This window comes from Actinosynnema sp. NPDC050436 (assembly GCF_040655415.1).
Lineage (GTDB): Bacteria > Actinomycetota > Actinomycetes > Mycobacteriales > Pseudonocardiaceae > Actinosynnema.
In genome coordinates this window covers 56,459-278,157 of sequence record NZ_JBFAJV010000003.1, presented here as the reverse complement: position 1 = coordinate 278,157, position 221,699 = coordinate 56,459, and the positions used below count along the sequence as shown (strand labels likewise).

Genomic DNA, 221,699 nt, shown 5'->3' with positions numbered 1-221,699 from the left:
GACCTCCTCGAACGGGTTCGCCAGGAGGTCACCGTAACGCAACTTACCACGAGTAAGCTACTGCTGAGTTAAGTCAGGGGCGGGTGGCGCCCGCCTCCGTCAGCCGGGCCAGCTCGTCCTCCTTCAGCTCCAGGTGGAGTGCCGGCAGCAGGTCCTCGACCTGCTCGGCGGTGCGCGCGCTGGCGATCGGCGCGGCCACCGTGGGCCGGCTCGCCAGCCAGGCCAGCGCGGTGGCCGCCACGGTCGTGCCGTGCGCCGCCGCCACCTCGTCCAGCGCGTCGAGCACCCGCAGGCCGCGCTCGTCGAGGTACTGCGACGCCGACTTGGCGCGCACGCTGGCCACCTCCACCCCCGGCCGGTACTTGCCGGTCAGGAAGCCGCGCGCGAGCGACCAGTACGGCGCGGACGACAGGCCGCCCGCCGCCACCGCCTCGGACAGCTCGCCCTCGTAGGACCGCTCGACCAGGTTGTAGTGCTGCTGGAGCGCGACGTACCTCGACAGGCCCTCGCGCTCGGCCAGCGCCAGCGCCGAGGTCAGCCGGTCGGCGGTGAAGTTCGAGGCCGCGACGTGCCGGACCTTGCCCGCCTTCACCAGGGCGTCGAACGCCGCAGCGGTCTCCTCCTGCGGCGTGCCGAGGTCGTCCTGGTGGGCGTAGTAGAGGTCGATGTGGTCCACGCCGAGCCTGCGCAGCGAGTTCTCCGCCGCGGTGGCGATGGTGTCCGCGCGCAGGTTGTCCAGGCCGCCGACCTCCAGCATCCCCACCTTGGTCGCGACCACCACCCGGTCGCGGTTGCCGCGCGACCGCAGCCACCGGCCCACGACCGCCTCCGACTCGCCGCCCACGTGCCCGTCGCCCCAGGCCGAGTACACGTCGGCGGTGTCCACGAAGTTGCCGCCGGCCGCGACGTAGGCGTCCAGGACGGCGAACGAGTCGGCCTCGTCGGCGGTCCACCCGAACACGTTCCCGCCCAGGCACAGCCGCGACACGTCGAGGTCGCTGGTTCCCAGATTCGTCATGGCGCGACGGTAAGCGCACGACCTGCGGTCGCGCCGAACGTCACAGCCAGGACTAAATGGTGCCGGTGTCGGGTTGGCTGTGGGCGAGTCGGCGTTCGGGAGGGGACCAGATGACGGTCGAGCTGGGCAGGTACGGGGTGTGGGCGCTCGCCGCGCACTGGGAGGGCCGCGCGGAGCGGGCGGCGGAGCTGGAGGAGCTGGGCCTCGGCGCGTTGTGGCTGGGCGCGGCCCCGGACGGCGGTGTCCTCGGCCTGGTCGGCGAGCTGCTCGGCGCGACGGAGCGGCTGGTCGTCGCCACCGGCATCCTCAACGTCTGGACCACCCCGGCCGAGCAGGTCAACGCGGCCTACCGCGAGCTGGCCTGGACCGACCGGTTCCTGGTCGGCGTGGGCGCGGGCCACCAGGAGATGGTGGGTGAGGTGTATCACAGCCCGTACCAGAAGCTCGTGCACTACCTGGACGAGCTCGACGTGCCCCGCGACCGGCTCGCCCTGGCCGCGCTGGGCCCCCGGGTGCTCCGGCTGGCCGCCGCGCGCACCAGCGTGGCGCACCCGTACCTGGTCACGCCCGACTACACCGCGCGGGCGCGGACCGAGATCGGCGCGGCCACCGTGCTCGCGCCGGAGCAGCACGTGGTGCTGGAGGAGGACGCGGGCCGGGCGCGGGAGGTCGGCCGGGAGAACCTGGCGCTCTACCTGGGCCTGGAGAACTACCGGAACAACTGGCTGCGCCACGGCTTCACCGAGGACGACCTGCGCGACGGCGGCAGCGACCGGCTGGTCGACGCGCTGGTCGCCTGGGGCCCGGTGGACCGGGTGGCGGCCCGCCTGCGGGAACACCGCGACGCGGGCGCGGACCACGTGTCCGTGCAGTTGCTGGGCGACCGGCGGGAGGACTCCCCGCAGTTCCGCGACCTCGCCGCCGCCCTGGCCGAGTAGCGCCCCCGGACGGCGGTTCCGGCCCGGCCCGACGGTGGCCGGTCCTCCGGGCGCCCGGTCGGCGGCGCGGGGGCGGTGCGGTGGCCGCCCCCGCCGGGTCGTCAGGCCGAGATCTCGACGCCCTTCCAGAACGCCACGTGGCCCTTGATGTTGGCCGCCGCCTCCTTGGGCTCCGCGTAGTACCAGGCGGCGTCGGGGTTGTCCGCGCCGTCGACGTGCAGCGTGTAGTAGTTCGCGGTGCCCTTCCACGGGCACACGGACGTGGTGTCCGAGGGCCTGAGGTACTGGGCGTGCACCGCCTCCAGGGGGAAGTAGTGGTTCCCCTCCACCAGTTCGGTCTTGTCGCTCTCGGCGATGATCTCGCCGTTCCACCGTGCGATCGCCATGGACCCACTATGCCGGTGATCAACTTCCCCTGCCGGGCGGTGCCCGTAGGATGCCGCTCGACACCGCGTTCCGGGCACCCGAGGAGGACCACACGATGCCCATCGCAACCCCCGAGGTCTACGCCGAGATGCTTGACCGGGCGAAGGCGAACGAGTTCGCCTACCCCGCGATCAACGTCACCTCGTCCGAAACCCTCAACGCGGCCCTGCGCGGCTTCGCGGAGGCCGAGAGCGACGGGATCATCCAGGTCTCGACCGGTGGTGCCGAGTTCGCGTCCGGCACCAAGGTCAAGGACATGGTCACCGGTGCGGTGGCACTGGCCGAGTTCGCGCACGTGGTCGCCGAGAAGTACCCGGTGAACATCGCGCTGCACACCGACCACTGCCCCAAGGACAAGCTCGACGGCTTCGTCCGGCCGCTGGTCGCGCTCAGCCAGGAGCGCGTCGACCGGGGCCTGAACCCGCTGTTCCAGTCCCACATGTGGGACGGCTCGGCGGTGCCGCTGGACGAGAACCTGAAGATCGCCGCCGACCTGCTGGAGGCGACCGCCAAGGCGCGGATCATCCTGGAGATCGAGATCGGCGTCGTCGGCGGCGAGGAGGACGGCGTCGCCAACGAGATCAACGACAAGCTCTACACGTCGCCCGAGGACTACCTGAAGACGGTGGACGCCCTCGGCACCGGCGAGAAGGGCCGCTACCTGGTCGCCGCGACGTTCGGCAACGTGCACGGCGTGTACAAGCCGGGCAACGTCAAGCTCCGCCCGGAGATCCTCAAGCAGGGCCAGGACGTGGTGGCCGGGAAGCTGGGCCTGCCGGCCGGCGCCAAGCCGTTCGACCTGGTGTTCCACGGCGGCTCCGGCTCGCTGCTGGAGGAGATCCACGAGGCGCTGACGTACGGCGTGATCAAGATGAACATCGACACCGACACGCAGTACGCGTTCACCCGGCCGATCGTGGGCCACTTCTTCACCAACTACGACGGCGTGCTGAAGGTCGACGGCGAGGTCGGCAACAAGAAGGTCTACGACCCGCGCAGCTACCTGAAGGCGGCCGAACAGGGCATGGCGGCCCGCATCGCCCAGGCGTGCGAGCACCTGAAGTCCTCCGGCCGGATGATCGCCGGCTGAGTCCCCCGCCGGCGCGACGGCGTTGCGCCGCAGGCAGTGCACGACAGCGCCCGACCGGAACCCCGGTCGGGCGCTGTCGCTTCTGCGAGCCGCCCGCGTCGGGCACGGGCGGCTGTCGGGTCTTCGGTCAGAGGGGGCCGGTGCCCGCCGGCGCGGGTCGGTGGGCGTCCGGTGCCCAGCGCCGTGCCACCACGTCGACGGCCGTCCACAGCGCGGCGAGCACCACGAACGTGATCGCGGCCGAGGCGTGGTCGACCGGTGGGCCGGCGTCGAGCGACTGCTGCACCCAGATGCCGCCGTAGCCGAGGCCGGTCACCGCCGCCGCGCCGAGGACCGCCGCCACCGGCGCGGGTACCCGGCCGAGGTGTGCGGCGTCCACCGCGAGGCCGATCAGCACCAGGAACACCGGCACCGCCGACAGCGGGAAGTCCGCGCCGGCCAGCAGCGGCCAGATCAGGCACCGGTAGGCGACGTAGCCGGCGGCGACGGCGGTGGCCGCCCAGCGGCGGCCGGTGGTGCGCCGGGCCACCACGAGCACCAGCGCCGCCGCGACCAGGCCCCACACCGGGTACACCCAGTCCGGGATGGGCAGCGAGAACGCGACGATCGACTCCCGGTCCACCGGCCGGCCGATCTGGTCGGCGGCGAACTGGAGCAGGATCGGCTCGGCGTACGGGTCGCCCCGGTCCCAGGACGCGATCTCCAGCACCCCGTACTCCTGGTGCTGATTGGGGAACCACGCGTTCTCCAGGAAGAAGAACCACAGCGCGGCCAGGCCGGGCGTGCGCCACCGCGACTCCGGGAACAGCCGGAGCCAGCCGCGCAGCGCGCCCGCGAGCATGATCGCCGTGCCGAGGTAGAGCAGCGCGTGCGACCCGCTCCACGAGGTGATGTCCAGGCCGTTGACCCGGTGGTTGATCAGGTCGATCGGCAGCGCCACCAGGAAGATCCCGGTGCCCCACTGCATCAGCCGCAGCGCGGGCCGGTCCGCGCCGTAGCCGGTGTAGGTGTGGAACAGGGTCAGCGCGACGACGATGACCGTGCCGACCGTGTTGATCATGTGGGGCGGTGCCAGCTCGTCGCGCAGCCACTTGAAGTGCCAGGCGACGTCCCACGACGACCCGATCAGCTTCAGCAGCAGCCCGAGCAGCCACAGCTCGTACAACCCGGCGACGAGCGCCGGCGGGGTCGCGCGCCCCGGCTCGCCCCGCTCCCAGTACTGGTCGCGGAACTGCGCGACGCGTTCGGTAACCCCCGTTTTCACCCGAACATGATGCGTGCCGCCCGGACCGCCGGGAAGGGAGGACAGCCCTGGTCTTTGCCGGGGCCTCCCCTAGGGGGACGGTGATGACCAGCACGTTCGGTGCGGAACTGGCGCTATCGGGTGAGCAGCGTTGCTCCTTCCGGCCCAGCACGGAAAGGTGCTGGGCTGAGAGTTCGCTGAGAACTCCGGCAGGGGTCGAGGAGTGCGGGGAGTGTCGAACGCCATGGGCAAGAGGGTCGTCGCCGGGATCGTGGTGACCGCGGTGGTGCTGGCGCTGATCGCCGGCGCGGCGCGGGTATTCCTATCCTGAGCGCATGGAGAACCTGCTCGGCCCCGACCCGACGCTGCTGCCCGACCGGCCGGAGGCGCAGTCCGCCGCAGAGGCGGGCACCGACCCGGCCAAGATCGTCCGCGCCTACCCGGACTTCAGCGAGGCGTGGGCGCTGCTCGCCGAACGCGCGTTGCAGACCGGCGACCCGGTGACCGCCTACGCCTTCGCCCGCACCGGCTACCACCGGGGCCTGGACCAGCTCCGCCGCGCCGGCTGGAAGGGCTTCGGCCCGGTGCCGTGGTCGCACCGCGCCAACCAGGGCTTCCTGCGCGCGCTCGCCGCGCTGGCCCGCGCCGCCGACGGCATCGGCGAGTCCGAGGAGTACGAGCGCTGCCGGAAGTTCCTGGCCGACAGCGACCCGTCCGCACCCTCGGCGCTCGGCCTGGGCTGACCGTGGGAGCCGTGCGCGACGAGCTGGTGCGCCGGGTGCAGCGCTGGCGCGGCACGGCCCTGCCGATCGGCCAGGCCGCGCTCGCCGCCGGGCTGTCGTGGCTGGTGGCGACCTCCGTCGTCGGCCACGCGCGCCCGTTCTTCGCGCCGATCGCCGCCGTCGTCTGCCTGGGCGTGTCGCTCGGGCAGCGGCTGCGGCGGGTGGTGGAGCTGGTGGTCGGCGTGTCCGTCGGCGTCGGCGTCGGGGACGTGCTGATCTCGCTGATCGGCTCCGGGCCGTGGCAGATCGCGCTGGTGGTGGCGCTGGCCATGTCCACGGCCGTGCTGCTCGACGGCGGCGCGGTGATCGCCCTGCAATCCGGCTCGTCGGCGGTCCTGGTGGCGACCCTGCTGCCGCCCAGCGCGGGCGGCGGCCTGGACCGCATGGTGGACGCGCTGGTCGGCGGCCTGGTCGGGCTGGCGGTGACGGCGCTGCTGCCCGCGAACCCGCTGACCGTGGCGCACCGGCAGGCCAAGGTCGTGTTCGGCGAGCTGGTCGCGGCGCTGCGCGGGGTGGCGAAGGCCGTGGCGGAGCAGGACGCCGTGCAAGCGGCGGGCGTGCTGGCCCGGCTGAGGTCCAGCCAGGAGGCCGTGGACGACTTCAAGACCGCGTTGCAGACCGGCGGCGAGATCGCCACCATCGCGCCCGTCCGGTGGCGTCGGCGCAACGAGCTGGGCCGCTACCAGGCCACCGCGACCCCGGTCGACTACGCGCTGCGCAACACCCGCGTGCTGGCCCGCCGCGCGCTGGCGGCGCTGCGCGACGGCGAGCGGATGCCGGACACCCTGCCCGCCGTGCTGCGCAAGTACTCGGACTCGCTGGACCTGCTGCGGGTGGAGCTGGCCCGGGGCGACGAGCCGGTGCAGGCCCGCGCGGCGGTGCGCGACGCGGTGGCGGTGGCCACCACCCACCAGCTCGGCGGCGACGGGTTCTCCACCAGGGTGGTGCTCGCCCAGGTCCGCTCGGTCGCGGTGGACCTGCTCCAGGCCACCGGCCTGTCCCGCGCCGAGGCGGCCGGTTCGCTGCCGCCCCTGGCCCGCAGGAACGACCACGACGGGAAGCCGCCCGCCAGTCCGCCGGTGGGTGGGGGAGCAGAGCCCCCGGGTGGTGCCGGGTCGTCTCCGCCCGCCGGTGGCGAGGACCCGCCCGGTCGGGCCGGGGCACGGCCCCCGTCCGACTGAGCGACCCGTCCGGTTCCCCGGTCGGGCCGGGTCGCCGCCCCCGGCAGGCGGGGGCGGCGACGGGGTCAGCCGAGGGGGCGGTGCAGGACGCCCCGGAGCACCTGGTGCACGCCCGCGTGGTCGCGCGGGTCGGCGACGCGGCAGGCCGCCCCGGTGACGGCGTACCACTCGTCCGCTCCCGCGTAGCGCACCTTCGCCCGCACGACGCCGTCCGCGAGCGTCGTGCGCAGTTCCAGCTCGCCCGTCACGACGCCGACCTCGTCGGTCATCACGCCACCGGGCCCGGCCACGATCGGGGACGAGTAGTCGGCCATCAGCACCTTCCGAGCATCGACTGCAACGCGGTCTTCTCGGTGGAATTCACCTTGAGGCCCCACCGGTACTTCGTGCGCACCCACATCTTGGCGTACGTGCACCAGTACCCGGTGAGCGGCGGCTTCCAGGCGGCCGGGTCCTGGTCGCCCTTGGCCTGGTTGACGTTGTCGGTCACGGCGACGAGCTGCGGGCCGGCCAGGTCGTTGGCGAACTGCTCGCGCCGGGCCGTGGTCCACGCCGACGCGCCGGACCGCCACGCCTCGGCCAGCGGCACGACGTGGTCGATGTCCACGTCGGACGCCGCCGACCAGGTCGCGCCGTCGTACGGGCTGGTCCAGCGGCCCGACGTGGCGGCGCACGACGAGTCGGTGACCACGTTGGTCCCGTCCCGCTCGAGCACGGTCTCGCGGGTGTTGCAGGCGCCGGAAACGGTGCTCCAGTGCGGGAACTGCTCGCGCGAGTACCCCGCCATGGACCCTTCCGCCGCGATGGTCAGCGACGCGAGTTCGGACCGGGCCGTGGCGGCGGTAGGGATGCCGGGCGGGGTGGCGAGCGCGGGCGCGGCGAGGCCGAGGGTGAGCGCACCAGCCAGGAGCAGGGGGATCGGGTATCGGGCGGCTTTGCCAACCGTTGACATAATTCCGACCTTCCTAGTTGGAAGCTGTCGGAATCACCCTGTGCTCATCGTCCTACCTGCTCAACACCTCCGGGTGACACTCTCGTGGATTGCGCACGAACGCTGGGTTTAGTGCAGCCCCCGGACCAGCCGCAGGTCCTCCGTGTGGCGGTACCAGGTCCACTTGCCCATCGGGCGCGGGTGCGCGACGCCGTCGACCGTCACCTGCACGGGCAGGCACCCGAGCTGGAAAGCGCGCCCGGCGGTCGTCTTCACCTTCTTCATGATCAGCCGCTTGTGGATGACGCTCACCACCAGCCCGAGGCCGTTGTCCGGGTCCGGCGTCACCTCGACCCGGCTCGCCTGGCCGCGCAGCACCACCGTGTCGTCGGCGTACCCGACACCGCGCACCGGGCCGAGCGACCCGAGGCCGAGCAGCACGCCGCCCACGTCGTCGCGGACCAGCGGGATGCGATCGGGATCACCCGACAGGGCGAGGTCCAGCGCCCGTCCGAGGTCCGTCGGCAGGCCCCACAGGCGGGCCACGGCGGAGCCCTCGTCGGCCGGCAGGTAGCCCAGCGCGACTTCGGTCAACCGATCGGTCCGCAGCAGCCGCAGCACCACGGCGTTGAGGTCCGCGTCCGTCCCGTGCACGATGAGACGGTCGTCACCCAGATCGGCGAAAATCGGGTCCACCTCGGCTTTTCCGGGCTTCGCGGGCACCCTGCGCACCACGAACCGGTCACCGTCAGTGATCAACGGCGACTGCGAGTTTCCGCAGGCCAACACGATTCCGCGCACTCTCATCTCCTGGTCTACCCTCGAGCACCGGCAAGTGACGGCCCAGCCGTCGTAGGCTCCGCTCTTACCCGTCGAACCGCTTGGAGTTTCACATGCCGGCCGTAGTGCTGATCGGCGCCCAGTGGGGCGACGAGGGCAAGGGCAAGGCCACCGACCTGCTCGGTGAGCGCGTCCAGTGGGTGGTCCGCTACCAGGGTGGCAACAACGCCGGGCACACCGTCGTGCTGCCCGACGGCCAGAAGTTCGCCCTGCACCTCATCCCCTCCGGCATCCTCACGCCCGGCGTGACCAGCGTGATCGGCAACGGCGTCGTGGTCGACCCCGGCGTGCTGCTCGACGAGCTGGCGGGCCTGGAGCAGCAGGGCGTGGACACCTCCCGCCTGCTCATCTCCGCCGACGCGCACTTGATCATGCCCTACCACGTGGCGATCGATAAGGTCACCGAGCGCTACCTCGGCAAGGCCAAGATCGGCACCACCGGCCGGGGCATCGGCCCGTGCTACCAGGACAAGATCGCCCGCGTCGGCGTCCGCGCCCAGGACGTGCTGGACGAGAAGATCCTGCGGCAGAAGGTGGAAGCCGCCCTGGACTTCAAGAACCAGGTGCTGGTCAAGGTCTACAACCGCAAGGCGCTCGACCCGGAGCAGGTCGTGGACAGCGTGCTGGAGCACGGCGAGAAGTTCGCCTCCCGCATCGCGGACACCCGGCTGCTGCTCAACCAGGCGCTGGAGCGCGGCGAGACCGTGCTGCTGGAAGGCTCGCAGGGCACCCTGCTCGACGTCGACCACGGCACCTACCCGTTCGTCACCTCGTCCAACCCGACCTCCGGCGGCGCGAGCGCGGGCTCGGGCATCGGGCCCAGCCGGATCACCACGGTGATCGGCATCCTCAAGGCGTACACCACGCGCGTCGGCTCCGGCCCGTTCCCGACCGAGCTGAACGACGAGATGGGCGAGCACCTGCGCAAGACCGGCGGCGAGTTCGGCGTCACCACCGGCCGCTCCCGGCGCACCGGCTGGTTCGACGCGGTGATCGCGCGGTACGCGTCGCGGGTCAACGGCATCACCGACTACTTCCTGACCAAGCTGGACGTGCTGTCCGGCCTGGACAAGGTCCCGGTCTGCGTCGGCTACACCATCGACGGCGAGCGCGTGGACGAGATGCCGATGACGCAGACCGACGTGCACCACGCCGTCCCGGTGTACGAGGAGCTGCCCGGCTGGTTCGAGGACATCAGCCACTGCCGGACGTTCGAGGAACTGCCCGCGAACGCCCGCGCGTACGTGGAGCACCTGGAGTCCATCTCCGGCGCGCGGATCTCGGCCATCGGCGTGGGTCCCGGCCGCGACCAGACGATCGTGCGGCACGACGTGCTGGCCTGAGCCGACCCCCTTCCGCACGGTGCCTCCGCTCCCGACGCTGTCGGGGTTGGAGGCACTTCCACGATCCGGGACGGCCCGCCCGCCCGTTGACTCCCGCCGGCCCGCGCGCGAAAACTCGGTGCGCGACCGGTGCCCGACCGTCCGGTGTGGACGGTCGCGCGCGGCGCGGCGGAGCGATGGTCGGGGGAGCTGCCATGAGCGTGGTCCTGCACTGGTTCCTGCCCACCTCGGGTGACGGGCGGACGGTCGTGGAGCGGTTCCACGCCAACCGCACCCTGGGCGGGCCCGCGCCGCGCGAGCCGGACATCGACTACCTGGAGCAGGTGGCGGTCGCGGCCGAGCGCAACGGGTTCGAGGGCGTGCTGACGCCCACCGGGACGTGGTGCGAGGACGCCTGGCTGACCACGGCCGCGCTGATCCCGCGCACGTCCCGGCTCAAGTTCCTGGTGGCGTTCCGGCCGGGCGCGATCTCCCCCACGCTCGCCGCCCAGATGGCGGCCACCTACCAGCGGATCTCCCGGGGCAGGCTGCTGCTCAACGTGGTGACCGGCGGCGACTCCCTGGAGCAGCGGCGGTTCGGCGACTGGCTCGACCACGACCGGCGCTACGCCCGCACCGAGGAGTTCCTCCAGGTCCTGCGCGCGGTGTGGTCGGGGCGGCCGGCCGACTTCGCCGGCGAGCACTACCGGATCGCCGGCGCGACCCTGCCCGCCCCGCCCGACCCGGTGCCGCCGGTCTACTTCGGCGGCTCGTCCGAGGCGGCGCTGCCGGTGGCCGCGCGCCAGGCGGACGTCTACCTGACCTGGGGCGAGCCGCCCCCGGCGGTGGCGGAGAAGATTGCGCGGGTGCGGGCGCTGGCGGGCGACCGTCCGGTCCGGTTCGGCGTCCGGCTGCACACCCTCTCGCGGGACACGTCGGACGAGGCGTGGCGCGAGGTCGGGCGGCTGTGGGAGGCGCTCGACCCCGACCAGGTCGAACGGGCGCAGGAGCAGTTGCGCGCCGGCCAGTCCGTGGGGCAGCAGCGGATGCTGGCGCTGCACGGCGGCGACCTCACCGGGGGCGTGCGCGGGCTGGAGGTCCACCCCGGGCTGTGGGCCGGGATCGGCCTGGTGCGCGGCGGCGCGGGCACGGCGATGGTGGGCAGCCACGCCGAGGTGGCCGACCTGGTCGAGGAGTACCACGCGGCGGGCGTCGAGGAGTTCGTGCTCTCCGGCTACCCGCACCTGGAGGAGTCCTACTGGTTCGGCGAGGGCGTGCGCCCGGAACTGGCCCGGCGCGGCCTGCTCGCGGCGGAGCGGGCCGCGCCGACGCCCTAGCGGTGCCGTCGGCCTAGCGGGAGGCGCGGGCTTCGACGGCGGTGTCCGGGTTGTCGGCGAACACGCCGTCCAGGCCGGTCGCGTAGAACCTCGCGTACTCCTCGAACGCCCGCCCGTACGCCGCCGGGTCCGTCGAGGAGCGGAAGTCGGCAGGCAGGAACGCGTTCTCGTTGCGGAACGTCCAGGCGTGCACGACCAGGCCGCGCACGTGGGCGTCCCGGACCAGCGTGGTCGGCTGGAGCAGGAAACCCTTGGCGTCGCGCGGCACGACCCGGTCCTTGGCCGCGCCGACGCCCGCCGCGTACTTGCGGATCTCGCGCAGGCCGTCCGGGGTGACCAGGTCGTCGTACGTGCGCTTGTCGCCGGCCTTCACGAAGTCGTAGGGCGCACCCGAGGAGTTCACCAGTTGCACGAGCGGAACGCGGAGCTTCTTCTTGAGCGCCTTGAGGTTGGCCACCTCGAAGGACTGCACGTACACCTTCGCGCCCGGCCGGTTGAGGCCGTTGCGGTCCAGCGCGTCCACCAGGCGCTGCTCCAGCGGCAGGCCGACGTCCTGGAAGTAGGTGGGGTGCTTGGTCTCCGGGTAGAGGCCGATGTCGCGGCCCAGTTCGCGCGAGAGCCGCCGGGTGAGGTCCACGACCTCCTGGAACGTGGGGATCTCGTAGCGGCCGTCGTAGAGCGCGTTGCGCGGGCGGACGTCCGGGATGCGCTCGGTGGCGCGCAGGGTCTTCAGCTCGGCGAGCGTGAAGTCCTCGGTGAACCAGCCGGTGACCGGCACGCCGTCGACCACCTTGGTGGTCTTGCGGCCGGCGAACCCGGGCTTGGCGGCGACGTCGGTGGTCCCGCCGATCTCGTTCTCGTGCCGGGCGACCAGGTGACCGTCCTTCGTGGACACCAGGTCGGGTTCGACGTAGTCCGCGCCCATCCGCGCGGCCAGCTCGTAGGAGCCGAGGGTGTGCTCGGGCCGGTAACCCGACGCGCCCCGGTGGCCGATGACGACCGGGCCCCTCGGCCGGTGCGCGCCCGCCGTGTCGCCGCCGTGCGCCGACGCCGGGGGCAGGGTCACCGCCCCGGCCACCGCGAGCGCTGCGAGCGCCGCCCCAACGATCCTCGTGCGCGCCATCGCCGACCTCCCTGTTCCGCGAACCAGCCCTGCGGAGCTTCGTTGCGCACCGCGACACCCCCGTCACGTCGGGGTGAAGTGCGCACCACGTCGTGGTGAACGGGTGGGGGCGCTCACTCCCGCGTGAGGGCCGCTTCCTCCAGGTCCAGTTCGCGCAGCACGCGGAACAGCACCTCGTCGTCGATCTGCCGGTTGTCGCGTGCCTCCACGAACACCTGCCGCTCGGCGTCCAGCATGGTGCGCCGCAGCCGCCGGTAGGCGGCGGCGGGGCTCTCGTCCTCCTGACGGCCCAACCGCTCCCACGCCGCGTTGCCCCGGTGCTCGGCCATGGTCCGCAACCGGTCCACGACGTGGTCCGGCGTCTGGTCGCCGTTGTCGACCAGCTCGTCCAGGCGGTCCACGGCGGCCCGGGCGGCGGCGTGCTGCACCTGGGCCTCGGCCAGCGCGTCCGCCTGCTCCTCGTCGCCCTGGAACCCGAGCTTGCGGATCACCCACGGCAGCGTGAGGCCCTGGATCAGCAGCGTGCCGACCGTGGCCACGAACGCGCAGAACACGATCACGTCCCGGCCGGGCAGGTCCAGCGGCAGCGCGCTCGCGGCGGCCAGCGACACCACGCCGCGCATCCCCGCCCAGGACAGCACGGTGACCCCGCGCCAGCCCGGGGCGTCCTCCCGCTCCCGGATCCGCCTGGACAGCAGGCGCGGCAGGTAGGCGGCCGGGTACATCCACAGGAAGCGGACCGCGATGGTCGCCACCAGCACCGCCACCGCACCCCACACCAGCGCCGAGGTGATCTCCACGTCCAGCACGATGGTCTTGAGCTGGAGGCCGATCAGCGCGAACACGAACGACTCCAGCAGCACGTCCACCGAGCGCCAGACCGCCGTGTCCTGGAGCCGGGTGTAGTAGGAGCTCTTCGGGGCCTGGTGGCCGATGTAGAGGCCCGCGACGACCACAGCGAGCACGCCGGACGCGTGCAGCTCCTCGGCGAACAGGTACGCGCCGAACGGCACCAGCATCCCCAGCGCGCTCTCCATCACGCCGTCGTGCAGGTGCGCCCGGACCTTGCACACCCCGACCCCGACCACCAGCCCGACCAGCACGCCGCCGCCCGCGCTGACCAGGAACGTGCGCGTGCCGTCCCACCACGTGGCGGCGGCACCCATCGCGGCGACCACGGCCACCTTGTAGACGGTCAGCGCGGTGGCGTCGTTGATCAGGCTCTCGCCGGTCAGCAGCGTCATCGTGCGCCGGGGCAGGTTCAGCCGGCGGCCGATCGCCACCGCCGCCACGGCGTCGGGCGGCGCGACGACCGCGCCGAGGACGAGCGCGGCGGGCAGCGCCAGCTCGGGCAGCACCAGGTGCGCGACCCAGCCGACGCCGGCCGTCGTGGCGATCACCAGGCCCACCGCGAGCAGGCCGATCGGGCGCGTGTTGGCGCGGATGTTGTGGTACGAGCTGTCCAGGGCCGCCGAGTAGAGCAGCGGGGGCAGCACCAGGACCAGGACCAGCTCGGGTTCGAGCTCGAACCCCGGCAGGCCGGGGATGAACGAGACGGCCAGGCCCGTGGCGACCAGCACCAGCGGCGCGGGTGCGGCGAAGCGCCGGGCGACCGCCGTCACCAGCAGCGCGCCGAGCAGCAGGAGGAGCAGTTCCGGACCGTGCATGGACCAATCTTGCGTGATGATGGCCCACATGACCTGTCCTCACGTCGACGCGCTGCCCGCGTCGGTCACGCCGTCCACGCGGAAGGGGTGCGCGGACTGCCTGGCCGCCGGCGAGCACGCCTGGGCCCACCTGCGCATGTGCCTGACCTGCGGGCACGTGGCCTGCTGCGACTCCAGCCCGCACCGGCACGCCACGGCCCACTCCCACGCCGAGGGCCACCCGGTGATGCGCTCGTTCGAGCCCGGCGAGGACTGGCGGTGGTGCTACGAGGACGGCCGGGTGGTGTGACCCGCGCCGGCCGGCTTTACAGTCCCTTTAGACGGTCGGCCTATTGCCGTGACCCGCCCCACAAGTAACTTCGGTCGTGTCGGAATTCCGCGCGGCACGAAGGGGTGCGCGTGTCGACCAAACAGCAGGCCGACGTCGATGAACTGATCGCCGAGTACGACGAAGAACGCCCCTCCCGGGTGTTGTCCCGGCGCTGGGACCTCGGCATCCGGGCAGCGACCCTGGCCATCGCCTTATTGGTGCTCAAACAAGTTTTCTGGCCGTTCGCCGAAGGCGGTCAGTACTACCTCGTGATGTTCCTGGCGGTGACCCTGCCGCTGGTCTTCCTGTGCTACCGGGGCCGGCGTGGCGGCGGGGACGACCCGCGAGCCGTCGACTGGGCGCTCGCGCTGTCCGCCTTCGTGGTCGGCGCGTACCCGCTGTTCGGCGGGTTCGACGCCTTCCTCGACCGGCAGGGGCAGTTGACCGACCTCGACGTCGTCGCCGGGTCCGTGCTCCTGCTGCTCGTCCTGGAGGCGTGCCGCCGGACCACCGGGTGGGTCCTGCCGGCGGTGTGCGTCGCATTCGTGGCCTACGCCTACTACGGCGGTTATCTGCCGCCGTCGTGGTCGCTCTCGCACGCCGGGGTCGATTTCGGACAGATCATCAACGGTTTCTACAACGACGCCACCGGTTTCTACGGGACGCCGTTGGACGTCGCCGCCACCTACATCGTGCTCTTCACGATCTACGGTTCCGTGCTGAACGCGTCCGGGGCCGGCGCGTTCTTCGTCGACATCAGCTTCTCGGCGTTCCGCAGGTCGCGCACCGCGCCGGGCCGCACCACCGCCGCCGCCGGTTTCCTGCTCGGGACCGTGTCCGGCTCCGGCACCGCGACCACGGTGTCGCTGGGCGCGGTGACCTGGCCGATGCTGAAGAAGGCCGGCTACCCGAAGGAGAACGCGGGCGGGCTGCTCGCCGCCTCCGGGATCGGCGCGATCCTGTCGCCGCCGACGCTCGGCGCGGCGGCCTTCATCATCGCCGAGTACCTGGAGACCTCCTACCTCCAAGTGCTCATCTGGGCGATCCTGCCCACCCTGCTCTACTACCTCGGCATCGCGCTCGCGGTCGAGGTCGACGCCCGCCGGTTCGGCGCGAAACCGGTCGACGTGGACGTGCCCCGCCCGTGGGAGCTGCTCAAGCGCGGCGGCTACCACTTCCTGTCGCTCGCGGTGATCGTCGTGTTCCTGGCGCTGGACATCCCGGTCTACTCGGCCGTGGTCTACGCGACGGGCGTCGCCGCGCTGTTCGCGCTGGCCTCCCGGCGGCACGACGTCCGGGGCTGGGCGCGCGCGATGGTGGACTCGCTGGCCCTCGGCGTGCGGGCCGCCCTGCCGGTCATCGCGGTCTGCGCGGCGGCGGGGGTGATCACCTCCACCATCACCAAGACCGGGATGGGCCAGGAACTGGCCTCGACGCTGCTCGACGTCGCCGCGTTCGTCTCGTCCGACCCGGCCGTGATCCTGTTCGTGACGGTCGTCCTGGCAGCGGTCGCGGTCAGCGTCCTGGGGCTGGCCGTCCCGGTGACGGCGTCCTTCATCATCTCGTGGGTGGTCATCGGGCCGGCGCTGGTCGAACTCGGCGTGGCCCGCGAGGAGACCGCGATGTTCATCTTCTACTACGCGGTTTTGTCCGAGGTGACGCCACCGACCGCGCTCGCCGCGGTCGCCGCCGCCGCCATCACCGGCGGCGACGTGATGAAGACGATGTGGCGGACGTGGAAGTACACGCTGCCGGCGTTCCTGGTCCCGCTCGCGTTCGTGCTCACCGACAACGGGGCCGGGCTGCTGCTGCGCTCGTCGTTCGGCGGCGCGCTGTGGGCGTTCGCGGCGTCCGCCGTCGGGGTGGCCGCGCTCGCCGCGCTCACCGGCGGCCGGATGCTCGGGCCCGCCCGGTGGCCGGAGCGGCTGCTCTGCCTGCCGGCGGCGCTCGCCCTGCTCACCCTCCAACCGGTCGCCGTCGCCGTCGGCCTCGCCCTGCTCCTGGTGGCCGTCGCCGTGCACCTGTTCGTGCCGAAAGTGCTCCTGCGGGGAAAGGAACGAGATGCGTAGCTGGAGAGTCCCGGTCGCAGTCCTGGCGGTCGCGCTGGTCGCGGCCGGGTGCGGCGGCAAGCGCGCCGCCGAGGAGAGCGGACCCGCCGCCGCGTGCGAGGCCCACGAAGGGCGGATCACCATCGCCACCGGCAACTCCGGCGGCGTGTACTACGTCGTCGGCGGCGGGCTGGCCAAGCTGATCAGCGACAACACCAAGCTCAAGGCCACCGCCGCGGAGACCGGCGCGTCCGTGCAGAACATCCAGCAGCTCGCCGCCGGCGACTACGACGTGGCGTTCTCGCTCGCCGACACCGCCGCCGACGCGGTGAACGGCAAGGGCGCCTTCGACGGCAAGCCGCAGCAGGTGCAGGCGCTCACCCGGCTCTACCCCAACTACACGCAGGTGCTCGTGCGCACGTCCAGCGGCATCGACTCCGTCGCCGACATGAAGGGCAAGCGGATCTCCACCGGCTCGCCCAAGTCCGGCACCGAGGTGATCGCCAACCGGCTGCTCACCGCCGCCGGGCTCGACCCCGGCACCGACGTCCAGGCCCAGCGGCTCGACCTCGCCAAGACCGCCGACGGCATGAAGGACGGCAGCCTCGACGGGCTGGTCTGGTCCGGGGGCCTGCCCACCGCGCAGATCACCGACCTCACCACGTCGTTGCGGGACCAGGTCAAGTTCATCGACGTCACACCGCTGCTGCCCAAGCTCAAGGAGGTCAACCCGGTCTACGACAAGGGCACCATCCCGGCCGCCTCCTACGGGCAGCCGGCCGACGTGCCGACCGTCGTCGTGCCGAACCTGCTGCTCGTGCGCGCCGACTTCCCGGACGGCAGCGCGTGCGCCGTCACCCGGCTGCTGTTCGACCGCAAGTCCGAGCTGGAGAAGGTCCACCCGGCCGTGCGGGACGTCGTCAAGGAGAAGGCCGCGCTGACCGACCCGGTGCCGCTGCACGCCGGTTCGCTGGACGCGTTCGGCGGTTGACCGGTCGGGTCATCTAGGCTTCCCCACCGTGCGTGTCCTGGTCATCGGGTCTGGCGCCCGTGAACATGCCCTTGTCCTCGCGTTGTCGCGGGACCCTTCGGTGATCGCGCTGGCCTGCGCACCCGGCAACGCCGGGATCGCGGGGCTCGCGGAGATCTACGGGGTGGACCCCGCCGACCCCGGTGCGGTCACCGCGCTGGCCGAGGAGTGGAACGCCGACCTCGTCGTGGTCGGGCCGGAGCAGCCCCTGGTGGCGGGCGCGGCGGACGCCGTCCGCGCCGCCGGGATCCCGTGCTTCGGCCCGTCCGCCTCGGCGGCCCGGATCGAGGGGTCCAAGGCGTTCGCCAAGGACGTGATGGCCGCCGCCGGCGTGCCCACGGCGACCTCCGAGGTGGTCGACAACCCCGCCCGCCTCGACGCCGCGCTGACCCACTTCGGGCCGCGCTGGGTGGTCAAGGACGACGGCCTCGCCGCCGGCAAGGGCGTCGTGGTCACCTCCGACCGCGCGGTCGCCCGCGCGCACGCCATGACGCTGCTCGACAACGGCCACCCGGTGCTGCTGGAGTCGTTCCTCGACGGTCCCGAGGTGTCGCTGTTCTGCCTGGTCGACGGGGCCACCGTGGTGCCGCTGCTGCCCGCGCAGGACTTCAAGCGCGTCGGTGACGGGGATTCCGGCCCGAACACCGGCGGCATGGGCGCCTACTCGCCGCTGCCCTGGGCGCCCGAGGACCTGGTGCCCACCATCGTCTCCACCTGCGTGCAGCCGGTCGTGGACGAGCTGGCCAAGCGCGGCACCCCGTTCAGCGGGCTGCTCTACGCGGGGCTGGCGCTGACCTCCGACGGCCCGCAGGTCATCGAGTTCAACTGCCGCTTCGGCGACCCCGAGACGCAGGCCGTCGTGGCCCTGCTGCGCACCCCGGTGGCCGGCCTGTTCCTGGCCGCCGCCCAGGGCACCCTGTCCTCGGTCCCGCCGCTGGAGTGGGCGGACGGCTACGCGGTGACCGTGGTCGTCGCCGCCGAGGGCTACCCGGGCCGCCCCCGGACCGGTGACGTGATCACCGGCGGTGACGCGGAAGGCGTCCTGCACGCCGGCACCCGCCGCCGCGAGGACGGCGCGGTCGTCTCCACCGGGGGCCGCGTGCTCGCCGTGGTCGGCACCGGCGACACCCTGACCACCGCCCGCGACGAGGCGTACCGGCGCGTGGCAGCCGTCCACCTGACCGGCTCGCACCACCGCACGGACATCGCGCTGCGCGCGGCCGAGGGGACGGTCGTCGTCCTCTAGCCACCCGATCACCGGGTGATCCCCACCACCCGATCGCACGACATCCGAGCGAGGGCGGAACCTGTCCGCCCTCGCTTTCGTCCAACCTCAGACCCGGCTCACGCGGTCGTTGGTAGCCTGCGGACCGGGACCAATCCGTTACCGACCGTACGGGGGATGGGCGTCGTGGCAGAGGAGAACGGCCTACTGGGAGCCGTCGCCGGCGTGGGCGGGGCCATCGGGCGCGCGGTCGGCGAGGTGTTCGCGGCGGAGAAGCGCCTGAACGACACGCTGGCCAACTCACCGGGCGCGGGCCAGAAGTTCACCGTGACCAAGGAAACCGTCCTCCAAGCGGGTCACGTGATCGACGGCCAGCTCGCCGCACTGCAGAAGGCTTATCACCACGCGTACAACGACCTCAGGGTGCAGTTGCGCGGCGGTGACACGGTGAACTCCGACATCGCCGCCGCGTGGAACGACCGGTTGGTCGAGAGCGAGGGCTCGTACGCGCAGCGCATCCTGGAGTACATGGACAGCTTGCGCGGGCTCGTGTCGCAGTTGCGCGCCACGGCGGTGCAGTACGGGCACACCGAGGAAGAGGTCAAGGCGGCGATGGGGTCGGCACGTGCGACTGGCTAAGGGAATCGTCGCCGCACTGGTTGCGACCGCCGCTGTGTCGGCGTGCACCTCCGGCTCGACCGGTGGCACCGCCACCCCAGCCACGCAGACCACCTCGTCGGATGCTCCGACGACCACCTCCAAGGCTCCTTCGACGCGTCCGAAGGAGATCAAGCTCGACGGCGTCGACCCGTGCACGCTGCTCACGAGCGCGCAGCAGGCCGAGCTGAAGATCGACGAGGCCGAGTCCGACCCGGCCAAGATCATCCAGAACACGACCTCGCCGTCCTGCTCCTACACGAACAACAGCGCGAAGGCTTTCGGGTACCACGTCACTCTGGTCACCACCGAGGGCATCGGCTACTGGGACGGCTCGGGGAACCTCGACGTGTCCCCCAAGACGGTGGCCGGGTACGACGCCGCGCAGATCTTCTTGAAGGGGACGTCGACGGGCGACTGCTCGATCACCCTCGACGTCGCGGACGGGCAACAGCTCTACGTGCAGTTCCTGCCGCTGTCGCCCAAGGCGTTCACCCAGGATGAGATGTGCCAGAACGCGACCAAGGGCGCCGAATCCGCCCTCTCGACGCTGCGGACCTTGAAGTGAGGGGGAAGCTGTGACCGGCTTCAGGCAGATCCAGGATCACCGCTTCGAAGGTTACGACAACCACGCGCTCGCCGACCTGGTCGGCAAGTTCGCCACCAGTGACGCCGCCCAGCAGTTCAGCAACGCCTCGCACGCCCTGCGCAGCCTCGCGGGCAGCCTCGCCGAGGTGGACGAGACGTTGCGCACCGAGCTGCGCAAGCTCGGGATCGAGTGGCAGGGCGCGGCCGGGGACAACGCCGGGCAGGCGGTCACCGTGTCGGCGGACGTGGCGACGCAGGGCGACGAGGCGGGCAAGCGGAACTCGCAGGCGACCGCCGTCCAGGGGGCCAGCTACAGCCAGTCGCGCAACGGGATGCCGGAGCCGCAGGCGTTGCGCGGCGACACCGAGACGAACTTCTGGGACGACGCGGGCGGCTTCTTCGGCTACGAGACCGACCACGCCAAGGAGGTCAAGGCCACCCAGGCGGCCCGCGAGCAGGTGATCCGGGGGTTCGACCAGTACGTCGAGGCCAGCCGGGACTCGCTCAACCAGTACCAGGGCATGAGCAAGCCGCGTGACTTCGAGGTGACGACGACGTCGTCGGCGGTCGCCACGCCGGTCGCGCAGGTGCACCAGTTCGGCGGCGGCATCCCGGGCACGACCGGCGGCGTCCCCGGTGCGCTGCCCGGCGGCGGGTCCGGGCACGTGCCCGGCGGGTCGATCGGCCTGCCGCCGCAGCTCCCCGGCCAGCTACCGGGGCAGGTGCCCGGCCAGCTCCCCGGCGGCGGCAGCACGGGCGTGTCGCCGCTGCCCGGCGTCCCGGGCACGTCGCCGGTCGCGCCGGTCGTGTCCGGCAAGGTCGGCGGGTCGAACCTGGGGCTCGGCCTGGGCCTGGGGCTCGCCGGCGGTGCCGCGCTGGGCGCGGTGGCGGCCACGGCCCGGGGTGGGCGGGTCGAGCGCAACCCGGCCTCGGGCCGGCCCGGTGGCGAGGCGGTGCCCAAGGGCGCGGGCGGCAAGGGCGCGGTGCCCGGCGGCCTGGCCGGCAAGGCCGGCATCTCCGCCACGATCGGGGCCATCGACCCGGACGAGCGGGCGGCGACGCGGCCCGGTGCCGAGGCGCGCGCGGGCGCGGGCGTGGCGGGCAAGGGCGCGGTGGCCGGCAAGGCCGGTGCGGCCGGGTCCATGCTGCAGCCGGCGGCCCGCAGCGGCGAGGGCGAGGAGGACGGCGAGCACGTCCGCAAGTACGGCGTGGACTCCGACGACGTCTTCGGCGACGAGCGGATGGTCGTCCAGTCCGTCATCGGCGACGAGCCCGAGGTCAAGTGACCTCGGTGGGCACGGTCGTCCTGTCCACGCTGGAGTTCGACGTCGCGTGGGAGGCCGAGCGGCACCCCCGGCGCAACGTCGCGCTCGACGTGCCCAGCCCCGGCACCACGCACACCGAGCGGGGCGCGTTCGTCGAGCGCGCCTGGGAGTCGCTGGCGGGGCGCGGTCTGGCGGCGGGGCGGAGGCTGACGCCGGAGCTGGCGGACACCTTCGCGCTGCTGGCCAACCCGCAGCTCTCCGTCGACCTGTGGATCTGGGTGGACCGCCGCAAGATCAAGGGCGTCGCCGCCGCGTCCGGCGGCGACGAGGCGGTGCTCGCCGTCGTGGACGGCGACGAGGTGTGGCTGATCGAGGCCCGCGCGTCGGCGCTCGCCGAGGCGGCGGTGTCGGTCACCGGCGAGGTGCCGGCGGGGCACGGGCGGTCGATCAGCCTGCCGAACGACGTCCTGCACGCGGCTTCCGACGAGGCGGGCCGGGACGCCGAGAAGCTGGTGCTCGCCCTGGAGCGCCAGGGCCTGCCGCTGCACGAGGCCCAGGAGCTGGCGGGCATGTGCGACGGGATGAGCACGCGCGGGCAGTTCGGCGCGGAACGCTCGCGACCCGGCGCCCCGCCGGTGCGCGCGGACCGCGTGGTCTCCTGGCACGACACCCCGTCCGGCCGCTACCTGCACCTGGTGCGGCCCAGCTCGGACGGCCGGAACTGGAGCACGATCACCCCGATCGACAACGCCCGGCTTGCGGCGTGCGTGTGGGAACTGGTCCACGAGGTCTAGACGGGTCTGCCGTCCGTGCGGAAGGCAGCTGCGTTGCGCCACCCGACCGGTCGGCCCGGCCGGAACCGTCACCACCGGTCGCACGGGACGTGCGGCCACCGACGCCGGTCACCGCGTCGTCCCGGCCCACGGCCCCGCCCAGGTCTGGTGCGGGCAGCGGCGAAGCGTCCGGAGGCGGCCGGCCACACCGGATGCGGCTGGGCCGGGCTCGCGCGCGATCCGCACTTCCGTCGGCCTGCCGGGTCACGTCGACCGCCGGGCTGTCGGTCGGGCGAACTCGGCGCTCCGAAGGGAGCTTGGTCATGCGCCGCCGGCGGTTGCCGACGTCGTGACCCGCTGCACCCGGTGAGGGAACCGGGGCGGGGGTCGGCGCGTCAACTCCGTTGCCGGAGCAGTACCCGCCGTCAGCCGGGAGTGACGTCTGGTGATCACCGCGACCCTCAGCGCAAGCGCTTTCCGCACCGCCTGGGACCACCTCCGACTGGGTGCGATGCCGATCGTCCTGCACGTGGCGGACGACCCCGCGCCGTGGTCCGACCTGACCGCGCGGGGGCTGGCGCGGGGTGGGGAGCTGGAGCCGTGGTTCGGCGAGGTGTGCGCGCTGCTCGCCTCCCCGCCCTGCTCGGTCGACCTGCGGTTGGGCTTCGGCAGTTCGGCGGTGCGGGCGATGGCCGCGCCCGCCGGGGCCGGGGTCGTCTCGGTCGCGCTGTGCGGTGACGTGCTGAACGTGCGCGAGTCGGCGGCCGACCTGGCGGGTGCGCTGGTGGAGTTGCTGCCCGCGCACGGCGACGGCCTGGTCGGCGGCCCGGACCTGAGCGGTCGGTTCGGTGCCTCCGCGCTCGACGTCGACGGGCGTCGGCGGCGGGCGGTGGAGGTGGTCGACTTCCACGGTCCGGTCGACCCGGCGGAGCTGCGGCGGGGAATTGCCGCGCTGCTGGCCGGCATCCGTCCATAGCGGGGGTACCCGCGAGCCGGAAACTCTAAGGTGTGGGGAATGGCGGTAGCGAAGTTCAACGCCGAGGCGATGGAGCAGTGCCGGAGCACGGTCGGCGCGCAGGCGGGCCAATTCGGCGCGGTGGGTGACGGGTTCTCCGGTCATTACGCCGATCCGGGCATTTTCGGCGAACTGGCGAATTCTGGCGGTCTTTCCTCGGCTGCCGGCGAACTGGACGTCAAAGCCGGTGCGGAGTTCGCCGCCGCCGAGAAGCTGCTGGGCGAGGTGGAGCGCGCGCTGGACCGGATCCAGGGCGCGGTGGTCGACGTCGAGGACGCCAACGCGGCGTCGTTCCGGGCGGTGTGAGGCGATGAGCGCTGTGGACGAGGTCGCCGCGCTGCCCGGTGGGCAGGCGGTGGCGCAGCTCGCGGGCAAGGTGGAGAAGGCGCGGCCGGAGGCCGTGCGGGAGATCGCGGCCCGGTGGCGGCAGGCCGCCGCGAAGGGCGTGGAGTCGGGCAACGACATCGCGCAACGGGTCGGCCAACTGGACAGCGCGTGGGAGGGCGGTTCCGCCGACGGGTTCGTCGCCTACATGGCCGAATTCACCAAGGGCGGCACCTCGCTGACCGACGCGCTCACCGGCGCGGCGGACGACCTCGAATCGGCGGCGGCGGCGCTGGAATCGGCGAAGGCGTCGGTCGAGCGCATGTGCGAGACCCTGCTCGGACGGGTGCGCGGCTTGCGCGCCCGCAGCCAGGGGATGCCGCAGGCGGACGTCGACAACGCCATCCGGGGGCTGTGCGCGGAGGCGGCGGGCGACGCCGGACCGGTGATCGCGCAGGCCGACCAGGCGCTGGGCACGGCGCTGGGCTCGCTCAAGGGCCGACCGGGGTCGATCACGCCCGCGTTCTCCACCATGGCGGACCCGGGCACGCAGGCGTTCGTGCCCGCACCGGGGCAGCCGATCGTCTGGAACCCGACGCCGGAAGCCCGGACCGGGACGTCGTCGGCCGAGTCGCCGCCCCCGCCACCTCCTCCGCCGTCGACCGGCAGCGGGTCCCACGGCAGCGGGTCCGGCGGTAGTGGTTCCGGCGGTAGTGGTTCCGGCGGTGGCGGCGGTGGGGGTGGCGGCATGAGCGGGCTCGGGCCCAGCGGTGGCCCGCCGGCCGGCGGACCGCCGCCCGGCAACGTCGAGCAGTGGATCCGCGAGGCCATCAAGATCCTCCAGGCCGCCGGCATCCCGGTCACCGAGGCGAACATCAACCAGATCTGGACGATCATCGAGAAGGAGTCCGGCGGCAACCCGCACGCCCTCAACGACTGGGACTCCAACGCGGCGGCGGGCACCCCGTCCAAGGGCCTCATGCAGTGCATCGACCCGACGTTCCAGGCGCACAAGCTGCCCGGCCACGACGACATCTGGAACCCGGTGGACAACATCATCGCCGGCGTCCGCTACACGTTCTCCCGCTACGGCGGCTTCGAGGGCCACCCCGGCCTCAAGTCGATGGCGGGCGGCGGCGGGTACCAGGGCTACTGACGCTCGCAGCCCGGGGCGGGAGCGGAGTCGTCGGCCGGGGCAGAGGCGGCGGCACCGGAGCGGGTGCCGGGGCTAGCCTGGGGCCATGCTGGGTGTAGCCGCACGGGCGGACGTGCCGCCGTTCCACGTCATGGACATCGTGTCCGCCGCCGCGCGCCGGCAGCGGACGCACGGCGACGTCGTCTCGCTGGCGGCGGGCCAGCCGGCCGGTCCCGCGCCGGAGCCGGTGCTGCGGGCCGCCGAGCGGGCGCTGCGCGAGCAGACCCTCGGCTACACCGAGCAGCTCGGCACGGTGGAGCTGCGGACCGCGCTGGCCGGGCACTACGAGCGGCAGTACGGGCTGGCGGTCTCGCCGGAGGACGTCGTGGTCACCACGGGGTCGTCCGGCGCGTTCCTGCTCGCGTTCCTGGCGTCGTTCGACGCCGGGGCGCGGGTCGCGCTGGCCCGCCCCGGCTACCCGGCCTACCGCAACATCCTGCGCGCGCTGGGCTGCGAGGTGGTCGAGCTGCCGTGCGGGCCGGACACCCGGTTCCAGCCGACCGTCGAGATGCTGGCCGAGGCCGGTCCGCTGGACGGCCTGGTCGTGGCGAGCCCGGCGAACCCGACCGGCACGGTGCTGCACCCGGCGGAGCTGGCCGGCCTGGCGCAGTGGTGCGCCGAGCGCGGCACGCGGCTGGTCAGCGACGAGATCTACCACGGCATCAGCTACGGCACGCCGCTCGCGTGCGCGTGGGAGACCTCGCGGGACGCGATCGTGGTCAACTCGTTCTCCAAGGCGTTCGCCATGACCGGCTGGCGGCTCGGGTGGATGCTGCTGCCGCCCGCGCTGCGCCGCGCGGTCGACTGCCTGACCGGCAACTTCACCCTCTGCCCGCCCGCGCTGGCCCAGCACGCTGCGGTCGCCGCGTTCGAGCCCGAGTCCTACGAGCAGACCGCGCGGCTGGTCGACGGCTACCGCCGCAACCGGGACGCCCTGCTCGCCGGCTTGACCGGGCTCGGCATCGCCAAGGTCGCCCCGGCGGAGGGCGCGTTCTACGCCTACGCCGACGTCTCGCACCTGACCGACGACTCGATGGGCTTCTGCCGCCGCCTGCTGGCGGACACCGGCGTCGCCATCGTGCCCGGCATGGACTTCGACCCGGTGCACGGGCACGAGTTCGTGCGGCTGTCGTTCGCCGGGTCCGCGCACGACATCGACGAGGCGCTGCGCCGGCTCAAGGGCTGGCTCTGAACCAGGAACCCGTGGGGCACGTCGGACGTTGGAGGGGACATGGTCAAGATAATCCTGTGGCTGCTGGCGGCCTGGCTGGTGCTGTCGCTGGTCGGAGCGGTCGTGAAGGGCCTGGTGTGGCTGGCGGTGGTCGGCGGCGTGCTGTTCCTGGCGACGGCCGCGTACGGGGCGATCAAGAGCGGCAGCGGGCGCAAGGGCATCAAGGGGCCGCGCTAGCCCCGCCCGGTCCGGGGCGCGGACGCCCGGTCGCCGCCGGGGTCAGGTGAGCAGGCCCAGCTCCACCAGCTCGGCGCGGGCGTGGCTCGCGGTGCGCCAGTGGATGCCGGTGAGGCCCGCCTCGGTCGCCCCGGCGACGTTCTCCTCGCGGTCGTCCAGGAACACGCAGTCGCGGGTGCCGAGCCGGTCCGCCAGCACGGCCCAGATCGCCGGCGCGGGCTTGGCCGCGCCGTGGTCGCCGGAGAACACCAGGTGCCGGAAGTGCCGCGCCCAGGGCTGCCGCGCCACGGCCCGGCCGAACGCGGAGGGCGCGTTGGACAGCAGCGCCAGCGGCACGCCGGCGGCGGCCAGCTCCTCGACCAGGGCCACCGACGCGGGCGAGGTCACCAGCCAGCCCTCGGTGTCCACGGCGGTCAGCTCGCGGGCCAGCTCCCCGGACACCTCGACGCCGGCGGCGCGGCCCACCGACCGCCAGTACTCCTCCTCGGGCTCACCCCGGTCGTAGGCGTCGCGGAAGGCCCAGTACGGGCCGGTGAACCGCTCGCGCGGCACGGCGAGCAGCGCGGCCAGCCGGTCCAGGTCGGCGTGGGTCTCGCTGATCACGTTGCCGTAGTCGAACACCACCCAGCGGCTCACGAGCTCACCGACTGGATCCGGCGCAGGGCCTCGGCCACGTCGGCGGCGGTCACGTCGCGGTGGGTCACGAACCGGACCTTGCCCGCCATCGGCCCCGCGTACACGCCGAGGTGCCGCAGGCCGGTCAGCGTCACGTCCAGGTCGGGCACGCCGGCCAGCACGATGTTCGTGGCGGGCTCGTCGACCTGCCAGCCCAGCTCCACCAGGCCCCGGGCCAGCGCGCGGGCGTTGGCGTGGTCGGCGGCCAGGTCTTCGACCCGGTCCAGGCCGACCAGGCCGGCGGCGGCCAGCACGCCGCCCTGCCGCACGCCGCCGCCCAGCATCTTGCGCAGGCGCCGGGCCTCCGCGACGAACGCGGCCGTGCCCGCGACGACCGAGCCGACCGGTGCGCCCAGGCCCTTGCTCAGGCACACCTGCACGGTGTCGACGCCCACGGTGAGCGCCGCCGGCGGCACGCCGAGCGCCACCGAGGCGTTCCACAGCCGCGCGCCGTCGAGGTGCACCTTCAGCCCGGTCTCGCGGGCGGCGGACACCAGCAGCGCGTGCTCGTCGGGCGGGGTGACCGCGCCGCCGGCCGCGTTGTGGGTGTTCTCCAGGCACAGCAGCGTGGTCTTGAGCGCGTAGTACGGGCCGGTGGAACCGGCGGCGGCGCGGACCGCGTCGGCCGTGATGCGCCCGGGGCCGTCGCACTCCAGCGGGTGGGGCATCCCGCCGGCGATCCACGCGGCGGTGCCCAGCTCGTTGTCCAGCACGTGCGCGCCGCGCGCGGCGAGGAACCGGTCGCCGCGCCGCAGGTGGGCGGTGAGCGCGATCAGGTTGCCCATCGAACCGGACGGCACCCAGAGCGCGGCCTCCACGCCGAGCAGGCCGGCGACCCGCTCCTCCAGGGCCTTCATGGTCGGGTCGTGTTCGAGCACGTCGTCGGCCACCTCGGCGGCCGACATGGCCAGGCGCATGTCCTGGTCCGGTCGGGTGACGGTGTCGGAGCGGAAGTCCAGGGGCGCGAGCAGGGTCACGAATGGATCACATCACACCGGGCAAGCCCTTACCGGTTGGCGGCTCCCGTACCACCATGGGGGTGACGCAGGTCTCGGGCAACCGGCGTGCAACCGTAGAACGGCCCGTTTACGTCCCGTAGGTGCAAGCACGACGAGCGGAGAGAGTCCGCGTGGATCAGCGCGACGAGCAGGAGTTCGCGGAGTACTTCGCAGCTCGCCGGGAGGCCGTGCGCCGAACGGCGTTCCTGCTCTGTGGTGACTGGCACCGCGCGGACGACCTCGCGCAGACCGCGTTCGTCGCGTTGCACCGCAGGTGGCGCAAGGTCCGGGACAAGCAGGCCCTGGACGCCTACGTCCGCCGGACCCTGGTGCGCGCGGTGATCGACGAGTCGCGCCGGCCCTGGCGTCGGGAGCGCTTCGTGGACGAGGTCCCGGAGACGCCCTCGCACGACGGGGAGATCGCCGACGCGGTCGCCACGCGGGAGGCCCTGGTCGCGGGCTTGAAGCGGGTGCCGCCCCGGCAGCGGGCGGTGCTCGTGCTGCGGTTCCTGGAAGGCTTGGACGTGTCGGCGGCGGCCGAGGCGCTCGGGTGCTCCGAGGGGACGGTGAAGAGCCAGACCTCGCGGGGTCTGGAGGCCCTGCGCGAAGCGCTGGGCGACACGATCGACGACTTGCGGCCCGCGTCGTGACGGGGAGGTGGAGGTAGGTGGACGAGCGCAAGATCGCGGATCTGTTCCGCGACGCGGCGAACGGCGCCCCGCCCGCGTCCTTCGACGTGGGCAACGTCCGCACGGCGTCGGCGCGGGCGACCGCGCGCAAGCGCACGCAGGTCGCCCTCGGTTCGGTGCTGTCGGTGATCGTGGCACTCGGCGGTGTCGTGGCGTACGCCAACCTGGTGCCCGGGGGGAACGTCAGTACGTCTGCGGGTTCCGCTGAGAGCTACACGTCCCCTAACCTCAGCCCGTTCGACCAAGCCGACCCGCGGCAGGCCCAGACGCCCGCCGCACCGGACCTGAGCGGCATGCCGCCCAAGAGCATCCCCGAGGACCCGTCTACGCAGGGGGACGGGACGTCGGGGACAACCGGTCGTCCGACGACCGGTGGCGCCTCCGGGTGCCAGGAGGTGGACCGGGAGCTCGCCGTCGCCCTCGCCGACGAGCTCCCGGCCGCCGACGGCTTGCAACCCTCGCACGCGGCGGCCAACTGCCCGACCGGTGCCCGGGGCGCCGGGTTCCTGGTGCGCGACGAGCAGGGCGTGTACGGGGTGGTGTCGGTGGTGCTGGTGCCGCCCGGCGTGCAGACCCTGGCCTCCACCTCGCCGTCCGAGGGTCGCGCGCCCGCCCGGGACGGGACGGTGTTCGTGCTCAGCGAGCCGGCCCAGGGGTCGGCGGTGGGCCCGTTCGAGGGCCGGTTGACCGACCTCGCGTCCCGGATCGCCGCCCGGCTCTGACCTGCGCGCCGGCCCGTCCGCCGTCGTCCCCCCGTCCCATCGGTCCCGCCCGTCCGCTCGGACGGGTGGCGCGGCGGTGCCCGGCGTGCCGGTCGGTGCCCCGCCCCGCAGAGTGGTACTGGTGTGCCACTAATTTGGTACGCTCGTGCCAGTTTCGTGCGGAGGAGGTAGTCATGGCGTGGGCCGTGCTCATCGTGTCCGGGTTCTTCGAAGCCGGCTGGGCGGTCGCGCTGAAGCTGTCCGACGGCTTCAGCAGGCTCTGGTGGACCGTCGTGTTCGCGGTGTGCGCGCTGATCAGCTTCGCCGGCCTGGCGTGGGCGATGAAGCAGCTCCCCGCCGGACCCGCCTACGCGGTGTGGACCGGCATCGGCGCGGCGCTCACCGCCGTGATCGGCATGGTCTGGCTGGGCGACGGGGTGTCCACGCTCAAGCTGGTGTCGCTCGGGCTCATCGTCAGCGGTGTCATCGGTCTGAACCTGGCCGGTGGCGGGCACTAGTACCTTTCCCCGAATGACAGCCGCAACGCCCAAGGGCGAGCGCCGCCGGCAGGCGCTGGTCGAAGCCGCCGCGGGCCTGCTGGTCGACGGCGGTTTCGACGCGGTCCGGCACCGCGCGGTGGCCGAGCGCGCGGGCCTGCCGCTCGCCTCCACCACGTACTACTTCGACTCGCTGGACGACCTGGTCGCCGCCGCGCTGGAGCACCACGGCCAGGGCGAGCTGGCGTACGGCAAGGCCCGCCTCGCGGAACTCGACGTCGAGGCGTGCGGCGGCGACGCGTTCATCGACCTCGTGCTCGACCTGCTGCTCGGGCCGACCGGCGGCGACCGCGACGCGGAAGCGGTGCTGCTGCGCTACGAACGGCTGGTCGCCACCGGGCGGCGGCCCTACCTCCGGCCGCTGATGCGCAAGCTCAGCGGCGAGCTGCACGGGCTGCTGATCGAGATCTTCGCCCGCGCCGGGCAGCCGGTGGGCCGCGAGCGGGTCGAGGAGCTGATCGCGCTGGTCGACGGGGCCGTGGTCAACGCCCTGATCGAGATCAGCCCCGACCCCCGCGCCGCCGCCCGCCGGATGCTGGCCAAGGCCATGGCGCCCCGCTGAGACTTCCGGGTGGAATTCCGCCCGGCGGTGCAACCCCACGCCTCCCCCGGGCGTGGTTAGAGGTGGGGGGCGGGGAGGGGAACGATGCGCAAGGCCGACGAACGGGCGTTCCGCGACTTCGCGGTCGGTCACGCCGCCGCGCTGCGCCGGACCGCGTTCCTGTTCTGCGGCGACTGGCACACCGCCGAGGACCTGATGCAGCTCAGCCTGCTCAAGCTCTACCAGGCGTGGCACCGGGTGGAGTGGCGCGACCACCCCTCGGCGTACGCGCGCAAGGTGCTGCTGCGCACCTGGCTGGACGAGAAGCGCCGGCCGTGGCGGCGGGTCGAGCAGCGCGACGGCGAGGTGCCCGACGTGGCCGACTCGTCGTCGGACCCCGAGCTGGCCGGCGAACGGCTCTGGGCCCGCGACCTGGTGCACGCCGCGCTGCTGCGCGTGCCGCCCCGGCAGCGGGCCGTGCTCGTGCTGCGCTACTTCGAGGACCTGCCGGTCAGCGAGGTCGCGGTGGCCATGGGCTGCACCGAGGGCACGGTCAAGAGCCAGACCGCGCGGGGGCTGGTCGCGCTGCGCGCGGCGGTGGAGGAACTGGAGGAGGGGGTGGTGGTGGCGTCATGAGCGAAGCGGAGCTGCGGGAAGGGCTGCGCGCGGCGGTCGGCGACGAACCACCGCTGACCTTCGACGCCGACGCGCTGATCGCGCGGGCCCAGAGCGCGCGGGCCGCGCGGAAGCGGCGCCGGGCGCTGGTCGTCGTCGGCGTGGCGACCGTCGTCCTGATGGGCACGGTGCTGTCGCTGCCCGGCGTGCTGACGCCGAAGAACCCCGTCGGGATCGACGCGCTCAGCGGACGGGTGCTGACCACCACGGCCGGGCCCCCGGCGTCGGGGCGGGCGACGAGCTTCCCCCTCCCGCAACCCACCCCCTCGACCCCGTGGTCGACGACGACCGGCCTGCCCGGGGGGCGGCTGACCGAGCTGACCACCTACCTGGAGGGCCGGTTCGCCGACGTCGTGCCGGGCACGACCAACGTCCGCGCCGAGGTCGTGGAGGTCGACGAGAAGTACCCCGCCGGTCTGGTCACCGCGTCGGTTTACTTCGAGCACCGGGCGGGTACCGGTGGGGTTGTGATCCACCTGAGCGGCCCGCCCGTCGCGATGAGCCGGAAGGACTTCTGCGTCGGGGTGAAGTGCGGGACGCCGCGCGAGCAGCCCGACGGCACCGTCGTGGAGTTCGCCGTCATCCCCGGCTCCTCGCCCACGAAGGTCGGGTACACCGCCGCGCACTTCCGGTCGGACGGCACGGTGGTCGAGGTCACCGCCTACAGCCACGACCCGGCACCGGGCGCGGACGTCCGCGACACCGTGCCGTTGAGCGACACCCAGCTCATGGTGCTCGCGTCGGACCCGCGCCTCTCCCTGTCCTGACCCGCGCCGGGGCCGCCGACGCGGCCCCGGTCTCCCCCCGCAGAGCCTTTTCCCCTGGGCGGCGGGCGCCGACTTCGCGTGCTGCGCCCGTCGTCCGTCCAGGGTCCGCCGGACCGGCGTGCCCGAGGGGCCGGCTGTGACGTCGCCGGCGGCGCGCGGGTCGGCCGCGGCCGGCTGGGTAGGCTTGGGCGGTGACTAGCAAGCCGCGCATCTCCAACGTCCTCGCAGGTCGCTACGCCTCCGCCGAGCTGGCCACGCTGTGGTCCGCCGAGCACAAGATCGTGCTGGAGCGCCAGTTGTGGCTGGCGGTCCTGCGGGCCCAGGCCGCGCTCGGAGTCGACGTCCCGGACGAGGCCGTGGCGGACTACGAGCGGGTGGTGGAGCAGGTCGACCTCGCTTCCATCGCCGCGCGCGAGCGGGTCACCCGGCACGACGTCAAAGCCCGGATCGAGGAGTTCAACGCCCTCGCCGGCCACGAGCACGTGCACAAGGGCATGACCTCGCGCGACCTCACCGAGAACGTCGAGCAGCTCCAGGTCCTGCGGTCGCTGGAAGCCGTCCGGGGCAAGGTGGCCGCCGTGCTCGCCCGGCTCGCCCGGCTCGCCGCCGAGCACGCCGACCTGGTGGTGACCGGCCGGTCGCACAACGTCGCCGCCCAGGCCACCACGCTGGGCAAGCGGTTCGCGTCCGCTGCCGACGAGCTGCTGGCCGCGTTCCACCGGCTCGACGGGCTGATCGCGCGCTACCCGCTGCGCGGCATCAAGGGCCCGGTCGGGACCTCGCAGGACATGCTCGACCTGATGGGCGGCGACCACGGCAAGCTGGCCGAGCTGGAGCGGACCGCCGCCGCGCACCTGGGCTTCGAGAAGGTGCTGACCAGCGTCGGGCAGGTGTACCCGCGCTCGCTGGACTTCGACGTGGTGTCGACCCTGGTCCAGCTCGCGGCCGGGCCGTCCAGCCTGGCCAAGACGATCCGGCTGATGGCCGGGCACGAGCTGGTGACCGAGGGCTTCAAGCCCGGCCAGGTCGGGTCGAGCGCCATGCCGCACAAGATGAACACCCGCTCGTGCGAGCGGGTCAACGGCTTCGCGGTCGTGCTGCGCGGCTACCTGTCCATGGTCGGCGAGCTGGCCGGCGACCAGTGGAACGAGGGCGACGTGTCGTGCTCCGTCGTCCGCCGGGTCGCGCTGCCGGACGCGTTCTTCGCGTTCGACGGGCTGCTGGAGACGTTCCTGACCGTGCTCGACGAGTTCGGCGCCTACCCGGCGGTGGTCGCCAAGGAGCTGGACCGCTACCTGCCGTTCCTGGCCACCACCAAGGTGCTGATGGCCGCCGTCCGCCGGGGCGTCGGGCGGGAGGCCGCGCACGAGGCGATCAAGGAGAACGCGGTCGCCGTGGCGCTGGCCATGCGCGAGCAGGGCGCGGGCAACGACCTGGTGGACCGGCTCGCCGCCGACCCCCGGCTGCCGCTGGACCGCGCGGAGGTGCAGGCGCTGCTGGACGACCGGCTGTCGTTCACCGGGGTCGCCGGCGACCAGGTCGCCTCGGTCGTCGCCCAGGTGGAGGAGGTGGTGGCCGCGTTCCCGGCCGCCGCCGGGTACGTGCCGGAACCGATCCTCTAGGCGAGCAGCGCCCCGCGCCGGGTCAGGGCCTGCCCCAGATCAGCCGGCCGCGCCGGGTCCGCTCGCACTCCAGCGGGCGGCCGGCGGGGTCGATCGCCGTCGCGCCCTCCTCCTCGCACGGGAAGCCCTGGAGGGCCACCGGCTCGAACTCGGGCCGGGTCGGCTCCACCGGTGTCGGCGTCGGCTCGACCTCGACGGGCGGTGGCGGTGCCGGTGGCGGCGGCTCCTCGGTGGTCGGCTCGACCGTCGGCGGCGGGGTGGTGGGCACCGGCCGCACCGAGATCGACGCCACGGCGGGCACCGAGCCGGGGGTCTGCGAGGTCGAGATGGTCGGGATCGGGACCGGGGTCGGTGCCGCCTCGGGCCTGCCGCACCCGCCGAGCAGCAGGCCGAGGCCGACGCTCGCGGCGGCGGTCGCACGGGCTGCCTGTCGGGCCATCACGGTAAGCCAGGGTAGGGGGCCCTCCCGTGACGCCCAAGGGTGGTCCGTTCACAGCCTCCCGGCCTCGATGATCCTCTTCAGGAACTGCCTGGTCCGCTCGTGCTCGGGGGCGCCCAGCACCTGCTCGGGCGGGCCCTGCTCGACCAGCCGGCCGCCGTCGAGGAAGCAGATCCGGTCGGCGACCTGCCGGGCGAAGCCCATCTCGTGGGTGGCCATCAGGATGGTCGCCCCGCGCGCCGCCAGCTCGCGGACCAGGCCGAGCACCTCGCCGACCAGCTCGGGGTCCAGGGCGCTGGTCACCTCGTCGAGCAGCAGCAGCCTCGGCGAGTAGGCCAGCGCGCGGGCGATCGCCACCCGCTGCTGCTGGCCGCCGGAGAGCCGGTCCGGGTAGCTGCCCTCCCGGTCGGCCAGGCCGACCCGGCCCAGCAGCTCGCGGGCGCGCGCCTCCGCCCGCTCGCGCGGCACGCCGTGCACCTCGCGCGGCGCGAGCGTGATGTTGTCCAGCACGGTCATGTGCGGGAACAGGTTGAACGCCTGGAACACGATCCCCATCCGGCGTCGCGCCACGTCGGCGTCGACCCTCGGGTCCGCGACGTCCACCCCGTCCAGCAGGATTTCGCCGTCGTCCACCTCCTCCAGCAGGTTCACGCAGCGCAGCAGCGTGGACTTGCCCGAGCCCGACGAGCCGATCAGCGCGACCACCTCGTGCTCCCGCACGTCGAGGTCGATCCCGGCCAGCACGGTGGTCGGCCCGTACCGCTTGACCAGGCCCCGCACCCGCAGCACCGGCGCGGTCATCGGCCCCCCTGGCGTTGTTCGGCGCGCTTGGCCATGGCGTCGGCGAAGCGCGCGGACGGTACCGCGAGCAGCACGAACAGCAGCCCCGCCACGACGTACGGGGTGAAGTCGAACGACCTGGCCTGCTCGATCTGGGCGGCCCGCACCGCGTCGACCGCGCCCAGCACGGAGATCAGCCCGCAGTCCTTCTGCAGCGCGACGAAGTCGTTGAGCAGCGCGGGCGCGACCCGGCGCACCGCCTGCGGCAGCACGACCAGCCGCATCGTCCTGCGCGGACCCAGGCCCAGCGACCGGGCCGCCGCCACCTGCGACGGGTGGACCGATTCAATCCCGGCCCGGAACACCTCCGCCACGTACGCGGAGTAGGCCAGCACCAGCGCCGCGCCACCCAGCACCACGGGGTCGTTGGGCACGCCGGTCAGCCGCAGCGCGGGCAGCCCGAACCCCACCAGGTAGAGCAGGATGATCAGCGGCAGGCCCCGGAACACGTCCACGTACGCCGTGGCCAGCACGCGCAGCGGGAACCACACCGGGCCGCGCAGCGTGCGCACCGCCGCGACGCCCAGCGCCAGCACCAGGATCAGCACGCCGCACACCAGCAGCACCCGCAGGTTCAGCCACAGGCCGTCCAGCACGGCCGGGAGCGAGCGCCAGGCCACGTCGAGGTCGAAGAACGAGTCCCGCACGCGCGGCCAGCCCGGCGCGCGGGTGAGCGTGAAGCAGCCGACGGCGGCGAACACCAGGGTCGACAGCAGGGCGACCGCGGTGGAGCGCCGCGAGCGGGAACGCCGGTAGGCCAGGCGTTCCCGCTGCAGCCCGCTGACCGTCACTTCAGCTCGGGTGCGGTGCCCGCCGCCGACAGCCACTCCTGCTCGATCGACGCCAGCCTGCCCTTGGAGCGCAGGGCCTCCACGGCGTTGGACACGCACCCGGTCAGCGCGCTGCCCTTGTCCAGCACGATGCCGAACTGCTCGGGCCGCCGGTCGGCGCCGGGGATCTGGCCGATGATCTGGCCGTCCTCCATCTCCGCCGAGGTGATCTGGAACGCGGTGGGCAGGTCCACGACCAGGGCGTCGATCTGCCCGGCCCGCAGGGCGGCCTTGGCGTCGTCGTTGGTGTTGTAGACGGCGACGTCCTGCTCGGTGGACAGCCGCTCGGCCGACTCGAACGAGGTGGTGCCGACCTGCGCGCCGATCTTGACCTTCCTCAGGTCGGCCAGCGTCTTCACGCCGGCGGCCTTCGACGTCTTCAACGTGATCGCCACCTGGTCCACGTCGTAGTACGGCGCGGAGAAGTCGACGGCCTGGCGGCGCTCCTCGGTGATGGAGAACTCGTTGATGTCGGCGTCGTAGGTCTTCTTGCCGGGCTGGACGGCGGCGTTGAACGGCACCCGCGTCCAGACCACGTCGGCCTTGCCGTAGCCGAGCTCCTCGGCCACGGCGTAGGCGACGGCGGACTCGAACCCCTTGCCGTTCGTCGGGTCGTCGTCCACGAACCACGGCGAGTAGGCCGGCTGGTCGGTACCGAAGGTGATCTTGCCCGGCGTCAGGGTCGCCAGCTTGTCCTTCGTGCAGGCCACGCCGTCGACCGCGGTCGGCCTCACCGGCGTCTCGTCGGCGGGGGCGCAGGCGACCGCGAACAGGGCGGCGGTCACGGTGAGCATCAGTGCGGGTGCGCGCATGGGTGGAATCTTGCCGCAGGTGGGAAGACCCGCCCATGAGCTGGGACAAGTAGGCTTCGGGCCGTGTCGAAGCTCGCTGATTACCGCCCCGTCGCCGCCGGCAAGGTCCGCCACCTGTACGAGGTGGACCCGGAGCTGCTGCTGCTGGTGGCGTCGGACCGGCTGTCCGCCTACGACCACGTGCTCTCCTCGGAGATTCCGGACAAGGGGCGCGTGCTCACCGCGATGAGCGTGTTCTGGTTCGAGAAGTTCGCGGACCTGGTGCCCAACCACCTCGTGGCCTGGGACGACCCGCGCATCCCGGACGAGGTGCGCGGCCGGGCGCTGCTCGTGCGCAAGCTCGACATGGTGCAGGTCGAGTGCGTCGCCCGGGGCTACCTGACCGGCTCGGGGATCGTCGAGTACCGGCAGTCCGGCGCGGTCTGCGGCGTCGCGCTGCCCGCCGGGCTGGTGGAGGCGTCGGAGCTGGAGCAGCCGATCTTCACGCCGGCGACCAAGGCGGCCCTCGGCGAGCACGACGAGAACGTGTCGTTCGAGCACGTCGTGGGCCAGGTCGGCGCGGAGCTGGCCGAGCGCCTGCGGGACGCGACGCTGACCGTCTACTCGGCGGCGCGGGAGTTCGCGCGGTCGCGCGGGGTCGTCCTGGCGGACACCAAGTTCGAGTTCGGCCTCGACGGCTCGGGCGCGCTGGTGCTGGGTGACGAGGTGCTCACGCCGGACTCGTCGCGCTACTGGCCGGCCGACGGGTACCAGGCCGGCCGGGTGCAGCCCTCGTTCGACAAGCAGTTCGTCCGGGACTGGCTGACCTCGCCCGCCTCGGGCTGGGACCGGGCCTCCGACACGCCCCCGCCGCCGCTGCCCGACGACGTGGTGGCCGCGACGCGCGCCCGGTACGTCGAGGCGTACGAGCGGATCACCGGACTGTCGTTCGCGGACTGGATCGGCGCGTAGCGGGACCGCGCCGGACCGACCCGCCGACGCGGCGTTGAGGCACCGCGCGGCCGTTGCCACTGCGCAAGCCGGTGCTACTGCGCAAGCCGGTGCTACTGCGCAAGCCGGTGCCACGGCGCGGCCCGGTGGGCGGCGGTGCGTGACGAGTTCGCGCGATCGGTCACCGGGCGTCACCTGCCCGTCAGCCCGGCGTCACACCGGTGCGGCGCACTGGGGGCATGGTCGCCACCCTCGTGGTTTCGCTGTCCGGCATCGGGCCGAGCACGCTCGCCCGGTGCGCCGACCTCGCCGCCGAGCTGGACCGGCGCGCGGTGCCGCTGTCCCTGCTGCTCGCCCCGCGCAAGTTCGTGCCGGGCGAGCCGCTGGACTGGGTGCGCGAGCGCGTGCGCGGCCGGGACGCGCTGGTCCTGCACGGGTTCGACCACAGCGCCGACCCGTGCCACCGGGCCGTGTCGCTGCGCAGGCGGGCCGAGTTCTCCGCGCTGCCCGCGCACGAGGCCGGGCTGCGGCTGGTCGCGGCGCGGGCGGCGGTGCACCGGCTGGGCCTGGTCACGGACCTGTTCGCCCCGCCCGGCTGGCTCGCGTCGCCCGGCACGGTGGTCGCGCTGCGCCGGCACCGGTTCGCGGTGTGCGCGGACATGGCCGGTGTGCGCGACCTGCGCTCCGGTGACGTGCGGGTGGGCCGGGTGCGGATGGTCTCCGAGCACTGGGGCCACCTGTCGGGCGTGGGCCGGGCGGCCCGGCGCGGCGGGTTCGTCCGGATCGGCGTGGACGCCGCCGACCTGGACCGGAGCGGCGTCCGGGACGTGCTGCTGGAGTCCGTCGACCTGGCCCTGCACCACGGGGCCGAGGCGGCGACCTACAGCTCCACCGACTCGCCGCGCGGCAGCACCAGGACCTCGACGCCCTCGGGCGAGGTGCCCGCCAGCAGCCGGTAGTACAGGTCCGTCCGGGCCAGGACCGCCTCGTGGACCGGCACCGCGACCCGGGGGCCGACGGCGGCCAGGAACGCGGCGGCGTCGGAGAGCTTCATCCACGGCGCGGCGGTCGGCAGGGCCAGCACGTCCACCGCCTGCTCCGGCACGGTCAGCGAGTCGCCGGGGTGGTAGAACGCGCCGTGGTCGACCAGGTAGCCGACGTTGACCGGCAGTTCGACCGACGGGTGGATCTGCTCGTGCGGCGCGTCGAGCACGTGCACCGACGCGCCCGCCACGGTCAGCACGTCACCCGGTCGCGCGGGGGTCGCGCCCTCCAGTTCCTCGGCGGAGTAGAGCCGGGCACCGGGGTTGTTCGCCAGCAGGTCGGGCAGCCGGACGGTGTCCAGGTGGTCCGGGTGGTGGTGCGTGACGAGCACCGCGTCCAGCCCGGCGACCTGCTCGAACCCGGTCGACCAGCTACCCGGGTCGAACAGCAGCCGGGCCGTGCCGGTGTCCACGAGCACGCACGAGTGGCCGAAGTGGACGATCCGCATCCCTTGATCCCCTTTGTCGCGTTTTCGGACGTTCGGCGGCAGACACCCGGCGGTGGCGTCCGGGAGCATCACTGTTCGTAACTGTCCCTGATCGGAACGTGAGGTGATCCAGTGCGAGGCACCCTGCGCCTCTTTGCTGCCGCCCTGCTCGTTCTACCCGTCCTCTCCGCAACCGCAACCGCAACCGCAACCGCCACCGGGACCGCAACCGGGACCGCCGCTGCGGCGCAGCACTTCGAGCCCACCCGCCAGGTCGGCCAGGACGAGGCGGTGTCCACCGTCCTGGGTGGCGGGTCCACGTCCACGACCCTCTCCCGGCCCGGCTCGTGGTACCTGAAAGCCCACTTCACCGGCCTGCGGCTGGTCGGCGGCGACGTGCTGACCGTGGCCGACCCGACCGGGGCCGAGTCCTACCGGTACACCGCCGACGTCCTGGCCTCCGGCACCGCGTCGCAGGACGCCACCGGGTTCTGGGCGATGTCGGTGACCGGCGACCGGGCCGTCGTGTCGATCACCGGCCGCGACGGTGGCCGCGCGCACCCCGCGTCCCGGGTGCGGGTCGACAAGATCACGCGCGGCTTCACGGAAGCCGAGCTCGCGGCGTCGGTCGGCCCCCAGAGCATCTGCGGGGCCAACGACTACAAGGACGCCGTCTGCTACCAGAGCAGCAACCCCACCGAGTTCGGCCGCACCAAGGCCGTCGCCAAGCTGCTGCGCAACGGCGGATCGCTGTGCACGGCGTGGCGGGTGGGCCCGAACAACAAGATGCTCACCAACAACCACTGCTTCACCAGCGGCACCGGCATCGAGGTGTGGTTCAACTACCAGTGCACGACGTGCGGCGGCACCACCTCCGCGACCGTCACGAAGGTGCTCGTGCAATCGGTGATCAAGACCAGCACCGCGTTGGACTACACCCTCTTCAGCGTCACGAACTTCGCGAGCATCAGCTTGTTCGGCTACCTGGAGCTGGACGCGCGGGTGCCCGCCGTGGGCGAGGAGATGTACGTCATCGGCCACCCGTCGGGCAAGCTCAAGAAGCTGTCGCTGCGCGACGACCAGAACGCCGGCGGGTACTGCAAGGTGTCGGCGGTCCGCGTCAACGGCGACTCCGCGCAGTCCGACATCGCCTACCGCTGCGACACCGAGGGCGGCTCGTCCGGCTCGCCGGTGCTGTCGCGGCAGACGCACAAGGTCGTCGGCCTGCACCACTGGGGCGGGTGCCCCAACCAGGGCGTGCGGATCGACCTGATCGCCGCGCAGGTCAACCCGGTGCTCTGACGCGGGTGCCGCTCAGCCCAGGGCCCTGAGCAGGGCGACCTCGACGTCCTCCGGGAGGCCCGCCCGGCGCTGCCGGTCCAGGCCGAGGCCGCGCTCGTGCTCCAGCGAGTCGAGCGCGGTCTCGGACGTCGGGCGCGGGCGCAGCCCGGCCGCCAGCACCGGTCCGGCGTCGCGCAGCATCAGCGCCCGGTGCGAGGCGGGCAGCCACAGCGGGAGGCTGCGCGGACCCGCCCACGGCGCGACCTCGTGCCCGGCCAGCACGGCCTCCGGGACCCGGACCAGCTCCGTGCCCTGCGGCGCGACCGCGCCCGCGACCTCGCCGAGCACCAGGCTCAGCGGGTTGGTCGGGCCGACCGCGTCGAACGTGCCGCCGGTCCGGTGCTCGGCGCAGTCCACGACCCAGGCGGCCAGGTCGCGCACGTCGACGTGCTGGGTGGCCTGGTCCGGCACGTCCGGCACGACCACCCGCCCGCCCCGCGACAGCCGGTTCGGCCAGTACCCGAACCGGTCGCTCTTGTCGCCGGGCCCGGTGATCAGGCCCGCGCGGACGATGAGCGCGTCCTCGCCGTGCACGTCGCGGACCGCGTTCTCGCTGGCGACCTTCACCGACCCGTACCGGTCGGGCGTCGTCTCGGCCGCCGGGTCGTCCTCCAGCGGCGGCAGCGTGGTCCTGTTGCCCGGGGTGGCGTGGTCGGCGTAGACGGAGCAGCTGGAGATGAACGTCCAGTGGTCGGCGCGGAGGTCGCGCAGCGCGGCGCGGACCCAGGAGACGGACATCGTGGCGAGGTCCACCACGGCGTCGAAGGACTCGCCGACCAGCGGCCCGAGCCCCTCGTCCCGGTCGACGGCGACGTGCGCCGCCCCGTCGGGCACCCGCCCGGACTCCCCGCGCGCCGCGCACACCACGTCGTGACCCCGCCGCACCGCCTCGGCGGCGACCGCCTTGCCGAGGAAGACCGTCCCGCCCAGCACCAGGATCCGCATGATCCCCACCCTGGGCGCGATCGCCACCCACCGCCAGCCCGTCCGCCGACAGCGAACGCCCACCGCAGCGGTGCGGCCAGGCGTGAAATTTGCGTTGCCGGCCGAACGCACGTTCGAGTGGAGGTGCTCCGCCGGCGGTGCCGAAGTGCCGATGCCCGGACGTGACCGTGCACGCGTTCGTAGACGAGTCCCGCCGCAACGACACGTACCTGCTGGCGATGGCGATCGTCCAGCCGAAGGACCTCTCCCGGCTCCGCAAGCACCTGCGCGGCCTGCTCTTCCCCGGCCAACGGGAGTTGCACTTCAAACTGGAGAAGCCCGCACGCCGCCGGTTCCTGCTGGCGAAGGTGGTCGAATTCGGCATCCGGGTGGACGTCTACCGAGCCGACTGCCGGCGGGGTGAGGAGGCTGCTCGACAGCAGTGCCTGGTGAGCCTGGCGGACGACCTGCTCGACAACCAGGTGCGGCGCGTGGTGTTCGACAGTCGACCTGGGCGCGACAAGCTCGACGAGATCACGATCCGAGGGGTGCTGGGCAAGCAGGCGCGCGAGGAGCGGGTCGTTTACGAGCACCTGGACAGCACCAGCGAGCCGCTGGTGTGGTTGGCCGACATCGTGGCCTGGTGCTACGGCGCGGGCGGGGACTGGGCACGGCGGGCCGCGCCCGTGCTGGGTAACGTGATTCGGCTGGACCGGCCGTAGAAAGCGCGAAGCGCGGCCGCCGACCGTCCGGACGGGTGCCGCGCTCACTTCCTCGGCTTACGGGCCGAAGCTGGTTCAAGGTTAGCAGCGCGATGCGGAGAACCGCGCTTCCCCATCGGGTGAATGTCGGTGAACGTGGGCTCCCGCCCACCACCAGTCCGTCCGTCGACAGCGAACGCCCACCGCCGCAGTGCGGCCAGGCGCGGAAAGCCCGACCCGAACGCACGTTCGAGTGGAGTTGCTCCGCAAGCACCTGCGCGGCCTGCGCTTCCCCGGGCACCGCGAACTGCACTTCCACAACGAGAAGCCCGCCCGGCGCAGGTTCCTCCTGGCCAGGATGGCCGAGTTCGGTGTCCGGGTCGACATCTACCTGGCGAGTTGCCGGGAGGGCGAGGAGCGGGCCCGCCAGGTCTGCCTGGCGAGGGCGGTCGACGACATCCTCGACGTCGACGCGAGCCGCCTGGTGCTGGACAGCCGCTCCGGTCGGGACGAACTCGACCGGTTGACGATCCGCCGGGCGCTGGGCAAGCGGGCGCGGGAGACGCGGGTCGGGTACGAGCACTTCGACAGCGCGAGCGAGCCGCTGCTGTGGCTGGCCGACATCGTGGCCTGGTGCTACGGCGCGGGCGGGGACTGGGCACGGCGGGCCGCGCCCGTGCTGGGCAACGTGATCCGGCTGGACCGGCCGTAGAAAGCGCGAAGCGCGGCCGCCCGCCGTCCGGCGGGGTGCCGCGCTCACTTCCTCGGCTTACGGGCCAAAGCTGGTTCAAGGTTAGCAGAGCGGTGCCGGGAACTGCGGTCCACCAACGGGTGAATGCCGGTGAACCTGTGCCCCCCGCCACCTGTGAACTTGATGAACACCCAGCTCAGGTAGGCTCCCGGGGTACCGCCAGCTTGCTAACCAGGGAGCAGCCTGTCGTGGCCCGAGTCGTCGTCGACGTCATGCCGAAGCCCGAGATCCTCGACCCGCAAGGACAGGCGGTGGCCAACGCGCTGCCCCGTCTGGGTTTCGACGGAATCACCACTGTCCGCCAGGGCAAGCACTTCGAGTTGGAGGTCGCCGACGACGTCGACGACGCCGCGCTCGCCAAGATCGCCGAGACCTTCCTCGCCAACCCGGTGATCGAGGACTTCGTCGTCAGGCGGCTCGACGCATGAGGGTCGGGGTCATCACGTTCCCCGGCACGCTGGACGACGTCGACGCCGCCCGTGCCGTCAAGTACGCCGACGGCGAGGCCGTCCCGCTCTGGCACGCCGACCACGACCTCAAGGGGGTCGACGCGGTCATCGTGCCCGGCGGCTTCTCCTACGGGGACTACCTGCGGTGCGGTGCCATCGCGCGGTTCGCGCCCGTGATGCAGGAGGTGGTCGAGGCCGCGCGCAAGGGGATGCCGGTCCTGGGCATCTGCAACGGCTTCCAGATCCTGTGCGAGGCGCACCTGCTGCCCGGCGCGCTCACCCGCAACGACAAGCTGCACTTCGTGTGCCGCGACCAGTGGCTGCGGGTCGAGAACACCGACACCGCCTGGACCTCCCGCTACGACGCGGGCGCGGAGATCCTGGTCCCGCTCAAGTCCGGCGAGGGCGGTTACCAGGCGGACGCCGACACCCTCCGCGAGCTGGAGGACGAGGGCCGCGTGGTGTTCCGCTACGTCGGCGGCAACCCGAACGGGTCGCGCAACGACATCGCGGGCATCACCAGCGCGAACGGCCGGGTGGTCGGCCTCATGCCGCACCCCGAGCACGCGATCGACGCCCTCACCGGCCCGACCGACGACGGCCTGGGCCTGTTCCTGTCCCTGCTCGACGCGGTGGTAAGCGCATGACCCTGGACACCGTCAAGAACGCCGAGGCCACGCCCGAGCAGGACCAGCCGTACAGGGAGCTGGGCCTCAAGGACGACGAGTACACCCGGATCAAGGAGATCCTCGGCCGCCGCCCCACGGACGCCGAGCTCGCCATGTACTCGGTGATGTGGAGCGAGCACTGCTCCTACAAGTCGTCCAAGGTGCACCTCAAGTACTTCTCCGAGACCACCACCGACGAGATGCGCGCCAAGATGCTCGCGGGCATCGGCGAGAACGCCGGCGTGGTGGACATCGGCGACGGCTGGGCGATCACGTTCAAGGCCGAGTCGCACAACCACCCGTCCTACGTCGAGCCGTACCAGGGCGCGGCGACGGGCGTCGGCGGCATCGTGCGCGACATCCTGGCGATGGGCGCGCGCCCGCTGGCCGTGATGGACCCGCTGCGGTTCGGGCCGGCCGACGCGCCGGACACCCGCCGGGTGCTGCCGGGGATCGTGGCGGGCGTCGGCGGCTACGGCAACTGCCTGGGCCTGCCCAACATCGGCGGCGAGGTCGTGTTCGACGCGACCTACGCGGGCAACCCGCTGGTCAACGCCCTGTGCGTCGGCGCGATGCGGGTCGAGGACCTGCACCTGGCGCACGCCTCGGGCACCGGCAACAAGATCATCCTCTACGGCGCGCGCACCGGCCTGGACGGCATCGGCGGCGTGAGCGTGCTGGCCAGCGAGACGTTCGACGACACGGCGGGCAAGCGCAAGAAGCTGCCCAGCGTGCAGGTCGGCGACCCGTTCACCGAGAAGGTGCTCATCGAGTGCTCGCTGGAGCTGTTCCGCGAGCGCCTGGTGGTCGGCATCCAGGACTTGGGCGGCGCGGGCCTGTCCTGCGCGACCAGCGAGCTGGCCTCGGCCGGTGACGGCGGGATGCGCGTGCACCTGGAGCGGGTGCCGCTGCGCGCCACCGGCATGACGCCGGCGGAGGTGCTGTCCAGCGAGTCGCAGGAGCGCATGTGCGCGGTCGTGCGGCCGGAGGACGTGGACGCGTTCCTGGCGGTCTGCGCCAAGTGGGACGTGATCGCCACCGAGATCGGCGAGGTCACCGAGGGCGACCGGCTGGTGATCACCTGGCACGACGAGGTCGTGGTGGACGTCCCGCCGCGCACCGTCGCGCACGAGGGCCCGGTCTACCACCGGCCGATCGAGCGCCCGGCCGACCAGGACGAGCTGGTCGCGAACACCCCGGACGCGCTGCCCAGGCCGGCGGAGGGCGACCTGCTGGCCCTGGTCAAGACGATGGCCGCGTCGCCGAACCTGGCGTCGCGGAGGTGGGTCACCCAGCAGTACGACCGGTACGTGCGCGGCGGCACGGTGCTCGCGCAGCCGTCCGACTCGGGCATGATCCGGATCGACGAGGACACCCACCGGGGCGTGGCGCTGTCCACGGACTGCAACGGCCGCTACACCCGGCTCGACCCGTACGCGGGCGCGCAGCTCGCGCTGGCCGAGGCGTACCGGAACGTGGCGACCAGCGGCGCGACGCCGGTCGCGGTCACCAACTGCCTCAACTTCGGCTCGCCCGAGGACCCGGGCGTGATGTGGCAGTTCGAGCAGGCCGTGAAGGGCCTCGCCGACGGCTGCGTCGAGCTGGGCATCCCGGTGACCGGCGGCAACGTCTCGTTCTACAACCAGACCGGCGCGACGGCGATCCTGCCGACGCCCGTGGTGGGTGTGCTCGGCGTGATCGACGACGTCCGCCGCCGCACCCCGACCGGGGTGGGCGCGGAGGCCGGCGAGACGCTGGTGCTGCTCGGCGAGACGCGCGCGGAGTTCGGCGGCTCGGAGTGGGCGCACGTCGTGCACGGGCACCTGGGCGGCGTGCCGCCGAAGGTCGACCTGGCGCGGGAGAAGCTGCTGGGCGAGGTCCTGGTGGCCGGGTCGCGGGACGGGATGCTGTCCGCCGCGCACGACCTGGCCGAGGGCGGCCTCGCGCAGGCGCTGGTGGAGACCTGCCTGATCGGCGAGACCGGCGCGCGGGTCTTCCTGGAGGGCGACCTGTTCACCGAGCTGTTCAGCGAGTCCTCGGGCCGGGTGCTGGTGGCCGTGCCGCGCACGGAGGAGCTGCGGTTCACCGACATGTGCACGGCGCGCGGCCTGCCGTGGCGCAAGGTCGGCGTGGTGGACCCGGAGTCGCGTTCGCTGGAGGTCCAGGGGCTGGGGCAGCTCGACCTGGACGAGCTGCGCGCGGCCTGGGAGGGCACCCTCCCCGCCCTGTTCGACTGAGCCGGGCACCGGGCCGCCCGGGTGCCGGCGGGATCGGGCACCCGGGCCGGCGTCGACCGTGACCGGTGGCGGGTGGTCGGGGAGCTGGTGCAGCGCTCTCCGACCGCCCCCGTCCCGCTGGGGTGGGTCCTAGCCGGTGGCCAGCACCTGGAGCCGCTCGTAGGCCCCGTTGAACTGGTTCTGGTCGATCGGCGTCGACGTGTACTGCCAGAACGTGTGGTAGTCCCAGGCGTGCGGCAGCTCGCCGACGCCGGACGCGTAGCGCGCCACCCACAGCGGGTTGGTCGAGCTGAAGTCGCCGTGCGCGCACCGGTCCCACCAGTTCGCGGAGGTGTAGATGACCGGCCAGCGCCCGGTCCGGGCCTGGTAGCGGTCGCTGAACGCGCGGACCCAGTCCACCATCGCCGCCTGCGACATGCCGTAGCAGGTGTCGCCGTAGGGGTTGTACTCCATGTCGAGCGCGCCGGGCAGGGTCCTGCCGTCCGCCGACCAACCACCACCGTTGTCCACGAAGAAGTCCGCCTGCTCCCAGCCGGAGGAGTGGTCCGGCAGCGCGAAGTGGTACGCGCCCCGGATCATGCCGACGTCGTAGGAGCCGTCGTACTGCTGGGCGAAGTACGGGTTGCGGTAGCCGGTGCCCTCGGTCGCCTTCACGTAGGCGAACCGCTTGCCCCGGCCCCACCAGTGGTGCCAGTCGACGTTGCCCTGGTGGCTGCTCACGTCGATGCCGTCGACGGCGTCGGACCGGCCGGTGCCGGGGACGTCGCGGGGGTCGCCGAGGCCCTCGTGCCGGGCGATCTGCGACCCCATGGCGTGGTCGGTGTCGGCTGGTGGGGGCGCCGCCGTGCCGGGGGTGGTGACGGCCAGCATGGCGCAGGTGGCGAGTGCGGTCGCTCCGGTGCTGAGGGTTCTCATCGGGAACACCTTCCGAGTCGGTGCAGGGTGGCGACTCGATACCGCAGTGTGCCGCCGGGGTAACCGGACGTCCAAGGATCGCGTTGGTCGGTCACCGGTGCGGAGTAGCGCGGGCTACCCCAGCGCGATCTGCCGCAGTTGGTCCGAGTTGCCGTTGAACAGGTTCTGGTCGCCGGGGAACAGGCCCGCCGCCTGCCACTGCCAGATGGTCTCGTAGTCCCACCCGTTCGGCAGGGCGCCGAGCTGGTCGGCGTAGTGGGCCACCCACAGCGGGTTGGTCGACCCGAACGTCGCCGACCAGCCGACGCAGCGGTTCCACCAGGTGGTCGACGTGTAGATCGCCGGGTACCTCCCGGTGCGCTCCAGGACGCGGTCGCTGAACGCCTTCACCCAGGCGCCCATGTCGCCCTGGCCCAAGCCGTAGCACGAGTCGCCGTAGGGGTTGTACTCCAGGTCGAGCGCGCCGGGCAGGGTCCTGCCGTCGGAGGACCAGCCGCCGCCGTTGTCCACGAAGAAGTCCGCCTGCTGCCACCCGGCGGAGCGGTCCGGCAGCGCGAAGTGGTACGCCCCGCGCACCATGCCGACGCCGTGCGAACCCTCGTACTGCTGGGCGAAGTGCGGGTTGCGGTAGCCGGTGCCCTCGGTCGCTTTCACGTACGCGAAGCGCGCGCCGTCACCCCAGGAACGCCCCCAGTCCACGTCGCCCTGGTGGCTGCTGACGTCCATGCCGGGCACCCGGCCGTCGGGCAGCCGGGCCGCGCCCGTCCGGGCCGCGCCCTCGTGCTTCACGACCTGCGACCCGGCGTGGTGGTCCGGGGAGCCCTCGGGCAGCGCGTGCGCCGCCGGCGCGATCACCGGCGCGATCACCAGCGCGATCGCCACCGCGCCGAGGTGCGCGGTCCAGGTGCGGAGCCGACCGGTCATCGACACCCCCAACGGGCCTAGGCGAGTGGTGCATCCGGCCTAGATCTTCGGGCCTGCGGCCCGGTTCCGCATCCGGGGTCACCCGTCCAGCCGCTTCAGCTCCTCCTCGGACAGCTCCAGGTGCACGGCGGCGGCCGAGTCGCGGATGCTCTGCGGCCGGGACGAGCCGGGGATCGGCACGACCGTCGGCGACTTGGCGAGCAGCCACGCCAGGCACACCTGCTGCGGGCTCACGCCGTGCGCGCGGGCCACGTCCGCGAACACCGCGAACCGCGACCCCAGTTCCCCGGCCGCGCTGATCCCGCCCAGCGGGCTCCACGGCAGGAACGCGATGCCGCGCTCCGCGCACAGCTCCAGCTCCGGTTCGGACGACCGGTAGGCCGGCGAGAACTGGTTCTGCACCGACGCGAGCCGCCCGCCCAGCACCTCGTCGGCCTCGACGATCTGCGCGGGGTCGAAGTTCGACACCCCGGCGAGCCGGATCTTGCCCTCGTCCAGCAGTTCGGCGAGCGCGCCGACGGACTCGGCGGTCGGCACGTCCGGGTCGGGCCGGTGGAACTGGTAGAGGTCGATCGCGTCCACGCCGAGCCGGCGCAGCGAGCCCTCGCACGCCGCCTTGAGGTACTCGGGCCGCCCGTTCAGCCCCCAGCCGCCGCCGGCCGTGCGCGTGTGCCCGCCCTTGGTGGCGACCGAGACCCCGTCGACCCCGCGCAGGGCCTCGGCGATCAACGTCTCGTTGTGCCCGAAGTCGTGCTCGTCGGCCGAGTAGGCGTCGGCGGTGTCGATCAGCGTCACCCCGGCCTCGACGGCGGCCCGGATCGTGGCGACGGCCCGCTCGCGCGGCGGCCGGTCCTCGACGGACATGGGCATCCCGCCCAGCCCGATGGCGCTGACCCACACGTCCCCGATCCGCCGCTGCTGCATCTGCCGCCCACCTCTCGCCTGTTTGCGCCAAGCCTGCTCCAGGGCGGGTGGGCTGTCCATCCAGGAGCTGTCAGGGCCGGCGCAGCTCGGCCAGCGCCGCGCCGGCGCGGTCGACCAGCTGTTCCAGCGCGCCTTCGTCGAAGATCAGCTCGATGTCACCGCCGGGGAACGAGAACTCCGCGCCGCCCGGGACGATCCGGTGCGCGATCCGCGTCTCGCAGTCGAAGCCGATGGACAGGGTCAGGAGTGGGGTCGAAGCCATGGGGCGAGCGTAAGATGGATTCTCAATCTTTGGTCTGTACGGCTGGGTGAAAGTTGGTGTTTCTGTCTTAGTTCACTCGACCGTGTGGTCCAGTGACTGATCGTTCTTGCGGCACACTTCTGCCCCATGGCAGTGGAGCAGGAGTTCGACCCCGTCATCGCGCGCCTCCGGTTCGGCGAGCTGGCGCGGCGGTTCCGCGAGGCGGCCAGGGTCGAGCTGATGGCGGCGGACCGGGCGATGGGCGGCTACCCCGGCAAGCTGTCGAAGATCGAGAACGGCACGATCGGGCCGCGCCCGGACGATGTCGAGTGGATGATCGGCAACTACCGCCTCCCGTCACTGCGAGCCGACGAGTTCCGCGCCCTGGCCACCGTCGCACGGCGGCGGTCGACCCCCGCGAAGAACGTCGGCAGCTCGCGCCAGTACGTCTCGCTGGAACGCCGGGCGTCGGAGATCCGCATGGCGTACAACGAGATCCCCGGCCTCCTCCAGACCGCCGAGTACGCGCGCCACGCCCTCGCCACGTCACCGGTCGTCGCCGCGTCGGACGTCGAGGGCTTGGCGGAGGAGCGCGCCAACCGGGGCCGGAGGGTGATCCGGCAGGGCGGCCCGCAGGTGTGGATCGTGCTCGGCGAGGACGCCCTGCACCGAGCCAACGGCGGACCCGACGTCCTGCGCCCTCAACTGGAACACTTGCGCGAGGTTGCCCGGCTGCCGAACGTCCACCTGCGGCTCCACCTCGTATCCGACAGCTCCGGCATCGTGACCGCCCTCAGCAACCCCTTCACCATGCTGCGGCTGGATCAGGGCAAGGTGATCGTGTACGTCGGCTCGCTGACCCGACCGGACTACATCAAAGTCGCAGACCCTTATGTCGCCGCGTTTGAGCAGGCGTGGCAAACGGCTGCTTCCACGCAACGGTCGAGCGAGATACTGGGCGCCAGGATCGCCGAACTCGCACACCGCTAGGAGCAGCGATGTCCCTCAACGGCGCACGGTGGCGAAAGAGCAGCTACACCAACGGCGGCGGTGACGCGCAGTGCGTCGAGCTTGCCTGCTTAAGCGGGGAAATAGCTGTGCGGGACAGCAAGCAGCCTGCGAGTGCGGTCCTCGTGTTCCCCCACCGCGCCTTCCGCGCGTTCCTGACCACAGCCCGCACCGACCGACCACCAGCCGCCCGCTAACCGTCCCGGCCCACGAAACGGGCTTCCTCCACCCCCGTCAGCTCCCACCCGGTCGCGTCCTCCTTCACGCGCGTCGCCGGGCGCAGGGCCAGCGAACCCACCAGCTTCGGCGGCACGGGGGGCATGTGGACGAACAGGTCCACCTCCGCGCCCCGCAGGTCCAGTTCGCGCGCGAACTCCGCGTCCTGCAACGACAGGCCGCCCAGGAAGCGCGCCTGCTGGAAGTCGACGCGGCCCAGGAACGTCCCGCCGGAGAACAGCGCCGGCTTGGAGAACTGGACCTCGCGGAATGCGGTGATCCCGTGGAACCGGGTGCGCCGGGCGGTCAGCCGGCCGATGCGGCGGCCCTCCAGGCGCAGGTACTCGACGTCCGCCCCGGTCAGGTCCAGGTGGTAGAGCGTCGGGTCGGTGTCCTGGCCCCACGGCAGCAGGTCGGTGATCAGCCGCTGCGCCGTCTGCCGGACCGTGCGTTCCCGGTCCTGCTCGGGCGTCGGCCGCTCGACGCCCTCCTCGACCCGGTGGAACGCCTGGTCGGGGTCGTCGGGGCGTTCGGTGAACGCCGGGTGCGGGAACGGCCGGCGCAGGTACGCGCACAGCACGTCGAGCACGGTCTGCTTGTACCGGGGCGTGGCCCGCGCCAGCCCGGCCAGCGCGTGCATCGCGCCGACCCGGACCTGGTCGGCCTCGTTGCCCATCATCTCGACGGCGCGCGCGAACCGCTCGTCGGCGATCTTGTCGCTCTCCAGCTCGTGCCGCGCCTCCTCGGTGCGCCGCCGCCGGTCGTTGAGCCACAGCGCGTACAGCGCCACCACGGCACCGCCCGCGAGCCCGCCGGTCTTGATCGCCTCGGCCGCCGACTGCTTCGGCTCCACCCACAGCAGCACGGCCGTGGTGCCCACCGTCACCAGGATCGCGGCCACCACGCTCACCGCGAGCAGGAACCGCCCGCGCACCCGGCTCAACTCCTCACCAGCCCGGTCGCCGAGTCGCGCGGGTCGACGACCCACCCCTGCGGCAACGCCGTCTCGTGCTCCAGCGACACCGTCATGCCGTGCGTGCGGGCGACCGCGACCTTGGTCGGCCGCAGGTCCAGCCCGCCCCGGAACTCCGCCCCGGTGAAGTCGATGGGCTCGGTGAACTCCGCCCCGGCGAAACCCACCCGGCCGGAGAACCGCGCGCCCGCGAACTTGTTCGGGCCGAGGAACTTCGTGCGCGCGAAGTCGGTGTTCTCCGCGCCGCTGAACCGGCTGAACCACGCCTTCCCGCAGAACGCCATGTCGTGCAGGTAGAGCCGGCCCCGGCTGACGCTGTCGGTGAACCACGCGCCGCCGTGCACGACCGTGTGGTGGAACGAGTTCGACTCGTCCAGCAGGGCCGCGCGGATCACCAGCTCGCCGATCTGGCGGTGGGACAGGTCGAAGTAGGTCAGGTACGCCCTGGTCAGGTCGAGGTCGTAGAGCTCGGCCCCGCCCAGGTCGTCGGGCGGCAGCAGGTCCGCGACCAGGCGCTGGGCGCTGAGCCGGACCTCCAGCTCGCGTTCGCTGTCCCGGGTCGGCCTGCCCTCGACCACCTCCGGCGCGAACGGCCGGCGCAGGTACGCGCACAGCACGTCCAGCACGGTCTGGGTGTACTCGGCGCGCGAGCGGGCGAGGCCGGCCAGCGCGTGCATCGCGCCCACCCGGACCTGCTCCGCGTCGTGCCCGAGCAGCTCGACCGACCGCGCGAACCGCTCGTCGGCCACCCGCGCCCGGTCGTGCTCGGCCCGCGCGCCCTCCAGCTCCTGCCGGGCGGTCTCGACCTCCTGCCGCTTCACCTCGATCTGCTGGCGGGCCTCGTCGGTGCGCCGCCGCCGGTCGTTGAGCCACAGCGCGTAGAGCGCGACGACCGCGCCGCCCGCGAGCCCGCCGGTCTTGATCGCCTCGCCCTTCGGCGCGTTCCGGTCGATGACGAACAGCCATCCCGCGACCAGCAGGAAAGCGCCGATCGACCCGACCAGCGTGGGCACCAGCAGGCTGCCGGCCCTCCTGTGCGCCACCACGAACAGCACCGAGGCGGTGGCGACGCCCACCGCGCCCGCGATCCACAGGTAGTCCACAAGGCGGGGATTCTCCCCGGTGGCGGCGCTCCGGGGGGCCGTTCGGGCACAGCCGGTGAACCGGCAGTGTGGTAACTCACCGGATTGGCCCATGATGTGGGGGTCACCGCGACCGAGCGGCACCGAAGGAGAGCACGTGGACAGCGTGGAGCGGCCCACCTGGGCACCGGTGGACATCGACCTGAGCCGCCCGAGCATCGCGCGGGTCTACGACTACTGGCTGGGCGGGGCGCACAACTTCGCCGTCGACCGGGCGGTGGGCGACAAGGTCCAGGCCGACGTGCCCGTGCTGAAGACCATCATCCTCAACCACCGGTCCTTCCTGCGCCGGGCGGTGCGCTACCTGCTCTCGCGGGGCATCCGGCAGTTCCTCGACCTCGGTTCGGGCATCCCGACCGTGGGCAACGTGCACGAGATCGCGCAGGCCGCGGACCCGTCGGCGAGGGTCGTCTACGTCGACGTCGACCCGGTGGCGGTCGCGCACAGCCGGGCCATCCTGACTGGGAACGAGCTGGTCGGCGTGTTGCAGACCGACGTGCGGGACGCGCGGGGCGTGCTCAAGTCGCCCGAGGTGCGGCACCTGCTCGACTTCGACCAGCCGGTCGCCGTGCTGATGGTGGCGCTGCTGCACTTCGTGCCCGACTCGGACGACCCGCGCGGCATCATCGAGGCGTACCACGACGCCATCCCCGCCGGCAGCTTCCTGGCGATGTCGCACGCCGGGTACGAGGAGGGCGAGTGGGACCCGGCGTGGGACGACGCCAAGGGCGTCTACAACCGGGGCGTCAGCGAGCTGACCTACCGCAGCAAGCGGGAGATCGAGCGCCTGTTCACCGGCTTCGACCTGGTCGAACCCGGGGTGGAGCGGCTGCCGCTGTGGCACCCCGAGTCGCCCGACGACCTGGACGAGAACTCGTCGAGCTTCCTCGGCTTCGGCGCGGTCGGCCGCAAGGGCTGAGGGTGGTGCGGAAGTGATGTCGTGCGCAACGGTCCGCACCACGACGGTCGACCGCGTCGGGCAACCGGCCGTATCCTCTGCGTTGTGGCGGTAGGCCGGCGGACATGACGGAACAGGTTGACCATCGGGTGGCAGCACCGGGCCGATCGAACCTCGACCCCGCCGTACTGGCCGGGGCCGAGTCGTTCGCGCGGACGTGGGCCACCGCGGTGATCGGCAGCAGTTACGTCCCGATGACCAGGGCCGAGGTGGCCGAGCACCTCCAGGCGCTGACCGAGGTGCTGGTGCACGCGCTGCACGCGAGCCCGTTCCGCACCGCGCCCGGCTACGAGATCGGCGCGCGCCTGGTCGAGGCCCACTTCACCGGCACGGACACGCTGGGCCGGACGGTGCAGCTGCTCGGCGACGACCTGCTCGCCGAGCTGGGCATCGCCCCCGACGAGGTGATGCGGTCGAGGCTGGCCGCGTTGCAGGGCGCGCTGTCCGCCGGCTACGCGCGGGCGCTGCGGGAGCGGACGCTGGCCGAGCAGGAGGCGATCCGGGCGGCCGTGCTGGACGCCCGCGACCAGGCCGAGGCGGCGCTGCGGGCGTCCGAGGCGCGGTTCCGGGCGATGTTCACCGAGGCGGCGATCGGCATCGGCATCGCCGACATCGAGGGCCGCATCCTGGACGTCAACCAGGCGTTGCAGGACATGCTCGGGTTCAGCGTCGAGGAGATGCGGCAGTACAACATCCGCGACCTGATGCACCCCGAGGACGGGTCGAGCGTCTGGCGGCTCTACGACCAGCTCACGGCGGGCGAGTGCGACCACTACCGGGCGGAGAAGCGGTTCCGGCGCGCGGACGGCGAGCAGGTGTGGACGCACCTCACGCTGTCGCTGGTGCGCGACGACCACGGCGACCCGCAGTACCAGGTGGCGATGATCGAGGACGTCACCGACCGCCACCTGCTGCAGAACCGCCTGCGCTACCAGGCGCTGCACGACCCGCTGACCGGGCTGCCGAACCGGGCGCTGTTCCTGGAGCGGCTGGGCCGGGTGTTCAACAACCGGGCCCGGCGGCGCGCGGGCCTGTGCTACCTGGACCTGGACGGGTTCAAGGTGATCAACGACAGCCTCGGGCACGACATCGGCGACCAGCTGCTGGTCGAGGTCGGCCGCCGGCTGGACCACTCGGTGTCCGGTGAGGGCAAGCTGGTCGCGCGGATGGGGGGCGACGAGTTCGTGATCCTGGTCGAGGGCTCGCGCGACACCCAGGACATCGTCGCCGTGGCGGACCGCGTTTTACGCGAGCTGGAGTCGCCGATCCGGATCGGCGGGCACGAGCTGACGGTGTCGGCGTCCATCGGGATCGTCGAGCGCGCCCTGTCCGGCACCACCGCCGCCGACCTGATGCGCGACGCGGACATCACGCTGTACTGGGCGAAGGCGGACGGCAAGTCCCGCTGGGCGCTGTACGACCCGGAGCGCAACGCCAAGGAGGTCGCCCGGTTCACGCTGTCCGCGACCATGCCGGCGGCGCTGGAGCGCGACGAGTTCTACGTCGACTACCAGCCGCTGGTGCGCCTGGAGGACAGCACGGTGGTGGGCGTCGAGGCGCTGGTGCGCTGGCAGCACCCCGAGTTCGGGCGGCTCGCGCCGGACCGGTTCATCGAGCTGGCCGAGGAGACCGGGCTGATCGTGCCGCTGGGCCGCTGGGTGCTGCGCCGGGCGTGCGAGCAGGGGCGGCGGTGGCTGGAGGAGTTCGGTGACTCGGCCCCGTTCGTGTCGGTGAACCTGGCGGTGCGGCAGTCCCGCGACCCGGAGCTGGTGCGGGACGTGAAGCGCATCCTGGACGAGTGCGCGCTGCCGCCGCACCACCTGCAGCTCGAGCTGACCGAGAGCGCGATCATGGGCACCGCCGACGAGCCGCTGGAGGCGCTGCGGGCGCTGTCGGACATGGGCGTGCGGATCGCCATCGACGACTTCGGCACCGGGTACTCGAATTTGGCGTACCTCAAGCACCTGCCGGTGCACGAGCTGAAGATCGCCGGGTCGTTCATGGAGGGCCTGCGCGCGGCCGACGAGGAGGACCCGGTCGACGCGCAGATCGTGTCCACGCTGGTGCAACTGGCGCACGCGCTGCAACTGGGCGTGACGGCGGAGGGCGTGGAGACCCCGTCGCAGGCCAAGCGCCTGCACCGGATCGGCTGCGACACCGGCCAGGGCTGGTTCTTCGCCAAGCCGATGAAGCCCGAGGACATCGACGAGATGCTCCGCCGGTAGGGCGGTCCGGGCAGACCCGCCGGTGCGGGTGCGTCAGGCGAGGTCGACCACCACTTTGACGTCGTCCTCGTGCCGGTCGAACGCCTCGGTGAACCGCTCCAGCGGCACCCGGCGGGTGATCAGGCCGGCCAGCCACGAGCGGTCGGCCTGGGCGAGGGCGTCGGCGGCGGCGCGGTAGTCGAGCAGGGCGGCGTTGACCGTGCCGACCACGGACTTGTTGCCGAGCACGACCTCGTCGAAGACCACCGGGTCCAGCGGCACCGGGTCGTGCTCGCCGGCCAGGCCCGCGAGCACCGTGACGGACGTGCGGCGGATCGCCTCCCAGGCCAGCGGCGCCACCCCGGTGCACTCGACGGCGACGTCGGCGGTCAGGTCGCCCGGCTCCCGGTGGTAGTGCGCGCCCAGCGCGCGGACGAGGTCCGGCTTCGGGCCGTCCTCGACGCGGTCCACGACGTGCACCTCCAGGCCGCGCTGCACCCCGAGCAGCGCCGCGAGCAGCCCGATCGGCCCCGCGCCGGTGATCAGCACCGACCTCGGCACGACGTGCGCGCGCCGGCACAGGGCCTCCGCCTGGGTCCACCCCTTGGCCACGACGGACGCCGGTTCGGTGAGCACGCCGAGGTCGCCCAGCGCCGGGTCGAGCCGCACCGCGAACTCCGGCGGCACGCTCCACCGCTGCATCCCGTACCCGTGCAGCTCCTTGATCCCGCGCTCCCGGTAGCGCCCGTTGCGGCAGAAGTCCCAGGCGCCTGCCGCGCACGCCGGGCACGGCTCGGGGTCGGGGCGCCGCACCACGCCCACCACCAGGTCGCCCGGCACGAACCCGGAGCCTGCGGGCGCGACGAGCACCCGGCCCAGCGACTCGTGGAACGGCACCAGCCCGTCCTGCCCGGCCGGGGGCTCGCCGAACCCGTCCCGGACGATCTCCACGTCGGTCCCGCACACCCCGGCGAGCAGCCCCTGCACCTGCACCTCGTCGGGTCGTTCCACGACCTCGACGTCGTCCGGCCCGCCGTGCAGGTCGCCGCCCAGGCTCCGGTCCGGGTCGCCGCCCGGGCCGGTGCCCAGGTCGCCGGAGAACGGCCCGTAGTCCCAGGCGTCGTCGGACCGGTGGGCACTGCCCGCCGCGTGGCCGCCGGTCGGTGCCGCGTGCGTGCCGGCCCGCGCGCCCTCGTCGCCGGATTGTTCAACGATCCTCAGGTTCACCACGCGGGCCAGGTCCGGCTTGCCCGGAACCACCAGCGCCGCCCTGCCCCGCCCCGTGTCGCCCACGGGGCGAGGCTACGTTCGAAACGTCGGGCGCACGACCGGAAGGGTCACCGGACGACCCGGGCGACGTTGTGGCCGGACACCTCCACCGAGGGGGTCGCGCCGCCCAGGTCCGCCGCGCGGTAGCGGGCCTTGAGGGTCAGCGACTCGCCGGGCCACAGGGTCACGTAGTTGTCGCTCCACTCGGTCGGCAGCACCTCCGGCCCGCCGACCCCCTTCCGGATCGTGGCCCGCACGAAGAACGCCACCGACGTCCCGGTGTTGCGCAGCGTCACGTCCGTCCAGCCCTCGCCGGGCACCCCGGCGGTCGTCACCGCCACCTGGCCGGGGCGCAGGCGGTCCAGGCCCTTCAGGTCCGCGTACTCGGCCTGCGGCGTGTGGTACCAGGTCGACGCCTGGTAGTTCAGCCTGTCCGCCTTGGTGGACAACCAGTACACGTTCCGGTCCACCACCGCACCGGTGGCGTCCTTCAGCAGCAGCCGCACGAAGTAGGTCGGCGACAGCCCGCCCGGCTGCGGCAGCGTCCCGGCGCGCACGGAACCGTTGGCGCGGGCCGTGACCGGTCGGGTCTCGTCCGACTTCACCGTGCCGTCGAGCGTGAACACGGTCGCCTGCACGGACAACCCCGGCACGTCCGCCAAGCCGGTGTTCACCACCGCCAGCGACCGGTCGTCGTAGGAGTACTGGACGTGCAGCGGTCGCAGCGCCGTCTTCGCGCCGAAGTACGACCCGGCCGTGGCCAGGTGGTAGTCGTAGAGGTGCCAGTACATCTTCGGCCACGCGTCGTTGAGCATCCAGTAGATGACGCCCGTCGCCGGCGCGGTCGCGTCGGAGGCGTTGCGCCCGAACGCCTCGAACTGGGCGCGGTTGGTCTCGTAGTTCGCCAACTGGGCCTTGCGCACGAACTGCTCCGGCGTCGACGGCCTGCCGTAGCGGCCGTCCAGCGCCGTGCCCCAGAACGAGAACTTGTTGAACGTCGTCGAGGGCGACAGGTGGTATTGGACCGCGTTGTAGTCGGTCAGCTTGGCGATGTCCGCCGGCCGCAAGAACTTCTTCAGCTCGTCCAACTCCGGGACGGTCGGCCCCGGCCCGATCTCCGAGGCGAACCCGAACGCGCCGCCGAGCTTCTTGGTGTACCAGTAGTCCGGCGGCACCCACCAGTACGGCCCGTCCATCTTCATGCCGGGTGCGCCGAGCTTCGGCGAGCTGAGCGCCTTCGCCGAGGAGATCACCGGCAGGGTCCAGCCCGCGCGCGCCAGCGCGTCGAGGTAGACCTTCTCCAGCGCCGCCGGGGGCGCGGCGTCGCTGCCGATCAGGAACCCCAGCAGCGACGGGTGGTTGCGGACGCGCCGCGCCTCGCTCTCCGCCGACTCGCCGGCGACGCGGGTGTCCTCGGCGTCGAACGACGGGTAGTCCTCCCACTTGGAGCAGCACTCCCAGCCGGTGAGCAGCATGATCCCGTACCGGTCGGCCAGGTCGTAGAACTCGTCGCCCTCGGGCTTGCCCTCCAGCCGGATCGTGTTCAGGCCCAACGCGCGCACCAGCTTGAGCTGGTCCTCGATCCGGCGGACGTCCGTGCGCAGGAACAGGTCCGACGCCCACCCGCCGCCGCGCACGGCGAACGGCACGCCGTTCACGCGGAACTGCCGCGCGCCCTGCACCAGCGCCGAGGTCACCTCGCGCACGCCGAACGCGGTGGACGCGGTGTCCGAGCGGACGCCGTCGACCGCCGCCTCCAGCGACGCCGTGTAGAGCGGCTGCCCGCCCATCTGGAACGGCCACCACACGCGGGGCCGGTCGACGTCCTGGGTGAACGCCACCGTGCGCGTCTCGTCGGCGGCCAACGAGATCCGCCGGCTGAACGGCGCGAGACCGATCGTCCCGGACACCTCGACGGTGACCGGGGCGCCGGTGTTGTTGCGCGCGTCCACCTCCACGGTCACCACCGCGGAGGCCAGGCTGGGCAGCGGCAGGTCGGCGGTGGCGCGCGGGAACCGCAGCGACACCGGGCCGTCCACCGCGAACCCGACGTCGCGGAACAGGCCCTGGTTGCGGTCGGGCGGGAGCTGGGCCCAGTCGATGAAGTGGATGGACAGGTCGTTCTTCGGGTCGGCCGACGACGCCCGGACCGCCAGGGCGTTCTGCCCGTCGCGCAGCAGGGGCGTCACGTCGAACTCGTGCCTCGGGTACGCGCCGACGACCCGGTCGGAGCCCGCGACCAGCGTGCCGTTCAGCCACACCTCGCCGCGCGAGATGACACCGCCGTCGAGCCTGAGGAACGTGCGCGACCCGGCGCGCGGCGCGGCCGTGAACACCGTGCGGTACCACCACGGCACGGCGAAGTCGGCCCGGTCGACCTGCTTGAGGTTCTCGCCCTGGTCCAAGTCCGGGTACGCGCCGTTGGCGACCAACCCGGCCAGCACGGTGGACCGCGTGGGCACGGTCAGCCAGCCGGTGTCGGCGTAGGAGGTGGTCGAGATGGCCGCGCCGCCCTGCCCGGCCCGGGCGCTCGACTGCATCCGCCAGTCGGGGACGGTGGTGTCCTCGCCCGGTGAGGCGGTGACGGTGAAGCGCGGTCCACCGGGGAGGGGTTCGGCGACGGCGGCCGGCACGGCGAACGCGAGCGCCAGGACCGCCACGAACGGTGTTGCCCGTGAGCGCATTGCTCCTCCCGACTGGCGTGAGGTGGCGGCGGCTCTCCCCCAGGAGGTTTCCGCCGAAGGCCCGGTCCGGCAATGCGGCTGACGAGTGACGCGGCTGCCGCGTTCGCGACGCTGCGTGCGCGCCGATCCGATACGTTGGGCGCCATGCGCCGTGCCGTGCCGATCCTCGCCGCCGTGCTCGTCCTGACCGCGTGCTCGCAGAGCACGACCGGCTCGCCGAGCGGGAACGGGACCGGCACCGGGGGCGCGGCGACGCCCACCACGGCGGGGAGCACGTCGGGCTCCGCGCGGCCGGCCGACCGCCCCAAGACCATCAACGTGCGCGACGTCGACCCGTGCAGCCTGCTCACCGAGGCGCAGCGCGCCGAGTTCGGCACCGACCAGCCCCCGCAGAAGGGCGCGGTGCCGGGCTTCGACTGGGCGACCTGCCACTACAACCGGGCGGACGGCAAGTACCTGGTCGGCACCACCGTGATCGGGACCGAGGGCATCGACTTCTACACCGGCAGCGCCCAGGCCGACCAGGCGGAGAAGGTGGAGGTCGCGGGCTTCCCGGCGGTGCTGGTCAAGGAGCCCGGGAAGCTGCCGAAGTGCACCATCGCGGTCGACGTGAGCGACGGCCAGATGGTCGACGCCAACGTCAGCAGCTTCGCCGACACGCCGATCGAGGAGTTGTGCCGGCTCGTGCCGCAGGTCGCGGGGGCCGTTGTGGCGAACCTCATGGCCAAATAAGACGCGGGGAACTACTCCCTTTGCCCCGGGAACCGGGTACCTGTGTCGTGCATCAGAGCTAGAGTCGTCCCACTTGCACGCGCAGGGGCAGGTGTGCAGCACTGAGGAGGGTGTGCCGTGTTCATCGCGGATGGTGGTGGTGGGGGCTCCACGCCGCCGGACTACAGCGGGAAGCCGCAGAAGCTCAGCGTCGACCCCACGGCGATCCCGGAGGCCCGCAAGGTCTTCCAGGACGCGCTGAACCGGCTGGAACCGGAGATCAACAACGCGATGTCCGCCGTGCGCGCGCGCTCCTGGGCCGGCGACCCGGTCAGCAGGGAGACCGCCGAGGCGTTCAACCGGGACACCTTCGAGACCGGCGACGTGGCCGCGCTCAACGCGATCCTCGCCTACCGCGACCAGCTCCGCGGCTGCGTGGACCAGCTCACCGCGATCGAGGCGGACTACCGCCGGGTCGAGGGCGACAACGTCGCGGCCTGGGGCCGCATCCACTCCGACTGACCCCGATCCACCACGCACCCGAGGGGGGCGAGCACGATGGGTGACCACCGCTGGCGCGGGTATGCCCACCCCGATCTGCACCGCATGATCAACGAAGGCCCGGGCGTGGCCGCCTCCCGGCCCGTCGAGGACGGCTGGAAGGGCCTGTCCGACGCGTTGGCCGAGGTCGACGAGTCGATCCACACCGCGCTGGGCAGGCTCGGCGCGAAGTGGGAGGGCTCCACCGCCGAGGAGACGCAGACCGCGCTGTCGCCCCTGGGCAAGTGGGCGGGCGACGCCAAGCAGGGCTCGGACACCATGAAGACGTCCGCGCAGCTCCAGGGCGACTACATCGCCGACGCCCGCAAGTCGATGCCCGAGCCGCTGCCGGTGACCACCGAGGCGCCGTCCACCGGCGACAAGATCCTGGGCGCGCTGACCGGCCCGGTCGGCATGATGCACGTCATCAAGCAGCAGCAGGACCACGAGGCCCAGGAAGCGGCGCAGGACAACGCCGAGGCCAAGGCCGTCGAGGTGATGAACACCTACCAGTCCAACAGCGAGTGGAACAGCGGCACGCTGGGCGAGTTCGTCCCGCCGCCGCAGGTGGTCATCGACACCCCGCCGCCGGGCGGCGCGGGCAGCTACAACCAGAGCAGCGCGAACTACTCCAGCCCGCAGCAGACCTGGACCCCGCCGGGCGAGGGCACCACGCGGACGAGCTGGGCCACGCCCGCGCCGACCCCGCCGGTGGCCCCGCCGCCGAGCTTCGTCCCCCCGGGCAACACCACGCACCCGTCGTGGGTGACGCCCACGCCGACGCCGCCCCCGCCGCCGGTCATGCCACCGCCGCCGGTCGGCCCCCCGTCACCCCCGCCGGGCGGCTTCCCGCCCCCCGGTGGCTGGAAGCCGCCGTCGACGACGCCCGGTCAGGTGCCCGGCAAGGGCCCCGGCGGTCCCGGCGGCCCGCACGCGCGCCCGAACCTGCCGCCGAACGCGCGCATCCCGGGCGGCCCCGGCGGTCCCGGCGCGGGTCGGCCGGCGTTCGGCCCCGGCGGCGTGCCCGGTCACGGTGCGCCCGGCCAGGGCGTGCCCGGCGGTCAGGGCGTGCCCGGCGGCACGCCGAGCAGCACCGCGCCCGGTCGCGGCGGCATGGCGGGCGTCGGCGGCTTCGGCCCCGGTGCCGGCGGCCCCGGCGGTCCCGGCGGTCCCGGTGCGCAGGGCGGACGTCCCGGTGGTGCGCCCGGCGGTGCCGGCGGCCACGGCGGCAGGCCCGGCGAGGGCGAGGACGACGTCGAGCACAAGTCGGCCGACTACCTGGTCGAGACCGACGACGTGTTCGGCGACGAGCGGCTGGTCGCCCCGCCGGTGATCGGCGAGACGCCGCAGTAGTCCGGCAGCGAGACCCGAGTTACGACGTCCAGGCCAGGTCCCCGGCGGGGGCCTGGCCTGGACCGGCAGTGGAGGCACCGCCGCAGGGGCGGTGCCCGGCCGCGTCAGGCACGACCTGGAGCACGCAGTGACCTATTTCGGGGGGCAGGCCGAGCGCGAGCCGATCACCCTGTCCGGCGAGGAGTTCGACGTCCTGTGGGAGCGCCTCGACCTGGGCCCCATGCCGTTGGTGATCAAGGTCCCGTCACCCGGCCGGACGCACCGCGACCGCGCGGACCTCGAACGCCGGGTGTGGCACGACGTCGGCGTGCGGGGCCTGGGCGGGCCGACCGGCCTGCACCCGGAACTCGACTACCTGCTCAAGCTCTTCTTCCGCCCGGAGCGCGAGGTCGACGGCCGGGTGTGGATCGGGCGCAGCGTCCGGGTGCTGGGCGTGGCGAACGGCGACCACGGCGCCGTGGCCACCCTGGAGGACAACCGGGTGACGTTCCGGCGCGCGGCGGGCAGCGGCCTGTCCACGGCCGTGCTGGGCACGCTGCCCGCCCACCCCGCCGGCAACGGGCACTCGGTGACGATGCCCAGCGCCGACCTGGAAGCCGCCGTGAAGAACTCCGACGGCTCCCCGAAGAGCCTGGAGGCGTCGCTGCGCAACCACGGCGTGCGCCAGGAGGACGCCACGACCCTGGTCAAGATGTTCACCGGCCTCGTGCACACCGGGAACTTCGGCGCAGCCGCCCGCGACAAGTACGGCAAGCGCTGCCGCCCGGACCGCGTGGTGGCGTTCTTCGACACCGAGGACGGCCGCTACCTCCAGCAGCGCCGCGCGTCGAACGGCACCGTCCCGTGGAGCACCTTCACGCCCACGGACTCCCGCCGGCTGACCCACCAGGTGGACGAGCTGCTGGCCGAGGCGGTGCGCGCCGCGAAGCTGTGACGCGGGCCGCCCGGGTCACCGGTGGAACACGTTCGCGTCCCACCGGGCGACCCACTCGCCGTCGCCGAAGTCGAGGTTCGCCGTGCACTTGTAGGCGTCGCCGTCGCACTGGAGGCGGGTGACGTTCACGGGGTCTTGGAGCTGCACGCGGCCGTGGTAGACGTCGGCGTCCCACTGGGCCACCCAGCGGCCGTCGCCGAAGCGCAGGTTCGCGGTGCACTTGTAGGTGTCGCCGTCGCATTGCAGGCGTGTCACGTCCACCGGGTCCTGGAGCAGCACGCGGTCGTCGTGGTAGACGTCGGTGGCCCACTGGGCGACCCAGCGGCCGTCGCCGAAGCGGAGCTTGGCGGTGCACTTGTAGGTGTCGCCGTCGCACTGCAACGCGGTCACGTCCACCGGGGACGCGTTGGCACCGGTGCTGCCGAGCGCGAGTGCGGCGGTGATCGCGGCGAGGGCGGTGAACGATTTCGTGATGTTCATGAGATCGATCCTCACTCGCGCCGCGCGGACGACAAGTGCTCTCACCACACCGTGAAGGCCGACCATCCCGGCAGGTCACGGTCCCTGGTCGCAGCCTGCACGCCCGGTCACCCCCGCACCCCCGGCGACACCACCGAAGCGCGATTGCCGCCGGTGACACGACCCTGCGACTCCCGCCGCGCGCTCCTGCCGGCCGGGCCGCTCCCGCCCGCGCGCCCCGCCTGCGGGGCACGTCGCCGGTCGGCCGTGAGCCGGTCGGTCGGCGGCTAACCTGATCGGGTGCCGCCGAAACCGGTAGACCCGCACGAGACCCGCGCCGCCGTCGCGGCGGTCCTGCCCTGGTTGGCGGGCACCGCCGAGCAGCCGCCGAGGCCGGTCCTGGCGGCGGCGGTCCGGTTGAGCCTGCGCACCCTGGAGCAGACCGCGCCGGGCCGCAGCGTCGAGGTGCGCGTCCCGCCGTTCGCCGCCGTCCAGTGCGTGCCCGGCCCCCGGCACACCCGGGGCACCCCGCCCAACGTCGTGGAGACGGACCCCCGCACGTGGCTGGAGCTGGCCACCGGCCGCTTGGACTGGGCCTCCGCCCTGGACACCGCCAGGGTCACCGCGTCCGGCGGGCGGGCCGACCTGTCGAACCACCTGCCGGTTCTGCGCTTCGAGTAACGCGCGCCCTGACCCGGCGGCCTGGACCAGCGCCACGACCCGGCGCGAGGTGGGTCCGGCCGGGATGCGCGACTCGCCGGACCGGCCGGCGCGGGCCGGCTAAGCTCGACCGGGTGAAGGCGCTCAGGGCCCTGGTGGTCGTTGCCGTGTCGGGAACCGTGCTCGCCGGGTGCGGCGGCGGCAAGGACTGGAAGGGCGACGTGGCCTTCACGGTCACCAAGGTCAACCCCGGCTACGAGTCGACCGGCAAGACCCGGCCGCCGTACGCCAACCTGGAGATCGACCAGCCCGAGCCGAAGTCGGTCGAGCCGATCAGCACCCGGGTGGCCGACCTCGACCAGCTCCCGGACGGGGTGCAGGCGGGCGACAAGGTCGTCTGCGAGGTGCGGCAGTCCGACGAGAGCGGGTTCGACCAGCAGGGCGTGCGGACCGACGTCGGCCCCTGCAAGGCCCGCTGACGCCCGGCGGCCGGGCGCCGCCGGGCCGCGCCGGGGTCAGAACCAGGACCCGACCGTCTTGTCCCAGACCCCGCGCGCGCCCTCCACGACGTCGCGCGTGCCCTCGACCACGTCACCGATCCCGCCGACCACCACGTCGACGGTGTCGTTGACCAGTTCCCGGCCGGTGTCGAGCAGGCCGGTCCCGGCCTGCGACCAGTTGCCGTTCACGGCGTCGCGGCCCGCGTTGTACAGGCCGGTCCCCGCGTCGCCGATCAGCTCGGCGGTCCCGACGGCCACGCCGCCCACCGCGTCGACCACGGGCCCGACGCCGGGCAGGTGCCCGCCGGGCAGCGACGGGCCGAGCGGCGCGTCGTACCACTTCTGGTCGGTGACCGCGCCGCCGTTGCCGGTGGCGATCTTGGCCAGGTTGTCCACCGACTCCGAGCCTGGGTGGTAGTACTGCGAGTGCGCGCCCAGCGCGGACGTGCTGTCCGGCGTGCCGAACGTGCGGGCCCCGAACCGCTCGTCGTAGGGCCCGATGGACGAGCCGTCCTGGGTGAACCACGAGGAGCTGGTGCCCTGGACGACCGGGTCGTGCTCGGTCGCGCCCACGTAGACGTGGCCGGGTCCGGCGGAGAGCTGGCCGACGTTCGACGCGCCGACGCCGGGCGAGCCGACGAAGGCGATGTCGTCCGCCGCCAGGCCGTTCATCCCCGCGTAGCCGACGGTCGTGGAACCGTAGGAGTGGCCGATCACCGTCAGGTGCTGCCCCGGCACGCCCGCCGCGCGGTAGCCGTCCACGTCGGCCACCAGGTTCGCGGCACCCTCTTGGGCCTGCGCCGGGTTGTCGACCTCGCCGAGTGCCCAGCCGGGCGCGTCGTAGCCCAGCCACTGGATGGTGGCGTTGCCCTCCGCGCCCATGGCGTGCCGCAGGTTCCCCGCCTGGTCGACGGAGAAGCCGTCCAACGTCGACCCGGTGCCGGGCACGCAGACCGCGACGTTCCGGGCCGTGTCGGGGTTTCCGTAGGCGATGGCCGTCGCGCCGTCGCCGCGCGGGCCGTACGGGTCCCACGCCATGATCCGGACGTCGGGCTTGCCCTCGGCGTTCAGCCAGCCCTTCTCGGTGGCGAGCTTCTCCGCGTCGGCGATGCTCTTCTCGACCTTGGCGGCGTTGTCGGCCCGGGTCGCCGCCTCCTGCCGCGCCTCGGACAGCGAGGCGTACTCCTGGTCGTTGAGCAGCTTGGTCAGGTCCTCGGACCTGGTCGGGTCGAGCCCCAGCTCGCGGGCGCGGGCGTCCATGTCGGCCTGCAACTGGTCGCGCTGCGCGCCGTAGCGCTGCTTGTCGTCCTGGATGCGCAACCGGTTCGCCTGGTCGAGCACGCCGGAGGGCAGGCCGCGCAGCTGCCCCAGCTCCTGGAACCTGGTGCGCAGCAGCTCGTCCTGCTGCTCCTTGGTCAGCGACTTCCACCACGCCGCGACCTGCCTGGGGTCCGCGCCCGGTCCCGGCACGGCCGCCGAGGTGCGCAGCTGCTGGACGGCGGTGGACCAGCCGGCGTCCTTGCCCGCCGTCTCCTCGAACCCGGGCCGGACCTTCGCCAGGGCCGACGCGTAAGACCGCAGGACGTTCTCGTAGCCGTTCTTGACGTTGGTGAGCTGCTCGTTGACGCGGTTCGCCAGCTCCCGGGTCTGCGCCTCGTCCAGGGCGGGCGACCGGCCGCGCCAGAAGTCGATCAGCCGGTCGGCGCTGCCGCGCATCTGGCCGTACGCCCGCGAAGCGGCCTGCACGACGTCCACGCCCGCGCCCAGCCGCTCGCCCGCGACGACCGCCGACCGGCTGGACAGCTCGGCCCGCGCGGCGAACCGGTCCGCCGACCCACCGCGCCACGTCGAGGTCGCCGTGCTGCCGCCCGAACCCACCGACTCGCCCGCGCGGCCCACCGCGCTCATCGCGCCGCTGATCGGGTCGGCGGCGGCGGCGATCCGCCCGGCGTCGCCGGAGGCCAGTTGCCCGTACAGGACCTCGGGGTCGACGTAGCTCACGAGAGACCGCCTTCCAGGCCCCGGAACGACACCGACGAGTCGTCGTCGGCGCGCTGGTAGGAGTCGGCGTTCTCGGTCAGGCCGTCGCCCGCGTCGCGGTACCAGGCCGCGCCCCGGCGCAGGTCGTCGGACTGCTCGCCCGCCCACCGGGCCAGCGCGTCCACGAACTCGGCGGCGGCGGGAACCCGGCCGAGGGCGTCCGCGTCAAGCCTGAGCATGGAGATGAGCTCCGCGCCGTCGCCGGCCGCGTCCGCGCCGTCGTGGAACTCCTGGGACGCCGCGCGCAGCGTCTCTGGTCGCACACCGAACACGGTTGTCCACCCTTCGTGCCGCCGACCGCTGGACAGTGCGACGCACCGCGGCCGGCACCGGTTCCCCCCCGCACCGACACCGAAGTACGGCACCATGGCCGGCAGACCTGAGGAGGCAGCAGCGTGGCCGGAGGTTGGACCACCCCGAGGTGGACCGAGAAGTTCACCGAGCAGGCGGCGATGTTCCGGGCGGCGGTCGCCGGGGCCGACCCGGCGGCGAAGGTGCCCAGCTGCCCCGGCTGGACGTTCACCGAACTGGTCCTGCACGTGGGCCGGTTCCTCCAGACGTCGCTGGAGTACCTGCGCAGCGGCAGCACGGTGCAGCTCCGGCTGCCCCCGCCGCCGGTCGGCGTGAATCCGCTGGAGTACCTGGACGCGCAGCTCGCGCTGGCGGCCGAGGTGCTGCCCGCCGTGCCCGGCAACCGGCCCGCGTGGACGTTCTCGCCCGCCGCGCCGGACCTCGCGTGGGTGTGGCACCGCCGCCTCGCCCACGAACTCGACCTGCGGCGCTGGGACGCGCAGGCCGCGCTGCGCCAACTGGTCGACGGTGACGTGAACTTCGCGGTGGACGGCATCGAGGAGTCGCTCGGCACGCTGGTCGCCGCCAAGTACGCCACCGACGTGCCGCCGACCGTGAAGGGCACCGCGCTGGTCCAGCTCACCGACGTGCCGGAGGCGTGGGTGGTGAAGCTCGAACCGGGGCTCGCGCCCGAGCTGCGGGCCGCGTGGCCGGGCGAGGAGACCGACCTGCACGTCACCGGCGAGGCGCAGATCGTCCACTACGGGCTGTGGGGCCGGTTGCCGTTGCGGACAACCGGTGACGAGAACGTGCTCAGCGTGCTGAAGTTGGACTAGCGGGGGTGCGTTTCGTCACTCCCGACGGGGCCTGATGGGGGTGGTTCACCCCCCGTTCGCCTTACACTCGGTGGTGCAGCCCGACCTCGTCGCTAGGGAGCACTCGGTGGTCACCGACCCGTCAGCAACCGGCCGAACCGACACCGATGAGCAGGAGCCCCGGGAGGAGTGCGGGGTCTTCGGGGTCTGGGCACCCGGTGAAGAGGTCGCCAAGCTGACCTACTACGGCCTGTACGCGTTGCAGCACCGGGGCCAGGAGGCGGCCGGCATCTCGGTCGGCGACGGCAGCCAGGTGGTGGTCTTCAAGGACCTCGGCCTGGTCAGCCAGGTGTTCGACGAGCAGGTCCTGCTCAGCCTGCGCGGCCACGTCGCGGTCGGCCACTGCCGCTACTCCACCACCGGGTCCACCACCTGGGAGAACGCGCAGCCGACGTTCCGCACCACGGCCACCGGTTCCGGCCTGGCCCTGGGCCACAACGGGAACCTGGTCAACACCGCCGAGCTCCAGGCCCGCGCCCGCGACCTGGGCGTGGACACCCGGCACGGCGCGACCACCGACTCCGACCTGGTGTGCGGGCTGCTCGCGGTGACCGCCGCCGACGTCGGCATCGAGCAGGCCGCGCTGGAGCTGCTGCCGACGCTGCGCGGCGCGTTCTGCCTCACCTTCTCCGACGAGTCCACGCTGTACGCGGCGCGCGACCCGCAGGGCGTCCGGCCGCTGGTGCTGGGCCGGCTGGAGCGCGGCTGGGTGGTGGCCAGCGAGACGGCCGCGCTGGACATCGTCGGCGCGTCGTTCGTCCGCGAGGTCGAGCCGGGCGAGCTGATCGCCATCGACGAGAACGGCCTGCGGTCGAGCCGTTTCGCCACCCCCGAACCCAAGGGCTGCATCTTCGAGTACGTCTACCTGGCCCGCCCGGACACCACGATCGCCGGCCGGGGCGTGCACGCCACGCGCGTGGAGATCGGCCGCCGGCTGGCGCACGAGCACCCGGTGGACGCCGACCTGGTGATCCCGGTGCCCGAGTCCGGCACGCCCGCCGCCATCGGCTACGCGCAGGCCAGCGGCATCCCGTACGGGTCCGGCCTGGTCAAGAACGCCTACGTGGGCCGGACGTTCATCCAGCCGTCGCAGACCATCCGGCAGCTCGGCATCCGGCTCAAGCTCAACCCGCTGCGGGACGTCATCCGGGGCAAGCGCCTGGTCGTCGTGGACGACTCGATCGTGCGCGGCAACACCCAGCGCGCCCTGGTCCGGATGCTGCGCGAGGCCGGCGCGGTCGAGGTGCACGTGCGGATCGCGTCCCCGCCGGTCAAGTGGCCGTGCTTCTACGGCATCGACTTCGCCTCGCGCGCGGAGCTGATCGCCAACGGCCTGGACGACGACGGCATCCGCCGGTCGATCGGCTCGGACTCGCTGGGCTACGTGTCGCTGGAGCAGCTGGTCGCGGCCACCGAGCAGCCCCGGACGCGGCTGTGCTCGGCGTGCTTCGACGGCGAGTACCCCATCCCGCTGCCCGAGGACGCGCTCATCGGCAAGCACCTGCTGGAGGGCATCCGGGGGGTCGCGGGCTCGGCCGCTCCCGTCCTGGCGAACGGGTACGGTGCCGAGGACGCCCTACAACGGCCCTGAAATGGATGCCCGCAGAACAATGGAAGCCAGTGACGTGACCGACACCGCCAAGGCCACCTACGCCGCCGCCGGAGTAAGCATCACCGCAGGTGACGAGGCGGTGGAGAAGCTCAAGCCGTGGGCGGCGAAGGCGCAGCGCCCGGAGGTGCTCGGCGGCATCGGCGGCTTCGCGGGCCTGTTCCGGATGCGCCTGGACCGCTGGAAGGAGCCCGTCCTCGCGGCCTCCACGGACGGCGTGGGCACCAAGATCGCGGTCGCCCAGGCCCTCGACAAGCACGACACGGTCGGCATCGACCTGGTGGCGATGGTGGTGGACGACCTGGTGGTGTGCGGCGCGGAGCCGCTGTTCCTCCAGGACTACATCGCGGTCGGCCGGGTCGTCCCGGACAAGGTCGCCGCGCTGGTCAAGGGCATCGCGGAGGGCTGCGTGCTGGCCGGCTGCGCGCTGCTGGGCGGGGAGACCGCCGAGCACCCCGGCCTGATGGGCGACGACGACTACGACATCTCCGGAACCGGTGTCGGCGTGGTCGAGGCCGGCGCGATGCTCGGCCCGGACCGGGTGCGCGACGGTGACGTGGTGATCGCCATGGGCTCGTCCGGCCTGCACTCGAACGGGTACTCCTTGGCCCGGCACGTGCTGCTGGACATCAACCGGATGCCGCTGTCGGGCCACGTCGAGGAGTTCGGCCGCACGCTCGGCGAGGAGCTGCTGGAGCCGACCCGGATCTACGCCAAGGACTGCCTCGCGCTGGCCGCCGAGGCCGAGGTGCGCACGTTCGCGCACATCACCGGCGGCGGCCTGGCGGCGAACCTGGCCCGCGTGCTGCCGGAGGGCCTGCACGCCCGGCTGGACCGGGGCACCTGGTCGCCGGCCCCGGTGTTCGCCCTGATCGCCCAGCGCGGCCGGGTCGAGCGCGAGGAGATGGAGAAGACGTTCAACATGGGCATCGGCATGGTGGCCGTGGTCTCGCCCGAGGACGTCGACCGCTCGCTGGCCGTGCTGACCGCGCGCCACGTGCCCGCGTGGGTGCTGGGCGAGGTCGGCCGCTCGCACGGGACCACCTCGCTGGTCGGCGACCACCCGAGGTTCTAGGAAGTCGTTGTGCCGCAACGCGGTCGGGGCCTGCCCCGGCCGCGTTCGGCGTGTCGGGGGCCGGTCGGCGGAAAGCGGTTGCCGGCGGCGGTGCCCTTGCTCCGGTCGCGCTGCGCCGTGGGAACCGATCGGGTGCCTGTCGTGGCCGGCCGGCATCGTCGGCGCGGTGGTCGCCGCCGGCGGTCGGGTGGGCCGGCAAAGGCTGCGACTTCGCCGGGGGTCTCGTTCTACCCTGTCCGGTGTGGCCGAGGACTTGATCGTGACGCGGACGCTGGTGGTGCCGGCGGCCGAGTTGAGCGAGCGGTTCTCCCGGTCGTCGGGGCCCGGCGGGCAGGGCGTGAACACCGCCGACAGCCGGGTCGAGCTGTCGTTCGACCTGGGCGCCTCGGCCGCCGTGCCGGACTGGCTGCGCCGCCGGATGCTCGGCCGGCTGGGCACCCGGCTCGTGGCCGGCGTGCTGACGGTCGCCGCGAGCGAGCACCGCGCGCAGTTGCAGAACCGCGCGGCGGCCCGGGAGCGGATGGCCCGGCTGCTGCGCGAGGCCGCCGCCGCGCCGCCGCCCGTGCGCCGCGCGACCAAGCCGACCCGGGGGTCGCAGGAGCGGCGGATCGCGGAGAAGAAGCGGCGCGCGCAGACCAAGCAGGGCCGTCGGGGCGGCGGCTGGGACTAGCCCCCGGGCCGGGTGCGGGGAGGCCGGGCCGATCACGCCTCGGTGGGCACAGGTCCGTCGTGCCGCAGCGGGTGTCGGTGCGAGGTGCTCCCCGCCGTGACCGGGACCGGCTCAGGCCGGGAACAGGCCGTCCACCAGGGCGTCGAGCCCGGCCTTGATCGTCGGGCCGGTCGACCGGCGGTGGGTCACCAGGTTGGCGGCCAGCGGTGCCAGCAGGGCGTCTGCGGTGAACGCGGCGTCCAGCGCCGGCCGCGCCCGCTCCACCAGCACGGCCAGGTGCCGGTGGTACACGTCGTACGCGCCGCCGAACCGGGCCAGCGGGCCGGTCGTCTCGGCCATCAGCAGCAGGTCGAGCTGCGCCAGCGTGCGGTCGGTGAGGGCGTGCAGGAACGCGCGGACGCGGTCGACGGCGAGCGCGTCCGGGCCCAGCGGTGGCGGGCCGGTGAGGAACGCCTGCTGGAAGTCGCGCTCCGAGTCGTCGATGAGCGCGTGCGCGAGGCCCGAGCGGTCGCCGAAGCGGCGGTACAGGGTGCCCACGCCGACGCCGGACGCCGCCGCGACCTCGGCCATGCCGAGGCCCTCGATCCCCCGCGTGGCCACGATGTCCGCCGCCGCGGCCAGGATCTTCGCCCGGTTCCGGGCGGCGTCGGCCCGCTCGCTCACCCGGCCACCCTAGACCGCCGTGGACAAACGGAACCAGTTCCGCTTAGTCTGATATCCGGAACTGGTTCCGGATATGGGGGAGGGCGAATGGGACAGCTCGACGGCAGGACCGCGCTGGTGACCGGGGGCAGCCGGGGGATCGGGGCGGCCATCGCCACCCGGCTGGCACGCGAGGGCGCGAACGTCGCCATCACCTACGCGCACGCGGAAGACCGGGCACGGGCCGTGGTCGCAAAGCTGGGCAACGCCGTGGCGATCCGCGCGGAGGCGACCGACAACGCCGCCCTGCGCGCCGCCGTGGCCCGGACCGTCGAGGTGTTCGGCGGGCTCGACATCCTGGTCAACAACGCCGGCATCGCGGTCTGCGGGCCGTTCGACGAGACCTCCGACGACGACGTGGACCGCCTGCTCGCCGTGCACGCCCGCGCGGCCTTCGTGCTGGCCAAGGCCGCCTCCCCGCACCTGGGGGCCGGCGGTCGGATCATCGGCGTCGGCAGCAGCCTCGCGGAGCGGGTGCCCACGCCCGGCTGGGCCGCGTACTCGATGAGCAAGGCAGCCCTGGTCGGCCTCACCAAGGGCCTGGCCCGCGACCTCGGCCCGCGCGGCATCACCGTCAACCTCGTGCACCCCGGCTCCACCGACACCGGGATGAACCCCGCCGACGGCCCGGACGCGGCCGGCGAGCGCGCCTTCACCGCGCTCGACCGCTACTGCGACCCGGAGGACGTGGCCGCGATGGTCGCCCACCTCGCCGGTCCCGGCGGGCGCAACGTGACCGGGGCGTCGTTCCTGGTCGACGCCGGGGCGGTGGCGTGATGGCGTGGCTGCTGCTGCTCGGCGCAGCCGCCCTGGAGGTCGTGTGGGCGGCGGCGCTGGAACGGTCCGAGGGGTTCACCAGGCTGTGGCCCTCGGTCGTCGGCGTGACCGCCGCCGTCGCCAGCTTCGTCCTGCTCACCTCGGCGCTGCGCGACCTGCCGCTGGGCACCGCCTACGCGGTGTGGGTCGGGCTGGGCGCGACCGGGGTCGCGGCGGTCGGCATCCTCGCCCTGGGCGAGAGCGCGGCCCCGGCCCGGCTGCTGTGCCTGGCGCTGATCGTGGCCGGCGTCGTGGGGCTCAAGCTGCTCTGAGCGGCCGGCGGGCCACGGGGGACGCCGGCCGTAACGGTCGCCCCGCGACGGCAGATGACGTCAGTGATGGCCGACGAGGACCTCCTCCAGGACCGACTGCGTGCCGGCGACTCCCGGCACGAGTTGTTCGCGCGGTGCCGGGAGGGGCCCACGCCGTTCCGGCGTCGTCGGGTCGGCCACGTCGACGGGTGCCGTCGCGTGACCGTCAGGCCGCTCGGCCGGGGGCGGAAGCCGTGACGCGCCGGGCCGGGTTCCCGGGCGCGGGGAGCGCGCGCGTGGGCGCGCTGGTCCGCGCGGTGCGGGAGAACCCGGCCCTGGTCCGGGTCGCGGCGGGCGCGGTGGCTTTGGTCGTGGCGGCGGTCGTCGCGGTCGTCGTCACCCGGCCGGACCCGCCGGGGGCCGTCGCCCTGCCCGATCCGCCGGTCGTCGGGACGTACGCGCCCGCCCCGGACCTCCCTCCCGCCACGACCACCCCCGACGTCCCGCCGCCGCCCGGGGCGGTGCCCGCCACCCCGACCACCACGCCCGCGCCCCGGCCCACCGGCGCCGACCGGGTCCCGTCCCCGGTGGCGCTCCCCCGGACCCCGCCGGGGTCGACGCCGGTCGGGACACCGCCCCCGTCGACCACCGACCCCACGACACCGAAGGACCCGACCGCGAAGGAGTCCGCGAAGTGGGCCTACGCCCGCGTCGAACCGGCGACCACGCCGCTCGGCGTGGAGACCGACCTGGGCGCCGAGGGGCAGTGGGGCACGCCGCAGCCGATCACCGTCACCCGGCAGGACGTCGGCGTGTACCGGCTGCGCGTGCCGGGGCACGCGTCGGACACGTCGGTCGCGCACACCACCGCCACCGCCGACCGCGCCCGGCCGGTGGGCTGCGTGGTACGGGAGAACCGGCCGGTCGGGTCCGACCAGGTGGTCGTGGTCGCCTGCCACGACGACGGCACGCCGCTCGACACCCGCTTCACCCTGGTGCTCGCCGACCCCGGTGAGGACGTGGTCGTCCTCCGCCCCGACGCGCCCGTGCGCCGGCTCGGGCCGGGCCTCTACGAAGCCGACCTGGGCACCTCGTCCGGCGTCGGCCACGCGCAGGTCACCCCGTACGGCCCGGACCTCGTCCGCTGCCGGTCCGGCGGCGTCACCGGGTCCGTGCTGCGGGTGCGCTGCACCGCCGACGCCCGGTGGGCGGCGACCTACGTCGAGGGCGTCGCGCCGGAGGTCCCGGTCGGTGCGTACGCGCAGACCACCGGGAGCGCCCCGGACCTGCGGATCGACCCGGCGCGGTCGCACCACGGCCCCGGCGGCGCGTTCGCCCTGCACCGGCTGGGTCCGGGCCGCTCCCGGGTGCTGGTCGAGGGCGTCGACCCGTCCGGCGCGGCGGCGCTGTCCGGCGCGACGGCGACCGGCTCCTGCCACACCGCCGGCTTCCCCGAGCCCGCGCCCACCGGGCTGTGGGTCGACGTGCAGTGCGTGGACGACGCGGGCCGCGCGGCGGACCTGCACTTCGGCATCGCCGTCTACCGCAGGCCGGTCGACCCGGCCGAGCGGCTCGACCCACCCCGGCCACCGGACCCCGGCCCGGCGCAGCCCGGCTGAGGCCGCGCGCAGGCCACCGCCACAACCCCGGGCACACGCCGTCCCCGGCGCGGCCCGCGCCCGCGCACCCCGCCGCTGAGCCCCTGGCCCGGTCGCACGACCCCCGAGCAGGCCCCGGCGACCTCCCGGGGCCTGCTCGGGGGTCGTGCGACCCGCTCAGCGCCCGTGCACCGGCTCCCGCGCCGCTCACCGCGCCCGATCGGCGTCCCCCCTGGTGTAGCTGGGGCCGAAGTTCGAGCCGCGCTGGTCGTTGCGCTCGAAGTTCTGGAAGTTGTCGGTGTGCAGGAACGTGGGCACGTTCGCGTCCCGGCCCGCCTGCACCACCGTCGACCCCCCGCTCGCCGTGGCGCGCTGGGTGATCGACGGCGCCGTGCCGGTGGCCGGCGGGCCGTCCAGGTCCAACCGGTGGACGTCACCGTTGGGCAGCCACATCCAGCCGTGGCCCCGGAAGGTCTTCTCCACCACGTCGACCCGGCGGAAGTCGTCCGGGCGCAGGGTCGTGTGCCCGGCGAGCACGAGCGAGGAATACACGATCTCGGAGAGCACGACCACCAGGTCGGCGTCCGGGAATTCCTCCAGTGCGGTGTGCGCCGGTTTGCTGTTGAGCAGGCGCGAGACCAACACGGAATCCTGGCCGGGGAATCCGTTCGCACCCTCCGAGATCGCGCCGTGGTGGATGGCCAGGCGCATCCGGGCGCGCGCCTCCGGCACCCGGTAGCGGTTCGCCGCCGTCAGCTCCGCGTTCAGCGCGCGGACGTAGCCGTCGACGACGACGCGCTCCGGGGTGTCGGGCGGCAGCACCGCCCACTCCTCGTCGCCCTTGGCCTGGCGGTGCCAGGTGGACCGGTCCAGACCGGCCGCCGCGCCGGCCCGGTCCAGGCAGCGGACCAGCAGTTCCTGGAGCTCCCGCTGGAGCTGGTCGTCCGCCGCGCCGTAGCGCCGGAGGTCGCAGCAGACCAGCAGGCTGCGCCGGAAGGTGGCAGGACTCATCGCTTCGCCCTTTCGACGTGGTGCGCAGGTGGGACCGCGCGTGGTCACCTGCGGTGCAGAGCCACTGTGGAGTACCGCACCGGGGCGAATACCGCAGAACTGCGGACTTGCCTCAGATGCCCGCGAATTTCCGCAGGCTCTCCAGGTCGGGCACCAGCACGTCGCGTCGCAGGTGGCTCACGACGACCCCCGCTTTCCGCAAGTCGCTGAACGCCTTCTCCGCCGTCCGGGGCTTCATGCCGGCGATGGAGGCGAGCTCGACCTTGGTCAGCGGAATTCCCAGCGTCCAGCCCGCGGCCTCTTCCCGGCCGTAGGTCTGCACCAATTCGGCGAGCACTCGGGCCACCCGTTCGGCGGCGGGGTGGGACAGGAAATCGCGGCGGCGCTGGTTGGCCCAGCGCAGCCGGTCGTTGATCATCCCGATCAATTCCACGAACACGTCGTTGCGCCGGTGCAGGAAGCTCATCAGCTCACCGCTGGTGATCAGCTTCGCCACCACGTCGCCGCACGTCACGACGGTCGCCGAGCGCGGTTTCTGGTCCAGGGCGGCCATCTCGCCGACCAGGTCGCCCGCGACCCGGATGGCGAGCAGGGCGGTGTCGCCCGTCTCGTCGGTGGTCTGCACCTTCACCACGCCGTCGAGCAGCAGAAGGACGTGAGTGTCTTTCGCGTCCTGCTCGATGACCTCGCGGTCGGCCGTGTACCGCACGACCGTGCCGATGTTCAGCAGTTCTTGTCGGGTGTTGTCGCGGAGGCGACCCAGCAGGCTGTTGCTGGGCCACCCCGGATCCTGTGTCATCGTGGTCGGCATGGGCAGCATGTGGATCCTGTTACTGTCGTGACCGGCGGGAACTGGAATTCGAACCGACCTGCGTCGGGCGGCAAGTGATGGTCTCCCCGAACGTGCTGCGGACAGTACACCCGAATGGGCGTAACTGACCCTGTCTGGTAGAGCGTTTTGCGTACCGACCCCCTAGTCAAGATCACGTGCTAATGCACGCGCAATACCGAATCGAATGGAATTGTGCTGCTCCCGTGCGGTGGGACGGCCGGTCGGACGGGAACAACCTGTCCGATCCGGGACCTTGGACCTGTCGAAGGACCCCGAAGGACCCGTTGTCGCACCGAAACCACCCGAGGAGACGCACGTGAGTGCTCTGTTCACCCCGCTCACCCTGCGTTCGGTCACGCTGCCGAACCGGATCGCGGTCAGCCCCATGTGCCAGTACTCCGCCCGTGGCGGCCACCCCGACGACTGGCACCTGGTCCACCTCGGCGCGCGTGCGCTGGGTGGCGCCGGGCTCGTGCTCGCCGAGGCGACCGCCGTCCAGGCCGTCGGCCGGATCTCGCCGGCCGACACCGGCCTGTGGGACGACGCGCACGTCGGGGCGTGGCGGCCGATCACCCGGTTCGTCCGCGCCCACGGCGCGGTGCCCGGCGTGCAGCTCGCCCACGCGGGCCGCAAGGCGTCGACCCACCCGCCGTTCGACGCGCAGCACGGCGGCGTGCCCGACGAGGACGGCGGCTGGACCCCGGTCGCCCCGGGCACCGCGCCGTTCGCCGACGGCTACCGGGTGCCGACCGCGCTGGACCGCGCGGGCATCGACCGGGTCGTCGCCGACTTCGCCGCCGCCGCGCGCCGGGCGGTCGCGGCCGGTTTCGAGGTCGTCGAGGTCCACGCCGCTCATGGTTACCTCTTGCACCAGTTCCTGTCGCCACTGAGCAACGAACGAACCGACGAGTACGGCGGATCGCCGGCGAACCGGGCGCGGTTGACCCGCGAGGTGACGGCGGCGGTGCGCGCGGCGGTGGGCGACGACGTGCCGGTGCTCGTCCGCGTGTCGGCCACCGACTGGGTCGAGGGCGGGTGGACCGGGGAGGACAGCGTCGTGCTGGCGCGCGACCTCGCCGCCCTGGGCGCCGACCTGGTCGACGTGTCCACGGGCGGCGTCGTGCCCGGCGCGGACATCCCCGTCGGGCCGGGCTACCAGGTGCGGTTCGCCGAGGCGGTGCGGAGGGAGGCCGAGGTGCCCACCGGGGCCGTCGGCTTGATCACCGACGCCCGGCAGGCCGAGCAGATCGTCGCCGACGGGTCGGCCGACCTGGTCCTGCTCGCGCGGGAACTCCTGCGCGACCCGAACTGGCCGCTGCGCGCGGCCAGGGAGCTCGGGGCACAGGTCAGTCCGCCGAAGCAGTACGCCAGGGCGTTCTAAGGGCCCGCTTCAAAGGTCGGGCTGCCGGTGCGGAACCGGCAGCCCGACCTTCTCAGCGGGTGTACTGCGTCAGCGACGGTAGTCGTCGTACTCGTCGTCCGAAGCGTCGTCGTAGCGTTCATCGCTACGGCGCACGCCGTCGGAATCGCCGGACAGCTCGCGTTGCAAGGCGTCAAAGTCGGTGTTGTGAGAGCTGTACTTAAGCTCCCGCGCCACCTTCGTCTGCTTGGCCTTCGCTCGGCCGCGCCCCATGGCTCGACCCCCTCGCACAGGGACGGGGGCGGCCGGGGGAACGGCGGCCCCACTCGTCTCGACAACTAGTTCCTGGTAACTACCGTACCGTGTCGAAGGGGTTCCCCGCGACGCGGTAGGCGTGACACGTGCCGCCAATCTTCCCCATGGGAGGATGCGCGCGTGCCTCGACCGTTCGTCGCCTACCTCAGGGTGTACGAACCGCTGTCGGCTCTTGACGCACCGTTGGCCGATCAGGTGCGAAAAGCCCTGGAAACCGGGGTGCTGAGCCGGGCGGACGCGGGCTCCCGCGAACAGGAGCTGTGGTTGCGATCACAGCTCGCCCGTCCCCGCCGCCTGCTGCCCGGCGAGCGGTCGGACGGGAGTGTCGCGCCCGACGCACCCCTCGACGTGTTGACCATCAGCCCGGCCGAGGTGCCCGGCGAGGTCGGCCCGGGACCCCTGGTCTGCCCGCTCGACCTGAGGGCGAGGTCGGCCGCCGCGCTGGTCGGGTTCCTGGCGACCTCCAGCGGGCCGCTGCAGGACGCGGCGCTGGCCGTCGAGCCGGAGGCGATCCGGGCGCGGGCGTCGGCGGTGATGGCGGAGCTGACGGGCGGCGCGGTGCACGTGATCTCCACGACCTGGACCGTGCCGCTGCCCTGGTTCGCCCTGGTGGACCCCGACGCCCGCCGGATCGTGCTGGCGCCCCGGGACGACCCCGAGCGCCAGGTGTCGTGGCGGGTGGCGATGGGCGACGCGCGGCAGCGGGTGGCCAGGGCGCGCACGGTCGTGTCGCGCTCGCTGGGCGACGAGGGGCCGGCGAAGGTGCTGGCCGACACCGCCCGGTGGCTCGACCACTTCTCGCCGGACTCGGCGGTGGAGCTGGACTACGGCGGCCTGGTGCAGCTCATCGAGGACGACGACCTGCTGGAGGACTCCTCGGCGCAGGACGTGAACGCGATCGTGGACGCGCTGGAGGAGGGCGACGCCGAGGAGGTGGCCCTCCGCTACGAGAATCTCCGCGAGTTCTGGAGCGAGCTGGCCCGCCGCGAACGCCACGGCTAGCGGCCGGCGGGGGCCCGGGCCAGGAGGACGCGGGCGGCGCCGGCCGCCGCTGCGGCCAGCAGCAGGGCCGAGGGCCAGCCCGTGGTCGCCGCCAGCCAGCCCGCCACCGGCGGGGTGACCGTGGCGCTGAGGTAGTTGGCCGTGTTCTGGACGCCGAGCGCGGTGCCGCTGCGCCCCGGCGGGGCCAGTTCGGCGGTCGCGGTCAGGGCCAGCCCGTTCCACGCCAGGGCCAGCGCCGCGGTCGGGACCAGGACGGCGGCCAGCAGCGGCACGGGCGCGTGGTCGACCAGGGCGGCGGTCGCCGCGAACCCGGCGGCGATGGCGACGCCCATCGCCTTGAGCGGCCCGACCCGGTCCTGCGTCCGGTCCGACCACGCACCCGTGCCCAGCCGGCCCAGGCCGCCGAGCACCTGGGACGCGGCCAGCAGCGCCGCTGCCGTGCCCACGGCCACGCCCCGGTGGTCGTGCAGCAGTTCGACGACGAGGGCCGCTGCGGTGAACTGGGGCACCACCAGCAGGGCACTGGCCGCGCTCAGGCGCAGCAGCGCGGGGTCGCGCACCATCGCGCCCACGGTCGTGCCGCCCCCGGTGCCCGCGGTGCGGTCCGCCCACGGCGGTTCGCGGACCAGGACGGCGACCGCCGCCGCGACGAACGCGGTGAACGCCGCCAGCGCGAGGAAGGCCGCGGGCACGCCGGCCGCGATCGCCACGGAGGGCAGCACCGCCGCCGCCAGCGCCGCCCCCAGCGGGGTGGCCGTCTGCCGGATGCCCATGGCCAGGCCCCGGCGGTCCGCCGGGAACCACGTCATCACGGCCCGGCCGCTCGCCGCGTTGACGCTCGCCCCGAACAGGCCCGCGCCGACCAGCGCCAGCCCCGCCACGACCGGGCCGCCCACGACCGCCACCGCCAGGGACAGCGCCGCGCCCGCGCCGCCGACGGTCATCACCAGGCGCTCGCCCCGGCGGTCCGCAGCCGCGCCCCACGGCACCAGCGCGAGCGCGGTGCCCAGGTTGACCGCCCCGAGCAGCAGCCCGACCTGCGGCAACGTGAGGTCGAAGTGCTCGCGCAACTGCGGGGTGATCGCCGGGAGCCCGAGGAACACGGCGGCGTTGGTGCCCTGCGCCAGCGCGCCCACGGCCAGAACCACCCAGCGGTACCCCATGCCTGCACGCTAGGTCGGCCGTTCAGTATTTGGGAGAGTGTTCCCAACTAGTGGTACATGACGACGCGCGCCGGGGCCCGGAGGCCGGCCTCGGAGCCGAGAGGGGGCCGTCAGGCCGGGGTCATTCCTTCTCGCGGGCCGGGTTCGTCGGCCAGCCGCGCTCGGCGGCCAGCAGCTCGTCCACCGACGCGCTGCCGCTCTGGTACCGGCCCGCGATCTCCGCGTTGAGCCGGTCCACCACGACCTGCACCTCACGCCGCCGCCCGGAGACCGACGACTCCTCGTTGACGAAAGTCCGCAGCGCCAGGTCGAGCTTGTCGTCCGACAGCGCGCTCACGTCCGAGAGGTCGACGTCCGAGACCAGCGCCTCGACGTGCCGCCGGTGCGCCTCGGCCCGCGAGGGCTCCTGCGTCTGGTACCGGCCCAGGCCGGTCGCCGGGCCCACCGCGTTCGAGGCGAGGATCGTCGCCAGCTGGTCCACCACCGCCGACCCGCCGTCGGCCCGCCGCGCCTGCTCGGCCCGCACGATGTCGATCCGCGCGTGCAGCAGCCGCCGCAGGTACGACAGGTCGGTCTCCTCCTGGGCCGCCTCGTCGCGCAGCGCGCGCACCTCGGCGAGCGGGAGCCGCTCGACCCCCTCGGCGTAGTCGGGGGCGAGCACCCGGTCGATACGGCGGCGCCCGCCAGGACGCACCTCGATCACGTACTCATCCTGAGGTAGTTCCTGCCCACCCGCCAACACGAACCTGCTTCCAAAGTTGTCTCAAACCTGTACCGGACCGCGCACGCCGAGCAGGTCGCGCGCCTCGGCGGTGGACAGCGGCGGTCGCTGGGCGATCTTCGCCAACCCCGCCGCGCGCGCCACCAGTTGCGCGTTGTCCCGCACCGGCTGCCCCTTCGCGTAGGAGATGGTGTCCTCCATCCCGACCCGCAGGTGCCCTCCCGCGCTCAGCGCCGCCAGCATCACCGGCAACGACGTGCGCCCGATCCCGGTCGCCGAGAACGACGCCCCGTCCGGCAGCAGCCGCAGCGCGGCGACCAGCGTCTCCGCATCCCCCGGCATCCCGCCGGGCACGCCCATGACCAGGTCGACGTGCACCCGCCCGCCCGCCGGCGGGCCGTACTCGTCCAGCAGCCTGCGCAGCGACGCGAGCTGGCCGAGGTCGAAGATCTCGTACTCCGGCACGATCCCGCGCTCCTGCATCGCCCGGTGCAGCGAGACGACGAACTCCCACCGGTTGAGGAAGACGTCCTCGCCGAAGTTGACCGTGCCCATGGTGCAGCTCGCCGAGTCCGGCAGGGCGTCGAGCACCCGCAGCCGGTCCGCCTCCGGGTCGGTCACCGCGCCGCCGGTCGAGAGCTGCACGACCAGCGACGTCTGCTCGCGCAGCGCCTGCACGGTGTCGGTGAGCCGGCCGAGGTCGAGCGTCGGGCGGGTGTCGTCGCCCCGGATGTGGACGTGCACCATCGCGGCCCCGACCTGCTCGCACGACCGGGCGGTGGCGACCAGCTCGTCCAGCGTCACGGGGAGCTGGGGCACGTCGGCCTTGGCGTGCTCGGCCCCGGTGGGGGCGACGGTGAGCAGCGTGCCGTGGGAACCGGGTCGGGACATGTCGTGATCCTGGCACAGAACCCGGCGGGCCCGGTGCTCAGCGCCCGAGGTTGCGGGCGGCCTCCCGGCCCAGGCCCGGCGTGTCCGGCGGCACCGAGTCGGGGTCCACGGACGCCTGCACGACCCGGTCCTCCGCGCCGACCAGCAGTTCGGTCTCCACCGGCACCGAGCGCTTGACCAGCGCCAACGCGATCGGGCCCAGCTCGTGGTGCAGCGCGACCGACCCGACCCGGCCCACCGGCCGCTCGCCGACCACCACCGGGTCGCCGGTCTCCGGCTGGACCTCGCGGGTGCCGTCGAGGTGCAGCAGCAGCATCCGCCGGGGCGGCCGGCCGACGTTGTGCACCTTCGAGACCGTCTCCTGGCCCCGGTAGCAGCCCTTGTCCAGGTGCACCGCCGCGCCGATCCAGTTCACCTCGTGCGGGATGGTCCTCTCGTCGGTGTCCACGCCCAGCCGGGGCCGCAGCGCCTCGACCCGCAGCGCCTCGAACGCCCAGCTGCCCGCCGGGCGCGCGCCCGCGCCGGTCAGCTCCGCCCACCGGGCGGTCAGCGACCCGCGCGGCACGACCAGGTCGACGGCGTCCTGGCCCGGCCACGGCATCCGCCGCGCGAACCCGCCGCCGGGCAGCGCCGCGACACCCAGCCGCTCGGGCAGCGGCACGCCCACCTCGGCCAGCAGCTCCGGCAGGGCGGGCCCGACGACGGTCAGCACGGCCAGCTCGGACGTGGCGTCGCGCGGCTCGACCTTCGACCAGAACACCATCTTGGTCAGGTACGCCAGCAGCGCGCCCGCCGTCGCGGCCTCGGTGTCGAGGTAGACGGTGCCGCCGACGTTCGCCACCACCGCGTGGTGCTCCACCCGGCCCTGGACGTCGAGCACCAGCGCCTCGCTGCCCCGGTCCTCGCCGAGGGCCTCGAAGTGCTGGCTGGTCAGCGAGTGCAGCCAGGCCAGCCGGTCGTCGCCGGTCACCGCGAGCACGGCCCGGTGGGACCGGTCGAACACCGCGACCGACCGGGCCGCCGACCGCTGCTCCGCGAACGGGTCGCCGAAGTGCCAGGGCACGCCCTGGTCCGGCGAGCCCTCGAACGGCGCGACGGCGCCCGGCACGGTGAGCAGCGGTGAGGTCACGGGTTCTCCTTCAGGCAGTCCCGGCAGGTGCCGGACAGCGCGAGGTGGCTGGCATCCAGTTCGAACCCGAACTCGCCCCGGAGTGTTCCGCCCAGCGGGGACAGCAGCTCGCACGGCACCTCGTCCACCCGCCCGCACCGGTGGCACACCAGGTGCACGTGCTCGTGCTCGTCCACCGAGTAGGTGGGTGCCCCGTGACCGAGGTGGGTGTGCCGGACCAGGCCCAGCCGCTCCAGCAGGTCGAGGGTCCGGTAGACCGTCGTGACGTTGACCGTGGGCGCGGTGACCTGCACCCTCCGGCAGATCTGCTCAGGGGTCGCGTGCGCCAGCTCGCGCACCGCGTCCAGCACCAGTTGGCGCTGCGGCGTCATCCGCATCCCACGGTCGTGCAGCGTCTTGCGCAGGGCTTTCGGGCCGCCGGCGGTGTCCACGCAACCGATGGTAGGCCGTGAGTAGTCTCACGGTATGCGTGTGCTCGCTCTACTTGACGGAACCCTCGCCGATCCCGATGCCCCGCAGATCCGCGTGGACGACCTCGGCCTGCTGCGCGGCGACGGCGTCTTCGAAACCGTCCTCGTCGTGGACGGGAAACCCCGCGAACTGGGTCCGCACCTGGACCGCCTGGCCCGCTCCGCGGCGATGCTGGACCTGCCCGAACCGGACCGCGCCGCGTTCGAGCGGACGGTCGACCTGGTGCTGGACAACTGGACGGGCGGCCGGGAGATCGCCCTCAAGCTGGTGTACACCCGGGGCGTCGAGGGCGGCGACGGCACCCCGACCGGCTTCGCCCTGGGCACGGACATCCCGGCGAAGGTCGCGGGCCAGCGGGCCGACGGCCTGGCCGCCGTCGCCCTGGACCGGGGCGTCGAACCCGGTCTGGCCGAGCGCGCGCCCTGGCTGCTGCTGGGCGCGAAGTCGTTGTCGTACGCGATCAACATGGCGGGCCTGCGCGAGGCCGAGCGGCGCGGCGCGGCGGAGGTCGTGTTCACCACGCCGGCGGGCTCGGTGCTGGAAGGCCCCACGTCGACGCTGGTCGTGGTCCGGGGCCGGGAACTGGTCACCCCGCCGGCGACCTTGGGCATCCTGCCGGGCACGACGCAGGCCGCGCTGTTCCGGGCCGCCGAGCGTGAGGGTTGGACGGTCAAGGTCGAACCGGTCGCGGTGGACGACCTGTACGTGGCGGACGGCGTGTTCCTCGTGTCGAGCGTCCGTCTGATCACCCGCGTGCACACCCTCGACGGCAAACCGCTGCCGGACTCGACCGACCTGCACGCAGAACTGGTCGCTCTGTACGAATCCGAGTACTAGACACACCTCCTCCGCATGTGAAAACGCGGTCCCCGTTGTGGGGACCGCGTTCCTGTCGAACCACCTCAAGCCGGCTTTCCCGGCCTGGGGCGTCTTACTTCAGGCCGTTGTCCACGGCGCTCATCAGGGTGCCGGTGTCACCCGACATCTCCCAGATCATCGCGCCGAGCAGGCCGCGCTGCTTCATCCACGCGGTCTTCTTCTGGATCGACCACGTGTCGTCGAACGTCCACCACTGGCCGCCGTTGCCGGTGAAGCACGACGTCGCCACGGCCGGTTCGTCGTGGACCACCGTGCAGTTCGGCACGCTGGCCAGCAGGTTGGAGTACCCGCGCGTGCCGGCCTCCTCGGCGAACTGGCCCGGTGCCGCGCCGGTCGCCGACTGCCACTCGCCCTTCTTCCCGCCGTCCTGGACGCCCTGCCAGCCCCGGCCGTAGAACGCCAGGCCCACGGTGATCTTGCGCGGGTGCACGCCGGCTTCGAGGTAGGCGTTCACCGTGTCCTCGACGCTGAAGTGGAACGGGTACGGGTCGTCCTTGTCCGGGTACAGGTTGCCCTGGTGGCCGGTGCGGTTGGGCTCCCACGAGTTGTCGCTGCCCGAGCCGTGGAAGTCGTAGCCCTGGACGTTGAAGATGTCCATGGACTGCGCCACCCGGCCCAGCTCCCAGCCGGCCTCGATCTTGCCCCGGTCGGCCGGGGTGAACGCGGTGAGCTGGTAGCGCCTGCCGGACGTCTTGGTCAGCTCGTCCATCTGCTTGCGGAACTCCTCGATCAGGAGGGTGTTGTTCCGCTTGTCGTCCGGGCTGATGTGGTTGCCGGCGTGGCCTTCCGCGCCGGGCCACTCCCAGTCGAGGTCGATGCCGTCGAAGATGCCGGCCGCCGTGCCCGGACCGCCCGCCGCGTTGTAGGTCGGCAGGTTGCCCTTCAGGTAGATGTCGATGCACGACGCGACGAACTTCTTGCGCGCCGCGTCCGTGGCCGCGACGTCGGAGAAGTACTTCGAGTACGTCCAGCCGCCCAGCGAGATCAGCACCTTGAGGTGCGGGTGCTTCGCCTTGAGCTTCTTGAGCTGGTTGTAGTTGCCGCGCAGCGGCTCCCAGCCGGTGTCCGCGACGCCGTCGACCGACTGCGCCGAGCTGAACGGCCGGCTGTAGTCGGCTTCCGCGTCGCCCGCGCCGTCACCCTGGTTGGGGTCCTGCGGGTCGGCCGAGGTGCCCTTGGTGACGCCGTGCAGGCAGGTCTTGTTGACCGGGTCGATGTTGCCGAACGCGTAGTTGATGTGCGTCAGCTTCGCCGCCGCGCCGTTGGTGTCCAGGTTCTTCACGAAGAACTGGCGGCCGTAGATGCCCCACTGGACGAAGTAGCCCACCTTCGCGTATCCGCCGACGATGTCCGAAGTGGTCACCTTGACGGCGCTGCTCAGGCCGGACTCGTTGTCGTAGATGTCCCGCGCCTTCACCTGGAACGTGTACTCGGTGGACGGCGACAGGCCGTCGATCTTCGCCGTGGTCTCGGTGACCGTGGCGCGGACCGTGGAGCCCTGGTAGACGTCGTAGTTGGCGACCTTGTTGTTGTCGGTGGCCGCGTCCCACGCGAGCGTGACGCTGCCCGCGTCCTTCCCGGTGCTGCGCAGGTTGCCCGGCGTGCTCGGCGGCTGGGTGTCGTCGGCCGGGTTGTTCGTGGTGACGCTGATGGCGTTGCTGGCCCCGGACTGGGTGCCCTTGGTGTCCTTGGCCTTCACCGTGAACGAGTACGCCGTGTTCGGGGTGAGGCCGGTGACCGTGGCACTGGTGCCGGTGACCGTGGTGGCCAGCGCGGTCCCGTTGTAGACGTCGTAGCCGGCGACCGGCAGCGAACCCGCGGTGGACGCGTTCCACTGCAACGACACGGACTTCGTGGTCTTCACCGGGGAGCGCAGGTCGCCCGGGACGGTCGGCGGGACGTCCGGCGAGCCGTCGCAGTTCGCGTTGTTGATCCGGCAGGTGAGGGGTTCCACCGCGCGGCTGAGCGTGAACGTCGGGCTGTACGGCTCGGTCGTCTTCTTGGGACCGACCGACTTGTTGTAGTGCACCGGGACCACGGTGACCGAGTTGCCGGTCTGGGTGACCGTCGCGTTGTTGCCGTTGCTCGCGGTGACGCCGGCGGGCAGCGTGAACGTGATCGACCACTCGGACAGCGTCGTGGTGGTGTTGTTGGCCACCACGAACTTCCCGGTGTTCCCGCTCAGGGTGAAGTCGGCAGTGACCGGTGCGGGCGGCGGCGGTTCGGGACCGGTGCCGTCGCAGTTCGCGCCGTTGAGCGTGCACGAGGTCGGGTCGACCGCCGAGCTGAGCGTGAACGTCGGGCTGAACGGGTCGGTGTTGCGGCCCGCCTGGATGGTGCTGATGTAGTAGGCGGGGGTGAGGGTGACCTTGGTGCCGTTCTGGGTGGTGGTCGCGTTCTGCGCACCGCTCACCGTCACGCCGGCGGGCACGTCGAACTTGATCGACCAGCCGGAGACGGCGGCCGTAGTCGTGTTGGCGACCACGAACTTGCCCGTGGTGCCCGTTCTGCTGAACGTGGCGGTCAGGCCCGCCGCGGCGGTTGCCGGCGTGGCGAAGGTGGCGGTGGCGGCTAGTGCCACCAGCGCGATGGCTAGTCGGCGCATCAGGGTTGTGCCTCTCGATTGACAGGGACAGTCGAGAACCACGGCGGCCAAGTCTGAAACTAGGTCGTCACCACCTGATTGACAATGGGTCTAGACCAATTGCGTCCGTTCAGCCGTGTGGGTGGAAGCGGACCCGGGTACCCGGTCGCGCCTGGCCGAGCAGGGGCAGCGCGTCCGGCGGCACCACGCCGACCACCGGGTAGCCGCCGGTCGTCGGGTGGTCGGCCAGGAACACCACAGGTCGGCCGTCCGGGGGCACCTGCACCGCCCCGGTCACCAACCCCTCGCTGGGCAGTTCACGCCCCCGGTGGGCGGCCGTCCGGGGCAGCGCCGTGCCGTCGAGGCGCAGCCCGACCCGGTTGCTCCGCTCGGACGCGGACCACCGGCCGAGGTGGAGCCGGCCGGCCGGGTCGTCGAACCAGTCGTCGCGGGGACCGAGCACGACCGGCACGACCAGCTCGCCCGGCACGCCGAGCGGCGGCAGCACGTCCGCCCCGGTCGGCACCCCCGTCGGCACGCCGAGCGGCAGCTCGTCACCGGGGCGCAGCGGGGCCGGGCCGAGACCGGAGAGCACGTCGGTCGCGCGGCTGCCCAGCACGGCCGGGACGGTGATGCCGCCGGAGACCGCGAGGTAGCAGCGCAGGCCGTCGCGCGGGGTGCCGACGGCCAGTTCGTCACCGGGGCGCAGGTGCGCGGGGGAGTCGCGGAGCCGCCCGCCGACCAGGACGTCCGCGCCGGGACCGGTGACCGCGACGGTGCACGACGCGTTCGCGCGCAGCACCAGCCCGCCGAGCAGCAGCTCCAGGCCGGCGGCGTCCTCGGGGTTGCCGACCAGCCGGTTCGCCAGGCGCAGCGACGGCCGGTCGAGCGCGCCGGACGGGGGGACGCCGAGGTGCGCGTGCCCTGGTCGGCCGAGGTCCTGCACCAGCGCTTGGGGCCCGGTGCGCAGCACGGTCACCGACCGCCCGCCCGGCCGACCGCCGTCTGCGAGGGCGCCGTCCGGTCGCCCGGTCCGCCGGTCGAGAGCGGTCACCGGACCGCCCGGAAGCGCACCCGGTCGCCGGGCGAGAGCAGGGCCGGCCGGTCCCGGTCCGGGTCGAACAGCGGGGCGTCGGTGCGGCCGATCAGCCGCCAGCCGCCGGGCGTGGACCGGGGGTAGGCGGCGGTGTACTCGCCCGCCACGCCGACCGAGCCCGCCGGGACGCTCGTGCGCGGCGAGTCCAGGCGCGGTTGGCGCAGCGGCTCGGGCAGCCCGGTCAGGTAGCCGAAGCCGGGCGCGAACCCGCAGAACGCCACCGTGTAGACGGCCCCGGTGTGCAGCCGGACCACCTCCTCCGGGGTGAGGCCGGCGGTGGCCGCGACCAGGTCGAGGTCCGGGCCGTCGTAGACCACCGGTATCCCGACCTCCCGGCCCGGCGCGTCGACCGGGTCGCCCAGCCGCACGGCGGCCAGCACCCGCCGGACGGCCGGCAGGCCACCGGGCCGGGTCGCCACCAGCACGGTCCGTGCCGCCGGCACCAGCTCCACCACCTCGGGCAGCGCGGCGGCGTGGACCGCCGCGCGCACCGCCTCCACCTCGCCGGCCGAGTCGACCTCGACCAGCACCGCGTCGGTACCGCAACGCCGCAGCCGCATGTATCCCAGGATATGTCCTCAAGTTGGATTGTTGAACAATCCTATCCGAGAATCGTCCGCTCACCGCAACCGGACCGGTCGAGCGGCAACCGGCTCACGCCGGCCCGGCGGGCTCGTGCAGACGGCGGCCGGACAACGCGAGAGCCGACCGGCTCGTGCGGGGCGGACCGGCCGGCGGACGTCGGTCGGGTCAGCCGACCACGCGCTTGAGGTGCGCCGACGTGTGCGGCTGGAGCGGTTGGCCCACCATCGCGCGCTCCTCGACGTACGCGAGGTCGCCGCCGTTGACGATCCCGTAGAGCCGCTGCGCCCCCGTCACGTCCTTGGCGGACGCCGTCCGGACCACCGCGTCGGTGCCCAGCTCCCACGACGTCTGGCTGCGCGGCTTGCCGTAGTACAGCTCCACGATCCCGGTGTTGTGCGTGAGCAGCACCTCGATCGTGTCGTCCGCCCGGGGCCGCCAGAAGCCGGTCTCCCGGGCCGCCGGGCGGATCACCGCTCCCTCGGCGTCCAGCAGCCACGACCGGGCCTCGTAGAACAGGAACGGGCGGCCGTCGTGCGCGAACGTGACCTGCTGGCCGAACCGGTACGGGCCGTCGATGGTCGGGTACACGACCTCGCCCTCGCCGCGCCACACCCCGACCAGCGGCAGCAGCGCCAGGCACGCGTCGTGCAGCGACGGGCCCTCGCGCAGGTTCGCGGTGTCCGCCGGGACCGGCAGGTCGTCGAACTGCGGCAGGTTCCGGGTGCCGGTCGTCTCGGCGCGCGTGGCAGCGGCCCGCACCGCCGCGTCACCGCTGCCCGGCACGGGTGCGTTGTCCGCCATCAGCGCTGGTCGGAGTACAGCCGGTAGACCACGTACCCGGCGAACCAGACCACGGCCAGCGCCACCACGACCATCAGGGCTGTGAAGAAGTGTTCCACCCCGCGAGTTTATCGCCCGCGCTCGCGCCGGACCCGGTCGCGGTGGGCAACGCGACACAAAAGCGGGACCCCCGGCGCCAGTGCGCGCCGGGGGTCCGACGGGTGGCGCCGGGTCGTGCCCGTGCGCCCCCGGGCCGTCACTGCACGGCGACCGACACCGGGTGCACGCCCGGACCGTCGGCGGACACCGACGCCTGGCCGTTGCCCGAGCGGTGCAGCGCGCGGATCGTCCACGTGCCGGGGGCCGCGTAGAACCGGAAGTCGCCCTCCGGCGACGACACGACCTCGGCGGTGAACTCGCCGGACGCGTCGAGCAGCCGCACGTACGCGCCGCCCACCGGGCCGTCCGCCGTGCTGACCTTGCCGGTCAGCACGACCTCGCCCGCACCGACCTCCACGTCCACGCCCTGCACCGGCGCACCACAGGTGTCGCTCATCAGTCCTCCTTGCCGCTGCCGAGCTCCACCGGCACGCCGACCAGCGAGCCGTACTCGGTCCAGGAACCGTCGTAGTTCTTCACGTCGTCGTGCCCGAGCAGCTCGTGCAGCGCGAACCAGGTGTGCGACGAGCGCTCGCCGATGCGGCAGTACGCGATCGTCTTGCGGGAGCCGTCGAACCCGGCCTCGCCGTAGATCTCGGCCAGCTCGGCGTCGGACTTGAAGGTGCCGTCCTCGTTGGCCGCCTTGCTCCACGGCACGTTGATCGCGGACGGGATGTGGCCGCCGCGCTGCGCCTGCTCCTGCGGCAGGTGCGCCGGGGCGAGCAGCTTGCCGGAGAACTCGTCGGGCGAGCGCACGTCGACCAGGTTCTTGTTGCCGATGGCCTCCACGACCTCGTCGCGGAAGGCGCGGATCGAGTGGTCCTGCTCCTGCGCCTTGTAGTCCGTCGCCGCGCGGGTGACGGTCTCCTTGTCCAGCGGGCGGCCGTCGAGCTCCCACTTCTTGCGGCCACCGTCGAGCAGCTTCACGGAGGTGTGGCCGTAGAGCTTGAAGTACCAGTACGCGTACGCCGCGAACCAGTTGTTGTTGCCGCCGTAGAGGACGACGGTGTCGTCGTTGGAGATGCCCTTGGCGGACAGCAGCTTCTCGAAGCCCGCGCGGTCCACGAAGTCGCGGCGGACCTGGTCCTGGAGCTCGGTCCTCCAGTCCACCCGCACGGCGCCGGGGATGTGGCCGCCCTCGTACGCGGTGGTGTCCTCGTCCACCTCCACGAACACCACGCCGGGCGTGTTGAGGTTCTCCTCGGACCAGGCGGCGGAGACCAGGACGTCTTCACGGCTCATCGGAGCTGCTCCTGTTTCTTGTTTCTCGGTCTTACTGGGGGCGGGCGAGGGCTGGGGCGTAGCGGCGCAGGAGCAGGAACATCTCGCAGCCCAGGCACAGGCCGAGCGCGGCGTTGAGCAGCGCGGCGACCAGCGCGGCGGACGTGGCGACCACTCCGAGCGCGGTGAGACCGGAGGCGTACCCGATGGTCCCCACCAGGGCGAAGACGAACCCGACGCCCTGCGCGAACCGCAGCGGGGCGGCTTCCTCGCGCTCCCGCGTCGGGACGAGCCGGGGCTGGACGGCGAACCGGTAGACGTGCCCCCACGGGTTGAGCTTGAGCGAGACGAACGCGCAGAGGCCGAACAGCGCGGTCTGCGCCGCGAGCAACCGCCACGAGCCGGTCAGCAGCACGACCGCGAGCACGGCACTGGTGATCATGGCGCTGAACCGGGGACCTCGCGGGTCCACGGGGGCATCTCTCGGCACGGCGACCTCCTGACGGTGACATGACGGGCAGTCCGTCCTCAGGCGGTGTTAGGGCAGTCGCGCACGCCGGTCAAGGCGTGGCACCGCCCGGGGGGACCCGCCCGGTCAGCTCACCGCGCGACACAGGCTGCTGCGGACGCGGCAGAGGTCAACCGCGAGTCGCTTGGTCAGCAGCGTGTCCATGGCGACGAGGGTAGCCGCTGGTTCCTCCTGTCGGGAGTGGCGTCCACAACGTGGGAGTTCCCAGGTTCACCCGATCGGTCGAGGTAGGTAGTGGCGCAGGGCCGCAACGAGAACATCCCGTTTCGGCACGCCGCCGACCCGCAGCAGCTCGACCCCGTCGGGGCCCAGCGCGAGGGTCGTCGGGGTGCGCAGCACGCCCAGCGCGGCGGCCACCTCGGGCAGGTTCGTCACGTCCAGGTCGACGTGCCGCAGTCCCTCCGTGCGCTCCGCGAGGTCGGCCAGCAGCACGCGGGTGTGCCGGCACGGCGCGCAGAACGTCGTGGAGAGCTGCACCAGCGTCACCGGGGTGGCCGGGTCGAGCAGGTCGCGCACCGGTCCGGGCAGCTCCACGGTCGTCGTCCCCTCCCGCGCGGTCCGGACGCGGCCCTCCCGCGCGCGCAGCAGCACGCCCGCCAGGACGGCCACCGCGACGGCGCCGAGCAGCGCCCACGCCCCGACCACGTGCTCAGCCCTCGTCCAGCGGGATGTCGTCGATGGTGCCCTCGACGGTCAGCGCCCCGCTCTCCACCGTGATGGCGGTCGGCGTGACGGTGAACGGCAGCCCGCCGGGGTCGATGGTCACGCTCAACGCCTGCCGCACGACGCCCAGCACCTCCGCCAGGCCGGCCAGCGAGGTGTCGTCCAGCTCGACGTCGTTCACCGACACCGCCACCTGGCCGTCGGCGACCAGGGTGACCGCGCCGTACGCGGTGATCCGGATCTTGCGGCCGGCGACCGTGGTGCTGCCGCTGAGCTTCACGGCGGCCGTGGTCGGGTCGGGCTTCGCGGGCTTGGGCGTCGGCGTCGCCTCCGGCCGGGTGTCCGGCTCGATCGCCATGTCGGTGAACGGGGTGACCGTGTTGACCAGCCGGTTCACGTCCTGGGCCTTGATCTTGACGCTGCCCCTGACCTGGTCGATGCGCGCGTCGCGGGTGTTGCCCGACAACAGGTCCGACAGGCCGATCCGGGTGTGGTAGAGGTTCGCCCTGATCTCCAGGTCGCGCAGCGAGTCGCGCACCGGCACGCCGGTCGCGGTGATCTCGATGTCCCGGTAGTCGCCGGTCAGCGCCTGGTAGGTGAACGGGAAGCCGTGGATGCGCACGGTCGGGTCGTCGGCCAGCCGGAACTTGTCCCGCATCCGCTGCGCCACCTGGTACTCACCCGCCGCCGCCAGCCCGTAGTCGGCCGCGACCAGCAGGCCCACCAGCACCAGCGCGGCGATGATCAGCTTGCGGCCCCGGGACGGGCGGCGGGTGGTCGGCGTGGCGGTCATCGGGTTCCCTCGTCGGTCGAGCGGTCGAGCCAGGACGCGATCCGGTCTACCAGAGCCGGGGTCATCGCGGACTCCGCGTGGCGGACACCCGGTTCCACCCACAGGGTGCCCGTGCCGCCCGCCGCCCGGTGCAGCGCCCGCGCGTGCGCCGGGCCGAAGTAGTGGTCCTGCTCGCCGTGCACGATCAGCAGCGGCGTCGGCGCGATCCGGTGCACGACCTCCAGCGGGCTGGGCGGCGTGGTCCGCCACGGCGGGCCCAGCCGGACGCCCAGCGCGCGGGCCGCGAGCCGGCCGTGCGGCTGCTCCAGCAGCCAGTGCACCCGGCGCATGGGCGCGGTGTCGCGCACCCACCAGCGGGACGGGCTGCTCACCGCCGCGACCGCGTCCGGCCGGTCGTGGTGCAGCGCGGCGTGCCGCAGCGCGATGGACGCACCCATGGAGAACCCGACGGTCACCACGCGTCGGTACCCGTGGGAGCGGGCCAGCGAAACCCCCGCCGCCAGGTCGTGCACCTCGTCGTCGCCGACCGAGGACAGGCCCGCCGACCGGCCGTGGCCCCGGAAGTCCAGCGCGACCACCCCGCCGTGCCGGGCCAGGCGGGTCAGCACGCGCGACACGAACGGCTTGCGGACGTGGTTGGTGAAGCCGTGGCCCACGACGAAGGCCAGGTCGGTCACCGCAGGTGACGGGGTCAGGTGCACTCCGTGCAGGGTGACGCCGTCGCGCGCCACCGCCGCGACGGGTGTGGCGTTCGGGGGGACGACTGTGACCCTGTCCGCCTGACCTGGGTCTTTCGTGGTGCGCACCGGTATCGTCTCCGTCATCCGCAGGCAACGGGGCCCGGTCACCGTACTTCGCGCTGCCCGGTCCGATGACCGGGCACCGGCCGAACAGGAGGGCGCCGCGATGAGTATCGACGTGCTGCTGCTGACCACCGACCCCGACCCCGGGGCGGTGCTCCCCGCGCTGGCGCTGCTCCCGCTCGACGTGCGCCCGCTGCGCCCCGACGTGTCGGCCCTGCTCGACGCCGGCCCGCACGACCTGGTGCTGGTGGACGCCCGCGCGGACCTGGTCGGCGCGCGCGGCCTGTGCCGGCTGCTGGAGGCCGGCGGCGTCGACGTGCCCGTGGTCGCGGTGGTCGCGGAAGGCGGCCTGGTCGCGGTGAACGCGGACTGGAGCGTGGACGACATCCTGCTGCCGACCTCCGGCCCGGCCGAGGTTGACGCCCGGCTGCGGCTGGTGCGGTCCCGGCGCGGCGCGGACCGCCCCGGCGGCGACGGCTGCCTCCAGCTCGGTGAGCTGGTCATCGACGAGGCCACCTACACCGCCCGCCTGCGCGGTCGCCCGCTCGACCTGACCTACAAGGAGTTCGAGCTGCTCAAGTACCTGGCGCAGCACGCCGGCCGGGTGTTCACCCGCGCGCAGCTGCTCCAGGAGGTGTGGGGCTACGACTTCTTCGGCGGCACCCGGACGGTGGACGTCCACGTGCGGCGGCTGCGCGCCAAGCTGGGCCCCGAGCACGAATCGCTGATCGGCACCGTGCGCAACGTGGGCTACAAGCTCGTCCGCCCGCCCCGACCGGGGGGCGCCCGCCGGGCCGGCGCCCTCGACGCGTCGCCGGACGGCGCGGCGCAGCCGGCCCGCACCGGGGGCACGGCGGTGCCCACCCGGTAGTTTCCCGGTGTGGAATCGACGTGGTTCGAAGAGCTGTCCACCGGGCAGGCGCACGAGGTGTCCGACCTGCTCGACGCGGTCGCCCGCGAGGACGGCGCGGCCGCCGTGGGCGAGCAGGTGCTGCTGAGGCTGCGGCCCGGCGCGCGGGGCAGCAACCACCTCCTGGTGCGCTCCGGCGACGCCCTGGTGGGCTACCTGCACCTGGACCTGTTCGGCGACGCCGACGACAACAAGGTCGCCGAGCTGGCCGTCCACCCCGGGCACCGCCGCCTCGGCGTGGGCACCGCCCTGGTGGAGGCCGCTGCCGGCCGGGCCGAGCCCCTGCGCTTCTGGGCGCACGGCGGGCACCCCGGCGCGCAGGCCCTGGCCGCGAGGCTGGGCTACCGCAAGGTCCGCGAGCTGCTGCGGCTGCGCCGCCCGCTGGACGGCTCGCTGCCCGAGCCGTCCCTGCCCGACGGGGTCGCGCTGCGCCCGTTCGAGCCGGGCCGCGACGAGGCCGCCGTGGTCTACGTGAACCACCGGGCGTTCTCCTGGCACCCCGAGCAGGGCGCGATGAGCATCGAGGACGTCCGGGAGAAGGAGCAGGAGCGCTGGTTCGACCCGGCGGGGTTCCTGCTCGCCGTGGACGGCGAGGACCGGCTGCTGGGCTTCCACTGGACCAAGTCGCACACGCCCGACCTCGGTGAGGTGTACGTGGTGGGCGTCGACCCGGACGCACAGGGCGGTGGCCTGGGCAAGGCGCTGACCCTGGCCGGGCTCGCGCACCTGCGGCGGTCGGGCACCCGGGAAGTGATGCTGTACGTCGAATCCGACAACGCTGCGGCATTGGCCGTGTACGAGCGGTTGGGATTCACCCGGTGGGATTCGGACGCCCAATACGCCAAGTAGTGACAAACCTGTCACGCCATGCAAACGCGCTGGTCACGCCACCACCCGATCGGCGGTGTGACTGGTCACCTCCCGTGTGGAGTTCACCTCCCGTTCACCTTTTCCTGGGCGCTTGTCCACCCTCGCTGCCTACCGTCCGTCCCGAGCGGCGAGGTCCGTCGCGTCAATTCCGCTTTCGTTAGGTGGAGGACCCAGGTGAAGACCAAGCGGCACGGTGCCGTCGTCGGCCTGATCGCGGCCGGTGCGCTTCTGCTCACCGCATGTGGCAGCGACAACAACGCCCCCGGCACGGGCGGCACGTCCAACGCGGCGTCCGGCCCGTCCGTCGAGTGCGGCGGCAAGGCGAAGCTGAGTGCAGAGGGTTCCTCCGCGCAGAAGAACGCGATCGACACGTTCATCCAGGCGTACAAGCAGAAGTGCGCCGGCGCGGACCTGGCGTACAACCCGTCCGGCTCCGGCTCGGGCGTGAAGAACTTCAACGCGGGCCAGGTGGACTTCGCCGGCTCCGACTCGGCCCTGTCCAAGGACAAGGGCGAGGTCGAGGCCGCCGCCAAGCGCTGCGCCACCGGCCCGGCGTGGCACCTCCCGCTGGTCTTCGGCCCGGTCGCCATCGGCTACAAGCTGGAGGGCGTGAAGGACCTGGTGCTCACCGGCGAGGTGACCGCCAAGATCTTCAACGGCACCGTCAAGAAGTGGAACGACCCGGCGATCGCCGGCCTGAACTCCGGTGCCACCCTGCCGGACAAGGAGATCAAGGTCGTCTACCGGTCCGACGAGGCCGGCACGACGGACAACTTCCAGAAGTACCTGAAGATCGCCTCCAAGGGCGCGTGGACCCAGGGCGACGGCAAGCAGTTCAAGGGCGGTGTCGGCGAGGGCAAGGAGAAGTCCGCCGGCGTCGCGCAGGCCGCCGGCTCCGTCGACGGCGCGGTGACCTACGTCGAGCTGTCGTTCGCGCAGGACAACAAGCTGTCCATCGCCAAGATCGACGCCGGCCAGGGCGCGGTGGAGCTGACCAACGAGACCGTCGGCAAGGCCATCGACGGCGCGAAGCTCAAGGGCGAGGGCAACGACCTGGTCCTCGACCTCGACTCGATCTACGGCACCACCACCGCGGGCTCCTACCCGCTGCTGCTGGCCACCTACGAGATCGTCTGCTCCAAGGGCTACGACGCCGACACCGCGAAGGCCATCCGGGCGTTCCTGACGGTGGCGGCGACCGACGGCCAGGCGGGCCTCGTGGACGCGGGCTACGCTCCGCTGCCCAAGGCGTTCCAGGAGAAGGTGCTGACCGCCATCAAGGCGATCGCCTGACCGGCCGGCACCCTCCCGCCCACGCTGAAGCGATGAACGACCGCATCGTGGCCAAGCGCCCCTCGGGCACCGGTGACACCGGTGCCCGAGAGGGCGTTCCGGCCGCTCGACCCGACTCGGAGGCTCCGATTCCCCCGACCGCGGAAGCCGAACAGAACGCACCCCACGTCCGGCCGGGTGACCGGATCTTCCGTGGCCTGGCCACCGGTTCGGGCATCTTCATCGTGGTCCTCATCGGGGCCATCGGCCTGTTCCTGCTCATCCAGGCCGTCCCGTCGCTCGCCCTGGACCAGGCCAACTTCCTGACCAGCCGCGAGTGGGCCACCGGCGACACCAAGAACCTGCGGTTCGGCATCCTCGACCTGCTCCTGGTCACCGTGGTGTCCTCCGCCTTCGCGCTGCTCATCGCCATGCCGATCGCCCTGGGCATCGCGCTGTTCCTCACCCAGTACGCGCCGCGCAAGCTCGCCCGGCCGTTCGCGTACGTGATCGACCTGCTCTCCGCCGTGCCGTCGATCATCTACGGCCTGTGGGGCCTGCTGGTGCTCGCGCCGGTCCTCACGCCCGTCGGCGAGTGGCTCACCGGCTCGCTCGGCTTCATCCCGCTGTTCGCCAAGGGCAACGTCAGCATCGAACTCGGCGGCACCATCTTCACCGCCGGCATCGTGCTCGCGGTGATGATCCTGCCGATCATCACGGCGGTCAGCCGCGAGGTCTTCGACCGCACCCCGCCCGCCCACGTCGAGGGCGCCATCGCGCTGGGCGCCACCAAGTGGGAGGTCGTGCGGACCACGGTCCTGCCGTTCGGCAAGGCCGGCTACGTCAGCGCCTCGATGCTCGGCCTCGGCCGCGCGCTCGGCGAGACCATCGCCCTGATGATCATCCTGAGCGCCACCAACGAGGCGTTCGGCTGGAGCCTGTTCGACGGCGGCGCGACCTTCGCGTCCAAGATCGCGCTGGCCGCGCCGGAGTTCAACGACGCGCTGTCCGCGGGCGCGTACATCGCCGCCGGCCTGGTGCTGTTCGCGCTGACCTTCGTGGTCAACGCCATCGCCCGGTCCATCGTCGCCGGTCACAAGGAGTACGAATGACCACCAAGACGGCGGACTTCAACCGCCTGGCGACGCCCCCGACGTTCCAGAGCGTCAGCGGCCTGCGCAAGTTCAAGAACAGCTTCGCCACGGTGCTGGTGTACCTCGCGTTCGCCATCGCCATCGTGCCCCTGGTGTGGGTGCTGTGGACCGTGGTCCAGCGCGGCCTGCCGGTCGTCCTGGACGGCGACTGGTGGCAGAAGTCGCTGTCCGGCCTGCTGGCCCGGCAGGAGGGCGGCGGCGCGTACCACGCCATCTACGGCACGCTCGTCCAGGCGCTGGTGTGCGGCCTGATCTCGGTGCCGATCGGCCTGTTCGTGTCGATCTACCTGGTCGAGTACGGCGGTCGCTCGCGGCTGGCCAAGGCCACCACGTTCATGGTCGACATCCTGACCGGTGTGCCGTCCATCGTGGCCGCGCTGTTCGTCTACACGCTGTGGATCACCACGTTCGGCTTCGGCCGCAGCGGCTTCGCGGTGTCCCTCGCGCTGGTGCTGCTCATGGTGCCGGTGATCGTGCGGACCACCGAGGAGATGCTCAAGATCGTGCCGGACGAGCTGCGCGAGGCGTCCTACGCGCTGGGCATCCCCAAGTGGAAGACCATCGTCAAGATCGTGATCCCGACGGCGCTGTCCGGCATCCTGACCGGCGTCATGCTCGCCCTGGCCCGCGTCATGGGCGAGACCGCGCCGGTGCTGGTGCTGGCCGCGTACGCGCCGTTCATCAACTACAACCTCTTCGACGGCCCGATGGCGTCGTTGCCGCTGCTGATGGCCAGCGAGCGCAACAACCCGACGCAGGCGGGTTTCGAGCGGATCTGGGGTGCCGCGATCACCCTGGTGCTGATCATCACCCTGTTCAACCTGCTGGCGACCGTGATCTCGCGGTGGCTGGCCCCGAAGACCAAGTGAGCGGGCGGTTATGGCCAAGCGCATCGACGTGAAGGACCTCAACCTGTACTACGGCAAGTTCCACGCCGTGGACGGGGTTTCCCTCGCCGTGCCGCCGAAGAACGTGACCGCGTTCATCGGCCCGTCCGGGTGCGGCAAGTCCACCGTGCTGCGGTCGTTGAACCGGATGCACGAGGTGGCCACCGGCGCGCGGGTGGAGGGCAAGGTCCTCCTCGACGGCGAGGACATCTACGCCTCGACCATCGACCCCGTGCAGGTCCGGCGCACCATCGGCATGGTGTTCCAGCGCCCGAACCCGTTCCCGACCATGTCGATCCGGGACAACGTCGTCGCGGGCCTCAAGCTGGCCGGCGAGCGCAGCCGGTCGAAGCTCGACGAGGTCGCCGAGCGCTCGCTGCGCGGCGCGAACCTGTGGAACGAGGTCAAGGACCGCCTCGACCGCCCCGGCGGCGGCCTGTCCGGTGGTCAGCAGCAGCGGCTGTGCATCGCGCGGGCGATCGCCGTGCAGCCCGACGTGCTGCTGATGGACGAGCCGTGCTCGGCCCTGGACCCGATCTCCACGCTGGCGATCGAGGACCTGATCACCGAGCTGAAGAAGGAGTACACGATCGTCATCGTGACCCACAACATGCAGCAGGCTGCCCGGGTCAGCGACCAGACGGCGTTCTTCAACCTGCTCGGCGTCGGCCAGCCCGGCCGGCTGATCGAGGTGGACGACACGGAGAAGATCTTCTCCAACCCCAGCCAGAAGGCGACCGAGGACTACATCTCGGGCCGCTTCGGCTGACCAGGAAGACCTCCGAGGGGCCCTCCCGCCACGGCGGGAGGGCCCCTTCGTCCATGTGGCCCTCATCACCCGGGCGAGTGGTCCAGTGCTCCTTACGGGTACCACCCCGGAACCACGCCCGTCCGGGCCTCGTCATAGTCAAGACATGATCTGACGTGCGCGGTACCGTGCTCAACAGGAATCGCGTGATCGCAGGGGGTAGTGGTGCCGCCAGAGGGAGCGTGGAGCGCGCAGTCCATGCGCGCCATGACGGCCAACATGCAGGGCCTCAAGCAGGCCGCCGAGTCGGGCTCGTTCGCCATCAAGCAGTCCGGCGCAGAGGCTTACATCAAGGCCATCGAGAACGCCGAGCTGGAGATCAACGGCCTGAACAGCCAGCTCTACAAGCTCCAGCAGCAGACCCAGCTCGGCACCAGCCCGGATGCGCAGGCGATGAGCCGGTACAACGCGGAGAGCGCGAACGGCGGCGGTGGCACCACCGGGATCGTGCCCGCCATCGAGCAGCTGAAGACAGCGCTGCTGGACGCCAAGGCCGCCCTTCGCAAGGCGGTCGAGAACTACCGCGAAGTCGACGACGCTGCCGCGAACAGCCTCAAGAAATACTGAGACGGGGATGCAGTTGACCAGGAATCCAGTGGTTCGTTGGGTGCTGCCGATCGTGGTGGGCGGCTTGGTGGTCGCGGGCTGCACGACCGAGACGCCTGGTGACCCGACGGCGACCCGGGGGCCGGCCACGACGACCGGATCCGCCTCGGAGCCGACCAGCACATCGTCCTCCTCGGGCGGGGACGAGTTGGCCGATTTCGACCCGTGTGCCCAGTTGAACGCGGTAGCGAGCCAGTTCGCCCTGACCCGCATCGAGAAGCAGGGCACGCAGGACTGCCAGGCGCGCTGGGGCGAGACGACCACGATCGTGTCGATCAAGGTCTTCCCCACGCTGGGCCTCGGTGATGTCGTCCTCGGTCCCAATGCGAAGCCGTCCGACGTCCAGGTCGGCGCTCGCAAGGCCAAGCACGTCGAGGCGGTGCTGACGACCACCGACTGCGTCTACGCGGTCGAGATCACCCCGAAGTCGAGGGTCGATTTCTTCGCGGCGGCCACGGCATCGTCCGCGGAAGCGTGCGAAGCGGCCAACAAGCTGGCCACCGCTGTCGAACCGAAGCTGCCCAAGTAAGTCAGGAGGAGAGCCGTGGCACCGCCGAACTCGCAGAATCCCAACGCGACCAAGGTCGTCTACGCCGGGCAGACCGAGGCGGAGCTGCGCGACGAGTACCAGAAGAAGGTCGCCGCGGACCCCGGGTTCGCCAACCTGGTCCCCAACCTGTTCGCCTACGTCGACTACAAGACCAAGTCGGCCGCGAACCAGGCCAACCAGGAAAAAGAGCTCGAGAAGGTGGTCGAGAACTACCGGCCGCCGATGACGCCGTCGGGCTCCTTCTACATGGGGCGCTCGCACGAGGAGCTCAAGGCCATGGTCACCGACAACATGGCACCCGGCACGGCCAACGAGCAGGGCGAGGCGTGGACCAAGATCGGCAACACGCTGGTCGACCTGCAGAACAACCTGAGCAAGGCGACCGAGGCGAGCAAGGGCGCGTGGCAGGGCAACGCCGCGCAGTCCGCGCAGGGCTACTTCACGAACATGGCCACGTGGTCGGGCGACGCGGCGCAGGGCGCGCAGCTGACCGGCAACAAGCTCTACGAGCAGAGCCAGGCCGCCGAGACGGCCAAGACGAACATGCCGGAACCGGTCAAGTTCAGCACGGCCGACGCCTACAAGATGTTCTTCTCCGAGCCGAACCCGTTCAAGTGGGCGGCGACGATCGACAAGATCGAGCAGAAGTTCGAGGAGAAGCAGCAGGCGCACGAGCGCGCCGCCGAGGTCATGACGAACATGTCGACCTCGTTCCAGGAGTCCGGCTCCACCATGCCCGCGTTCTCGCCGCCGCCGCCCATGGAGGGTTCCGGCGGCGGTGACCCGAGCCAGCCCGGCAAGCCCAACGACCCCGGCACGCCTGGTCGTCCGTCCATTCCGGACGGTCCCGGCGGCACCGGTGGCACGGGTGTCACCGGCATCCCCGGTCCGGGCGGTGGCACGGGCGGCAACGGCGGTGGCAACACCAACCAGTCCGGCTGGACGCCCGGCGGTGGTGGCGGCGGAGGCGGTGGCGGCGGCATCCCCGGCCCCGGTGGTGGCGGGGGCGGCGGTGGTGGTGGCGGGGGCGGCTGGATCCCCGGCCCCGGGGGCGGTGGTGGCGGAGGCGGCGGTGGCAACCGACCGCCCGGCATCCCCGGCCCGAACCCGCGGCCCGGCATCCCCGGCATCCCCGGCGGAGGCGGTGGCGGTGGCGGCGGCCGAGGCGGAATCCCCGGTGGCGGTGGACCCGGTGGTGGCGGCGGCGGTGGGCGTGGTGCCGGCGGCCTGGGCGGCATCCCCGGCGGCATGGCGGCGGCCGGTCGCGGCGGTGGCTTCGGTCCCGGTGGCGGCGCGGGCGTGCTCGGCGAGGCCGGACGCGCGGGCGCGGGCGGCTTCGGGCCGTCCGGTGGCGGCGCGGGTGGCCTCGGCGGCGGCGCGGGTGCGGCCGGTCGCGGTGGTGCCGCCGGCATGGGCGGCATGGGCGGAGCCGGGCACGGTGGTCAGGGCGAGGAGGACAAGGAGCACAAGGCCGCGTCCTACCTGGTGGAGACCGAGGACGTGTTCGGTGACGGCACGATGGTCGCACCCCCGGTCATCGGCGGGTGACGGTGTTCTCGTTCGCCCTCTCGCACGCGGCTGCCGACATGCTCTGGGAAGACCTCAAGCTCGGCAGCCGGCCCTACCCGTTCGACTTCCCCTACCTCGGCCAGACGTTCGACGAGCGGCGCGGCATCCGCAACGCCGTCTACAACGACCTGGAGTCCCGGGGCCTGGCCCGGCGCGGCCGGGTCTCGCCCGAGGTCGAGGAGGCGCTGAACCTGTTGGTGCGCTTCGACTTCTCGCTCAACGCCATCGCGTCGCTGGACCCGAAGAACGTGGAGCGGCAACTCCTCGCCCGCGCCGGGGCGAAGGGTGAACTGGCGGTCGTCGCGGTCCTGGACGACCGCCAGATGAAGGTCGACACCCTGCGGTCGTCCACGCTGCTGCGCACGGTGGTCGACCTGATCCCGCAGTCCCGGCCCGGTCCCGGGCAGTCGCTGACGGTGCCGGTGCCGTCGTCCGCCCCGCCGCCCCCGCCGCGCCGCGACGAGGACTTCGGCAGCGCGACGTTCACCAGCGCCATGGCCCCGAGGTCCACGGCGACCTCGCAGGTCCGCGCGCTGGAAGCGACCTTCGAGCGGCCACGCCTGCGCGCCGGTCAGTTCGGTGTCACGGTGCGCGGGCGGCACGGCCGCGAGCAGCGCGCCCCGCAGGTGGCCTGGTTCGACAACGACCAGGGCCGCTACATGTCGCAGACCAGGCTGGGGCAGGACGGCCAGAAGTGGCTCACCCACGCCCCCGCCGACAACGCGCGCATCGCCGCCCAACTGGCCCAGGAGCTCAACGCCCTGCTGAACTGACGCCGCGAGCGGACCCAGCGCTCGGGAAGTGGCACGGACACGAGTCGACCCCGCCCGGAATCCCGGTCGGGGTCGACTTCTCCGTGGTGGCTCGGTCGCCGGCGCTCAGTCGGCGAGGTCGTCGCCGTAGCCGGGCATCCGGCCGGTGACGACGAAGACGGTCCGCTTGGCCACCGACACCGCGTGGTCGGCGAAGCGCTCGTAGAAGCGGCCCAGCAGCGTGGTGTCCACGGCCGACGGCACGCCGTGCGGCCACTCCTTGTCCATGATCACCGTGAACAGGTGCCGGTGCAGGTCGTCCATCGCGTCGTCCGCGTCCTCCAGCGAACGCGCGCGCTCGACGTCCTGCGTGCGGATGATGTCGGTGGCCTCGCGCGCCAGCTCGACCGCGATGCGGCCCATCTCGGCGAAGTACGGCTCGACGGTGTCCGACAGCACGTGGTTGGGGTGCCTGCGGCGCGCGGCCTTGGCGACGTGCAGCGCCAGGTCGCCCATGCGCTCGACGCTCTCCGCGGCGTGGATCACCGCGAGCACGATGCGCAGGTCGGTGGCGACCGGCGCCTGGAGCGCGAGCAGCGCGTACGACTGCTCCTCGATGCTGGCGCGGACGTCGTCGATCTTGACGTCGTCGCCGATCACCTGCTCGGCCAAGCCGAGGTCGGCCTGCAGCAGCGCGGCGGTCGCGCGCTCCATGGCGACACCGGCCATCGCGCACATGTCGGCGAGCTGGTCGGCGAGTTGTCCGAGCTGGTCGTGGTAGGCCTCACGCATGTGAGCAGCGTACGTGCAGGTTGTCGCCGTAGCGACCTACCCCGGTTAACCCGTGGTGAACCCAAGACGTCCAGATGGTCTACCGGCTACGCGCACGGGTCCTTGCCCGCGTTGACCACGCTCAGGTCGGGCGGCGGCGCGGTCTTGCCCGGCTCGGCGGGGGTCCCGCCCCCGGCCTGCGGTGCGACGACCTCCCCGTCCCAGCCCGGACCGATCAGGAGGGTCACCGCGCCGCCCTGGGACGCGTCGACCTCCAACGTGGCACCGGGGATCGCCGCCGCGAGCGTGAACGCCGCGTCCTCGCCGCCGACGCCGTACTTGATCACCGTCTTGGCCACGGGATCGGTGCCGCCGCTGTTGACCACGTCGAAACCCAGTTCCAGCAACGAGTTCTTGGTCCGGCCGGCCGCACCGTCGTTGGTCGCGTCGCCGTTGAACACCTGGACCTTGAGGCCCTTCGGGTCGATCACCTTGCCCTGCTTGGGAGCGGCGGGCGGCGGCGTGGTCACCGCGCCGGCATCGGCGGGCGGCGCGGCCGGCATCTCGTCCGGCAGCGGCGTGCCGTCGATGACGGCCTGGAACAACGCCTTGGTGGCGTCCATCTTCAACATCTCGCGGTTGTCGTTGGGCGACGGCGTGGGTCCGTCGTCGGTGTAGTGCGGCACCGTGACGAACGTGACGCGACCGGCTTCGATGCCCTGCAACGACTGCGCGAGCGTCAGCATGTCCTTGACGCCGATGTTCTGGCCCACGGTGGACGACGCGAACGCGTTCAGGAAGCTGTTGAGCTTGCCCGGGTTCAGCAGCATCTCGGTGGACAGGGCGGTGCGCAGCAAGGAGGACAGGAACTTCTGCTGCCGGGTGATCCGGTCGTAGTCGCCGAAGTCCTCGTTCTTCACCTTGCGGGCGCGCACGTAGTCGAGCGCCTTCTGGCCGTCCACCTCGTACTGGCCGGGCTTGTCGAAGATCATGCCCAGCTCGCCGTCGTCCATCACCTTCGGCACGCAGACCTTGATCTTGCCGACCGCGTCGACCATCCCCTTGAACCCGTTGAAGTCCACGGAGATGAAGTGGTTGATGGTCAACCCGGTCAGCTCGGTCATGAAGTTGGACACGCAGCGCGGCCCACCGTCCGCGTACGCCTGGTTCGCCTTCACGCCCTTCTGCGCGGGCAGCGTCTTGCCGGTGTACTCGGCCGTCTCCGGGTTCCACTCCTCGCAGTCCGGCCGGGTGATCTCCAGGTCGCGCGGCACGGACACCACCACGACCCGCTTCCGGTCGGCCGGGACGTGGGCCAGCATCAGGACGTCCGAGCGCGCGCCGGGCTCGGCGTCGGAGTCGCCGACCCCGTCCTCGGCCTTCGCGCCGGCCCGGGTGTCCGACCCGACGATGAGGAAGTTCTCGTCCCCCAACTGCTTCTCCGCCTCGTGCACCGCCGCGGAGTTGGTGTTGAGGGCGTCGATCTCGGTGAACTTGCTGTCCACGTAGAGCATCGCGCCCCAGCCCAGTCCGGTGGCGACGAACACCAGCACGGCGGCGGTCAGCGACAGCACCTTGACGACGCGGACGATCTTGCTGTGCTTGACGGTGCGGACCCGCCGGACCGGGGTGTCGGAGTCGTCGTCACCGTCCACAGAGGACGTGTAGACGGTCGCTTCCTCGTCGTGGTCGGCCTTCCACGGCATGAGCTTCTGCCGGCGCTCCTTGCGCTGGCGCTCCTGCTCGGCGAGCTCGTCGTGCACGGCGGAGAACCGGGCCAGCGTGTGGTCGACCTCGCGCCGCTTCTTGACGTCGTCGCTGATGGCCTCCATCTCGGTGGTGAGGCCGGCCGGGTCGATCTGGTCCCGCCGCTCAGGCCCACCGGCGGCCCCCAGCCGACCGGAGATGTCCCCGCCGCCGTCCGCACCACTGCCGGCCGGCGCAGCACTGGCTGAACCGCCGGCGGCCGGGGCGCCGCCCGGTCCACCGGCCGCGCCCTCGGCGAGCCGCCGGGGCTTGGGACCGTCCGCCGCAGCGGCGTCGGGCCCGTCCGCGAGCCGACGCGGACCACTACCCTCGGGCCCACCTCCGGCAAGGCGACGAGGCCCACTGCCGTCCGGCCCGCCCTCGGCCGGCCGACGCGGTCCACCTGCTTCCGGCCCGCCTTCAGCGAGCCGACGAGGGCCACTGCCCTCCGGTCCACCCTCCGCAAGCCTGCGCGGTCCGAGGCCCTCGGGAGCACCTTCGGCAAGCCGGCGAGGCCCGCTGCCTTCGGGTCCGCCGTCAGCAAGCCTGCGCGGTCCACTGCCGTCCGGTCCGCCCTCAGGGCGACGGGGGGCGTTGGGGCCGTCTGCGGCGAGGCGGCGAGGCCCGGTGCCGTCCGGCGCTCCCTCGGCGGGGCGTCGGGGAGCGTGCGGCCCGCCTTCGGCCAGTCGACGAGGTCCGGACCCGTCGGGCCCGCCCTCAGGCCGTCGAGGCGCGTGAGGAGCACCCTCGACGGGCCTCCTCACCCCACCGTCCGGCCCACCATCCGCAGGCCGCCGCTGAGCAGGTCCGCCTTCCGCCAACCGGCGAGGCCCGCTGCCATCCGGTCCACCTTCAGCCGGGCGACGGGGCACGCCGCCATCCGGTCCACCTTCGGCCGGGCGACGCGGTCCGTTGCCATCCGGCCCATTCTCAGCCAGACGGCGAGGTCCGCTGCCTTCAGGCCCGCCCTCGGCGAGCCGACGCGGTCCGCCATCGGGTCCGCCTTCGGCCAAGCGGCGCGGTTTGGGTCCGTCAGGTCCGCCTTCGACCGGGCGGCGCGGGCCGTCCGGGCCGCCTTCGGCGAGTCGGCGTGGGCCGGTTCCGGGGTCGTTGGGGCGGCGACCGCCCTCGGGGCCCGCGAACCGGCGCGGTCCGCTCCCGTCCTGACCACCGGGCGGCCGGACATCCGGACCGCCGGGCGCGTGCCCGTTGGGACCGGGCGCGACAGGCCCTGGTGCTGCCGGCCCGGGTGCCCCGGGACCGGGTGCTGCCGGACCGGGTGCTGCCGGACCGGGCGCTGCCGGACCTGGTGCTCCGGCACCGGGCGGGGGCGGCAGGGGGCGGCGGCCGGTGGCCTCCGGCCGGCGGGGCTCGTCGGGCGCGTACCGCCGACCGGGAGGGGCCTCGGGTCGCGGCCGGCGGCCGGTCGTTTCCGGCCGGGCCACCTCCTCCGGCCCGGGACGGCGGTTCTCGGGCGCACCACGGCGTCCGACGTCCTCAGGGGACGGCGCGGCCCGGCGACCGGTGTGCTCGGCAGAAGGCGTGAACGCGTCGGGCAGCGCACGCCGCCCGGTGTCCTCCGGAGCGGGACGCGCCCGTCGCCCGGTGTCCTCGGGGAACGGACGCGCGCGCCGCCCGCCCTCGTCGGCAGCAGCCCGCCGGCCGACACCGTCAGCGCCGGGCCGTGCCCGCCGCCCAGTGTCCTCGGGAGCCGCTCGACGCCCGGCATCCTCAGGCGCCGCTCGACGCCCAGCATCGTCAGGGGCCGCTCGTCGCCCGGTGTCCTCAGGGATCGCCCGACGTCCGGTGTCCTCCGGGGCCGCTCGTCGACCGAAGTCGTCGGGTGCAGACCGCCGACCTGCCTGCTCGGGCCGGGCTCGACGGCCCGCGTCCTCGGGGGCGGGGCGCGCGCGCCGTCCGGTGTCCTCAGGCCGTGCTACCGGGTGCGGAGTGACCGGTGGTGCGGCGGGGGGCGGAGGTGGTGCGGTCGGGCGGGCCCGGCGGCCGGTGCTCTCGGGAGCGGGCCTCGCGCGGCGGCCGGTGTCCTCGGGGGACGACTGGCGCGCGCGTCGGCCGGTCTCCTGCGGAGCGTCGGTGGACGGTGCGAAGTGGTCGGGAGCGCGGTGGGTGTCCGGCGGGGACGGTTCCCGGGTGTCCTCCGGGCGGGACGCGGCCCGGCGGCCGGTCTGCTGCGGGCCCGGCGGCTCGGGTCTGGGGTCGTCCGGTGGCACGGGACGCGGGATGTTCGTGCGGCTGTGCTGTTCCAGCAGCTCGGAAACGCTCAGACCGCCGCCGCCCTCCAGCGACCTGCGCCTGCGGCCGGTCGGCTGGTCGTCCTGCGGGGGCTGCTCACCTCGGGGTCCGGGGCCGCCACGGCGGGGCTCGTCGGGCACCCGGTCTCCCTTCAACCTTGGTCAGTAGCGGGTCGTCATCACGAGTTGACGACATCAAGGACACATTGGTTGCACCAACGGCGTGTCACTTGCCTTGGCGATACTACGGATGACCGCCAGTCCTGACGACCACTCCTGGTGATACAGGGGTCGCACCTACCCGATTCCGGGCAGCCTGCTACCTCCGAACGGGTGAGCTGCCACTACATCTCAGTAACCGGCAACCCGCGGTTCGGCGATTCCCCGTCGACCGGCGGCGGCACCCGCCAACCGAACCCGGCCGCTGTCCCGGTAGGCGACGGCGTTGCGTCCTGACTGCTTGGCGGTGTAGAGCAGGCTGTCCGCGCGGAGCAGTTGCTGTTCGGGTGCGACCGGAGGACGAGTCGGCGAATCCCCCTCCGGAGGCTCGTAAGCCAACCCGATGCTGACGGTCACCCGCAAACCGGGGGCCAGCGAAGCCCAGGCGTGACGCTCGACACGCATCCGCGCCGACTCGGCGATCTCCACCCCCACCGTCGCATCCACGCCCGGCAGCACCAGCACGAACTCCTCACCGCCGTAGCGGGCGCAGAACCCGCCCTCCGGGAGCTGCTCCTGCAGCAGCTCCACCACGCGCTGCAACACCCGGTCGCCCAGGAGGTGCCCGAACGTGTCGTTGACCTGCTTGAACCAGTCCAGGTCGATCAGCGCGAGCGCCAGGCCGCCCACCGCAGCACCGTGGTCGGCGACCATGCCGAGCAGGCGCTCGTCCAGGTACCGGCGGTTGTAGCTGTCGGTCAGGCTGTCCCGCAGGCTCTGCTCGCGGGCCTCCGCGTGCTCGCGGCGCAGCCGGTCCACCTCGCGCCGCAGCTGCTCGGGCACCTGCGGCTGCTCGTCCTGGTCGGCGTAGACCAGGTCGAACGCGGACCTCAGGTGCTGGTACGCCTGCCGCCACTGGCCACGGGAGGCGAGCAGCGCGGCGATCGACTCGTGCAGCTGCACCAGCCCGCTGCCCTCCGACGCGGGTCGGGGCCGTTCGTGGCCGCCGTCGTTGTCGAAGTCGGCGACCTCGGGTCGCAGTGCGGTCATCGCGCTCACCTCCCTCCTTGCCAAGGTGTCGTCTCCTAGGAGGCGGCGCTTGAGCGGGCGGGACGCGTCCAGGGGTTATTTCCCTCGACTGGTTGACCGTGGACTGCTCCGAACTGGTGACGTTGAATGATCAACAAGCCGGAGCGTGCGCCGTGCGTGGTCGCGGGACCGCAGCGCCGCGGACACCTCAGGCGGCGCACGGCGCGAAGCCGTAGGTCTTCCCGTTGAGCAGGACGAGGTGCTGCGAGCCGATCTGGTTGCCGATCTCGACGCCGTCCTGCGCGACGGTCAGCATCACCGCGACGACCACGACCACGCCGCGCGGGTGCTCGTCCTCGCCGGGCGGGATCCAGTCCGGGTCCAGGCGCAGCGTCGACATGGTCGGCCGGACCTCGATCGTGCCGTCCGGCAGCGTGCAGTCGCCGTCCCGGAAGTCCGGGTGCTGGGTGTCGGCGAGCAGGTCGCGCTGCTGCTTCACGCCCTGCGCGCCGGCGTCGTTCAGCGCGGTGAAGTAGCTGGTCACGAGCGTGCGCTCGGTGTCGGTGATCTGCAGCGCCCGCGCGGTCCCGGTCACCCGCGACCCGCACCCTGCCAGCGCCAGGGCGCACAGGACCGCCGCCACCACCCGCATCACCGGCTCAGCCGCCCGAGTGCACGTCTTCGGCGGACGGCGTCATCGCGTCCTCGGGGTCGTCCAGCCAGCCCTCCGGCAGCACGACCTTCGCGGGCGAGCCCTGCCGGCCGCGCGGGCCCTCGGCGTCCTGCGGGAACGGCGCGTCCGGGTCGAGCCCGCCGAGCAGGTCGTCCAGCTCGGTCAGCGTCGAGACCATGGCGAGGCTGCGCCGCAGCTCCGCGCCCACCGGAAACCCCTTCAGGTACCAGGCCATGTGCTTGCGCAGGTCGCGCAGGCCCTTCTCCTCGCCGAGGTGCGCCGCGAGCAGCCGCCCGTGCCGCCCGAGGATCTCCGCGACCCGGCCCAGCGACGGTCCGGCCGGCACCGGCTCACCCCGGAACGCGGCCTGCAGCTCGCCGAACAGCCACGGCCGGCCCAGGCACCCGCGCCCGACCACCACGCCGTCGCACCCCGTCCGCGCGACCATGTCCAGGGCGTCCTGCGCGCTGAAGATGTCACCGTTGCCGAGCACCGGGACGGAGGACACGACCTCCTTGAGCCGCGCGATCGCCGTCCAGTCGGCCTGCCCGGAGTACCGCTGGGCCGCCGTGCGGGCGTGCAGCGCGACCGCCTGCGCGCCCTCGTCCTCGGCGATGCGCCCGGCGTCGAGGTAGGTCAGGTGCTCGTCGTCGATGCCGATCCGGAACTTCACCGTCACCGGCACCCCGGCCGGTTCGGCGGCGCGCACCGCGGCCCGCACGATCTGCCGGAAGAGCTGCCTCTTGTACGGCAGCGCCGCCCCGCCACCCTTGCGGGTGACCTTGGGGACGGGGCAGCCGAAGTTCATGTCGATGTGGTCGGCCCGGTCCTCGCCGACGATCAGCTTGGTCGCCTCGCGCATCGACGTCGGGTCGACGCCGTAGAGCTGGAGCGAGCGCGGGTGCTCGTCCGCGCCGAACGTGATCATCTCCATCGTCTTGGAGTCGCGCTCGACGATGGCGCGGGCGGTGATCATCTCGCACACGTAGAGGGAGGTGGGGCTGCCGAACTCGCGGCAGAGCTGCCGGAACGCCACGTTCGTGATGCCGGCCATGGGCGCGAGCACGACGGCGGGATCGACCGCGTAGGGGCCGATCTTCAACGTGGGGGCAGCCGAAAGCACGCCCTCCAGGGTAGCCCGCCGGAGTGACCGGCTCCCCGATCGAGCCGTAGCCGTGTCGACACGGCCCGCCCGCTTCTCGAACGGACGCTCGCGCCCGGCTCGATCGAGGTGCCACACTGGGGTGGTCAGAGTTCGTCTGCTCCTGACTCGGTGGCCGATCGTCTCGATCGACCGGCCGTGGAGGCGCAGGCGTTCTTTCTTCACGGCGGAGTGCGTCGTGCCACGGGCGCGTCCCTCTGCCACACGAGGGAGAGCGCTCCATGCACACAGTCACCCAACTGCTTCTGAGTGCCCCGGTCCCGATCGTCGTGACCGCAGTCGTGCTGCGCTACGGGCCGTCGGCCGTGGTGGTCCTGGTGGCCGGGCTCGCGGCAGCCCTGGTTCCCGGCAGACGCGGAGCGCGCGCCCTGGCCGTGCTCCGGCTGATGCACACGACCACCGCCCAGCGCGCGCGGGTCGTCCCCCACCCCGGTGCGATCACCGGTCAGCCCGCTCGCCCAACGGTCACCCGGCCCGCCCGCGCGACGACCACCTGACCCACCACATCTCTTCTGGGATCGGTCGGCGCTCAGCCCCCATCGAACGCCGACCACCCGCCTCTTCCTCAAGCGTGCACCGGCGCCAACCCCCAGTCGTTGCACTGCATGAAGCGGCCAGGCGGGTACTCGCACTCGACCTCACCTTGAAGGGTGAACCCGAGCTTGCGGCACACCGCGTTGGACGCCAGGTGGCCGACCGACGGGAACGCGCGCACCCACCGATCAGGCCCGGCCTGCCGGGCCCGTTCCACGACCACCGCTGCCGCCGCCACGGCCACACCGCGTCCCTGGAACTCGGGCAGCACGCTCCACCCGACCTCGTGCACCGTGTGCCCCTGCCACTCCCTCTCCCAGAAGCCCACGCTCCCCGCCGACTCCCCGTCGACCACGACCCGGTACATCGCTCCACTGCGCAACACGAGGTACCGGCCGTGCCGGGAGACAACCTGGTCCTCGGCCTCCGGACCGCCGAGGTGGGTCGTCATCTCCGGCGCGTTGAGCCGGTGCAGCAGGTCCAGGTCACTCTCGGACCAAGGCTCGATGCGAATGTTCGCGGTCATGCCGACACAGTGCCGGCCGAGTACGACAATCCCGCCGTCTCCGCAGCTCAACCCCACTTGACCAGACCGCAACCCGCAGCCCAGCCACCCCTCACCCCGCCTCCTGACGCCCGGCCGCACCTCTCGATGCGCCCAAGCACCTGATGTGGCGCACACCACGTATGTCACCACCGTCGAACGACCCGCCCGTCTTCCACTAACCTGGGCAGCGGGCCGCTAGCTCAACTGGCAGAGCAGCGGACTTTTAATCCGCGGGTTCGGGGTTCGATCCCCCGGCGGCCCACCAAAGCCCCAGGTCAACGGCCTGGGGCTTTCGCGTCTCAAGCACTTCCCCATGTGGCGGACTCATCGCTGATCACAGCGCCGAGTGCGTCCGCATCCGCATGGCCAGGCGAGCGCCACCCCATGTGAACGTCCTGAGTCATCGACGCCCGGAAGGTCACCCGTGGGGCCGCTGCTGCGCACCGCCGAGGTCGCCCTGTGCGGTCGCGTGGCAGTCGGACAGTGGCGCTACCGTGGGGTGATGCGGGTCGCCACGTGGAACGTCAACTCGGTCAAGCAGCGGTTGCCACGGTTGTTGCCCTGGTTGGACGAGCGCGCTCCTGACGTCGTGTGCCTCCAGGAGACCAAGCTGACCGACGACGCCTTCGACGCGCTGCTCACCGCTCCCCTCGCCGAACGGGGGTACGAGGTCGCCGCGTTCGGGGAGTCCCGGTGGAACGGGGTGGCCCTGCTGTCCCGCGTCGGGCTGGTGGACGTGGTCACGGGGGTGGCCGGGGCTCCCGGCTTCCCCCACCCGGAGGCCCGGGCGGTTGCCGCCACCTGTGGTGGGGTCCGGGTCTTCTCCGTCTACGTCCCCAACGGGCGCGAGCCCGATTCCGACCACTACCGCTACAAGCTCGCGTGGTTGGACTCGCTGCGGCAGGTGGTGGCCGAGCAGGGGGACGACGTGCTGGTGTGCGGGGACGTCAACGTCGCCCCGGCCGATGCCGACGTGTTCGACCCGGCCGCGTTCGTGGGCCACACGCACGTGACGGCGCCCGAGCGCGCGGCCGTGGACGCCTTGGGGTTGCGGGACGTCGTGCGGGAGCGGTGGCCGGACGAGCGGGTCTTCACGTACTGGGACTACCGCGCCGGCATGTTCCACCAGGACCTGGGGATGCGGATCGACCTGGTCCTCGCCTCCGACCCGGTGGCCTCCCGGGTGGCGGCGGCGTGGGTGGACCGGAAGGCGCGCAAGGGGACCGGGCCCAGCGACCACGCGCCGGTGGTCGTCGACCTCGACACCGCGCCGGACGGGGACGTCGGGCCGGTCGTGCCGCCGCCGTCGGCCCCCCGGCCGCAGCGGACGGCCAAGCTCCCCCAGTCCTAGCCCGCCAGTCCTAGCCCGCCAGCTCGTCGGGCTCCAGGTCGGCGCTCCAGTCGGGCGTCCTGCGGGGTTGCAGGGCCAGGGCCACCCGCAGCGCCGCGTCGCGCACGCCGGTGAGGTGGCGGGTCCTGGCCAGCCGGTTGAGCGCCAGGGACTGCCGGACCATGCGCTGGGTCCGCTTGCGCCGCAACGCGTCGTACGCCCGCAGCGCCGTGGTCGGGTCCGCTGCGGCGCACCGGGCCAGGGTCACCGCGTCGATGATCGCCTGGCACGCGCCCTGGCCCAGGTCGGGCGTCATCGCGTGGGCCGCGTCGCCGATCAGGACCACGTTCCCCCGGTGGTACGCCGGCAGCGGCGGCACGTAGTCCAGGGAGTGGCGCAGGACCTCCGTCGCGGCGGCCAGGATCGCGGGGATCGGGTCGTGCCAGTGGCCGAAGGTCCGGTGCAGGTCGGCGTCCGGGCCGGTCATGGCGTACCAGTTGGTGCGGCCGTCGGCTTGCGGGGTGAGGCCGAACTTCACGCCCCTGCCCCACGTCTCGCCGCCGGCCTCGACCGGGACGTCGACCGTGCCGCGCCACCCGATCGCGCCGGACGGCCGGACGTCGACGCCGAACAACGCGCGCCGCGTGGCGCTGTTGATGCCGTCCGCCGCCACGACCAGGTCGTGGTCCAGGTCGGTGGGCTCCTCGCCGAACCGGATCGCGCCGGCGGGCAGGGCGGCGGCGAGGGTGGCCAGCAGCGCCGGGCGGGTCACCAGGTGGACGTCCGCCCGCAGCACGCCGATCCGCCTCCCGTCGGGCTTGCGCACCACCCCTTCGGGCTGCCTGCGGCCGGCGCGGCGGACGGCGTCGCCGAGGCCGACCTCGTCCAGGGCGTCCAGTGCATCCCGCCAGATCCCCAGGCCCGTCCCGGCGCTGGGCAGGGCCGGTGCCCGCTCGAACACGGTGACTTCCCAGCCCGCCCGGCGCAGGCCGGTCGCCACCGTCAGACCGCCGATGCCCCCGCCGATCACCGCTGCTCTCATACCGGTGACCGTACTACAGCTGTAGTGCCTAACACTACGGGTGTAGTGTCACGGCTGTGACGAGGCGGCTCCAGGTGCTCGACGCGGCCATCGCGGTGTTGGGCGCGGCAGGCCCGCGCGGGCTCACGCACCGGGCCGTGGACGCGGCGGCGGGTCTGCCGCAGGGCTCGACCTCCAACCACTTCCGCACGCGCGACGCGCTGGTGGACGGCGTCGTGGACCGGTTGCTGGAGCGCGAGACCGAGCTGTGGGGTCGGCTCGTGGACGACGTCTCGACGCCCGACGCGCTGGCGGCGGTCGTGGGGCGGCTGGTCGAGCAGCTCGCACACGAGCGCCTGATCACGCTGGCCCGGCACGCGGTGTTCGTGGAGGCCGCCGTGCGTCCCGAGCTGGGCCTGCGGATCGCCGCCGCGCACCGGCGCATCGCGCAGTGGGCGGCACCGCTGCTAGCCGCGCTCGGCTCCGACGACCCGGTGCGCGACCTCCGCCTGGTGCTGGCCGTGGTCGACGGGCTGCTCACCAACCAGCTCGCCAACCCCCAGCCCGACTTCGCGCCCGCCGAGGCCGTGCGGACCGTGCTGCGCGGGGTGTTCGGACCGAACGCCTGAAGGGCGGCGCTCGGAAACGTTGGTACGGCGCGGTGTCGACGTCCGGCCGCCGCGTAGTCGACCGACCGCGTTCCGTCATTCCACGTCGCAGACCGCAGTCAACGGGTTAGTGTCCCTTTCAACCAGAGGGGGGTGCATGGGGGACTTCTTCGCAGCCGCGTTCGCCTTCCCGACGGTCATCCTCTCGATCCTGCTCATCGCCGTCGTCCTGTTCTGGCTGCTGGCCGCGTTCGGGGTCGACCTGGACGGCGGCGTGGAACTGGCCTACGGCTTGGGTGGCGTGCCGACCAGCGTGGTGGTCTCCCTGCTGGTGCCGGTGGCGTGGTTCGCGTGCCTGGCCGGCACGACCCTCCTCGACGGCTTCGACCTCGCCGTCCTCGCCGGGTCGCTGGTGCTCGGCTTCGCCGTCGCGCGGGTGGCCGCGATCCCGCTGCGCCGGCTCTACCCGGTGGTCGAATCGGCGTCGCGCAACGACTTCGTCGGCAAGGTGTGCGTGATCCGCACCGGCACGGTGACCGCGAGCTTCGGCCAGGCCGAGGTGACCGCCGACGACGGCTCGTCGGCGACCGTGCAGGTCCGCCAGGCCGGGCAGGACGCGCTGACCGCCGGCGTCACGGCGCTGATCTTCGACTACGACCCCGACGGCGAGTTCTTCTGGGTCGCCCCGATCCCTACCTACCCGTTGGGGGAGCACTGATGGACGTCATCACCACCGGGTTCGGCATCCTGGTAGCCGTCGCCCTCCTCGTGCTGTTCGCGCTGCTGTTCATGGTCAGCCGGCTGTTCCGCAAGATCGAGCAGGGCAAGGCGCTGATCATCTCGAAGGTGCGCAAGGTGGACGTGACGTTCACCGGCGCGATCGTGCTGCCGGTGCTGCACCGGGCCGAGATCATGGACATCTCGGTGAAGACGATCGAGATCCGCCGCGCCGGCACCGAGGGCCTGATCTGCCGGGACAACATCCGGGCGGACATCCGGATCACGTTCTTCGTGCGGGTGAACAAGACGGTCGAGGACGTCATCAAGGTCGCGCAGGCCATCGGCACCGCCCGCGCCTCGGACGAGGCGACCCTCCAGGAGCTGTTCAACGCCAAGTTCTCCGAGGCGCTCAAGACCGTCGGCAAGCAGCTCGACTTCGTCGACCTCTACACCAAGCGCAACGAGTTCCGCGACCAGATCATCGAGGTCATCGGCACCGACCTGAACGGCTACAGCCTGGAGGACGCGGCCATCGACTTCCTGGAGCAGACGCCGATGGCGCAGCTCAACCCGTCGAACATCCTGGACGCGCAGGGCATCCGCAAGATCACCGAGCTGACCGCGATCGAGCACGTGCGCACCAACGAGTTCCAGCGCGGCGAGGAGAAGGAGATCACCCGCCAGAACGTGGAGGCGCGCGAGGCGATCCTCGAACTGGAGCGCCGCCAGGCCGACGCGGAGATCAAGCAGAAGCGCGAGGTGGAGACCATGCGCGCCCGCGAGGAGGCCGAGATCTCCAAGGTGCAGGCCGAAGAGCGGCTCAAGGCGAGCACGGCGGGCATCCGCACCGACGAGCAGCTCGGCATCCAGCACGAGAACAAGGCGCGCGAGATCGCCGTGGCGGAGAAGAACCGCGAGCGGGTGATCGCCATCGAGACCGAGCGGATCGAGAAGGACCGCCAGCTCGAGGTCATCGGCCGCGAGCGGGAGACCGAGCTGTCCCGGATCTCCAAGGACAAGGAGGTCGAGGGCGAGAAGCGGGCCATCGCCGAGGTCGTCCGCGAGCGCATCGCGGTGGAGAAGACCGTGGCGGAGCAGGAGGAGAACATCAAGCGGCTGCGCGCGGTCGAGGAGGCCGAGCGGCTGCGCCAGACCACCGTCATCCAGGCCGAGGCCGAGGCGCAGGAGCACCTGGTCAAGGACATCAAGGCGGCCGAGGCCGCCGAGGCGGCGGCGAAGTTCAAGGCCCGCGAGGAGCTGCTGCTCGCCGAGGCCCGGCAGCAGGCCGCCGAGCTGGACACCCGCGCGATGATCCGGCTGGCCGAGGGCAAGCAGGCCGACGCCGCCGCGAGCGGCCTGGCCGACGTGCAGGTGCGCGAGCGCGACGCGGAGGCGATCGAGAAGGTCGGCCGCGCGGAGGCCGTGGTGGAGCGGGAGAAGGCGCTGGTCGCCGCCGAGGCGATCCGGGAGAAGCTCAAGGGCGAGGCGGAAGGTCTGTCGGACAAGGCGGGCGCCATGGCCGCGCTGGACGGCGCCACCCGCGAGCACGAGGAGTACCGGCTGCGCCTGGAGGCGGAGAAGGAGATCCGGCTGGCCGACATCGACGTGCAGCGCCAGGTCGCCGAGGCGCAGGCCAAGGTGCTCGCGGCCGGCCTGGAGAAGGCCGACATCGACATCGTCGGCGGCGACGGCATGTTCTTCGACCGGGTGGTCGGCGCGATCTCGGTCGGCAAGGCCGTGGACGGGTTCGTCGGCCACTCCGACGTCGCCAAGACCCTCGGCGCGTCGTGGCTCAACGGCACGTCCGACTTCACCCAGGACATCGGCAAGGTCCTCGGCTCGTTCGGCACCGGGGACCTGAAGAACCTCACCGTGTCCGCCCTGCTGCTCAAGCTGATCAACGCCGGCGGACCGGACGAGGGCAAGCTGCGCGAGCTGCTGGCCGCCGCGCAGCGGCTCGGTGTCGCCGAACGGCCGGTGGCGGCGTTGGCCGCCCAGTCGTGACCGCACCCGTGACGGCCGGGTCGACGACGGGCCCGGCCGCGTCCCTGGACGCGGGTACCTACGAGGTGCTCAAGGCCCGGCTCGCCGAGCAGGCGGCCGGGCTGGCCCGCCGGGCCGAGGCGCTCAACGCGCGCCGGCTGGAGGTGTTCGGCAGCGCCGAGCTGACGCTGCTGGGCACCGAGCGGATCCGCACCGAGAACAACTGCGTGCCGCGCGACTGCGTGTCGGTGTCCGCCTCCGACGAGCACGGCACGGCGGTGTCCGGGCTGATGCTGTTCGGCTACAACGTGTTCATCGGCCTCAAGCCGGAGACCTCGGTCGACGACGTCTTCTCGCTGCACCGCTTCACCCGCGACGGCGACGCGTTCCGGTTCGAGGACGCGCACGACGAGCTGCCCGGCCTGCTGCGGGACCCGCAGTTCCTGCGCGACTTCGCCGAGCTGTACCGCTACTACCGCGACACCAGGCTGGTGCAGCTGCGCCGGGTCGAGGGCAAGCTGCTCGCGGTGTTCCAGACCGGCGCGCGCATCGGCGACACCAAGGTCCTGCGCTGGCAGATCGGCCTCGACGGCGCGGTCAAGTACCTGGACAACCGGGGCGAGCGGGACCACGTGTTCCCGCCGTCGCACGACTTCGAGTGGACGCCGACCGCGCGCGAGCACCACGTGCTGGGCCGGCACCCGCACATCTCCGTCGAGGACGAGGTCTTCGTGGAGACCGTCGGCGGCGACCTCACCATCAAGGTGGAGAACAACACCGAGTCCGGCGAGGGCATCTACCGCGAACCGGTGGACGAGCCGTTGCAGTCCCTGGCGGACGCGGACGTCGAGTACGCGCGGGTCGGGTCCCAGATCCTGCTGCGCGTCCGCCCGTACAACGAGGGCGCGTGGCGGCACCTGGTGTTCAACACGCGCACCAAGACCGTGGTGCGGCTCGACGGCATCGGCCAGGCGTGCCAACGGCTCCCCGAGGACCAGGGCCTGATCTTCCCGGGCGGCTACTACCTGGCCACGGGCGTCAGCAAGACCTTCGACACCGCCGTGGACGAGCTGGAGTTCGAGCGGGTCATCCGGTCCACCAACGGCGAGGACGTGCTCTACGTCTTCCACGCCCGCCGCGAGGGCCGCTCGCTCCTGCTGCCCTACAACGTGATCCGCAAGGAGGTCTCGACCCCGCTGTCCTGCCACGGCTACTCGCTGTTCGACGACGGCACGATGGTCGTGTTCCGCGCGGTGGACGACGAGCCGACCCGCGTGCACCCGATGCAGGTGTGGCAGACCCCGTACCTGTCCGACACCTACGCCGCCGGGCAGCCGGTCGGCACCGGGCCGCTGGAGCGGGTCGGCAACGCCGACCTGGTGCGCGGCATCTCCGACTGCCTCTCGGTGAGCCGGGTGGTCGGCGAGATGGCCCCGTCCGCGCCGGTGTTCGAGGACCTGATCGCCGCGTGCACCAGGGTGTTCGACGCCTACCACTGGCTGGGCGACCCGGACCTGGGCGACCTGCGCACCCCGCTGACCGAGGTGCGGGCGACCGCCGAGCAGGTGCTGGACGAGTTCGAGACCGTCCAGGCGCTGACCGACCAGGCCGCCGCCGCGCTGACCGAGGCCGACGACGACATCGCGTCGACGATCCGCCGCGCGCGGGGCGAGGTGCCCGGCGGCGCGGAGGCGTGGGTGCGCCAGTTGGCCGACCTGCGCGCGGCGCAGGGACACCTGGTCACGTTGCGGGAGCTGCGCTACGTCGACCTCGCCCGCATCGACGCCCTGTCCGCGTCGCTGGCCGAGGAGCTGGCCACGACGGCCCAGCGCGCGGTCGAGCACCTGCGGCGCGACGACGCGTTCACCGGCTTCCACGAGCAGGTCGACGTGCTGGTCGGCAAGGCCGAGGCGATCCGCTCGGTGGCCGAGGCCCGGCCCGTCACCGAGGAACTGGCCGAGCGCCAGCAGGGCTTGGAGGTGCTCACCGAGGTCGTCGGCTCGCTGGACATCGCGGACGCCACCGTGCGCACGTCGATCCTGGAGCGCATCGGCGAGGTCCTGGGCGGCCTGAACCGGGCACGGGCCACTGTGGACGGTCGGCGCCGCGACCTGGCGGCCACCGAGGGCCGCGCCGAGTTCGCCGCCGAGTTCGCGCTGCTCGGGCAGGCCGTGACCGGTGCGCTCGCGGTCGCCGACACCCCGCAGCGCTGCGACGAGCAGCTGGGAAAGCTGCTGCTGCACCTGGAGAACCTGGAGGCGCGGTTCGGCGAGTTCGACGACTTCCTGGCCCGGCTGGGCACCAAGCGGACCGACGTCTACGAGGCGTTCTCCTCGCGCAAGCAGGCGCTGCTGGACGACCGGGCACGGCGCGCGGACCGGCTCGCCGAGTCCGCCGACCGCACGCTGGGCGGCGTGGTGCGCCGGGTCGCGTCGCTGGCCTCGCTGGACGAGGTCAACACCTACTTCGCCACCGACCCGATGGTGGCCCGCGTCCGCGCCGTCGCCGACGAACTGCGCGAGCTGGGCGACCAGGTGCGGGCCGAGGAGCTGGCCGGCCGGGTGCTGGCCGCGCGGCAGGAGGCGGGCCGCGCGCTGCGCGACCGGCTCGACCTGTTCGACGGCGAGGCGATCCGCCTGGGCCGGCACCGGTTCGCGGTCAACACCCAGCCGCTGGACCTCACCCTGGTGCCCAAGGACGGCGGCCTGGCGTTCGCCATCACCGGCACCGACTTCCGCGCGCCGGTTCGCGACGAGCGGTTCGCCGCCACCCGACCGTTCTGGGACCAGCTCGTGGTGTCCGAGACGGCGGACGTCTACCGGGCCGAGCACCTGGCCGCGTCGATCCTCGCCGACCAGCCCGTGGACGACCTGCACGCCGCCGCCACCGAGGGCCGGCTGCTCGACCTGGTCCGCCGCGCCTCGGAAGCCCGGTTGGACGAGGGCTACGAGCGCGGCGTGCACGACCACGACGCCGCGAAGGTCCTGGACGTGTTGCTGCGCCTGCACTCCGGCGCGGGACTGCTGCGCTTCCCGTCGGCCGCGCGTGCCGCCGCCCAGTTGCTGTGGGCGCGCGCCGAGGAGGACGACCGGGACCGGTGGACGCGGCGGGCCGCGTCGCTGGGCCGGGCACGCGCGACCTTCGGCCACACCGGCGCGATCGACGAGCTGTGCGCGGAACTGGCCGAACGGGCGGGCGACGTCCTGGCCGGCGAGTACCTGTTCGAGGAGCTGTGCGCCGCGCCGCCCGGTTTCGTGGCCGGTGCCGCCGCGCGGGCGCTGGTGGACGCGTTCCACCGGGGGTTGGGCAACCGCAAGGACTTCGAGGACGACCTGCGCGCGTTCCCCGACCTGGACGACCGCAAGGCGCTGGTGGAGGGCTGGTACGACGCTTTCCTGGGCGGCCGGGACGACCCCGACCTGCCCGAGGCGGTCGCCCTCGAACTCTGCCGGGACCTGCCGCGCTACGAGTCGTCCGCGCAGGTGGAGTCCACTGTGGACGGATTGCTGGGCGCGCACCCCCGGGTCACCGGCCGCTCGCTGGTGCTGCGCCTGGACGAGGTGCTGGCCCGCACCCGCCGGTTCCGGACCGAGCGGGTGCCCGCCTTCCGCGAGTACCAGCGGCTGCGCAACGACCTGGTGGCCGAGGAGAAGCGGCGGCTGCGGCTGGAGGAGTACCAGCCGAAGGTGATGAGCGCGTTCGTCCGCAACCGGTTGCTGGACGAGGTCTACCTGCCGCTGATCGGCGACAACCTGGCCAAGCAGCTCGGCGCGGCGGGCGACGCCAAGCGCACCGACCAGATGGGGCTGCTGCTGCTCATCTCCCCGCCCGGCTACGGCAAGACCACGCTGATGGAGTACGTCGCCAACCGGCTCGGCCTGGTGTTCGTCAAGGTCAACGGCCCGGCGCTGGGCCACGACGTGACCAGCGTCGACCCGGCCGACGCCCCCGACGCCACCGCCCGCCAGGAGGTGCAGAAGATCTCCTTCGCCCTGGAGAGCGGCAACAACGTGCTGCTCTACCTGGACGACATCCAGCACACCTCGCCCGAGCTGCTGCAGAAGTTCATCTCGCTGTGCGACGCCCAGCGCCGCATGGAGGGCGTGTGGGAGGGCCGCACCCGGACCTACGACCTGCGCGGCAAGCGGTTCGCGGTGTGCATGGCCGGCAACCCCTACACCGAGTCCGGGCAGCGGTTCCGCGTCCCGGACATGCTCGCCAACCGGGCCGACGTGTGGAACCTCGGCGACGTGCTGTCCGGCCGCGAGGACCTGTTCGCGCTGAGCTACGTCGAGAACGCCCTCACCTCCAACGCCGTCCTCGCCCCGCTCTCCACCCGCGACCGGGGCGACGTCGACCTGCTGGTGCGGATGGCGCGCGGCGAGGAGGTGCGGGCCGACCGGCTCGCCCACCCGTACACCCCCGTCGAGCTGGAGCAGGTGCTCGGCGTGCTGCGCAAGCTGCTGCGGGTGCAGCAGGTCGTGCTGGCCAACAACCAGGCGTACATCGCCTCGGCCGCCCAGTCCGAGTCCTCCCGCACCGAGCCGCCCTTCCGGCTCCAGGGCTCCTACCGGAACATGAACAGGCTGGCGGAGAAGGTCGTGCCGGTGATGAACGACGCCGAGCTGATGGCCGTCATCGACGACCACTACCTGGGCGAGGCGCAGACGCTGACCTCCGGCGCGGAGGCGAACCTGCTGAAGCTGGCCGAACTGCGCGGCACCCTGACCCCGGAGCAGGCCCGGCGGTGGGCCGAGGTGAAGGCCGGTTTCCTGCGCGAGCGGGCGCTCGGCGGCTCCGACGACGACCCGGTCAGCCGGGCCGTGGGCGCGGTCGGGCTGCTGGCCGACCGGGTGGGCGGCGCGATCGACCGCCTGGCGGAGCGCTAGCCGCACGGCCTCGTGCGGAAGGGGACGCGGTTGCCACCCGACCACGGGGCAGCGCGGCTAGTCGTCGCAGATGCGGTAGTCGAAGTCGATCTCTCGGCCGTACGGGTCGCGGAACTCGAAGTGCGGCAAGCCCTGCGCGCGCAGCCACGCGCACATCTCGCCCGGCGAGCGCGGGACCCGCCACGGCAGGCACCTGGTGGTCGGGAAGCGGGTGAAGTCGCAGGGCGGGACGTCCGGCCGGCCGCGCGACGGGCTCGTCGTGGTGGGCGCGGGCGGCAGCGGCGGCACGGGCGGGTCGGTGTGCGGCAGCGCGGCCGGCGGCTCGGTGGTCGTGGTGCGCGGCGGCACGGGTTCCTGCTGCGGCGGCGGGGCGACCAGCGCGGTCGTCGGCGACGGGCGCACCTGCACGGTCGTCGTGTAGGTGGCGCTGAGCACACCCGGCTGCGCCGGGCTCAGGTCGACCCGGCGCACGTCCACCGGCCGGGGCTCGTTCACCGTGATCGCCATGGTCACCACGGCCGCCGTCGCCAGCACACCCGTGATCCCGGCGAACGCGATCCGGCCGACCCTGCTCATCCCGTTGCACCCGCTCCAGACGGCACTCACCGATGGTCACGTGGAATCGCTCTGCCGCCTGAAGGCGTTACGCGGTGCGGGTTTGAGCATCTCAACCGGTGCCGGGAGACCCGGTGCGGAGCGGCGCGCGGCTCGTCCGGCACGGCGGTGCCCCGTGCGCCGTCCGGTCCAGCGGGCTGGGCCGATGAGACCTTTGTCGCACCGGGCGAGCGGGCGGCGGTGCCTAGCATGAGCAGCGTCCGGTGCGCGATCCGCACCGCGTCCCCGAAGCACCGAGAGGTTCGCAGCCATGCTGTTCCGACGACTGCTGCCCGCGATCGCGGCGGTGGCCGCCCTGGCCCTCACCGCCGCGTGCGGTGGCGCACCCGACGACACCATCAGGGGCAAGGCCGAGGACGGCAGCCTCACCATCGGCATCCGGTTCGACCAGCCCGGGATGGCGCAGCGCAGGATCGACGGCAAGTACGTCGGCTTCGACGTCGACGTGGCCAAGTACGTGGCCGAGCAGTTCGGGGTGCCCGAGTCCGGCATCACCTGGAAGGCGGCGAGGTCCGCCGACCGGGAGAGGCTGATCGCCGAGGGCCGGGTCGACTTCGTCGTCGCCACCTACTCGATCACCGACAAGCGCAAGGAGCAGGTCGCGTTCGCCGGCCCGTACTTCGAGACCGGGCAGGGGCTCTTGGTGCGCTACACCGACGACGCCATCGCCGGGCCGGAGTCGTTGAACGGCAAGAAGCTCTGCTCGGTGCAGGCTTCCACCTCCGCGCAGAAGGTCAAGGCGGAGTTCGCGCAGGGGGTGCAGCTCGTGGAGTACGGCCAGTACTCGGACTGCGTGACCGGCCTGCTCGCGGGCAAGGTCGACGCGGTCACCACCGACCAGGCCATCCTGGCGGGCTACGCGGCGGAGAACCCCGAGCTGCTCAAGCTGGTCGGCAAGCCGTTCACCACCGAGCAGTACGGCGTGGGGCTGGCGAAGTCCGACGCCGAGGGCCGCTCCGCCGTGAGCGCGGCGATCGAGAAGATGGTCTCCTCGGGCGAGTGGCGGCGGGCGCTGGAGCGCAACATCGGCCGGTCGGGCGTCGACCTGCCGGACCCGCCGCAGGTGACCGAGAAGTAGCACCCCCTGTTGTTCATCCCGCTGTGGTCCAGTGGTAGTGCTGGGCGTGGTCAACCGATACGCTCGCCTGCGCAGGCCGTGGTTTCTGTGTTCGTGTCTCACGCTCGCGGAACGACACGCGGGCGTGCGTTCCCCGTCGCCAGGCGGCGGGGGAAACGCCGGCGGGACGGCCGGGGTTGCACGGTGTAGCCCCAAGCTTTCCTGCGATGGAGGCAGGTACATGGCACTGGGCACTGTCAAGTGGTTCAACTCCGAGAAGGGCTTCGGCTTCATCGCCCAGGAGAACGGCGGGCCGGACGTGTTCGTCCACTACTCGGAGATCCAGGGTCAGGGCTTCCGCACCCTGGAGGAGAACCAGCGGGTCGAGTTCGAGATCGGCCAGGGCACCAAGGGTCCGCAGGCCCAGAACGTGCGCAAGGTCTGATCTCCGCTGCACGACGGAGGGCCCCCGACCATCCGTGGTCGGGGGCCCTCCGCGTGGAGTCCAGCGGTACCGGCGGTGTCCGCCGGCGACTGCCCGGCCTCGCGGCACGGCCGGTGGCCCGGAGCGGGCAGCGGTGGGACCCGGGCGGTGGTGCCCGGGAGCGGTCGGGCTAGAAGCCGCGCTGGCGGGCTTCCCACTCCAAGCGCTGCATGACCCACTCCGTGGCGAGCGCCTGCGGCGACGTCTGCCGATCGGCGGCCAGCTCCTTGAGCTGTTCGTTGGCCATGAGCTGGAGGCGGAGCTGGTAGACCTGCGCGTTGCCGAAGCTGTTGCCGGCCGTGGTCTCGGCGTCCACCGTCTCCGGCGCGAGCGCCGCCAGGTACGAGGTGAGCTCCTCGTCGGGCAGGACGTCTTCCTGCTCCTTGCCGGACGGGCGGTGGCGGCCGGACTTGTTGCGACCTAGCGATCCAAGAGGCACCGCGCCACGATAACGGTTGCGTTGCGGAACGCGTCAAACTGTGGCCTGGGTCACAGTTGTGTGCATGGAGAGGCCCCCGCGCCAGGGGGAGGAACGCGGGGGCCGGAGGGGATCTCCACAGGCGCTGACCGGGGGTGTGTCAGCAATTCGGATTGTTGCACGTGCACGTGGGCCTGGGGAGTGGGTTGGCGCGAAATCTTCAGCTGTTCGACGGTTGGAACCCGCGCAGCCGCAGGCTGTTGGTCACCACGAAGACACTGGAGAAGGCCATCGCCGCCCCCGCGAGCATGGGGTTCAGCAATCCGGCAGCCGCCAACGGCAAACCCATAACGTTGTAGGCGAACGCCCAGAAAAGATTTCCCTTGATGGTACGCAGCGTCCGCCGCGACAACCGGATGGCGTCCACCGCCACCCTCAGGTCACCGCTCACCAGGGTCAGGTCGCCCGCCTCGATCGCCACGTCCGCGCCGGTGCCCACGGCCAGCCCCAGGTCGGCGGTCGCCAGCGCGGGCGCGTCGTTCACGCCGTCGCCCACCACCGCCACCACCCGGCCCTCGGCCTGGAGCCGGCGCACCACGTCCACCTTCTCCGCCGGCAGCACACCGGCGACGACCTCGTCGATGCCGACCTCGGCCGCCACCGCCTCGGCCACCACCCGGTGGTCACCGGTCAGCAGCAGCGGGCGCAGGCCCAGCGCGCGCAGCCCCCGGACCGCCTCCGCGCTGGTCGGCTTCACCGCGTCGGTCACCGACAGCAGGCCCAGCGGCCGGTCGTCCACGGCCACCGCCACCACCGTGCGGCCCTTGCGCTGCTCCTGCTCGGACAGCTCCCGCAGCCCCTCGGGCAGCGCGACCAGGCTCAACCGCCCGACCGTCGCCCGGCGGCCGTCGTCGAGCGTCGCGGTGACGCCCAGGCCCTCCCGGTTGGCGAACCCCGCCACCCCGGGCAGCACCGGCACCACCTCGCGCGCCCCGCGCACCACGGCCGCCGCGATCGGGTGCTCCGACCCCAGCTCCACCGCACCGGCCACGGTCAGCAGCTCCTCGCGGGACACGCCCTCTGCCGGCAGCACGTCCACCAGGTCCAGCCGGCCCGTGGTGACCGTGCCCGTCTTGTCCAGCACGACGGTGTCCACCCGGCGCGTCGACTCCAGCACCTCCGGGCCCTTCACCAGGATGCCGAGCTGCGCGCCCCGACCGGTCCCGACCAGCAGCGCGGTCGGCGTCGCCAGGCCCAGCGCGCACGGGCACGCGATCACCAGCACCGCCACCGCCGCCGTCACCGCGAACTCCAGCGGGCGCCCGGCCAGCAGCCACCCGGCGAGCGTGAGCACGGCGACGCCCAGCACCACCGGCACGAACACCGCCGAGATCCGGTCCGCCAGGCGCTGCACCTCCGCCTTGCCGGACTGGGCGCGCTCCACCAGCCGCGCCATCCGGGCCAGCTGGGTGTCCCGGCCGACCCGGGTCGCCTCGACCACCAGCCGGCCGCCCGCGTTGACCGCGCCGCCGACCACCTCGTCGCCCGGACCGACCTCCTCCGGCACCGACTCGCCGGTCACCACCGACCGGTCCACCGCCGACGACCCCTCGACCACTACGCCGTCCGTGGCGATCCGCTCACCCGGTCGTATGACGAATCGCCGGCCGACCCGCAGCTCGCCGACCGGCACGCGCGTCTCCACGCCGTCCTCGACCACCGCGACGTCCTTGGCGCCCAGTTCCAGCATCGCCCGCAGCGCGGCACCCGCCCGGCGCTTCGACCGGGCCTCCAACCAGCGTCCGAGCAGCAGGAACACCGTCACGCCGACGGCGACCTCCAGGTAGATGTCCCCGGTCGTGGACGGGCGCGGCACCAGGCTGAACCCGTGCCGCATCCCCAGCGCGCCGGCCTCGCCGAACACCAACGCGTAGAGCGACCAGAGGTAGGCGACGACCACGCCCATCGACACCAGGGTGTCCATCGTGCTCGCGCCGTGCCGGGCGTTCACGGCGGCGGCCCGGTGGAACGGCCAGCCGCACACCCACACCACAGTGGACGCCAGCGCGAGTGCGAACCACTGCCAGCCGGGGAACTGCCACGCCGGGACCATGCTGAGCACGATGACCGGCACGCCCAGGCCCGCCGCGACCGCGACCCGCCGGCCCAGCTCGCCCGCCGGGTCGTCCTCCTCGCGCCGGCCCGGGTCGGCCCCGTAGCCGGCCGCTTCCACCGCCGAGACCAGGTCCGCGACCGCCGTGCCCGCCGGGTGCTCGACGCTCGCCGTCCCGGTCGCGTAGTTGACCGAGGCGGTGACGCCGTCGAGCTTGTTGAGCTTGCGCTCGACCCGGTTCGCGCACGACGCGCACGTCATGCCGGTGATCGCCAGCTCGACGCGCTGCGCGGTCTCCGGGGGCATCAGCCGACCAGCTCGTAGCCCGCCTCGGACACGGCGGCGCTCACCTCGTCCCGGGTCAGCTCGCGGGAGCTGGTCACGGTGACCGCGCCGGTGGCGAGCTGCACGTCCACGCCGGTCACGCCGTCCACGCCGGAGAGCTCCTCGGTGACGGAACTGGCGCAATGACCGCAGGTCATGCCGTTGACGGTGTAGGTGGTGGTGACGGACACGGGTCCCTCGTTCCTCTCGGGGCGGCTCACCCCGAGCATACCCCTAGGGGGTAGGGCTATCGTCCGGCGGGGCCTCCAGCGACGTGATCTCGCCCTCCAGTCGCACGACCAGCTCTTCCAGGCCCGCCAACATGCCGTCCAGCTCGGTCATCTTGTCGCTCATCATCGCGTCGATGTCCGCCTCGATCGAGGCCAGTGACAGGCCGCCGAACAGCAGTTGCGGATCGACCGGGGGTGCCGGCCGGGGCGCGTCCCCGGCGGCCTCGTGCGGTCCGCCGACGGGTTCGGGACGAGCTTCGGCCACTGCTTCGGGCCGGGCTTCGGGGTGCGGCCCGGAGCCGGGTGCCACGTCGGTCGCAGGCTCGGTGCCGATCTCGGGCGCGGAGTCGGGTGCAGGCGCGGCGTCGGTCGCGGGGCCGGGTGCGGGTGCCGCGTCGGGCTCCGTGCGGGGCGCGGTGGCGACGTCGTCGACGGCCGGGGAGCCGGTGGCCTGCGAGGACTCGGCGGGCTGCGGACGGGGGTCCGGGTCGGTCATGGGTCCACCCTCTCGTTGTTCGCGCCAAGCACATCACGGGCTGCTTGACACCAGGTGCTCTACACGGAAAGTGACGCAGCGTTGCCTTGGAATCACTCTGCGGGGGGCTGCGGCGGTTCGACGGGCTCGCTTAGCCTCGCGCCAACCTCAAGTCGGGGAGGCGTCATGAGCGGGTCCCTAGAAGTACGTCAGTTCCTGTGGAACCAGGACGACATCATGTCCAGGCCGGGCGGTGGGGTGCCCGTGCAGAGGACCGGTGAACCGTCGCGGGTCTCGGACGAGCAGGTCCACCGCGCGCGGCTGTCCGTGGCCCGTGGTGCGACCAGCGCCGAGGACTGCCGGTTGCTGCTCGACATGCTCGGGCTGTCACCGGGTGAGGACGGGGGCACACCACCCGTTCAACGGTAGAGCGCCAGGTGAGCGGCCCCTCCGAGACGCGCACCCCCCGGAGGCGCGTCTCGGGTGGGCCGCTCCGGAACATACCGAGCGGTCTCCGCCCGGGGCAATCGCCGATCACGGCCGGATCTGCGGGGACGGCCGCGACGGCGGTCGGCTGTGGCGCGCGTCGACCACGGCGGCGACCTCGCACCGCCGTGGCAGGGCGGTCGGTTCCTCGTCGGACGTCGTGATCCACGCCGGCGAGGGGCGGCGCTCCGGGTCGCCGTGGCCGGCCCGGAGGGGCTCCGATAGGTCTCGCCGGGGGAGGAATCGCAGGTCAACTACGTCGGCCACCCCCCGTTTTGGAGTAGGTGGCACTCGTGCCCTATGCTTACGATGCTTCCACCGGACAGCGTGGAGGGCCTGGGAAGAAAGTGGCCCGAGAGGCTGCTGGAGGAACCGGGTCCCCATCGTCTAGCGGCCTAGGACCCCGCCCTTTCAAGGCGGTAGCGCGGGTTCGAATCCCGTTGGGGGCACGTAGTACAGTAGGAAAAGCAAGGCCCAGTGGCGCAGTTGGTTAGCGCGTCGCCCTGTCACGGCGAAGGTCGCGGGTTCGAGTCCCGTCTGGGTCGCAAGGCTGTTCGGCTCCACGGCCGGGCCGCTACCTGGCCAGGTAGCTCAGTTGGTACGAGCGACCGCCTGAAAAGCGGTAGGTCGGCGGTTCGACCCCGCCCCTGGCCACCAGCTCCCGGAAAAGCCGCACGAGGAAACTCGTGCGGCTTTTCCGCATTTCACGGCGTGAATCGCAGCACCGCGAACGCCTGGTCGTCGTGCACTTTCGGCCGGTGCCACCGAACCCGTTCCGGGTCATTCGCCTCGGCTTCCCGGATCGCGTCCAGCACGGCCTCCGGTCCTTTGGCGGACGTGATCTCCAACACCGAGCGCCAATCCGCGAAGAGGCCGTAGTCGTCCACGCCGCACGAGACGCCGTCGGTCGCCATCAGCACGGTGTGCACCTCGTCGCGCGGCCACGACCGGCGCACCGCCCGGTGCGCGGCGGCCGGGTCCGCCTCGGCCACCCAGAACCCGCCCTCCCGGTTGCGCCAGGCCGTCACCTCGGCGACCTTCCCGCGCAGGTCGCGGAGCCGGTCGTCGGACACCACCTCGGTGGTCCGCCCGAACACGACCACCGGGCTGTCCGCGAGCACGAGCGCGTCGACCACGTCGTCGGTCCACCGCACCACCGCCACCGTGGACGACGGCGAGTCGCCCGGTGTCAGGCCGTGCTCGGCGGCGAGCCGGGCGATGGCGTCGGCGAGCTGGTCGGCCAGGTCGGCGTCCGGGTCGAGGGAGCGGAGCTGGGCGGCGAGGTGCGCCGAGTGCCAGCCGCCGTCCCGCTCGCGCGGGGTCGGCGAGGTCGCGCCGTCCAGCAGGACGACCGCGTTGTCCAGCACGACGATCCGGTCCTCGGTGGGCCTGGGCCTGCCGTCCGGGCCGACCCCGGCGCGCTCGGCGGTGGTGATCTCGGGCATCGACTTCGAGCCTAGCGTCAACCGGGGTTGACAACTTCGGGCGTGTCAACCAGAGTTGACGACAAGGAACCCGACGGGGTGCGCGCGACGACGTGAGGGAGGCGACGGCATGACGGAAGCGACGGAACTCGCTTCAGCGGCGGGCGACCAGGACCCGAGGGTCGGGCTGCGGGCGGTCAGCGCCCTGCGCCGGCTGCTCGAACAGCTCGAAGCGGTCCAGGTGCGCAACGCCCGCGTCCGGGGGTGGTCCTGGCAGGAGATCGCGGCGGAGCTCGGCGTCAGCCGGCAGGCCGTCCACAAGAAGCACGGGGGCAGTCGATGATCGGCGAACGGTTCACCAGGGGAGCCCGGCAGGCCGTGCAGGACGCGGTCAAGGAGGCGCAGGTCGCGTCCGCCGGCGAGATCGGGCCCGAGCACCTGCTGCTCGCCCTGCTCGGCACGCCCGTGCTCGCGTCCTTCGACGTGGCCCGCGACGAGGTCGAGGCCGCGCTCCGCGACGCCCGGCGCAAGGGCGGGCTCAGCTCCGCCGACGCGGAGGCGTTGCGCGGCCTCGGGATCGACGTGGACGAGATCGTCGCCTCCGTCGAGCGGTCGTTCGGCGAGGGCGCGCTGGCCGGGTCCGCGAAGCGCAGGCGGTGGCCGTTCGGCGGGCACCTGCCGTTCACCCCGGCGGCCAAGCGGACGCTGGTGCGCGGCCTCGCCGAAGCCCGCGACCTCGGCCACGGCAGCCTCGGCGAGGAGCACCTCGTGCTGGCGCTGCTGTCCGGGAAGGGGCTCGCGGCCGAGGTGCTGGAGGCCCGGGGCGTGCGGTACGCGGACGTCAGGCAGCGGGTCGCGCACCGACCCAGGTGACCAGGGGCAGGAACGCCTGGGTCAGCGGGCCGATGGCCAGCGCGTAGAGGACCGTGCCGACCCCGATCGTGCCGCCCAGCAGCCACCCGCCCGCCAGCACCGCCAGCTCCACGACGGTGCGCACCAGGCGCAGCGACGTGCCGGTGCGGGCGCAGAAACCGGTGGTCAGGCCGTCGCGCGGGCCGGGGCCGAGCCGCGCTCCGATGTAGACGGCCGCCGCCAGGCCGTTGAGCACGATCCCCGCCACCAGGAACACGATGCGCACCACCAGGTCCGACGGGGTGGGCAGGAGCGCGAGCGTCACGTCCACGGCCACGCCGATCAGGAAGACGTTGGCCACCGTGCCCACCCCCGGTCTCTGGCGCAGGGGTATCCAGCACAGCAGGACCAGCGCGCCGACCAGCACGGTGATGGTGCCGAAGCTCAGGCCGGTGCGCTTGGTCAGGCCCTCGTGCAGCACGTCCCACGGGTCGAGGCCCAGCGTCGCGCGGATCTGGAGCGCCATGCTCGTGCCGTAGAGCCAGAGGCCCGCGACGAGCTGGGGGAGGCGGCGAACGGGCGAGACGGACACGGGGACCTGGGTGAGGGCTGCGAGCATGTGGCCCATCGTCCGCCCCGATTGGCTTTGTTTTCCAGAGCCAAAGTTCAATAATTGGCTTTATGAACCACGACGTCCCACCAGGTGGACGTATATCCGGATTCCGCCTCGCCGGGCTCCTCGGCGAGTGGCGACGCCGAGGGGCCCGCCAGGGGTCCGCCGACCTCGCGGCGGCGATCCGGATGCTCGTCCTGGACGGCCGGCTGCCCGCCGGCACCCGCCTGCCCGCCGAGCGCGAGATGGCCGACGCGCTGCCCGTCAGCCGAACCATGATCACCGCCGCGCTGGACCAGCTCCGGTCGGAGGGGCTGGTCGCCAGCAGGCGCGGTGCCGGGTCGTGGATCAGCCTGCCCACCGGATCGCTCGGCATCGTCCCGGACACCCCGCTCGTCGGGCAGAGCATGGTCGACTTCGCCCGTGCCGCGCCGCCCGCCATCCCCGGCCTGCTCGCCGCGTTCGACTCCGTCCGGCTCCGGCTGCCCGAACACCTGATGGACCACGGGTACTACGAGCACGGCTTGCCCGACCTGCGCCGACGCATCGCCGAGCGGTTCGAGGCGCGCGGGCTGCCGACCTCACCCGACCAGATCGTGATCACCAGCGGGGCGCAGCACGCCCTCGCGCTCGCCCTGCGCCTGCTCACCGGACCGGGCGACCGCGTGCTGGTCGAGCAACCCAGCTACCCGAACGCGCTGGACGCGATCAAGGCCGTGTCCGCCATCCCGGTCCCCGTCGCCATGACGCCCACCGGGTGGGACCTGCCCGGCATCGCCGCCGCGTTCCGCCAGGCCGCGCCGCGCATGGCGTACCTGGTGCTCGACTTCCACAACCCCACCGCGCACCGGCTCGACGCCGGGGGCCGGGCGGAGCTGGCCGCCATCGCCCGCCGCGCCCGCACCCCGCTCGTCGTGGACGAGACGGTGCTCGAACTGGACCTCGACGGCGACCCGCTGGACGGCCCGCCCCCGATGGCGTCCTTCGCCGAGGACCTGGTGATCACGCTGGGGTCGGCGTCCAAGGCGTACTGGGGAGGGCTGCGGATCGGCTGGATCCGCGCCACGCCCGAGGTGGTGCACCGGCTGGTGTCCACCCGGACCGCGCTCGACCTGGGGTCGGCCGTGGTCGAGCAGATGGTGCTGGCGGACCTGATGGCCGACCCGAACGCCGCCCTGGCCGGGAGGCGCGCCCTGCTGGCGGCGCAGCGCGACGTGCTGATGGCCGGCCTGCGCGAGCACTGCCCCCAGTGGACCTTCCGCCGGCCCGGGGGCGGGTTGAGCGTGTGGTGCGAGCTGGACGCGCCGATCAGCACGCGGGTGGCGGTGGTGGCCCAGAACCACGGCATCCGGCTGGCCCCGGGAGCCCGCTTCGGTGCGCACGGGGGCTTCGAGCGCTGGCTGCGCCTGCCGTACGTGCTGCCGTCCGAGGTGCTCCGCGAAGCCGTCCGCCGGCTGGGGCTGGTGGCGGCCTCGGTCAACGGCACCACCCTGACCGGAGAGGCCGACGCCACCGTGCCCGTGGCCTGAGTTCCCGCACCCGGGCCGGTTCTGCTGGTGTCACCCCATCGGGCTCCGGCTCAGCCCCTCGGTGGGCCGGAGGCCGATGGGGGTCCGTGGACCTGCGGCGGGGACGCTCCAGGGAGGGCGTCCCCGGCCGCAGGTTCCCGTGGGATCCCGCCTGTCACAGGGGCAGTGTGGGCGGCGGGATCGTGCCCGTTCCTGTCGGGGCGCGGTCGGCAGGAACGGGAAGATCGCGGGGTGGGACGCGCGGCGTCCCGAAGGGGGTGGGGAGGGCTGAGGAGGGGGTGTCCGCCGCTTCCGGGCAGGACTGTCCCGTCTTGCTCAGTCGGGTGACGTGCTGGGCAGCCCCGGGACGCTGCCGGGGGACCGGCCGTCCTCGCGCTGCTCCACGGACCACACGGCCGGCGGGATCAGCCCGGACTGGCTGGTCGCGGACGCGATCACGCCGCCGCGGTGGCCGTTCGAGCTGTCGTGGCCGGTGGACGACGCCGTGGTCGGCGCGGTGGGTGCCGGGGCCTGGGTGGGCGCCGGGGCGGGGGGTGCCGGTTCCGGGTTCTCCCAGGTGACCAGTGGTGCTGCGGGTGGCTCCTCGACCGGGGTCGCCTGGGTCGGCGGTGCGGCCGGGTGCGGTGGCGCGGCCACCGGGGGGTGCTCCGGGGCCGGCGGGACGTCGGCGGGCACCTGCTCCGGTGCCGGCGACGGCTCCGGGGTCTGGTGCGCGGCCGGGTGCGCGGCGGCCTTCGCGGCGAGCTTCGCCTCGTACAGCGGCGCCGGGATGGTGTTGGTCACCGCGCCGGTCCGGGTGCCGGTCCTGCTCTCGGTGCCACCGCTGAAGCTCGTCGGCCCCTCGTCCTCGGGCGCGGCCGTGACGAGCACCGGCTCGACGGCCTGGTCGGCGTCCACCGGGGACACCAGGTCGACCGACGCGAAGGACAGGGTCGCGGGTGCGGTCGGCACCGGGTGGTCGGCGAGGAGCGCGGTCAGCAGTTCCTCGGTCGCGGTGCGCTGCTGGTCGAACGCCATGTTCACCACGTCGGGCATCATCGACGCCTCGTCCGGGTGGTCTTGGCCCTCCGCCGCCGCGGCACCCGTGCCGAGCAGCCAGGCCGTCGTCGCCAACCCGCCCACGGTCAGCGCCCGGAGCAGCAGTGATCCGGTGCGGCGCACCGCGTCGGGGACTGCCACTGGGGATCACCACCGTTCCGGGTACGGCGAACGGGACGGACCGTTCGAGGTCGACGTTCTGCCATGTCTAGCACTGGTCACCGTGATTTCGAACGTTCTGGCACGGAACCCACCCGTAAGGGCGGCGTCGTGCGGCTGTCCGGGTAGTGGCACCCGTCCGTGAACACCGTCCGTCGTGTTCAGCGCATCGGGTGACCACAACGCGCGTCCGGTGTGGACAGCGGGCACGCTGTCCTCTGTGGACATTCACGACGTCGTCTCGCTGGCGGAACTCGCCGAGTCCTGGCGGGCCGAACAGCCCGACCTGACCGTGCACGACCCCGGGGGACCGGAGGAGTGCCTGCTCCGTTCAGGTGAACTGCTGGTGCGTTCGGATGCCGTTCCGGCGGCGGTCGACCGGTTGCGCCGGTGGGTGGACCGCGTGGACGGAACGGAGGAACCGGCCTTCGCCCGCATCCGGCTGCGGCCGGGTGAGCAGCCGGTGCGGATCGCGGCGGACTGCGGCCTCGACGTCGCGCCCAACCACGTCCACGTCGGCAGCCCGATCATGATCGGCACCGCGCGCCCCCTGCCGGAGCCGGCCGACGCGCCGCCCACCCCCGCCGACGAGGCGTGGGACGTCACGGTCGCCGTGCTCGACACCGGGCTGGACCCGCACCCGTGGTTCGCGGGGCGGAGCTGGTTCCGCGCGGTCCCCGAGGTGCTGGACGCGGACGGGCGGCCGGGCCAGGACCGGCAGGCCGGGCACGGCACGTTCGTCGCGGGAGTCCTCTTGCAACACGCGCCGGGCGTCCGGCTGCGACCCCGGCGGGTGCTGTCGTCGCTCGGGCTGACCGACGACCTGACGGTCGCGCGTGGCCTGCGCGCGGTGCGCGGGGCGGACGTCGTGCTGCTCACGGCCGGCTGCCACACGGCCGACGACCGCTGCCCGCCCGTGCTGCGGCACGAGGTCCGGCAGCCCGGCGGGGTGGTCGTGGCGGCGGCGGGCAACGGCGGGACGTCCCGCCCGGTGTGGCCGGCGGCGCTGCCGGAGGTGGTGGCGGTCGGCGCGGACGCGGAGTTCTCCAACCACGGGGAGTGGGTCGACGTCATCGCGCCGGGAGTGGGCGTGGCCAGCAGCTTCGTCCGGTTGGGAGCCGGTGGGGACGGCGGTGTCCGGCGGGAGTACGGCTTCGCGCGGTGGAGCGGGACGTCGTTCGCGGCTCCCCACGCGGCGGCCGGAGTTGCCCGGCTCCTGCACGGGGGCGCGTCGCCGGCCGACGCCGTGCGGCAGGTGGGACAGGAGCGGGGAGCCGGGGAGGAGTTCGTGGTCGGGGCGGGGTGAGGGGCGGTGGGGACGCGGGGAGGTGCGGGCAACGGCCGGTGCGGGTGTCAGCCTGCGCCGTAGCAGACGAAGCCCAGGTCACCGTGGTCGTGCTGGACCCGGGCAAGCGTTTGCGCCGGGGTGCTGAGGCCGGCGTGCAGGTCGAGCATCAGGGCGACCACCCGGTCGTCGGGCACGGCCCGCACGCTGGCGATCACCGCCCGGACGCCGCGCCGCACCAGCGTCGTCGCCAGCCCGGAATCGCACGCCGACAGGACGACGACCGAAGGCGTGCCGGTGAGGTGGTCGAAGTCGTAGCCGTGCAGGGGGCCATCGGTCAGGTGCAGGTGGGAGAACAACGGCAGATCCGTGCGGCGGATTCCGTGCGCGGCGATGTGCACGACGTCTGATCGGCTCATTTCCGGCAGCGTTCCGGTGGTGGTTCTCACGAGTTTTCCCCGGTGTTTTCGCTGTAGTGCGTCGATTTCCCGTTCCGCGTCGCGGAGGTGGGGGCCCAATACCCACGTGCGGCGGTCGACGGCGAGCGGTTTCCGGGAGGCGGCGAGCCACCCGGTCGCCGATGGGGCCACCGAGATCGGCCGGCCGCGTGCGGCCGGCAGCGCGGCCCACGGGATCCGGGCCAGCTCGGGGCTTGGCACGATCACCAGCGGCCGGTCGCCGGCCGGTGCCAGCAGGGTGCCCAGGTGGTCCAGGGCGGCGCGGTTCTCCTTCAGCTCCAACGTCTTCGCGTGCCTCAGCGCGGTCCGCGCGTCGCCCAGGTCGTGCAGGCGGAAGCGACCGGCGGTCGCGGAGACCGCGACGAGCCGGCCCCGGTGGTGGACGAAGTCGAGCAGGGCGCGCTCCCCCAGCGCATCCACGACGTCGTCCAGGTGCGCGGTCGGGGTGCGGGTGGTGCCCGCAGCCAGTGACAGGCGGCGGATCTCCCTCTCCAGCACGACGATCCGGACGTGGTCGTCGCGGGTCCTGGCCGTTCGCAGCAGGTCCAGGGGCCGAGCGGTCTGCGGCGCCGGCGCGGGTGCGCAGGTGCGGGTGCGCTCGGACCAGCGGACGACCGCGCGGGCGTCGCCGCTGGTCAGGGCGTGGTGCAGGGCGGTGTCGGCGAGCGCGGTGCCGGGCCACGAGTCGGGGGCGTGCAGGCGGAGGCCCGCCTCGCACGCCGCCGCTGCCGCCCGCCTGGTGGTGGCCGCGCGGGCGTGGGCCAGCCAGCCGATCGCGCGCGACCTCGGCGTGCCCCGGTCGCGCGGTATCCGGTGCGGCGCGGCGGTGAGGTGGAGTTCGGCGGCCTCGTCGTGGTGGCCCTGCTCGGCGCACGTCCGCGCGGTCCCGGCGGGGGTGCCCGGACGCCCGGCGCGCAGCGCCACCGCCTGGGCGGCGGGCACCCACCTGGCGCGGCGCTGGGCGGCGAACAGGGCCTCCGCCTCGTCCGCGAACGCGCGGGCGGCCCGGGAGTCGTTGTCCCGCAACGCGCACCGGGCCGCCAGGAGCAGCGCCTCGGGCAGCCGGGAGCCCCGGTCGCACCTGGTCAGCAACGCGACGGCGGGGATCAGGACGTCCCGGGCCTCCCGGAACAGGCCGGTGTCCAGGAGCGCCTGGGCCCGGTCGACCAGGGCTTCCGGGCGGGTCGACGCGCGCAGGCCCTCGCGCGAGGCCCGCTCGTAGTGGTGCAGCGCGGTGGCGGTGCGACCCGCCACCATCGCGGCGAAACCCCTGTTGTGCAGGCACATCGCGGCCCGCACCGGCTCGTCCAGCCCGGTCAGCAGGGTGTGCGCGGCGGCGAAGTCGGCGTCCGCGCCGGACGTGAGCAGGGCGTGCGCCCGCGCGATGCCCCGGCCGGTCAGGGCGTTGGCCAGCCACCGGTGGTCGCCGAGGCGGCGCAGGGCGCGGACCGCCTCGGTGAGTCGCGCGGCGGCGTGCCGGGGCGTGGACTGCTGGCACAGCAGCAGACCGTGCAGGCACAGCGCGCGGGCGCGGTCCACGCCGGTGAACGCGGTCGCGGTCAGGTGGTGCCCGCACGTCGCCGCGTCACCCCGGTCGAGCGCTATCCACGCGGCGGTCAGGTGCACCTTCGGGTCGTCGGTGGTCGCCAGGGCCTCGGCGGTGAGCAGGCCGGCGGCGGGCAGGCGGCCCTGCTCGACCAGGGCCAGGGCGTGCTCGTGGTGCTGCGCGGCGGTCATCCGACGAACCACCGGGTCGTGACGTCGGGCCGGCCCTCGTGGCGCAGCGCGAAGCGGACCGGGCCGGCCGGCACGTGCTCGACGTGGAACCAGCCGGTCGGGTCGACGGGGGTGGTGCGCGCCCCGCCCGGCCAGATCGCCACCGCGTGGGTGCCGGTGCGGGCCAGGCCGGTGACGTCCAGGCCGGTGCCGGTGGGCTCCAGGCGCAGGTCGAGGTCGGTGAAGCGCAGGGTGCGGACCTGGGACGCGCCGCGCATCCCGGTGCCGGCGAGGTGGTCGGGGGTGGTGCGCGCGGCGGTGGGGTGGGCCGGGGCGAGGTGGGCGGAGTCGGTGATCAGCCGGGTGAGGGCCGCCCCGGTGCGCTCGGCCAGGGCGGCGCTCGCGCGGGCGGTGAGCAGGCGCGGCAGCGGGTCGGCGCGGTCCAGGAGGTCGGCCAGGGCGTCCAGCAGGGTCCGGTCGTTCATCGGACGACCTCCATCCGCGCCAGGCGGCGGCGCAGCACGTCCAGGCAGCGGCCACGGGTCGGACCGAGGCTGTTGGCCGGGATGCCCACGGCCTCCGCCACCTGCGTGAACGGCATGTCCGGCGAGAACGCGACCAGGTGCAGGATCTGCCGGCACCGGTCGGTGAGCGTGCCGTAGGCGTGCCACAGCAGGGAGTCGGTCTCGCCGGCGACCGCCAGGTCCTCCGGCGAGGGCTCCTCGTCGGCCGAGTCCCACAGGTCGACCGGCTCCTCCCGGCCGCGCAGCCGCAGCACGGCCAGCGACTCGCGGCGGGTCGTGGTGGTCAGCCACGAGCTCAGCCGCTCCGGGCGGCGGATCGTGGTCAGGTTCTCGGCCAGGATCAGCCACACGGTCTGGTTGACGTCCGCCGCGTCGTCCGGGCTCAGCCGGTGCGAGCGGGCCACCGCCCACACCAGGCGGATGTGCCGGTCGACGATCTCCTGCCACGCGTGCTGGTCACCGAGGTGGGCGCGGGCCAGCAACTCGGCGTTCTGTTGATCTTGCATGGTGCTGTGAGGGCCGCTCGACGCCACCGGCTCCCGGCACCGCCCGAAGGTGTGGTTCGCGGAACGCCGTCCGGGGCCGGTGCGTCTATCAGCGCTTTGTCGACACGTCGAGATGTGGTCGTGTCCACTGCGGACCGCAGGCCGGAGGTGGGGCTACTCGGTGCGCAGGCCCTCGGGGCGGATCGCGTGCCGCAGCGCGGGCAGCGTGCACAGCGACACGGCGAGCACCACGAACGCCGCCATGGCGACCGTGGTGGCGAGTTCGGCCCAGTCGACGTGGAAGCGCTCGACGGGCACCACCAGCCACGCCGTGCCCAGGCCGACCGGGACGGCCAGGCCGAGGCCGAGCGCGGTCGGGATCGCCGACTGCCACACCGCCGCCGCCGCGAGCACCCGGCGCGGCACGCCGTTCGCGGTCAGCACGGCCGTGTGCCGGCGGCGCTCCCACACCTGGTCCACCGCCGCTGCCGCCAGGCCCACCACGGCGAGCAGGACGAGCAGGACCGAGCCGCCGATCACGCCGCCGCGCAGCGACGTGAACAGCTCCACCTGGATGTCGCGGAACTCCGACGTCAGCGCCACACCCCGGTCCACCCGGCCGGTCGCGGCCAGCAGGCGGTCGGCGAACGCCTGGTCCGGGTCGCCGACCACGACCAGTTCGGACGGCGGCGCGGAGGCGAGCGCGGGGTCCGACCCGCTCGCCACGAACAGGCCGTTCGCCGAGCCCGGCACCTCCTTCGCCGCCGGCACCGCCCACGGCCGCCCGTCGATGGTGAGCTGCGTGCCGGGCGCGGGCACGTCGCGGCCGGTGGCCGTCCGGTACGCCGCGCCCGGCGCGCAGTCAGTGACCCCGAGGCGCTCGGACAGTTCCGCGCAGTCCGTGCTGACCACGAGCGCCGAGACCGGTGACGCCTGCTGGTGCGCCCGCACCTCGCTGACCCGCCGCACCCCGCCGATCAGCGCGATCGCCTCCTCCAGCGAGCGGACCGGGGTGTGCGCGGACACGTCCAGCACCCACCGGTCGGCGTCGGAGTCCAGCGCCGACTCGGCGGTCAACCGCGCCGCGACGCCCAGCAGCACCTGCAACGCCAGCGACCCGGCCAGCACCACGACCACCCCGGACAGCACGCGCGGCACACCCGTGTCCGCCCGCAGCCCGCGCGCCGCGAGCATCGGCGCGACCCCCTCCGGCCGCATCCCGGCCGCGACCCGGCCCACCAGCCACGGCAGGACCGCGCCCGTGCCGGCCAGCACCAGGGCGATGCCCGAGCCGAGCAGGACGGCGGTGGTCGCGTCCGCCACCGCTTCCCGGAAGCTGCCCGCCACCGAGATCGCCACCAGCACCGCCGCGCCCGCGCCGACCAGCGCGAACCGCCACCACGCCCGGCGGGTCGGCACGTCGGCGGCCGTGGCGAGCGCCTGGACCAGGCCGAGCGGCCCGACGTCGACCGTGCGCAGCGCGACCAGCGCCGCGAGCACCGCGACCACCGGCACGCCCAGGCCGATCAGCGCGCCGAGCAGCGGATCGGGCAGCAGGTCGGTGGGGAAGAACCCGACGCCCTCCACCTCCACGAACCGGGCCAGCGGCCGGGCCGCGAAGAACAGCGCCACCCCGACGAACAGGCCGAGCACCGCGCCGGTCAGGATCTCGCCGCTGGCGATCCAGCGGACCTGCGCCCGGCTCGCGCCGACCAGGCGGATCGCGGCCAGCCGGCGGCCCCGGCCGGTCGCGCCGAGCCGGGTGGCGACCAGGACGAAGATGCCGAGCGGCACCAGCAGCGCGCCGATCGCGGACACCATCAGCAACCGGTACGCGGGCAGCAGCGTCGACCCGGTGCCGGTGACGCCGAACCCGGCGGTCGGCGTGGCGTCGGCGGTGAGCGCGTCGGGCAGGCCCGCGTAGAACAGCAGGGATTTGGGTCGCGGCAGGCCCGCGTCGGCGATCACGCCGATGACGCGTTCCGGGAAGCGGGCGCGCACCGAGTCGTCGGTCTGGATGAGGTGCAGCAGCTCCGGCGACACCACGACCTCGCCGGGGGCGGGCAGCCGGCCGACGCCGGGCGGGGTGGGCCGGTCGGTGCCGGTGGCGGCGACCTCCACGCCCAGGATCCGGCGACCCTGCCAGGACACGGCGACCTCGCGGGCCCGCAGCGGTGCGCCCGCCGGGTCGGCCCGCTGTGGGGTGCCCGGGTCGGCGCGCTGAGCAGCGCCCGGGTCGGTGTCGGTGTGGTGGGGGCCGGTGTAGCGCTGCTGGTCGAGAGCGGCGGCTTGGACCCGTTCGGACTTGGCTTCCCGGGCCGGGCCGATCGACGCGGCCAGCAGCAGCACCACGACGCCGAGGCCCACGCCGGTGGCGGTCAGCGCCAGCCTGGCCCACGAGGTCCGGCTGCCCCCGACAGCCAGCCGGACCCCGAGGACCAGGTCTGCCGCCCACCTCTTGTTCACCGGCGCGCGTCCGGGGTGCGGGGGCGGGAGTGGGGTGTGCGATTCGCAGGGCTCACGCAGCTTAAGACGGTTCAGGGGCCTGTCAGGTGGCTACGCCGGCGGGAATGGCTGCGGGAAAGGGCTTCGGCCGGCGTTGGCCGGGGCTGGAGGCCGGGCGGTCGTTGCGTCGGTGGGTGCGCCGCCGCCTGCCGGGTGGACAGGCGGCGGCGCTGGGACGGAGTGCCCGCGCGGGTCATTCGGAGCGCAGGCCCAGGGCTCCCGTCGCCCTCCTCATGGCGGGCAGGGTCAGGGCGGTCACCACGAGCACCAGTGCCAGGGAGGTGGCCGTCAGGATGGCGACGCCCGCCCAGTCGATGATGATCGGCTGCTCGACGATCTGGAGCAGCAGCACGGCCAACCCGCTGCCGATGGCCACCGCCACCAGCAGGGCGAGCACCAGCGGCACCGCGTTCTGCCACAGCAGCGACCGGCTCAGCGCACCCCGGGGCACGCCGCTCGCGGCCAGCACCGCCAGCGGGCGGCGGCGTTCCCGGACCTGTTCCAGGGCCAGGATCAGCAGGCTCGCCCCGGCCAGCAGCAGGGTGATCAGCGAGCCCGCCAGCAGGCCCCGGCGGATGCTCTGGAACTCCTCGACCCGGTCGCTCGCCCGGGTCGCGCCGAGGTAGTACGTGTACGCGCGCCAGGTCATCGGGGCGATGGCGTTGCCCAGCTCCTCGACCACCTCGGGCTTGTCCGGGTCGACCTCGACCACGATCGAGCCGTAGCTGTACCCGATGTCGACGCCCCGCAGCGCGCCCGGGGTCAGCAGCAGGCCGTGGTTGCTGTACCCGGTGGCCTGCCGGGGCGGCTGCACCGGCCGGTAGTCCGGGATCGTCCACTGCGGACCGACGACCACCGTGTCGCCGTGGCCTTGCGTCAGCGTGACCTTCGCACCGGGGTGCAGCGCGGCCCGGTCCTCCGCGCCGCCCACCATGCCGGTGGTCAGGTAGAAGGCGTCCCCGTCCCGGCAGTCGTCCAGCGTCGCCTGCATCCGGAGCGCCTCGCACGTGCCGACCGTCGCCCCGAACTGGTTGTCCTTGTCGATCTCCAGCTGGATGCCCAGCAGCGGGTGGACGCGGGCCGTGTCGACGGCCCGGTGCAGCAGGCCGACGGTCTGGTCCACGTTCTCCTGGGACCAGTCGGTCAGGCTCACCACCACGCGGCTGCGGTCGCCGGGGTCGACCGGGCGGTCCACGATCGCGGTCTCCGCGCTGGCCAGCACCGACTGGACGGCGATGGCACCGGCCAGGACCACCGACACGCCGCCGACCACGCGGGCCGCCGTGCCGCTGTCCATCTGGAGCCGGCGGATGGCGAGCTGCCACGACGGCACACCGCCGCGCACCTTGCCGACCGCGCGCTCCACCACCCACGGCAGCAGCAGCGGGATGCCGAGCAGCAGCAGCAGGATGCCGCCGACCACGACCGGTTCGGACGCCCGGTGCTCGGAACCGCCCAGCAGGCCGGACTGGCTGTAGAGCGCCGCCGTGCCGGCGAAGATCGGCAGCGTGCGCCACCACATCACCCGGCGCACCGGCTTGGACCGGCGGACCACGCCGAGCGGCTCGATCACCGTGCGGCGCATGGAGATCAGCGACGTCACCACGGCCAGCACCGGCACCAGCACCGCGATCAGCACGGTCGGCAGCGGTGCCGGCGTCAGGTCGCTGACGAACACGCTGATGCCCAGCAGCGTGACGTGCTCGACGAACTGGCGGGCCACGAGGAACAGCACCGCGCCGACCGCCAGGCCGGCCACCGCCCCGAGCAGCGCCTCGCCGGCGGCGATCCGGCGCACCCGCTGCGCCCCCGCGCCGACCAGCCGCAGCGCGGCCAGCCGCCGGTCGCGCTCGGAGCCCGCCAGGCGGGTGCTGATGCCCACGAACACCAGCACCGGGAACAGCAGCGCCACCACGCCGACCATGATCAGCAGCGACAGCACCGGGTCGAGGCGGCGCTCCTGCGCCGCGCCGCCGTAGGACGCGACGGCCTTGCGCACGTCGCGCTGCACCGTCGCGTCGCCCGCGACGAACGCCAGGTCGCGCGGCGAGTTCAGGCCCGGCTGGGTGATCAGCTCGACCCGGCGCTGCGGGAAGCGCTCCCGGAGCTGCTCGCCCTCCGGGGAGTCGAGCAGCCGCGCCAGCTCGGGCGACAGCGCGATCTCGCCGTCGCCGGGCACCCTCGACAGGCCCGGCGGGACCGGCGCGTCCGGACCGCTCGGCAGCACGAAGTCGCCGACGATCGACTGGCCCCGGTAGTCGGACATCCAGTCGGCGACGTAGAGCACGTCCGAGGTGGGTCGGTCGCCCTGCACCGGCACGCCCTGGCCCGCCGAGCCGCGTTCGGCGCGGGCGGCCAGCATGGTCGGCACGGACGACGCCATCAGCAGCACGACGACGCCGATGCCGATGCCGACGCCGGTCAGGACGAGCCGGACCCACGACGTCCGCCCGCCGCCCATGGCCAGCCGGATGCCCAGGGCGAGGTCGCTCAGCCACTTCGTCATCGGACCCGCCTTGAGGAGCCGGGGACGGCGGCGCTGCGGGCTGCCCGGCGAGGAGCGATGCGGCTCGCTGCGGAGCGGCTCGTAATGCGATGACTTGCTGCGGAGTGACCCACTGCGGAGTGACTCGCTGCGGGGTGGGTTGCTGCGGAGTGGCTCGTGGCGGGGTGGCGGGCCCAGGGGGCGGCCGGGTCGGTCAGGTGGTTCATCGGACCGGCTCCACCTCGCGGGAACGGCCGTCGCGGACGACGACCTCGCGGTCGGAGTAGGCGGCCACCCGCGCCTCGTGGGTCACCAGGACGACGGCCGCGTTGGTCTCCTTGGCGGCGGTGGTGAGCAGCTGCATCACCCGCTCGCCGTTCAACGAGTCGAGCGCGCCGGTCGGCTCGTCGGCGAACACCACGCGCGGGGACGTCACCAGGGCGCGGGCGACCGCGACCCGCTGGCCCTGGCCGCCGGACGTCTCGCCGGGGCGCTTGCCGCCCACGTCGGCCACCTCCAGCCGCTCCAGCCACTCCAGGGCGCGCGACTCCGCCTCGCGGCGCTTCGCACCGCCCAGCCGCAGTGGCAGCGCCACGTTCTCCAGGCAGGTCAGCTCGGGCACGAGCTGCCCGAACTGGAACACGAAGCCGAACTGGGTGCGGCGCAGCTCGCTGCGCTCCCCGTCGCCCATCGCGCTCAGCTCGACGTCCCGGTACCGGACCACGCCGGAGTCCGGTGTGAGGATGCCCGCCAGGCAGTGCAGCAGGGTGGACTTGCCCGAGCCGGACGGCCCCATCACGGCGACCACCTCGCCCGCGCGCACCCTCAGGCCGGCGCCGTCCAGCGCCGGGGTCGGGCCGAACGACTTGTGCAGGTCGACCGCTTCCAGCAGGGCGTTCACCGGCGCACCTCCCCGAGCTGGGCGGAGAGCTGGCCCAGCCGCGCGGCGGTGAGCTCCAGCCAGCGCAGGTCGGCCTCCAGGTGGAACAGGGCGTGGTCGCAGATGAGCTGGTCGGCCAGGTCGCCGGACGCCTTGCGCCTGGTCAGGTCGCGCATGGTGGCCAGGTGGGCGGCGCGCTGGACGTCGAGCACGTCGTCCGCGCTGCGCCCGGACAGCAGCGCCAGGACCACCTTCGTGTAGAGCGTGTTCTGGAGGTAGGGCTCCGGCTTCTCGGCCGTGCCCAGCCACTGCTCCACGTCCGTCACGCCCGCGTCGGTGATCGCGTACCGCTTGCGCTCCGGGCCGTCGCCGGACTCCACGCCGGCCTCCGCCACCAGGCCGTTGCGCAGGAGGCGGGACAGCGTTGTGTAGACCTGCCCGTAGTGCAGCGGCCGGTCCTGGCCGAAGCGCTCGTCGTAGGCCCTTTTCAAGTCGTAGCCGTGCCGTGGCCCCTTTTCCAAGAGGCCGAGCAGGGTGTGTCCGATCGACATGCCAGCGACTATACACACGAGGTATACACCGGGTGCATAGCCCGATCGGCGGTCAGCCGAACGGGCAATGAGGCTAACCGGCGAAAATGGTTTGACGGTTACTTCGCCACATCGCCACCCGCCGACGCCTACAGTGGAGGGGTGACTGGTCTGGCGGCCGGCTGGGACCACGCGACTTTTGCGCAGGGTCGAGCCGGCGATGCGGAACACGATGTGGAGCTGCTGCTCGCTTTCCTCAACACCCGAGATCTCGAACTCGGCACCGACGTGCTGGACCACACCGCCGCCTGGCGGGCGTGGGTGGCCGAACGCGGGCTGGGCGATGTCGGGGACCTGACCGAGGCCCGCGCCGCCCGCACCGCGCTGCGGGCGTCGCTGGGCGAACGGCACGACGGGCCCGACCCCACCCCCGCCACCGGCCTGATCCGGGTCGACCTCAGCCACGGCGTGCCCACCATGTCCAGCGACGACGCCCTGGGCGCGGTGCTGGGCGCGGCGGCCAGGCTGGCGGTGCTCGGGTCGTGGGAGCGGTTCAAGATCTGCCAGGCGGACGGCTGCCTGTGGGCGTTCTTCGACCGCTCCCGCAACCGGTCGCGCACCTGGTGCTCGATGCAGGTCTGCGGGAACCGCGAGAAGGCGCGCAACTTCCGGGAGCGGCGGGCGCTCAGCGTGTCGTAGCCGCCCCGGCGATCACACCACGAGCTGCCCGACGGTGTAGATCACCAGGCCCGCCAGGGCGCCCACCACCGTGCCGTTGATCCGGATGAACTGCAGGTCGCGCCCCACCTGGAGCTCGATCTTGCGGGAGGTCTCCTCGGCGTCCCACCGCTCGACGGTGTCGGTGATCAGCGTGGTGATCTCGTCGCGGTAGTTGCCGACGACGTGCCCCGCCGCGTCTTCCAGCCACCCGTCGACCTTGGCGCGCATCGCCTCGTCGGCGACCAGCCGGCCGCCGAACGACACCAGCCCGGTGCGGATGCGCTTGCGCAGCTCGGACGACGGGTCCTCGGCGGCGGTGAGCAGCATCCCCTTCGCCGTGCCCCAGGCCGACCCGATCAGCCGCTGCACGTCGGGGTGCTCCACGACCTGCTGCTTGACCGCCTCGGCCCGCTCCACGGTCGCCGGGTCGGACTGGAGGTCCTTGGCGAACTCGATGAGGAACTGGTCCAGCGCCTGCCGCATCGGGTGGTTGACGTCGGTCTTGACCGCCCAGGCGAAGTTCAGCAGCTCGGAGTGCACCTTGTCGCCGAGCATCGAGTCCATGAACTTCGGCGACCACACCGGCGAGCGCTCGGTGACCAGGCCGACGATCTTGTCGTAGTTGTCCCGAACCCAGTCGTGGGCGCGGTCGCACATCAGGTCGACCAGCTTGTGGTGCGCGCCGTCGGTGAGCACCTGGGAGAGCAGCCTGCCCAGCGGCGGCCCCCACGGCTGGTCGGTCAGCCGGCGCACCACCGCCTGCTCCACGACCGCCTGCACGTCCTCGTCGCGCAGCACCCTGATCGCGCCCTTGACCACGTTCGACAGCTCGCCGGTGACCCGCTCGGCGTGGTCGGGCTGCTCCAGCCACGCGCCGACCCGGTGCGCGACGCCGACCCGGCGCAGCTTGTCCCGCACCACGTCCTCGGACAGGAAGTTCGTCCCGACGAACGACCCCAGCGCGTCGCCGAAGGTGTTCTTCCTGGTCGGGATGATCGCGGTGTGCGGGATCGGCAGCCCCAGCGGCCGGCGGAACAGGGCGGTCACCGCGAACCAGTCGGCCAGCGCGCCGACCATGCCCGCCTCGGCGGCGGCGCGCACGTACCCGATCCACGGCGGGCCGTCCGCCTCGAACAGCAGCGCCACCAGGAAGATCGCGGTCGCGGCCAGGAAGAAGCCCGTGGCGACGAGCTTCATCCGGCGCAGGTCTCGGCGCTTGAGCTGGTCAGCGGCGGTCAGTTGCTCCACGGGGCCATTGTCCGTGAAGATTCGGCGTTGTGCGGGTACCAGCGCTTGTCACCAGGATGCGGCCGTTCACCTCGACGATCTTCGCGGAGATGACCGCGTTGGCGACCAGCACCGGGGCGGTGAACCTCGGGCAGGGCTTCCCCGACACCGACGGGCCGGCCGGGATGCTCGCGGTGGCCAAGGAGTCCATCGACGGCGGCCTCAACCAGTACCCGCCCGGCCCCGGGATGCCGGTGCTGCGGGAGGCGATCGCCGGGCACCGCGCGCGGTTCGGCACGCACTACGACCCGGACACCGAGGTGCTGGTCACCGTGGGGGCCACCGAGGCGATCGCGGCCAGCCTGCTCGCCCTGGTCGAGCCGGGTGACGAGGTCGTGCTGATCGAGCCCTACTACGACTCCTACGCCGCGTCGGTGGCGCTCGCCGGCGCGACCCGGCGGACCGTCGGCCTGGTCGAGGAACCCGGCACCGGGCGGCTCGGCCTCGACGTCGGGGCGCTGCGGGCCGCGATCGGCCCGAAGACCCGGGCGCTGCTGCTCAACTCGCCGCACAACCCCACCGGCACCGTGCTCGACAAGGCGGAGCTGGCCGAGGTCGCGCGGCTGTGCGTCGAGCACGACGTCATCGCGATCACCGACGAGGTCTACGAGCACCTGGTGTTCGACGGCCTCGACCACGTCCCGCTGGCCACCCTGCCCGGCATGGCCGAGCGGACCGTGACGATCTCCGGCGCGGGCAAGACGTTCAACTGCACCGGCTGGAAGATCGGCTGGGCGTGCGGGCCCGCCGACCTGATCGCCGCCGTGCGCGCGGCCAAGCAGTTCCTCACGTTCGTCGGCGGTGCGCCGTTCCAGCCCGCCGTGGCGCACGCCCTGCGGCACGAGCTCGGCTGGGTCGAGGAGCTGCGCGCGTCGCTGGAGGACAAGCGCTCGCGGCTGGCGGCGGGCCTCGCCGACGCCGGGTTCGCCGTGCGGCCCAGCCAGGGCACCTACTTCATCACCGCCGACGTGCGCCCGCTCGGCTTCACCGACGGCGCCCGGCTGTGCCGCGAGCTGCCGGCCCGGATCGGGGTCGCCGGCGTGCCCGTCCAGGTGTTCGCCGACCACCCCGGGCAGTGGCAGCACCTCGTCCGGTTCGCGTTCTGCAAGAAGGACGAGGTGCTGGACGAGGCGATCGGCCGCCTGCGCGCCCTGGGCTCCTGACCGCGCCGCCTCACGCCTCCGAGCGCACCGGGACGGGCGTGCCCGCCAGCCGCTCCTGCACCAGGGCGTGCCGGAACTGGTAGGACGCGCCCGACAGGCGCAGGACGCCCAGCTTGCGGGCATCCTCCAGGAACACGACCAGCTCCCACGGCAGCTTGCCGCGCGCGGCCAGCCAGATCCGCGCCACGGTGAACCACCACCAGCGCAGGTGCAGCACGGACAGCGTGAACCCGAGCATCAGCCCGCAGGCCAGCCCCAGCCCGACCATGCCGGTCTGGTTGGGGCCGAACACCAGCCCCGCCGCCGCGCCGAACACCACGGCGAGCACCAGCGAGCCGGTCCACACCGCGATCCGGTCGCGCGCCATGGTCCACCTCGGGCTGGTCGGGTGGGTCAGCTCGGCGCTGCTGCCCAGCGCGAACCGCAGCGCCACGGCCACCGCCAGGCCCAGGCCGACCACCAGGCCCGCCGACAGCCCGTAGAGCGCGCCGAACACGAGGCCGACCGCCATCCCGAGCACGCCGCTGACCAGCACCAGGCTCCGCCAGACGCCCAACCTCGGCTTCGGCGCGCGGTCGCGCGAGGCCGACAGCGCCGCCACCGCCACGGCCAGCCCGGCGACCAGGCCCGTCGCGGGCGCGAGCTTCGGCGTGCTCGCGTAGGCCATCAGCCAGCCCACGCCGAGGCCGCCGATCGTGCCCAGGACGAGCGCGCCGAGCACCGCGAGCCACCGCCTGCCGACCGAGCGGCGCAGCTCCCACCAGGCCAGGTCGGTGATGCCCCGGGCGCGCATCTCGCCCGCCAGGAACGTGAGCCAGCGGCGGGCCCGGTCACGCGGCCAGACCTGGGTGGCGCGCACCTGCCGCGCCACCCCCCGGTCGCCGAACGCGCCGTCCACCAGCTCGTCGACCAGGTGGTCCTCGATCGCCCGGCGGTCCGGGAACCGGGTGCGGTCGAGCAGTTCGCTGGGCTCGCCGTAGCCGTAGACGACCCCGGCCAGCCACACCGCGAGCGGCGTGGCCAGGGCGTCGGCCAGCCGGCCGTCCGGTTCGTCACGCAGGTGCAGGAAGATCGGCTCCCAGCGGGCCGCCGTCACCGGGTCGGCGTGGGCGCGCAGGTAGCCCGCGATCTCCTCGTGGTCCAGCGGGTGCAGGTGCACCACGTCCGCGCCCGCGACCGGAACGCCCGCGTCCGCGAAGGCGTCCGACCGGCTGGTCAGCACCAGCGGCGAGGACGTCGGGAAGGCGCGGTTGATGCGCTCCAGCGCGTCCGCGCGCTTGCGCTCGGCGATCCGCTCCAGGCCGTCCAGGACCGGGAACACCCGCCGCTGCTCGACCAGCAGGTCGCCCGCGTAGCTGCCGTACAGCTCGGTGTTGCGCAGCGCCGGGTGCTCCTCGTAGAGCCGGCGGGTCATCCAGGTGCGGACGTCCTCGGTGTCCGGGTCCCAGCTCGACAGCGACAGCAGCACCGGCACCGGGCCGCCGGCGTGGCGGTCGAGCAGGCCGATGGTGAGCAGCATGGCGATGGTGCTCTTGCCCGCGCCCGCCTCGCCGAGGAACACCATGCGCGGGTGGCGCTCGAACGCGCCCACCACGGCGTCGCTGCGGCCGGGGCGACCGTTCTCGGAGGACCAGTGCAGGTCCAGGAGGTCGTCGGTGAGCCCCCGGGCGCGGCACTCCTCCGTCCACTGGGCGTGCAGGGACGTGGCGAGCGCGGTCACGGCGGCGTCGAGGTTGGCGTCCGTGGCGAGCCCGGCGGCGCGCTTGCGGTGCAGCCACGGGTCGACGGCGGCGAGGAACGCCAGGAACCCGACCGCGAGGCCGGACAGCCACAGGTCGGGGTCGATGCCGTAGTCGGTGACGAACAACCCGGCCACGGTGAGCAGGGCGGTCAGGACACAGCCGACGAGCACGACGCGCTGACGGAATCGGGACACCAGGGCATAATGGCCCACCGGTCACGCCAGGTGGTGACGCGGTCACCCCCGTGTCGTGCGTACTCTCGGGTACGTGATCTGCCCCAAGTGCCAGGACCTGATGCGCACCATCACGCGCGGAGCCGTCCACATCGACCAGTGCGACAACTGCAAGGGCGTGTTCCTGGACGGCGGCGAACTGGAACAGATCCTGGCGGCCGAGCGCGACCACTACGCCCAGGCCCCGCCCTACGCCGGCACTCCGCAGGAAGGCGCGTACGCGGGCACTGACGGCGCACCGCCGCCTTACGCAGGCACTCCGCAGGATGGCGCACCGCCGCCTTACGCGGGTCCGCAGCCCGGGGCGGGCGGGGCACCGCCGCCCTACCAGCCCCCGCCCGGCACGCCCCCGCCCGGGACGCCGGCGGTGCCGCCCGGCTACCCGCCGGCCTACCCGCCCGGCTACTACGGCCCTCCCGGCCACCACCCGCCCCGGCGGCGCAGCTTCCTCGAAGAGCTGCTCGACTGAGCCGCCGCCCGGTCGGGGTCAGAGCGGCCAGGTGAGGTCCGTGCCGTCCAGGGCGAAGCGCTGGTCGTCGGCGGTCGCGGTGAACGTGAAGCGGTGCCGGCGGGGGCGGCCCAGCGAGCGCCACCGGCGGTAGGCGTCCTCGGCCTCGCGCCACAGCCCGCGCGGCCCGCCCTCCTCCACCCGCGCGCCCCGGTGCCGGGCCCACGAGCCGTCCGGGTGCACCAGCCGCACCGGGTCCAGGCCGACCACCACGTCGGGCAGCGCCAGGCCGGCGAAGAACTCGAAGCCCGACGCCGGGTCGACCGCCGTCCGCGCGGGCAGCGGGGTGGTCCGGCTCGTCCCGTCCGCGTGCAGCGCCCGGTGCAGCGCCTCGTCCGCCCACGCCTGGCGGTGCGCGCGCAGCGGCATGAACCGGCCGTCCTCCGGCAGCACCCGGCCGGTCCCGACGCCGCCGCGCACCTCCAGCCGGACCAGGCCCGCGCCCAGCGCCCGGTTGAGCGTGGTGACGATCAACCCGCCGTCCGCCACCTGCCCCAGCCACGCGGGCGGGATGCGGGACACCGCGCAGGTGCCGAGGACCCGTGAGTACGGTGCCCGCGCCGGGTGGCCCTGCTCGCCGTCGCCCACCACGCAGAACGGCCGCCGCCCGGCTTCGGCGAGCCGCGCCGCCGCGCGGGCGTGCACGCCCGGGTCGACGTCGATGGAGGTGACGGCGTCGTCGCCGAGCACGTGCGCGAGCAGCGCGGCGTTGTAGCCGGTGCCGGTGCCGATCTCCAGCACCGTCCCCTCGGCGTCCAGCGCCTCCAGCATGATCGCCATGATCGTCGGCATACTCGACGAGCTGGTGGGTACGCCTTCCACGGCACCTTCGGCGACCGCGCGCTGCCAGGCCGCGTCGGTGCCGTCGAGCTGGGTGACGCACACCTGGTTGCGGTAGACCAGCGGCAGGAAGTCCGGGTGGTCGGCGGTGACCGGCGCCCAGCCGTCGGGCGTGGCCACGAAGAACGCGGGCACGAACACGTGCCTGGGCACCTCGCGGAACGCCGCCGCCCACCGCGCGTCGGTCAGCACGCCGGCCTCGACCAGCGAGTCGACCAGCTCTTCGCGCAGGGTGGCGGCCAGGTCCACCGGCCAACGGTAGCGCTGTGGGCGAGCACACGTCCGGTTGCTAGCAGAGCGCTTGCAGGAGCTAGCACCTCGGCGTACCGTCGGAAGCGGATCGAGGAGGTGCCGTGGTGGACGCGCCCGACAAGAAGTCCATCGACCAGGCCGTCGCCGACCTGGGCCGCGACATCGGCGAGTACATCCGCGAGCAGCGCAACTCGGCGAAGATCTCGCTGCGCCAACTGGCGAAGCTCGCCGGGGTGTCCAACCCCTACCTCAGCCAGATCGAGCGGGGCCTGCGCAAGCCGAGCGCGGAGATCCTCCAGCAGATCGCCAAGGGGCTGCGGATCTCGGCCGAGGCGCTCTACGTCGAGGCCGGGTTCCTGGAGCAGCGCGCGGGCGGCGCGCTGGCCGACGCCATCGTCACCGCCCCGGACCTGACCGAGCGGCAGAAGCAGGTGCTGCTCGACGTCTACGAGTCGTTCCGCCGGGAGAACACCGCCGGCCGACCGCGAGAATCCCGACCCGAGGAGTGAACCCCCATGTCGAACCTGCCCACCACCGAGGAGCTGCGCAAGGCAGGCGAGCAGGTCGTCGCCGCCGCCCGGACGCCGCTGCTGGCCGCCCTGGGCGCCGGTGACCTGGCCGCGAAGGCCGTGGTCGAGGCGCTGAACAAGACCAAGGAGCGCGCCGAGGCCGCGAAGACCGCCGCCGAGGGCACCGACCTCAAGGACCTGCGCGACAAGTTCGAGCCGGCCGAGCTGCGCCGGATCGTGGACGCCTACACCCAGTCCGCGCTCAACCTCTACCAGTACCTCGCCGAGCACGGCCAGGAGGCGCTGGACCGGCTCAAGAGCCAGCCGCAGGTGCAGAAGGCGCTCAGCGAGGTCGAGGCCGCCGTCGAGACCGCGCAGAAGCGCACCGGGGCCGCCGCGTCCGACGCCCGCGACCTCGCCGACGACGTGCTGGGCAAGGTCACCCGCCGCACCCGCACGGTCGGCGAGAAGGTCGCCCGCGACGTGGACGACGCCACCGAGAAGCTCGCCACCGCCGTCGTGGAGACCGGCGGCGACGTCGCCCACGAGGTGCGCAGCACCACCCGCAAGGCCGCCGACCGCACGGCCGCCGCCCGGTCCGGCTCCGCCGCGCCGAAGACGACGACCGCGCGCAAGCCCGCCGCCCGCCCCGCCGGCACCAAGAAGTCCGGCGACGCGGCCGAGTGACCCCGCCGCCACGGGGCGTCCTGTCCGGGACGTCCCGTTTCGGCTGTACCCCGGACGCGCCGCGCACGTAGGCTGGGGGGGTGTTCTCACCGTTTCCGGCCCTGGACCTGATCTTCCTCGACCAGTGGATCATGATCCTGGCGTACTACGCCGGGCTGGTCGTCGGTGTCTTCGCGTTCGTGCACGCGCTGTCCCAGCGGGCCGACGCCTACACCGCGGCCGAGCGGCTCACCAAGCCCGCCTGGCTGGGCATCACCGGCGGCGGCACCTTCGCGCTGCTGCTGTTCAGCCTCAACAGCGCCGGCGCGATGTTCTGGCTGGCCGGCCTGGTCGCGGTGCTGGTGTACCTGGTCGACGTGCGGCCCCGGCTGATCGAGGTCCAGCGCGGCCCGAGGTGGTGACGCACCGGAGCTTCGGCTCCGGCACCCCGGTCACCCTGGTCGGCCACGGCCTGGGCGCGACCCCCGGCGAAGCCCGCCTGCCCACCTCCGGCCTGCCCGGCACGAAGGTCGTGGTCACCCTCCCGTCGCACGGCGACGCCCCGGACGCACCCGCCGGGTACTGGGACTACCGGCGGATCGCCGCCGACCTGCGCCGGGTCGCCCGCGAGGTGGGCGCGACGCGGGCGATCGGCGTCTCCCTCACCTCCGGCGCGCTGCTGTCGCTGCTCGCCGACGAGCCCGACGCGTTCGAGCGGGTCGCGCTGCTGCTGCCCGCCGTGCTGGACGAACCGCGCCCGCTGCTCGACCGCGAGAGCGCCGTCACCGCCCTCGGCGGGCCGCCCGAGTACCTCGCCGAGCGCCGGCGGGCGTTCGCCCGGCTGGACGGGGCGCTGGCCGAGCTGCCCGGCCGGGTCGCCGTCCCGGACCGCGCGCTGCTGGCCGCCGTGCGGGCGCCGGTCCTGGTGGTCGGCGCCACCCGGGACCCGCTGCACCCCGAGGACGTCGCCAAGGCCACCGCCGCCGCGTTCCCGGCCGGCCGGCTCGAACTGGTGCCCTCCTGGTTGACCCGCCGGGGTGACGTGCGCGGGTGGTTGGGCCATTTCCTCGCCGGGTAGCCGGAAGGCATGGCCGAACCGAAGAAGATCGCATTCCTGGTCGACACGGAGGGGATCGAGCAGGTCGAGCTGACCGACCCCTGGCAGCACGTCGAGAAGGCGGGTGCGGTGCCCCGCCTGCTCGCCCCCAAGCTGGGCGAGGTCCAGGGCTTCAACCACCTCACCCCGGCCGACAAGTTCCCCGTGGACGTCCCCTACGCGCACGCCGACCCGGCCGACTACGACGGCCTGGTGATCCCCGGCGGGGTCGCCAACGCGGACTTCCTGCGGATGGACCGGCAGGCGGTAGCGCTGGTCAAGGCGCACGTCGCCGCCGGCAAGCCGATCGCGTCGATCTGCCACGGGCCGTGGCTGCTGGTCGAGGCCGACGTCGTGCGCGGCAAGATGCTCACCTCGTTCCCGAGCCTGGCCACCGACGTCCGCAACGCCGGCGGGCAGTGGGACGACCTGGAGGTCCAGGTCTGCACCATGAACGGCTGGACGCTCGTGACCAGCCGCAACCCCGACGACCTGCCCGCGTTCGACCGCGAGATGGTCAAGGCGTTCGGGTTGTAGCGCGACGGCTCCGGCGTCGCGGGGATGTGCACCTCCCCGCGGCGTGTCAGAGCCGGGTGGCCGCGTAGGCCGCGATCGCGTCGCGCACCCACTCGGCGAAGCCCTCGGCGTGGGCGTCGAACTGCGCCTTGAAGTCCGGCGCGTCGACGTACAGCTGTCCCAGGCCGGTGTAGGACTCCCGGTTCGGGGTCCAACTCCGGCAGATCCACCGGTAGTGCCGGTCGGTCACCTCCAGCGTCTGCGGCGCGTCCGGCGCGGTGCCCGCGTCGAACAACTCGCCGTACGCCTGGGCGACGGCCTGCCACTCCGCCATGAACCCGTCGGCGTCGGACTTGGTCCATCCGCGCATCCGGCGCTTGCTCTCGTCGACGTGCTCTTGGACGCCTTCGCCGTAGCGCTCTACGAGTTCTGCCTCGTAGCGCGCCTGGCGGTCGGCGTCGAAGCCGTCGAACAGCTCTTCCATCTTCATGGTGTGCTCACCCCCTTCCAGTTCCTCGATCGTCTTGGCGACGGTGTCCGCCAACGCGGCCAGCCGCTCCTGCTCGCCGCGCAGCCACCGCTGGTGGTTGCGCAGCACGTCCACCGCGCTGTGACGGCCGTCGAGCACCTCGGACACGGTGTCCAGGTTCAGCCCCAGGTCGCGCAGCAGCAGGATCTGCTGGAGCCTCAGCAACTGCTCCCGCTCGTAGTAGCGGTAGCCGTTGCCCCCGATCCGCGCGGGCGGCAGCAGCCCGATGGCGTCGTAGTGCCGCAGCGTCCGCGAAGTCACCTTCGACATGCGCGCGACCTGTGCGATCGACCAGGCCATCGTCCGTCACCTCCCCCTGCACGACCACGGTAGAGGTTGACGCTGCGTCAACGTCAAGCCGAGCCGGCAGGATGGTCGGGGTGTGGACCATCGCCGGAAAGCTCACGCCCGCCCCCGTGCTCGACCACCTCGACCTGGTGGCCGCACCGGTGGCCGCCGCGCTGCGCGCGCTGCCCGAGGGGAACCGCCTGGCGGTCTCCGCGATCGACGCGACCCTGGCGGACACCGCCGAGTTCTGCGCCCACTACGGCTCGCCGCTGGACGCCTCCGCGAACTGCGTGATCGTCGCGGGCAAGCGCGGCGACACCGTGCGGTACGCGGCGTGCGTGGTGCCGGCGACAACGCGGGCGGACGTGAACGGTGTGGTGCGCCGCCGCCTGGACGCCCGGCGCGCGTCATTCGCGCCGATGGACGACGCCGTGTCGCTGACCGGCATGGAGTACGGCGGCATCACGCCGGTCGGCCTGCCCGGGGACTGGCCGGTGCTGCTCTCGCCCGAGGTCGCCGCCGCGCCGGAACTGGTGATCGGCAGCGGCATCCGGGGCAGCAAGCTGCTGGTGCCCGGTGAGGTGCTGGCGAAGCTGCCGGGCGCCGAGGTCGTGGAGGGGCTCGCCCGCCCGGTGTGACGCGCCCGGTGTGCCTTCGGCCCGGCGTGCTCCGGCGTGCTTGGGCGGGCGACCGCGCCGGAGCGGGGTGAGCCGGGGCCGGGCCGTGGTCAGGCGAGCTGCGGCTCGACGGGCCGGAGCCGGGCGGCGTACTCGCCGAGGAACGCCACGGCCTCCGCCACGTCGTCGGTGACCAGGACCCAGCGCTCGGCCTCCCGGCCGCGCGCCAGCCGCCGCACCAGCGGCGCGGCGGGCACCTCGCGCTCCCAGAACTCCTTGCCCAGGAACACCATCGGCGCGGCGGGGCCGACCGACCCGTAGTGGTTCTGGGTGTAGTCCTGGAACACCTCCTGCACGGTGCCCGCGCTGCCCGGCGTGTAGACGATCCCGCCGGTCGCCACGGTCAGCAGGCCCTCCTCGCGCACCGAGTTGGCGAAGTACTTGGCGTGCAGCTCGCAGGCGGGGTTCGGCGGCTCGTGCCCGTAGAACCAGGTCGGGATGCCGATCGTGCGCGGCCGGTCGAACGCCGGCAGGTCGGTCGGGAACGCCGCCAGCCACCGGCCGATCGACTCGGCGTCCCCGCCGAACTTCGGCACCCGGGCCAGCGCGCGCAGCACGGCGGCGTCCTCGCCGACCCGCACGCCCAGCGGCACGGCCTCCATCGCGCCCGGCCCGCCGCCGGTCAGCACGGTGAACCCGGCCGCGCCGAGCGCCGCGCCCAGCGCCACCGCGCGCCGGTAGCCGTCCGTGTCGCGGCCCAGCGCGTGCCCGCCCATGACGGCGACGGGGGAGCCGGTCAGCGCCTCGTCCAGCGCCTCGGTGATCGCGTGGTCGTGCAGCCGCTCGGCCAGCGCGTGCAGCGGGTCGGGGTGGTGGCCCTGCCGCTTGCTGTGCCGGTAGATCCGGGCGTCGGGGGTGTCGGCGTAGGACTGCGGCCGGGCCGGGTCGAAACCGGCGAACAGCTCGTCCGGGGTGTAGAGCGCGGACCGGTAGACCCGGTACGGCACGTCCGGGATGGTCGGGAACACCAGCGCGCCGGCCGCGTCCGCGCGCCGCCGGTCCGAGGGCGACAGCGCGCACCCCAGGAACAGCGCGCCGTCCAGCGGCACCCGCAGGTCCACGTCGGAGAGGTCGAGCCCGACGACCACCGCGCCCCGCAGGTCGCCGGCCGTCCGGACCTGGTCCAGGTCCCTGATCTCGGTGCGCACGGGCGCAGCCTACGTCCGAACGGGGTGGCGCGGTCCGCCTTTCGCGTGATGCCGCCGGTCACCCACCGTCGTGGGCGGCCGGGGTCAGAAGATGACGGTCTGGTTGCCGTGCACCAGCACCCGGTCCTCCAGGTGCCACCGCAGGCCCCGCGCCAGCACGACCTTCTCGATGTCGCGGCCCTTGCGGACCATGTCCGGGATGGAGTCGGTGTGGTCCACCCGGATCACGTCCTGCTCCACGATCGGGCCCTGGTCCAGCTCGGCGGTCACGTAGTGGCAGGTCGCGCCGACCAGCTTCACGCCCCGGCCGTGCGCCTGGTGGTACGGCCGCGCGCCGATGAACGACGGCAGGAAGCTGTGGTGGATGTTCAGCGCCCGCCCCGCCCACGCCGCGCACAGCTCGGTCGGCAGGATCTGCATGAACCGGGCCAGCACCACGGCGTGCGGGTGGTGGGCGTCCACGAGCTGGCGGAGCTGGGCGAACGCCGCCTGCCGGCCCTCCGGGTCGTTGGCCGGGAACGGCACGTGGTGGAACGGGATGCCGTGCGCGCGGGTGATGGACGCCAGGTCGGTGTGGTTGCCGATCACCGCCGACACGTCCACGTCCAGCTCGTGCGACGCGACCCGCCCCAGCAGGTCGTACAGGCAGTGCCCCTCCTTGGACACCAGCAGCACCACCCGCCGCCGCTCGCCGGTGTCGGTGACCCGCCAGTTGGTGTGCGCGCCGAGGTCCCGCGCCACCCGGCCGAACCGCTCGCGCAGCTCCTCCACGCCGAACGGCAGCGAGTCCGCCCGCACCTCCTGGCGGGTGAAGAACCAGTTGGTCGTCGGGTCGGTGTGGTAGGCCGCCTCGACGATCCAGCCGCCGTGCTCGGCCAGGAACGAGGAGATGCCGGCGACGATGCCGGTCCGGTCCGGGCACCCGAAGGTGATCACGTAGCGTCGTTCGAGCTGGGGCACGGTGAAGAAGTATCTACGGTCGCGGCAGCGCGTCCAGCAGCGACCTGTCGCCGGACACGATCGCGCCGCTCGGCCGGTCCCACGCCGCCCGGTACAGCGCGTCCGCCGTGCCCGCGACGGTGGCGTCGTGGTCGGTGCCCGACCCGGCCGCCGCGACGGTGGCCGGCGGCTGCCCCGGGACGAGCCGGACCTCCCAGGTGCGGCCCGCGTCGGCGGCGTGCCACAGCAGCCGGCCCTCCCGCGTGACCGGGCGCTCCCGCGCGAGGCGGACCAGCAGCACGGTGAGGAACTCGGTCACCCCGTCGGCCGCGAACTGCGTGTCGAACAGCAGCGGGGGCACCTCGGGGCCGTGCAGCGCGTGCTCGACGTCCAGGCGGTGGATGGCCAGCTCGTGGGCCTGCCGGCGGCTCCAGAAGCCGGCGGTGCTCGGGCCGGTGAACGTCCACGCGGGCGCGTCCGGGCCGACGTCGGCCAGCAGCCGGTTCATCGCCGTGAACCGCTCGTCCCACCAGGCCAGCAGCTCCTCCCAGCCGTCCGGGCGGTGCTCGGCGCGGGGGCGTCCGCCGTCCGCCGGGGTGGTCAGCGCGGCCAGCGCCCACGAGTTCACGCCGGCGAGGTGGTGGACCAGCGCGCGGACGTCCCAGCCGGGGCAGGTGGGCACGGGCACGTCCGGCCCGGCGGCCACCGCCGCCGCGCGGATGGCGTGGTACTGGTCACGGGCCTGGTCGAGGAAGTCCTGGTGTTCCACCCACCCGAGCCTAGGGACGCGGGCGGGCCGGGTCCACGAGCCGGAGCCGGGGTGCGGGTGGCCGGTCGGCCTGCGGGCACGGGTCGGGAGTCCGAAGTCGAACCGGACGGGTGTGTGTGCCGGGCCCGTGCCCGGGTACAGGAGCAGGTGCGGTCCGCGCGCCCCGAACGCGCGGACCGCACCTTGTGGCAGGGCCGGGAGCCGGCCTCGGTCAGCGGGGGGCGGCACCCAGTGCGTCGGCGACCCCGGTGGTGGTGGAGCTGGACTGGCGGACCGTGCCCACGGGCAGGTCCCGGTCGACAGCGACGACCTCGCGCTGCCCGATGAACGCGCCGTCCGCCGGGTCGACGATGATCTCCATGAAGTCGTCGCCGACCCGCACGCCGAGCGCCGTGCCGACCTTGCCGTCGAGGTTGGCCCGCTCGTCGGTGACCTGCAACCCCGGCACGTGCGCCAGGGCCCGGTACAGCCGGGCGCGCACGTCAGCCGGCACGCGACCGCTGGACAGCGCGCCCCGCACGGCGCTCAGGACGCCGGCGTCGGTGCCCCACGCGGCGGGCGCGTACTGCCCGCTGTCCGCCACCAACCGCTGGTAGAGGGCCTGCGGGTCGGTCGGGAGGTCGGCCAGGAACTCCGGCGACGGGTTGCCCCACCCGGTGCTGCTGCACTTGTCGGGCTGGCCCGCAGCCATGTAGGAGAAGGCGCCGCAGGGCGCGCGGAACTCGCCGAGGAGGTTCGACGGGCTGCTCGGCGGCGAGCCGGGGCCCTCCTTGCCGGGCAGCCACGTGCTCGGGCCGTCGTCGAGCCGGCGTTCCATCCACTCCGAGGTGGGGTCGGTCGGCACCCACAGCTCGTGGGTGGCGGTGCCGGTGTAGGCGGTGCCGGGGCCGACCTCCACGGTGACGCCCACGTAGCGGCTGCGCACGTACCGGTACTGGCCCGGCCCGACGGGCTGGTCGACCACCGTCGCCGCGAGGTCGGCCGCCCGGTTGAGCGAGGCGGCGGCGGCCGGGTGCGAGGTGTCCACGGCTCCCTGCCACACCACGCCGGTCGTGGTCAGCACGGCCAGCGCCGCTGCGGCGGCCAGCACGCGGCGCGGTTTCCAGGATCGTCCGCGGCGGGTGCCGATGCGCCCGGGAGCAGTGCCGCCGACCGCGAAGCCGGGAGCGGCCCGGTCGGGGACGGCCGGCGCGGCCCGGTCGGGAGCGGCCGAGGTGGCGCGGAGGGCGGCGGCCAGGTGCCCGCGGCCCTCGGACAGCCGCTCCTCGGACGGGCCGGGCTCGTCGGCGACGGCGCGGTCCAGCGCGCGGTCCAGGAGTTGGTCCAGCGAGTGCTCACTCATGGTGGTCCCCCGAGTCGGTGAGGTGGTCGGCCAGGCGGGTGCGCAGGCGGGCGCGGGTCCGGTGCAGGCGGGTGCGGACGGTGGCGACCGGGACGTCCAGGGCCACCGCGATCTCGCTCGGCGACAGCTCGGCCCACGCGGTGAGCAGCAGCACGTCCCGCTCCTCGCGGCGCAGGTCGGCCAGCCACCTCGTGACGGGCCCGGCCAGGGCGTCCGCGTCGGCCGCCTCGCCCGCCCGGTCGCCGACGTCGGCCACGTCGACCCGCGCCGCGTGCTCGCGGCCCCAGGCGCGCAGCTTGCGCTCCTCGGACCGCACGTGCCGCCGCAGCAGGTTCGTGGCGACCCCGTACAGCCAGGCGCGCAGGGTGTCCAGCTCGACCACCTGGCCCGCCCGCCCCTCCCACAGCGCGAGGAACGCCTCCGACACCACGTCCTGCGCGGTGTCGGCCCCCACGCGGCGGGCCACGTACCGGTGCAGCCGGGCCGCCGTCGACTCGTAGAGCGTGAGCAGCGCCCCCTCGTCGAGGGCCACTCGGACCGGTGTCGCCATCGGCGCTACGTCGCTTCGCACACCGGTTCCTGCCCCCGGACCCCGCCGGCGTTCCCGCTGTGTGGCCACGGGCACATCGTGTGCCCGCCCCGACCGGCCCGCAGCCCGGCCCGGCTACGGCCGCACGGACTCCCACGGCACGGTCACTTCGCCCAGCCGCCACCGCCGCCGGTCGTCCAGCACGGGCCACCGCGCGGCCAGCAGGGACACCGCCTCCACCCAGCGGGCCCTCGGGCCGAACGGCGCGAACGGCGCGGCGGTCGCCCAGCACGCGTCCAGCTCGGCGAGCAGGGCGTGCACCCGCTCACCGGGCACGTTGCGGTGGATCAGCGCCTTGGGCAGGCGCTCGGCCAGGTCACCGGGGCCCTCCAGGTCGCCGGGCAGGCAGGACAGGGTGAACGTCCTCGGCCCGCCCGCGTCCAGCGCCACCCACGAGCACCGGCGGCCGATCTCGTCGCACGTCCCCTCGACCAGCACGCCGCCGGGCGCGAGCCGGCCCAGCATGGTCGCCCACGCCTCGGCCGCCTGCTCCTCGGTGTACTGCCGCAGCACGTTGAACGCGCGCAGCAGCAGCGGCCGGCGGCCGGCGAGTTCGAACCCGCCGCGCCGGAACTCCAGCCGGGGCGGGTCGGCGGCGGCCTCGCCCGCCGCGACCCGCTCGGCGTCCAGCTCCAGGCCCAGCACCCGCAGCGCGGGGTTGAGCGGGCGCAGCCGGTTCGCCAGCTCGACCGTGGTGACCGGCGACGAGCCGTAGCCGAGGTCGACCACGAGCGGGTCGGCGGAGCCGGCGAGCAGCTCGCGGCAGGTGTGCGCCAGCCACCGGTCGACCCGGCGCAGGCGGTTCGGGTTGGTGGTGCCCCTGGTCGGCAGGCCGAGCGCGCGGGCCCGGCCGGCCGCTAGGCGCGGCGCGCGAGCCATTCGGCGGTGAACTCGGCTTCCTTGTCCAGCAGCAGGCCCACCTGCTCGGTGATCAGCCCCTCCAGCTTGCCGCCCATCAGCGGGATGGACACCTTCACCTGGCCCGCGAGGGTCAGCTCGCTCCCGCCGCCCGCCGCGTCGGCCAGCGTGAAGGTGCCGTCCAGCCGGCCCGGCACGCCCTTGAGGGTCACCTCGACGGTCCCCGCCCGACCGGCCTCGGTCCACGCCTCGGCCCGGTCGATCACCAGGTCGCCGCCCAGCACCCCGCGCGCCACCGGGGGCAGCTTGTCGGCCGGGACGCCCTGTTTGAGCTGGTACGACGTCGTCCCGCCGGTCTCGGTGAACGCGACCAGCGCGGCGTCGGTCCCGCCCAGGACCGCCAGGCGGTCGCGCAGGTACCCCTCGTCCACCAGGGCTGCGTAGACCTCGGACGCGGGCCGGGGGAACGTCGTCAGGTGCTCGATGCGGCGTGCCATGCCGCGGAGGCTACCGTTGGCAGTCGTGACCACCCCGCTGTCCGGTGCCCAGGTGCGCTCCCGCGTGCCGCTGGCCGAGCGCACGACGCTCCGGCTCGGTGGCCCGGCCGCGCGGTACCTGCGCGCCACCACCTCCGCCGAGCTGGTCGACGCCGTGCGCGCGCTCGACGCGGCCGGCGACCCCGCGCTGCTGCTCGGCGGCGGCTCCAACCTGGTGATCGCCGACACCGGCTTCGCCGGCACCGTCGTGCAGGTCGGCACGCAGGGCCGCCGGCTGGACCCGCTGGGCGACGGCATGGTGCAGCTCACCGTCGAGGCGGGCGAGGACTGGGACTCCGTCGTCGCCGAGGCGGTGTCGCAGGGCCTGGGCGGGCTGGAGTGCCTGTCCGGCATCCCCGGCCAGGTCGGCGCGACGCCCGTGCAGAACGTCGGCGCGTACGGCGTGGAGATCTCCCAGGTGCTCACCTCGGTGGACGTGCTGGACCGGCGCACCGGGCGGGTCAACCAGATGTCCGCCGACGCGCTGGGGCTGGCCTACCGCACCAGCGTGCTCAAGGGCACCGACCAGGCCGTGGTGCTGCGCGCCCGGTACGCGCTGACCTCCGGCGGCCAGTCCGCGCCGATCCGCTACGCGGAGCTGGCCCGGGTGCTGGGCGTCGGGCAGGGCGACCGGGTGCCCGCCGACGCCGCCCGCAAGGCGGTGCTGGAGCTGCGGCGCGGCAAGGGCATGGTGCTCGACCCGGCCGACCACGACACGTGGAGCGCGGGCTCGTTCTTCACCAACCCGCTGCTGGACGACTCGACGCTGGCCGGCGTGCTGATCCGGATCGCCGAACGGCTCGGGCGGCACGTCGAGGTGCCCACCTACCCGGCCGGCCCCGGCCACCGGAAGCTGTCCGCCGCGTGGCTGATCGAGCGCGCCGGGTTCACCAAGGGCCACCTCGGGCCCGGCGGGCGGGTCGCGCTGTCCGGCAAGCACACCCTGGCGCTGACCAACCGGGGCGGCGCGTCCACGGCGGACCTGCTCGACCTGGCGCGCGAGGTGCGCGACGGGGTGCGCGCGGCGTTCGGCGTGGAACTGCGCCCGGAACCCGTGCTGGTGGGCTGCGAGTTCTGACGGAACCCGCCGTCCGAACCGGACGGCCGCAAGACCGGACCGGCCGTTCGGGTGACTGCGTGTGACGAAACCTGACCCCTCGCGTTTCATTGGTGGTAGGGGTGGTTGGAGGTCGTCATGGCAGGCGACGGACGCGCGGCGATCAGGCCGATCAAGAGGCTGGTCGAGGACGATTTCCTGAGCCGGCCCGGGGTGGTCGGCGTCGACATCGGCCACAAGGCCGTCGGCGGGCGCTGCACCGGGGTGCCGTCGATCGTGGTCTACGTGCGGCGCAAAGGGGACGCGGCGCAGTTCACCGTGCCGCCGGACGTGCTGGGCATCCCGACCGACGTGGTCGAGGACACGTTCTACCCGCACCACACGCTGGCCTCGCCCGAGGGCGTGAACGGCGCCGAGCGGCACGACCTGCTGGTCGGCGGGATCGGGGTCGGGCCGAGCCGCGCCGTGCGGTTCGTGCCGCCGGACGTGGCGGAAGCGGACGACTACCTGGTCGCCGGGACGCTCGGCGCGCTGGTCACGCCGCGCGCCAAGCGCCGCACGATGGCGCTGACGGCGTTCCACATCGCGTGCGTGGACGACGCGTGGGCGGTCGGCGACCCGATGGTGCACCCGTCCCGGGTCGACGGCGGGCACCCGTACCGGGACCAGATCGGCGTGCTGGCGCGGGCGGCGCTGTCCGGGACGGTGGACGCCGCCGCGATCCTGCTCACCACGCCGCACTCGCGGGCCGAGGTGGCGGGCATCGGACCCGTTGCGGGGCAGGGGGTGGCGCGGGTCGGCGGGCACGTGCGCAAGCGCGGCCGGACCACCGCGCTGACCGCCGGCGTGGTGGCGTCCACGGACGCGGCGATCACCCTGGACTTCGGCGTGGGGCTGGGCGTGCGGACGTTGCGCGACCAGATCCGGGTGGAGGGCCCGTTCGCCGACCACGGCGACTCCGGGGCGGTGCTGCTCGACGACGACAACCGGGTCGTGGGGCTGTACTGCGGCGGCAGCCGGCAGCGGGGGTTCGCCAACCCCATCGCCAACGTCCTGGACCAGCTCGACGTGGACCTGGTGGTGCAGTCGTGACGCCCCCGGCCCAGTCCGGTCCCGAACCACTTCGCCGCGCCTGCTCGGCGTACGAGCCGGTCGCGGGCAGGGCGAACCCCCCGCTCCGCGTCGCCGACGACGCCCCGGTCGACCGGCTGGGTGCGGCGCTCAGCCCCGGTGGACCCGGGTCGCCGACGCCTGCGCGCGGGGCTTGAGCACGATCTGGTCGAGGTTCACGTGCGACGGCCTGGTCACCGCGAACGCGATGACGTCGGCCACGTCGTCGGCGGTCAGCGGGGTCACGTCGGCGTACACGGCGGCGGCGCGCTCGGCGTCGCCGGCGAAGCGGTTGACCGAGAAGTCGGTCTCCACCATGCCCGGCAGGACCTCCGTGACCCGGACGGGCTGTCCGAGCAGCTCGCCGCGCAGGGTGCGGTGCAGGGCGGACTGGGCGTGCTTGGCGGAGGTGTAGCCCGAGCCGTTGTCGTACGCCTCGTACGCGGCGACGGAGGTGACGGTCACCACGTGCCCGTCACCGGAGTCGATCAGCGCGGGCAGCAGGGCCTTGGTGACCCTCAGCGTGCCCAGCACGTTGGTCTCCCACATCCACCGCCAGTCGTCCTCGTCGGCGGTGAGCACGGGGTCCAGGCCGCGCGCGCCGCCCGCGTTGTTCACCAGCACGTGCGCCCGGGGCACGGCCGCCGCGAACTCCTCGACCGACGAGGGCGAGGTCACGTCGAGCTGCACGGCCGTGCCGCCCAGCTCATCCGCGATAGTCTTGAGCAGGTCGAGCCGCCGTGCTCCCAGCACGACGTGGAACCCCTCGGCGGCGAGCCTGCGGGCGGTGGCCTCACCGATGCCCGCGCTGGCTCCGGTGACGACTGCGATAGGACGGGTCACGAGGGTGATCCTAGGTGTGTGATGCGGATCACTCGCACCGAAAGCCCCAGTGCGCGTCCTTCGTTCGGGAGGTCGAACAGTGCACAAGAGAATCACGGCCCTGCTGCTCGGTGCGGTCGTCCTCGCCGGGTGCTCCGCCCAGGTGGAACCGGGCGTCCCCAAGGCCGAGGGCGGTGACCGCCCGCCGGTGGCGAAGGTCACCACCGCGCCGGCCGACGGCGCGAAGGACGTCCCGGTCAACCAGCCGGTCCGGGTGACCGTGGCCGAGGGCACCCTCGACGAGGTCGCGCTCGCCAACGCCGAGGGCAAGGCCGTGCAGGGCAAGATCGCCGAGGACAAGCGGACCTGGTCCAGCACCGAGCCCCTGGGCTTCGGCAAGAGCTACGCCTACCAGGGCCGGGCCACCGGCACGGACGGCAAGAAGGTCGACCTCAAGGGCTCCTTCACCACGCTGACCGCCGGCTCCCAGGTGCGCGCGACGCTGTTCCCCGGCGACGACCAGACGGTCGGCGTCGCCGTGCCGATCATGGTGAAGTTCGACGCCGACGTGGCCGACCGGGCGAGCGCCGAGAAGGCGCTGACCGTGACCAACTCGGCGAACATCAAGGGCAGCTGGGGCTGGCTGAACTCCCGTGAGGTGCACTACCGCCCCGAGGTCTACTGGCCCGCGAACACCAAGGTGCACGTCGAGGCCAAGCTCTACGGCGTGCCCTACGGCGGCGGCGCGTACGGCACGGCTGACGTGACCAGCGACTTCACCATCGGCCGCAACCAGGTCGTGAAGATCGACACGCCGTCGCACCAGCTCGTGGTGCAGCGCGACGGGCAGACCGTGGCGAGCTACCCGGCGTCGTTCGGCCGGGACGAGGACGCGGAGCTGACCACCCCGAACGGCACGTTCGTGGTGATGCAGAAGGACCCGCAGTTCAGCTTCGACAACCCGCGCTACGGCTACACGAACGTGCTGAAGAAGTGGGCCGTGCGGTTCTCGAACCACGGCGAGTTCATCCACGAGAACAACGACAACGCGGCCAACATCGGCAAGGCGAACACCTCGCACGGCTGCGCCAACCTGCTGGAAGCCGACGCCAAGGCGTACTACGACAGCGCGATGGTGGGTGATCCGGTCGAGGTGACCGGCGCGATCACCACCCTCCCGGCCCAGTACGACTGGTACGACTGGCAGATCCCGTGGGCGCAGTGGCAGACCATGTCCGCGCTGTGACCCGATCGGCCCGGCCCGCGCGGGCGGGCCGGCGGTGTGATCCGGGGTCGGGTCGGGAAGCGATGCACTCCCGGGGTTGTTGAGCATGGTCGTGCTGACTTCTCTGCTCACCGACGAGGGTGTCCGGCTCTCGGTCCGCGAGTCGGGCCCCGCGCACGGCCCGGCGGTGGTGCTGGTCCACGGCTGGGCCCAGTCCGGGGAGGTGTGGCCACCCGCCGAGCACTTCCACGCGTACGCGCCGGACCTGCGCGGGCACGGCGAGTCCGACGTGCCCGAGGACGGCTACCGGGACTCGGCGACCTGGGCGGGCGACCTGCGGACCGTGCTGGACCACACCGGACCGGCGGTCCTGGTCGGCTGGTCCTACGGCGGCCTGGTGATCGCCGACCACCTGCGCCACCACGGCACCGACCGGGTCCGGGGCCTGGTCCTGGTCGGCGCGATCACCGAGATCGGCCCCGACCGGCCCGGCGGTGCCACCGGCCCGGCCATGCGCGCCGCGCTGCCCGCCGCGCTGTCCGACGACCCGGAGGTGGCCGTGCCCGCGCTGCTGGCGTTCTGCGCCGCCCAGGGCCTGCCCGGCGCGGACGTGCAGCGGCTGCTGGGCACCGCGCTGCGGGTGCCCGCGCGGGTGCGCCGCGAGCTGTTCCGCCGGGACGTGGGCAGCGCCGAGGTGCTCGCGGCCGTCGACCGGCCCACCCTGGTGGTGCACGGGACCGCCGACCGGGTGGTCGACCCGGCTGCGGCGGAGTACGCCTCGGCGACCGTGCCCGGGGCGGAGGCGCGGTGGTACGACGGGGTGGGGCACCTGCCGTTCCGGGAGCGACCGGAGCGGTTCGCCGCCGACCTGGCCGCGTTCGTCGCGGAGGTGGGGGCGTGAGGCGGGTCGCGGTGCTGTCCGTGCACACCTCGCCGCTGGAGCAGCCCGGCACGGGCGACGCGGGCGGCATGAACGTCTACATCGTGCAGACCGCCACGCGGATGGCGCAGCGCGGCATCGAGGTGGAGGTCTTCACCCGTGCCACGTCCTCGGAGCTGCCGCCGGTGGCCGAGCTGGCACCCGGCGTCACGGTGCGGCACGTCGTCGCCGGGCCGTTCGAGGGCCTGGGCAAGGAGGAGCTGCCCGGCCAGCTCTGCGCGTTCACGGCGGGCGTGCTGCGGGCCGAGGCGCGGCACGAGCCGGGCCACTACGACGTGGTGCACTCGCACTACTGGCTCTCCGGGCAGGTCGGCTGGCTGGCCCGGGAGCGGTGGGGCGTGCCGCTGGTGCACACCGCGCACACCCTGGCGAAGGTCAAGAACGCGAACCTCGCGCTCAGCGACACCCCCGAGCCCCGGATGCGGGTGATCGGCGAGGAGCAGGTGGTCGCCGAGGCGGACCTGCTGGTCGCCAACACCGACGTCGAGGCCGCCGAGCTGGTCGGGCTCTACGCCGCCGACCCGGCCAAGGTGCGGGTCGTGCCGCCGGGGGTGGACCTCGACCGGTTCACGCCGGGCGACCGGGGCGCGGCGCGCGCCGCGCTCGGGCTGCGGCCGGAGGACGTGGTGCTCACCTTCGTCGGGCGCATCCAGCCGCTGAAGGCCCCGGACGTGCTGGTCCGGGCCGCCGCCGAGGTGCTGCGCCGCGAGCCGGGGCTGCGGGACCGGCTGGTCGTGCAGGTGGTCGGCGGACCGTCCGGCACCGGCCTGAGGACGCCGGAGGAGCTCAAGCGGCTGGCGGGCGAGCTGGGCGTCGCCGACGTGGTCCGGTTCCTGCCCCCGCAGGGCGGTGCCGACCTGGCGCGGGTGTACCGGGCGGCCGACGTGGTCGCCGTGCCCAGCCACAACGAGTCGTTCGGCCTGGTGGCGCTGGAGGCGCAGGCGTGCGGGACGCCCGTGGTCGCGGCGGCGGTCGGCGGGCTGCCGGTCGCGGTGCGCGACGGCGTGTCCGGCGTGCTGGTCGACGGGCACGAGCCGGCGGCGTGGGCGCGGGCGCTGGAGTCGGTGGCGCTGCGCCCGGCGCACCGGGAGGAGCTGGCCGCCGCCGCCGTCGGGCACGCCCGCCGGTTCTCGTGGGACCGGACGACTGATTCGCTGCTGGCGGGGTACGCCCGAGCGCGGGACGTCTTCCGCGAGGAGGTTTTCGCTTGAGCCTGGACGAGGTCATCGGGTCCGCCCTGGACGAACGCGAGCTGGAGTACGTCCACGACGAACCGGGGAAGTTCTTCGTCACCCTGCCGGGGACCAAGAAGCTCCGGACCAACTGCTGGCTGGTGGTCGGCAGGCACGCCGTCGTGGTCGAGGCGTTCGTGTGCCGCCAACCGGACGAGGCGCACGAGGACGTGTACCGGTTCCTGTTGCGGCGCAACGCGAAGCTCTACGGCGTGCACTACACCCTCGACACCGAGGGCGACATCTACCTGGTGGGGCGGATCGCGCCGCACGCGGTGACGGCGGACGAGCTGGACCGGGTCCTGGGGCAGGTGGTCGAGGCGGCCGACGGCGACTTCAACGCGTTGCTGGAGCTGGGTTTCAAGGGCGCGATCCAGCGCGAGTGGGACTGGCGGGTGTCGCGCGGCGAGTCCCTGGCCAACCTCCAGGCGTTCCGCCACCTGGTGTCCGAATCGTGATCGACCCCGCGCAACGGGTCCCTCCCGGGGTTCCGTCCCCTGTGCGACCGACCCGCCCCCGGCGGGCGGGGCGGGCACGGGACCACGGGAGGGGTAGATGGGCAGACGGGTGGGAATCGCGCTGGCCGTGGCGCTGATGGCGGTCGCGGGGTGCTCGGCGAGCCAGAGCAGCAGTGGCACGGCCGCCGCGCCGGCGGAGCGGCTGGACGCGTCCCCGCAGGTGGGCGGGCAGACGCAGGCGCCGGAGAAGCAGACCGAGGCGGCCGGCAAGCAGGTGCCGGGCAAGCAGGAGAAGAACGGCGCGGCGGCCGAGCCCGCCGCGCAGAACCGGCAGCTCGTGCGCACGGGCTCGATGGAGCTGCGCGCGGCGGACGTGGCGGGCACGCTCACCCGGGCCAAGGACGCCGCGATCGCCGAGGGCGGCTTCACCGGCGCGGAGAACCTCACCGACCAGCGCGCCACGGCGACCCTGCGGGTGCCCGGCGACCGGCTGGACGCGGTGATGAAGGCGGTCGGCGAGCTGCCCGGCGTCTCGGTCGGCGAGCGGACCGTGCGCACCGAGGACGTGACCGACCAGGTCGTGGACGTGGAAGCGCGGCTGGCGAACCAGCGGGCGAGCGTGGAGCGCGTGCGCGGGCTGCTGGACCGGGCCGCGAGCACGTCGGAGATCACCCAGATCGAGTCCGAGCTGACCAAGCGGCAGGGCGAGCTGGAGTCGCTCCAGCGGCGCTACGACTCGTTGCGGGGTCAGGTCGCCATGTCGACGTTGACCCTGGCGGTGGTCCGGGTGTCCGAGGCGGTGCAGGCGCGCGACGCGGTGGAGGACGAGAACTTCCTGACCGCGCTCGGTGACGGCTGGGGCGCGCTGACCAAGGCCGTCTCGTGGTTGTCGATCGTCATCGGGAGCGTGCTGCCGTTCGCGGTGGTGCTCGCGGTGCCGTTGATCGCTTTCGTCGTGTGGCGGCGTCGCCGCAAGGCCGCGGTTGCCCCGTGACACCCGGAATGCGCCGGGTCCCCTGACGAAAGTTCTACTGGGAGTGGCATCGCACGGGAGCGCGGGGCGGCTTGGGAGAGAGGGGGAGTAGCGAGTTCAAGCCGCCCCACGTCGGTCCCCGCTACTGGTGGATCCGGGCGGGGGGAGCCCGGGAATCCCAGCGGGCCGCGGTTCGACGGGGGGATTGCGAACCGCGGTGGTGCCTGCCGGGTCGTTGGAGTGCGTGGGAGCCGACCCGTTCGGCCCTGTCAACTTGGCAGATCGCCGGCGATCACCACAAGGGCTGACGTTACTCCATTCGAGTGTTATCCACGGGGTCGAGTAACGCTCTCGTGATCTTCGGGTTTCCTTGACCGCCGGTGTGTGGTGGCTCACGATGTCGGAATTGTCGTTACTAGTGAGTAGTGAGGCTGCCGCATGGTCTTCCGCAGTCCCTTCCCCGACGTCGAGCTGCCCGACGTGTCGCTGCACGAGCTGTTGTTCGCCGACCTCGGCGAACGGGCGGACCGCGTGGCGCTGGTCGACGGCTCCTCGGGGGCGTCCCTCACCTACGCCCAGCTCGCCGGGGCGATCGACCGCCTGGCCGCCGCCCTGGCCGAACGGGGCATCGGCAAGGGCGACGTCGTGGGCATCCTCAGCCCCAACACCCCGTACTACGCCGTCGTGTTCCACGGCATCCTCCGCGCCGGCGCGACCGCGACCACCGTCAACGCCCTCTACACTGCCGACGAGGTCGCGCACCAGCTCGCCGACGCGGGCGCGAAGATGCTGTTCACGGTGTCCGCGCTGCTGCCCAACGCCGCCCCCGGCGCGCAGAAGGCCGGCGTGGCGGACGTCGTCGTCCTCGACCAGGCCGAGGGCTACCCGAACCTGACCGAGCTGCTGGCCACCACCGGCCCCGTCCCCGAAGTGTCCGTCGACCCGGCCGACGACGTGGCCGTGCTGCCCTACTCGTCGGGCACCACCGGGCGGGCCAAGGGCGTGATGCTGACGCACCGGAACCTGGTCGCCAACATCGTGCAGTGCGGACCGCTGCTGCGGGTCGGCGCGGAGACCCGCGTGCTGGCCGTGCTCCCGTTCTTCCACATCTACGGGATGCAGGTGCTGATGAACGACGGCCTGCACGTCGGCGCAACGGTGGTGACCCTGCCGCGCTTCGACCTGCCCGAGTTCCTGCGGGTGATCCAGGACCACCGCACGGACCGCGTCTACATCGCGCCGCCGGTCGCGGTCGCGCTGGCCAAGCACCCGCTGGTCGACCAGTACGACCTGTCCGGCGTCGACACCGTCTTCTCCGGCGCCGCGCCGCTGGACGTCGACCTGGCCGCCGCCGTGGCGCACCGCCTGGGCTGCCGGGTGTCGCAGGGCTACGGGATGACCGAGATGAGCCCGGTCAGCCACGCCATCCCGGACGGCCGCGACGACATCCCGGTCGGCACGGTCGGCGTCATCGCGCCCAACATGGAGTGCCGCTTCGTGGACCCGGCGACCGGCGAGGACGTCGGCGTCGGCGAGCGCGGCGAGCTGTGGTGCCGGGGCCCGAACGTGATGAAGGGCTACCTGAACGACCCCGACGCGACGGCCGCCACCCTGGACGAGGACGGCTGGCTGCACACCGGCGACGTGGCGGTGATCGACGACCGGGGCCTGGTCAGCATCGTGGACCGGGTCAAGGAGCTGATCAAGTACAAGGGCTACCAGGTGCCGCCGGCGGAGCTGGAGGCGGTGCTGCTCACGCACCCGGAGATCGCCGACGCGGCGGTGGTCGGCGTGCGCGACGACGAGGGCGAGGAGGTGCCCAAGGCGTTCGTCGTGCGGCAGGCCGGCACGTCGCTGGACGCGGCGGGCGTGATGGCGTTCGTGGCGGGGCAGGTGGCACCGCACAAGAAGGTCCGGGTGGTGGAGTTCATCGACGCCATCCCGAAGTCGGCCTCCGGGAAGATCCTCCGCAAGGACCTGCGCGCCCGCGAAGCCCGCTGACCAGGCCGGCTTCTGTCGCTTCCGGCGGCTCCCCGCCGCCGCTCACGGGACATGCGCGGAACAACGAAGGCCCCGGCAGTGATCGACTGCCGGGGCCTGGTTGTCGCCTCTAGCTGGGCAGATGCGCCTAGTCCTGATCGAGTAGGTCATTGATCCGCCGGTTCGAGCGCCGCTGTCACCCGTCCAGCACCTTCGCGTAGACCTTCAGCAGCACCGCGCCCCTCTCGTCCTGGTGGTCGTTTTCGATCATTTCACGTACGAAGGCTCACCTGCTGAGTCCAGGTTGGCCGTAGAGGACTTGGGCAGCCACACGACGTGGGCACTCGCGCTCTCGTCGACGAAGTAGCGCAACACGTCTTCGGGCGATGTTGTCTGCACGCGGAAGGTGCCGTCACGGGAGATCGCTTCCGTGTACCCGTCGAACGCCATGCCGTAGGCGGCAACTTCCGCGTAGTGGCGGTCGCCGTACTCCAAGCCGACCGCGAACAGGAGCGGCGCGTCCTTCTCGGCCAGGCCGCGGCTGGCAACTGTGGGCATGTCGGTGTCCGCTGGTATTTTGTCCCGCATCTGCGTGCCTCGCTTCCAAAGCTCTGGCCTCTGTGGTTTCGGGATGTAGGGCTGTGCTTCGGAGGGCTCGATGGAGAAGTCCATCCCAGCCGCTTTGGTCAACAATGCGGTGCCAAGTTCGATCAGTTCGTGCCCGAGTTGCGTTTCGACCTCGAACAGGGCGGCGGTGCAGGTGGTGGTAACCAGAGGGCTGGCCTCGTCCAGGCGGCGGACGGCGTAGCGGCCCGGCCGGTGGTTGACGCTCGTCAGCCAGGCGTTGAACAGCAACTCCTCCTTGGTCATCGTGGTGGTCCTGGCTTCGGGGCCGGTACGACCTCGAAGAGGTCTTCAAACCGCAGAGGTCGCAACGCGGCCAGCGCCCCACCGATGAACGCAGGTCCGGGTTGGAGCCCGCCATCAATGACACGGCTGAGTGTTGACCGGTGGACACCCATCTTCTTGGCCAGCGCGTAATCAGAACTCAAGCCCGCGAGCCGAGCAGACCGGATCAGCTTGGCCGCACTGAGTCTCACCGTGAACGGCATCAGGCTCGATCCGTCCTGTCACTCTCTACGACCGCACAAGCCGAGAGGAAAGCCGCCGCAGCCCTGTGGAGGCGAGCTGCCTCACTACTCGCACGCCGCAGATCCAAGGTCATGCCCATTCACATCCTCGCCTTACCGATGACGAGCCGCTGGAATTCCTCATTCCATGCCACTCAAACCGGCGCGGTAGCCCATGAAAAGGGCATGGATGTCACAACTACTACGCATTCTTGCCGCATAGCTATGCTTGACTTGCGGAGACGTGATCCACAGCACAGGGAAAGCCAGGCCGGGGAGGTCACCCGATGGCAGTACGGCGCACTGCACTGGCCAAGGCACGGAAGGCGGCCGGCTACACCCAGGAGTCGTTCGCTGAAGCTGCCCATGTGGACCGAGCGACGATCGCGCGCTGGGAAGCCGGCGAGCGCTTGCCGCAGCCGCACAAGCGGCCGATGTTGGCCAGGCTGCTCGAGGTCGACATGGTGAAGCTGGACGAGTTGCTGACTGTCGCGGACGTCGAGCCGGCACCTGCACCAGTGGAGATGGGTGGCGCGCTGCTGCCGGTCGTCGTAGGTGGTCAGCGCGTGGTCATCCCGCTTGCCGCCGAGACGGTGGCGAACAGCGAGCTGGGCACACTTCTCGGCCGTCAGTTCCACCAGGACGCCAAGTCGATCGAGAACGCAGACTCCTACCCAGAGGTGGTGAGCACCGTGAACCGCCGTTCGCTTCTCGCACGCGGAATCGCGATCGCCGCGTTGCCCACACTCGGACTTGAAGAGCTGCAACGAGTCGCAAACGCCATGGGAGATCCCCGCCGCTATCTGGACGGCCCAGTGATCGACTACCTCCGGCGACAACTGGCACTGTGCAAGTCCGATGACGGCAGCTCAGGACCGGCCGCAGTGCTGCCTGTGGTGCTGGGCATCCTCGGAGCGATCGACACTCATGCCCGTGAGGTGGCCCCAGACGTACGGCGGTCGTTGCTCCTAGTCGGTGCGGACGCCGCTGAGTTCGCCGGATGGCTGTATCGCGATTCGCGCGACGCTGCGACTGCGAGCTTCTGGCACGATCGCGCGATCGAGTGGGCGCAGGAAGCCGGTGACATGCTCATGCAGGGCTACGTGCTGCTCAAGAAGTCGCAGATGGCTTACGAGGAGCGCGACGGGCTACGCGTCCTCACCCTGGCTCAAGCCGCGCAGTACGGCCCATGGCAGCTACCGCCGAAGGTTCGTGCTGAGGTGACGCAGCAGGAAGCACGTGGGATGGCCATGCTCGGCGAGTCGTTCAGCACGGTGCAGCACAAGCTCGATGAGGCACGACGCCTGGCGGACGCGGCCGACACCGGGGACGAGCGACATGCCCACCTCGGGATGTACTACGACGAAGGCGCGCACACGCTCCGCGTCGCGAGCTGCTACGTCGAAGCCGGCAAGCCCGCGCAGGCCGCCGTCCTGTTCGCCGATGTCCTGAACACCCGGACGCTCTCACGACGCGACGAGGGTTACTTCCGCGCTCGGCGTGCGAGTGCCCTGGCGCTCAGCGGCGAACCGGACGATGCGGCACAGGAAGGGCTCGCGGCCATGGGGCTCGCCGCGGAGCTGGGCTCCGGCCGCACCAAGCGGGAAGTCACCCGAGTCCTTGAGACCCTCACCCCGTGGGCGAACCGGCCAGGCCCGCGCGCTCTGCGTGCAGTCGTGAGGTCTTGACCCACGTACTCACAGCGCGTCGGTGAACCACCGGCTCACGGTCTGGATCACGGAGGCTTGCCACTGCTGGCTCTGTGGGTCGCGGTACTCAGGATCGTCGTGGACCGCGAAGCCGTGCTGTGCACCCTCGATCTCGACAAGCCGATGCTCCACCCGGAACTCATGGACTGCGGCTCGTGATGCCTCAATAGGCACGAACGTGTCCTTGGTACCGTGCACAATGATCGTGGGCACCGTAATCTCGCCTAGCACCTCGTTGGGTCGAATCCAGAAGACCTCGTTGAGGAACGCCCGGCTGTGCTGCACGGTGGGCGAGTGGTCGATGAAGCCGCGATCCGTGAGTTCATGTGCCTTGGCGGAATCCAGGAAGTCTCCTGACCAGTACGGCTTCTGGTCGATGTAGCGATCTTTGTAGTTGAGCTGCGGGTTCAGCAGGACCAACCGCGTCAACCCGTCCGGTCGCTTCGCCGCGTAGTAGGCCGCCAGGCCGCCGCCGAAACTCGTGCCGAGCAGGTTCACCACCTGTGCACCGGAGAACTCTCGGAGGTGTTCGCGGACTACGCGGATGTCGTTCAGGTGGGCCGCCAGCGACGACTCCTCCGGCCGTCCATCACTCTCGCCGTGCCCGCGAAGGTCATAGCGCAGCGTCACCACACCAGCGTCAGCAAGCCCATCGGCGAGCCTGGTGAAGAATCCGCCTTCCTCCCGAGTCACCCCGCCACCGTGGACCAGGACCACGGCTTGGCCGACCGGCTCGAGCGGAGCGGTCACCGTCCCGCGAAGCGTCAGCCCGTCCAGGGTTCGGATGGTGGTCTCGGTGCTGAGGTGAGGCATAACGCTCCTCGCTGGCTATGAGGTGGCTACCCCATGCTTCCCGGCCAGCCAACCGCAGCGCATCAACGCAGGCCTAGACCGCCACTCGCTACCTGCTCCACTCAAAACGAAGATGACCTGCATCAACCAGCAGGCAGCCGCGGCCGCTATGTCGGAACACGGAACATGCGCGGAAAAGCGGCCGCGCTAGCGGTCGACCTGGATAGCAAGAGTGCCGGTCAGGGGCTGGATGTCGCGCCTTGATCAAGATCCTGCGCAAAAACCTCCGGGCGCGCGAGAGCGCCTGACGGCCGTGCAGGGCGCACAAGTGCGGTCGGGTGTCACACGAAGGTGTTGACCACGGCCTTCCGGCTGGCGGGGACGACCGGCGGTGGCCAGCATCGTCGGTTGTTCGCACACCCCCATTGTTCGGAGTTCACATGCGCACCCTCGCCAAGGTCGTCGCCGCGACCGCCGTCGCCCTCGTCGTCACCGCCCCCGCCGCGAGCGCCGACCCGCTGGGCGGCTTGACCAACACCGCCACCTCCAGCGGTCCGCTCGGCGTGGTGAAGTCGGTGACCAACGTGCTCGGCTTCGGCCTGCTCGGCTGACCGCGACCCAACGCGCGGAGGGCCCTCGGCGATCGAGCCGGGGGCCCTCCTGCGTTCCGAGGTCCTAGAGCGCGGCGACGGCCTCGACCTCGACCAGAAATGCCGGGTTGGCCAGGCCGGCGACGATCTGCACGGTGACCGCCGGCGGGTTGGGACGGCCGCCCCAGATCCGCTGGAACGCGCCGAAACCGGGGCCGATCGCGGATCGGTCGGTGATCAGGATCGTGGTCTTGACGACGTCGGCGAAGGTGCCGCCGGCCGCCTCGACGGCCAGTTCCACGTTGCGCAGCGCCTGCGCGGCCTGCGCGCCGGCGTCGTCGCCGACCACGGCACCGGTGGCGTCCACGCCGTTCTGGCCGCCGATGAGCAGCAGGGTGCCGGGACCCTCGACCTTCACCGCCTGGGTGAAGGCGGGGTTGGCGTGGAGGGTCGGGGGGTTCAGGTGCGTGACGGTCGACATGGCACCAGTTATAGTGGTGCCATGTCGCCGAGTCAACGCGTCCCCGCCGGGGAGCGCCGCCGCTTCCGCACCGGCCGGCCCTGCCTGGACTTCACCCACACCGGCGGCGAAGGCCCGTACGCGGTGTGGGAGCTGCTGCGCGAACCCGCCGACGTCGCCCTGTACGTGGGTGCGCTGCTCGATGTCGACCTCGACGTGGTGGCCGAGGACGTCGCGGGGCTGCGCCCCCTGCGGACCGCGCTGACCAACGTCGCACGCGGTGCGGCACAAGGGGTTCCGCCGGGAGCGGGGGACATCGCGGTGATCAACGCGACAGCGGCCCACGCCCCCCTCGTGCCGCAGCTCGACGGCGGCCGGGTGGTGCTGGGGCGGGGGACCGTCCCGCAGGCTCTGTCCACTCTGGCCCGCGACGCGATCGACCTGCTCGCCTCGCCGCTGCGCGACCGCATCCGGGTGTGCGCGGCGGAGGACTGCGGCCTGCTCTTCGTGGACGCCTCGCGGCCCGGCCTGCGCCGGTGGTGCTCGATGGAGCGCTGCGGTGACCGGGCCAAGAAGCGCACCGCGCGCGGAACGTCCTAGCGGGACCACCACCCCGCCGGCCGACGAGGAGCGGCGGGTCCCGGCGTCGGCCGTCACAGGGGATGCGCCCGGGCGGGGGTCGTCTGGCAGGCTTGGCTCATGGCTGTCGGAACCCTCGTGCTGCTCCGCCACGGCGAGAGCGTCTGGAACGCGGAGAACCTGTTCACCGGCTGGGTGGACGTGCCCCTGTCGGAGAAGGGGGTGCGGGAGGCGACGCGCGGCGGTGTGCTGCTGCGCGAGGCGAACCTGCTGCCCGAGGTGGTGCACACGTCGCTGATGCGCCGCGCCATCACCACCGCCAACCTGGCGCTGGACGCGGCCGACCGCCACTGGATCCCGGTGCGCCGCGACTGGCGGCTCAACGAGCGGCACTACGGCGCGTTGCAGGGCAAGAACAAGAAGCAGACGCTGGAGGAGTTCGGCGAGGAGCAGTTCATGCTCTGGCGGCGTTCCTACGACACCCCGCCGCCGCCGATCGCGCCCGGCTCGGAGTTCAGCCAGGACACCGACCCGCGCTACGCCGACCTCGGCCCGGACCTGCCGCTGACCGAGTGCCTGCTCGACGTGGTCAAGCGGATGGTGCCGTACTGGGAGACTGCGATCGTGCCCGACCTGCGGGCCGGTCGCACGGTCCTGGTGGCCGCGCACGGCAACTCGCTGCGGGCGCTGGTGAAGCACCTCGACGGCGTGTCCGACGAGGCCATCGCGGGCCTGAACATCCCCACCGGCATCCCGCTGCGCTACGACCTGGACGAGGCGCTCAAGCCGCTCAACCCCGGCGGCACCTACCTCGACCCGGACGCGGCGGCGGACGCGATCAAGGCCGTGGCCAACCAGGGCAGGTAGTCGGAGCGGTCGACGGCGGCACGCGCGGGGACGTCACCGGCGCGCGTGCCGCCGTCTTGTACGTCCGGACCGCCTGCTACGTCTCGTTCGTCCCTTTCTTCGGCCTCTCACGCCAGCGCGGAACCTCCCGTGGAACGGCTCCGCTGAGCCCCGGGGAGTTCGTCCGTGAGACACCTGGAAGAGGACCCGGCGTCCGGCCGGCGGCACCTGTCCGAACAGGACCCGACCCGGTTGGACACGATTGGGTGAACTGGAGCCGTCCTGGGGGAGAACATCGGTGCCGGACGGTGTCGCAGGAGTCACGAACCACGCCTGCGGGCTAGGCCGCACCCGGCCTGACCTGCTTACGATGCGTCCGTGACCGCAACGGGTTACCTCGTCCTGTCGATCGGCGTTCTGCTGATCGGCGGCGCGGCCTTTCTCGCGGGGCGGGCCACCGCCCGCAAGCGCGGCGAACGGCCCGCCGGCCTCACCGTCGCCGACCTGATGGGGATGGTCGTCCAGTCCTCCCACGACGGCATCGTCGTCCTCAACGCCTTCGGGGACGTCGTGCTGCACAACCCCCGCGCCGAGGAACTCGGCGTGGTCCGCAACAACCGGGTGGACGACCGCGCCCGGCGCGCGGCGGAACTCGCCCGCGAGACCGGCGAGGTGGTCGGCGTCGACCTGTCCTCGCTGGAGGTCAAGGGCCGCCAGCCGGAGGCGGTGCACGCCCAGGTCAAGGTGATCACCGACGGCTTCGTCGTGGTGGACGCCTCGGACGAGTCCGAGGCGGTCCGCCTGGAGGCCACCCGGCGCGACTTCGTCGCCAACGTCAGCCACGAGCTCAAGACCCCGGTGGGCGCGCTCGCGCTGCTCGCCGAGGCCGTGCTCGACGGCGCGGACGACCAGGAGGAGGTCCGCCGGTTCAGCGCCAAGATCATGCAGGAGGCCACCCGCCTGGGCACCCTGGTCACCGAGCTGATCGCGCTGTCCCGGCTCCAGGGCGCGGAGAAGCTGCCCGAGCTCAACCGGGTGGGCGTCGACGTGGTCGTCGACGAGGCGATGAGCCGCTCCAAGCTGGCCGCCGAGTCGGCCGGCATCGCCATCACCACCGACGACCCCAGCGGGCTGGAGGTCGAGGGCGACCGGACCCTGCTGGTCACCGCGCTGAGCAACCTGCTGGACAACGCGGTCGCCTACTCCCCGCCGGGCAGCCCGGTGTCGGTGAGCAGGCGGCTGGTCGCGGGCTTCGTGGAGATCGCGGTGACCGACCGGGGGATCGGCATCGCCGAGGACCAGCAGGCCCGCGTGTTCGAGCGGTTCTACCGCGTCGACAAGGCCCGCTCGCGGGCCACCGGGGGCACCGGCCTCGGGCTCGCCATCGTCAAGCACGTGGCCGCCAACCACGGCGGCGAGGTCAAGCTGTGGAGCCTCCCGGGCACCGGCTCCACGTTCACCCTGCGCGTCCCGGCGCACCCCGACCGGGACGAGCGCACGGCCGACCTGCCCGGACCCGAACTCGCACTACCCGTGCCGACCAGCGCGGGCAGACCCGGAGGAGAGCTGTGACCAGGGTGCTCATCGTGGAGGACGAGGAGTCCTTCGCCGATCCGCTCGCCTTCCTGCTGCGCAAGGAGGGCTTCACCGCTGCGCTCGCGGCCACCGGCCAGGAGGCGCTGGAGGAGTTCGACCGCAACGGTGCGGACATCGTGCTGCTCGACCTCATGCTGCCCGGCATGAGCGGCACCGACGTGTGCAAGCAGCTGCGCGCCCGCTCGGCCGTGCCAGTGATCATGGTCACTGCCCGGGACAGCGAGATCGACAAGGTGGTGGGCCTCGAACTGGGTGCCGACGACTACGTCACCAAGCCCTACTCGGCCCGCGAGCTGATCGCCCGCATCCGCGCCGTGCTGCGCCGGGGCGGCGAGTCCGAAGAGCTGTTGCCGCAGGTCCTGGAGGCGGGACCGGTGCGGATGGACGTCGAGCGGCACGTCGTCACGGTCGACGGCGGCGAGGTCAACCTGCCGCTGAAGGAGTTCGACCTGCTGGAGTACCTGCTGCGCAACGTCGGCCGGGTGCTCACCCGGGGGCAGCTCATCGACCGGGTGTGGGGCGCGGACTACGTCGGCGACACGAAAACCCTGGACGTGCACGTCAAGCGCCTGCGGTCGAAGATCGAGCCCGACCCGTCGGCCCCGCGCCACCTGGTGACCGTGCGCGGACTGGGCTACAAGTTCGAGTCCTGACCCCGCCGACCGGGTACGGTGCACGCCGTGCGCCTAGGGGTGCTTGATGTCGGGTCGAACACCGTCCACCTCTTGGTGGTGGACGCTCATCGGGGTGCCCACCCGACGCCGATGAGTTCGGAGAAGTCCGTGCTGCGGCTCGCCGAGCAGCTCGACGACGACGGGCTGCTCACCAAGTCGGGTGCGGACCAGCTGGTCCGGACGGTCGCGGCCACCAAGTCCTCCGCCGCCCGGCTGGGCTGCGAGGACCTGTTGGCCTTCGCCACGTCCGCCGTGCGCGAGGCGGGCAACTCGGCCGAGGTGCTCGACCGGGTCCGCGGCGAGACCGGCGTGGACCTCAAGGTCCTCTCCGGCGAGGACGAGGCCCGCTACACGTTCCTGGCGGTGCGCCGCTGGTACGGGTGGTCGGCCGGGCGGCTGCTCTGCCTGGACATCGGCGGCGGCTCGCTGGAGCTGGCGGTCGGCGTGGACGAGGAGCCCGAGGAGGCGTTCTCGGTCCCGCTGGGCGCGGGCCGGCTGACCCGGACCCGGTTCCGGCACGACCCGCCGAGCCGCGCGGAGGTCCGCGACACCACGGAGTGGCTGGACGACCAGCTCGCCCCGGTGGCCAAGAAGCTCCGCCGCTCCGGGTCGCCCGACCGGGTGGTCGCGACGTCCAAGACGTTCCGCACGCTGGCCCGGCTGACCGGGGCCGCCCCGTCCTCGGCCGGGCCGAGGGCGCGGCGGGTGCTCACCCAGGCCGGGCTGCGGCAGCTCACCTCGTTCATCTCGCGCATGTCGGCCCACGACCTGGCCGAGCTGGAGGGCGTCAGCCCGAGCCGGGCGCACCAGCTCGTCGCGGGGGCGCTGGTGGCGGAGGCCACCATGCGAGCCCTGTCACTCGGAGAGCTGGAGATCTGCCCGTGGGCGCTGCGGGAAGGTGTCATCCTGCGTCGGCTGGACCACACTAACGGCCCGGACGACGGCGCGGCGCGGGAGTCACCCCCGGCCCGCACCCGTCGGCCGGGTGACACTGGACGGACTGGCCGCCACGGGGCACGGTGGAGTTGATGAGTCGAGAGAGCGAGTCCGAGCAGACCCAGCGCACGGTCGCGGAGTTGCTCGCCCAGTACGGCGCGGGCTCCGGCGAGGTGTCGCCGCGTCGCCGACGCCGTCGTGCCGAGGACGCCTCGGACACCGCTCCGCAGGCGATCATCGACCGGGTCAACTCCGACAGCGGCCGGCTGCTGCCGATCCGCGACGAGCCCGCCGCGCCACCGCCGGGCGCACCCCAGGCCGCGCCGGTCCCGCCCGCGCCCCACCCCGCCGCGCCCCACCCCGCCGCGCCGCCGGCCGGTCCGCCGCCGGGTGCCGTCGGGCCGCCGCCGTCGCGCGCCCGGTCCGTCGAGGCCGAGCGCACCGCCTACCAGCAGCCCGTGCGACCGGAGCCGCCGCAGGCCCCGGTCCGCCCCGAGCCGCCCGCCGCGCGCCCCGACGTGCCGCCGCCCCCGCCCGGCCGCGCCGAGCCGCCGGTCCGCCCGGACCCGCGCGCCCGCCTCGACCCGCCGGCCGGCCGCCGGGCCGCGCCGCCCGCGCCCAGCGCGGCCGAGGAGACCCGGCAGGTCCCGCCGATCACCGACGACTTCCCGGACGACTACGACTTCACGGGCGAGCCGTCCCGGTCCGACCACCCGAAGCCGAACGTCCCGACCGGCCCCGGCCAACCGCCGAAACCCGAGGTGTCCCGGTCCAACCTGGTCCGTCCCGGCCCGCCGGTCCGCGACCCGGTCACCGAGGTGCTCCCGCGCATCTCGGACAAGCTCACGCCGAACGTGCCGCTGGAGTCGCTGCCCACCGAGTCGGTGCTGATCGTGCCGCCCGCGCCGGCCGCGCTGCCCGACCCGCTGCCCGACCAGTCCGCCGAGGACTGGTTCGGCGACGACGAGGAGGAGCGCCCGGCCGAGCCGGAGAGCACCCAGTTCCACCCGTACGTCGACCTGGACGAGGACGACGACGAGGACGACGACCACCGCCCGGACCGGGACCGCGCCGACCGGGACCGCGCCGACCTGCCCGACTTCGACGACGAGCCCGCCGGCCTCGACGGCGTGGACGCCGACCCGGAGGAGCCCGTCGAGCGGTCGCCCGGCAAGGAGTGGGCGCTGATGATCGGCCAGCTGGCGATCGGCGTGGTCGGCGGCGCGGCTCTGTGGCTGGGCTTCAGCTTCCTGTGGCGCACGCTCGCGCCGGCCGCCCTGGTGGTCGCGCTGGCGGTGACCGTCGGGCTGGTCATGCTGGTCCGCAAGATCCGCCGCGCCGACGATTTGCAGACCACCGTCCTCGCCGTGCTGGTCGGCCTGATCGTGACGGTGTCACCAGCGGCGATGCTGCTGGTGAAGTCTTGATCCCGGTAGGGCTGTCCACCGCGGCCGTGTGGCCGCAACCCGCCGGCGCGGCGTTCCGGGCCGCCGCCGACCTCGGCTACGACGGGGTCGAGGTCATGGTGTGGGCCGACCCGGTCAGCCAGGACGTGGGCGCCGTGCGCCGGCTGTCCGGGGCGACCGGCGTGCCGGTGCTCGCGGTGCACGCGCCGTGCCTGCTGATCAGCCAGCGGGTGTGGTCGCCCGACCCGGCCGAGCGGCTGCGCCGCAGCGTCCGGGCCGCCCAGGACCTGGGCGCGCGCACCGTCGTGGTGCACCCGCCGTTCGTCTGGCAGCGCCGGTACGCCGACGGCTTCGCCGACCTGGTCGCCGAGCTGGAGGACGGGTCCGGCGTCGCGGTCGCCGTGGAGAACATGTTCCCGGTCCGCCGCCCCCTCGGCCGTGGCCGGTCGGTCCAGGTGACGGCGTTCCGGCCGTCCACCGACCCGACCGACGTCGGCCACCGCAACTACACGCTCGACGTGTCCCACGCCTCGGCCGCCCACGTGGACACGATGGAACTCGCCAAGCGGATGGGCGACGGGCTCTCGCACGTCCACCTGGCCGACGGGACCGGCCTGCCGAAGGACGAGCACCTCATCCCCGGACGGGGCAGCGAGCCCTGCGCCGAACTGTGCGGGTGGCTGGTCCGTTCGGGCTTCTCCGGACAGGTCGTGCTGGAGGTCAACACCCGCAAAGCGCGGACAGCCGCCGAGCGCCGCGAACTGCTCGCCGAGTCGCTGCTGTTCGCCCGCCTGCACCTCTGACCCGCTGCTTTCCCGCCGGGCACCGACTAGGGTCTTGATCGTGAATCCGTTGCGCACGACGATCCTCGCCGCCGCGGGCAACGACGCGGTGCGGCGGGTCGTGGCGACCGCTCCGGTCAGCCGGGACGTGGTGCGCCGGTTCGTGGCCGGCGAGACGGTCGCCACGGCCGTCGACGCGACCGCCGACCTGGTCGAGCACGGCCTCCGCGTCACCCTGGACTACCTCGGCGAGGACACCTCCGACCGGGCGGTCGCCGAGCGGACCGTGCAGTCCTACCTGGCGCTGCTGGACCAGCTGCACGAGACCGGGCTGTCCGACGACGCCGAGGTGAGCGTGAAGCTGTCCGCCGTCGGCCAGGCCCTGGACGAGCGGCTGGCGCTGGACAACGCATCGCGGATCTGCGCGGCGGCGGGCCAGGCGGGCACCACGGTGACCCTCGACATGGAGGACCACACCACCACCGACTCCACCCTGCGGGTGCTGGCCGAGCTGCGCCGGTACTGGCCGTCCACCGGCGCGGTGCTCCAGACGTACCTGCGGCGGACCCTGGAGGACTGCCACGCCCTGGCGGGCGCGCGGGTGCGGCTGTGCAAGGGCGCGTACGCCGAACCCGCCTCCGTGGCGTTCGACGACCCGCACGAGGTGGACCTGAACTACGTGCGCTGCGCGAACGCCCTGCTGGCCGGCGACGGCTACCCGATGTTCGCCACGCACGACCCGAGGCTGGTGGAGATCGTCGCCGAGCGGGCCCGGTGGCACGACCGCGCGCCCGGCTCGTTCGAGTACCAGATGCTGTACGGCATCCGCCCCGCCGAGCAGGCGCGGCTGGCGGCGGAGGGCCACGTGGTGCGGGTCTACGTGCCCTTCGGGGAGCAGTGGTACGGGTACCTGATGCGGAGGCTGGCCGAACGCCCGGCCAATGTGGCGTTCTTCCTGCGTTCGCTGATCAGCCGCTCGTGAGGAGCCCCGTGTCGTTCTCGGTAGCCAGTGCCGTCCGCCCGCTCGGCGACGGCACGTACACCGCGACCCTGCCCGCCGAGTGGACCATCGGCCCCAAGCCGCACGGCGGGTTCCTGCTCGCCCTCGCGGCGCGGGCGGCCGTGCACGCGGCCGGCGGCGCGATGCCCGGCACGGAGGAGCTGTCCCCGCTCGCGGTCAGCGCCCAGTTCCTGCGCGCGCCTGAGGTCGGCCCGGTGCTGCTGCGCACCGAGGTCCGCAAGGCCGGGCGGACGGCGACCGTCGTGACGTCCTCGCTGGAGCAGCGCGGGCGGCCGTGCGTCGAGTCGACCGTGACGGTGGGCCGCCTCCCGGCGCAGCCGCCGGACTACGCGGACCTGCCGGACGTGGCGGCGGTGCCGCCCGCCGACGCCGTCGACCTGGCTTCGCTGGGGCCCGGCGGGGTCTACAAGCTCGGCTCGGTGTGCGACGTGCGGCTGGACAAGGAGGGTGCGGGCTTCCTGACCGGGCGCTCGGGCGACCCGCTGGTGCTGACCCTGTGGGCGCGGCCGTCCGGGGAGCGCCCGGACCCGTACTTCGCGCTGGTCGCGGGCGACATCTCGATGCCGGTGACGTTCAACCTGGGCCGTTTCGGGTGGTCGCCGACGGTGCAGCTCACCGCCCTGCTGCGGGCCGCGCCGGCGTCGGGCTGGCTGCGGGTGCGGGTGTCGTGCAGCGCGGTGCACGGCCAGTGGTTCGACGAGGACGCCGTGGTGATCGACTCGACCGGCCGCCTGGTCTGCCAGGCCCGGCAGCTCGCGCTCACGCCCGCCGGCTGAGCCCGCCGGGTGGCGTCGGCCGAACGGCGCAGCCGTGGCAGGCTTGGCGCATGACGACGATCGCGGTGCTCGGGGCGGGGAAGATCGGTGAGGCGCTGCTGTCCGGCCTGCTGCGGGGCGGGCGGCCGGCCGACGAGCTGGTGTTCACCGAGAAGCACCCGGAGCGCTCCGCAGCGCTCACCGAGCGGTACGGGGTGAAGGGGATGGACGTGGCGTCGGCCGCCCAGGTGGCCGACGTGCTGGTGGTTGCGGTCAAGCCGCAGGACATCGAGCCGCTGCTCGACGAGCTCGCGCCCGTGCTGCGTCCCGGCGCGCTCGTCGTGTCGCTGTGCGCGGGCCTGCCCACCTCGCTCTACGAGCGCCGGCTGCCCGAGGGCACGCCCGTGGTCCGGGTCATGCCGAACACCCCGATGCTGGTCGGCGAGGCGATGAGCGCCATTTCCGCCGGGCGGTTCGCCGGCGCCGGGCACCTCGACCTGGTGGAGGACCTGCTCGGCGCGGTCGGCAAGGTGGCGCGCGTCCCGGAGAACCAGCAGGACGCCGTCACCGCGCTGTCCGGCTCGGGGCCCGCCTACTTCTTCTACCTGGTCGAGGCCATGATCGACGCGGGCATCCTGCTGGGCATCCCGCGCGAGCTGGCCGCCACCCTGATCGTCCAGTCGGCGGTCGGCGCGGCCCAGATGCTCAACCGCAACGACCAGCACCCGGTGATCCTGCGCGAGGCGGTCACCTCGCCGGCCGGCACCACCATCATGGCCATCCGCGAGCTGGAGCGGCACGGCGTCCGGGCGGCCCTGCTCGCGGCGATCGAGGCGGCCCGCGACCGTTCGGTGGAGCTGGGGCAGGCCCACCAGGCGGACTGATACCGCCATTGGCCGTCGCACCAGCCCCAGGTGTCCCGTTACCCTCAGGGGAGCACGTGCGTGTCGAACCGTCGGTGGGGAAGCCGACGGCACGACGCGTGTCGAAGGACACGGTGAACCATGCCGGAGGACAACGATCGAGCGCCCCTGGTCCAGGTCAAGTTCCTGACCGTCGCCGAGGTGGCGCTGGTGATGCGGGTGTCGAAGATGACGGTGTACCGGCTGGTGCACTCGGGCGAGCTCACCGCGGTGCGCGTGGGCAAGTCGTTCCGGGTGCCCGAGAAGGCGGTGCACGAGTACCTGAGGAACGCCTACTTCGACGCCGGGTGAGGGCGCGCGCCGGCACCCGGGTAAACTCACAGGCCGTTCGTGCCTGGTGTCGGCGTGCCCAACCTGACGGGTGCCTCATCGGCGCGTGGAGCACCCGCAATCGTCTAGTGAGTGAGGGACCCGCATGGGCTCGGTCATCAAGAAGCGCCGCAAGCGCATGTCGAAGAAGAAGCACCGCAAGCTGCTGCGCAAGACCCGCGTCCAGCGTCGCAAGCGCGGCAAGTAGGCCAACGGGTTTCCGGTGCCGACCCCCGTCCGCGGGGGTCGGCACCGTGCCTTCTCCGGGGTCGCACCGGGCCCGTGCGCGCGGCCGTCCGGGTGAACGGCGCGGTGACCTGCGTCCGGGGTCCGGTCGTGGAACGATCGGGTTCCTGATTTCGTGGGTAGCATCCACGTCGTCGCACCGCACCCACGCACGGAGTCGCATGGCCCCCAAGGTCGTACTCGTCACCGGTTGCAGCCGCTTCCTCGGCGGCCACCTCGCCGCGCGGTTCGCCGCCGACCCCGACGTCGACCGGGTGCTCGGCGTGGACACCGAACCGCCGCCGCGCGACCTGCTGCGCCGGATGGGCCGGGCCGAGTTCGTCCGCGCCGACATCCGCAACCCGCTCATCGCCAAGGTCATCGCCACCGCGCACGTCGACACCGTCGTGCACGCCTCGGTGACCGCCAACCCGGCCGGCCCGGCCGGGCGCACGGCGATGAAGGAGATGAACGTCATCGGCACCATGCAGCTGCTGGCGGCGTGCCAGAAGTCGCCGCACGTGCGCAAGCTCGTGGTGAAGTCGACCAGCGCGGTCTACGGCTCGTCCTCGCGCGACCCGGCGGTGTTCACCGAGGACATGGGCCCCAAGGACCTGCCCTCCAGCGGCTACGCGAAGGACGCCGTCGAGGTCGAGGGGTACGTGCGCGGGTTCACCCGCCGCCGGCCCGACGTGGACGTCACCACGCTGCGGTTCACCAACTTCATCGGCCCGCGCATCGACACCGTGCTGACCAGGTACTTCGCCCTGCCGGTGGTGCCGACCGTGCTGGGCTACGACGCGCGCGTGCAACTGCTGCACTCGGAGGACGCGCTGGCCGTGCTGGAGCGCGCCGCGCTGCACGACCTGCCCGGCGTGTTCAACGTCGGCGGCGACGGGGTACTGCTGTTGTCGCAGGCGATCCGGCGGGCGGGCAGGCTGCCGCTCCCGGTGCCCAGCGGCGCGGTGCCGACCGTGGGGCGGCTGTTCCGCAGCGCCCGGCTGGTCGACTTCTCGCCCGACCAGATGCGGTTCCTGAACTGGGGCCGCGTGGTGGACACCGGTTCACTGCGGCACGAGTTCGGCTTCACCCCGAGGTGGACCACGCAGCAGGCGTTCGACGACTACGTGAGCGGCCGGGGTATGCGGCCGGTGATCGACCCCGACCTGGTGGCGTCGGTCGAGCGCGGTGTGCTCGACGCGGCGGCCCGGTTCCGGTGAACCCCGCCGAGGAGGTGGACGTGGCAGAGGCCCGGGTCATCCCGCTGCACAGCCCCGACCGGGACGGCTCCCGCCGACGCCACCCGGACGCCACCGCGCCGTCGGCCGACGGGTCGGGGGGCGACGCGCCGCCGACCGGGGCGTCGGACTGGGAGCGCAGGCTGGCCGACCTGCTCGCGTTCGCCCGCCGCCGGCTGCGCGGCGACTACGAGGTCGACGAGTTCGGCTTCGACCCGGACCTGACCGACAACGTCCTGCTGCCGCCGCTGAAGCCGCTGTACGAGAAGTGGTTCCGGGTTGAGGCCATCGGGCTGCACAACGTGCCCGCCGAGGGCGGTGCGCTGATCGTGGCGAACCACTCCGGCACGCTGCCGCTGGACGCGACCATGACGGCGTACGCGGTGCGCGCCGACCACCCGGCCCACCGGCACCTGCGGATGCTCGGCGCGGACCTGGTGTTCAAGACCCCGGTGCTGGGCGCGCTGGCCCGCAAGTCCGGCCAGACCCTGGCCTGCACCCCGGACGCCGAGCGGCTGCTGCGCTCGGGCGAGCTGGTGGGCGTGTGGCCGGAGGGCTTCAAGGGCATCGGGAAGCCGTTCAAGGACCGGTACAAGCTCCAGCGGTTCGGCCGGGGCGGGTTCGTCTCGGCGGCGCTGCACACCGGGGTGCCGATCATCCCGTGCTCGATCGTGGGCGCGGAGGAGATCTACCCGAAGATCGGCGACGTCAAGGCGCTGGCCAGGCTGTTCGGCCTGCCCTACTTCCCGGTCACACCGCTGTTCCCGCTGCTCGGCCCGCTGGGCGCGATCCCGCTGCCGTCGAAGTGGTACATCGAGTTCGGCGAGCCGATCCGGACCGACGGGCACGGCGAGCACGCCGCCGACGACCCGATGCTGGTGTTCAACCTGACCGACCAGGTCCGCGAGACCATCCAGCAGACCCTCTACCGCCTGCTCACCCAGCGCCGCAACGTCTTCCTGGGCTGACCGGCCGCGCGGGCTCAGCCCCGGCGGCGGTAGGCCAGGCCCGCGGCGATGGCCCCCGCCAGGGCGCCGGCGCCCAGGACGGACGGCACGCCGATCTTGGCGGCCTTGCGGCCCGTCCGGAAGTCGCGGATCTCCCAACCGCGCTTGCGGGCGGTGTCGCGCAGGCCGGAGTCGGGGTTGACCGCGACCGCCGTGCCGACCACGGACAGCATCGGCACGTCGTTGACCGAGTCCGAGTACGCCGTGCACCGGCGCAGGTCCAGGCCCTCCTTCGCGGCCAGCGAGCGCACCGCGTGCGCCTTCGCCCGGCCGTGCAGCAGGTCGCCGACCAGCTTGCCGGTGTAGATGCCGTCCTCGCTCTCCGACACGGTGCCCAGCGCGCCGGTCAGGCCGAGCCTGCGGGCGATGATCTGGGCCAGCTCCACCGGGGTGGCGGTGACCAGCCACACCCGCTGGCCGGCGTCGAGGTGCATCCGGGCCAGCGCCTGGGTGCCGGCCCAGATCCGGTCGGCCATCAGCTCGTCGTAGATCTCCTCGCCGAGGTTGACCAGCTCGGCCACCGACCGGCCCGCCACGAACGACAGCGCCTGCTCGCGGGACGCCTGCACGCTCTGCGGGTCCTCGCGCCCGCCGACCCGGAACTTGATCTGCTGCCAGGCGAACCCGGCCAGGTCCGAGTTCTTGAAGTACTTGCGAGCGGCCAGGCCGCGCGCGAAGTGGAAGATCGACGCGCCCATCATCATCGTGTTGTCGACGTCGAAGAACGCGGCGGCGGTCAGGTCGGTGGGGGAGTCGGCACCCGGAGCGGGCACGGAGGCCAGCGCGGCGTCGGCCGATGCCTCACCGGCCAGTGCAGCGAGCCTCTCCCGCTCGGCCGAGCCCTCCACCACACGCCTTCTCACCACGTCAGCGCCTCCCAGCGTCCGATGGGGACAGGGTAGCGATCAGCCGGTGAGACCGGGCAGCGGCGGCAGCGTGATGGGCAGGGACGGGAGCTGGACGGGCGGCTGCACGCTCACCGAGACCGACGGCAGCGGCAGGCCGGGGTTGCTGGTCGCGGGCGTGGTGCCGGCTGCGGGCGGTGGTGCGGGAGGCGCGGGCGGCACGGGGGCGGACGTGGCGGTCGGGTCGCCGGCGGGTGCCGGCGGGGTCACCGCGACCGACGTCGCGGGCGGCTGCGTCGCGGACGCGCCGGGCGTGACCGGCGCGTCCGCGACGCACTCGCCGGTCGCGGGCACCGGGCCGACCTCGTCGGCCTGGCCGGTGGTCACGGCCGCGCAGCGGGCGCGCGCGGACAGGTCGGCGGCCCGCTGCGCGATGCGGCCCAGCAGGTCCAGGGACGTGGTGGCGCGCGCGGTCGCCCCGGCGGGCAGGCGGTCGCGGAGGTCGCCCAGGCGGGTCGCCTGGGACGCGGCCCACTCGCGCAGCGGGCCGAGCACCCGCCCGTCGGCGTCGATGTGCGCGGCCAGCACGCGGGACCCGGCCGAGGCGTCGGCGTCGAAGTCGGTGAGCGCGGTGAGGTAGCCGCCGAGCGGGCCGCCGCCGGAGTCGCGGTAGCGGTCGACCATGGTCTCCAGCTCGGAGACCCGGGCCGAGGCGAACTCCAGGCGCTTGTACCCCTTGGACTCCTCGTCGAAGGTCAGGCCCAGCGAGGCCGACTCGGCGGTGCGCTTGACGCCGTAGAGCGCGTCGCCGGGCAGCGCGTCGCGGGACAGCAGCAGGCTCATCCCGGCCAGCGAGAACACCAGGCACAGCGCGGCGGCGAGGGCGACCGCTAATCGACCCCGCGCCCCGCTGCGGGGACGCCGGCGCTCGATCCCGGTGACCGGGGCGGGCGCCGGGGCGGCGGCGAGCACGCGCTCCCGCATCCGGGCCCGGGCCGCCTCGTCGGGGCCGCTCGTCGCTGCGGCTTCCCGCAGCAGCGCGACGACCGCCAGCTCGTCGGCGAAGGCCGGGTCGGTTTCCCCGGGCAGCGCTTCGACGGCGCGGGCGAACTGCTCGCGCTGCCTGTGACGCCCTAGTGGCGTGATCCCTCTGCCCACCGTCCCGCACCGACTCGTGATGAGTTCCTGCCCCGAGTAACGAACCCGCGGGTGCCGGGGTTACGCGGGTCCGCCCGGCGCGTCCCACGACCACGCGATCGTGGCACCCGGGTCACCGCAGCCAGTTCGGCAGCAGTTGGGCCAGCCTGCGCACGGCGCGGTGTTGCAGGGCCTTGACGGCGCCTTCGTTGCGCCCCATCTTCGCGGCCGTCTCCGCCACGGACAAGCCCTGGATGAAGCGGAGAGTGATGCATTCTCGCTGGTCGTCACCCAGTTGGGCGACACACCGGAGGAGTTCCGCGTTGGCCGCGTCGGTCAGCACCTCCTGCTCCGGACCGCTCGTGACCTCGCGGTTGTCCGCCGGCTCGGCGGTCGTGACCTCCAGCCGGTAGCGGCTGGACTTCACGTGGTCGAAGACGATGTTGCGGGCGATGGTGACGAACCACGCACCCACGTCCCGGCCCTGGTAGCTGATCGAGCCGATGCTGCGCAGCGCGCGGAGGAACGTCTCGCTGGTCACGTCCTCGGCCAGGGCGCGGTCGCTCACCCGGAACAGCACGTACCGGAACACCACGTCCACGTACCGGTCGTAGAGCGCGCCGAACGCGTCCGTGTCGCCGGACTGGGCGGCACGCACGAGGTCCCACGGCTCCGCCGAGGCGTCTTCCACGTCCTCGATCGTGCTGGACCGGTCGCCCGCCCTCCACATCGAGCGGAGTCTCCGTTCCGTCTTGTCGCGCGCCCGTGCGGTCATCGGCTCGCGGCACCTCCACAGAGTCTCCGTCCGGGCAGCATACGTGTTGTTACTCCGTAGTAGGTAGCGGCTGTCTGTCTCGGATCTGCGACGCGTCCGGCGGCACTGCGTGACGCCGCCCGCGCGTGACAGACTGCGCGGAGGTCCGCTGAGGTTCACCAGGAGGTCGACTTGACCGCTTCCGCACACAACGTCGCCGACCTGGTTCGCGCCTCCGCGCACCGTGGACCCAAGCACGTGGCACTGGTGGATGTCACGACTGCGAATAGTTACACCTGGGCCGAGTTCGACTCGTTCGTGGACCGCGAAGCCCACCGGCTGGTCGACGCGGGCGTCGAACCCGGTGACCGGGTCGTCGTGCGGCTGCCCACCGGCCCGGCGTTCTGCGTCGCCGTGTTCGGCGCGCTGCGCGCCGGCTGCGCGGTGGTGCCCGCCGCGCCCGGACAGCCGACCCGCGAGCTGCAACGGCTGGTCGCGGACAGCGGCGCGCGCCTGCTCGTCGGCGACGCCGGCGGCTCGGACGCCACCGCGCTGCCCGAACCGGAGCTCCTGCCCGGCGACGAGTTCCCCGCCGTCGGCTCCGACGAGGACGTGGCCGTGCTCGGCTACACGTCCGGGACCTCCGGCGTGCCGCGCGGCGCGATGCTGTCGCACCGGGCGCTGCTGGCCAACGTCGACCAGTGCGCCTCGCTGCGCCCCGCCCCGGTGACCGCCGGCGACCGGGTGCTGCTGGCGCTGCCGCTGTTCCACGTCTACGGCCTGGGACCGGGCCTGCTCCAGGTGGCGGGCGCGGGCGCGACTGCCGTGCTGCTGGAGCGGTTCGACCCGGACGCCGCGCTCACCGCGATCCGCGAGCACCGGGTGACCACGCTGGTCGGCGTGCCGCCGATGTACCAGGCGATCCTCGGCCTGCCGGTCGAGCGGCTGCGCGAGGACCTGGCCACCGTGCGCCTGTTCACCTCCGGGGCCGCGCCCCTCGCGGCGGGCGTGCTGGACGGCGTGCGCCGGGCCGTGGGCCTGCCCGTGTACGAGGGCTACGGGCTGACCGAGACCGGTCCCGTGCTGACCTCCACGCTGGTCGGCGGCACGCCCAAGCCGGGTTCGGTGGGCCGGGCGCTGCCCGGTGTCGAGGTGCGCCTGGTGGACACCGACGGCCGGCCGCTGGACCTCGACGAGGACGAGCCGGGCACCGGCCTGGTGGCCGCCCGGGGCGCCAACCTGTTCAGCGGCTACTGGCCGGACGGCGCGCACGGCCCGGACGCCGAGGGCTGGTTCCGCACCGGCGACGTCGGCTACCTGGACGAGGAGGGCGACCTGCACCTGGTCGACCGGGCGGGCGACCTGATCATCGTCAACGGCTTCAACGTCTACCCGCACGAGGTCGAGCAGGTCGTGGCGGAACTGGCCGGCGTGGCCGAGGCGGCGGCGGTGGGCGTGCCCGACGAGCGGACCGGCGAGTCGGTCAAGGTCGTGGTCGTGCCCGACGAGGGCGCGGAGCTGACCGAGGAGGCGGTCAAGGAGCACTGCGCCGCCCGCCTGGCGAAGTTCAAGGTGCCGTCGGCGGTCGAGTTCGCCCCGACCCTGCCGCACTCGCCCACCGGCAAGCTCGCCCGCTCCCGCCTCCGCCTGCCGCTGACCTGACGGACCCGCGCCACCCCCGGGGGGTGCCGCACCCGGCCCGGCCGCCTCCTCGCGCCCCGGGCCGCGCCGCCGGGCGGGTGCGCGATGATGGGCGGGTGAGCCACCACGTGACCCTGCTCAGCCGCGTCGACTGCCACGCCTGCGAGCAGGCCAGGGCCGACCTCGAACGGATCTGCGGCGAGCTGGGCGTGCCGTGGGACGTGCAGGACGTGGACGCCGACCGCGAGCTGCGCGCCGAGTACGGCGACCGCGTGCCGGTGATCCTGGTCGACGGCGCCGAGCACGGCTACTGGTCCGTCGAGGAAGCCCGCCTGCGCGCCGCCCTGGCCTGATCCGGCGGCGCGGTCGCCGCTCCTCCCGCCGGTCCGGTGCCGCCGCGAGGTTCGTTCGACCGGGCACGTCGCCGCCGTTCTCGCGGATTCACCGAACCGGGGGACGTTCGGGTGCCGAACTACCGGCATGTCGCGCTGGACCGCTGCTCTGATCGGCCTCATCGGCGTCGCCGCCGCCCTGGCGGCGGGGCACCTCGTCGCGGGGCTGGTCGGGCCCTCCGCGTCGCCGTTCCTGGCGGTCGGCAACACCGCGATCGACTTCACGCCGTCGCCGCTCAAGGACTTCGCCGTCCGCACCTTCGGCACCTACGACAAGCTCGTCCTGCTGGTCGGCATGGCCGTCGTGCTCGCCGCGCTCGCGGTGGTCGCGGGCCTGCTGTCCCGCCGGAGCGCGCTGCCCGGCACCGTCCTGGCCGGCGCGCTCGGCGCGGTCGGCGTGGCGGCCGTGCTCCACCGGCCCGACCTGGGGCAGCTCGGCGTGCTCGCGCCCATCGCGGCCGGTGTCGCCGGCGTCGTGGTGTTCCGGTGGCTGCACCGGGTCGCGACCACGCCGGCGTCGCCGGGCGAGGGGCGCCGGGCGTTCCTGATCGCCGCCGGGGCGAGCGTGCTGGCGGGCGTCGGCGGGCAGTTCGCCGGCACCCGGACCGACGTGGAGGGCTCCCGCAGCGCGGTCGGCCCGCTCAGGCCCGCCACCCCCGCGCCGGCGATCCCGGCCGGCGCGGACTTGGCGGCGGACGGCACGCCGCCGTTCCTCACCCCGAACCGCGACTTCTACCGGGTCGACACGGCGCTGAGCGTGCCCCGGGTCCGGGCCGAGGACTGGGCGCTGCGGGTGCACGGCCTGGTCGACCGCGAACTCACCCTGCGCTACGACGACCTGCGCGGCCGTGACCTGGTCGAGCGCACGATCACCATGACGTGCGTCTCGAACGAGGTCGGCGGCCCGTACGTGTCCACCGCGAACTTCGTCGGCGTCCCGCTGCGCGACGTGCTGCTGGAGGCGGGCGTCCGGCCGGGTGCCGACCAGCTCTTCTCCACCAGCGTGGACGGCTGGACGGCGGGCTCGCCGGTCGACGTCGTGCTGGAGCGCGACCGGGGCGCGCTGATCGCGCTGGGCATGAACGGCGAGCCGCTCCCGGTCGAGCACGGCTTTCCGGCGCGGCTGGTCGTGCCCGGCCTCTACGGCTACCTCTCGGCCACGAAGTGGGTGGTCGACCTGGAGCTGACCACGTTCGCGGACAAGCGCGGGTACTGGCTGGAGCGCGGCTGGGGGCAGCGGGGCCCGATCAAGGTCATGTCCCGGATCGACAGCCCGCAGGGGTTCGCCACGGTCCGGGGCCGGGTGGTGGTGAGCGGGGTGGCCTGGGCGCAGCCGACCGGCGTCGCCCGGGTCGAGGTGCGGGCGGACGGCGGCCCGTGGCGGGACGCCGCGCTGGCGGCCGACGTGAACGGGTCGACGTGGCGGATGTGGCGAGTGGAGCTGGACCTCCCGCCCGGCGGGCACACCGTGGAGTGCCGGGCCACCGACGCCGCCGGCGTGACCCAGCCGGCGGAGCGGGTCGCGCCCATCCCGGACGGCGCGACCGGCTGGCACTCGATTTTCTTCACGATCGAGTGATCCGGGCGAACCGGATCGACCCGTATTTCGAACGCCTCAGTGAACACCGAATCTGGTAAACCGAGGAGTGATCCCCAGTGCGCAAGATCGCCATCGCCGGCGTCGCCGCCGCCGCTGCCCTGTCCCTCGCGGCCTGCGGAGGTGGCGACAGCGCCTCCAGCACCAGCAGCACGGCCGCCGCCACGACCACGACCGCCACCTCCTCGTCCTCCGCCATGGCCGACGGCGTCACGCAGACCACCGACGTGTTCGGCGCGGGCTGCGCCAGCGTCCCGCAGGACCCGGCCGACAAGGGCTCGCTGCAGGGCATGGTCGGCGACCCGGTGGCCACCGCGGCGAGCAACAACCCGCTGCTCACCAAGCTGGTGGCGGCGGTCAAGGCGGCCAACCTGGTCGACACCCTGAACTCCAAGCCCGCGATCACCGTGTTCGCGCCCTACGACCCCGCGTTCGCGGAGCTGGGCGACGCCAAGTTCCAGGAGCTGGCCAACGACCCGGCCACGCTGGGCAAGGTCCTGGCCTTCCACGTGACCGACAAGCGCTACGACGCCAAGGGCCTGGAGTCGGCCGGCACCGTGAAGTCGCTCACCGGCCAGGACCTGACGATCTCGGGCACGGGCGACGCGATGACCGTGAACGGCGCACCCGTGCTGTGCGGCAACATCCCGACCAAGAACGCGACCGTGTTCGTGATCGGCAAGGTCCTCACGCCCCCGGCGGCGTGACCCCCGACCGGTGGGGGTGGACCTCCCCCCGGACCACCCCCACCGCCCTGTCCTGACGCTCGTGCGCGTCCCGGAGATCCGGTCGGCCGTCCTCGGCCCGCCGGATCTTCGGCGTTCCCGGCCGGGTCGGGGCCCGGGTGCCGGAGGTTCACCCGGAGGGGGTCGCGGACGCGGGCCGGCCGGGCGCGTATCCACGGCGCAGCCGCGCTCCCCTTTCCCACGGGGGGATGTTCCGTGGGGGTTGTCCGAGTTCACGTGCCTGCCCGGCCGCCGGGCCGCCGACTTTGTGCATACGTTCACAAGCGGTACGGTGGGTGTATCACTCCGCTGGTGACGGTGCCCGGCGGGTCAGTGCTTCGGATGTCGAGGAGAGCCAGCGTGGTGGATCGGCGGGGCGAGGGTGACGAGGTCGTGACCACCACCTCGAAGCCGCCCGCCGAGTCGGTCGCGGAGGTCCGCGAGCGGGCCCGCGCGATCCCCGAGGCGGCGGTCGCGCGGCTCGCGGTCTACCTCCGGGTGCTCTCCGGGATGGCCGAGCAGGGCGTGACGACCATCTCCAGCGAGGAGCTGGCGGGCGCGGCCGGGGTCAACTCGGCGAAGCTGCGCAAGGACCTGTCCTACGTCGGCTCGTACGGCACGCGCGGCGTCGGGTACGACGTCGAGGTGCTCGTGAGCCACATCGAGCGCATCCTCGGGCTCACCCGCAAGCACTCCGTCGCGGTCGTCGGCATCGGTAATCTTGGTCACGCGCTGGCCAACTACGGCGGCTTCCCGAGCAGGGGCTTCCCGGTCGCCGCGCTGTTCGACATCGACCCCGACCTCACCGGAGTGCCGGTAGGCGGCATTCCCGTCGACCACATCGACGACATCACGTCCATCTGCGCCGACCGCGAGGTCTCGATCGGCGTCATCGCCACACCGCCCCAGGCGGCCCAGGCGGTCTGCGACCGTTTGGTATCCGCCGGGGTGCAGTGCATCCTGAACTTCGCACCCGTCGTACTCCAAGTGCCGGACAACGTCGAGGTGCGCAAGGTCGACCTGGCGGTCGAGATGCAGATCCTGTCGTTCCACGTCGCGCGGCGGGCTGACGAAGCCGCCGTCGACGTGGTCAACGGCGTCGGTGTGGACGGGGTGGTGATTCGCCCGTGATGGTGCGGGTAGTGGGCCGGACGGCTCCGGTTTCGGCGACCGGGCCGGGGGCGGTGCGGGCATGAGCGTCCTCGTCGTCGGGCTGTCCCATCGCACCACGCCGGTCCCCGTGCTGGAGCGCGTCGCCGTCGCCGACTCCGACCTGGGCAAGCTGCTCGACCAGCTCCTCAAGGCGCCCAGCGTGTCCGAGGCCGTGCTGCTGTCGACCTGCAACCGGGTCGAGGTCTACGCCGTGGTGGAGACCTTCCACGGCGGCATGAACGAGGTCGTGGAGGTGCTCGCCCGGCAGGCCGGCGCAGAGCCCTCGGACCTCTTCGAGCACCTGTACGTGCACTACGCCGCCGCCGCCGTCGAGCACCTGTTCTCGGTCGCGGGCGGCTTGGACTCGATGGTCGTGGGCGAGGCCCAGATCCTCGGCCAGCTCCGCTCGGCCTACAACCGCGCGGACGAGGCCGGCGTGGTCGGCCGCGTGCTGCACGAGCTGGTCCAGCAGGCGCTGCGGGTCGGCAAGCGCGTGCACACCGACACCGGCATCGACCACGCCGGCGCGTCCGTGGTGTCCGAGGCGCTCGCCGACGCCGCCGAGCAGCTCGGCGGCCTGACCGGCCGCACCGCCCTGGTCGTGGGCGCGGGCTCGATGGGCGGCCTGGCCGCCGCCCACCTGCGCCGCGCCGGGATCGGCGAGGTGGTCATCGCCAACCGGACCGCCGCCAACGGCGCGCGCCTGGCCGCCGCGCTGGTCGCGGACGGCGTGGCCGCCCGCTCCACCGGCCTGGACGACCTGGTGTCCGAGGTCGCCGCCGCCGACGTGCTGTTCGCCTGCACCGGCTCGGTCGACTTCGTGGTCGGCGCGGAGCACATCGGCGACCGCGAGCCCGGCCGGCCGCTGGTCGTGTGCGACCTCGGCCTGCCCAAGGACGTCGACCCCGCCGCCGCGCTGCTGGCCGGCGTGCGCGTGGTCGACCTGGAGACCCTGCAACGACGGCTGTCCGACGCCCCGACCGGGCAGGACGCCCTGCGCGCGGCGGAGATCGTCGCCGAGGAGGTGCGCGGCTACCTGGCCGGGCAGCGCTCGGCCGAGGTCACGCCCACCGTGACGGCGCTGCGCAAGCGGGCCGCCGAGGTCGTCGACACCGAGCTGCTGCGGCTGGACTCGCGGCTGCCCGGACTCGACGGCGCGGTCCGCGACGAGCTGGCCAGGACCGTGCGCCGCGTGGTCGACAAGCTCCTGCACACGCCCACCGTGCGGGTCAAGGAGCTGGCCGCCGCACCCGGCGGCGCCGGGTACGCCGAGGCGCTGCGCGAGCTGTTCGGCCTCGACCCGCAGAAACCCGCCGCCGTCAGCACCCCCCATTCGACGCGACCCAAAGGTGAGAAGCGGTGAACCGCACCCTGAGGATCGGTACGCGCGGCAGTGCGTTGGCACTCGCGCAGACCGGTCACGTGGCCGACGCGTTGCGCGCCGCCGGCGCCGACGTGGAGATCGTGACCATCTCCACCCCCGGCGACCGGTCGTCCGCGCCCATCGCCGAGATCGGCATCGGGGTGTTCACCTCGGCGCTGCGCGACGCGCTGGCCAACGGCGAGATCGACGTGGCCGTCCACTCCTACAAGGACCTGCCCACCGCGCGCGACCCGCGCCTGTCCCTGGCCGCCGTGCCGCCGCGGGAGGACCCCCGCGACGCGCTCGTCGCCCGGGACGGCCTCACCCTGGGCGAGCTGCCCACCGGGGCGAAGGTCGGCACCGGCTCGCCGCGCCGCGCGGCGCAGCTGGAGGCGCTCGGCCTCGGCCTGGACGTGGTGCCGCTGCGCGGCAACGTCGACAGCCGCATCCGCAAGGTGACCGAGGGCGTGCTGGACGCCGTGGTGCTGGCCCGCGCCGGCATCTCCCGGCTCGGCCGCACGGCCGAGATCACCGAGACCCTGGAGCCCATCCAGATGCTCCCCGCGCCCGCCCAGGGCGCGCTCGCGGTGGAGTGCCGGGTCGACGACGTCGACACCGAGCACCTCCTCCAGTCCACTCTGGACGATTCGGCCAGCAGGGCCGCTGTCGCCGCCGAGCGGGCCTTGCTGGCCAAGCTCGAAGCGGGGTGCAGCGCGCCGGTCGGCGCACTGGCCGATGTGGTGGAAGACCTTGACGACCAGGGAGCGGCAGTCCTCCGCCTGTCCCTGCGCGGGGTCATGGCGACGGAGGACGGCGACCTCCTCCGTGCGTCCGCCACCGGTGACTTGACCGCAGCAGAGGAACTCGGCCGCGCGCTGGCCGTCGAGTTGCTCGACCTCTCCGGCCTCGCCGCTGCGCGGTCGGAGGGGCGTAGTTGATGGGGAGTGCCCTGATGACCCGCGCACGCAAGACCCCCGGCCGCGTCGCCTTCGTGGGCTCCGGCCCCGGCGACACCGGCCTGCTCACGGTCCGCGCCCGTGATCTGCTGGCCAAGGCGGAACTCGTGGTGACGGACCCGGACGTGCCGTCCGAGGTGGTCGCCCTCGTCCCGGACGGGGTGGAGATCCGCCCGGCGGTCGGTGACCCGGCCGACGTGGCGAAGGACCTGGTCGCCGAGGCGAAGAACGGTCACGCCGTGGTCCGGCTGGTGGCGGGCGACCCGCTCACGCTGGACTCGGTGGTGAAGGAGGCGCAGGCCGTCTCCAAGACGACGATCGCGTTCGACGTGGTGCCGGGCGTCCCGGCGGGCACGGCGGTGCCCGCGTACGCGGGTGTCGCGCTCGGCGCGGTGCACACCGAGGCCGACGTGCGCGGCGTGGCGGACTGGGCGAGCCTGGCCGCCGCGCCCGGCACGCTGGTCCTGCACGCCACCGGCAGCCACCTCGCCGAGGCGGCGTCCTCCCTGGTGGAGAACGGCGTCGCGCCGCAGACCCCGGTGGCGGTGACCGCGGACGGCACCGGCTTCGGCCAGCGCACCGTGGACACCACGCTGGCGTCCCTGGCCGCCGACGCCGGCGACCTGGGCGGCCCGCTGGTCGTCACGGTCGGCAGCGCCGTCGCCGGTCGCGCCAAGCTGTCCTGGTGGGAGTCCCGCGCCCTGTACGGGTGGCGGGTGCTCGTGCCCCGGACGAAGGAGCAGGCGGGCGCGATGAGCGACCGGCTGCACTCGCACGGCGCGATCCCGGTGGAGGTGCCGACCATCTCGGTCGAGCCGCCGCGCAGCCCGGCGCAGATGGAGCGCTCGGTGAAGGGCCTGGTCGACGGGCGCTACCAGTGGGTGGTGTTCACCTCGACCAACGCCGTGCGCGCGGTGTGGGAGAAGTTCCGCGAGTTCGGCCTGGACGCGCGGGCGTTCTCCGGCGTGAAGATCGCCTGCGTCGGCGAGTCGACGGCGGCCAAGGTGCGCTCGTTCGGGATCATCCCCGAGCTGGTGCCCTCCGGCGAGCAGTCGTCCGAGGGCCTGCTGGCCGACTTCCCGCCCTACGACGACATCCTGGACCCGGTGGACCGGGTGCTGCTGCCGCGTGCCGACATCGCCACCGAGACCCTGGCGGCGGGCCTGCGGGAGCGCGGCTGGGAGATCGACGACGTGACGGCCTACCGCACCGTGCGGGCCGCGCCGCCGCCCGCCGACACCCGCGAGATGATCAAGTCGGGCGGGTTCGACGCGGTGTGCTTCACCTCGTCGTCCACGGTCCGCAACCTGGTCGGCATCGCGGGCAAGCCGCACGCCCGGACGCTCGTGGCGTGCATCGGACCGCAGACCGCCGAGACGGCCCGCGAGTTCGGCCTGCGGGTCGACGTCCAGCCGGAGGACGCCAACGTGCCGGCCCTGGTGGACGCGCTGGCCCAGCACGCGGCCAGGCTGCGGGCGGAGGGCGCGCTGCCCCCGCCGCGCAAGACCAAGCGCCTGCGCCGTTCGTGAGCACCCGGGTCGGGGCCCTGCCGGGCCCCGACCCCCTTCTCGCTAGGGAGTACCCCCGTGTTCCCCGCCCACCGCCCCCGCCGCCTGCGCACCACCGCCGCGATGCGCCGCCTGGTCCGCGAGACCACCGTGCGGCCCCGCCAGCTCGTGCTGCCGATGTTCGTCAAGGAGGGTGCGGACGCCCCGGTCGGGATCTCCTCGATGCCGGGCGTGGTCCAGCACACCCGCGAGTCGCTGCGCAAAGCCGCCGTCGAGGCGGTCGACGCGGGCGTCGGCGGGCTGATGCTCTTCGGCGTGCCGGCGACCCGGGACGCGGTCGGCTCCGGCGCCACCGACCCGGACGGCATCCTCAACGCGGCGCTGGCCGACCTGCGCGCCGAACTGGGCGACAGCACCGTGCTGATGTCGGACTGCTGCCTGGACGAGTTCACCGACCACGGCCACTGCGGCGTGCTCTCGCCCACCGGCGAGGTGGACAACGACGCCACGCTGGAGGTCTACGGCGAGATGGCGGTGGCGCAGGCGCAGGCCGGCGCCCACCTCGTCGGGCCCAGCGGCATGATGGACGGCCAGGTCGGCTTCATCCGCAAGGCGCTGGACGAGGCCGGGTACGCCGACACCGGGGTGCTGGCCTACGCGGTCAAGTACTCCTCGGCGCTCTACGGGCCGTTCCGCGAGGCCGTGGAGTCGCAGTTGCAGGGCGACCGCAAGACCTACCAGCAGGACCCGGCGAACGCGCGGGAAGCGCTGCGGGAGGTCGAGCTGGACCTCGACGAGGGCGCCGACATGGTCATGGTGAAGCCCGCGCTGCCGTACCTGGACGTGGTGCGGGCGGTGCGCGAGATCACCGACGTGCCGGTGGCCGCCTACCAGATCTCCGGCGAGTACGCGATGGTCGAGGCCGCCGCGCGCAACGGGTGGATCGAGCGCGAGCGGACCGTGCTGGAGACGCTGACGTCGATCCGGCGTGCGGGCGCGGACATCGTGCTCACCTACTGGGCGGTGGAGGCGGCGCGGTGGCTGGACCGGGAGTGACCAGACCCCGGCCCGCCGCGCCGAAGCCGACCCCGCCCAAGCTGGTCGACCTGGCGCGCTGGCTGTGGATCGTCAGCGCCCTGGTGGGCCTCGGCCGGTTCGTGGTGCAGTTGGCGGACCGCGAGATGCTGATCGACATGCTGCGCGCCGAGCAGCACGACGCCAGGGTCGAGCTGAGCCAGGACGAGCTGGACGCCGCCGTCTCCGGCGGCATCCTGATGGGCCTGCTGCTGGGCGGCCTGCTGGTGCTGGTCTACGCGGTGCTGGCGAACAAGGTCGCCGGCGGGCGGAACTGGGCGCGGGTGGTGCTCACCGTGTTCGGCGTGGCCGGGATCGTGGTCGGGGTGTCCCGGCTGATCCTCGTCGGGTCGGGTCTGGCGGCCGTGATGGACATGCCGGTGGCCACCCACGACCTGGTGTTCGGCGCGGTGACGATGGTGCTGGACGCGGCGGCGATCGCGCTGATGTATTTGCCGTCAGTTTCCGGGTACTTCAGATCACAGCGTTCCGTCGTCGACAAAACACCACGGGTAGCTAACGGATTGTGATTTCCGGTCGACGCGGGCACCGCACGCTCTTACGGTCCGCGCATGACCTCTCCTCAGGACCCCTACGGCCAGCAGGGCGGCGGCTACCAGCAGCCCGGCGGCCACCCCCAGCAGGGCGGTTACCCCCAGCAGGGCGGTTACCCCCAGCAGGGTGGTTACCCGCAGCAGCCCGGCTACCCGCCCCAGGCGCCGCCGCTGTCGCCGACCGAGATGAACCGCCCGCCGCGCCCGAAGTCCGTCGACACCGCTTTCCTGCTGTGGATGGTGAGCGCAGGCCTGGGCATCCTGTCGTCGATCTTCTCGCTGCTGACCGCCGAGGCGGTCGCGCGGGCCACCGTGGAGCGCATCTACGGCGACACCGTCGACAAGGCCGTGATCGACCAGGCGCTGGCGTCGGCCGGCCCGGCCTACGGCGGCACGATCTTCTCGCTGGTGCTGTTCGCGGCCTGGATCGCGGTCGTCTTCCAGATGCGCAACGGGGCGAACTGGGCCCGGATCGTGCTCGCCGTGCTGGGTGGTCTGGGCGTGCTCGGCGGCCTGTTCGGCCTGGGCCTGATCGGCGTGCTGTTCGGCCTCGGCTTCCTGGGTGCGATCCAGGTGCTGTTCAACCTGGCGCAGCTCGCCCTCACCATCGGTGCCCTGATCTTCATGTTCAAGTCGGACGCGAACCGCTTCTTCAAGGCGAGCTGACCCGGGCCCGTGCCGCCCGCGACCGGCGGGCGGCACGAACCGGTCGGATTTCCCCCCCGAACGGGGTCAACCGCCCCTCCACGAACGCGTTCTCCTCGGCCGTCGGCCATTTCCGGTCGATTCCCACCGGCCGGTCCCGTCCACGAAAGTCGTCGTTCGCCACGACCTTTGTCGATGTTCTGCGTCGCGTTCCGTCTCGACCCGGCCCGTCGCGGTGGACAGTGGCCCTGGGTGGTTCTAGCGTTTCCCGGTGTGACGACCCCACAGGACCCGGACCGGGGGCAGCAGCCCCACATCCCCGCGCCACCGCCGCTGAGCGAGTCCGAGCTGCACGGTTCGACCTCGACCGGCCCGGCGCTGCCGGTGCCGAAGGAGGTCCAGGTCTCGTTCTGGATCTGGATCGCCGGCGCGGCGCTGTCCGCGATCGGCGGGCTGCTGGCGTTCACCCAGCGCGACGCCATCGCCGAGCTGCTGCGCGGTGCGCCGCAGACCGCCAACCTCCCGCAGGACGAGTTCGACGCGCTCGTCAGCGCCAACATCATGATCACCGCCGTGGTGGGTCTGGTGTTCGCCGGCCTCTACGTGCTGTTCGCGTTCAAGGCGCGCGCCGGGCGCAACTGGGCGCGGGTCGTGCTCGCCGTGCTGACCGCCCTCGGCCTGCTGTCGACGCTGCTGGTCGGCGCGACCATCTCGGGCCTGCTCACCTCGCTGATCAGCGTGGTGGCCGTGGTCCTGCTCTACCTGCCCAACTCCAAGGCGTACTTCGACTCGGCCAAGCGGGCTGGGTGACCGCTCCGCCGTCGAGCGCGCGGAACGCCGTCGCGGTCTGGTACGCGTTGGCGGTGTTCCCCCCGCTCAGCGCCGGCTACCTGTGGCTGCGCCGGGCCGGGTGGCTGCCAGCCGGTCCGGACACCCCGGCGGTGCCGGACCGGCTGGTGCTGTTCACCGCCGCCGCGATCGGGTTCGCCGCCGGGTACGCGGCGTTCGCCACCGTGCTGCGGCGGCGGGTGCGGTGGGCGCGCTGGGCGCTCACCGCCGTGGCGGCGCTGCACGTGCTGTGGGTCGTGCTGACCGCGTCGGCCGCGCCGAACCTCGTGCTGCTGCTGTTGATCGGCACCGGTTTGGCGTTCACCTGGGCGCGCGGTACGGCAGAGTGGGTGGCGCAGCACTAGCACCCCTGCCGGAGAGCGCCCATGCCCGAGCCCGACCCGTACGCCTCGCCGTTCCACCCGGTCGTACTGCCCGGTGAGCCGGCCGCGCCGCCGCCCGGTCCGGCCGGCTACCCGCTGCCGATGCCGGAGGCGGCCCCGGACGCCGCCGCCCGGTCCCGCCCGACCGCGCTGACCGTCGCGTCCTGGTGCTGGCTGGCCGGCGCCCTGCTGGTCGTCGTGGGCCTGCCCGCCGTGTTCTACACCGACGGCGACGCGTTCGCCGAGCGGCTCTACCAGGACTCGCTGGGCACGCCCCAGCCGAACACCCGGACCGAGGCGCAGATCGGCGCGCGGCTCACCCCCGTCGTGTTCGGGCTGGGCTTCGCCGTGCTCTCCGCGCCCTACCTGCTGGGCGCGCTCAAGCTGCGCTCCGGCCGGAACTGGGCGCGCGTCCTGCTCGCCGTGCTGGCCGCCCCGGCGCTGCTCTGCGGGCTGGCGCTGCTCACCGCGTTCGGGACCGGTGCGATGCCGTTCGCGAACTGGCTGGTCGGCGCGGTGTGGGCGCTGCTGTTCCTGGCGGCGGTCCTGCTGGGCACCTCGGCCATGTTCCTGCCCCCGTCCAACGACTACGTGAGGTGGGTGACCTACCGGTGACGCAGCCGCCGTTCGACCCGTTCGACCAGCCGATGCGCCCGGTCCACCTGCCGCAGCCGGGCCCGGCCCGGCCGCCGCACCCGACCGGCTTCCCCGGCCAGATGCGCGGCATCGACCAGCACACCACGGCCGTGCCCCGGCCGGGCGCGGTCTTCGCCGCGTTCGCGGTGTGGCTGCTCGCGGCGCTCGCCTGGCCGGTGGGCACGGTCGTGCGAGAGCTGGCCGAGCAGGGCGCGTTCGCCGGGTTCGGCGCGGTGATGACGCTGTTCGCCACCGGGTGCCTCGCGGTCGGCGGGGTGTGGGGCGCGGTCGCCTTCCTCAACGGCAGCTACTACGCCCGGATCGCGCTGTGCGGCGGGCACCTGGTGCTCGGCATCCTGGCCGTGGCGGCGGCCGTGGTCGCGGCCCGGTCCGGTGACGTGGGTGCCGCGTCGTGGGCGGTGATCGTGCTGCGGCTGGTGCTGCCCGCCGCGGCGGCGGTGCTGAGCTTCCTGCCCGGCACCAAGCACTACTTCGCGGGCAACCTCGGCTGATGGACCAGCCCGTGCTGTACCGCGAACCCGGCGCGTCCTGGTGGCCGCTGCTGTGGGGGCCGGTGTTCGGCCTGGTCGGGCTCGGCGTCGAGGCGCTGACCGGGGCGGTGTTCCCGCTGCTGTGGGTGCTCGTGGCGGTCGGCCTGAGCTCCGCCGCGCTGGTGTGGGTGCAGGGCAGGCGGCGGCTGCACGGCGTGCTGCTCACGCCCGTGGCGCTGCACCTGGGCCGGGAGGAGGTGCGGGTGCGCGACATCGCCGAGGTGACCGGCGTCGAGCCGCGCGCCGGCGCACGCGTCCTGGGCGGCGGCTGGACCGAGCCGCGCGGCACCGAGCCGGTGCCGGTGCGGCTGGTCGGCGGCGAGGTGGTGCTCGGCTGGGCGCGGGACGCCGACGCGCTGCGCACCCGCCTGGACGGCCTCCTCGCACCCCGCCCGCCGGAGGGCGGGACCCGGTGACGCAGGCACCCCGGACCGGGTGAACGCCGCACGCCGCGCCGCCGTCTCGCGCCCACGGCCAGCCGGACCGGGTGAACGTCGTGCCCCGCGCCGCCTCGCGCTCCGGTCGCCCGGACGGGGTGGACGCCGCGCCGCCGCCTCGCGCCCGGCCGCCGGGCGGAGCGGCGGCCCGCGCCCCGGCCACCGGGGAGCGGCCGGCCGTGAGAGGCTGACCCGGTGACCGCTGCCACGCCCGTAGCCGCCTCCGAGGCCGCCCCCGGACCGGGGCTGCACCAGCCCGTGCGCGCCGCCGTCGCGGCCGGTGAGCTGGTGCTCGCGGTCGCGCTGGTGCTCCTCGCGGCCTGGTGCTGGAACCGGGGCGTGCTGCGCTCCGCCTACCCGGTCGAGGACCACGCGCCGCTGGAGTCCACCCGGTACCTGGGCAACTGGATCGCCTCGGCGGTCGGCCTGGGCACGGCGGCCGGCGTGCTGGTGCTCGACGCGGTCCGGCAGGTGCTGCTCGCGGTCCGGACCCGTGGTCGGGAGCAGGTCGCCGAGGCCGACGTGTGAGACTGGCCCCGTGACTTCCACGCGATCCCAGGCGCTGTTCGAGCGCGCGGCGGCGGTGATCCCCGGTGGCGTGAACTCGCCGGTCCGGGCGTTCCACTCGGTCGGCGGCACGCCCCGGTTCATGGTCCGGGGCGAGGGCCCCCACCTGTGGGACGCCGACGGCAACCGGTACGTGGACCTGGTGTCCTCGTGGGGGCCGATGATCCTCGGCCACGCCCACCCCGAGGTGGTCGACGCGGTCCGCGCCGCCGCCGTGAGCGGCCTGTCGTTCGGCACGCCCACCGAGGGCGAGGTCGAGCTGGCCGAGGAGATCATCGACCGGGTCGCGCCCGTGCAGCAGGTGCGCCTGGTCAACTCCGGCACCGAGGCCACGATGAGCGCCATCCGGCTGGCCCGGGGCTTCACCGGTCGGCGCAAGGTCGTCAAGTTCGCCGGCTGCTACCACGGCCACGTGGACGCCCTGCTCGCCGAGGCCGGCTCCGGCGTGGCCACGCTCGGCCTGCCCACCTCGCCCGGCGTCACCGGCGCGCAGGCCGCCGACACGGTCGTGCTGCCCTACAACGACCTGGACGCCCTGCGCGCCGCCTTCGCCGAGCACGCGGGCGAGATCGCGTGCGTGATCACCGAGGCGGCGGCGGGCAACATGGGCGCGGTCGCGCCCCGGCACAACGCCGAGCTGCGGGAGCTGTGCCACGCCCACGGCGCGCTGCTGGTCATGGACGAGGTGATGACCGGGTTCCGGGTCTCCCGCGCCGGCTGGTACGGGCTGGAGCAGGTGGCCGGCGACCTCTACACGTTCGGCAAGGTGATGTCCGGCGGGCTGCCGGCCGCCGCGTTCGGCGGCCGGGCCGACGTGATGGCCAGGCTCGCCCCGGCGGGCCCGGTCTACCAGGCGGGCACGCTGTCCGGGAACCCGGTCGCGGTCGCCGCCGGCCTGGCCACGCTGCGCGCCGCCACCGACGACGTGTACCGGGCGCTGGACGCCAACGCGGCCCGCCTCGGCGCGCTGTTCACCGCCGCGCTGACCGACGCCGGCGTGCCGCACCGCGTGCAGTTCGCGGGCAACCTGGTCAGCGTGTTCTTCACCGAGGACGAGGTGGTCGACTACGCGGGCGCGCAGGCCGCGCAGACCTGGCGCTTCCCGCCGTTCTTCCACGCCCTGCTGGAACGCGGCGTCTACCCGCCGCCCAGCGCGTTCGAGGCGTGGTTCGTCAACGCCGCCATGACCGAGGAGGACTTCGCGGTGATCGCGGACGCCCTGCCCCACGCCGCCCGCGCCGCCGCGGAGGCGACCCGGTGAAGACCGTCGTGCACCTGCTCCGCCACGGCGAGGTCCACAACCCGACCGGCATCCTCTACGGCCGGCTGCCCGGCTTCACGCTCTCCGAGCGCGGCCGGAAGCAGGCCCTGGTGGTCGCCGAGCACCTCGCCGACCACGACGTCGCGCACGTCGTGGCGTCGCCGCTGGAGCGCGCCCGGGAGACCGCCGCGCCGATCGTCGACTCGCACCGGCTCGACCTGGCCACCGACAACCGGCTGATCGAGGCGGGCAACAAGTTCGAGGGCCTCAAGGTCGCGGTCGGCGACGGCGCGCTGCGCTCGCCCCGGCACTGGCCGAAGCTGGTCAACCCGTTCCGGCCGTCGTGGGGCGAGCCGTACCTGGAGATCGCGCACCGGATGCTGGGCGCGGTCCAGCGGGCGCGGGCGGCGGCCGAGGGCCACGAGGCGGTGTGCGTGTCGCACCAGCTTCCGATCTGGACCCTGCGCCGGTTCCTGGAGGGCAAGCGGATGTGGCACGACCCGCGCCGCCGGGAGTGCTCGCTGGCGTCGCTGACCAGCCTGGTGTTCGAGGGCGAGGAACTGGTCCGGGTCGTCTACACCGAGCCCGCCGGCGCGACGAGCCCGAGGGTCACGGGCGCGTGAGGAGGCTCGCGGTGGTGCTGTCGCTGCTGGTCGCGGCCTCGGCGTGCGCGACCGGCGACGACGCGGTGGTGACCGGCTCGGACTTCCAGTTCGTCGCGCCCGACGGCCAGGTCCGCATCCGGTACGACGGCGAGCAGCGCAAGGCGATCCGGGCGCTGTCCGGGCCCGACGTGCGCGAGGACGGCCGGACGGTGTCGCTGGGGGACTACGCGGGCAAGGTCGTGGTGGTCAACATCTGGGGCTCGTGGTGCGGTCCGTGCCGCACCGAGTCGCCCGAGCTGCAGAAGGTGCAGGACGAGACGGGGCCGCTGGGCGTCCAGGTGCTGGGCATCGCGGTGAAGGAGAGCTCCGCCGAGCAGCCCCGCGACTTCATGCGCACCCGCGACCTGCGCTACCCGTCGATCTACGACGAGTCGGGCCGCACGCTGCTGGCGTTCAAGGGCCTGCCGCCGAACACCGTGCCGTCCACGATCGTGCTGGACAAGCAGCACCGGGTCGCGGCGGTGTTCCTGGAGACCCTGATCGCCACCGACCTGGTGCCGCTGGTCAAGGAGCTCGCGGCCGAGGCGTAGCCCGCGCCGGGACCGGGTCACGGGGCTCGGCGCAGCTCCGGGACCTTGGCCTTGAAGGCGTTCACCATCGCCTCGCGGCCGACCAGGTTGAACTCACGGCCCAGCGTGCGCATGATCGAGTTCTCGGTGGGGCGGTAGAGGCCGTACCGGTAGTACCGGCTGCCCTCGTACGCGCCGACCGTCCCGCCGTCCGGCGACACCTGGCCCAGGTGGCGCGACCACTTCGCGCCGCCCGGGTCGGCGGTCGTGTTCGGCTCGGTCGGCTCGCCGCCCGCGTACCGGTCGTACGGGTAGTCGTACTCGTCGGCCAGGCCGCCGATCGAGTGGCCCAGCTCGTGCACGGCGATCTGCCCGGCCTGCGCGTTCGCACCCGCCGCCGTGGCCACGCCGCCGCCCGCCCCGCCGTACTTGGCGGTGTTGCCCAGCGCGATCACCTGGTCGGCCTCCGGCGCGAGCGCGCCGAACTGGCCCGCCTTCGCCTGGTTCACGCACAGCAGCCGCTCGGTGTTCACGTCCCGGCCCTGGCACCAGAAACCCATGTCCAGCGCGGTGTCCCTGGCGACCCCGAGCGTGGGGTCGTTGTCCACACCGGACTCCGCCGACACGACGTCTACCCGCCACACGTTGAAGTACTGCTTGTAGGACTTGAACGGCTCCACGGCGGACAGCTCGGCCCACTTGTCCACCACGTGCGCGTGGTAGGAGCCCAGCTCGGACGCGGTGTAGCCGTCCCCGACGAACACCAGGTCGAACCGCCGGTCGGCGGGGCCCGTCTGCTGGACCGGCACCACGTCGGCGACCACCTCGGACGCCAGGGCCCTCGGCTCGGCCGCGACCGGCACGGCGACCCGCGTGATGGTGCCGTCCGGTGCGAACACCTCCTGCCAGGAGACGGCGGCCCCGACCGCGCCACCGCTCGCGGGGGCGGTGGCGGCGACGAGTGCGACGGCCACGACCGGCAGGGTCAGTCGGCTTGCGCGCATGACACTCACGCTATGAACCAGGTCACTCACCCACAAGGGTGGAAAGTCGGGTTCCACCGATGGAGGAGCGCATTGCCTCCCGGCGGGTGTGACCCAGGTCGCCGCTAAGGGAGTCCGGTGAGCGGCTCTCAGCGACCCGTACCTACCCTGTGGCCGTGGACCCGACGACGCAGCTGGCGATGTCCGGGCCGCTGGGACTGGCGATGGGCCTGGCCGTGCTGGCCGGCGCGATCTCGTTCGCCTCGCCGTGCGTGGTCCCGCTGGTCCCCGGCTACCTCGCCTACCTGGCCGGCCTGGTCGGCGCGGAGGCGCCGGCCGTCGACTCGGCCGAGGCCCGCAAGGCCGGCCGCTGGCGGGTCGCGGGCGCGGCGCTGCTGTTCGTCCTGGGTTTCACGGTCGTGTTCAGCCTGACGTCGTTCGTGGTCCTCGGGCTGACCGACACCCTCTACTTCGACGCCGACGTGTTCCAGCGGATCGGCGGCGTCGTCACCATCGCCATGGGCCTGGTGTTCATCGGTCTGGTGCCCGCCCTCCAGAAGGACGTCCGGCTGCGCCGCGCCCCGCGCGCCGGCCTGGTCGGCGCACCGCTGCTGGGCGGCGTGTTCGCGCTGGGCTGGACCCCGTGCATCGGCCCGACGCTGGCCGGCGTGCTGGCCCTGGCCCGCAGCACCGAGGTCGGGTCGGCCACGGCGCGGGGCGCGGTCCTGGTGGTGGCCTACTGCCTCGGGCTGGGCCTGCCGTTCGTGCTGATCGCGCTGGGCGCGCGGTGGGCGGTGCGGGTGACCGGGTGGCTGCGCGCCCACGTCCGCCAGGTGCAGGTGTTCGGCGGCGTGCTGCTCATCGCGGTGGGCGTCGCGCTGGTCACCGGGCTGTGGGGCGACTTCGTATTCTGGCTGCGCGACGCCGTGGTCAACGACCTCGAACTGCCGTTGTAGTGCGCGCCGCCCTCGCCTTCCTGCGCAACACGTGGCGCGGTCTGACCGCCATGCGCACCGCCCTGACCCTGCTGTTCCTGCTCGCCCTGGGCGCGATGCCGGGCGCGCTGCTGCCGCAGCGGTCGCTCAACCCGCAGAAGGTCACCGACTACATCGCGGAGAAGGGCTGGTGGGGCTCGTTCCTCGACCGGCTCCAGTTCTTCGACGTCTACGCCAGCTACTGGTTCTCCGCCGTCTACGTGCTGCTGTTCGTCTCGCTGATCGGCTGCCTGCTGCCGCGCACGTGGGAGTACGCCAAGCAGATGCGGGCCAAGCCCGTGCTCACCCCGCGCAACCTGTCCCGGATGCCGCACCACGCCTCCGCCACGAGCACCGCGTCACCCGAGGACGTGGTGGCGGCGGCGAAGCGGCGGCTGAGGGGCTGGCGGCTGGTCGAGCGGGAGGAGGGCGGCGGCGCGCGCACCGTCAGCGCCGAGCGCGGCTTCCTCCGCGAGACCGGCAACCTGGTGTTCCACTTCTCGCTGCTGGGCCTGCTGGTGGCGTTCGCGCTGGGCAAGATGTTCGGCTACGAGGGCCAGGTCATCGTCCAGTCGCAGGGCGGCCAGTTCTGCAACTCCGGCGTCTACAACTTCGACACCTTCCGGCCCGGCCTGCGCGTCGACGGCACCGGCCTCAACCAGTTCTGCGTCAAGGTCGACGACTTCCACGCCACCTACCTGCACACCGGGCAGGCGGAGACCTTCCGCGCCGACATCCAGTACCAGTCCGGCGACGACCTGGAGACCGGCACCTGGCGGCCGTACCCGCTCCGGGTCAACCACCCGCTGCGGACCGCCGGCGACCGCCTGTACCTGCTCGGCCACGGCTACACCCCGCTGTTCACGGTCACCTTCCCCGGCGGCGAGGTGCGCACCGGCTCGACCCAGTGGCGCCCGGTGAACGACGTGACGCTGGCCTCCGAGGGCGCGACCAAGTTCGACCCGCCCGGCGTGACCGACGACGAGCAGCGCCGCCGCAACCAGATCGCCATCACCGGCCTGCTCGCGCCCACCGCCGCGTTCCGGGGTCAGCTGCTCGACTCGGTGTTCCCCGAGGCGCGCGACCCGGCCGTGGCCGTCGACGTCTACCGGGGCGACCTGGGCCGGGACTCCGGGCGCGGCCAGTCGATCTTCACCGTCGACCAGGAGCAGGTGACCGACGGCAAGCTCGCCAAGGTCGCCCGGCAGAACCTGAAGGTCGGCGAGGAGGTCCGGCTCGACGACGGCACCACCATCCGCTTCGACGGCGTGCGCGACTGGGTCTCCCTCCAGGTCTCCCACGACCCCACCCAGACCTGGGTGCTGGCGTTCGCGGTGCTGGTCATCCTGGGTCTCGGGGTGTCGCTGACGGTGAAGCGCCGCCGGGTCTGGGTGCGGGCGACCCCCCAGGAGGACGGGCGTACGGTTGTCGAGGTCGGTGGCCTGGCGCGCACCGACCAGGCCGGGTACGGCGAGGAGTTCGGCTCCCTGTCCCGGGACCTGCTCAAGGAGGAGGGCTAGATGCCGGTCAACACGACGCTGGCCACGTTCAGCGACTGGACCTACGGCGCGGCGGTGGCGATCTACGTGATCGCGGCCGTGTTCTACCTGTGCGAGCAGGCTTTCGCCAAGAACACCGCCACGAGGAAGGCCGGCGAGCGCGAACTCGTCGGGGCCGGCCCCCAGGTCGCGGGCACCGGCGAGGACGGCGCGTGGCAGCCCGGCCTGGTGGTGCGCACCGAGCGATCGCGCGCCGAGAAGCTCGGGCGGATGGGCGTCGCGCTGACCCTGCTGGGCGCGCTGCTGCACGGCGGCTCCCTGGTGCTGCGCGGTCTGGCCACCGGGCGCGCGCCGTGGAGCAACATGTACGAGTACACGGCGCTGCTGACGTTCGCGGCGGTCGTGGGCTGGCTGGTCCTCGTCCGGATGTTCCCCGCGCGCAAGCTCGGCGGGTTCGTGCTGACCCCGATCGCGCTGCTGATGTTCCTCGGCGGGACCGTCCTCTACGCCGACGCGGCCCCCGTGCCGCCGCCGTTGCAGTCCTACTGGCTGGTCGTGCACGTCTCGGTGATCTCGGTGTCCAGCGGCCTGTTCCTGCTGCCGGGCGTGGCCAGCGTGCTCTACCTGCTGAAGTCCTCCGGCCGGGCGCGGTTCACCAAGCTGCCCGACGCCGACGTGCTGGACCGCCTGGCCTACCGCAGCACGGTGTTCGCGTTCCCGCTGTTCACGCTGGGCATCATCTGCGGCGCGATCTGGGCCGAGGCGGCCTGGGGCCGGTTCTGGGGCTGGGACCCCAAGGAGACGGTCTCGTTCGTGGCGTGGGTGGTCTACGCCGCGTACCTGCACGCCCGCGCGACGGCGGGCTGGCGCGGGCGGCCCGCCGCGTGGATCAACGCGCTGGGCTTCGCGCTGACCGTCTTCAACCTGTTCTTCGTCAACCTGGTCACGACCGGATTGCACTCCTACGCGGGTGTCAGTTAGACCCCTACCCAATGTCGTGGAACCGCTGCGCGCCGACTACCGTCGCAGACGTGAGGTCGGGGAGTGCTCGATCCGCTCTGCTCAGGGAGGACCCCAGCGGTGACCGGTCGCTACGAGAACCCTGAATCGTCGTGGCAGCCGCCCTCTGGCGGGGAGGGGCAGCCCAACCCGAACCAGTCCGGCGGTCACCCGGTCGAGCCCGGCGCGGCGGAACCCCGGTTCCCGGAGACGCCGCAGCCGGAGTCCCAGTACGTCGAACCGGCGACGATCACGTTCGACCCGGCGACGTCGGGCCCGGCGACGTCGGGCCCGGTGACCGGTCCGCCGTCCGGCGGCTTCCCGGCCCAGGGCACGCCGTCGGGCGCGTACCCGGTGGCGGGCCAGAGCGGTCCGCACCCGGCGGGCCCGCACCAGTCGGGCGCGTACCAGGTCGGCGGCCAGTCCGGCCCGTACCAGGTGGGCGGCCAGTACCAGCAGGGCCCGCACCAGTCCGGCGCGTATGCGGTGGCCGGCCAGAGCGGGCCGCACCAGTTCCAGGGCTCGTTCCCGAACAACTTCCCGCAGAGCGTCCAGCCCCAGCAGGCGCAGCAGGCGACCGCGCACGACGTGTCGTCGCAGCAGCTGATCAAGCGCGCGAAGCGACCACCGCAGTCCGGCTGGCGAAAGACCCTGCACGCGGTGACCGGCGGCCTGGTCAACCTGGGCGAGAGCCCGGCGGACGTGCGGCGGCGCGAGCTGATCGGGCGGATCAACCAGCCGCTGCGCGGGTGCTACAAGATCGCGATGCTCAGCCTCAAGGGCGGCGTCGGCAAGACCACGACGACCACCACCCTGGGGTCGACGTTCTCGTCGCTGCGCGGCGACCGGGTGATCGCGGTGGACGCCAACCCCGACCGGGGGACGCTCGCGCTCAAGGTGCCGAGGGAGACCACGGCTACCGTCCGGCACCTGCTGCGCGACGCCTCGCGGATCACCAAGTACAGCGACGTCCGCGCCTACACCTCGCAGTCGCCCAGCCGGCTGGAGATCCTGGCCTCCGAGCAGGACCCGGCGGTGTCCGAGGCGTTCAGCGACCAGGACTACCTGCGCACGGTGGCGCTGCTGGAGCTGTTCTACAACATCGTGCTGACCGACTGCGGCACCGGCCTGATGCACTCCGCGATGAAGGGCGTGCTGGACCAGGCGGACTCGCTGGTGCTGGTGTCGTCGGGTTCGGTGGACGGCGCGCAGACCTCGGCGGCGACGCTGGACTGGCTGGAGGCGCACGGCTACCGCGACCTGGTGGCCAAGTCGGTCGCGGTGATCAACTCGGTGCGGCCGGGGTCGGGCAAGGTCGACCTGGACAAGCTGGCCGCGCACTTCGCGCAGCGCTGCCGGGCGGTGGTGCGCATCCCGTTCGACGCGCACTTGGAGGAGGGCGCGGAGATCGAGCTGGACAAGCTCGGCCCGGAGACCCGGCTGGCGCTGCTGGAACTGGCCGCGACCGTCGCCGACGACTTCCCCAACAAGGTCACCTGAGCGGGGTCACCCGGGCGCGTCCGCGCGCGCCGACGCGACGAGGGGCCTCGCGGGAGGCCCCTCGGCAACTGCGCCCGTCACTCCTCGTCGGGGCGCTTCTTGCTCTGCTCACCCAGCTTGCGCAGGAACTCGGGATCGTCGTCCGGCGCGACGACGCGGCGGCCGGGGGCGGTCTCGACCCGGTCCGGCCCGAACGCGCGCCACAGCAGCACGGCGATCGTGAGCGCACCGATCAGCGCGAGCACGTAGAGCATGGTCGCCACCTCCTTTGCCACGACATTACCCGTGCCACCGAGGAGAACGGCGTCAGTGCCGCACCGGTTCGGTCGCCTCGGTGGTCAACTGGGACAGCAGGGCCTGCACCTCGGACTCGCGGAAGCGGCGGTGGCCGCCCGGTGTCCGGATGGAGCCGATGCGCCCGGCGGTGGCCCAGCGGGTCACGGTCTTGGGGTCGACGCGGAAGAGATTGGCCACTTCGCCCGGTGTGAGCAGCCGTTCCCCCTGGTGTCCCTGCGTCACGGTCACGGTCTTCCTCCCCGATGCCGAACAGACGTACCGGACGCATCGTGGCATCCCGACCTTCGGGTACTCGAACGCTTGGGTGATGGTAAAGAGGTAGTAAGGGACGAAGTGGGCGGTTCGGACATCGCGGTGGGTGGCCCTAGGCTAGGCCCGGTGGACGCACTCGATCGCCAGATCATCGCCGCCCTGCGGGCGAACGGCCGGGCCACCTACGCCGATCTGGGGCGCAAGGTGGGGCTGTCCGCCTCCGCCGTGCACGAGCGCGTGGGCAAGCTGGAGGCCACCGGGGTCATCGTCGGCTACCACGCCGTGGTCGACCCGAGCGCGGTCGGCCTGGGCGTGACGGCGCTGGTCAGCATCCACCCCACGGACACCGCCGACGACGACGAGCTGGCCGTGTCGCTGGGCGGGCTGATCGAGGTCGAGAGCTGCTACCGGGTGGCGGGCGACGAGTCGTTCATCGTCAAGGTCCGGGTGGCAACGGTGGACGACCTGGAGCGCTCGCTGGGCCGGCTGCGCCGCATCCCGGGCGTGGCCCGCACCCGCACCACGGTGGTCCTGTCGACCCGGTTCGAGGGCCGGCCGAACACCGAGGCCGGCGAGCCCGAGGGCAGCGCGTAGCCTGGGTAACCGTGCACCTGGGTCGTGATGTGACGTTGTACGTGTGCGCGCGGCTGGGCATGGTCGCCGCGGTCACGGCGGGGCTCGTGCTGCTCAACGTGCCGCTGCTGGTCGCCCTGGCGGTCGGCGTGGTGGTGGCGCTGCCGCTGTCGCTGTTCGTCTTCCGGGGCCTGCGCACGCGCGTGGCGCGGGGCCTGGAGGAGAAGCAGTCCGCCCGCCGCGCCGAGCGCGAGAAGCTGCGCTCCCAACTGCGCGGCGAGCCCGGCCAGTCAATCTGACCCGCCCCCGGCACCCGGACCGGCACTTCCGGCCCGGACCTCGGACGACCCGGTCTCAGACGACCAGCAGGACGACGCCGCCGAGGTTCGCCAGCAGCATCACCGCGAGCACCGCGCCGACGTTCGTGCTCTCCCGCAGCCGCAGGGCCAGGGCCAGGACACCGACCGGGAGCACCACCGGCCCCCTCCGGGTGTTGGCCACGCGCAGCGCGCCGAACGCGACGCCCAGCGGCGAGAGCCCCAGGTCACGCGCACCCAGCACGTCGGCACGCCACTGCTCGCGGTAGCGGTCGCGGTCGGCGCGCAGCAGCGCCGCCGCCCACGTGACCAGGACGAGTGCCAGGCGCGTCATCCCGCCACCTGCGGTCGGGTCTTCCCGGTGCTCCGGGTCGCGGTCCTGCGCGCGCACACCTTCACCGCCTCCTTGGCCCCGTCGGGGGTGAGCAGGTACATCCGGCGGCGGGGACCGCGCCGCTCGGCGTCGTCGTCCCACCCGGAGGTGACCCAGCCCGCCCGCTCCAGCCGGTCCAGCAGCGGGTAGACGCTGCCGGACGGGCGCCCGGTCAGCTTGATGATCTCCAGCCCCCAGCGGGGCCGGTCGCCGTCGAGCAGCACCTCCAGCACGTCGACGGTGGCCTTGCCGATGCGTTCCAGCGGTTCCACGGCGCTAATGCTACCTATGTAGATTAAGCCTGTCCACGGTCCCGTGCGCCGGCACGGCCAAGATCACCCAGGCCGCCGCAGCTCAGCGCGCGAACACCTCGGCGGCCTCGTCCGCCAGCCGCACGACCACCTCGGACAGCTCCAGCTCGTCGAGCCAGTGCCGGGGCAGCTCGTCCGCGCCGTCCCGCGCGCCCAGCAGGTTCCCGCACAGCGCGCCGGTCGAGTCGCTGTCCCCGGAGTGGTTGACCGCCAGCAGCAGCCCGTCGCCCAGGTCCCGCGCCGCCAGCGCGGTGAGCACCGCGATCGCCAGCGCCTCCTCGCCGACCCAGCCGCCGCCCAGCGCCGTCTCGATCACCTCCGGCGTCGGCCGCACCCCGCGCGTGCCCATCTCGGCGGCCAGGTCCAGCAGCACGAGCTGCTCCTCGTGGCCGTCCCAGCGCTGCAACTCCTCACGCGCCACCTCGATCGCCGAGGTCAGCTCCTCGCCGCGCCACAGCTGCTGCACCAGCACCGCCAGCACCCCGGCCGACAGGTAGCCGCTGGGGTGGCCGTGGGTGAGCGCGCCGGTCGCCGCCGCCAGCTCGAACACCTCGCCCGGCCGGTCCGACCACAGCGCCGCCGGCGCGGCGCGCATCACCGCGCCGCAGCCCTTCGAGTCGTTGATCGGCGACTCCACCGTGCCGAGCGCGCCCGAGCGCAGCGCGGTCAGGCACGTGTTGCCCGGCGCGCGGAGCTGGTGCAGCTCCGGCACGCCCAGCAGCCAGCCGTCCTCCGGCACCTCCGGCCCGCCCTGCGTGCGCAGCCAGCGCCCGTACGCGACCCGCACCTCGTGCACCGGGTCGCTGCCCCGGCGGCGGGCCAGGACCAGGCCCTCCAGCGTGAACAGGGTCATCTGGGTGTCGTCGGTGATCGCGCCGAGCCGGCCGTACGCGGGCGCGTAGTCGGTCAGCCCGGACGGGCCGAAGCGGCCCCGGATGCGGTCGATGCGGTCGAACTCGATCGACCCGCCGAGCGCGTCGCCGACCGCGCCCGCCAGCAGGCAGGCCCGCAGGGCGTCCCGCGCTGAAGTGCTCCCACGTGAGGTCACGTCGCAGAAGTTATCGTGCCGGCGTGACCATTTCGGTAGACCGATGTAGTTCGAGCACCAGGGAATGGGTGTGCGAAGCCGTCTCGATCATCGAGGCGGACGCCAACCGCAGCGCCGACACCCACCTGCTGCACTTCCCCCTCCCCCGAGAGTGGGGGATCGACCTCTACCTCAAGGACGAGTCGACCCACCCCACCGGATCGCTCAAGCACCGCCTGGCCAGGTCGCTGTTCCTGTACGCGATCTGCAACGGCTGGGTGGTCGGCGGCACGCCGGTGATCGAGGCGTCCTCCGGCTCCACGGCCGTGTCCGAGGCGTACTTCGCCCGGCTGCTCGGCCTGCCGTTCATCGCCGTGATGCCCCGCTCGACCAGCGGGGAGAAGGTGGCGCTGATCGAGCGCGAGGGCGGCAAGTGCCACTTCGTGGACGAGCCCGGCGCGATCTACGACGAGTCGCGCAGGCTCGCCGCCGACCTCGGCGGCCACTTCATGGACCAGTTCACCCACGCCGAGCGCGCCACCGACTGGCGCGGCAACAACAACATCGCCGAATCGGTGTTCCAGCAGATGTCCCACGAGTCCTCGCCGGAACCGGAGTGGATCGTGGTCGGTGCCGGCACCGGCGGCACCAGCGCCACCGTCGGCCGCTACATCCACTACCGCAAGCTGCGGTCGCGGCTGGCGGTAGTGGACCCGGAGTACTCGGTGTTCTTCGACGCGTGGCGCGACGGCGACCCCGGCCGGGTCGGCACGCGCGGCTCCCGGATCGAGGGCATCGGCCGCCCGCGCGTCGAGCCGTCGTTCGTCGGCCACGTCATCGACCGGATGATCAAGGTGCCGGACGCCGCGTCCGTCGCCACCATCCGGCACGTCGAGCACGTCCTCGGCCGCCGGGTCGGCGGGTCCACCGGGACCAACCTGTGGGGCGCGTTCCAGCTCATCGCGGAGATGCGGGCGTCCCACACGCGCGGCAGCGTCGTCACCCTCCTGTGCGATGGCGGCGAGCGCTACGCGAACACCTACTACGACGACGACTGGGTGGCCGGGCAGGGCATGGACCTCTCCGACCACCTCACGACCCTCACCCGGTTCCGCTCCACCGGGACTTGGTCGTAACAAATCCGAACCCGGGGGAACGCGGGCCGGGCGCAGCGCGTCGCAGCGTGGATCGCCAGTCGGAAGGGGTTGCCGTGGGCATGTGGCGGACCGCTGAGGTAGTGACCGCCGAGGACGTGCTGTCCAAGTCCGTGGCGGCTGCCGACCAGGCCGTGCGCGACGCCGCGAAACTCCGCTACCCGGCCCGTGAACCCTCGGCCGACGACGTGCGCCGGGTGATGCAGTTCGCCAAGTCGAACGACGCGTCACCCGAGCTCCAAGCGCTGCAGCGCCGGATCGCCGCGGGCTACCTGAGCTGGCGGCAGGTCCTGCTCGGCGAAGCCGCCGGGGACCGGGGCGTGCGCGCCGCCTTCGAGAAGGACCGCGACCGCCTGGCCGCCCTGTGCCGGGGCGAGGAGCCTCGCACCGCGCCGCCGAAGCCGAAGCGCCGGGACGACGACGAGCCGATGAGCTTCACCGAGGACGCCTGGTAGCGGTCCGGCTCAGGCCAGGAACAGGGGCACCGTCGTGGCGATCGCCCACACCAGCATCGCCAGCCCCGTGTGCTGGAGGACCGGGACCAGGTCACGGCCCTTGCTGCCCCTCATCACCCGCAGCACGCCGAGCGCCACCAGCGGCAGCGCGAGGAACCCGAGCAGGGCGAGGGGGACGCGCAGGCTGATCGCCAGCGTGATGACGAACGGGACGGTGACCAGCGCCAGGTAGAGGCGTCGGGAGTCCTTGTCGCCCAGGGTGGTGGCCAGGGTGCGCTTGCCCGCCTCGATGTCGGTCGGGATGTCGCGCAGGCTGTTGGCGATCATCACGCCGGTCGAGAACGCGCCCATGGCGACCGCCCCGCCGATGCCGATACCGGTGATCCCGCCGGCCTGGACGTAGAGCGTGCCCAGCACGGCGGCCGGGCCGAAGAAGACGAACACCGCCAGCTCGCCCAGCCCCGAGTACCCGTACGGCTTGCGCCCACCGGTGTAGAACCACGCCGCCGCGATGCACACCGCGCCGAACGCCACCATCCAGTACCGCCCGGACAGCACCACCAGCGCGAGCCCGGCCACGGCCGCCACGCCCAGCGCCGCGAACGCCGCCAGCCGCACCGCCTTCGGGTTCGCGGCACCGGACCCGACCAGGCGGAACGGGCCGACGCGGTGCTCGTCGGTTCCCCGGATGCCGTCGGAGTAGTCGTTGGCGTAGTTGACCCCCACCTGGAGCGCCACGGACACGACGAGCGCCAGCAGCGACCACGTCGAGTCGAACCCGTCGATGTGGTGCGCCGCGCCCGCGCCGACCAGGACGGGCGCGACGGAGTTCGGCAGGGTGCGGGGTCGGGCCCCCGAGATCCACTGGGCGACTGTGGCCATGCCGCCCATCCTCCGACATGGATCACCGGGACCCCCGACCGGGTTTCGGCTAACAGGCGGGCAGCTCCGGGACGCCGATGAGGTTCACCTTCGCCAGATACATGCCGGCGGCCACCCGCACCCACACGTCGGAGGTGCCCTGGGAGCCGGTGACCACCTCGCCGGTGATCCCGCACTCGGCCCTGACCTGCGCCTTGTCGACGGCGAGGCCGACCGGCGGCGCGGTGGTCGCGGGCCCGTCCCGGACCTCCAGCGGCAGCCCGCCCGAGGCCACGGTGCCCGCCGGGCCGGTCCCGGTCCACAGGTAGGTGACGGTCACCCAGGAGTTGTCGGTGAGCGCGAGCCCGTCCCAGAAGGTGCCGTCGGCGAGGTCGATGCCCGCCGGGTTGGCGACCTGCCGGCCGAACTGGTCCTTCCCGCCGTTGTAGGCGTCCTGGTGGGCGGCCTGCGCCTCGGGCTTGCCGTGGGGGAGGTCCTGCCACATCTCGCGGGTGTCCGCGAGGTTCCAGTGGTCGTCCCGGGTGTTCCACGGCCCGACGTCCCACACGGGGGCCCACTCGCAGCGACCGTTGGCGGCGCACACCTGGACGGTGTAGGTGCCGGTGTCCTTCGTGGCCAGTCCGCGCCGGGACGGCAGCGCCGCGAAGTGGTCGCGCTCGGTGATGACGTGCCCGTTGGCGGTGGTGCCGCCGACCAGTCCCTCCCGGGTGGCGAACACCCGGAACGAGTACCCGGAGGGCGGGATGCCGGCCGCCCGGCGCCCGGCCGGCTCACCCGGCGGTCGGGTGGTGGACGGCGTGAGCACCACCTCGTCCACGACCGGGCCACGGCCGACCTCCCGCTCACCGCTCGCGCCCGGCTCCTGTCCACCGCTCGGCCCCCTCCGGCCGTCGGGCCTGCGCTCACCGCTCGCGTCCTGCTCGGCAGCGGCGGTGAGGTGCAGTCGGGCCTGGACGGTGCGGACGGCGGGCAGGGCGGCGGGAGCGTCCGGGCGGGCTTCGACCCACTCCGTCCACTGGCCCCCGGCGAGCGCACCGCGCACGTCCACGGCGACCTCGGCACCCTCCGGGACGTGACCGCGCACGGCGGCGGCGACCGTGTCGGCGGGCGCGGCGAGGTCGTGCGGGGCGAGCAGGAGGTAGCCGCTGCGCTGCGCGGTGCGGGCGCTCGCCGGCCTCGGCGCGGAGCGGTCGAGCCGCACGCTGCCGCCGTCCGAGGTGACACCGACGTCGTCGGAATCCACAATGGACAGGTCGGCCCGCCACGCGCCCGCTTCGGCGGCCACCGCGCCGGGTGGCGACGCGGCGAACGTGCTGGTCAGGGCGGCGGCCACGGCCAGGGTGACCGGAAGGCGGCGTCTCGGCATCGCGGCACTCCTCGCCCGGACGGGCGAAGCGGAGGGCACCGCTACCGGGCCACCCGTACGGATTGGCCTGAAGCCAAGCGCGGTGATTGTTAGTTGTCAACCAACAATGCCGACTCTATGGGAAAAACTCACTCGAACGAGCGAGCCACCGCCCTCCGATCCACCTTCCCCGGCCCCCGGACCGGCAGTTCGGGCGCGAACGCGA

236 protein-coding genes and 4 tRNA genes (2 of these 240 running past the window's edge) are annotated in these 221,699 nt (G+C 73.1%); 142 read left to right on the top strand and 98 right to left on the bottom strand.

Features of this window, described 5'->3' with window-relative positions:
• Together AB0I60_RS09715 and AB0I60_RS09710 are read right to left on the bottom strand one after the other, a co-directional pair.
• On the bottom strand, positions 1-42 hold the start of the coding sequence (locus AB0I60_RS09715; RefSeq protein ID WP_360727282.1) for an SDR family oxidoreductase. The gene continues 876 nt to the left of window position 1, outside the view; the window shows 42 of its 918 coding nt (coding positions 1-42); the start codon lies at positions 40-42; its stop codon lies beyond the left edge, outside the window.
• Between the two features lie 31 nt (positions 43-73).
• Complete coding sequence (locus tag AB0I60_RS09710) at positions 74-1,018, bottom strand: aldo/keto reductase (protein ID WP_360727281.1); 945 nt, start codon at positions 1,016-1,018, stop codon at positions 74-76.
• A gap of 110 nt (positions 1,019-1,128) precedes the next feature.
• Here AB0I60_RS09710 and AB0I60_RS09705 point away from each other — a divergent pair, with 110 nt between their 5' ends.
• Positions 1,129-1,956, top strand: a complete 828-nt coding sequence (locus AB0I60_RS09705) for a TIGR03620 family F420-dependent LLM class oxidoreductase (RefSeq protein ID WP_360727280.1) — start codon at positions 1,129-1,131, stop codon at positions 1,954-1,956.
• A gap of 101 nt (positions 1,957-2,057) precedes the next feature.
• On the opposite strand, the gene AB0I60_RS09700 is transcribed toward AB0I60_RS09705, so the two are convergent.
• Positions 2,058-2,342, bottom strand: coding sequence for a DUF427 domain-containing protein (locus AB0I60_RS09700; protein WP_360727278.1), 285 nt, complete (start codon positions 2,340-2,342; stop codon positions 2,058-2,060).
• A gap of 95 nt (positions 2,343-2,437) precedes the next feature.
• On the opposite strand from AB0I60_RS09700, the gene fbaA reads away from it, so the two are divergent.
• Complete coding sequence (fbaA, locus tag AB0I60_RS09695) at positions 2,438-3,472, top strand: class II fructose-bisphosphate aldolase (RefSeq protein WP_360727277.1); 1,035 nt, start codon at positions 2,438-2,440, stop codon at positions 3,470-3,472.
• A gap of 127 nt (positions 3,473-3,599) precedes the next feature.
• On the opposite strand, the gene AB0I60_RS09690 is transcribed toward fbaA, so the two are convergent.
• Entirely contained in the window at positions 3,600-4,736 is a 1,137-nt protein-coding gene (locus tag AB0I60_RS09690; protein WP_360727275.1) for a hypothetical protein, read from the bottom strand.
• Positions 4,737-5,050: 314 nt separating this feature from the next.
• Here AB0I60_RS09690 and AB0I60_RS09685 point away from each other — a divergent pair, with 314 nt between their 5' ends.
• Both AB0I60_RS09685 and AB0I60_RS09680 read left to right on the top strand, forming a co-directional pair.
• The gene (locus AB0I60_RS09685) at positions 5,051-5,458 is read left to right on the top strand and encodes a DUF3151 domain-containing protein (protein ID WP_360727273.1); all 408 of its coding nucleotides are present in this window, start codon (positions 5,051-5,053) and stop codon (positions 5,456-5,458) included.
• An 11-nt stretch (positions 5,459-5,469) separates the two neighbouring features.
• Entirely contained in the window at positions 5,470-6,678 is a 1,209-nt protein-coding gene (locus AB0I60_RS09680; RefSeq protein WP_360727272.1) for an FUSC family protein, read from the top strand.
• Between the two features lie 65 nt (positions 6,679-6,743).
• Here the strand turns inward: AB0I60_RS09680 and AB0I60_RS09675 are convergent, their stop codons facing one another.
• The 3 genes from AB0I60_RS09675 to AB0I60_RS09665 form a co-directional block, all read right to left on the bottom strand.
• A complete protein-coding gene (locus tag AB0I60_RS09675) occupies positions 6,744-6,992 on the bottom strand; it encodes a hypothetical protein (protein ID WP_360727270.1) in 249 nt (82 codons plus the stop codon).
• Positions 6,992-7,630, bottom strand: a complete 639-nt coding sequence (locus tag AB0I60_RS09670; protein WP_360727268.1) for an HNH endonuclease family protein — start codon at positions 7,628-7,630, stop codon at positions 6,992-6,994. Before AB0I60_RS09670 ends, AB0I60_RS09675 begins: the two co-directional genes overlap by 1 nt.
• Before the next feature lie 108 nt (positions 7,631-7,738).
• Positions 7,739-8,416, bottom strand: a complete 678-nt coding sequence (locus tag AB0I60_RS09665; RefSeq protein ID WP_360727266.1) for a hypothetical protein — start codon at positions 8,414-8,416, stop codon at positions 7,739-7,741.
• Between the two features lie 86 nt (positions 8,417-8,502).
• Between AB0I60_RS09665 and AB0I60_RS09660 the strand changes: the two genes are divergently transcribed.
• Together AB0I60_RS09660 and AB0I60_RS09655 are read left to right on the top strand one after the other, a co-directional pair.
• Positions 8,503-9,792, top strand: coding sequence for an adenylosuccinate synthase (locus AB0I60_RS09660; RefSeq protein ID WP_360727265.1), 1,290 nt, complete (start codon positions 8,503-8,505; stop codon positions 9,790-9,792).
• A gap of 194 nt (positions 9,793-9,986) precedes the next feature.
• Positions 9,987-11,108 (top strand): LLM class flavin-dependent oxidoreductase, encoded by a 1,122-nt coding sequence (locus tag AB0I60_RS09655; RefSeq protein WP_360727263.1) that lies wholly within the window; start codon positions 9,987-9,989, stop codon positions 11,106-11,108.
• Between the two features lie 13 nt (positions 11,109-11,121).
• Here the strand turns inward: AB0I60_RS09655 and AB0I60_RS09650 are convergent, their stop codons facing one another.
• On the bottom strand, positions 11,122-12,231 hold the full coding sequence (locus tag AB0I60_RS09650) for a glycerophosphodiester phosphodiesterase (protein WP_360727262.1): 1,110 nt from the start codon (positions 12,229-12,231) through the stop codon (positions 11,122-11,124).
• A gap of 113 nt (positions 12,232-12,344) precedes the next feature.
• Positions 12,345-13,898: a Na+/H+ antiporter gene (locus AB0I60_RS09645; RefSeq protein ID WP_360727261.1), complete on the bottom strand. Its 1,554-nt coding sequence runs from the start codon at positions 13,896-13,898 to the stop codon at positions 12,345-12,347.
• A gap of 28 nt (positions 13,899-13,926) precedes the next feature.
• Between AB0I60_RS09645 and AB0I60_RS09640 the strand changes: the two genes are divergently transcribed.
• From AB0I60_RS09640 to AB0I60_RS09580, 13 genes are all read left to right on the top strand, one after another.
• Positions 13,927-14,187, top strand: coding sequence for a UBP-type zinc finger domain-containing protein (locus AB0I60_RS09640; RefSeq protein ID WP_360727259.1), 261 nt, complete (start codon positions 13,927-13,929; stop codon positions 14,185-14,187).
• A 110-nt stretch (positions 14,188-14,297) separates the two neighbouring features.
• Positions 14,298-16,277, top strand: coding sequence for a TRAP transporter fused permease subunit (locus AB0I60_RS09635; RefSeq protein ID WP_360727258.1), 1,980 nt, complete (start codon positions 14,298-14,300; stop codon positions 16,275-16,277).
• Positions 16,270-17,247: a TAXI family TRAP transporter solute-binding subunit gene (locus tag AB0I60_RS09630; protein WP_360727256.1), complete on the top strand. Its 978-nt coding sequence runs from the start codon at positions 16,270-16,272 to the stop codon at positions 17,245-17,247. The genes AB0I60_RS09635 and AB0I60_RS09630 overlap by 8 nt, the downstream gene beginning before the upstream one ends.
• A 28-nt stretch (positions 17,248-17,275) precedes the next feature.
• The gene (gene purD / locus AB0I60_RS09625; protein WP_360727255.1) at positions 17,276-18,532 is read left to right on the top strand and encodes a phosphoribosylamine--glycine ligase; all 1,257 of its coding nucleotides are present in this window, start codon (positions 17,276-17,278) and stop codon (positions 18,530-18,532) included.
• A gap of 156 nt (positions 18,533-18,688) precedes the next feature.
• Complete coding sequence (locus tag AB0I60_RS09620; RefSeq protein ID WP_360727254.1) at positions 18,689-19,150, top strand: hypothetical protein; 462 nt, start codon at positions 18,689-18,691, stop codon at positions 19,148-19,150.
• Positions 19,137-19,736 (top strand): DUF3558 domain-containing protein, encoded by a 600-nt coding sequence (locus AB0I60_RS09615; RefSeq protein WP_360727252.1) that lies wholly within the window; start codon positions 19,137-19,139, stop codon positions 19,734-19,736. The genes AB0I60_RS09620 and AB0I60_RS09615 overlap by 14 nt, the downstream gene beginning before the upstream one ends.
• Positions 19,737-19,746: 10 nt before the next feature.
• Positions 19,747-21,042 (top strand): hypothetical protein, encoded by a 1,296-nt coding sequence (locus AB0I60_RS09610; protein WP_360727250.1) that lies wholly within the window; start codon positions 19,747-19,749, stop codon positions 21,040-21,042.
• The gene (locus tag AB0I60_RS09605) at positions 21,039-21,815 is read left to right on the top strand and encodes an ESX secretion-associated protein EspG (RefSeq protein WP_360727248.1); all 777 of its coding nucleotides are present in this window, start codon (positions 21,039-21,041) and stop codon (positions 21,813-21,815) included. Before AB0I60_RS09610 ends, AB0I60_RS09605 begins: the two co-directional genes overlap by 4 nt.
• Before the next feature lie 424 nt (positions 21,816-22,239).
• Entirely contained in the window at positions 22,240-22,770 is a 531-nt protein-coding gene (locus AB0I60_RS09600; protein WP_360727246.1) for an ESX secretion-associated protein EspG, read from the top strand.
• A gap of 39 nt (positions 22,771-22,809) precedes the next feature.
• Positions 22,810-23,115, top strand: coding sequence for a hypothetical protein (locus AB0I60_RS09595; RefSeq protein ID WP_360727245.1), 306 nt, complete (start codon positions 22,810-22,812; stop codon positions 23,113-23,115).
• Positions 23,116-23,119: 4 nt separating this feature from the next.
• Positions 23,120-24,289 (top strand): WXG100 family type VII secretion target, encoded by a 1,170-nt coding sequence (locus AB0I60_RS09590; protein WP_360727243.1) that lies wholly within the window; start codon positions 23,120-23,122, stop codon positions 24,287-24,289.
• A gap of 85 nt (positions 24,290-24,374) precedes the next feature.
• The gene (locus tag AB0I60_RS09585) at positions 24,375-25,520 is read left to right on the top strand and encodes a pyridoxal phosphate-dependent aminotransferase (protein ID WP_360727242.1); all 1,146 of its coding nucleotides are present in this window, start codon (positions 24,375-24,377) and stop codon (positions 25,518-25,520) included.
• Positions 25,521-25,559: 39 nt separating this feature from the next.
• Positions 25,560-25,736: a hypothetical protein gene (locus tag AB0I60_RS09580; protein WP_360727240.1), complete on the top strand. Its 177-nt coding sequence runs from the start codon at positions 25,560-25,562 to the stop codon at positions 25,734-25,736.
• 42 nt (positions 25,737-25,778) lie between these two features.
• Here the strand turns inward: AB0I60_RS09580 and AB0I60_RS09575 are convergent, their stop codons facing one another.
• Entirely contained in the window at positions 25,779-26,372 is a 594-nt protein-coding gene (locus AB0I60_RS09575) for an HAD family phosphatase (RefSeq protein ID WP_360727238.1), read from the bottom strand.
• Entirely contained in the window at positions 26,369-27,388 is a 1,020-nt protein-coding gene (locus AB0I60_RS09570; RefSeq protein WP_360727236.1) for a GntG family PLP-dependent aldolase, read from the bottom strand. Before AB0I60_RS09570 ends, AB0I60_RS09575 begins: the two co-directional genes overlap by 4 nt.
• Positions 27,389-27,540: 152 nt before the next feature.
• Between AB0I60_RS09570 and AB0I60_RS09565 the strand changes: the two genes are divergently transcribed.
• The 7 genes from AB0I60_RS09565 (at position 27,541) to purB (ending at position 32,961) form a co-directional block, all read left to right on the top strand.
• On the top strand, positions 27,541-28,059 hold the full coding sequence (locus AB0I60_RS09565; RefSeq protein WP_360727234.1) for a SigE family RNA polymerase sigma factor: 519 nt from the start codon (positions 27,541-27,543) through the stop codon (positions 28,057-28,059).
• A gap of 17 nt (positions 28,060-28,076) precedes the next feature.
• On the top strand, positions 28,077-28,820 hold the full coding sequence (locus AB0I60_RS09560; protein WP_360727232.1) for a hypothetical protein: 744 nt from the start codon (positions 28,077-28,079) through the stop codon (positions 28,818-28,820).
• A gap of 173 nt (positions 28,821-28,993) precedes the next feature.
• Positions 28,994-29,317 (top strand): multidrug efflux SMR transporter, encoded by a 324-nt coding sequence (locus AB0I60_RS09555; RefSeq protein WP_360727230.1) that lies wholly within the window; start codon positions 28,994-28,996, stop codon positions 29,315-29,317.
• A 13-nt stretch (positions 29,318-29,330) separates the two neighbouring features.
• Positions 29,331-29,918: a TetR family transcriptional regulator gene (locus AB0I60_RS09550; protein ID WP_360727228.1), complete on the top strand. Its 588-nt coding sequence runs from the start codon at positions 29,331-29,333 to the stop codon at positions 29,916-29,918.
• 84 nt (positions 29,919-30,002) lie between these two features.
• Positions 30,003-30,533 carry a SigE family RNA polymerase sigma factor gene (locus AB0I60_RS09545; RefSeq protein WP_360727226.1) on the top strand — a complete coding sequence of 177 codons (531 nt, stop codon included), beginning with the start codon at positions 30,003-30,005 and terminating at the stop codon, positions 30,531-30,533.
• Positions 30,530-31,339, top strand: coding sequence for a hypothetical protein (locus tag AB0I60_RS09540; RefSeq protein ID WP_360727224.1), 810 nt, complete (start codon positions 30,530-30,532; stop codon positions 31,337-31,339). Before AB0I60_RS09545 ends, AB0I60_RS09540 begins: the two co-directional genes overlap by 4 nt.
• 191 nt (positions 31,340-31,530) lie before the next feature.
• Positions 31,531-32,961, top strand: a complete 1,431-nt coding sequence (gene purB, locus AB0I60_RS09535) for an adenylosuccinate lyase (RefSeq protein ID WP_360727222.1) — start codon at positions 31,531-31,533, stop codon at positions 32,959-32,961.
• A 22-nt stretch (positions 32,962-32,983) separates the two neighbouring features.
• Here purB and AB0I60_RS09530 read toward each other — a convergent pair whose 3' ends face one another.
• Genes AB0I60_RS09530 through AB0I60_RS09515 form a run of 4 tightly spaced genes read right to left on the bottom strand, consistent with a single transcriptional unit; the run spans position 32,984 to position 35,882 of the window.
• Positions 32,984-33,403 carry a hypothetical protein gene (locus AB0I60_RS09530; RefSeq protein ID WP_360727220.1) on the bottom strand — a complete coding sequence of 140 codons (420 nt, stop codon included), beginning with the start codon at positions 33,401-33,403 and terminating at the stop codon, positions 32,984-32,986.
• A 48-nt stretch (positions 33,404-33,451) separates the two neighbouring features.
• On the bottom strand, positions 33,452-34,201 hold the full coding sequence (locus AB0I60_RS09525; protein ID WP_360727219.1) for an amino acid ABC transporter ATP-binding protein: 750 nt from the start codon (positions 34,199-34,201) through the stop codon (positions 33,452-33,454).
• Entirely contained in the window at positions 34,198-35,031 is an 834-nt protein-coding gene (locus AB0I60_RS09520) for an amino acid ABC transporter permease (RefSeq protein WP_360727217.1), read from the bottom strand. Before AB0I60_RS09520 ends, AB0I60_RS09525 begins: the two co-directional genes overlap by 4 nt.
• Positions 35,028-35,882 (bottom strand): ABC transporter substrate-binding protein, encoded by an 855-nt coding sequence (locus AB0I60_RS09515; protein WP_360727215.1) that lies wholly within the window; start codon positions 35,880-35,882, stop codon positions 35,028-35,030. The genes AB0I60_RS09520 and AB0I60_RS09515 overlap by 4 nt, the downstream gene beginning before the upstream one ends.
• Before the next feature lie 63 nt (positions 35,883-35,945).
• Between AB0I60_RS09515 and AB0I60_RS09510 the strand changes: the two genes are divergently transcribed.
• Together AB0I60_RS09510 and AB0I60_RS09505 are read left to right on the top strand one after the other, a co-directional pair.
• Positions 35,946-36,833, top strand: coding sequence for a phosphoribosylaminoimidazolesuccinocarboxamide synthase (locus tag AB0I60_RS09510; RefSeq protein WP_360727213.1), 888 nt, complete (start codon positions 35,946-35,948; stop codon positions 36,831-36,833).
• Positions 36,834-37,051: 218 nt separating this feature from the next.
• On the top strand, positions 37,052-37,771 hold the full coding sequence (locus AB0I60_RS09505) for a DUF2334 domain-containing protein (protein ID WP_360727211.1): 720 nt from the start codon (positions 37,052-37,054) through the stop codon (positions 37,769-37,771).
• Here AB0I60_RS09505 and AB0I60_RS09500 read toward each other — a convergent pair.
• Positions 37,693-38,304 carry an MBL fold metallo-hydrolase gene (locus tag AB0I60_RS09500; RefSeq protein ID WP_360727210.1) on the bottom strand — a complete coding sequence of 204 codons (612 nt, stop codon included), beginning with the start codon at positions 38,302-38,304 and terminating at the stop codon, positions 37,693-37,695. The genes AB0I60_RS09505 and AB0I60_RS09500 overlap by 79 nt on opposite strands.
• Before the next feature lie 270 nt (positions 38,305-38,574).
• Here AB0I60_RS09500 and AB0I60_RS09495 point away from each other — a divergent pair, with 270 nt between their 5' ends.
• The gene (locus tag AB0I60_RS09495; protein WP_360727208.1) at positions 38,575-39,585 is read left to right on the top strand and encodes a serine protease; all 1,011 of its coding nucleotides are present in this window, start codon (positions 38,575-38,577) and stop codon (positions 39,583-39,585) included.
• A gap of 12 nt (positions 39,586-39,597) precedes the next feature.
• On the opposite strand, the gene AB0I60_RS09490 is transcribed toward AB0I60_RS09495, so the two are convergent.
• Positions 39,598-40,569: an NAD-dependent epimerase/dehydratase family protein gene (locus tag AB0I60_RS09490; RefSeq protein WP_360727206.1), complete on the bottom strand. Its 972-nt coding sequence runs from the start codon at positions 40,567-40,569 to the stop codon at positions 39,598-39,600.
• Positions 40,570-40,736: 167 nt separating this feature from the next.
• Here AB0I60_RS09490 and AB0I60_RS09485 point away from each other — a divergent pair, with 167 nt between their 5' ends.
• From AB0I60_RS09485 to purL, 5 genes are all read left to right on the top strand, one after another.
• Entirely contained in the window at positions 40,737-41,270 is a 534-nt protein-coding gene (locus AB0I60_RS09485) for a DUF3800 domain-containing protein (protein WP_360727204.1), read from the top strand.
• Positions 41,271-41,502: 232 nt separating this feature from the next.
• Positions 41,503-41,961: a hypothetical protein gene (locus AB0I60_RS09480; RefSeq protein WP_360727203.1), complete on the top strand. Its 459-nt coding sequence runs from the start codon at positions 41,503-41,505 to the stop codon at positions 41,959-41,961.
• 227 nt (positions 41,962-42,188) lie between these two features.
• Positions 42,189-42,428 carry a phosphoribosylformylglycinamidine synthase subunit PurS gene (purS, locus tag AB0I60_RS09475; RefSeq protein WP_360727202.1) on the top strand — a complete coding sequence of 80 codons (240 nt, stop codon included), beginning with the start codon at positions 42,189-42,191 and terminating at the stop codon, positions 42,426-42,428.
• On the top strand, positions 42,425-43,096 hold the full coding sequence (gene purQ, locus AB0I60_RS09470; RefSeq protein WP_360727201.1) for a phosphoribosylformylglycinamidine synthase subunit PurQ: 672 nt from the start codon (positions 42,425-42,427) through the stop codon (positions 43,094-43,096). Before purS ends, purQ begins: the two co-directional genes overlap by 4 nt.
• A complete protein-coding gene (purL, locus tag AB0I60_RS09465) occupies positions 43,093-45,354 on the top strand; it encodes a phosphoribosylformylglycinamidine synthase subunit PurL (RefSeq protein ID WP_360727200.1) in 2,262 nt (753 codons plus the stop codon). Before purQ ends, purL begins: the two co-directional genes overlap by 4 nt.
• Before the next feature lie 129 nt (positions 45,355-45,483).
• On the opposite strand, the gene AB0I60_RS09460 is transcribed toward purL, so the two are convergent.
• From AB0I60_RS09460 to AB0I60_RS09445, 4 genes are all read right to left on the bottom strand, one after another.
• Complete coding sequence (locus tag AB0I60_RS09460; protein ID WP_360727199.1) at positions 45,484-46,269, bottom strand: lysozyme; 786 nt, start codon at positions 46,267-46,269, stop codon at positions 45,484-45,486.
• 114 nt (positions 46,270-46,383) lie between these two features.
• Positions 46,384-47,193, bottom strand: a complete 810-nt coding sequence (locus AB0I60_RS09455) for a lysozyme (protein ID WP_360727198.1) — start codon at positions 47,191-47,193, stop codon at positions 46,384-46,386.
• A gap of 78 nt (positions 47,194-47,271) precedes the next feature.
• A complete protein-coding gene (locus AB0I60_RS09450) occupies positions 47,272-48,177 on the bottom strand; it encodes an aldo/keto reductase (protein WP_360727197.1) in 906 nt (301 codons plus the stop codon).
• Positions 48,178-48,187: 10 nt separating this feature from the next.
• The gene (locus AB0I60_RS09445; protein ID WP_360727195.1) at positions 48,188-48,379 is read right to left on the bottom strand and encodes a hypothetical protein; all 192 of its coding nucleotides are present in this window, start codon (positions 48,377-48,379) and stop codon (positions 48,188-48,190) included.
• 126 nt (positions 48,380-48,505) lie between these two features.
• Here AB0I60_RS09445 and AB0I60_RS09440 point away from each other — a divergent pair, with 126 nt between their 5' ends.
• The gene (locus tag AB0I60_RS09440) at positions 48,506-49,348 is read left to right on the top strand and encodes a helix-turn-helix transcriptional regulator (RefSeq protein WP_360727193.1); all 843 of its coding nucleotides are present in this window, start codon (positions 48,506-48,508) and stop codon (positions 49,346-49,348) included.
• 8 nt (positions 49,349-49,356) lie between these two features.
• The gene (locus AB0I60_RS09435) at positions 49,357-49,563 is read left to right on the top strand and encodes a DUF397 domain-containing protein (protein ID WP_360727192.1); all 207 of its coding nucleotides are present in this window, start codon (positions 49,357-49,359) and stop codon (positions 49,561-49,563) included.
• Here AB0I60_RS09435 and AB0I60_RS09430 read toward each other — a convergent pair.
• Positions 49,560-50,516 carry a pentapeptide repeat-containing protein gene (locus AB0I60_RS09430; RefSeq protein ID WP_360727190.1) on the bottom strand — a complete coding sequence of 319 codons (957 nt, stop codon included), beginning with the start codon at positions 50,514-50,516 and terminating at the stop codon, positions 49,560-49,562. The two genes, AB0I60_RS09435 and AB0I60_RS09430, sit on opposite strands and share 4 nt — an antisense overlap.
• Before the next feature lie 5 nt (positions 50,517-50,521).
• Positions 50,522-51,658, bottom strand: coding sequence for a pentapeptide repeat-containing protein (locus AB0I60_RS09425; RefSeq protein ID WP_360727189.1), 1,137 nt, complete (start codon positions 51,656-51,658; stop codon positions 50,522-50,524).
• Between the two features lie 136 nt (positions 51,659-51,794).
• Here AB0I60_RS09425 and AB0I60_RS09420 point away from each other — a divergent pair, with 136 nt between their 5' ends.
• Positions 51,795-52,616, top strand: coding sequence for an SAM-dependent methyltransferase (locus tag AB0I60_RS09420; protein WP_360727187.1), 822 nt, complete (start codon positions 51,795-51,797; stop codon positions 52,614-52,616).
• Positions 52,617-52,720: 104 nt separating this feature from the next.
• The gene (locus tag AB0I60_RS09415; protein WP_360727185.1) at positions 52,721-54,880 is read left to right on the top strand and encodes an EAL domain-containing protein; all 2,160 of its coding nucleotides are present in this window, start codon (positions 52,721-52,723) and stop codon (positions 54,878-54,880) included.
• 33 nt (positions 54,881-54,913) lie between these two features.
• On the opposite strand, the gene AB0I60_RS09410 is transcribed toward AB0I60_RS09415, so the two are convergent.
• Positions 54,914-56,152, bottom strand: coding sequence for an alcohol dehydrogenase catalytic domain-containing protein (locus AB0I60_RS09410; RefSeq protein WP_360727183.1), 1,239 nt, complete (start codon positions 56,150-56,152; stop codon positions 54,914-54,916).
• Positions 56,153-56,196: 44 nt separating this feature from the next.
• Positions 56,197-58,812, bottom strand: coding sequence for a glycoside hydrolase family 2 TIM barrel-domain containing protein (locus AB0I60_RS09405; protein ID WP_360727182.1), 2,616 nt, complete (start codon positions 58,810-58,812; stop codon positions 56,197-56,199).
• A 144-nt stretch (positions 58,813-58,956) separates the two neighbouring features.
• On the opposite strand from AB0I60_RS09405, the gene AB0I60_RS09400 reads away from it, so the two are divergent.
• From AB0I60_RS09400 to AB0I60_RS09385, 4 genes are all read left to right on the top strand, one after another.
• Entirely contained in the window at positions 58,957-59,544 is a 588-nt protein-coding gene (locus AB0I60_RS09400) for a DUF3558 domain-containing protein (RefSeq protein WP_360727180.1), read from the top strand.
• Between the two features lie 117 nt (positions 59,545-59,661).
• A complete protein-coding gene (locus tag AB0I60_RS09395) occupies positions 59,662-60,045 on the top strand; it encodes a transcriptional regulator (RefSeq protein WP_360727179.1) in 384 nt (127 codons plus the stop codon).
• A gap of 84 nt (positions 60,046-60,129) precedes the next feature.
• On the top strand, positions 60,130-61,416 hold the full coding sequence (locus AB0I60_RS09390; protein WP_360727178.1) for a PPE domain-containing protein: 1,287 nt from the start codon (positions 60,130-60,132) through the stop codon (positions 61,414-61,416).
• Between the two features lie 127 nt (positions 61,417-61,543).
• Positions 61,544-62,350, top strand: coding sequence for an ESX secretion-associated protein EspG (locus AB0I60_RS09385; protein WP_360727177.1), 807 nt, complete (start codon positions 61,544-61,546; stop codon positions 62,348-62,350).
• Positions 62,351-62,365: 15 nt separating this feature from the next.
• Here AB0I60_RS09385 and AB0I60_RS09380 read toward each other — a convergent pair whose 3' ends face one another.
• A complete protein-coding gene (locus tag AB0I60_RS09380) occupies positions 62,366-62,830 on the bottom strand; it encodes a hypothetical protein (RefSeq protein ID WP_360727176.1) in 465 nt (154 codons plus the stop codon).
• 279 nt (positions 62,831-63,109) lie between these two features.
• Between AB0I60_RS09380 and AB0I60_RS09375 the strand changes: the two genes are divergently transcribed.
• Together AB0I60_RS09375 and AB0I60_RS09370 are read left to right on the top strand one after the other, a co-directional pair.
• Complete coding sequence (locus tag AB0I60_RS09375) at positions 63,110-63,490, top strand: sterol carrier family protein (RefSeq protein WP_360727174.1); 381 nt, start codon at positions 63,110-63,112, stop codon at positions 63,488-63,490.
• A 113-nt stretch (positions 63,491-63,603) separates the two neighbouring features.
• A complete protein-coding gene (locus AB0I60_RS09370; RefSeq protein ID WP_360727173.1) occupies positions 63,604-63,948 on the top strand; it encodes a hypothetical protein in 345 nt (114 codons plus the stop codon).
• A 36-nt stretch (positions 63,949-63,984) separates the two neighbouring features.
• On the opposite strand, the gene AB0I60_RS09365 is transcribed toward AB0I60_RS09370, so the two are convergent.
• Both AB0I60_RS09365 and AB0I60_RS09360 read right to left on the bottom strand, forming a co-directional pair.
• Positions 63,985-65,970: an alpha/beta hydrolase gene (locus AB0I60_RS09365; RefSeq protein WP_360727171.1), complete on the bottom strand. Its 1,986-nt coding sequence runs from the start codon at positions 65,968-65,970 to the stop codon at positions 63,985-63,987.
• Positions 65,967-66,272, bottom strand: a complete 306-nt coding sequence (locus AB0I60_RS09360) for a hypothetical protein (protein WP_360727170.1) — start codon at positions 66,270-66,272, stop codon at positions 65,967-65,969. The genes AB0I60_RS09365 and AB0I60_RS09360 overlap by 4 nt, the downstream gene beginning before the upstream one ends.
• A gap of 132 nt (positions 66,273-66,404) precedes the next feature.
• Between AB0I60_RS09360 and AB0I60_RS09355 the strand changes: the two genes are divergently transcribed.
• The 4 genes from AB0I60_RS09355 (at position 66,405) to arfB (ending at position 70,529) form a co-directional block, all read left to right on the top strand.
• On the top strand, positions 66,405-67,136 hold the full coding sequence (locus AB0I60_RS09355) for a maleylpyruvate isomerase N-terminal domain-containing protein (protein ID WP_360727169.1): 732 nt from the start codon (positions 66,405-66,407) through the stop codon (positions 67,134-67,136).
• 106 nt (positions 67,137-67,242) lie between these two features.
• Positions 67,243-68,766, top strand: a complete 1,524-nt coding sequence (gene purF / locus AB0I60_RS09350) for an amidophosphoribosyltransferase (RefSeq protein ID WP_360727168.1) — start codon at positions 67,243-67,245, stop codon at positions 68,764-68,766.
• A gap of 34 nt (positions 68,767-68,800) precedes the next feature.
• On the top strand, positions 68,801-69,859 hold the full coding sequence (gene purM, locus AB0I60_RS09345; protein ID WP_360727166.1) for a phosphoribosylformylglycinamidine cyclo-ligase: 1,059 nt from the start codon (positions 68,801-68,803) through the stop codon (positions 69,857-69,859).
• Positions 69,860-70,100: 241 nt separating this feature from the next.
• The gene (arfB, locus tag AB0I60_RS09340) at positions 70,101-70,529 is read left to right on the top strand and encodes an alternative ribosome rescue aminoacyl-tRNA hydrolase ArfB (RefSeq protein ID WP_360727165.1); all 429 of its coding nucleotides are present in this window, start codon (positions 70,101-70,103) and stop codon (positions 70,527-70,529) included.
• Positions 70,530-70,640: 111 nt separating this feature from the next.
• Here the strand turns inward: arfB and AB0I60_RS09335 are convergent, their stop codons facing one another.
• Positions 70,641-71,192 (bottom strand): helix-turn-helix domain-containing protein, encoded by a 552-nt coding sequence (locus tag AB0I60_RS09335; RefSeq protein WP_360727164.1) that lies wholly within the window; start codon positions 71,190-71,192, stop codon positions 70,641-70,643.
• An 87-nt stretch (positions 71,193-71,279) separates the two neighbouring features.
• On the opposite strand from AB0I60_RS09335, the gene AB0I60_RS09330 reads away from it, so the two are divergent.
• From AB0I60_RS09330 to AB0I60_RS09320, 3 genes are all read left to right on the top strand, one after another.
• Entirely contained in the window at positions 71,280-72,008 is a 729-nt protein-coding gene (locus AB0I60_RS09330) for an SDR family oxidoreductase (RefSeq protein WP_360727163.1), read from the top strand.
• Complete coding sequence (locus tag AB0I60_RS09325; RefSeq protein WP_360727161.1) at positions 72,008-72,319, top strand: multidrug efflux SMR transporter; 312 nt, start codon at positions 72,008-72,010, stop codon at positions 72,317-72,319. Before AB0I60_RS09330 ends, AB0I60_RS09325 begins: the two co-directional genes overlap by 1 nt.
• A gap of 275 nt (positions 72,320-72,594) precedes the next feature.
• Positions 72,595-73,917 (top strand): hypothetical protein, encoded by a 1,323-nt coding sequence (locus AB0I60_RS09320; RefSeq protein WP_360727159.1) that lies wholly within the window; start codon positions 72,595-72,597, stop codon positions 73,915-73,917.
• 186 nt (positions 73,918-74,103) lie between these two features.
• On the opposite strand, the gene AB0I60_RS09315 is transcribed toward AB0I60_RS09320, so the two are convergent.
• Entirely contained in the window at positions 74,104-74,907 is an 804-nt protein-coding gene (locus AB0I60_RS09315) for a hypothetical protein (RefSeq protein WP_360727157.1), read from the bottom strand.
• Positions 74,908-75,019: 112 nt separating this feature from the next.
• Positions 75,020-75,706 carry a Crp/Fnr family transcriptional regulator gene (locus AB0I60_RS09310; RefSeq protein ID WP_231904865.1) on the bottom strand — a complete coding sequence of 229 codons (687 nt, stop codon included), beginning with the start codon at positions 75,704-75,706 and terminating at the stop codon, positions 75,020-75,022.
• 349 nt (positions 75,707-76,055) lie between these two features.
• On the opposite strand from AB0I60_RS09310, the gene AB0I60_RS09305 reads away from it, so the two are divergent.
• Positions 76,056-77,120 (top strand): NADH:flavin oxidoreductase/NADH oxidase, encoded by a 1,065-nt coding sequence (locus AB0I60_RS09305; protein WP_360727155.1) that lies wholly within the window; start codon positions 76,056-76,058, stop codon positions 77,118-77,120.
• Between the two features lie 69 nt (positions 77,121-77,189).
• Here the strand turns inward: AB0I60_RS09305 and AB0I60_RS09300 are convergent, their stop codons facing one another.
• On the bottom strand, positions 77,190-77,372 hold the full coding sequence (locus AB0I60_RS09300; RefSeq protein ID WP_360727154.1) for a DUF3073 domain-containing protein: 183 nt from the start codon (positions 77,370-77,372) through the stop codon (positions 77,190-77,192).
• 162 nt (positions 77,373-77,534) lie between these two features.
• On the opposite strand from AB0I60_RS09300, the gene AB0I60_RS09295 reads away from it, so the two are divergent.
• On the top strand, positions 77,535-78,416 hold the full coding sequence (locus AB0I60_RS09295; protein WP_360727152.1) for a hypothetical protein: 882 nt from the start codon (positions 77,535-77,537) through the stop codon (positions 78,414-78,416).
• Here the strand turns inward: AB0I60_RS09295 and AB0I60_RS09290 are convergent.
• From AB0I60_RS09290 to AB0I60_RS09270, 5 genes are all read right to left on the bottom strand, one after another.
• Positions 78,413-79,579 carry an MFS transporter gene (locus AB0I60_RS09290; RefSeq protein WP_360727151.1) on the bottom strand — a complete coding sequence of 389 codons (1,167 nt, stop codon included), beginning with the start codon at positions 79,577-79,579 and terminating at the stop codon, positions 78,413-78,415. The genes AB0I60_RS09295 and AB0I60_RS09290 overlap by 4 nt on opposite strands.
• 121 nt (positions 79,580-79,700) lie before the next feature.
• Positions 79,701-80,282: an aerial mycelium formation protein gene (locus AB0I60_RS09285; protein ID WP_360727150.1), complete on the bottom strand. Its 582-nt coding sequence runs from the start codon at positions 80,280-80,282 to the stop codon at positions 79,701-79,703.
• Between the two features lie 60 nt (positions 80,283-80,342).
• The gene (locus AB0I60_RS09280; RefSeq protein WP_360727149.1) at positions 80,343-81,191 is read right to left on the bottom strand and encodes a 3-keto-5-aminohexanoate cleavage protein; all 849 of its coding nucleotides are present in this window, start codon (positions 81,189-81,191) and stop codon (positions 80,343-80,345) included.
• 37 nt (positions 81,192-81,228) lie between these two features.
• Positions 81,229-82,320 (bottom strand): folate-binding protein, encoded by a 1,092-nt coding sequence (locus AB0I60_RS09275; protein ID WP_360727148.1) that lies wholly within the window; start codon positions 82,318-82,320, stop codon positions 81,229-81,231.
• Positions 82,317-82,697 carry a transcriptional repressor gene (locus AB0I60_RS09270; protein WP_360728508.1) on the bottom strand — a complete coding sequence of 127 codons (381 nt, stop codon included), beginning with the start codon at positions 82,695-82,697 and terminating at the stop codon, positions 82,317-82,319. Before AB0I60_RS09270 ends, AB0I60_RS09275 begins: the two co-directional genes overlap by 4 nt.
• A gap of 88 nt (positions 82,698-82,785) precedes the next feature.
• Between AB0I60_RS09270 and AB0I60_RS09265 the strand changes: the two genes are divergently transcribed.
• Entirely contained in the window at positions 82,786-83,628 is an 843-nt protein-coding gene (locus AB0I60_RS09265) for an aminodeoxychorismate lyase (protein WP_360727146.1), read from the top strand.
• A gap of 94 nt (positions 83,629-83,722) precedes the next feature.
• Here the strand turns inward: AB0I60_RS09265 and AB0I60_RS09260 are convergent, their stop codons facing one another.
• The 11 genes from AB0I60_RS09260 to AB0I60_RS09210 all read right to left on the bottom strand — a co-directional run bounded on the left by AB0I60_RS09260 (position 83,723) and on the right by AB0I60_RS09210 (position 92,781).
• A complete protein-coding gene (locus AB0I60_RS09260; RefSeq protein WP_360727144.1) occupies positions 83,723-86,275 on the bottom strand; it encodes a glycosyl hydrolase family 18 protein in 2,553 nt (850 codons plus the stop codon).
• Positions 86,276-86,384: 109 nt separating this feature from the next.
• The gene (locus AB0I60_RS09255; RefSeq protein ID WP_360728505.1) at positions 86,385-87,227 is read right to left on the bottom strand and encodes a biotin-dependent carboxyltransferase family protein; all 843 of its coding nucleotides are present in this window, start codon (positions 87,225-87,227) and stop codon (positions 86,385-86,387) included.
• A gap of 77 nt (positions 87,228-87,304) precedes the next feature.
• Positions 87,305-87,910 (bottom strand): 5-oxoprolinase subunit PxpB, encoded by a 606-nt coding sequence (gene pxpB / locus AB0I60_RS09250; RefSeq protein WP_360727142.1) that lies wholly within the window; start codon positions 87,908-87,910, stop codon positions 87,305-87,307.
• Positions 87,911-88,100: 190 nt separating this feature from the next.
• Positions 88,101-88,718 carry an FABP family protein gene (locus AB0I60_RS09245; RefSeq protein ID WP_360728502.1) on the bottom strand — a complete coding sequence of 206 codons (618 nt, stop codon included), beginning with the start codon at positions 88,716-88,718 and terminating at the stop codon, positions 88,101-88,103.
• A 253-nt stretch (positions 88,719-88,971) separates the two neighbouring features.
• Positions 88,972-89,271: a DUF1416 domain-containing protein gene (locus tag AB0I60_RS09240; RefSeq protein WP_360727140.1), complete on the bottom strand. Its 300-nt coding sequence runs from the start codon at positions 89,269-89,271 to the stop codon at positions 88,972-88,974.
• Positions 89,271-90,116 (bottom strand): sulfurtransferase, encoded by an 846-nt coding sequence (locus AB0I60_RS09235; RefSeq protein WP_360727138.1) that lies wholly within the window; start codon positions 90,114-90,116, stop codon positions 89,271-89,273. Before AB0I60_RS09235 ends, AB0I60_RS09240 begins: the two co-directional genes overlap by 1 nt.
• A 31-nt stretch (positions 90,117-90,147) precedes the next feature.
• The gene (locus tag AB0I60_RS09230) at positions 90,148-90,585 is read right to left on the bottom strand and encodes a DUF4395 domain-containing protein (protein WP_360727136.1); all 438 of its coding nucleotides are present in this window, start codon (positions 90,583-90,585) and stop codon (positions 90,148-90,150) included.
• A 105-nt stretch (positions 90,586-90,690) separates the two neighbouring features.
• The gene (locus tag AB0I60_RS09225; RefSeq protein WP_360728500.1) at positions 90,691-90,768 is read right to left on the bottom strand and encodes a putative leader peptide; all 78 of its coding nucleotides are present in this window, start codon (positions 90,766-90,768) and stop codon (positions 90,691-90,693) included.
• A gap of 66 nt (positions 90,769-90,834) precedes the next feature.
• Positions 90,835-91,269 carry a thioredoxin family protein gene (locus AB0I60_RS09220; protein ID WP_360727135.1) on the bottom strand — a complete coding sequence of 145 codons (435 nt, stop codon included), beginning with the start codon at positions 91,267-91,269 and terminating at the stop codon, positions 90,835-90,837.
• Positions 91,270-91,273: 4 nt separating this feature from the next.
• Positions 91,274-92,080: a DUF2993 domain-containing protein gene (locus AB0I60_RS09215; RefSeq protein WP_360727133.1), complete on the bottom strand. Its 807-nt coding sequence runs from the start codon at positions 92,078-92,080 to the stop codon at positions 91,274-91,276.
• On the bottom strand, positions 92,077-92,781 hold the full coding sequence (locus tag AB0I60_RS09210) for an alpha/beta fold hydrolase (protein WP_360727132.1): 705 nt from the start codon (positions 92,779-92,781) through the stop codon (positions 92,077-92,079). The genes AB0I60_RS09215 and AB0I60_RS09210 overlap by 4 nt, the downstream gene beginning before the upstream one ends.
• Before the next feature lie 205 nt (positions 92,782-92,986).
• Here AB0I60_RS09210 and AB0I60_RS09205 point away from each other — a divergent pair, with 205 nt between their 5' ends.
• The 10 genes from AB0I60_RS09205 (at position 92,987) to AB0I60_RS09160 (ending at position 102,282) form a co-directional block, all read left to right on the top strand.
• Positions 92,987-93,754 (top strand): response regulator transcription factor, encoded by a 768-nt coding sequence (locus AB0I60_RS09205; protein ID WP_360727130.1) that lies wholly within the window; start codon positions 92,987-92,989, stop codon positions 93,752-93,754.
• Positions 93,755-93,787: 33 nt separating this feature from the next.
• Complete coding sequence (gene mshD / locus AB0I60_RS09200) at positions 93,788-94,642, top strand: mycothiol synthase (protein WP_360728498.1); 855 nt, start codon at positions 93,788-93,790, stop codon at positions 94,640-94,642.
• Between the two features lie 195 nt (positions 94,643-94,837).
• Positions 94,838-95,956, top strand: a complete 1,119-nt coding sequence (pstS, locus tag AB0I60_RS09195) for a phosphate ABC transporter substrate-binding protein PstS (RefSeq protein ID WP_360727128.1) — start codon at positions 94,838-94,840, stop codon at positions 95,954-95,956.
• Between the two features lie 32 nt (positions 95,957-95,988).
• Positions 95,989-97,047, top strand: coding sequence for a phosphate ABC transporter permease subunit PstC (pstC, locus tag AB0I60_RS09190; RefSeq protein ID WP_360727126.1), 1,059 nt, complete (start codon positions 95,989-95,991; stop codon positions 97,045-97,047).
• The gene (gene pstA, locus AB0I60_RS09185; RefSeq protein WP_360727125.1) at positions 97,044-97,958 is read left to right on the top strand and encodes a phosphate ABC transporter permease PstA; all 915 of its coding nucleotides are present in this window, start codon (positions 97,044-97,046) and stop codon (positions 97,956-97,958) included. Before pstC ends, pstA begins: the two co-directional genes overlap by 4 nt.
• A gap of 10 nt (positions 97,959-97,968) precedes the next feature.
• Complete coding sequence (pstB, locus tag AB0I60_RS09180) at positions 97,969-98,745, top strand: phosphate ABC transporter ATP-binding protein PstB (RefSeq protein ID WP_360727124.1); 777 nt, start codon at positions 97,969-97,971, stop codon at positions 98,743-98,745.
• A 204-nt stretch (positions 98,746-98,949) separates the two neighbouring features.
• Positions 98,950-99,351: a hypothetical protein gene (locus AB0I60_RS09175; protein WP_360727122.1), complete on the top strand. Its 402-nt coding sequence runs from the start codon at positions 98,950-98,952 to the stop codon at positions 99,349-99,351.
• Between the two features lie 40 nt (positions 99,352-99,391).
• Positions 99,392-99,919 (top strand): hypothetical protein, encoded by a 528-nt coding sequence (locus AB0I60_RS09170; protein ID WP_360727121.1) that lies wholly within the window; start codon positions 99,392-99,394, stop codon positions 99,917-99,919.
• A gap of 15 nt (positions 99,920-99,934) precedes the next feature.
• Positions 99,935-101,488: a hypothetical protein gene (locus AB0I60_RS09165; RefSeq protein WP_360727119.1), complete on the top strand. Its 1,554-nt coding sequence runs from the start codon at positions 99,935-99,937 to the stop codon at positions 101,486-101,488.
• Complete coding sequence (locus tag AB0I60_RS09160) at positions 101,485-102,282, top strand: ESX secretion-associated protein EspG (RefSeq protein ID WP_360727118.1); 798 nt, start codon at positions 101,485-101,487, stop codon at positions 102,280-102,282. The genes AB0I60_RS09165 and AB0I60_RS09160 overlap by 4 nt, the downstream gene beginning before the upstream one ends.
• A gap of 105 nt (positions 102,283-102,387) precedes the next feature.
• Here AB0I60_RS09160 and phoU read toward each other — a convergent pair whose 3' ends face one another.
• From phoU to dusB, 6 genes are all read right to left on the bottom strand, one after another.
• Complete coding sequence (phoU, locus tag AB0I60_RS09155) at positions 102,388-103,053, bottom strand: phosphate signaling complex protein PhoU (protein ID WP_360727116.1); 666 nt, start codon at positions 103,051-103,053, stop codon at positions 102,388-102,390.
• A gap of 86 nt (positions 103,054-103,139) precedes the next feature.
• Positions 103,140-104,864, bottom strand: a complete 1,725-nt coding sequence (locus AB0I60_RS09150; protein ID WP_360727114.1) for an LCP family protein — start codon at positions 104,862-104,864, stop codon at positions 103,140-103,142.
• Positions 104,865-105,538: 674 nt separating this feature from the next.
• Entirely contained in the window at positions 105,539-105,772 is a 234-nt protein-coding gene (locus AB0I60_RS09145; protein WP_360727113.1) for a hypothetical protein, read from the bottom strand.
• A 1,609-nt stretch (positions 105,773-107,381) separates the two neighbouring features.
• Entirely contained in the window at positions 107,382-108,239 is an 858-nt protein-coding gene (locus AB0I60_RS09140) for a GGDEF domain-containing protein (protein WP_360727111.1), read from the bottom strand.
• A gap of 187 nt (positions 108,240-108,426) precedes the next feature.
• Positions 108,427-108,870, bottom strand: coding sequence for a hypothetical protein (locus AB0I60_RS09135; RefSeq protein ID WP_360728496.1), 444 nt, complete (start codon positions 108,868-108,870; stop codon positions 108,427-108,429).
• Between the two features lie 7 nt (positions 108,871-108,877).
• A complete protein-coding gene (gene dusB / locus AB0I60_RS09130; RefSeq protein ID WP_360727109.1) occupies positions 108,878-110,014 on the bottom strand; it encodes a tRNA dihydrouridine synthase DusB in 1,137 nt (378 codons plus the stop codon).
• A gap of 260 nt (positions 110,015-110,274) precedes the next feature.
• Here dusB and AB0I60_RS09125 point away from each other — a divergent pair, with 260 nt between their 5' ends.
• Positions 110,275-110,550, top strand: a complete 276-nt coding sequence (locus tag AB0I60_RS09125) for a hypothetical protein (RefSeq protein WP_360727107.1) — start codon at positions 110,275-110,277, stop codon at positions 110,548-110,550.
• A 68-nt stretch (positions 110,551-110,618) separates the two neighbouring features.
• On the opposite strand, the gene AB0I60_RS09120 is transcribed toward AB0I60_RS09125, so the two are convergent.
• Positions 110,619-111,113: a GNAT family N-acetyltransferase gene (locus AB0I60_RS09120; RefSeq protein WP_360727105.1), complete on the bottom strand. Its 495-nt coding sequence runs from the start codon at positions 111,111-111,113 to the stop codon at positions 110,619-110,621.
• Positions 111,114-111,323: 210 nt separating this feature from the next.
• On the opposite strand from AB0I60_RS09120, the gene AB0I60_RS09115 reads away from it, so the two are divergent.
• Positions 111,324-111,399, top strand: a tRNA-Lys gene (locus tag AB0I60_RS09115).
• Positions 111,400-111,636: 237 nt separating this feature from the next.
• Positions 111,637-112,485, top strand: coding sequence for an exodeoxyribonuclease III (locus tag AB0I60_RS09110; protein WP_360727103.1), 849 nt, complete (start codon positions 111,637-111,639; stop codon positions 112,483-112,485).
• Between the two features lie 10 nt (positions 112,486-112,495).
• On the opposite strand, the gene AB0I60_RS09105 is transcribed toward AB0I60_RS09110, so the two are convergent.
• Positions 112,496-113,506 (bottom strand): FAD-dependent monooxygenase, encoded by a 1,011-nt coding sequence (locus AB0I60_RS09105; protein ID WP_360727101.1) that lies wholly within the window; start codon positions 113,504-113,506, stop codon positions 112,496-112,498.
• A gap of 56 nt (positions 113,507-113,562) precedes the next feature.
• Here AB0I60_RS09105 and AB0I60_RS09100 point away from each other — a divergent pair, with 56 nt between their 5' ends.
• The 4 genes from AB0I60_RS09100 to AB0I60_RS09085 all read left to right on the top strand — a co-directional run bounded on the left by AB0I60_RS09100 (position 113,563) and on the right by AB0I60_RS09085 (position 121,685).
• The gene (locus tag AB0I60_RS09100) at positions 113,563-114,114 is read left to right on the top strand and encodes a TetR family transcriptional regulator (protein WP_360727099.1); all 552 of its coding nucleotides are present in this window, start codon (positions 113,563-113,565) and stop codon (positions 114,112-114,114) included.
• Positions 114,115-114,250: 136 nt separating this feature from the next.
• On the top strand, positions 114,251-114,811 hold the full coding sequence (locus tag AB0I60_RS09095) for a hypothetical protein (protein ID WP_360727097.1): 561 nt from the start codon (positions 114,251-114,253) through the stop codon (positions 114,809-114,811).
• On the top strand, positions 114,811-116,817 hold the full coding sequence (locus tag AB0I60_RS09090) for an SPFH domain-containing protein (RefSeq protein ID WP_360727095.1): 2,007 nt from the start codon (positions 114,811-114,813) through the stop codon (positions 116,815-116,817). The genes AB0I60_RS09095 and AB0I60_RS09090 overlap by 1 nt, the downstream gene beginning before the upstream one ends.
• Positions 116,814-121,685 (top strand): DNA repair ATPase, encoded by a 4,872-nt coding sequence (locus tag AB0I60_RS09085; protein ID WP_360727093.1) that lies wholly within the window; start codon positions 116,814-116,816, stop codon positions 121,683-121,685. Before AB0I60_RS09090 ends, AB0I60_RS09085 begins: the two co-directional genes overlap by 4 nt.
• A gap of 57 nt (positions 121,686-121,742) precedes the next feature.
• Here the strand turns inward: AB0I60_RS09085 and AB0I60_RS09080 are convergent, their stop codons facing one another.
• On the bottom strand, positions 121,743-122,261 hold the full coding sequence (locus AB0I60_RS09080) for a hypothetical protein (protein ID WP_360727091.1): 519 nt from the start codon (positions 122,259-122,261) through the stop codon (positions 121,743-121,745).
• Between the two features lie 289 nt (positions 122,262-122,550).
• On the opposite strand from AB0I60_RS09080, the gene AB0I60_RS09075 reads away from it, so the two are divergent.
• Positions 122,551-123,378: a glutamate ABC transporter substrate-binding protein gene (locus AB0I60_RS09075; protein WP_360727090.1), complete on the top strand. Its 828-nt coding sequence runs from the start codon at positions 122,551-122,553 to the stop codon at positions 123,376-123,378.
• Positions 123,379-123,598: 220 nt separating this feature from the next.
• On the top strand, positions 123,599-123,802 hold the full coding sequence (locus AB0I60_RS09070) for a cold-shock protein (protein ID WP_015105489.1): 204 nt from the start codon (positions 123,599-123,601) through the stop codon (positions 123,800-123,802).
• A gap of 169 nt (positions 123,803-123,971) precedes the next feature.
• On the opposite strand, the gene AB0I60_RS09065 is transcribed toward AB0I60_RS09070, so the two are convergent.
• The 4 genes from AB0I60_RS09065 to AB0I60_RS09050 all read right to left on the bottom strand — a co-directional run bounded on the left by AB0I60_RS09065 (position 123,972) and on the right by AB0I60_RS09050 (position 127,422).
• The gene (locus tag AB0I60_RS09065) at positions 123,972-124,280 is read right to left on the bottom strand and encodes a hypothetical protein (RefSeq protein ID WP_360727088.1); all 309 of its coding nucleotides are present in this window, start codon (positions 124,278-124,280) and stop codon (positions 123,972-123,974) included.
• Between the two features lie 199 nt (positions 124,281-124,479).
• Positions 124,480-126,678, bottom strand: a complete 2,199-nt coding sequence (locus tag AB0I60_RS09060; protein ID WP_360727086.1) for a heavy metal translocating P-type ATPase — start codon at positions 126,676-126,678, stop codon at positions 124,480-124,482.
• Entirely contained in the window at positions 126,678-126,926 is a 249-nt protein-coding gene (locus tag AB0I60_RS09055) for a heavy-metal-associated domain-containing protein (protein WP_360727084.1), read from the bottom strand. Before AB0I60_RS09055 ends, AB0I60_RS09060 begins: the two co-directional genes overlap by 1 nt.
• 4 nt (positions 126,927-126,930) lie before the next feature.
• A complete protein-coding gene (locus tag AB0I60_RS09050) occupies positions 126,931-127,422 on the bottom strand; it encodes a hypothetical protein (RefSeq protein ID WP_360727082.1) in 492 nt (163 codons plus the stop codon).
• Between the two features lie 165 nt (positions 127,423-127,587).
• Between AB0I60_RS09050 and AB0I60_RS09045 the strand changes: the two genes are divergently transcribed.
• From AB0I60_RS09045 to AB0I60_RS09030, 4 genes are all read left to right on the top strand, one after another.
• The gene (locus tag AB0I60_RS09045; protein WP_360727080.1) at positions 127,588-127,830 is read left to right on the top strand and encodes a hypothetical protein; all 243 of its coding nucleotides are present in this window, start codon (positions 127,588-127,590) and stop codon (positions 127,828-127,830) included.
• Positions 127,831-128,263: 433 nt separating this feature from the next.
• Positions 128,264-128,336, top strand: a tRNA-Glu gene (locus AB0I60_RS09040).
• 22 nt (positions 128,337-128,358) lie between these two features.
• Positions 128,359-128,432: transfer RNA gene (locus tag AB0I60_RS09035), tRNA-Asp, on the top strand.
• Positions 128,433-128,467: 35 nt separating this feature from the next.
• Positions 128,468-128,544: transfer RNA gene (locus AB0I60_RS09030), tRNA-Phe, on the top strand.
• Between the two features lie 47 nt (positions 128,545-128,591).
• Here the strand turns inward: AB0I60_RS09030 and AB0I60_RS09025 are convergent.
• The gene (locus AB0I60_RS09025) at positions 128,592-129,332 is read right to left on the bottom strand and encodes a protein phosphatase 2C domain-containing protein (RefSeq protein ID WP_360727078.1); all 741 of its coding nucleotides are present in this window, start codon (positions 129,330-129,332) and stop codon (positions 128,592-128,594) included.
• Positions 129,333-129,441: 109 nt separating this feature from the next.
• Between AB0I60_RS09025 and AB0I60_RS09020 the strand changes: the two genes are divergently transcribed.
• Positions 129,442-129,654 carry a helix-turn-helix domain-containing protein gene (locus AB0I60_RS09020; protein WP_041315643.1) on the top strand — a complete coding sequence of 71 codons (213 nt, stop codon included), beginning with the start codon at positions 129,442-129,444 and terminating at the stop codon, positions 129,652-129,654.
• Positions 129,651-130,184, top strand: coding sequence for a Clp protease N-terminal domain-containing protein (locus AB0I60_RS09015; RefSeq protein WP_360727076.1), 534 nt, complete (start codon positions 129,651-129,653; stop codon positions 130,182-130,184). The genes AB0I60_RS09020 and AB0I60_RS09015 overlap by 4 nt, the downstream gene beginning before the upstream one ends.
• Here the strand turns inward: AB0I60_RS09015 and AB0I60_RS09010 are convergent.
• Positions 130,153-130,782: a hypothetical protein gene (locus AB0I60_RS09010; protein ID WP_360727074.1), complete on the bottom strand. Its 630-nt coding sequence runs from the start codon at positions 130,780-130,782 to the stop codon at positions 130,153-130,155. The genes AB0I60_RS09015 and AB0I60_RS09010 overlap by 32 nt on opposite strands.
• A gap of 62 nt (positions 130,783-130,844) precedes the next feature.
• On the opposite strand from AB0I60_RS09010, the gene AB0I60_RS09005 reads away from it, so the two are divergent.
• Positions 130,845-132,305, top strand: coding sequence for a PLP-dependent aminotransferase family protein (locus tag AB0I60_RS09005; RefSeq protein ID WP_360727072.1), 1,461 nt, complete (start codon positions 130,845-130,847; stop codon positions 132,303-132,305).
• A gap of 315 nt (positions 132,306-132,620) precedes the next feature.
• Here the strand turns inward: AB0I60_RS09005 and AB0I60_RS09000 are convergent, their stop codons facing one another.
• Positions 132,621-133,484, bottom strand: coding sequence for a hypothetical protein (locus tag AB0I60_RS09000; RefSeq protein ID WP_360727070.1), 864 nt, complete (start codon positions 133,482-133,484; stop codon positions 132,621-132,623).
• Positions 133,485-133,722: 238 nt separating this feature from the next.
• Here AB0I60_RS09000 and AB0I60_RS08995 point away from each other — a divergent pair, with 238 nt between their 5' ends.
• Positions 133,723-134,808, top strand: coding sequence for a S8 family serine peptidase (locus tag AB0I60_RS08995; RefSeq protein ID WP_360727069.1), 1,086 nt, complete (start codon positions 133,723-133,725; stop codon positions 134,806-134,808).
• A gap of 47 nt (positions 134,809-134,855) precedes the next feature.
• Here AB0I60_RS08995 and AB0I60_RS08990 read toward each other — a convergent pair whose 3' ends face one another.
• The 7 genes from AB0I60_RS08990 to AB0I60_RS08960 all read right to left on the bottom strand — a co-directional run bounded on the left by AB0I60_RS08990 (position 134,856) and on the right by AB0I60_RS08960 (position 144,391).
• Positions 134,856-136,982 (bottom strand): CHAT domain-containing protein, encoded by a 2,127-nt coding sequence (locus AB0I60_RS08990; protein WP_360727067.1) that lies wholly within the window; start codon positions 136,980-136,982, stop codon positions 134,856-134,858.
• The gene (locus tag AB0I60_RS08985) at positions 136,979-137,446 is read right to left on the bottom strand and encodes a hypothetical protein (RefSeq protein ID WP_360727065.1); all 468 of its coding nucleotides are present in this window, start codon (positions 137,444-137,446) and stop codon (positions 136,979-136,981) included. Before AB0I60_RS08985 ends, AB0I60_RS08990 begins: the two co-directional genes overlap by 4 nt.
• Complete coding sequence (locus AB0I60_RS08980; protein ID WP_360727064.1) at positions 137,443-137,991, bottom strand: sigma-70 family RNA polymerase sigma factor; 549 nt, start codon at positions 137,989-137,991, stop codon at positions 137,443-137,445. The genes AB0I60_RS08985 and AB0I60_RS08980 overlap by 4 nt, the downstream gene beginning before the upstream one ends.
• A 153-nt stretch (positions 137,992-138,144) precedes the next feature.
• Complete coding sequence (locus AB0I60_RS08975) at positions 138,145-140,436, bottom strand: ABC transporter permease (protein ID WP_360727063.1); 2,292 nt, start codon at positions 140,434-140,436, stop codon at positions 138,145-138,147.
• Between the two features lie 232 nt (positions 140,437-140,668).
• Complete coding sequence (locus tag AB0I60_RS08970; protein WP_360727062.1) at positions 140,669-142,981, bottom strand: FtsX-like permease family protein; 2,313 nt, start codon at positions 142,979-142,981, stop codon at positions 140,669-140,671.
• Between the two features lie 202 nt (positions 142,982-143,183).
• A complete protein-coding gene (locus tag AB0I60_RS08965) occupies positions 143,184-143,861 on the bottom strand; it encodes an ABC transporter ATP-binding protein (protein ID WP_360727060.1) in 678 nt (225 codons plus the stop codon).
• Complete coding sequence (locus AB0I60_RS08960; protein WP_360727059.1) at positions 143,858-144,391, bottom strand: PadR family transcriptional regulator; 534 nt, start codon at positions 144,389-144,391, stop codon at positions 143,858-143,860. Before AB0I60_RS08960 ends, AB0I60_RS08965 begins: the two co-directional genes overlap by 4 nt.
• Positions 144,392-144,532: 141 nt before the next feature.
• On the opposite strand from AB0I60_RS08960, the gene AB0I60_RS08955 reads away from it, so the two are divergent.
• On the top strand, positions 144,533-145,069 hold the full coding sequence (locus AB0I60_RS08955; RefSeq protein ID WP_360727057.1) for a CGNR zinc finger domain-containing protein: 537 nt from the start codon (positions 144,533-144,535) through the stop codon (positions 145,067-145,069).
• Between the two features lie 12 nt (positions 145,070-145,081).
• On the opposite strand, the gene AB0I60_RS08950 is transcribed toward AB0I60_RS08955, so the two are convergent.
• Positions 145,082-146,287 carry a DUF445 domain-containing protein gene (locus AB0I60_RS08950; RefSeq protein WP_360728493.1) on the bottom strand — a complete coding sequence of 402 codons (1,206 nt, stop codon included), beginning with the start codon at positions 146,285-146,287 and terminating at the stop codon, positions 145,082-145,084.
• A gap of 80 nt (positions 146,288-146,367) precedes the next feature.
• Between AB0I60_RS08950 and AB0I60_RS08945 the strand changes: the two genes are divergently transcribed.
• Positions 146,368-147,540, top strand: a complete 1,173-nt coding sequence (locus AB0I60_RS08945) for a pyridoxal phosphate-dependent aminotransferase (protein ID WP_360727056.1) — start codon at positions 146,368-146,370, stop codon at positions 147,538-147,540.
• A gap of 10 nt (positions 147,541-147,550) precedes the next feature.
• On the opposite strand, the gene AB0I60_RS08940 is transcribed toward AB0I60_RS08945, so the two are convergent.
• On the bottom strand, positions 147,551-149,476 hold the full coding sequence (locus AB0I60_RS08940) for an NACHT domain-containing protein (RefSeq protein ID WP_360727054.1): 1,926 nt from the start codon (positions 149,474-149,476) through the stop codon (positions 147,551-147,553).
• Positions 149,477-149,549: 73 nt separating this feature from the next.
• Here AB0I60_RS08940 and AB0I60_RS08935 point away from each other — a divergent pair, with 73 nt between their 5' ends.
• A complete protein-coding gene (locus AB0I60_RS08935) occupies positions 149,550-149,984 on the top strand; it encodes a zf-TFIIB domain-containing protein (protein ID WP_360727052.1) in 435 nt (144 codons plus the stop codon).
• A gap of 18 nt (positions 149,985-150,002) precedes the next feature.
• Here the strand turns inward: AB0I60_RS08935 and AB0I60_RS08930 are convergent, their stop codons facing one another.
• Entirely contained in the window at positions 150,003-151,112 is a 1,110-nt protein-coding gene (locus AB0I60_RS08930; RefSeq protein ID WP_360727051.1) for a methyltransferase domain-containing protein, read from the bottom strand.
• Between the two features lie 107 nt (positions 151,113-151,219).
• Between AB0I60_RS08930 and AB0I60_RS08925 the strand changes: the two genes are divergently transcribed.
• The 5 genes from AB0I60_RS08925 to AB0I60_RS08905 all read left to right on the top strand — a co-directional run bounded on the left by AB0I60_RS08925 (position 151,220) and on the right by AB0I60_RS08905 (position 153,923).
• Positions 151,220-151,624, top strand: coding sequence for a helix-turn-helix transcriptional regulator (locus AB0I60_RS08925; protein ID WP_360728490.1), 405 nt, complete (start codon positions 151,220-151,222; stop codon positions 151,622-151,624).
• 6 nt (positions 151,625-151,630) lie between these two features.
• Positions 151,631-152,311 (top strand): hypothetical protein, encoded by a 681-nt coding sequence (locus AB0I60_RS08920; protein WP_360727049.1) that lies wholly within the window; start codon positions 151,631-151,633, stop codon positions 152,309-152,311.
• Positions 152,312-152,421: 110 nt separating this feature from the next.
• Positions 152,422-152,712 carry a DUF2516 family protein gene (locus AB0I60_RS08915; RefSeq protein WP_360728488.1) on the top strand — a complete coding sequence of 97 codons (291 nt, stop codon included), beginning with the start codon at positions 152,422-152,424 and terminating at the stop codon, positions 152,710-152,712.
• Complete coding sequence (locus AB0I60_RS08910; protein WP_360727048.1) at positions 152,709-153,368, top strand: alpha/beta hydrolase; 660 nt, start codon at positions 152,709-152,711, stop codon at positions 153,366-153,368. Before AB0I60_RS08915 ends, AB0I60_RS08910 begins: the two co-directional genes overlap by 4 nt.
• Positions 153,369-153,377: 9 nt before the next feature.
• A complete protein-coding gene (locus AB0I60_RS08905) occupies positions 153,378-153,923 on the top strand; it encodes a type 1 glutamine amidotransferase domain-containing protein (RefSeq protein ID WP_360727046.1) in 546 nt (181 codons plus the stop codon).
• Between the two features lie 46 nt (positions 153,924-153,969).
• On the opposite strand, the gene AB0I60_RS08900 is transcribed toward AB0I60_RS08905, so the two are convergent.
• Positions 153,970-154,731, bottom strand: a complete 762-nt coding sequence (locus tag AB0I60_RS08900) for a TipAS antibiotic-recognition domain-containing protein (protein ID WP_360727045.1) — start codon at positions 154,729-154,731, stop codon at positions 153,970-153,972.
• Positions 154,732-154,802: 71 nt separating this feature from the next.
• Between AB0I60_RS08900 and AB0I60_RS08895 the strand changes: the two genes are divergently transcribed.
• Positions 154,803-155,357 (top strand): YbaK/EbsC family protein, encoded by a 555-nt coding sequence (locus AB0I60_RS08895; protein ID WP_360727043.1) that lies wholly within the window; start codon positions 154,803-154,805, stop codon positions 155,355-155,357.
• 89 nt (positions 155,358-155,446) lie between these two features.
• Here AB0I60_RS08895 and AB0I60_RS08890 read toward each other — a convergent pair whose 3' ends face one another.
• The 7 genes from AB0I60_RS08890 to AB0I60_RS08860 form a co-directional block, all read right to left on the bottom strand.
• Positions 155,447-156,544 carry a hypothetical protein gene (locus AB0I60_RS08890; protein ID WP_360727042.1) on the bottom strand — a complete coding sequence of 366 codons (1,098 nt, stop codon included), beginning with the start codon at positions 156,542-156,544 and terminating at the stop codon, positions 155,447-155,449.
• Positions 156,545-156,628: 84 nt separating this feature from the next.
• Positions 156,629-157,480 carry a formyltetrahydrofolate deformylase gene (purU, locus tag AB0I60_RS08885; RefSeq protein ID WP_360727041.1) on the bottom strand — a complete coding sequence of 284 codons (852 nt, stop codon included), beginning with the start codon at positions 157,478-157,480 and terminating at the stop codon, positions 156,629-156,631.
• A gap of 37 nt (positions 157,481-157,517) precedes the next feature.
• Entirely contained in the window at positions 157,518-158,252 is a 735-nt protein-coding gene (locus AB0I60_RS08880; RefSeq protein WP_360727039.1) for a maleylpyruvate isomerase family mycothiol-dependent enzyme, read from the bottom strand.
• A 211-nt stretch (positions 158,253-158,463) separates the two neighbouring features.
• Positions 158,464-159,594, bottom strand: a complete 1,131-nt coding sequence (locus AB0I60_RS08875; RefSeq protein WP_360727038.1) for a CU044_5270 family protein — start codon at positions 159,592-159,594, stop codon at positions 158,464-158,466.
• Entirely contained in the window at positions 159,587-160,165 is a 579-nt protein-coding gene (locus AB0I60_RS08870) for an RNA polymerase sigma factor (protein WP_360727036.1), read from the bottom strand. The genes AB0I60_RS08875 and AB0I60_RS08870 overlap by 8 nt, the downstream gene beginning before the upstream one ends.
• A 93-nt stretch (positions 160,166-160,258) precedes the next feature.
• Positions 160,259-161,062 carry a class I SAM-dependent methyltransferase gene (locus AB0I60_RS08865; RefSeq protein ID WP_360727035.1) on the bottom strand — a complete coding sequence of 268 codons (804 nt, stop codon included), beginning with the start codon at positions 161,060-161,062 and terminating at the stop codon, positions 160,259-160,261.
• Positions 161,041-161,538: a DUF2505 domain-containing protein gene (locus AB0I60_RS08860; protein ID WP_360727033.1), complete on the bottom strand. Its 498-nt coding sequence runs from the start codon at positions 161,536-161,538 to the stop codon at positions 161,041-161,043. Before AB0I60_RS08860 ends, AB0I60_RS08865 begins: the two co-directional genes overlap by 22 nt.
• On the opposite strand from AB0I60_RS08860, the gene AB0I60_RS08855 reads away from it, so the two are divergent.
• Together AB0I60_RS08855 and AB0I60_RS08850 are read left to right on the top strand one after the other, a co-directional pair.
• Complete coding sequence (locus tag AB0I60_RS08855; RefSeq protein WP_360727031.1) at positions 161,525-162,655, top strand: UDP-N-acetylmuramate dehydrogenase; 1,131 nt, start codon at positions 161,525-161,527, stop codon at positions 162,653-162,655. The genes AB0I60_RS08860 and AB0I60_RS08855 overlap by 14 nt on opposite strands.
• Before the next feature lie 117 nt (positions 162,656-162,772).
• Positions 162,773-163,726, top strand: a complete 954-nt coding sequence (locus tag AB0I60_RS08850; protein ID WP_360727030.1) for a hypothetical protein — start codon at positions 162,773-162,775, stop codon at positions 163,724-163,726.
• A 129-nt stretch (positions 163,727-163,855) separates the two neighbouring features.
• On the opposite strand, the gene AB0I60_RS08845 is transcribed toward AB0I60_RS08850, so the two are convergent.
• On the bottom strand, positions 163,856-164,587 hold the full coding sequence (locus AB0I60_RS08845) for an SDR family NAD(P)-dependent oxidoreductase (RefSeq protein WP_360727028.1): 732 nt from the start codon (positions 164,585-164,587) through the stop codon (positions 163,856-163,858).
• 79 nt (positions 164,588-164,666) lie between these two features.
• Here AB0I60_RS08845 and AB0I60_RS08840 point away from each other — a divergent pair, with 79 nt between their 5' ends.
• The 6 genes from AB0I60_RS08840 (at position 164,667) to AB0I60_RS08815 (ending at position 171,395) form a co-directional block, all read left to right on the top strand.
• Positions 164,667-165,812, top strand: a complete 1,146-nt coding sequence (locus tag AB0I60_RS08840; RefSeq protein ID WP_360727026.1) for an Ig-like domain-containing protein — start codon at positions 164,667-164,669, stop codon at positions 165,810-165,812.
• An 85-nt stretch (positions 165,813-165,897) separates the two neighbouring features.
• Positions 165,898-166,692 (top strand): alpha/beta hydrolase, encoded by a 795-nt coding sequence (locus tag AB0I60_RS08835; RefSeq protein ID WP_360727024.1) that lies wholly within the window; start codon positions 165,898-165,900, stop codon positions 166,690-166,692.
• Complete coding sequence (gene mshA / locus AB0I60_RS08830) at positions 166,689-167,942, top strand: D-inositol-3-phosphate glycosyltransferase (protein WP_360727023.1); 1,254 nt, start codon at positions 166,689-166,691, stop codon at positions 167,940-167,942. The genes AB0I60_RS08835 and mshA overlap by 4 nt, the downstream gene beginning before the upstream one ends.
• Positions 167,939-168,421, top strand: a complete 483-nt coding sequence (locus AB0I60_RS08825; protein WP_360727022.1) for a YbjN domain-containing protein — start codon at positions 167,939-167,941, stop codon at positions 168,419-168,421. Before mshA ends, AB0I60_RS08825 begins: the two co-directional genes overlap by 4 nt.
• A gap of 97 nt (positions 168,422-168,518) precedes the next feature.
• Positions 168,519-169,415, top strand: a complete 897-nt coding sequence (locus AB0I60_RS08820) for a DUF4349 domain-containing protein (protein ID WP_360727020.1) — start codon at positions 168,519-168,521, stop codon at positions 169,413-169,415.
• 417 nt (positions 169,416-169,832) lie between these two features.
• Positions 169,833-171,395, top strand: a complete 1,563-nt coding sequence (locus AB0I60_RS08815; RefSeq protein ID WP_360727018.1) for a 4-coumarate--CoA ligase family protein — start codon at positions 169,833-169,835, stop codon at positions 171,393-171,395.
• Positions 171,396-171,641: 246 nt separating this feature from the next.
• On the opposite strand, the gene AB0I60_RS08810 is transcribed toward AB0I60_RS08815, so the two are convergent.
• Positions 171,642-172,244, bottom strand: coding sequence for a hypothetical protein (locus AB0I60_RS08810; RefSeq protein ID WP_360727017.1), 603 nt, complete (start codon positions 172,242-172,244; stop codon positions 171,642-171,644).
• Between the two features lie 547 nt (positions 172,245-172,791).
• Between AB0I60_RS08810 and AB0I60_RS08805 the strand changes: the two genes are divergently transcribed.
• Complete coding sequence (locus tag AB0I60_RS08805) at positions 172,792-174,192, top strand: helix-turn-helix transcriptional regulator (protein WP_360727016.1); 1,401 nt, start codon at positions 172,792-172,794, stop codon at positions 174,190-174,192.
• A gap of 9 nt (positions 174,193-174,201) precedes the next feature.
• Here the strand turns inward: AB0I60_RS08805 and AB0I60_RS08800 are convergent, their stop codons facing one another.
• Entirely contained in the window at positions 174,202-175,026 is an 825-nt protein-coding gene (locus AB0I60_RS08800) for an alpha/beta fold hydrolase (protein ID WP_360727014.1), read from the bottom strand.
• A gap of 419 nt (positions 175,027-175,445) precedes the next feature.
• On the opposite strand from AB0I60_RS08800, the gene AB0I60_RS08795 reads away from it, so the two are divergent.
• Positions 175,446-175,616: a hypothetical protein gene (locus tag AB0I60_RS08795; protein ID WP_360727012.1), complete on the top strand. Its 171-nt coding sequence runs from the start codon at positions 175,446-175,448 to the stop codon at positions 175,614-175,616.
• A 64-nt stretch (positions 175,617-175,680) separates the two neighbouring features.
• On the opposite strand, the gene AB0I60_RS08790 is transcribed toward AB0I60_RS08795, so the two are convergent.
• Positions 175,681-176,076 (bottom strand): RidA family protein, encoded by a 396-nt coding sequence (locus tag AB0I60_RS08790; protein ID WP_360727010.1) that lies wholly within the window; start codon positions 176,074-176,076, stop codon positions 175,681-175,683.
• Between the two features lie 21 nt (positions 176,077-176,097).
• Between AB0I60_RS08790 and AB0I60_RS08785 the strand changes: the two genes are divergently transcribed.
• The 14 genes from AB0I60_RS08785 (at position 176,098) to AB0I60_RS08720 (ending at position 188,313) form a co-directional block, all read left to right on the top strand.
• Entirely contained in the window at positions 176,098-176,655 is a 558-nt protein-coding gene (locus AB0I60_RS08785) for a CGNR zinc finger domain-containing protein (RefSeq protein ID WP_360727008.1), read from the top strand.
• 99 nt (positions 176,656-176,754) lie between these two features.
• Positions 176,755-177,501, top strand: a complete 747-nt coding sequence (locus tag AB0I60_RS08780) for a phosphoglyceromutase (protein ID WP_360727006.1) — start codon at positions 176,755-176,757, stop codon at positions 177,499-177,501.
• 357 nt (positions 177,502-177,858) lie between these two features.
• Positions 177,859-179,052 carry an ATP-binding protein gene (locus AB0I60_RS08775; RefSeq protein WP_360727005.1) on the top strand — a complete coding sequence of 398 codons (1,194 nt, stop codon included), beginning with the start codon at positions 177,859-177,861 and terminating at the stop codon, positions 179,050-179,052.
• Positions 179,049-179,729 (top strand): response regulator transcription factor, encoded by a 681-nt coding sequence (locus AB0I60_RS08770; protein WP_184689154.1) that lies wholly within the window; start codon positions 179,049-179,051, stop codon positions 179,727-179,729. Before AB0I60_RS08775 ends, AB0I60_RS08770 begins: the two co-directional genes overlap by 4 nt.
• A 27-nt stretch (positions 179,730-179,756) precedes the next feature.
• Positions 179,757-180,779: a Ppx/GppA phosphatase family protein gene (locus tag AB0I60_RS08765; protein ID WP_360727002.1), complete on the top strand. Its 1,023-nt coding sequence runs from the start codon at positions 179,757-179,759 to the stop codon at positions 180,777-180,779.
• Entirely contained in the window at positions 180,779-182,113 is a 1,335-nt protein-coding gene (locus tag AB0I60_RS08760; RefSeq protein WP_360727000.1) for a hypothetical protein, read from the top strand. Before AB0I60_RS08765 ends, AB0I60_RS08760 begins: the two co-directional genes overlap by 1 nt.
• Entirely contained in the window at positions 182,110-182,895 is a 786-nt protein-coding gene (locus AB0I60_RS08755) for a sugar phosphate isomerase/epimerase family protein (RefSeq protein WP_360726999.1), read from the top strand. Before AB0I60_RS08760 ends, AB0I60_RS08755 begins: the two co-directional genes overlap by 4 nt.
• A gap of 40 nt (positions 182,896-182,935) precedes the next feature.
• Positions 182,936-183,856 carry a proline dehydrogenase family protein gene (locus AB0I60_RS08750; RefSeq protein ID WP_360726997.1) on the top strand — a complete coding sequence of 307 codons (921 nt, stop codon included), beginning with the start codon at positions 182,936-182,938 and terminating at the stop codon, positions 183,854-183,856.
• An 8-nt stretch (positions 183,857-183,864) separates the two neighbouring features.
• Complete coding sequence (locus AB0I60_RS08745) at positions 183,865-184,671, top strand: thioesterase family protein (protein ID WP_360726995.1); 807 nt, start codon at positions 183,865-183,867, stop codon at positions 184,669-184,671.
• Between the two features lie 50 nt (positions 184,672-184,721).
• The gene (gene proC / locus AB0I60_RS08740) at positions 184,722-185,534 is read left to right on the top strand and encodes a pyrroline-5-carboxylate reductase (RefSeq protein WP_360726994.1); all 813 of its coding nucleotides are present in this window, start codon (positions 184,722-184,724) and stop codon (positions 185,532-185,534) included.
• Positions 185,535-185,654: 120 nt separating this feature from the next.
• The gene (locus AB0I60_RS08735; RefSeq protein WP_015105423.1) at positions 185,655-185,864 is read left to right on the top strand and encodes a helix-turn-helix domain-containing protein; all 210 of its coding nucleotides are present in this window, start codon (positions 185,655-185,657) and stop codon (positions 185,862-185,864) included.
• Positions 185,865-185,988: 124 nt separating this feature from the next.
• Positions 185,989-186,090, top strand: coding sequence for an AURKAIP1/COX24 domain-containing protein (locus AB0I60_RS08730; RefSeq protein WP_015105422.1), 102 nt, complete (start codon positions 185,989-185,991; stop codon positions 186,088-186,090).
• 199 nt (positions 186,091-186,289) lie between these two features.
• The gene (locus tag AB0I60_RS08725) at positions 186,290-187,327 is read left to right on the top strand and encodes an NAD-dependent epimerase/dehydratase family protein (RefSeq protein WP_360726992.1); all 1,038 of its coding nucleotides are present in this window, start codon (positions 186,290-186,292) and stop codon (positions 187,325-187,327) included.
• Between the two features lie 20 nt (positions 187,328-187,347).
• A complete protein-coding gene (locus AB0I60_RS08720) occupies positions 187,348-188,313 on the top strand; it encodes a lysophospholipid acyltransferase family protein (RefSeq protein WP_360726990.1) in 966 nt (321 codons plus the stop codon).
• 14 nt (positions 188,314-188,327) lie between these two features.
• Here AB0I60_RS08720 and AB0I60_RS08715 read toward each other — a convergent pair whose 3' ends face one another.
• From AB0I60_RS08715 to AB0I60_RS08705, 3 genes are all read right to left on the bottom strand, one after another.
• The gene (locus tag AB0I60_RS08715) at positions 188,328-189,218 is read right to left on the bottom strand and encodes an HAD-IB family hydrolase (RefSeq protein WP_360726988.1); all 891 of its coding nucleotides are present in this window, start codon (positions 189,216-189,218) and stop codon (positions 188,328-188,330) included.
• A 39-nt stretch (positions 189,219-189,257) separates the two neighbouring features.
• Entirely contained in the window at positions 189,258-190,355 is a 1,098-nt protein-coding gene (locus AB0I60_RS08710; protein ID WP_360726987.1) for a DUF5667 domain-containing protein, read from the bottom strand.
• A gap of 112 nt (positions 190,356-190,467) precedes the next feature.
• Positions 190,468-191,064: a sigma-70 family RNA polymerase sigma factor gene (locus AB0I60_RS08705; RefSeq protein ID WP_360728486.1), complete on the bottom strand. Its 597-nt coding sequence runs from the start codon at positions 191,062-191,064 to the stop codon at positions 190,468-190,470.
• A 216-nt stretch (positions 191,065-191,280) separates the two neighbouring features.
• Here AB0I60_RS08705 and AB0I60_RS08700 point away from each other — a divergent pair, with 216 nt between their 5' ends.
• The 20 genes from AB0I60_RS08700 (at position 191,281) to AB0I60_RS08605 (ending at position 208,553) form a co-directional block, all read left to right on the top strand.
• Positions 191,281-192,750 (top strand): AMP-binding protein, encoded by a 1,470-nt coding sequence (locus AB0I60_RS08700; RefSeq protein WP_360726986.1) that lies wholly within the window; start codon positions 191,281-191,283, stop codon positions 192,748-192,750.
• A gap of 95 nt (positions 192,751-192,845) precedes the next feature.
• Complete coding sequence (locus AB0I60_RS08695; RefSeq protein WP_360726984.1) at positions 192,846-193,082, top strand: glutaredoxin family protein; 237 nt, start codon at positions 192,846-192,848, stop codon at positions 193,080-193,082.
• A gap of 127 nt (positions 193,083-193,209) precedes the next feature.
• Positions 193,210-194,700, top strand: a complete 1,491-nt coding sequence (locus AB0I60_RS08690; RefSeq protein ID WP_360726983.1) for a molybdopterin-dependent oxidoreductase — start codon at positions 193,210-193,212, stop codon at positions 194,698-194,700.
• 77 nt (positions 194,701-194,777) lie between these two features.
• Positions 194,778-195,425, top strand: coding sequence for a fasciclin domain-containing protein (locus tag AB0I60_RS08685; RefSeq protein WP_360726982.1), 648 nt, complete (start codon positions 194,778-194,780; stop codon positions 195,423-195,425).
• Between the two features lie 378 nt (positions 195,426-195,803).
• Positions 195,804-196,574 carry a redox-sensing transcriptional repressor Rex gene (locus AB0I60_RS08680; RefSeq protein WP_360726981.1) on the top strand — a complete coding sequence of 257 codons (771 nt, stop codon included), beginning with the start codon at positions 195,804-195,806 and terminating at the stop codon, positions 196,572-196,574.
• 61 nt (positions 196,575-196,635) lie between these two features.
• Positions 196,636-197,958, top strand: coding sequence for a glutamyl-tRNA reductase (locus AB0I60_RS08675; RefSeq protein ID WP_360726979.1), 1,323 nt, complete (start codon positions 196,636-196,638; stop codon positions 197,956-197,958).
• Positions 197,955-198,896: a hydroxymethylbilane synthase gene (gene hemC / locus AB0I60_RS08670; protein WP_360726977.1), complete on the top strand. Its 942-nt coding sequence runs from the start codon at positions 197,955-197,957 to the stop codon at positions 198,894-198,896. The genes AB0I60_RS08675 and hemC overlap by 4 nt, the downstream gene beginning before the upstream one ends.
• Before the next feature lie 14 nt (positions 198,897-198,910).
• A complete protein-coding gene (locus tag AB0I60_RS08665) occupies positions 198,911-200,443 on the top strand; it encodes a bifunctional uroporphyrinogen-III C-methyltransferase/uroporphyrinogen-III synthase (RefSeq protein ID WP_360726975.1) in 1,533 nt (510 codons plus the stop codon).
• 57 nt (positions 200,444-200,500) lie between these two features.
• The gene (gene hemB / locus AB0I60_RS08660) at positions 200,501-201,478 is read left to right on the top strand and encodes a porphobilinogen synthase (protein ID WP_360726973.1); all 978 of its coding nucleotides are present in this window, start codon (positions 200,501-200,503) and stop codon (positions 201,476-201,478) included.
• Positions 201,475-202,026: a hypothetical protein gene (locus tag AB0I60_RS08655; protein ID WP_360726971.1), complete on the top strand. Its 552-nt coding sequence runs from the start codon at positions 201,475-201,477 to the stop codon at positions 202,024-202,026. Before hemB ends, AB0I60_RS08655 begins: the two co-directional genes overlap by 4 nt.
• Before the next feature lie 42 nt (positions 202,027-202,068).
• Positions 202,069-202,716 carry a hypothetical protein gene (locus AB0I60_RS08650; RefSeq protein ID WP_360726969.1) on the top strand — a complete coding sequence of 216 codons (648 nt, stop codon included), beginning with the start codon at positions 202,069-202,071 and terminating at the stop codon, positions 202,714-202,716.
• Positions 202,717-202,968: 252 nt separating this feature from the next.
• Complete coding sequence (locus AB0I60_RS08645; RefSeq protein ID WP_360726968.1) at positions 202,969-203,505, top strand: hypothetical protein; 537 nt, start codon at positions 202,969-202,971, stop codon at positions 203,503-203,505.
• Entirely contained in the window at positions 203,502-203,888 is a 387-nt protein-coding gene (locus AB0I60_RS08640; RefSeq protein ID WP_360726966.1) for a hypothetical protein, read from the top strand. Before AB0I60_RS08645 ends, AB0I60_RS08640 begins: the two co-directional genes overlap by 4 nt.
• Positions 203,889-203,909: 21 nt before the next feature.
• On the top strand, positions 203,910-204,521 hold the full coding sequence (locus AB0I60_RS08635) for a hypothetical protein (RefSeq protein WP_360726964.1): 612 nt from the start codon (positions 203,910-203,912) through the stop codon (positions 204,519-204,521).
• On the top strand, positions 204,518-205,054 hold the full coding sequence (locus tag AB0I60_RS08630; protein WP_360726963.1) for a hypothetical protein: 537 nt from the start codon (positions 204,518-204,520) through the stop codon (positions 205,052-205,054). The genes AB0I60_RS08635 and AB0I60_RS08630 overlap by 4 nt, the downstream gene beginning before the upstream one ends.
• Positions 205,054-205,509: a hypothetical protein gene (locus AB0I60_RS08625; RefSeq protein WP_360726962.1), complete on the top strand. Its 456-nt coding sequence runs from the start codon at positions 205,054-205,056 to the stop codon at positions 205,507-205,509. The genes AB0I60_RS08630 and AB0I60_RS08625 overlap by 1 nt, the downstream gene beginning before the upstream one ends.
• A gap of 216 nt (positions 205,510-205,725) precedes the next feature.
• Complete coding sequence (locus AB0I60_RS08620) at positions 205,726-206,058, top strand: hypothetical protein (protein ID WP_360726960.1); 333 nt, start codon at positions 205,726-205,728, stop codon at positions 206,056-206,058.
• 10 nt (positions 206,059-206,068) lie between these two features.
• Positions 206,069-207,358: a glutamate-1-semialdehyde 2,1-aminomutase gene (hemL, locus tag AB0I60_RS08615; protein WP_360726958.1), complete on the top strand. Its 1,290-nt coding sequence runs from the start codon at positions 206,069-206,071 to the stop codon at positions 207,356-207,358.
• A complete protein-coding gene (locus tag AB0I60_RS08610) occupies positions 207,355-207,981 on the top strand; it encodes a histidine phosphatase family protein (RefSeq protein ID WP_360726957.1) in 627 nt (208 codons plus the stop codon). Before hemL ends, AB0I60_RS08610 begins: the two co-directional genes overlap by 4 nt.
• Positions 207,978-208,553 carry a TlpA disulfide reductase family protein gene (locus AB0I60_RS08605; protein ID WP_360726955.1) on the top strand — a complete coding sequence of 192 codons (576 nt, stop codon included), beginning with the start codon at positions 207,978-207,980 and terminating at the stop codon, positions 208,551-208,553. The genes AB0I60_RS08610 and AB0I60_RS08605 overlap by 4 nt, the downstream gene beginning before the upstream one ends.
• Positions 208,554-208,570: 17 nt before the next feature.
• Here AB0I60_RS08605 and AB0I60_RS08600 read toward each other — a convergent pair whose 3' ends face one another.
• Complete coding sequence (locus AB0I60_RS08600) at positions 208,571-209,536, bottom strand: M64 family metallopeptidase (protein ID WP_360726953.1); 966 nt, start codon at positions 209,534-209,536, stop codon at positions 208,571-208,573.
• A gap of 155 nt (positions 209,537-209,691) precedes the next feature.
• Here AB0I60_RS08600 and AB0I60_RS08595 point away from each other — a divergent pair, with 155 nt between their 5' ends.
• The 4 genes from AB0I60_RS08595 to AB0I60_RS08580 all read left to right on the top strand — a co-directional run bounded on the left by AB0I60_RS08595 (position 209,692) and on the right by AB0I60_RS08580 (position 214,487).
• Positions 209,692-210,471: a cytochrome c biogenesis CcdA family protein gene (locus tag AB0I60_RS08595; RefSeq protein WP_360726952.1), complete on the top strand. Its 780-nt coding sequence runs from the start codon at positions 209,692-209,694 to the stop codon at positions 210,469-210,471.
• 50 nt (positions 210,472-210,521) lie between these two features.
• Complete coding sequence (locus AB0I60_RS08590) at positions 210,522-212,009, top strand: cytochrome c biogenesis protein ResB (protein WP_360728483.1); 1,488 nt, start codon at positions 210,522-210,524, stop codon at positions 212,007-212,009.
• Positions 212,010-212,969 carry a c-type cytochrome biogenesis protein CcsB gene (gene ccsB, locus AB0I60_RS08585; RefSeq protein WP_360726950.1) on the top strand — a complete coding sequence of 320 codons (960 nt, stop codon included), beginning with the start codon at positions 212,010-212,012 and terminating at the stop codon, positions 212,967-212,969. It begins immediately after the preceding gene.
• A 99-nt stretch (positions 212,970-213,068) separates the two neighbouring features.
• The gene (locus AB0I60_RS08580; protein ID WP_360726948.1) at positions 213,069-214,487 is read left to right on the top strand and encodes an AAA family ATPase; all 1,419 of its coding nucleotides are present in this window, start codon (positions 213,069-213,071) and stop codon (positions 214,485-214,487) included.
• Between the two features lie 77 nt (positions 214,488-214,564).
• Here the strand turns inward: AB0I60_RS08580 and AB0I60_RS08575 are convergent, their stop codons facing one another.
• A complete protein-coding gene (locus tag AB0I60_RS08575; RefSeq protein ID WP_360728577.1) occupies positions 214,565-214,762 on the bottom strand; it encodes a hypothetical protein in 198 nt (65 codons plus the stop codon).
• 31 nt (positions 214,763-214,793) lie between these two features.
• On the bottom strand, positions 214,794-215,012 hold the full coding sequence (locus AB0I60_RS08570; protein WP_231904860.1) for a BldC family transcriptional regulator: 219 nt from the start codon (positions 215,010-215,012) through the stop codon (positions 214,794-214,796).
• 150 nt (positions 215,013-215,162) lie between these two features.
• On the opposite strand from AB0I60_RS08570, the gene AB0I60_RS08565 reads away from it, so the two are divergent.
• Together AB0I60_RS08565 and AB0I60_RS08560 are read left to right on the top strand one after the other, a co-directional pair.
• Positions 215,163-215,630, top strand: a complete 468-nt coding sequence (locus tag AB0I60_RS08565; protein WP_360726947.1) for an Lrp/AsnC family transcriptional regulator — start codon at positions 215,163-215,165, stop codon at positions 215,628-215,630.
• A gap of 29 nt (positions 215,631-215,659) precedes the next feature.
• Positions 215,660-215,908 (top strand): DUF4229 domain-containing protein, encoded by a 249-nt coding sequence (locus AB0I60_RS08560; protein ID WP_360726946.1) that lies wholly within the window; start codon positions 215,660-215,662, stop codon positions 215,906-215,908.
• Positions 215,909-215,963: 55 nt separating this feature from the next.
• Here AB0I60_RS08560 and AB0I60_RS08555 read toward each other — a convergent pair whose 3' ends face one another.
• The 3 genes from AB0I60_RS08555 to AB0I60_RS08545 all read right to left on the bottom strand — a co-directional run bounded on the left by AB0I60_RS08555 (position 215,964) and on the right by AB0I60_RS08545 (position 217,658).
• Complete coding sequence (locus AB0I60_RS08555) at positions 215,964-216,260, bottom strand: hypothetical protein (protein ID WP_360726944.1); 297 nt, start codon at positions 216,258-216,260, stop codon at positions 215,964-215,966.
• A complete protein-coding gene (locus AB0I60_RS08550) occupies positions 216,257-216,571 on the bottom strand; it encodes a PadR family transcriptional regulator (RefSeq protein WP_360726943.1) in 315 nt (104 codons plus the stop codon). The genes AB0I60_RS08555 and AB0I60_RS08550 overlap by 4 nt, the downstream gene beginning before the upstream one ends.
• An 82-nt stretch (positions 216,572-216,653) precedes the next feature.
• On the bottom strand, positions 216,654-217,658 hold the full coding sequence (locus AB0I60_RS08545; protein WP_360726941.1) for an ADP-ribosylglycohydrolase family protein: 1,005 nt from the start codon (positions 217,656-217,658) through the stop codon (positions 216,654-216,656).
• A gap of 23 nt (positions 217,659-217,681) precedes the next feature.
• Between AB0I60_RS08545 and AB0I60_RS08540 the strand changes: the two genes are divergently transcribed.
• Together AB0I60_RS08540 and AB0I60_RS08535 are read left to right on the top strand one after the other, a co-directional pair.
• Positions 217,682-218,773 carry a PLP-dependent cysteine synthase family protein gene (locus AB0I60_RS08540; protein ID WP_360726940.1) on the top strand — a complete coding sequence of 364 codons (1,092 nt, stop codon included), beginning with the start codon at positions 217,682-217,684 and terminating at the stop codon, positions 218,771-218,773.
• 101 nt (positions 218,774-218,874) lie between these two features.
• Entirely contained in the window at positions 218,875-219,246 is a 372-nt protein-coding gene (locus AB0I60_RS08535; protein WP_360726939.1) for a hypothetical protein, read from the top strand.
• A 9-nt stretch (positions 219,247-219,255) separates the two neighbouring features.
• Here AB0I60_RS08535 and AB0I60_RS08530 read toward each other — a convergent pair whose 3' ends face one another.
• The 3 genes from AB0I60_RS08530 to menE all read right to left on the bottom strand — a co-directional run.
• Entirely contained in the window at positions 219,256-220,128 is an 873-nt protein-coding gene (locus AB0I60_RS08530) for a 1,4-dihydroxy-2-naphthoate polyprenyltransferase (RefSeq protein ID WP_360726937.1), read from the bottom strand.
• 49 nt (positions 220,129-220,177) lie between these two features.
• Entirely contained in the window at positions 220,178-221,494 is a 1,317-nt protein-coding gene (locus tag AB0I60_RS08525; protein ID WP_360726935.1) for a hypothetical protein, read from the bottom strand.
• Positions 221,495-221,622: 128 nt separating this feature from the next.
• Positions 221,623-221,699 carry the 3' end of an o-succinylbenzoate--CoA ligase gene (gene menE, locus AB0I60_RS08520; protein ID WP_360726933.1) on the bottom strand. It continues 946 nt past the right edge of the window, so only the last 77 of its 1,023 coding nucleotides appear in the window; its start codon lies off the right edge, out of view; it ends in the stop codon at positions 221,623-221,625.

What these genes read in the sequence shown, in the direction of transcription:
- AB0I60_RS08600 (WP_360726953.1), bottom strand. Translation starts at nt 209,536, where the DNA reads ATGCGCGCAAGCCGACTGACCCTGCCGGTCGTGGCCGTCGCACTCGTC.
- AB0I60_RS08895 (WP_360727043.1), top strand. Translation starts at nt 154,803, where the DNA reads ATGGTCGGGGTGTGGACCATCGCCGGAAAGCTCACGCCCGCCCCCGTG.
- pstB (WP_360727124.1), top strand. Translation starts at nt 97,969, where the DNA reads ATGGCCAAGCGCATCGACGTGAAGGACCTCAACCTGTACTACGGCAAG.
- AB0I60_RS09505 (WP_360727211.1), top strand. Translation starts at nt 37,052, where the DNA reads ATGGTCGCCACCCTCGTGGTTTCGCTGTCCGGCATCGGGCCGAGCACG.
- AB0I60_RS08625 (WP_360726962.1), top strand. Translation starts at nt 205,054, where the DNA reads ATGGACCAGCCCGTGCTGTACCGCGAACCCGGCGCGTCCTGGTGGCCG.
- AB0I60_RS09020 (WP_041315643.1), top strand. Translation starts at nt 129,442, where the DNA reads ATGACGGAAGCGACGGAACTCGCTTCAGCGGCGGGCGACCAGGACCCG.
- AB0I60_RS09135 (WP_360728496.1), bottom strand. Translation starts at nt 108,870, where the DNA reads ATGCGGGTGGTGGCGGCGGTCCTGTGCGCCCTGGCGCTGGCAGGGTGC.
- AB0I60_RS09025 (WP_360727078.1), bottom strand. Translation starts at nt 129,332, where the DNA reads ATGCCCGAGATCACCACCGCCGAGCGCGCCGGGGTCGGCCCGGACGGC.
- AB0I60_RS09450 (WP_360727197.1), bottom strand. Translation starts at nt 48,177, where the DNA reads ATGGACAGCCCACCCGCCCTGGAGCAGGCTTGGCGCAAACAGGCGAGA.
- AB0I60_RS09095 (WP_360727097.1), top strand. Translation starts at nt 114,251, where the DNA reads ATGGGGGACTTCTTCGCAGCCGCGTTCGCCTTCCCGACGGTCATCCTC.
- AB0I60_RS09490 (WP_360727206.1), bottom strand. Translation starts at nt 40,569, where the DNA reads ATGCGGATCCTGGTGCTGGGCGGGACGGTCTTCCTCGGCAAGGCGGTC.
- AB0I60_RS08900 (WP_360727045.1), bottom strand. Translation starts at nt 154,731, where the DNA reads ATGGCCTGGTCGATCGCACAGGTCGCGCGCATGTCGAAGGTGACTTCG.
- AB0I60_RS08855 (WP_360727031.1), top strand. Translation starts at nt 161,525, where the DNA reads ATGCGGCGTGCCATGCCGCGGAGGCTACCGTTGGCAGTCGTGACCACC.
- AB0I60_RS08985 (WP_360727065.1), bottom strand. Translation starts at nt 137,446, where the DNA reads ATGAACGACCGGACCCTGCTGGACGCCCTGGCCGACCTCCTGGACCGC.
- AB0I60_RS09310 (WP_231904865.1), bottom strand. Translation starts at nt 75,706, where the DNA reads ATGACACAGGATCCGGGGTGGCCCAGCAACAGCCTGCTGGGTCGCCTC.
- AB0I60_RS08905 (WP_360727046.1), top strand. Translation starts at nt 153,378, where the DNA reads ATGGCCGAACCGAAGAAGATCGCATTCCTGGTCGACACGGAGGGGATC.
- AB0I60_RS08860 (WP_360727033.1), bottom strand. Translation starts at nt 161,538, where the DNA reads ATGGCACGCCGCATCGAGCACCTGACGACGTTCCCCCGGCCCGCGTCC.
- AB0I60_RS08780 (WP_360727006.1), top strand. Translation starts at nt 176,755, where the DNA reads ATGGCTGTCGGAACCCTCGTGCTGCTCCGCCACGGCGAGAGCGTCTGG.
- AB0I60_RS09580 (WP_360727240.1), top strand. Translation starts at nt 25,560, where the DNA reads ATGGTCAAGATAATCCTGTGGCTGCTGGCGGCCTGGCTGGTGCTGTCG.
- AB0I60_RS09380 (WP_360727176.1), bottom strand. Translation starts at nt 62,830, where the DNA reads ATGAACATCACGAAATCGTTCACCGCCCTCGCCGCGATCACCGCCGCA.
- AB0I60_RS09290 (WP_360727151.1), bottom strand. Translation starts at nt 79,579, where the DNA reads ATGGGGTACCGCTGGGTGGTTCTGGCCGTGGGCGCGCTGGCGCAGGGC.
- AB0I60_RS09630 (WP_360727256.1), top strand. Translation starts at nt 16,270, where the DNA reads ATGCGTAGCTGGAGAGTCCCGGTCGCAGTCCTGGCGGTCGCGCTGGTC.
- AB0I60_RS09545 (WP_360727226.1), top strand. Translation starts at nt 30,003, where the DNA reads ATGCGCAAGGCCGACGAACGGGCGTTCCGCGACTTCGCGGTCGGTCAC.
- AB0I60_RS08805 (WP_360727016.1), top strand. Translation starts at nt 172,792, where the DNA reads ATGGCAGTACGGCGCACTGCACTGGCCAAGGCACGGAAGGCGGCCGGC.
- AB0I60_RS09440 (WP_360727193.1), top strand. Translation starts at nt 48,506, where the DNA reads ATGGCAGTGGAGCAGGAGTTCGACCCCGTCATCGCGCGCCTCCGGTTC.
- AB0I60_RS09390 (WP_360727178.1), top strand. Translation starts at nt 60,130, where the DNA reads ATGATCAACGAAGGCCCGGGCGTGGCCGCCTCCCGGCCCGTCGAGGAC.
- AB0I60_RS09090 (WP_360727095.1), top strand. Translation starts at nt 114,811, where the DNA reads ATGGACGTCATCACCACCGGGTTCGGCATCCTGGTAGCCGTCGCCCTC.
- AB0I60_RS09670 (WP_360727268.1), bottom strand. Translation starts at nt 7,630, where the DNA reads ATGTCAACGGTTGGCAAAGCCGCCCGATACCCGATCCCCCTGCTCCTG.
- AB0I60_RS09665 (WP_360727266.1), bottom strand. Translation starts at nt 8,416, where the DNA reads ATGAGAGTGCGCGGAATCGTGTTGGCCTGCGGAAACTCGCAGTCGCCG.
- AB0I60_RS09120 (WP_360727105.1), bottom strand. Translation starts at nt 111,113, where the DNA reads ATGACCGCGAACATTCGCATCGAGCCTTGGTCCGAGAGTGACCTGGAC.
- AB0I60_RS08990 (WP_360727067.1), bottom strand. Translation starts at nt 136,982, where the DNA reads ATGACCGCCGCGCAGCACCACGAGCACGCCCTGGCCCTGGTCGAGCAG.
- AB0I60_RS08800 (WP_360727014.1), bottom strand. Translation starts at nt 175,026, where the DNA reads ATGCCTCACCTCAGCACCGAGACCACCATCCGAACCCTGGACGGGCTG.
- AB0I60_RS09145 (WP_360727113.1), bottom strand. Translation starts at nt 105,772, where the DNA reads ATGGCGGACCGCGTCGGCTCGCCGAGGGCGGGCCTGAAGGCAGCGGAC.
- AB0I60_RS09005 (WP_360727072.1), top strand. Translation starts at nt 130,845, where the DNA reads ATGAACCACGACGTCCCACCAGGTGGACGTATATCCGGATTCCGCCTC.
- AB0I60_RS09330 (WP_360727163.1), top strand. Translation starts at nt 71,280, where the DNA reads ATGGGACAGCTCGACGGCAGGACCGCGCTGGTGACCGGGGGCAGCCGG.
- AB0I60_RS09645 (WP_360727261.1), bottom strand. Translation starts at nt 13,898, where the DNA reads ATGCACGGTCCGGAACTGCTCCTCCTGCTGCTCGGCGCGCTGCTGGTG.
- AB0I60_RS09315 (WP_360727157.1), bottom strand. Translation starts at nt 74,907, where the DNA reads ATGAGTCCTGCCACCTTCCGGCGCAGCCTGCTGGTCTGCTGCGACCTC.
- AB0I60_RS09050 (WP_360727082.1), bottom strand. Translation starts at nt 127,422, where the DNA reads ATGACCGACCCGGACCCCCGTCCGCAGCCCGCCGAGTCCTCGCAGGCC.
- AB0I60_RS09235 (WP_360727138.1), bottom strand. Translation starts at nt 90,116, where the DNA reads ATGAGCCGTGAAGACGTCCTGGTCTCCGCCGCCTGGTCCGAGGAGAAC.
- AB0I60_RS09015 (WP_360727076.1), top strand. Translation starts at nt 129,651, where the DNA reads ATGATCGGCGAACGGTTCACCAGGGGAGCCCGGCAGGCCGTGCAGGAC.
- AB0I60_RS08675 (WP_360726979.1), top strand. Translation starts at nt 196,636, where the DNA reads ATGAGCGTCCTCGTCGTCGGGCTGTCCCATCGCACCACGCCGGTCCCC.
- AB0I60_RS09540 (WP_360727224.1), top strand. Translation starts at nt 30,530, where the DNA reads ATGAGCGAAGCGGAGCTGCGGGAAGGGCTGCGCGCGGCGGTCGGCGAC.
- AB0I60_RS09500 (WP_360727210.1), bottom strand. Translation starts at nt 38,304, where the DNA reads ATGCGGATCGTCCACTTCGGCCACTCGTGCGTGCTCGTGGACACCGGC.
- AB0I60_RS09010 (WP_360727074.1), bottom strand. Translation starts at nt 130,782, where the DNA reads ATGCTCGCAGCCCTCACCCAGGTCCCCGTGTCCGTCTCGCCCGTTCGC.
- AB0I60_RS09405 (WP_360727182.1), bottom strand. Translation starts at nt 58,812, where the DNA reads ATGCGCTCACGGGCAACACCGTTCGTGGCGGTCCTGGCGCTCGCGTTC.
- AB0I60_RS08820 (WP_360727020.1), top strand. Translation starts at nt 168,519, where the DNA reads ATGGGCAGACGGGTGGGAATCGCGCTGGCCGTGGCGCTGATGGCGGTC.
- AB0I60_RS09325 (WP_360727161.1), top strand. Translation starts at nt 72,008, where the DNA reads ATGGCGTGGCTGCTGCTGCTCGGCGCAGCCGCCCTGGAGGTCGTGTGG.
- AB0I60_RS09620 (WP_360727254.1), top strand. Translation starts at nt 18,689, where the DNA reads ATGGGCGTCGTGGCAGAGGAGAACGGCCTACTGGGAGCCGTCGCCGGC.
- AB0I60_RS08725 (WP_360726992.1), top strand. Translation starts at nt 186,290, where the DNA reads ATGGCCCCCAAGGTCGTACTCGTCACCGGTTGCAGCCGCTTCCTCGGC.
- AB0I60_RS08950 (WP_360728493.1), bottom strand. Translation starts at nt 146,287, where the DNA reads ATGAAGCTCGTCGCCACGGGCTTCTTCCTGGCCGCGACCGCGATCTTC.
- AB0I60_RS09075 (WP_360727090.1), top strand. Translation starts at nt 122,551, where the DNA reads ATGCTGTTCCGACGACTGCTGCCCGCGATCGCGGCGGTGGCCGCCCTG.
- AB0I60_RS08635 (WP_360726964.1), top strand. Translation starts at nt 203,910, where the DNA reads ATGCCCGAGCCCGACCCGTACGCCTCGCCGTTCCACCCGGTCGTACTG.
- AB0I60_RS09400 (WP_360727180.1), top strand. Translation starts at nt 58,957, where the DNA reads ATGCGCCGTGCCGTGCCGATCCTCGCCGCCGTGCTCGTCCTGACCGCG.
- AB0I60_RS09080 (WP_360727091.1), bottom strand. Translation starts at nt 122,261, where the DNA reads ATGAGCAGGGTCGGCCGGATCGCGTTCGCCGGGATCACGGGTGTGCTG.
- AB0I60_RS08810 (WP_360727017.1), bottom strand. Translation starts at nt 172,244, where the DNA reads ATGACCAAGGAGGAGTTGCTGTTCAACGCCTGGCTGACGAGCGTCAAC.
- AB0I60_RS08790 (WP_360727010.1), bottom strand. Translation starts at nt 176,076, where the DNA reads ATGTCGACCGTCACGCACCTGAACCCCCCGACCCTCCACGCCAACCCC.
- AB0I60_RS08835 (WP_360727024.1), top strand. Translation starts at nt 165,898, where the DNA reads ATGGTCGTGCTGACTTCTCTGCTCACCGACGAGGGTGTCCGGCTCTCG.
- AB0I60_RS09300 (WP_360727154.1), bottom strand. Translation starts at nt 77,372, where the DNA reads ATGGGGCGCGGCCGAGCGAAGGCCAAGCAGACGAAGGTGGCGCGGGAG.
- AB0I60_RS08665 (WP_360726975.1), top strand. Translation starts at nt 198,911, where the DNA reads ATGACCCGCGCACGCAAGACCCCCGGCCGCGTCGCCTTCGTGGGCTCC.
- AB0I60_RS08530 (WP_360726937.1), bottom strand. Translation starts at nt 220,128, where the DNA reads ATGGCCACAGTCGCCCAGTGGATCTCGGGGGCCCGACCCCGCACCCTG.
- AB0I60_RS09445 (WP_360727195.1), bottom strand. Translation starts at nt 48,379, where the DNA reads ATGGCTTCGACCCCACTCCTGACCCTGTCCATCGGCTTCGACTGCGAG.
- AB0I60_RS09650 (WP_360727262.1), bottom strand. Translation starts at nt 12,231, where the DNA reads ATGGCGCGCACGAGGATCGTTGGGGCGGCGCTCGCAGCGCTCGCGGTG.
- AB0I60_RS08760 (WP_360727000.1), top strand. Translation starts at nt 180,779, where the DNA reads ATGAGTCGAGAGAGCGAGTCCGAGCAGACCCAGCGCACGGTCGCGGAG.
- AB0I60_RS09140 (WP_360727111.1), bottom strand. Translation starts at nt 108,239, where the DNA reads ATGACCGCACTGCGACCCGAGGTCGCCGACTTCGACAACGACGGCGGC.
- AB0I60_RS09710 (WP_360727281.1), bottom strand. Translation starts at nt 1,018, where the DNA reads ATGACGAATCTGGGAACCAGCGACCTCGACGTGTCGCGGCTGTGCCTG.
- AB0I60_RS09655 (WP_360727263.1), top strand. Translation starts at nt 9,987, where the DNA reads ATGAGCGTGGTCCTGCACTGGTTCCTGCCCACCTCGGGTGACGGGCGG.
- AB0I60_RS09460 (WP_360727199.1), bottom strand. Translation starts at nt 46,269, where the DNA reads ATGAGAACCCTCAGCACCGGAGCGACCGCACTCGCCACCTGCGCCATG.
- AB0I60_RS09205 (WP_360727130.1), top strand. Translation starts at nt 92,987, where the DNA reads ATGAGTATCGACGTGCTGCTGCTGACCACCGACCCCGACCCCGGGGCG.
- AB0I60_RS09150 (WP_360727114.1), bottom strand. Translation starts at nt 104,864, where the DNA reads ATGGAGGCCATCAGCGACGACGTCAAGAAGCGGCGCGAGGTCGACCAC.
- AB0I60_RS09105 (WP_360727101.1), bottom strand. Translation starts at nt 113,506, where the DNA reads ATGAGAGCAGCGGTGATCGGCGGGGGCATCGGCGGTCTGACGGTGGCG.
- AB0I60_RS09660 (WP_360727265.1), top strand. Translation starts at nt 8,503, where the DNA reads ATGCCGGCCGTAGTGCTGATCGGCGCCCAGTGGGGCGACGAGGGCAAG.
- AB0I60_RS08920 (WP_360727049.1), top strand. Translation starts at nt 151,631, where the DNA reads ATGTCGAACCTGCCCACCACCGAGGAGCTGCGCAAGGCAGGCGAGCAG.
- AB0I60_RS08815 (WP_360727018.1), top strand. Translation starts at nt 169,833, where the DNA reads ATGGTCTTCCGCAGTCCCTTCCCCGACGTCGAGCTGCCCGACGTGTCG.
- AB0I60_RS08785 (WP_360727008.1), top strand. Translation starts at nt 176,098, where the DNA reads ATGTCGCCGAGTCAACGCGTCCCCGCCGGGGAGCGCCGCCGCTTCCGC.
- AB0I60_RS09435 (WP_360727192.1), top strand. Translation starts at nt 49,357, where the DNA reads ATGTCCCTCAACGGCGCACGGTGGCGAAAGAGCAGCTACACCAACGGC.
- fbaA (WP_360727277.1), top strand. Translation starts at nt 2,438, where the DNA reads ATGCCCATCGCAACCCCCGAGGTCTACGCCGAGATGCTTGACCGGGCG.
- AB0I60_RS09055 (WP_360727084.1), bottom strand. Translation starts at nt 126,926, where the DNA reads ATGCTCGGGGTGAGCCGCCCCGAGAGGAACGAGGGACCCGTGTCCGTC.
- AB0I60_RS08865 (WP_360727035.1), bottom strand. Translation starts at nt 161,062, where the DNA reads ATGGCTCGCGCGCCGCGCCTAGCGGCCGGCCGGGCCCGCGCGCTCGGC.
- AB0I60_RS08590 (WP_360728483.1), top strand. Translation starts at nt 210,522, where the DNA reads ATGCGCACCGCCCTGACCCTGCTGTTCCTGCTCGCCCTGGGCGCGATG.
- AB0I60_RS08970 (WP_360727062.1), bottom strand. Translation starts at nt 142,981, where the DNA reads ATGACGAAGTGGCTGAGCGACCTCGCCCTGGGCATCCGGCTGGCCATG.
- AB0I60_RS09225 (WP_360728500.1), bottom strand. Translation starts at nt 90,768, where the DNA reads ATGGACACGCTGCTGACCAAGCGACTCGCGGTTGACCTCTGCCGCGTC.
- AB0I60_RS08555 (WP_360726944.1), bottom strand. Translation starts at nt 216,260, where the DNA reads ATGACGCGCCTGGCACTCGTCCTGGTCACGTGGGCGGCGGCGCTGCTG.
- AB0I60_RS09265 (WP_360727146.1), top strand. Translation starts at nt 82,786, where the DNA reads ATGCGTGTGCTCGCTCTACTTGACGGAACCCTCGCCGATCCCGATGCC.
- AB0I60_RS09555 (WP_360727230.1), top strand. Translation starts at nt 28,994, where the DNA reads ATGGCGTGGGCCGTGCTCATCGTGTCCGGGTTCTTCGAAGCCGGCTGG.
- phoU (WP_360727116.1), bottom strand. Translation starts at nt 103,053, where the DNA reads ATGCGTGAGGCCTACCACGACCAGCTCGGACAACTCGCCGACCAGCTC.
- proC (WP_360726994.1), top strand. Translation starts at nt 184,722, where the DNA reads ATGACGACGATCGCGGTGCTCGGGGCGGGGAAGATCGGTGAGGCGCTG.
- AB0I60_RS09640 (WP_360727259.1), top strand. Translation starts at nt 13,927, where the DNA reads ATGACCTGTCCTCACGTCGACGCGCTGCCCGCGTCGGTCACGCCGTCC.
- AB0I60_RS09550 (WP_360727228.1), top strand. Translation starts at nt 29,331, where the DNA reads ATGACAGCCGCAACGCCCAAGGGCGAGCGCCGCCGGCAGGCGCTGGTC.
- pstC (WP_360727126.1), top strand. Translation starts at nt 95,989, where the DNA reads ATGAACGACCGCATCGTGGCCAAGCGCCCCTCGGGCACCGGTGACACC.
- ccsB (WP_360726950.1), top strand. Translation starts at nt 212,010, where the DNA reads ATGCCGGTCAACACGACGCTGGCCACGTTCAGCGACTGGACCTACGGC.
- AB0I60_RS08650 (WP_360726969.1), top strand. Translation starts at nt 202,069, where the DNA reads ATGACCTCTCCTCAGGACCCCTACGGCCAGCAGGGCGGCGGCTACCAG.
- AB0I60_RS09270 (WP_360728508.1), bottom strand. Translation starts at nt 82,697, where the DNA reads ATGCGGATGACGCCGCAGCGCCAACTGGTGCTGGACGCGGTGCGCGAG.
- AB0I60_RS09415 (WP_360727185.1), top strand. Translation starts at nt 52,721, where the DNA reads ATGACGGAACAGGTTGACCATCGGGTGGCAGCACCGGGCCGATCGAAC.
- AB0I60_RS09590 (WP_360727243.1), top strand. Translation starts at nt 23,120, where the DNA reads ATGAGCGCTGTGGACGAGGTCGCCGCGCTGCCCGGTGGGCAGGCGGTG.
- AB0I60_RS09685 (WP_360727273.1), top strand. Translation starts at nt 5,051, where the DNA reads ATGGAGAACCTGCTCGGCCCCGACCCGACGCTGCTGCCCGACCGGCCG.
- AB0I60_RS08730 (WP_015105422.1), top strand. Translation starts at nt 185,989, where the DNA reads ATGGGCTCGGTCATCAAGAAGCGCCGCAAGCGCATGTCGAAGAAGAAG.
- AB0I60_RS09675 (WP_360727270.1), bottom strand. Translation starts at nt 6,992, where the DNA reads ATGGCCGACTACTCGTCCCCGATCGTGGCCGGGCCCGGTGGCGTGATG.
- purL (WP_360727200.1), top strand. Translation starts at nt 43,093, where the DNA reads ATGACCCTGGACACCGTCAAGAACGCCGAGGCCACGCCCGAGCAGGAC.
- pstA (WP_360727125.1), top strand. Translation starts at nt 97,044, where the DNA reads ATGACCACCAAGACGGCGGACTTCAACCGCCTGGCGACGCCCCCGACG.
- AB0I60_RS09705 (WP_360727280.1), top strand. Translation starts at nt 1,129, where the DNA reads ATGACGGTCGAGCTGGGCAGGTACGGGGTGTGGGCGCTCGCCGCGCAC.
- AB0I60_RS08850 (WP_360727030.1), top strand. Translation starts at nt 162,773, where the DNA reads ATGGCAGGCGACGGACGCGCGGCGATCAGGCCGATCAAGAGGCTGGTC.
- AB0I60_RS08980 (WP_360727064.1), bottom strand. Translation starts at nt 137,991, where the DNA reads ATGCAAGATCAACAGAACGCCGAGTTGCTGGCCCGCGCCCACCTCGGT.
- AB0I60_RS09060 (WP_360727086.1), bottom strand. Translation starts at nt 126,678, where the DNA reads ATGCCCCCGGAGACCGCGCAGCGCGTCGAGCTGGCGATCACCGGCATG.
- AB0I60_RS09515 (WP_360727215.1), bottom strand. Translation starts at nt 35,882, where the DNA reads ATGCGCGCACCCGCACTGATGCTCACCGTGACCGCCGCCCTGTTCGCG.
- AB0I60_RS08795 (WP_360727012.1), top strand. Translation starts at nt 175,446, where the DNA reads ATGCGCACCCTCGCCAAGGTCGTCGCCGCGACCGCCGTCGCCCTCGTC.
- AB0I60_RS09260 (WP_360727144.1), bottom strand. Translation starts at nt 86,275, where the DNA reads ATGCGCCGACTAGCCATCGCGCTGGTGGCACTAGCCGCCACCGCCACC.
- AB0I60_RS08735 (WP_015105423.1), top strand. Translation starts at nt 185,655, where the DNA reads ATGCCGGAGGACAACGATCGAGCGCCCCTGGTCCAGGTCAAGTTCCTG.
- AB0I60_RS09700 (WP_360727278.1), bottom strand. Translation starts at nt 2,342, where the DNA reads ATGGCGATCGCACGGTGGAACGGCGAGATCATCGCCGAGAGCGACAAG.
- AB0I60_RS09280 (WP_360727149.1), bottom strand. Translation starts at nt 81,191, where the DNA reads ATGTCCCGACCCGGTTCCCACGGCACGCTGCTCACCGTCGCCCCCACC.
- AB0I60_RS08960 (WP_360727059.1), bottom strand. Translation starts at nt 144,391, where the DNA reads ATGTCGATCGGACACACCCTGCTCGGCCTCTTGGAAAAGGGGCCACGG.
- AB0I60_RS09240 (WP_360727140.1), bottom strand. Translation starts at nt 89,271, where the DNA reads ATGAGCGACACCTGTGGTGCGCCGGTGCAGGGCGTGGACGTGGAGGTC.
- AB0I60_RS09125 (WP_360727107.1), top strand. Translation starts at nt 110,275, where the DNA reads ATGCACACAGTCACCCAACTGCTTCTGAGTGCCCCGGTCCCGATCGTC.
- AB0I60_RS09525 (WP_360727219.1), bottom strand. Translation starts at nt 34,201, where the DNA reads ATGACCGCGCCGGTGCTGCGGGTGCGGGGCCTGGTCAAGCGGTACGGG.
- AB0I60_RS09110 (WP_360727103.1), top strand. Translation starts at nt 111,637, where the DNA reads ATGCGGGTCGCCACGTGGAACGTCAACTCGGTCAAGCAGCGGTTGCCA.
- AB0I60_RS08875 (WP_360727038.1), bottom strand. Translation starts at nt 159,594, where the DNA reads ATGAGTGAGCACTCGCTGGACCAACTCCTGGACCGCGCGCTGGACCGC.
- AB0I60_RS09455 (WP_360727198.1), bottom strand. Translation starts at nt 47,193, where the DNA reads ATGACCGGTCGGCTCCGCACCTGGACCGCGCACCTCGGCGCGGTGGCG.
- AB0I60_RS09585 (WP_360727242.1), top strand. Translation starts at nt 24,375, where the DNA reads ATGCTGGGTGTAGCCGCACGGGCGGACGTGCCGCCGTTCCACGTCATG.
- AB0I60_RS08705 (WP_360728486.1), bottom strand. Translation starts at nt 191,064, where the DNA reads ATGTGGAGGGCGGGCGACCGGTCCAGCACGATCGAGGACGTGGAAGAC.
- AB0I60_RS09595 (WP_360727245.1), top strand. Translation starts at nt 22,810, where the DNA reads ATGGCGGTAGCGAAGTTCAACGCCGAGGCGATGGAGCAGTGCCGGAGC.
- pxpB (WP_360727142.1), bottom strand. Translation starts at nt 87,910, where the DNA reads ATGCGGCTGCGGCGTTGCGGTACCGACGCGGTGCTGGTCGAGGTCGAC.
- AB0I60_RS08525 (WP_360726935.1), bottom strand. Translation starts at nt 221,494, where the DNA reads ATGCCGAGACGCCGCCTTCCGGTCACCCTGGCCGTGGCCGCCGCCCTG.
- AB0I60_RS08690 (WP_360726983.1), top strand. Translation starts at nt 193,210, where the DNA reads ATGTCGCGCTGGACCGCTGCTCTGATCGGCCTCATCGGCGTCGCCGCC.
- AB0I60_RS09045 (WP_360727080.1), top strand. Translation starts at nt 127,588, where the DNA reads ATGAGCGGGTCCCTAGAAGTACGTCAGTTCCTGTGGAACCAGGACGAC.
- AB0I60_RS09070 (WP_015105489.1), top strand. Translation starts at nt 123,599, where the DNA reads ATGGCACTGGGCACTGTCAAGTGGTTCAACTCCGAGAAGGGCTTCGGC.
- AB0I60_RS09215 (WP_360727133.1), bottom strand. Translation starts at nt 92,080, where the DNA reads ATGACCGCCACGCCGACCACCCGCCGCCCGTCCCGGGGCCGCAAGCTG.
- purQ (WP_360727201.1), top strand. Translation starts at nt 42,425, where the DNA reads ATGAGGGTCGGGGTCATCACGTTCCCCGGCACGCTGGACGACGTCGAC.